Annotated in this window: 224 protein-coding genes and 2 tRNA genes (1 of these 226 only partly in view); 153 read left to right on the top strand and 73 right to left on the bottom strand. The window is 56.6% G+C overall.

Translation table 11 applies throughout. The features are described from left to right. The 36 genes from fliE to H8K04_11945 form a co-directional block, all read left to right on the top strand. Positions 1–270 carry the 3' portion of a flagellar hook-basal body complex protein FliE gene (fliE, locus tag H8K04_12120; GenBank protein ID UVT14594.1) on the top strand. 45 nt of this gene lie to the left of the window's left edge, so only the last 270 of its 315 coding nucleotides appear in the window; its start codon lies off the left edge, out of view; it ends in the stop codon at positions 268–270. Between the two features lie 23 nt (positions 271–293). Next, on the top strand, positions 294–1,868 hold the full coding sequence (gene fliF, locus H8K04_12115) for a flagellar M-ring protein FliF (protein ID UVT14593.1): 1,575 nt from the start codon (positions 294–296) through the stop codon (positions 1,866–1,868). A 9-nt stretch (positions 1,869–1,877) separates the two neighbouring features. Next, on the top strand, positions 1,878–2,870 hold the full coding sequence (gene fliG / locus H8K04_12110; GenBank protein ID UVT14592.1) for a flagellar motor switch protein FliG: 993 nt from the start codon (positions 1,878–1,880) through the stop codon (positions 2,868–2,870). Beyond that, positions 2,870–3,895 carry a response regulator gene (locus H8K04_12105; GenBank protein UVT14591.1) on the top strand — a complete coding sequence of 342 codons (1,026 nt, stop codon included), beginning with the start codon at positions 2,870–2,872 and terminating at the stop codon, positions 3,893–3,895. Before fliG ends, H8K04_12105 begins: the two co-directional genes overlap by 1 nt. Further along, entirely contained in the window at positions 3,885–5,192 is a 1,308-nt protein-coding gene (locus H8K04_12100) for a FliI/YscN family ATPase (protein UVT14590.1), read from the top strand. The genes H8K04_12105 and H8K04_12100 overlap by 11 nt, the downstream gene beginning before the upstream one ends. Beyond that, entirely contained in the window at positions 5,189–5,629 is a 441-nt protein-coding gene (gene fliJ / locus H8K04_12095; GenBank protein UVT14589.1) for a flagellar export protein FliJ, read from the top strand. The genes H8K04_12100 and fliJ overlap by 4 nt, the downstream gene beginning before the upstream one ends. Beyond that, complete coding sequence (locus H8K04_12090) at positions 5,626–6,384, top strand: hypothetical protein (GenBank protein UVT14588.1); 759 nt, start codon at positions 5,626–5,628, stop codon at positions 6,382–6,384. The genes fliJ and H8K04_12090 overlap by 4 nt, the downstream gene beginning before the upstream one ends. Before the next feature lie 72 nt (positions 6,385–6,456). Continuing rightward, positions 6,457–6,849: a hypothetical protein gene (locus tag H8K04_12085; GenBank protein UVT14587.1), complete on the top strand. Its 393-nt coding sequence runs from the start codon at positions 6,457–6,459 to the stop codon at positions 6,847–6,849. Positions 6,850–7,384: 535 nt separating this feature from the next. Next, positions 7,385–8,722 (top strand): flagellar hook-length control protein FliK, encoded by a 1,338-nt coding sequence (locus tag H8K04_12080; GenBank protein UVT14586.1) that lies wholly within the window; start codon positions 7,385–7,387, stop codon positions 8,720–8,722. Between the two features lie 20 nt (positions 8,723–8,742). After that, positions 8,743–9,396 carry a flagellar hook assembly protein FlgD gene (locus H8K04_12075; protein ID UVT14585.1) on the top strand — a complete coding sequence of 218 codons (654 nt, stop codon included), beginning with the start codon at positions 8,743–8,745 and terminating at the stop codon, positions 9,394–9,396. Positions 9,397–9,438: 42 nt separating this feature from the next. Next, on the top strand, positions 9,439–11,175 hold the full coding sequence (locus tag H8K04_12070; GenBank protein ID UVT14584.1) for a flagellar hook protein FlgE: 1,737 nt from the start codon (positions 9,439–9,441) through the stop codon (positions 11,173–11,175). A 285-nt stretch (positions 11,176–11,460) separates the two neighbouring features. Further along, complete coding sequence (locus H8K04_12065) at positions 11,461–12,012, top strand: flagellar basal body-associated FliL family protein (protein ID UVT14583.1); 552 nt, start codon at positions 11,461–11,463, stop codon at positions 12,010–12,012. Between the two features lie 9 nt (positions 12,013–12,021). Continuing rightward, the gene (gene fliM, locus H8K04_12060; GenBank protein UVT14582.1) at positions 12,022–12,996 is read left to right on the top strand and encodes a flagellar motor switch protein FliM; all 975 of its coding nucleotides are present in this window, start codon (positions 12,022–12,024) and stop codon (positions 12,994–12,996) included. A gap of 25 nt (positions 12,997–13,021) precedes the next feature. After that, positions 13,022–13,390 (top strand): flagellar motor switch protein FliN, encoded by a 369-nt coding sequence (fliN, locus tag H8K04_12055; protein ID UVT14581.1) that lies wholly within the window; start codon positions 13,022–13,024, stop codon positions 13,388–13,390. 19 nt (positions 13,391–13,409) lie between these two features. Continuing rightward, a complete protein-coding gene (locus tag H8K04_12050; GenBank protein UVT14580.1) occupies positions 13,410–13,811 on the top strand; it encodes a flagellar biosynthetic protein FliO in 402 nt (133 codons plus the stop codon). A 25-nt stretch (positions 13,812–13,836) separates the two neighbouring features. Beyond that, a complete protein-coding gene (gene fliP, locus H8K04_12045) occupies positions 13,837–14,571 on the top strand; it encodes a flagellar type III secretion system pore protein FliP (GenBank protein ID UVT17966.1) in 735 nt (244 codons plus the stop codon). 98 nt (positions 14,572–14,669) lie between these two features. Beyond that, positions 14,670–14,939, top strand: a complete 270-nt coding sequence (fliQ, locus tag H8K04_12040) for a flagellar biosynthesis protein FliQ (GenBank protein UVT14579.1) — start codon at positions 14,670–14,672, stop codon at positions 14,937–14,939. A 9-nt stretch (positions 14,940–14,948) separates the two neighbouring features. Beyond that, entirely contained in the window at positions 14,949–15,737 is a 789-nt protein-coding gene (gene fliR, locus H8K04_12035; protein UVT14578.1) for a flagellar biosynthetic protein FliR, read from the top strand. Beyond that, complete coding sequence (gene flhB, locus H8K04_12030) at positions 15,730–16,806, top strand: flagellar biosynthesis protein FlhB (GenBank protein UVT14577.1); 1,077 nt, start codon at positions 15,730–15,732, stop codon at positions 16,804–16,806. Before fliR ends, flhB begins: the two co-directional genes overlap by 8 nt. 38 nt (positions 16,807–16,844) lie before the next feature. After that, positions 16,845–18,941, top strand: a complete 2,097-nt coding sequence (flhA, locus tag H8K04_12025; GenBank protein ID UVT14576.1) for a flagellar biosynthesis protein FlhA — start codon at positions 16,845–16,847, stop codon at positions 18,939–18,941. A gap of 8 nt (positions 18,942–18,949) precedes the next feature. After that, a complete protein-coding gene (flhF, locus tag H8K04_12020) occupies positions 18,950–20,287 on the top strand; it encodes a flagellar biosynthesis protein FlhF (GenBank protein ID UVT14575.1) in 1,338 nt (445 codons plus the stop codon). 19 nt (positions 20,288–20,306) lie between these two features. Beyond that, positions 20,307–21,176, top strand: coding sequence for a MinD/ParA family protein (locus H8K04_12015; protein UVT14574.1), 870 nt, complete (start codon positions 20,307–20,309; stop codon positions 21,174–21,176). 24 nt (positions 21,177–21,200) lie between these two features. Continuing rightward, entirely contained in the window at positions 21,201–21,947 is a 747-nt protein-coding gene (locus tag H8K04_12010) for a FliA/WhiG family RNA polymerase sigma factor (protein UVT14573.1), read from the top strand. 411 nt (positions 21,948–22,358) lie between these two features. Continuing rightward, positions 22,359–23,129 carry a flagellar hook-basal body protein gene (locus H8K04_12005; protein UVT14572.1) on the top strand — a complete coding sequence of 257 codons (771 nt, stop codon included), beginning with the start codon at positions 22,359–22,361 and terminating at the stop codon, positions 23,127–23,129. A 37-nt stretch (positions 23,130–23,166) separates the two neighbouring features. Continuing rightward, entirely contained in the window at positions 23,167–23,958 is a 792-nt protein-coding gene (gene flgG, locus H8K04_12000; protein ID UVT14571.1) for a flagellar basal-body rod protein FlgG, read from the top strand. 10 nt (positions 23,959–23,968) lie between these two features. Next, the gene (flgA, locus tag H8K04_11995) at positions 23,969–24,769 is read left to right on the top strand and encodes a flagellar basal body P-ring formation protein FlgA (GenBank protein ID UVT14570.1); all 801 of its coding nucleotides are present in this window, start codon (positions 23,969–23,971) and stop codon (positions 24,767–24,769) included. A gap of 4 nt (positions 24,770–24,773) precedes the next feature. Further along, a complete protein-coding gene (locus H8K04_11990) occupies positions 24,774–25,505 on the top strand; it encodes a flagellar basal body L-ring protein FlgH (GenBank protein UVT14569.1) in 732 nt (243 codons plus the stop codon). 14 nt (positions 25,506–25,519) lie between these two features. After that, a complete protein-coding gene (locus H8K04_11985; GenBank protein ID UVT14568.1) occupies positions 25,520–25,786 on the top strand; it encodes a hypothetical protein in 267 nt (88 codons plus the stop codon). 20 nt (positions 25,787–25,806) lie between these two features. Beyond that, the gene (locus H8K04_11980) at positions 25,807–26,946 is read left to right on the top strand and encodes a flagellar basal body P-ring protein FlgI (protein UVT14567.1); all 1,140 of its coding nucleotides are present in this window, start codon (positions 25,807–25,809) and stop codon (positions 26,944–26,946) included. 20 nt (positions 26,947–26,966) lie between these two features. Beyond that, complete coding sequence (locus tag H8K04_11975) at positions 26,967–27,353, top strand: rod-binding protein (GenBank protein UVT14566.1); 387 nt, start codon at positions 26,967–26,969, stop codon at positions 27,351–27,353. 87 nt (positions 27,354–27,440) lie between these two features. Beyond that, positions 27,441–27,746, top strand: coding sequence for a flagellar biosynthesis anti-sigma factor FlgM (gene flgM / locus H8K04_11970; GenBank protein UVT14565.1), 306 nt, complete (start codon positions 27,441–27,443; stop codon positions 27,744–27,746). 94 nt (positions 27,747–27,840) lie between these two features. Further along, positions 27,841–28,353 carry a flagellar export chaperone FlgN gene (flgN, locus tag H8K04_11965; protein UVT14564.1) on the top strand — a complete coding sequence of 171 codons (513 nt, stop codon included), beginning with the start codon at positions 27,841–27,843 and terminating at the stop codon, positions 28,351–28,353. Between the two features lie 2 nt (positions 28,354–28,355). After that, positions 28,356–30,383, top strand: a complete 2,028-nt coding sequence (gene flgK, locus H8K04_11960) for a flagellar hook-associated protein FlgK (GenBank protein ID UVT14563.1) — start codon at positions 28,356–28,358, stop codon at positions 30,381–30,383. 13 nt (positions 30,384–30,396) lie between these two features. After that, positions 30,397–32,160, top strand: a complete 1,764-nt coding sequence (locus H8K04_11955) for a hypothetical protein (GenBank protein UVT14562.1) — start codon at positions 30,397–30,399, stop codon at positions 32,158–32,160. 140 nt (positions 32,161–32,300) lie between these two features. After that, on the top strand, positions 32,301–32,546 hold the full coding sequence (gene csrA, locus H8K04_11950; GenBank protein UVT14561.1) for a carbon storage regulator CsrA: 246 nt from the start codon (positions 32,301–32,303) through the stop codon (positions 32,544–32,546). A 10-nt stretch (positions 32,547–32,556) separates the two neighbouring features. Continuing rightward, complete coding sequence (locus H8K04_11945; protein UVT14560.1) at positions 32,557–33,039, top strand: flagellar assembly protein FliW; 483 nt, start codon at positions 32,557–32,559, stop codon at positions 33,037–33,039. Between the two features lie 288 nt (positions 33,040–33,327). Here H8K04_11945 and H8K04_11940 read toward each other — a convergent pair whose 3' ends face one another. Continuing rightward, on the bottom strand, positions 33,328–33,912 hold the full coding sequence (locus tag H8K04_11940; GenBank protein ID UVT14559.1) for a hypothetical protein: 585 nt from the start codon (positions 33,910–33,912) through the stop codon (positions 33,328–33,330). A 163-nt stretch (positions 33,913–34,075) separates the two neighbouring features. Between H8K04_11940 and H8K04_11935 the strand changes: the two genes are divergently transcribed. The 3 genes from H8K04_11935 (at position 34,076) to H8K04_11925 (ending at position 36,513) form a co-directional block, all read left to right on the top strand. Next, on the top strand, positions 34,076–34,354 hold the full coding sequence (locus tag H8K04_11935) for a type II toxin-antitoxin system RelE/ParE family toxin (GenBank protein UVT14558.1): 279 nt from the start codon (positions 34,076–34,078) through the stop codon (positions 34,352–34,354). Between the two features lie 23 nt (positions 34,355–34,377). Further along, complete coding sequence (locus tag H8K04_11930; protein ID UVT14557.1) at positions 34,378–34,683, top strand: HigA family addiction module antidote protein; 306 nt, start codon at positions 34,378–34,380, stop codon at positions 34,681–34,683. Positions 34,684–35,226: 543 nt separating this feature from the next. Next, positions 35,227–36,513: a DUF2130 domain-containing protein gene (locus tag H8K04_11925; GenBank protein ID UVT14556.1), complete on the top strand. Its 1,287-nt coding sequence runs from the start codon at positions 35,227–35,229 to the stop codon at positions 36,511–36,513. A 50-nt stretch (positions 36,514–36,563) separates the two neighbouring features. Here H8K04_11925 and H8K04_11920 read toward each other — a convergent pair whose 3' ends face one another. Next, positions 36,564–39,449, bottom strand: coding sequence for a response regulator (locus H8K04_11920; GenBank protein UVT14555.1), 2,886 nt, complete (start codon positions 39,447–39,449; stop codon positions 36,564–36,566). Further along, complete coding sequence (locus H8K04_11915; protein UVT14554.1) at positions 39,449–40,711, bottom strand: DUF3391 domain-containing protein; 1,263 nt, start codon at positions 40,709–40,711, stop codon at positions 39,449–39,451. The genes H8K04_11920 and H8K04_11915 overlap by 1 nt, the downstream gene beginning before the upstream one ends. A gap of 237 nt (positions 40,712–40,948) precedes the next feature. On the opposite strand from H8K04_11915, the gene H8K04_11910 reads away from it, so the two are divergent. From H8K04_11910 to H8K04_11810, 21 genes are all read left to right on the top strand, one after another. Then, the gene (locus H8K04_11910; protein ID UVT14553.1) at positions 40,949–41,671 is read left to right on the top strand and encodes a flagellar brake protein; all 723 of its coding nucleotides are present in this window, start codon (positions 40,949–40,951) and stop codon (positions 41,669–41,671) included. Between the two features lie 189 nt (positions 41,672–41,860). After that, the gene (locus H8K04_11905; protein ID UVT14552.1) at positions 41,861–43,057 is read left to right on the top strand and encodes a DegT/DnrJ/EryC1/StrS family aminotransferase; all 1,197 of its coding nucleotides are present in this window, start codon (positions 41,861–41,863) and stop codon (positions 43,055–43,057) included. Next, on the top strand, positions 43,054–44,013 hold the full coding sequence (locus H8K04_11900) for an NAD-dependent epimerase/dehydratase family protein (GenBank protein UVT14551.1): 960 nt from the start codon (positions 43,054–43,056) through the stop codon (positions 44,011–44,013). Before H8K04_11905 ends, H8K04_11900 begins: the two co-directional genes overlap by 4 nt. Before the next feature lie 7 nt (positions 44,014–44,020). After that, positions 44,021–44,968 carry an SDR family oxidoreductase gene (locus H8K04_11895; GenBank protein ID UVT14550.1) on the top strand — a complete coding sequence of 316 codons (948 nt, stop codon included), beginning with the start codon at positions 44,021–44,023 and terminating at the stop codon, positions 44,966–44,968. 15 nt (positions 44,969–44,983) lie between these two features. Next, on the top strand, positions 44,984–46,054 hold the full coding sequence (locus H8K04_11890) for a kinase (protein ID UVT14549.1): 1,071 nt from the start codon (positions 44,984–44,986) through the stop codon (positions 46,052–46,054). Beyond that, a complete protein-coding gene (locus tag H8K04_11885; GenBank protein ID UVT14548.1) occupies positions 46,051–46,830 on the top strand; it encodes an NTP transferase domain-containing protein in 780 nt (259 codons plus the stop codon). The genes H8K04_11890 and H8K04_11885 overlap by 4 nt, the downstream gene beginning before the upstream one ends. Then, the gene (locus tag H8K04_11880) at positions 46,827–48,029 is read left to right on the top strand and encodes a pyridoxal phosphate-dependent aminotransferase (GenBank protein UVT14547.1); all 1,203 of its coding nucleotides are present in this window, start codon (positions 46,827–46,829) and stop codon (positions 48,027–48,029) included. The genes H8K04_11885 and H8K04_11880 overlap by 4 nt, the downstream gene beginning before the upstream one ends. Further along, complete coding sequence (locus H8K04_11875; protein ID UVT14546.1) at positions 48,013–49,521, top strand: cobalamin B12-binding domain-containing protein; 1,509 nt, start codon at positions 48,013–48,015, stop codon at positions 49,519–49,521. Before H8K04_11880 ends, H8K04_11875 begins: the two co-directional genes overlap by 17 nt. Positions 49,522–49,539: 18 nt before the next feature. After that, a complete protein-coding gene (locus H8K04_11870; GenBank protein UVT14545.1) occupies positions 49,540–51,369 on the top strand; it encodes a thiamine pyrophosphate-binding protein in 1,830 nt (609 codons plus the stop codon). A gap of 7 nt (positions 51,370–51,376) precedes the next feature. Then, the gene (locus tag H8K04_11865) at positions 51,377–58,819 is read left to right on the top strand and encodes a glycosyltransferase (protein UVT14544.1); all 7,443 of its coding nucleotides are present in this window, start codon (positions 51,377–51,379) and stop codon (positions 58,817–58,819) included. Between the two features lie 90 nt (positions 58,820–58,909). Then, positions 58,910–60,061, top strand: coding sequence for a glycosyltransferase family 9 protein (locus tag H8K04_11860; protein UVT14543.1), 1,152 nt, complete (start codon positions 58,910–58,912; stop codon positions 60,059–60,061). Continuing rightward, positions 60,058–61,875 carry a glycosyltransferase gene (locus H8K04_11855; GenBank protein UVT14542.1) on the top strand — a complete coding sequence of 606 codons (1,818 nt, stop codon included), beginning with the start codon at positions 60,058–60,060 and terminating at the stop codon, positions 61,873–61,875. The genes H8K04_11860 and H8K04_11855 overlap by 4 nt, the downstream gene beginning before the upstream one ends. 75 nt (positions 61,876–61,950) lie before the next feature. Further along, entirely contained in the window at positions 61,951–63,615 is a 1,665-nt protein-coding gene (locus H8K04_11850) for a glycosyltransferase family 9 protein (protein UVT14541.1), read from the top strand. A 13-nt stretch (positions 63,616–63,628) separates the two neighbouring features. Then, the gene (locus H8K04_11845) at positions 63,629–64,162 is read left to right on the top strand and encodes a hypothetical protein (protein ID UVT14540.1); all 534 of its coding nucleotides are present in this window, start codon (positions 63,629–63,631) and stop codon (positions 64,160–64,162) included. A 189-nt stretch (positions 64,163–64,351) separates the two neighbouring features. Then, entirely contained in the window at positions 64,352–65,176 is an 825-nt protein-coding gene (locus tag H8K04_11840) for a flagellin FliC (protein ID UVT14539.1), read from the top strand. A 76-nt stretch (positions 65,177–65,252) separates the two neighbouring features. Further along, a complete protein-coding gene (locus tag H8K04_11835) occupies positions 65,253–65,615 on the top strand; it encodes a flagellar protein FlaG (protein ID UVT14538.1) in 363 nt (120 codons plus the stop codon). Between the two features lie 21 nt (positions 65,616–65,636). Continuing rightward, positions 65,637–67,040 carry a flagellar filament capping protein FliD gene (gene fliD, locus H8K04_11830; GenBank protein UVT14537.1) on the top strand — a complete coding sequence of 468 codons (1,404 nt, stop codon included), beginning with the start codon at positions 65,637–65,639 and terminating at the stop codon, positions 67,038–67,040. A 20-nt stretch (positions 67,041–67,060) separates the two neighbouring features. Beyond that, positions 67,061–67,450 (top strand): flagellar export chaperone FliS, encoded by a 390-nt coding sequence (gene fliS, locus H8K04_11825; GenBank protein ID UVT14536.1) that lies wholly within the window; start codon positions 67,061–67,063, stop codon positions 67,448–67,450. Further along, a complete protein-coding gene (locus H8K04_11820; protein ID UVT14535.1) occupies positions 67,447–67,776 on the top strand; it encodes a hypothetical protein in 330 nt (109 codons plus the stop codon). The genes fliS and H8K04_11820 overlap by 4 nt, the downstream gene beginning before the upstream one ends. A gap of 19 nt (positions 67,777–67,795) precedes the next feature. Beyond that, positions 67,796–69,394 carry a diguanylate cyclase gene (locus H8K04_11815; GenBank protein ID UVT14534.1) on the top strand — a complete coding sequence of 533 codons (1,599 nt, stop codon included), beginning with the start codon at positions 67,796–67,798 and terminating at the stop codon, positions 69,392–69,394. A 458-nt stretch (positions 69,395–69,852) separates the two neighbouring features. Next, positions 69,853–71,115, top strand: a complete 1,263-nt coding sequence (locus tag H8K04_11810; GenBank protein UVT14533.1) for a hypothetical protein — start codon at positions 69,853–69,855, stop codon at positions 71,113–71,115. Between the two features lie 121 nt (positions 71,116–71,236). Here the strand turns inward: H8K04_11810 and H8K04_11805 are convergent, their stop codons facing one another. Beyond that, a complete protein-coding gene (locus H8K04_11805) occupies positions 71,237–72,136 on the bottom strand; it encodes a P-loop NTPase (GenBank protein ID UVT14532.1) in 900 nt (299 codons plus the stop codon). Positions 72,137–72,313: 177 nt separating this feature from the next. Here H8K04_11805 and H8K04_11800 point away from each other — a divergent pair, with 177 nt between their 5' ends. The 19 genes from H8K04_11800 (at position 72,314) to H8K04_11710 (ending at position 88,546) form a co-directional block, all read left to right on the top strand. After that, complete coding sequence (locus tag H8K04_11800; protein UVT17965.1) at positions 72,314–72,544, top strand: helix-turn-helix domain-containing protein; 231 nt, start codon at positions 72,314–72,316, stop codon at positions 72,542–72,544. Positions 72,545–72,870: 326 nt separating this feature from the next. After that, the gene (locus tag H8K04_11795; GenBank protein ID UVT14531.1) at positions 72,871–73,251 is read left to right on the top strand and encodes a chemotaxis response regulator CheY; all 381 of its coding nucleotides are present in this window, start codon (positions 72,871–72,873) and stop codon (positions 73,249–73,251) included. Between the two features lie 46 nt (positions 73,252–73,297). Further along, positions 73,298–73,885, top strand: coding sequence for a protein phosphatase CheZ (locus tag H8K04_11790; GenBank protein UVT14530.1), 588 nt, complete (start codon positions 73,298–73,300; stop codon positions 73,883–73,885). Between the two features lie 12 nt (positions 73,886–73,897). Continuing rightward, entirely contained in the window at positions 73,898–74,668 is a 771-nt protein-coding gene (locus H8K04_11785; GenBank protein UVT14529.1) for a flagellar motor protein, read from the top strand. A gap of 95 nt (positions 74,669–74,763) precedes the next feature. Continuing rightward, a complete protein-coding gene (locus H8K04_11780; protein UVT14528.1) occupies positions 74,764–75,606 on the top strand; it encodes an OmpA family protein in 843 nt (280 codons plus the stop codon). Positions 75,607–75,700: 94 nt separating this feature from the next. Next, a complete protein-coding gene (locus tag H8K04_11775; protein ID UVT14527.1) occupies positions 75,701–76,003 on the top strand; it encodes an STAS domain-containing protein in 303 nt (100 codons plus the stop codon). A 33-nt stretch (positions 76,004–76,036) separates the two neighbouring features. Next, complete coding sequence (locus tag H8K04_11770) at positions 76,037–76,567, top strand: hypothetical protein (protein UVT14526.1); 531 nt, start codon at positions 76,037–76,039, stop codon at positions 76,565–76,567. A gap of 67 nt (positions 76,568–76,634) precedes the next feature. Beyond that, positions 76,635–77,006 carry a response regulator gene (locus H8K04_11765; GenBank protein ID UVT14525.1) on the top strand — a complete coding sequence of 124 codons (372 nt, stop codon included), beginning with the start codon at positions 76,635–76,637 and terminating at the stop codon, positions 77,004–77,006. Positions 77,007–77,097: 91 nt separating this feature from the next. Then, positions 77,098–79,281, top strand: a complete 2,184-nt coding sequence (locus tag H8K04_11760) for a chemotaxis protein CheA (protein ID UVT14524.1) — start codon at positions 77,098–77,100, stop codon at positions 79,279–79,281. A 77-nt stretch (positions 79,282–79,358) separates the two neighbouring features. Then, positions 79,359–79,877, top strand: a complete 519-nt coding sequence (locus tag H8K04_11755) for a chemotaxis protein CheW (protein ID UVT14523.1) — start codon at positions 79,359–79,361, stop codon at positions 79,875–79,877. A 174-nt stretch (positions 79,878–80,051) separates the two neighbouring features. Further along, positions 80,052–82,454: an MCP four helix bundle domain-containing protein gene (locus tag H8K04_11750; protein UVT14522.1), complete on the top strand. Its 2,403-nt coding sequence runs from the start codon at positions 80,052–80,054 to the stop codon at positions 82,452–82,454. 198 nt (positions 82,455–82,652) lie between these two features. Then, complete coding sequence (locus H8K04_11745) at positions 82,653–83,471, top strand: protein-glutamate O-methyltransferase CheR (GenBank protein ID UVT14521.1); 819 nt, start codon at positions 82,653–82,655, stop codon at positions 83,469–83,471. A gap of 6 nt (positions 83,472–83,477) precedes the next feature. After that, positions 83,478–84,089, top strand: coding sequence for a chemoreceptor glutamine deamidase CheD (gene cheD / locus H8K04_11740; GenBank protein ID UVT14520.1), 612 nt, complete (start codon positions 83,478–83,480; stop codon positions 84,087–84,089). A 75-nt stretch (positions 84,090–84,164) separates the two neighbouring features. After that, positions 84,165–85,238 carry a chemotaxis response regulator protein-glutamate methylesterase gene (locus tag H8K04_11735; protein UVT14519.1) on the top strand — a complete coding sequence of 358 codons (1,074 nt, stop codon included), beginning with the start codon at positions 84,165–84,167 and terminating at the stop codon, positions 85,236–85,238. Positions 85,239–85,251: 13 nt separating this feature from the next. Then, positions 85,252–85,590 carry an STAS domain-containing protein gene (locus tag H8K04_11730; GenBank protein ID UVT14518.1) on the top strand — a complete coding sequence of 113 codons (339 nt, stop codon included), beginning with the start codon at positions 85,252–85,254 and terminating at the stop codon, positions 85,588–85,590. A gap of 48 nt (positions 85,591–85,638) precedes the next feature. Beyond that, positions 85,639–85,989: an STAS domain-containing protein gene (locus H8K04_11725; GenBank protein ID UVT14517.1), complete on the top strand. Its 351-nt coding sequence runs from the start codon at positions 85,639–85,641 to the stop codon at positions 85,987–85,989. 79 nt (positions 85,990–86,068) lie between these two features. Beyond that, positions 86,069–87,301 (top strand): SpoIIE family protein phosphatase, encoded by a 1,233-nt coding sequence (locus tag H8K04_11720; protein UVT14516.1) that lies wholly within the window; start codon positions 86,069–86,071, stop codon positions 87,299–87,301. Further along, on the top strand, positions 87,291–87,650 hold the full coding sequence (locus H8K04_11715) for an Hpt domain-containing protein (GenBank protein ID UVT14515.1): 360 nt from the start codon (positions 87,291–87,293) through the stop codon (positions 87,648–87,650). The genes H8K04_11720 and H8K04_11715 overlap by 11 nt, the downstream gene beginning before the upstream one ends. Then, positions 87,647–88,546, top strand: coding sequence for a response regulator (locus H8K04_11710; GenBank protein UVT14514.1), 900 nt, complete (start codon positions 87,647–87,649; stop codon positions 88,544–88,546). Before H8K04_11715 ends, H8K04_11710 begins: the two co-directional genes overlap by 4 nt. 38 nt (positions 88,547–88,584) lie before the next feature. Here H8K04_11710 and gspK read toward each other — a convergent pair whose 3' ends face one another. From gspK to H8K04_11655, 11 genes are all read right to left on the bottom strand, one after another. Next, the gene (gene gspK, locus H8K04_11705) at positions 88,585–89,529 is read right to left on the bottom strand and encodes a type II secretion system minor pseudopilin GspK (GenBank protein UVT14513.1); all 945 of its coding nucleotides are present in this window, start codon (positions 89,527–89,529) and stop codon (positions 88,585–88,587) included. Beyond that, positions 89,516–90,031, bottom strand: a complete 516-nt coding sequence (locus H8K04_11700; protein ID UVT14512.1) for a type II secretion system protein M — start codon at positions 90,029–90,031, stop codon at positions 89,516–89,518. Before H8K04_11700 ends, gspK begins: the two co-directional genes overlap by 14 nt. Positions 90,032–90,060: 29 nt before the next feature. Beyond that, complete coding sequence (pilM, locus tag H8K04_11695; protein UVT14511.1) at positions 90,061–91,644, bottom strand: pilus assembly protein PilM; 1,584 nt, start codon at positions 91,642–91,644, stop codon at positions 90,061–90,063. Between the two features lie 36 nt (positions 91,645–91,680). Beyond that, a complete protein-coding gene (gene gspN / locus H8K04_11690) occupies positions 91,681–92,586 on the bottom strand; it encodes a type II secretion system protein GspN (protein ID UVT14510.1) in 906 nt (301 codons plus the stop codon). Beyond that, positions 92,562–93,215: a prepilin-type N-terminal cleavage/methylation domain-containing protein gene (locus H8K04_11685; GenBank protein UVT14509.1), complete on the bottom strand. Its 654-nt coding sequence runs from the start codon at positions 93,213–93,215 to the stop codon at positions 92,562–92,564. The genes gspN and H8K04_11685 overlap by 25 nt, the downstream gene beginning before the upstream one ends. Beyond that, a complete protein-coding gene (locus H8K04_11680; protein ID UVT14508.1) occupies positions 93,187–93,624 on the bottom strand; it encodes a prepilin-type N-terminal cleavage/methylation domain-containing protein in 438 nt (145 codons plus the stop codon). The genes H8K04_11685 and H8K04_11680 overlap by 29 nt, the downstream gene beginning before the upstream one ends. A 9-nt stretch (positions 93,625–93,633) precedes the next feature. Continuing rightward, the gene (locus tag H8K04_11675; protein ID UVT14507.1) at positions 93,634–94,188 is read right to left on the bottom strand and encodes a hypothetical protein; all 555 of its coding nucleotides are present in this window, start codon (positions 94,186–94,188) and stop codon (positions 93,634–93,636) included. Positions 94,189–94,307: 119 nt separating this feature from the next. Next, complete coding sequence (gene gspG / locus H8K04_11670; protein UVT17964.1) at positions 94,308–94,778, bottom strand: type II secretion system major pseudopilin GspG; 471 nt, start codon at positions 94,776–94,778, stop codon at positions 94,308–94,310. 125 nt (positions 94,779–94,903) lie between these two features. Further along, complete coding sequence (gene gspF, locus H8K04_11665) at positions 94,904–96,142, bottom strand: type II secretion system inner membrane protein GspF (protein ID UVT14506.1); 1,239 nt, start codon at positions 96,140–96,142, stop codon at positions 94,904–94,906. A 98-nt stretch (positions 96,143–96,240) separates the two neighbouring features. Then, positions 96,241–97,881 carry a type II secretion system ATPase GspE gene (gene gspE / locus H8K04_11660; GenBank protein UVT17963.1) on the bottom strand — a complete coding sequence of 547 codons (1,641 nt, stop codon included), beginning with the start codon at positions 97,879–97,881 and terminating at the stop codon, positions 96,241–96,243. 313 nt (positions 97,882–98,194) lie between these two features. Then, entirely contained in the window at positions 98,195–99,115 is a 921-nt protein-coding gene (locus H8K04_11655; protein UVT14505.1) for a PDZ domain-containing protein, read from the bottom strand. A 160-nt stretch (positions 99,116–99,275) separates the two neighbouring features. Between H8K04_11655 and gmd the strand changes: the two genes are divergently transcribed. The 19 genes from gmd (at position 99,276) to H8K04_11560 (ending at position 123,480) form a co-directional block, all read left to right on the top strand. Then, complete coding sequence (gmd, locus tag H8K04_11650) at positions 99,276–100,283, top strand: GDP-mannose 4,6-dehydratase (protein ID UVT14504.1); 1,008 nt, start codon at positions 99,276–99,278, stop codon at positions 100,281–100,283. Between the two features lie 24 nt (positions 100,284–100,307). Then, positions 100,308–101,267, top strand: coding sequence for a GDP-L-fucose synthase (locus H8K04_11645; protein ID UVT17962.1), 960 nt, complete (start codon positions 100,308–100,310; stop codon positions 101,265–101,267). A gap of 828 nt (positions 101,268–102,095) precedes the next feature. Next, entirely contained in the window at positions 102,096–102,980 is an 885-nt protein-coding gene (locus H8K04_11640) for a glycosyltransferase family 4 protein (GenBank protein UVT14503.1), read from the top strand. A 216-nt stretch (positions 102,981–103,196) separates the two neighbouring features. Then, entirely contained in the window at positions 103,197–104,171 is a 975-nt protein-coding gene (locus tag H8K04_11635) for a family 10 glycosylhydrolase (protein UVT14502.1), read from the top strand. Between the two features lie 86 nt (positions 104,172–104,257). Continuing rightward, positions 104,258–105,601: an O-antigen ligase family protein gene (locus H8K04_11630; GenBank protein UVT14501.1), complete on the top strand. Its 1,344-nt coding sequence runs from the start codon at positions 104,258–104,260 to the stop codon at positions 105,599–105,601. A gap of 218 nt (positions 105,602–105,819) precedes the next feature. Further along, entirely contained in the window at positions 105,820–107,274 is a 1,455-nt protein-coding gene (locus H8K04_11625; GenBank protein UVT14500.1) for a polysaccharide biosynthesis protein, read from the top strand. Next, the gene (locus H8K04_11620; GenBank protein ID UVT14499.1) at positions 107,265–108,125 is read left to right on the top strand and encodes a methyltransferase domain-containing protein; all 861 of its coding nucleotides are present in this window, start codon (positions 107,265–107,267) and stop codon (positions 108,123–108,125) included. The genes H8K04_11625 and H8K04_11620 overlap by 10 nt, the downstream gene beginning before the upstream one ends. 10 nt (positions 108,126–108,135) lie before the next feature. Beyond that, positions 108,136–109,305, top strand: a complete 1,170-nt coding sequence (locus H8K04_11615) for a glycosyltransferase family 4 protein (protein UVT14498.1) — start codon at positions 108,136–108,138, stop codon at positions 109,303–109,305. Continuing rightward, positions 109,302–110,168, top strand: coding sequence for a WecB/TagA/CpsF family glycosyltransferase (locus H8K04_11610; GenBank protein UVT14497.1), 867 nt, complete (start codon positions 109,302–109,304; stop codon positions 110,166–110,168). Before H8K04_11615 ends, H8K04_11610 begins: the two co-directional genes overlap by 4 nt. 284 nt (positions 110,169–110,452) lie before the next feature. Continuing rightward, positions 110,453–111,130, top strand: coding sequence for a hypothetical protein (locus H8K04_11605; GenBank protein ID UVT14496.1), 678 nt, complete (start codon positions 110,453–110,455; stop codon positions 111,128–111,130). A 177-nt stretch (positions 111,131–111,307) separates the two neighbouring features. Beyond that, positions 111,308–112,882 (top strand): VPLPA-CTERM-specific exosortase XrtD, encoded by a 1,575-nt coding sequence (gene xrtD, locus H8K04_11600; protein UVT14495.1) that lies wholly within the window; start codon positions 111,308–111,310, stop codon positions 112,880–112,882. A 31-nt stretch (positions 112,883–112,913) separates the two neighbouring features. Continuing rightward, a complete protein-coding gene (locus H8K04_11595; GenBank protein UVT14494.1) occupies positions 112,914–114,542 on the top strand; it encodes an undecaprenyl/decaprenyl-phosphate alpha-N-acetylglucosaminyl 1-phosphate transferase in 1,629 nt (542 codons plus the stop codon). 74 nt (positions 114,543–114,616) lie between these two features. Further along, positions 114,617–117,001: a tetratricopeptide repeat protein gene (locus H8K04_11590; protein UVT14493.1), complete on the top strand. Its 2,385-nt coding sequence runs from the start codon at positions 114,617–114,619 to the stop codon at positions 116,999–117,001. 9 nt (positions 117,002–117,010) lie between these two features. Continuing rightward, complete coding sequence (locus H8K04_11585) at positions 117,011–117,619, top strand: polysaccharide biosynthesis/export family protein (protein ID UVT14492.1); 609 nt, start codon at positions 117,011–117,013, stop codon at positions 117,617–117,619. Positions 117,620–117,699: 80 nt separating this feature from the next. Then, a complete protein-coding gene (locus tag H8K04_11580; protein ID UVT14491.1) occupies positions 117,700–118,854 on the top strand; it encodes a hypothetical protein in 1,155 nt (384 codons plus the stop codon). 6 nt (positions 118,855–118,860) lie between these two features. Further along, positions 118,861–120,633 (top strand): lipopolysaccharide biosynthesis protein, encoded by a 1,773-nt coding sequence (locus tag H8K04_11575; GenBank protein ID UVT14490.1) that lies wholly within the window; start codon positions 118,861–118,863, stop codon positions 120,631–120,633. A gap of 15 nt (positions 120,634–120,648) precedes the next feature. After that, the gene (locus tag H8K04_11570) at positions 120,649–121,485 is read left to right on the top strand and encodes a CpsD/CapB family tyrosine-protein kinase (GenBank protein ID UVT14489.1); all 837 of its coding nucleotides are present in this window, start codon (positions 120,649–120,651) and stop codon (positions 121,483–121,485) included. 31 nt (positions 121,486–121,516) lie between these two features. Then, complete coding sequence (locus H8K04_11565; GenBank protein ID UVT14488.1) at positions 121,517–122,920, top strand: AAA family ATPase; 1,404 nt, start codon at positions 121,517–121,519, stop codon at positions 122,918–122,920. A gap of 131 nt (positions 122,921–123,051) precedes the next feature. Then, on the top strand, positions 123,052–123,480 hold the full coding sequence (locus H8K04_11560; protein UVT14487.1) for a tetratricopeptide repeat protein: 429 nt from the start codon (positions 123,052–123,054) through the stop codon (positions 123,478–123,480). 73 nt (positions 123,481–123,553) lie between these two features. Here the strand turns inward: H8K04_11560 and H8K04_11555 are convergent, their stop codons facing one another. From H8K04_11555 to H8K04_11545, 3 genes are read right to left on the bottom strand one after another with little or no spacing between them, the layout of a single operon-like run. After that, positions 123,554–123,751, bottom strand: a complete 198-nt coding sequence (locus tag H8K04_11555) for a hypothetical protein (protein UVT14486.1) — start codon at positions 123,749–123,751, stop codon at positions 123,554–123,556. Further along, a complete protein-coding gene (locus H8K04_11550; protein UVT14485.1) occupies positions 123,748–124,269 on the bottom strand; it encodes a phosphate-starvation-inducible PsiE family protein in 522 nt (173 codons plus the stop codon). Before H8K04_11550 ends, H8K04_11555 begins: the two co-directional genes overlap by 4 nt. Position 124,270: 1 nt before the next feature. Beyond that, positions 124,271–124,651, bottom strand: a complete 381-nt coding sequence (locus H8K04_11545) for a CBS domain-containing protein (protein UVT14484.1) — start codon at positions 124,649–124,651, stop codon at positions 124,271–124,273. Positions 124,652–124,803: 152 nt separating this feature from the next. On the opposite strand from H8K04_11545, the gene H8K04_11540 reads away from it, so the two are divergent. Next, the gene (locus H8K04_11540; GenBank protein UVT14483.1) at positions 124,804–125,337 is read left to right on the top strand and encodes a histidine phosphatase family protein; all 534 of its coding nucleotides are present in this window, start codon (positions 124,804–124,806) and stop codon (positions 125,335–125,337) included. Here the strand turns inward: H8K04_11540 and H8K04_11535 are convergent. The 5 genes from H8K04_11535 to H8K04_11515 form a co-directional block, all read right to left on the bottom strand. Continuing rightward, entirely contained in the window at positions 125,334–126,056 is a 723-nt protein-coding gene (locus H8K04_11535; GenBank protein ID UVT14482.1) for a thymidylate kinase, read from the bottom strand. The genes H8K04_11540 and H8K04_11535 overlap by 4 nt on opposite strands. Continuing rightward, complete coding sequence (gene tmk / locus H8K04_11530) at positions 126,004–126,753, bottom strand: dTMP kinase (protein ID UVT14481.1); 750 nt, start codon at positions 126,751–126,753, stop codon at positions 126,004–126,006. Before tmk ends, H8K04_11535 begins: the two co-directional genes overlap by 53 nt. Beyond that, entirely contained in the window at positions 126,750–128,303 is a 1,554-nt protein-coding gene (locus H8K04_11525; protein UVT14480.1) for a Ppx/GppA family phosphatase, read from the bottom strand. The genes tmk and H8K04_11525 overlap by 4 nt, the downstream gene beginning before the upstream one ends. A 124-nt stretch (positions 128,304–128,427) precedes the next feature. Continuing rightward, on the bottom strand, positions 128,428–128,994 hold the full coding sequence (locus H8K04_11520; GenBank protein UVT14479.1) for an OmpA family protein: 567 nt from the start codon (positions 128,992–128,994) through the stop codon (positions 128,428–128,430). Positions 128,995–129,027: 33 nt separating this feature from the next. Further along, on the bottom strand, positions 129,028–132,708 hold the full coding sequence (locus H8K04_11515; protein ID UVT14478.1) for a DUF255 domain-containing protein: 3,681 nt from the start codon (positions 132,706–132,708) through the stop codon (positions 129,028–129,030). Between the two features lie 134 nt (positions 132,709–132,842). Here H8K04_11515 and H8K04_11510 point away from each other — a divergent pair, with 134 nt between their 5' ends. Beyond that, positions 132,843–134,285, top strand: coding sequence for an NAD-dependent malic enzyme (locus H8K04_11510; protein ID UVT14477.1), 1,443 nt, complete (start codon positions 132,843–132,845; stop codon positions 134,283–134,285). A 79-nt stretch (positions 134,286–134,364) separates the two neighbouring features. Here the strand turns inward: H8K04_11510 and H8K04_11505 are convergent, their stop codons facing one another. Next, positions 134,365–134,586: a CsbD family protein gene (locus tag H8K04_11505; protein ID UVT14476.1), complete on the bottom strand. Its 222-nt coding sequence runs from the start codon at positions 134,584–134,586 to the stop codon at positions 134,365–134,367. 366 nt (positions 134,587–134,952) lie between these two features. Here H8K04_11505 and H8K04_11500 point away from each other — a divergent pair, with 366 nt between their 5' ends. The 9 genes from H8K04_11500 to H8K04_11460 all read left to right on the top strand — a co-directional run bounded on the left by H8K04_11500 (position 134,953) and on the right by H8K04_11460 (position 146,120). Continuing rightward, positions 134,953–136,317: a hypothetical protein gene (locus H8K04_11500; GenBank protein ID UVT14475.1), complete on the top strand. Its 1,365-nt coding sequence runs from the start codon at positions 134,953–134,955 to the stop codon at positions 136,315–136,317. A 316-nt stretch (positions 136,318–136,633) separates the two neighbouring features. Next, the gene (locus H8K04_11495; GenBank protein ID UVT14474.1) at positions 136,634–139,597 is read left to right on the top strand and encodes a response regulator; all 2,964 of its coding nucleotides are present in this window, start codon (positions 136,634–136,636) and stop codon (positions 139,595–139,597) included. A gap of 47 nt (positions 139,598–139,644) precedes the next feature. Beyond that, entirely contained in the window at positions 139,645–140,496 is an 852-nt protein-coding gene (locus tag H8K04_11490) for a protein-glutamate O-methyltransferase CheR (GenBank protein ID UVT17961.1), read from the top strand. Further along, positions 140,486–141,079, top strand: coding sequence for a chemotaxis protein CheB (locus H8K04_11485; GenBank protein UVT14473.1), 594 nt, complete (start codon positions 140,486–140,488; stop codon positions 141,077–141,079). Before H8K04_11490 ends, H8K04_11485 begins: the two co-directional genes overlap by 11 nt. Next, the gene (locus H8K04_11480; GenBank protein ID UVT14472.1) at positions 141,063–142,217 is read left to right on the top strand and encodes a response regulator; all 1,155 of its coding nucleotides are present in this window, start codon (positions 141,063–141,065) and stop codon (positions 142,215–142,217) included. The genes H8K04_11485 and H8K04_11480 overlap by 17 nt, the downstream gene beginning before the upstream one ends. Positions 142,218–142,219: 2 nt before the next feature. Further along, positions 142,220–142,657, top strand: a complete 438-nt coding sequence (locus tag H8K04_11475) for a response regulator (GenBank protein UVT14471.1) — start codon at positions 142,220–142,222, stop codon at positions 142,655–142,657. A gap of 120 nt (positions 142,658–142,777) precedes the next feature. After that, a complete protein-coding gene (locus tag H8K04_11470; GenBank protein UVT14470.1) occupies positions 142,778–143,410 on the top strand; it encodes a J domain-containing protein in 633 nt (210 codons plus the stop codon). 7 nt (positions 143,411–143,417) lie between these two features. Further along, positions 143,418–144,653: a ribonuclease D gene (rnd, locus tag H8K04_11465; GenBank protein UVT14469.1), complete on the top strand. Its 1,236-nt coding sequence runs from the start codon at positions 143,418–143,420 to the stop codon at positions 144,651–144,653. A 162-nt stretch (positions 144,654–144,815) separates the two neighbouring features. Then, a complete protein-coding gene (locus H8K04_11460) occupies positions 144,816–146,120 on the top strand; it encodes a GGDEF domain-containing protein (protein UVT14468.1) in 1,305 nt (434 codons plus the stop codon). A 4-nt stretch (positions 146,121–146,124) separates the two neighbouring features. Here H8K04_11460 and arsC read toward each other — a convergent pair whose 3' ends face one another. After that, the gene (gene arsC, locus H8K04_11455; protein UVT14467.1) at positions 146,125–146,475 is read right to left on the bottom strand and encodes an arsenate reductase (glutaredoxin); all 351 of its coding nucleotides are present in this window, start codon (positions 146,473–146,475) and stop codon (positions 146,125–146,127) included. 90 nt (positions 146,476–146,565) lie between these two features. Between arsC and H8K04_11450 the strand changes: the two genes are divergently transcribed. Then, positions 146,566–146,934: a hypothetical protein gene (locus H8K04_11450; protein ID UVT14466.1), complete on the top strand. Its 369-nt coding sequence runs from the start codon at positions 146,566–146,568 to the stop codon at positions 146,932–146,934. Positions 146,935–147,013: 79 nt separating this feature from the next. Here H8K04_11450 and H8K04_11445 read toward each other — a convergent pair whose 3' ends face one another. After that, complete coding sequence (locus tag H8K04_11445) at positions 147,014–147,406, bottom strand: hypothetical protein (protein UVT14465.1); 393 nt, start codon at positions 147,404–147,406, stop codon at positions 147,014–147,016. 127 nt (positions 147,407–147,533) lie between these two features. Here H8K04_11445 and H8K04_11440 point away from each other — a divergent pair, with 127 nt between their 5' ends. The 6 genes from H8K04_11440 (at position 147,534) to H8K04_11415 (ending at position 155,101) form a co-directional block, all read left to right on the top strand. After that, entirely contained in the window at positions 147,534–148,670 is a 1,137-nt protein-coding gene (locus H8K04_11440; protein UVT17960.1) for a citrate synthase, read from the top strand. Positions 148,671–148,806: 136 nt separating this feature from the next. Then, a complete protein-coding gene (locus H8K04_11435) occupies positions 148,807–149,256 on the top strand; it encodes an Hsp20/alpha crystallin family protein (GenBank protein ID UVT14464.1) in 450 nt (149 codons plus the stop codon). A gap of 355 nt (positions 149,257–149,611) precedes the next feature. Next, positions 149,612–149,875: a hypothetical protein gene (locus H8K04_11430; protein ID UVT14463.1), complete on the top strand. Its 264-nt coding sequence runs from the start codon at positions 149,612–149,614 to the stop codon at positions 149,873–149,875. 292 nt (positions 149,876–150,167) lie between these two features. After that, on the top strand, positions 150,168–151,604 hold the full coding sequence (locus H8K04_11425) for a class II fumarate hydratase (protein ID UVT14462.1): 1,437 nt from the start codon (positions 150,168–150,170) through the stop codon (positions 151,602–151,604). Positions 151,605–151,660: 56 nt separating this feature from the next. After that, positions 151,661–152,368 carry a hypothetical protein gene (locus H8K04_11420; GenBank protein ID UVT14461.1) on the top strand — a complete coding sequence of 236 codons (708 nt, stop codon included), beginning with the start codon at positions 151,661–151,663 and terminating at the stop codon, positions 152,366–152,368. A gap of 333 nt (positions 152,369–152,701) precedes the next feature. Beyond that, positions 152,702–155,101: an RNA-binding transcriptional accessory protein gene (locus H8K04_11415; protein UVT14460.1), complete on the top strand. Its 2,400-nt coding sequence runs from the start codon at positions 152,702–152,704 to the stop codon at positions 155,099–155,101. 534 nt (positions 155,102–155,635) lie between these two features. On the opposite strand, the gene tenA is transcribed toward H8K04_11415, so the two are convergent. The 6 genes from tenA to accC form a co-directional block, all read right to left on the bottom strand. After that, positions 155,636–156,304 (bottom strand): thiaminase II, encoded by a 669-nt coding sequence (tenA, locus tag H8K04_11410; protein UVT14459.1) that lies wholly within the window; start codon positions 156,302–156,304, stop codon positions 155,636–155,638. 86 nt (positions 156,305–156,390) lie between these two features. Continuing rightward, on the bottom strand, positions 156,391–157,794 hold the full coding sequence (gene sthA / locus H8K04_11405; GenBank protein ID UVT14458.1) for a Si-specific NAD(P)(+) transhydrogenase: 1,404 nt from the start codon (positions 157,792–157,794) through the stop codon (positions 156,391–156,393). A gap of 84 nt (positions 157,795–157,878) precedes the next feature. After that, positions 157,879–158,547, bottom strand: a complete 669-nt coding sequence (tpx, locus tag H8K04_11400) for a thiol peroxidase (GenBank protein UVT14457.1) — start codon at positions 158,545–158,547, stop codon at positions 157,879–157,881. A gap of 52 nt (positions 158,548–158,599) precedes the next feature. After that, the gene (locus tag H8K04_11395; GenBank protein UVT14456.1) at positions 158,600–159,505 is read right to left on the bottom strand and encodes an alpha/beta fold hydrolase; all 906 of its coding nucleotides are present in this window, start codon (positions 159,503–159,505) and stop codon (positions 158,600–158,602) included. Between the two features lie 79 nt (positions 159,506–159,584). After that, complete coding sequence (oadA, locus tag H8K04_11390; protein UVT14455.1) at positions 159,585–161,540, bottom strand: sodium-extruding oxaloacetate decarboxylase subunit alpha; 1,956 nt, start codon at positions 161,538–161,540, stop codon at positions 159,585–159,587. Positions 161,541–161,587: 47 nt separating this feature from the next. Then, positions 161,588–163,006 (bottom strand): acetyl-CoA carboxylase biotin carboxylase subunit, encoded by a 1,419-nt coding sequence (accC, locus tag H8K04_11385; GenBank protein UVT14454.1) that lies wholly within the window; start codon positions 163,004–163,006, stop codon positions 161,588–161,590. 291 nt (positions 163,007–163,297) lie between these two features. On the opposite strand from accC, the gene H8K04_11380 reads away from it, so the two are divergent. After that, a complete protein-coding gene (locus H8K04_11380) occupies positions 163,298–164,269 on the top strand; it encodes a hypothetical protein (GenBank protein ID UVT14453.1) in 972 nt (323 codons plus the stop codon). Positions 164,270–164,433: 164 nt separating this feature from the next. After that, entirely contained in the window at positions 164,434–164,721 is a 288-nt protein-coding gene (locus H8K04_11375) for a hypothetical protein (GenBank protein UVT14452.1), read from the top strand. Positions 164,722–164,825: 104 nt separating this feature from the next. Here the strand turns inward: H8K04_11375 and H8K04_11370 are convergent, their stop codons facing one another. The 3 genes from H8K04_11370 to H8K04_11360 form a co-directional block, all read right to left on the bottom strand. Next, entirely contained in the window at positions 164,826–166,811 is a 1,986-nt protein-coding gene (locus H8K04_11370) for a PhoX family phosphatase (protein UVT14451.1), read from the bottom strand. Positions 166,812–167,176: 365 nt separating this feature from the next. After that, entirely contained in the window at positions 167,177–167,734 is a 558-nt protein-coding gene (locus tag H8K04_11365; GenBank protein UVT14450.1) for a hypothetical protein, read from the bottom strand. 67 nt (positions 167,735–167,801) lie between these two features. Beyond that, positions 167,802–168,179 (bottom strand): hypothetical protein, encoded by a 378-nt coding sequence (locus H8K04_11360; GenBank protein ID UVT14449.1) that lies wholly within the window; start codon positions 168,177–168,179, stop codon positions 167,802–167,804. Between the two features lie 117 nt (positions 168,180–168,296). Here H8K04_11360 and H8K04_11355 point away from each other — a divergent pair, with 117 nt between their 5' ends. Continuing rightward, on the top strand, positions 168,297–168,455 hold the full coding sequence (locus tag H8K04_11355; GenBank protein ID UVT14448.1) for a hypothetical protein: 159 nt from the start codon (positions 168,297–168,299) through the stop codon (positions 168,453–168,455). Between the two features lie 156 nt (positions 168,456–168,611). Here H8K04_11355 and H8K04_11350 read toward each other — a convergent pair whose 3' ends face one another. The 4 genes from H8K04_11350 to H8K04_11335 all read right to left on the bottom strand — a co-directional run bounded on the left by H8K04_11350 (position 168,612) and on the right by H8K04_11335 (position 170,747). Beyond that, positions 168,612–168,986 (bottom strand): hypothetical protein, encoded by a 375-nt coding sequence (locus H8K04_11350; protein ID UVT14447.1) that lies wholly within the window; start codon positions 168,984–168,986, stop codon positions 168,612–168,614. A 79-nt stretch (positions 168,987–169,065) separates the two neighbouring features. Then, entirely contained in the window at positions 169,066–169,518 is a 453-nt protein-coding gene (locus tag H8K04_11345; protein UVT14446.1) for an IPT/TIG domain-containing protein, read from the bottom strand. Between the two features lie 18 nt (positions 169,519–169,536). Then, positions 169,537–170,424 (bottom strand): substrate-binding domain-containing protein, encoded by an 888-nt coding sequence (locus H8K04_11340; GenBank protein UVT14445.1) that lies wholly within the window; start codon positions 170,422–170,424, stop codon positions 169,537–169,539. 2 nt (positions 170,425–170,426) lie between these two features. Then, on the bottom strand, positions 170,427–170,747 hold the full coding sequence (locus H8K04_11335) for a zinc ribbon domain-containing protein (protein ID UVT14444.1): 321 nt from the start codon (positions 170,745–170,747) through the stop codon (positions 170,427–170,429). 161 nt (positions 170,748–170,908) lie between these two features. Here H8K04_11335 and H8K04_11330 point away from each other — a divergent pair, with 161 nt between their 5' ends. The 4 genes from H8K04_11330 to H8K04_11315 all read left to right on the top strand — a co-directional run bounded on the left by H8K04_11330 (position 170,909) and on the right by H8K04_11315 (position 172,796). Then, positions 170,909–171,085, top strand: coding sequence for a hypothetical protein (locus H8K04_11330; protein UVT14443.1), 177 nt, complete (start codon positions 170,909–170,911; stop codon positions 171,083–171,085). Positions 171,086–171,179: 94 nt separating this feature from the next. Beyond that, positions 171,180–171,383, top strand: a complete 204-nt coding sequence (locus tag H8K04_11325; protein ID UVT14442.1) for a hypothetical protein — start codon at positions 171,180–171,182, stop codon at positions 171,381–171,383. Positions 171,384–171,478: 95 nt separating this feature from the next. Beyond that, positions 171,479–172,303, top strand: coding sequence for a DMT family transporter (locus H8K04_11320; GenBank protein UVT14441.1), 825 nt, complete (start codon positions 171,479–171,481; stop codon positions 172,301–172,303). A gap of 22 nt (positions 172,304–172,325) precedes the next feature. Continuing rightward, positions 172,326–172,796, top strand: coding sequence for a hypothetical protein (locus H8K04_11315; protein UVT14440.1), 471 nt, complete (start codon positions 172,326–172,328; stop codon positions 172,794–172,796). Here H8K04_11315 and H8K04_11310 read toward each other — a convergent pair. Continuing rightward, complete coding sequence (locus H8K04_11310) at positions 172,793–173,848, bottom strand: acyl-CoA desaturase (protein UVT14439.1); 1,056 nt, start codon at positions 173,846–173,848, stop codon at positions 172,793–172,795. The two genes, H8K04_11315 and H8K04_11310, sit on opposite strands and share 4 nt — an antisense overlap. A 282-nt stretch (positions 173,849–174,130) precedes the next feature. On the opposite strand from H8K04_11310, the gene hemE reads away from it, so the two are divergent. The 3 genes from hemE to hemG all read left to right on the top strand — a co-directional run bounded on the left by hemE (position 174,131) and on the right by hemG (position 177,685). Next, positions 174,131–175,156, top strand: coding sequence for a uroporphyrinogen decarboxylase (gene hemE, locus H8K04_11305; protein UVT14438.1), 1,026 nt, complete (start codon positions 174,131–174,133; stop codon positions 175,154–175,156). Positions 175,157–175,253: 97 nt separating this feature from the next. Further along, complete coding sequence (hemH, locus tag H8K04_11300; protein UVT14437.1) at positions 175,254–176,204, top strand: ferrochelatase; 951 nt, start codon at positions 175,254–175,256, stop codon at positions 176,202–176,204. Further along, a complete protein-coding gene (hemG, locus tag H8K04_11295; protein UVT14436.1) occupies positions 176,201–177,685 on the top strand; it encodes a protoporphyrinogen oxidase in 1,485 nt (494 codons plus the stop codon). The genes hemH and hemG overlap by 4 nt, the downstream gene beginning before the upstream one ends. A 24-nt stretch (positions 177,686–177,709) precedes the next feature. Here hemG and H8K04_11290 read toward each other — a convergent pair whose 3' ends face one another. The 3 genes from H8K04_11290 to H8K04_11280 form a co-directional block, all read right to left on the bottom strand. Beyond that, positions 177,710–178,972, bottom strand: a complete 1,263-nt coding sequence (locus H8K04_11290) for a class I SAM-dependent methyltransferase (GenBank protein UVT17959.1) — start codon at positions 178,970–178,972, stop codon at positions 177,710–177,712. Between the two features lie 330 nt (positions 178,973–179,302). Then, positions 179,303–180,031, bottom strand: coding sequence for a cytochrome-b5 reductase (locus tag H8K04_11285; GenBank protein ID UVT14435.1), 729 nt, complete (start codon positions 180,029–180,031; stop codon positions 179,303–179,305). Positions 180,032–180,402: 371 nt separating this feature from the next. Continuing rightward, entirely contained in the window at positions 180,403–181,221 is an 819-nt protein-coding gene (locus H8K04_11280) for a sel1 repeat family protein (GenBank protein UVT14434.1), read from the bottom strand. Between the two features lie 214 nt (positions 181,222–181,435). On the opposite strand from H8K04_11280, the gene H8K04_11275 reads away from it, so the two are divergent. Then, positions 181,436–181,852, top strand: coding sequence for a hypothetical protein (locus H8K04_11275; GenBank protein ID UVT14433.1), 417 nt, complete (start codon positions 181,436–181,438; stop codon positions 181,850–181,852). A 36-nt stretch (positions 181,853–181,888) separates the two neighbouring features. Here H8K04_11275 and H8K04_11270 read toward each other — a convergent pair whose 3' ends face one another. Further along, positions 181,889–182,506 (bottom strand): hypothetical protein, encoded by a 618-nt coding sequence (locus H8K04_11270; protein ID UVT14432.1) that lies wholly within the window; start codon positions 182,504–182,506, stop codon positions 181,889–181,891. Continuing rightward, complete coding sequence (mazG, locus tag H8K04_11265; protein UVT14431.1) at positions 182,503–183,390, bottom strand: nucleoside triphosphate pyrophosphohydrolase; 888 nt, start codon at positions 183,388–183,390, stop codon at positions 182,503–182,505. Before mazG ends, H8K04_11270 begins: the two co-directional genes overlap by 4 nt. A gap of 172 nt (positions 183,391–183,562) precedes the next feature. Here mazG and H8K04_11260 point away from each other — a divergent pair, with 172 nt between their 5' ends. The 3 genes from H8K04_11260 to H8K04_11250 all read left to right on the top strand — a co-directional run bounded on the left by H8K04_11260 (position 183,563) and on the right by H8K04_11250 (position 187,909). Beyond that, positions 183,563–183,955: a DUF1844 domain-containing protein gene (locus tag H8K04_11260; protein ID UVT14430.1), complete on the top strand. Its 393-nt coding sequence runs from the start codon at positions 183,563–183,565 to the stop codon at positions 183,953–183,955. Positions 183,956–184,089: 134 nt separating this feature from the next. Beyond that, a complete protein-coding gene (locus tag H8K04_11255; protein ID UVT14429.1) occupies positions 184,090–186,423 on the top strand; it encodes a HAMP domain-containing protein in 2,334 nt (777 codons plus the stop codon). Between the two features lie 94 nt (positions 186,424–186,517). Then, positions 186,518–187,909, top strand: coding sequence for a sigma-54-dependent Fis family transcriptional regulator (locus H8K04_11250; protein ID UVT14428.1), 1,392 nt, complete (start codon positions 186,518–186,520; stop codon positions 187,907–187,909). Positions 187,910–187,928: 19 nt separating this feature from the next. Here H8K04_11250 and H8K04_11245 read toward each other — a convergent pair whose 3' ends face one another. Further along, positions 187,929–188,738, bottom strand: a complete 810-nt coding sequence (locus H8K04_11245) for a response regulator (protein ID UVT14427.1) — start codon at positions 188,736–188,738, stop codon at positions 187,929–187,931. Between H8K04_11245 and H8K04_11240 the strand changes: the two genes are divergently transcribed. Both H8K04_11240 and H8K04_11235 read left to right on the top strand, forming a co-directional pair. Further along, positions 188,737–189,774 (top strand): phosphoribosylformylglycinamidine cyclo-ligase, encoded by a 1,038-nt coding sequence (locus H8K04_11240; GenBank protein ID UVT14426.1) that lies wholly within the window; start codon positions 188,737–188,739, stop codon positions 189,772–189,774. The genes H8K04_11245 and H8K04_11240 overlap by 2 nt on opposite strands. Beyond that, positions 189,764–190,438 carry a phosphoribosylglycinamide formyltransferase gene (locus H8K04_11235; GenBank protein ID UVT14425.1) on the top strand — a complete coding sequence of 225 codons (675 nt, stop codon included), beginning with the start codon at positions 189,764–189,766 and terminating at the stop codon, positions 190,436–190,438. The genes H8K04_11240 and H8K04_11235 overlap by 11 nt, the downstream gene beginning before the upstream one ends. A gap of 76 nt (positions 190,439–190,514) precedes the next feature. Here the strand turns inward: H8K04_11235 and H8K04_11230 are convergent, their stop codons facing one another. Beyond that, positions 190,515–191,480: a DUF72 domain-containing protein gene (locus H8K04_11230; protein UVT14424.1), complete on the bottom strand. Its 966-nt coding sequence runs from the start codon at positions 191,478–191,480 to the stop codon at positions 190,515–190,517. Between the two features lie 50 nt (positions 191,481–191,530). Here H8K04_11230 and H8K04_11225 point away from each other — a divergent pair, with 50 nt between their 5' ends. After that, complete coding sequence (locus tag H8K04_11225; GenBank protein UVT14423.1) at positions 191,531–191,773, top strand: hypothetical protein; 243 nt, start codon at positions 191,531–191,533, stop codon at positions 191,771–191,773. 115 nt (positions 191,774–191,888) lie between these two features. On the opposite strand, the gene H8K04_11220 is transcribed toward H8K04_11225, so the two are convergent. Both H8K04_11220 and H8K04_11215 read right to left on the bottom strand, forming a co-directional pair. Next, positions 191,889–192,230, bottom strand: coding sequence for a metal-binding protein SmbP (locus H8K04_11220; protein ID UVT14422.1), 342 nt, complete (start codon positions 192,228–192,230; stop codon positions 191,889–191,891). 252 nt (positions 192,231–192,482) lie between these two features. Then, a complete protein-coding gene (locus H8K04_11215) occupies positions 192,483–192,659 on the bottom strand; it encodes a hypothetical protein (GenBank protein ID UVT14421.1) in 177 nt (58 codons plus the stop codon). Between the two features lie 123 nt (positions 192,660–192,782). On the opposite strand from H8K04_11215, the gene H8K04_11210 reads away from it, so the two are divergent. Further along, positions 192,783–193,043, top strand: a complete 261-nt coding sequence (locus tag H8K04_11210; protein ID UVT18053.1) for a hypothetical protein — start codon at positions 192,783–192,785, stop codon at positions 193,041–193,043. Positions 193,044–193,248: 205 nt separating this feature from the next. Here the strand turns inward: H8K04_11210 and H8K04_11205 are convergent. The 6 genes from H8K04_11205 to H8K04_11180 all read right to left on the bottom strand — a co-directional run bounded on the left by H8K04_11205 (position 193,249) and on the right by H8K04_11180 (position 198,454). Beyond that, positions 193,249–193,324, bottom strand: a tRNA-Ala gene (locus tag H8K04_11205). 262 nt (positions 193,325–193,586) lie between these two features. Further along, complete coding sequence (locus tag H8K04_11200; GenBank protein UVT14420.1) at positions 193,587–193,871, bottom strand: Hpt domain-containing protein; 285 nt, start codon at positions 193,869–193,871, stop codon at positions 193,587–193,589. Between the two features lie 38 nt (positions 193,872–193,909). Next, entirely contained in the window at positions 193,910–196,198 is a 2,289-nt protein-coding gene (locus tag H8K04_11195) for a response regulator (GenBank protein ID UVT14419.1), read from the bottom strand. Positions 196,199–196,212: 14 nt separating this feature from the next. Next, complete coding sequence (locus H8K04_11190; GenBank protein ID UVT14418.1) at positions 196,213–197,241, bottom strand: diguanylate cyclase; 1,029 nt, start codon at positions 197,239–197,241, stop codon at positions 196,213–196,215. Positions 197,242–197,288: 47 nt separating this feature from the next. Then, positions 197,289–197,927, bottom strand: coding sequence for a response regulator (locus H8K04_11185; protein UVT14417.1), 639 nt, complete (start codon positions 197,925–197,927; stop codon positions 197,289–197,291). An 80-nt stretch (positions 197,928–198,007) separates the two neighbouring features. Next, positions 198,008–198,454, bottom strand: coding sequence for a GatB/YqeY domain-containing protein (locus H8K04_11180; protein ID UVT14416.1), 447 nt, complete (start codon positions 198,452–198,454; stop codon positions 198,008–198,010). A 152-nt stretch (positions 198,455–198,606) separates the two neighbouring features. Here H8K04_11180 and H8K04_11175 point away from each other — a divergent pair, with 152 nt between their 5' ends. After that, complete coding sequence (locus H8K04_11175) at positions 198,607–198,828, top strand: hypothetical protein (protein UVT14415.1); 222 nt, start codon at positions 198,607–198,609, stop codon at positions 198,826–198,828. On the opposite strand, the gene H8K04_11170 is transcribed toward H8K04_11175, so the two are convergent. Continuing rightward, complete coding sequence (locus H8K04_11170; protein ID UVT14414.1) at positions 198,822–200,219, bottom strand: MFS transporter; 1,398 nt, start codon at positions 200,217–200,219, stop codon at positions 198,822–198,824. The genes H8K04_11175 and H8K04_11170 overlap by 7 nt on opposite strands. Positions 200,220–200,328: 109 nt before the next feature. Here H8K04_11170 and H8K04_11165 point away from each other — a divergent pair, with 109 nt between their 5' ends. Next, positions 200,329–200,976: a hypothetical protein gene (locus H8K04_11165; GenBank protein UVT14413.1), complete on the top strand. Its 648-nt coding sequence runs from the start codon at positions 200,329–200,331 to the stop codon at positions 200,974–200,976. Between the two features lie 21 nt (positions 200,977–200,997). Further along, positions 200,998–201,282, top strand: a complete 285-nt coding sequence (locus H8K04_11160) for a hypothetical protein (GenBank protein UVT14412.1) — start codon at positions 200,998–201,000, stop codon at positions 201,280–201,282. 45 nt (positions 201,283–201,327) lie between these two features. Here H8K04_11160 and htpX read toward each other — a convergent pair whose 3' ends face one another. Then, positions 201,328–202,248: a protease HtpX gene (gene htpX / locus H8K04_11155; GenBank protein UVT14411.1), complete on the bottom strand. Its 921-nt coding sequence runs from the start codon at positions 202,246–202,248 to the stop codon at positions 201,328–201,330. A gap of 222 nt (positions 202,249–202,470) precedes the next feature. Here htpX and H8K04_11150 point away from each other — a divergent pair, with 222 nt between their 5' ends. Both H8K04_11150 and H8K04_11145 read left to right on the top strand, forming a co-directional pair. Next, complete coding sequence (locus H8K04_11150) at positions 202,471–202,911, top strand: cupredoxin domain-containing protein (protein UVT14410.1); 441 nt, start codon at positions 202,471–202,473, stop codon at positions 202,909–202,911. Between the two features lie 11 nt (positions 202,912–202,922). Beyond that, the gene (locus H8K04_11145) at positions 202,923–203,963 is read left to right on the top strand and encodes a squalene/phytoene synthase family protein (protein UVT17958.1); all 1,041 of its coding nucleotides are present in this window, start codon (positions 202,923–202,925) and stop codon (positions 203,961–203,963) included. 192 nt (positions 203,964–204,155) lie between these two features. Here the strand turns inward: H8K04_11145 and H8K04_11140 are convergent, their stop codons facing one another. The 4 genes from H8K04_11140 to H8K04_11125 are packed head-to-tail and all read right to left on the bottom strand — an operon-like array spanning position 204,156 to position 205,632. Then, on the bottom strand, positions 204,156–204,452 hold the full coding sequence (locus H8K04_11140) for a hypothetical protein (protein UVT14409.1): 297 nt from the start codon (positions 204,450–204,452) through the stop codon (positions 204,156–204,158). After that, positions 204,449–204,832: a hypothetical protein gene (locus H8K04_11135; GenBank protein ID UVT14408.1), complete on the bottom strand. Its 384-nt coding sequence runs from the start codon at positions 204,830–204,832 to the stop codon at positions 204,449–204,451. Before H8K04_11135 ends, H8K04_11140 begins: the two co-directional genes overlap by 4 nt. A gap of 51 nt (positions 204,833–204,883) precedes the next feature. After that, a complete protein-coding gene (locus tag H8K04_11130; protein ID UVT14407.1) occupies positions 204,884–205,237 on the bottom strand; it encodes a (2Fe-2S) ferredoxin domain-containing protein in 354 nt (117 codons plus the stop codon). 11 nt (positions 205,238–205,248) lie between these two features. Then, positions 205,249–205,632: a hypothetical protein gene (locus H8K04_11125; GenBank protein UVT14406.1), complete on the bottom strand. Its 384-nt coding sequence runs from the start codon at positions 205,630–205,632 to the stop codon at positions 205,249–205,251. 156 nt (positions 205,633–205,788) lie between these two features. On the opposite strand from H8K04_11125, the gene ald reads away from it, so the two are divergent. From ald to H8K04_11080, 9 genes are all read left to right on the top strand, one after another. Continuing rightward, the gene (gene ald / locus H8K04_11120) at positions 205,789–206,892 is read left to right on the top strand and encodes an alanine dehydrogenase (GenBank protein ID UVT14405.1); all 1,104 of its coding nucleotides are present in this window, start codon (positions 205,789–205,791) and stop codon (positions 206,890–206,892) included. Between the two features lie 38 nt (positions 206,893–206,930). Further along, positions 206,931–207,007, top strand: a tRNA-Pro gene (locus H8K04_11115). Positions 207,008–207,576: 569 nt separating this feature from the next. Then, positions 207,577–207,870 carry an acylphosphatase gene (locus tag H8K04_11110; protein ID UVT17957.1) on the top strand — a complete coding sequence of 98 codons (294 nt, stop codon included), beginning with the start codon at positions 207,577–207,579 and terminating at the stop codon, positions 207,868–207,870. A gap of 13 nt (positions 207,871–207,883) precedes the next feature. Then, positions 207,884–208,837 carry a sigma-70 family RNA polymerase sigma factor gene (locus H8K04_11105; protein ID UVT14404.1) on the top strand — a complete coding sequence of 318 codons (954 nt, stop codon included), beginning with the start codon at positions 207,884–207,886 and terminating at the stop codon, positions 208,835–208,837. Between the two features lie 4 nt (positions 208,838–208,841). Next, complete coding sequence (locus H8K04_11100; GenBank protein ID UVT14403.1) at positions 208,842–209,366, top strand: adenine phosphoribosyltransferase; 525 nt, start codon at positions 208,842–208,844, stop codon at positions 209,364–209,366. Between the two features lie 107 nt (positions 209,367–209,473). Next, positions 209,474–210,037 (top strand): TraR/DksA C4-type zinc finger protein, encoded by a 564-nt coding sequence (locus H8K04_11095; GenBank protein ID UVT14402.1) that lies wholly within the window; start codon positions 209,474–209,476, stop codon positions 210,035–210,037. A 50-nt stretch (positions 210,038–210,087) separates the two neighbouring features. Then, positions 210,088–210,786, top strand: coding sequence for a 7-cyano-7-deazaguanine synthase QueC (queC, locus tag H8K04_11090; GenBank protein UVT14401.1), 699 nt, complete (start codon positions 210,088–210,090; stop codon positions 210,784–210,786). 57 nt (positions 210,787–210,843) lie between these two features. After that, entirely contained in the window at positions 210,844–211,215 is a 372-nt protein-coding gene (locus tag H8K04_11085; GenBank protein UVT14400.1) for a cytochrome c, read from the top strand. 170 nt (positions 211,216–211,385) lie between these two features. Beyond that, positions 211,386–211,931, top strand: coding sequence for a hypothetical protein (locus tag H8K04_11080; GenBank protein UVT14399.1), 546 nt, complete (start codon positions 211,386–211,388; stop codon positions 211,929–211,931). 99 nt (positions 211,932–212,030) lie between these two features. Here the strand turns inward: H8K04_11080 and H8K04_11075 are convergent, their stop codons facing one another. Further along, positions 212,031–212,495: a sel1 repeat family protein gene (locus H8K04_11075; protein ID UVT14398.1), complete on the bottom strand. Its 465-nt coding sequence runs from the start codon at positions 212,493–212,495 to the stop codon at positions 212,031–212,033. A 378-nt stretch (positions 212,496–212,873) separates the two neighbouring features. Continuing rightward, positions 212,874–213,461 carry a sel1 repeat family protein gene (locus H8K04_11070; GenBank protein ID UVT14397.1) on the bottom strand — a complete coding sequence of 196 codons (588 nt, stop codon included), beginning with the start codon at positions 213,459–213,461 and terminating at the stop codon, positions 212,874–212,876. Between the two features lie 361 nt (positions 213,462–213,822). Between H8K04_11070 and H8K04_11065 the strand changes: the two genes are divergently transcribed. Continuing rightward, complete coding sequence (locus H8K04_11065) at positions 213,823–214,419, top strand: YqgE/AlgH family protein (protein UVT14396.1); 597 nt, start codon at positions 213,823–213,825, stop codon at positions 214,417–214,419. Between the two features lie 54 nt (positions 214,420–214,473). On the opposite strand, the gene H8K04_11060 is transcribed toward H8K04_11065, so the two are convergent. From H8K04_11060 to H8K04_11020, 9 genes are all read right to left on the bottom strand, one after another. Continuing rightward, positions 214,474–215,214, bottom strand: coding sequence for a 16S rRNA (uracil(1498)-N(3))-methyltransferase (locus H8K04_11060; protein ID UVT14395.1), 741 nt, complete (start codon positions 215,212–215,214; stop codon positions 214,474–214,476). 29 nt (positions 215,215–215,243) lie between these two features. Then, the gene (dnaJ, locus tag H8K04_11055; protein UVT14394.1) at positions 215,244–216,377 is read right to left on the bottom strand and encodes a molecular chaperone DnaJ; all 1,134 of its coding nucleotides are present in this window, start codon (positions 216,375–216,377) and stop codon (positions 215,244–215,246) included. Positions 216,378–216,451: 74 nt separating this feature from the next. Then, on the bottom strand, positions 216,452–218,371 hold the full coding sequence (dnaK, locus tag H8K04_11050) for a molecular chaperone DnaK (protein ID UVT14393.1): 1,920 nt from the start codon (positions 218,369–218,371) through the stop codon (positions 216,452–216,454). Between the two features lie 41 nt (positions 218,372–218,412). Continuing rightward, complete coding sequence (gene grpE / locus H8K04_11045; protein UVT14392.1) at positions 218,413–218,997, bottom strand: nucleotide exchange factor GrpE; 585 nt, start codon at positions 218,995–218,997, stop codon at positions 218,413–218,415. A 90-nt stretch (positions 218,998–219,087) separates the two neighbouring features. Beyond that, positions 219,088–219,876, bottom strand: a complete 789-nt coding sequence (locus H8K04_11040) for a type III pantothenate kinase (protein UVT17956.1) — start codon at positions 219,874–219,876, stop codon at positions 219,088–219,090. Between the two features lie 34 nt (positions 219,877–219,910). Beyond that, positions 219,911–220,672: a biotin--[acetyl-CoA-carboxylase] ligase gene (locus tag H8K04_11035; GenBank protein UVT14391.1), complete on the bottom strand. Its 762-nt coding sequence runs from the start codon at positions 220,670–220,672 to the stop codon at positions 219,911–219,913. An 81-nt stretch (positions 220,673–220,753) separates the two neighbouring features. Continuing rightward, positions 220,754–221,635, bottom strand: coding sequence for a carboxylating nicotinate-nucleotide diphosphorylase (gene nadC, locus H8K04_11030; protein ID UVT14390.1), 882 nt, complete (start codon positions 221,633–221,635; stop codon positions 220,754–220,756). A gap of 3 nt (positions 221,636–221,638) precedes the next feature. Beyond that, positions 221,639–224,410: a valine--tRNA ligase gene (locus H8K04_11025; GenBank protein UVT14389.1), complete on the bottom strand. Its 2,772-nt coding sequence runs from the start codon at positions 224,408–224,410 to the stop codon at positions 221,639–221,641. Between the two features lie 259 nt (positions 224,411–224,669). Beyond that, positions 224,670–225,821: a response regulator gene (locus H8K04_11020; GenBank protein ID UVT14388.1), complete on the bottom strand. Its 1,152-nt coding sequence runs from the start codon at positions 225,819–225,821 to the stop codon at positions 224,670–224,672. A 142-nt stretch (positions 225,822–225,963) separates the two neighbouring features. On the opposite strand from H8K04_11020, the gene H8K04_11015 reads away from it, so the two are divergent. Next, complete coding sequence (locus tag H8K04_11015; protein ID UVT14387.1) at positions 225,964–226,689, top strand: HAD-IA family hydrolase; 726 nt, start codon at positions 225,964–225,966, stop codon at positions 226,687–226,689. On the opposite strand, the gene H8K04_11010 is transcribed toward H8K04_11015, so the two are convergent. Beyond that, on the bottom strand, positions 226,669–227,403 hold the full coding sequence (locus H8K04_11010; GenBank protein UVT14386.1) for an NAD-dependent deacylase: 735 nt from the start codon (positions 227,401–227,403) through the stop codon (positions 226,669–226,671). The two genes, H8K04_11015 and H8K04_11010, sit on opposite strands and share 21 nt — an antisense overlap. 91 nt (positions 227,404–227,494) lie before the next feature. Here H8K04_11010 and H8K04_11005 point away from each other — a divergent pair, with 91 nt between their 5' ends. The 3 genes from H8K04_11005 to H8K04_10995 all read left to right on the top strand — a co-directional run bounded on the left by H8K04_11005 (position 227,495) and on the right by H8K04_10995 (position 230,190). Then, positions 227,495–228,850 (top strand): 2-dehydropantoate 2-reductase, encoded by a 1,356-nt coding sequence (locus H8K04_11005; GenBank protein ID UVT14385.1) that lies wholly within the window; start codon positions 227,495–227,497, stop codon positions 228,848–228,850. Between the two features lie 65 nt (positions 228,851–228,915). Further along, positions 228,916–229,263, top strand: coding sequence for a hypothetical protein (locus H8K04_11000; GenBank protein UVT14384.1), 348 nt, complete (start codon positions 228,916–228,918; stop codon positions 229,261–229,263). 612 nt (positions 229,264–229,875) lie between these two features. Then, positions 229,876–230,190: a hypothetical protein gene (locus H8K04_10995; GenBank protein UVT14383.1), complete on the top strand. Its 315-nt coding sequence runs from the start codon at positions 229,876–229,878 to the stop codon at positions 230,188–230,190. Positions 230,191–230,686 lie beyond the last annotated feature (496 nt).

Below are 230,686 nucleotides of genomic sequence, written 5' to 3'. Positions count from 1 at the left end.
GCCGATGCGGCGAAGATTGGGGCGGCCGGCCTCGCCGAAACCTCGGGTACCTCCGGGTTCGTGGACTCCCTCAAGTCCGCCATCGGAAAAGTCAATGAGGCGAAAATAGAATCCAACCGGGCGGTGGATGCCCTCATGACGGGCGAATCGCAGGATCTTCATCGCACGATGGTCGCCTTGCAGGAGGCGGACGTGTCGTTCCAATTGATGATGCAGATCCGGAACAAGCTGGTCGCGGCCTATGAAGAGATTCAACGGATGCAGCTCTGATCAACCGGAAGGAGTGAGGGGACGTGGGAGGTATATTTTCCAAATTCTCCATCAACCAGCGGATGATCATCCTCATTGCATTGGCCGGATCGGTGGCGGGGCTCATTGCCCTGACCCTATGGACGCAGCAACCGGACATGCAGGTGCTGTTCACCAACCTCAGCACTGAAGACGCAGCCGCCATCGTCGACAAGCTCAAAGAGACGAAGGTGCCGTACGAAATGACCGGCGGCGGATCGACAGTGCTCGTTCCGACCGCTCAGGTTCATGATCTGAGGCTCCAACTGGCGACCCAAGGGCTTCCCCACGGAGGCGGGGTCGGGTTTGAGATTTTCGATCGAACATCGATCGGCATGTCCGAATTCGTCCAGAAGCTGAACTATCGTCGCGCCCTACAGGGCGAGTTGGCGAGAACCATCGCGCAGCTGCCGGAAGTCGAACGGGCCCGGGTGCATCTGGCCATTCCGGAGCGGCGTCTCTTCGCCAGCGAACAGGAAAAAGCGCGCGCGTCGGTCATTCTTTCGCTCCGCAGCGGACAACAGCTGACTCAGTCGCAGGTGCAAGGGGTGATCCATCTGGTCTCCAGCAGCATCGAAGGGCTGCAGGCCCGCGATGTCACGGTGGTGGACGGACACGGCCGCATGTTGTCGTCCACGGCGACTGACGAAACGTCGGGGTTGACCAACTCGCAGCTCGAATATCAACGCAGCATCGAAAAAGATGTGGAAACCCGCATTCAAACGATGTTGGAGCGAATCGTCGGGCCCAACAAGGCGGTGGTCCGTGTGTCCAGCCTGGTCGATTTCCGCAAGGTTGAGACGACGGAAGAACGCTATGATCCGAACAGCCAGGTGGTGAGGAGCGAGCAGCGCGGGCAGGAAAAGGCCAATGGCTCCAACGGGGTCGGCGGCGGGGTTCCCGGTGTGCAGTCGAATGTACCGCCGGGAACGGATCTGGAACCGCCTCAGACCAGTTCGAGCAGCAGCCAGACGAAAAACGAGACGGTGAACTATGAGATCAGCCGAACAGTCTCAAAAATCGTGGAGCCGGTGGGGGTCATCAAGCAATTATCGGTCGCGGTGCTGGTCGACGGCATCTATGAAACCGCAAAAGCCGGCGAGGGGCAATCGGCGGACGCGCCGGTCCTCGCACGAAAATACACTCCGCGTTCGGAGGAAGATCTAAAACGGATTGAGGACATCGTCAAGAAAGCGATGGGCTTTTCGGCCGATCGGCAAGATCAAGTGGAAGTCGTCAATGTCCAATTCGGCACGGAGCCGGAGGAAGCACAGGGTGCGACGGCAGAGGCCATGGCGGAAGGCCCGAGGCCGTGGCTGCCGTATCTCCGCTACGGGGTCGGCATTCTGCTGTTTACGGTGATTCTCCTCTTCGTCGTCCGTCCGTTGCTGGCCATGTTGGGTTCGACGGCGGAGCAGATGCCGGCCGAGGCGGTCGCCTCTGCATTACCCGGCGCTGTGGGGATGGGGGAAGCTTCTTTGCCGCACGCACCGGATCGAGCTCAGATCATCGACATGGCCAGGAAGAATCCCGACACGACGGCGGTTGTCGTCAAACAGTGGCTCAAGAATCCAACTTAGTACGTTGTGATGACGAAGAACCTGACGGGTGAGCAGAAAGCAGCGATCCTTCTTCGCGCCATCGGGGAAGAGGCGGCTGCCCAGGTCTTGAAGCAACTCGACCCCAAAGAAATCAAAAAGCTGGGAAGCTTCATGGACGGCACGGCGCAAATCTCGCGAGACGAGGAAGACGCGGTCATCTCGGACTTTCGCGCCCAGAGCGCGACGGGACAAGTCCAGTTCCATGGAAAAGAGTTTATCAGGACCGTGCTCAATAAGGCGTTGGGTCCGGAAAAGGCGGCGCGGATCATCGAATCGATGGCCCGAAAAACCTATCCCGGCCTGGAAGCGCTGAAATGGGTCGATGTGAGGAGCCTGGTTCAAATGCTGAGGATCGAGCATGCCCAGACGGTGGCGGTGGTGCTCGCCCACCTTGAGAGTGAACAAGCCGGGCAGGTGCTGGCCGGGCTTCCGGAATCGATGCGCGGGGATGTGGCGCTTCGGCTCGCGACCATGGAGGAAGTGCAGCCGGAGGTCTTGGAGGAACTCAGCCAAAGTATGCAAGAGGCGTTGTTGACCAGTAAAGGAATGGGATCGCAGAGCATCGGAGGCCCTGAAGTGATGGCCGACATTCTGACAAGAATGGACAAGGCCAACGAAGGCGGCATTATGGTCAGGATCGCCGAGAAGAGCCAGCCGCTGGCCGATGCCATCCGGGCGCTCATGTTCGTGTTCGACGACCTGATCAAAGTCGACGATCGCGGCATGCAGGAATTGATGAAGGAGATCAGCAAGGAAGACCTTCCGTTGGCCCTCAGGGGCGCCAATCCGGAGGTCAAGGAGAAATTCTTCAAGAACATGTCCAGCCGAGCTGCGGAAATGTTGAAGGAGGATATGGAGTCCAAGGGACCGGTCAAGGTGTCCGATATCGAGAAGGCGCAACAGAATATCCTGAAAGTATGCAGGAAGTTGGAGGAAGAAAGCCGCATCGTCATCGCCGGACCGGGAGAGGAGATGTTGTAGTGACGGGCATGACCATTCCGGGGATGACCGCGTGCGAGCGAGGAGTTTCGCGACTTCAGAGCACCATCTTAGTCGTTGACGATGACGAGGGGGTTCGCAATTTGTTCCTCGAACTGTTCAAGCCGGAGCGAGTGCCCATTCGAGTCTCCGGGTCGGGGCAGGAGGCGCTGTCGATGGTGAAGCAGATGGCGCCTGCGCTGCTGATCGTCGATGTCCTACTGCCGGATCAGGACGGGATTGCGGTGCTCGAAGAAGCACAGCGGACTGATAATCGGATTATCGGCGTGGCGATGACGGGAGCCGCGACGGTGGAACTCGCCGTCCGCGCGATGAAGGCCGGCGCCACCGATTTTTTGATGAAGCCTTTTCAAAACGAAGTCGTCCTGGCCACCGTGCGCCGCTTATTGGAACTCCATCGGCTGCGCAACGAAAATACCGTCTTGAAGCATGCGGCCGTACGATCCGGCGCGATACGTCTGCAGAGCGCGCCATTCCAGACCTTCGGAGACGACGGGGCCGTCCGAAGGGAGAGCGATCCGACGGAATATGAGCGAGGTCTGGTGGACGGCCGGCGGCAGACGGAGGAGCAGCGCCGGCACGATATCACCGTGCTGACCGACGCCGTCAGGAAGTTCGATGCCGCCCGGTCACAGCTCCGACAGACGGTCGATGACGAAGTCATCGCGCTCGCGCTTCAGATTGTGTCCAAGATTCTTCACGAGTCGGCCGAGTCGTGCCGGGACCAGATCGTAGTGCAGGTCAAGACTGCGTTAGGCGCCATTCGAGAGTCCGGTGGCGTGGTGATCCAAGCGCATCCGGCGGATGCTGCGGTACTCGAGGCTGTTCGGGCGGATCTCACGGGGCAGCAGGATATTGTGTTGACGATCCACATCGAACCGGTGCCGTCCCTTCCACGGGGAAGCTGCCTGCTGCATACCGCGACGCGACAGGTCGATGCCTCTCTCGATACCCAGCTGTTCCGTTTGGGCGATGCCTTGAAGAGCAGGCCTCAACATGAGTCTTAGTCAACTCATCGAGCACGTCGAACCGATCGAAATCTCCGGAAGAGTTGCGCAAGCTGTCGGGATTGTCGTGGAAGGGTACGGGCCGATGACCACCGTCGGAGAACTGTGCCGGATTACGAGAGAGGCCTGTGGGGGGCCGATTGCGGCGGAGGTGGTGGGATTCCGTGGGAATCGTGTCTTGCTGATGCCGCTGGGGGACATGCAGGGCATCGGGCCGGGCAGCCGGATTACGATGACGGGCCACGTGGCCGATCTTGCCGTCGGGCCGGGCTTGTTGGGAAGAGTGCTCGATGGCTGCGGAAATCCGATGGACGGCAAAGGGCCGCTGAGGACCGAAGAACGGTATCCGCTTCATGCCGGAGCGCCCAACCCGCTCCAACGAGCCCGCATCCGCACTCCGCTTGATCTCGGCGTTCGCGCGATCAACGGGTTTCTGACGTGCGGACGCGGGCAGAAAATGGGCATTTTTTCCGGTTCCGGGGTCGGAAAGAGCGTGCTGCTGGGGATGATCAGTCGCTATACCAAAGCGGATGTCAACGTCATCGCCCTCATCGGAGAACGAGGCCGGGAGGTCAACGAGTTCTTGGAGCGCGATCTCGGGACGGAGGCGCTCGGACGCTCCGTCGTAGTTGTCGCGACTTCCGACCAAGCCCCTCTCGTGCGGATACGCGCGGCATTGGTGGCCACAACCATTGCGGAGTATTTCCGTGACGCCGGGAAACAGGTCTTGCTGTTGATGGATTCGCTGACCAGATTGGCCTACGGCCAGCGTGAAGTCGGGCTGGCGATCGGCGAACCTCCGACGACCAAAGGCTATACGCCGTCTGTGTTCGCGCTGTTGCCCAAGCTCTTGGAACGCGTCGGAACCGGACCGGGACCGGGAACCATTACCGGATTGTATACCGTGCTGGTAGATGGGGATGACCTCAGTGATCCGATCGCGGATTCGGTCCGTTCGATCTTGGACGGCCATATCGTCTTATCGCGCGCGTTGGCTGCGCGCAATCATTTTCCCGCGATCGATCTTCTCCAGAGCGCCAGCCGGGTGATGCGGGATATCGTCGGGCGACCGCAGTACGATGCCGCCAGGCGTCTGCTCGAATTAGTGGCCCGGTATCGCCAATCCGAGGATTTGGTGCTGTTGGGAGCCTACAAGTCGGGGATGAATGCCGGACTCGACCGCGCCGTTCAGGCGCAGGAGGCGATCAACTCGTATTTGAGGCAGGACATTGAGGAGTCCTCGAGTTTTGCCGCATCGGTGCAGCAGCTTGAGGCGCTGGCCCAGAAGACGGCATGAGTCTCGATTCGTTGCAGAAGTTGCGCGCCCAGACCGTAGAGGCCTTGATGATGGAATTGGCGCAGATCACTCAAACTCTCGCCCGCAGCGAGGAGCGCCATCGCGATATTGAAACTCAGATACAAACGGATTCCGCGGACTATGAACGACACACGAAGCAAGGGCTGACGATCGAAGCCTTGTTGGAATGGCAAGCGCGCATGGATTCCCAACAAACCGCACTGCGCCACGCGCGTCGCGAAATCAACCAGGCCGCTTCGGCATGGCAGCATACCAAGTCTCTCCTTGTCGAAGCCAGTCAGGAGTGCAAGCTGCTTGAGCTGGTGGCGGAAAAACGCCAGGAAGCGAAACGGGCGGACATGGGGCGTCAAGAGCAGCGGGTCACGGATGATGCCGCGAGCCGCCGGTATTCCAGCGGAAGTGAGAGTAGGTCATGAAGGTACGATCTTCGCGGGTCAGGGTCAATCCCTTTCGTCTCGGCGGCATTGGACATCTTGCTGTGAATCTGCCGAGGAGGAACCGGCGGTCTTCGCTGTGGACGATGGTCGGCGGGATCATCGGCTCGACCATCCTCCTGTGGGTGATGGTGCAATTGGGACAAGCCTCATCCGGGCCTAAACCGAAGACGCCGCCTCTGCCGCAAACTTCAGTGAAACAAAGTCAGCCACAGCCTATGCAAGAGGGGGAAAGCACCGAAGGCGAATCCCGCGACGATGCCAAGCTGTTGGCACCCCCCGTGACCCAGGGGCCGGCAATCAATCTGCCCCGGGAAGTGATCGAGATGCTGGAACAGCGGAAGCGCGATTTGGACCGGCGTGAGGACGCGATCCGGGAAAATGAAGAACGGCTCATGATCGTGAGGAGTCAGGTCGAGCAGCTTTTGGACCAGAACGAAGCCTTGGAAAAGCGGATTCAAAGCGCGCAGGGCAAAGACGACCGTTCACCGGCTCAACTCGCGAAAATCCGCGCGGAGAAGGACCGTGCGGGACAGGATCAGCGAATGCAACTCGCCAAAATCTACGAAGCCATGGCGTCGGAGGACGCCGCCGCGCGCCTGGAACGTATGCCGGACCGCAAGGCGATCGAGATCCTTCGGATGGTCAAATCCAAAACCGCCGGAGCGATCCTGGCTCAGGTCAAAGCGGACCGGGCCGCCAAACTCACCGAACAGCTGCTGGCCCAAACGCCGTAAGGGCTCCATCACGCACTGTCTCAAACGAGGCCCGATATTGACCGGGCGGCGAGGGGACGATAGAGTGATCGCATGTTGCGAACTGTGGCCGTCGCGCTGGTCTTGATATGTACCGCCGCTCCTCTGTGGGCTGCCGAAACGGAACCGTTCAACCCCGATCAACCCTTCGAGGAGACGCTCAGCACGACTCTGCTTCGTTCGCTCCTCAATCAGGCGCTCGATACGCTGGAAGACCACGTGGAGATCACCGGCCGGCTGAGCCCGGATTCGTCACACGACGGGAAAGACAAGCATTTGCGCTTCAAGTTCTATCCCGAGGGCAAGTCGAAATCGGATCAACATCTTACCGCAGAGGGTTGGTTTCGCTCCTCACCGGAGACCGGGCAGCGTGATTGGCATTTCAGGTTCAAGCTGCCCGAGGACCGCTCAAAGAAACTCCCGCTGCAGTTTGAATCTCCGTTGTAATAGGGCAAAGAGCGATGGTTATCGTTTTGCCGGTCACTTTTGCCTAGTGCCCAGTAAAGTTTTCCTCTCTCGCCATACCGTTGTCGAGATCCTCATCAGAAATCTCACATAATTTGAGCTCTTACAAGGCCGCTTCAGATGGCATGGGGCTTGTATTCTTTCGGCACGGATCATACGAGACCGACCTACTATGGATTTCATCGCTCCTAATATGTCCTCCGCTCCGTCCGGTCCCTCTGTGGATGGGAGTTCCAAGCCGGTCCGGGCAACGACTTCTCCAAACTCCAGCAGCGTTCGAAAGAGTTTTTCCACGGTTCTTCAGAGAGCTCGTGGAGAAGGGGAGAGGGCAGACGCCCGCGAAGCGGATGACAGTCGATCGGCGACGAAGTCCAATGAGGGGTCCCCGACGAAGGAGACGAGAGGTCTGAGTGGTTCCTCGACTCGAACGGAGCGGGCTGATGCATCACCCGCTCAGGCAACGGACGACGGCCGATCGAGTAACACTGAGAGCAACACTGATGTTTCAAAGACAGACGTGGAATCTTCCGGACAGGAGAGCCATGCAGGTTCCGATGCTCAGGGGCAAGAATCTTCGCCTCTACTCACGGTCATTCCTTTTCAGCCGACACCTGAAGCGATCGATGAGACCGAGGTTCACACGGAGGGAGAGATTCACCTGGAGGACAAGGTTGCGGTCGGCGAAGAGATTCACCCGTCTCAGAATGGCACTGAGGCTTCCGGCGATCTCCCAAAGCCTCCGCTGATCTCGCCGGCGACGGTGAATGCTCCGGTGACGGAGTCCCACCCCTCTGAAGACCATCCTTCTCCCAATACGGTTAGCACTCCTCCGCACGATCCGTCGAAACAGAAATTGGATGCTTCGGCGACTCAAGCGAAGAATGCTTCACAAGCCGACCAAGTCGTAAGGCAGACTCCGTATGTCGTTGTGAATGACAGCGGCGCAGCCGTGACGGATAGCGGAAAAAATCAGCCGGTGTCTGTGGAGCCGCAGCCTAACGCGGCCCTTCCACAACAAGACTCGGTGGTTCGGCGGGCGTTTCACGCCTACCTTGGTGCGGTGTCATCAAACGGTAAACCGGAAACCCCCAAGCCGGATTCGGTTCTGCTCGAAGAGGTTCCACAAGACCATTCCGCTTCCACACAGATCGCCTACTATGGGCGAGCCCTTGGGAATTCAGAAGACATCGGAGCGAGGGTGCGGTGGGCCTTCCCACATGGGCAGCAGCCTGGCGATGAGGCAGGAGAGCAGTTCAACGAGTTGTGGGCGGATCACCATGGTCCACAACCTGATCACGTGGTCGCCAAACTGCCGCAGGCGGCTGTGGTCGATCTTCAGCTTGCGAACGGACAGTCTGCCGGGCCGATGGCGGCCGGAGTTCAGGCCCATTCGGGCTCCGGTCCAACGTCGCCGCCTTCCAATGCCTCCTTCGTGAGCCAACCGCCGCCGGCTATGCCGACCTCTTACCCGGCGGAACACTCCATGCGCTTGATGACGCGATCGGTGGTGCTCGACTTGACTCAACCTGATCTGGGTCATGTGAATGTTCGTGTCGCGATGATGAATGATGTGGTCCATACGCACATGTCAGCCGACAGACCGGAGGTGGGCCAATACCTTATGAACGGGCAGGACCGTTTTCAGGCCGTTTTGCAGACGAACGGATTGGAAATGGGACAGTTCCGTGTCGATATCGATCGCCAAGGCGCCGGTCGTTCCTTTCAGCAGGGTCAGTTTCAGGAACAAGGCCATGCGTGGAATCAAGGTTCACATGGAATGGAGCATGAGCATGGCCGTGACGGGCGGGATGAATCGCGCGGATCGCTGCACGGCCTCTTGAATTTGGTCGCGTAGACTGGAAAGGGGATACGGCAATGGTTGATGTATCACAAATCACTTCGACGGCAACTCCATCGGCATCCGAAAAAACAGGACCTCGACAGTTAGGGCAGGACGATTTTCTCAAGCTCCTGATCACGCAATTGAAGAGCCAGGACCCTCTGAACCCAACCAACAATACCGAATTCGTCTCACAGCTCGCGCAATTCAGCCAGTTGGAGCAGAGCGCGAAGCAAGCACAGCTGATGCAGAAGAGCCTCGACGCGCAGACCGCTTCGCTGCAGTTCACGCTGCTGCCCATGGTCGGCCGACAAGTCAGCGTCGATCGTCCGCTGACGCACGTGGAGAACGGTTCGGCCTCGCTGACGTATGCGCTCGAAAAGGGTGCGGCCCGTGTGCAGATTACGATTCTCGATCAGAATCGGCAGGCTGTGCGAGTGTTGGAATACACCGGCCGCCAGGCCGGGCTCAACCAAGCACAGTGGGACGGGAAAGACAGCAAGGGCGTCGCCTTGCCGGCCGGCATCTATGAGTACGCCATCTCTGCCGTCGACAATCAGGGCGCAGCGGTGGCCGCAAAAGGCCGTGCGCAACTCACCGTGACAGGCGTGCGTATGGAAGATGGGCAACCGAAGCTGGCTATCGGCCCGATAGCTGTGGATCCGTCGGAGATTGTGGAAGTGCAGTAGCAGGAAACTGTCCGAACAGGCTGAAGAAGGAGGCATGCACCCATGGGAATTCTGTCGTCATTGTTTGCCGGAGTCAGCGGGCTCAATGCGAACGGCACAGCGCTCTCCGTCATCGGCAACAACATCGCCAACCTCAGTACGGTCGGTTTCAAAGGGAGCAAAGCGACGTTCGCCGATTTGATCAGTTCGTCGATTTCAGGCGGGGCCGGCGCGATTCAGACCGGCATCGGCGTGGCACTCACATCTGTTCAGGGGAACTTCTCTCAAGGATCGCTGGCGACGTCATCGAACGTCTTAGATCTTGCGATCGACGGCAACGGGTTTTTCATCGTTGAAGATGCGCAGGGCGGCACCTTTTATTCTCGTGCCGGTCTGTTCCGCCTCGATAAGAACAACAATGTTGTGGATCCTACGGGATTCAAGCTGCAGGGATTCCTCGCCGATACCACGGGCACCATTACCGGGACGATCGGCGATATCGCCCTACCGTCGACCACTGCATCGCCGCGAGCCACGACCACGGCTTTGGTTGCAGCCAACTTGAACTCATCGACCTCGCCGAGCGGTGTGTTCGGCAATATCGTGGCTTCAGCGGCGTCGACGACCACGACCGCCGGTGGTAACAATTCTTTTACGATCGACCTGAACGGTGACGGCGCTCAGACGATTACGGTGGCGAACGGGTTGACCGGTTCGGCGCTGGCCACTGCGATTCAAAATGCCGTGCGCGCGCTGGTCCCCGCCGATCCCTTTAAGGCTGGCGCCTACGCGGGGTTCACGGCGTCGGTCAACGCGGCGAATATCTTCACGTTCGCCTCGGGCATGACCGGCACGACGAATAATTCCACCACCGGAACCGGAACGGTGGTAGTCGCGGCAAACGGCGGCGATACGCTGGCGGCCAACCTCAATATGCTGGCACCCACTTCGACGACCGGCACGGATTTCCAGCTATCGGACCCGCCGTCCACCTCGAACTTTTCCACGTCGATGACGGTCTTCGATTCGCTCGGCAACAGCCATCTGCTGACGACCTACTTCACGAAGATCGGCGCCAACAGTTGGAACTACAATACTGTGACGGGTGTCAACGATGTTGTCACGGCGAACTATGATCCCAGCAACATCGACGCCAGTCTGGGTATTGTTCGAATCGGATCCGGTACCTTGACGTTCGGGACAGACGGGACGCTGGATCGAGAAAGTACGGTGATTCGCTACGACGACGGCACGGCGACCGGTACGTCGGGCACGGTTCCGGGAGAGCTACAGATCGACTTTGTCGGGGCCACGCCGGACCAGTTGATCGCGCTGAATTTCGGCTCCAGCGTGACGACCGACGGCGGGAGCGGCCTCGACGGGACCACGCAATTCGGGTCGACGTCGGCGCTCGTGCAGCAGACACAGGATGGTTTTGCCGCCGGCTCGCTCCAAGCCTTTTCGGTGGATGCGAACGGGATCATCAATGGCCGCTTCTCCAACGGGCAACTGCGGGCACTGGCGCAGGTCGTGCTGGCGCGTTTCCCGGATCCCATTGGACTCACGCGGACCGGGAAGAACACTTTTGCACAATCCGGTAACTCCGGCCAGCCGGTCACGGGCACGCCGGACAGCGCAGGCCTTGGGCGGGTCCTGTCCAACTCACTGGAGTTGTCGAATGTCGATCTCGGCGAAAGCTTTATCGATATGATCGCCGCGCAGCGCGGTTTCCAGGCGAACTCTCGGGTGATCACCACATCCGACGAAATCCTTCAGGAGTTGGTCAATCTGAAACGGTAGACCCATTGCCTTGGGGTTGGGCGGGGAGTGAAGTCATACTCTCGGCCCAACTCCCCCCTCTCTTCTCCGCGTCCGGTATCCGTCGCCATTTCCGTCAGCTTATTGACGCTGTCAAGTGGTTGGCTGACAGCGAGCCCATCCTCCGACCACCACGCAGCAGGCGCCCCAGTGAATTATGCGAAAAGTGTGTTGATTCGCGATGGTCGATAGCCGCTGGGACCAGCCTGTGGTGGCATATGCATTGCAGTCTCCCAGCCTGGCCAACGAGTCACTCGAGGAGGAGCCATGGCAGATGCAGCAGCGGCAGACGAAAAAGCTCCGGTAGCGCCCCCCGCTTCGGCGTTCCCGGTCAAACTTCTGATTATTGTGTCGGTCGTTGCCTTACTGTTCGGCGTGGGTGGGGCATTTGTGGTCATCAAATTCCTGGGAGGATCGAATAAGGGTTCGGAAAGCGCGGAAGAGCATAAAGCTGAAGCGGAGGCCAAGCCGGAACCGACGAGCGAGGTCAGCGGAAAGCAAGGCCAGGCTGCGGTGCCGGGAGCCATGTTCGACTTGGAACCCTTCATCGTCAACCTCGCGGATACACCGGACGTTCGTTACCTGAAGATCACCATCAAGCTCGAGGTGGAGAGCGAAGCCGTCTCCAGCGAGCTGTCGGCGCGTGTTCCCCAAATACGGGACGCGGTGCTCGTCCTGCTGAGCAGCAAGGATGTCAATGCGGTGAGAACGACTCAAGGGAAGCTACAACTGCGTGATGAAATTACCCAACGCATCAGCGCGGTCCTGAGAAAGCCCGGCGTCCGCTCCGCCTATTTCACTGAATTCGTCGTTCAATAGACTGGTGTTATGGAAAAGATCCTGTCACAGGACGAAATCGATGCGCTCCTCAAGGGAGTCGTTTCTGGAGAGGTCGAGACCGCTCCTAAGGACAATACACAAGATGCAAAAGGTGTGACGCGATACGATCTGTTCAATCAGGAGCGGATCATCCGCGGGCGGATGCCGACCATGGAGATGGTCAACGACCGGTTCATCCGCCGCCAATCGATCATTTGGACCAGCATGTTTCGAGAGGCCGTCGATTTCGCCGTGGTCGGAACGCAAGTCGTCAAGTTCGGCGAGTTCTTGAAAAAAGTTCCGATGCCGTCGTCGCTGAACGTGTTTCATATGCATCCGTTGCGGGGAAACGCGCTCTTCGTGATGGATGCGTTTCTGGTGTATCTCGTCGTGGATTATTTCTTCGGCGGAAAGGGACAGACTCATGTGAAGCCTGAGGGACGGGATTTTACGTCCGTCCAGCTGCGTATCATTAAACGATTGTTGCTGCAAGCTCTCGTCGACCTCGAAAAGGCTTGGCAGGCGGTCGTGCCGGTCAAGGTGGAGTACCTCCGCTCCGAAAGCAACCCGCAGTTCGCGATGGTGGTCACCGCCTCGGAAATCGTGGTGGTCGTGACCCTCCAAGTCATTCTGGGAGAAACCGCCCGCGAGCTGTACATCGTGTATCCCTACAGCATGCTTGAGCCGATCAAAGAGAAGCTCTATTCCGGCCTCGTCTCGGATCATGTCGATCAGAACGGAGAGTGGAATCAGCGATTTCGTGACCGGCTGCAGGACTGTCCCCTCCCTATTGCGGTGCGGTTGGGAACGGCGACCGTGACGGTGAAAGATGTCATGAATTTTACCCCCGGAGACGTCATCTTGCTTGACCAGCGTCCGGGTGACCTCCTCGACTGTTATGTCGAGGGACATCACAAATTTCAGGGCAGTCCGGGGATCTTCAAAGGCAATCACGCTTGCCGCGTCACCAAAGTATCGAGCTAGTCAGAACAGCACGAAGAGAGCAACTATGGCTGAATCAGAATCCGCGACTCGCACCGACCCTCAGACGACCGGGAATCCTACTCCGCAACCCGCTTCGTTTCCGTCAGTCCAAAGCACGGAAGCCGGAGGCACTCCGAAGAACATCGATTTCATCCTGGACATTCCGATGAGCGTCTCGGTTTACGTCGGATCGACCAAGATGGCGATTCGCGATCTGTTGCAGCTGGCGCAAGGGTCGGTGATCGAACTGGACAAATTGGCGGGCGAACCGATGGAAGTGATGGTGAACAACAAACTGGTCGCTCGCGGCGAAGTGGTGGTCGTGAATGAAAAGTTCGGCATTCGATTGACGGATGTAGTCAGCGCGGCGGAACGCGTGCAGCAACTTCGTTGAACGGTCAGAGGAAGCGATCGTGATTGATCTGTGGGAAAGCTTGTTCCGCACCGTCTCGGCTCTGGCTGTGGTGTTGGCTCTCATGGGGGTCGCGGCGTTGGCGGTCCGGCGACTGATGGGGCATCGATTGGGAATCACCGGCGGCCGACCGCTTGTCCAGGTACTCGCCAGCGGCTATGTCGCTCCGCGCAAGACGGTCAGCCTCGTGTCGGTCGCGGGTGAATATCTGATCATCGGGACGACGGCAACCGACCTGGTCCCATTGGGGCGCGTCAGCGATTCCGCTCAATTGCGTGAATTGCTCGCTGCACCCATCCAGACTCCTTCCACCGAAAGCCCGGCGCCGCAGTCGGTCTTGGCCTCATGGCTTCGACGTCTGCCGCTGAGCTCGTTTAATCATGACAAAGGAATCCATGGCTAACCGTCACGACGCCGGCCGAATCATGATGTGGGCGATCGTGGTGGGGGCAATGGCGATCCTCCTGATACCCTCGTCGGGCTCGGCAGCGAGCGGTCCTTCGGTCAGCATTGATTTCGGAGCGAACGGCCCCCAACAAACTTCGGTGGTCATCCAGATCTTGATTCTTCTGACGGTCCTGTCCCTGGCGCCGGCCCTCTTCATCATGGTCACGTCCTTCACAAGAATCGTCATCGTCTTGTCGTTTCTCCGGCAAGCGCTCGGAACGCCCACAGTGCCGCCGAACCAAGTGTTGCTGTCTTTGGCGCTGTTCTTGACGATGTTTATCATGGCGCCCGTGGGTCAGGCCGTCTACAGCAATGCCATGCAACCGTTGATCGCCGAACAGATTTCGTATGAGGATGCGTGGAAAAGGGGTATCGAGCCGGTGCGAACATTCATGCTTCACCAGGTGAGGGACAAGGATCTTGAACTGTTCATCACGTTGAGTCACATCCCGAAGCCTGAGCGGGTGGATGATGTTCCCACCCATGCGATTATCCCGGCGTTCATTCTGAGCGAGCTGCGGATTGCGTTTCAAATCGGGTTCTTAATCTACATCCCCTTTCTGATCGTCGACATGGTGGTCGCCAGTATTCTGATGTCGATGGGTATGATGCTCCTTCCTCCTGTCGTGATTTCCCTCCCGTTCAAACTGATCTTATTCGTGCTGGCTGACGGCTGGTATCTGGTGGTGGGTTCGATGGTGCGTAGCTTTCAGTGAAAGGTCACGTGTCGTGCGTGTCTCGTGAAGGGTATCTCGCACGGCGTAACCAGTGACGCGTCGCGCGATACGTAATACGCGCAACGGGGAGAAATGACATGACGCCGGAGTTGGTGACCGAACTGGGCAGACAAGCGTTGGAGACGACACTGCTGGTGTCGTCGCCGATTCTGGGGCTCAGTCTGTTCGTCGGCTTGGCGATCAGCGTTCTCCAGGCGATGACCCAGCTGAATGAGGCCACGCTCACGTTCGTCCCCAAAATACTGGCTCTCTTCGGTGCGCTGTTGCTGTTTCTGCCGTGGATGTTGAACGTCATGACGACATTCACGGCGAATCTGCTCATCAATATTCCCAACTACGTGCATTAGTACGTAACGATGGCGCTGACACAGACTTTCCAGATTCTTCTTCCGGAGTTCCAAGCCTTCTTGGTCCTGATTTCCCGCATCGGTGGGCTTGTGGCTGCCTTACCGGTCTTGAGCGGCCGAGCGGTTCCAATGAAAGTCAAAGTGATCCTTGTTCTGGCGTTGGGGGTGCTGTTGGCCCCAATGGTGCGGCTCCCGATTCTACCCTACGATCCACTGGCCATGACCGCCGGACTCGTGAGCGAAATGGTGATCGGGCTGACGATCGGACTGGCCGTCCGATTGTTCTTCAGCGCGCTTGAAGTGGCCGGAGAGTTGATCGGCGTCCAGATGGGATTCGGCGTGGTGCAACTGTTCGATCCCGCCACCGCGCATCAGACCTCCATCATCGGCCAATACTTCACGTTGTTGGCCTCACTCGTCTTTCTCTCGCTGAACGGACATATGCTCCTGGTCGCCACAATCCTGTCCAGTTATGACGCCATTCCGGCCTTCGGAGCGTCACTTCCGGCCGGAACGGGAGACGATGTGCTGCGCCTGTCTCAATCCATGTTCGTCGTCGGATTGAAATTGGCGGCGCCCGTGCTCGTCATCATTCTCCTGATCAATATTCTTTTGGCGATCCTTGGACGAGCGGTCGTTCAGATCAACGTGTTTGTGCTGAGTTTCCCCGTCACCATCGCCGCAGGCCTGGCCGTGCTGGGTTTGTCCTTGCCGTTTACGGTTGAACTCTTGGTTCGTGAGATCGAGCGGCTGCAGCTGACGATACACGGGCTGATGAAAGCGTTGGGTTATGGCTGAAGACCGGAGCAATAAGACAGAACCGGCGACCCCGAAACGCAAAGAGGATGCGCGCCGCAAAGGACAGATCGCCATGAGTCGCGATGTGTCGACGGCGGCCGTTCTCTTGGGAGGCGTCGGCCTCTTGGCGTCCATGTTGCCGGTCGGCATGCTGAAAATGACTGAAATGACCCGTCAAGGTCTCACCCTCTCGTTTCCCCAGGAGTTCTACGAAGGGCTGTCGATCGAACAGGTGTCTTCGATCATCATTCACGCCGGGATGACGGTGTTTGCCCTCTGTCTTCCGATCGTGGTGGGGATTCTCGTGATGGGAAGCGGTACCGCGCTCTTGCAAACGGGCTTGTTGTGGCGCGCGGACGCGCTTCAACCGGATGTCTCCCGGATCAGCCCGTTGAAAGGACTGTCCCGGTTGTTCTCGTTTCGATCCGTGATGGAGCTCATCAAGGGACTCCTCAAGATCGCCATTGTCACGGGCGTCGGTCTCTGGGTCGCCCGCCACGACATTCTACGGATTCCAGGGTTGATCGAGTTTGATATGGGGTCCGTCTTGCAGGTGACCGGACAACTGTCCTTGAAAGTCGGATTAGCCGTTTCCGGAGCGATCGCCGTCCTGGCCGTGTTCGACTATTTCTATCAGCGTTACGAATGGGAACGAAGCCTCCGCATGTCGAAGGATGAAATCAAGGAAGAGCACAAGGCGGCGGAAGGCGATCCGCTCATCAAGAGCCGTGTGCGGACCGTCCAGCGGGAACTCACGAAGAAACGGATGATGGCGGCCGTCAAGACCGCGGACGTGGTGATCACCAACCCGACCCATTTGGCCGTCGCGCTGAAATACGATACCGCCACGATGGGGGCTCCGGTGGTCGTCGCCAAAGGCGCCGGTTTGATCGCGGAACGCATCCGAGAGCTGGCGCGCCATCACGGCGTGCCGGTCGTCGAGAACAAGTTCGTCGCGAGAACGATCTTCAAGCTTGTCGATATCGGCAGGGAGATTCCCAGTGATCTGTATCGCGTCGTGGCGGAGATTCTAGCGTTTGTGTATCGCGCCAGGGGCATGACGCCATGAACAGAATGCTGAAAAAGACCGCCAGCTGCTAGGGAATTATGGCGACTGCAATAGAACCAGCGGGCCGAACCCAGTTGATCAAGCATCCGGACGTTCTGATGTCCGTTGGAGTCGTGGCCATCATCATGGTCATGTTGATGCCGCTGCCGCGGTTTCTGCTCGACTTGTTATTGAGCTTCGACATCACGTTGTCGGTCATTATTCTGCTGGTCGGACTGCAAGTCCGGCGACCGATTGAGTTCTCGGTGTTTCCCTCGGTGCTCTTGATGATTACGCTCTTCAGGTTGTCCCTGAACATCGCCTCCACGCGTCTCATTCTGCTGCATGGCAACGAGGGTGCCGGAGCGGCCGGCGAAGTCATCCGCGCCTTCGGGAACTTTGTGGTCGGAGGCAACTATACGGTTGGCCTGGTGGTGTTCACGATTCTTGTCATCATCAATTTCGTCGTGGTGACGAAAGGCGCGGGACGTGTGGCCGAGGTGGCCGCTCGCTTCACGTTGGACGCCATGCCCGGAAAACAGATGAGTATCGATGCCGACCTGAACGCCGGTCTGATCAATGAAGCAGATGCGCGCCGCCGGCGGCGGGAGATCTCCGAAGAGGCGGACTTCTATGGAGCCATGGACGGTGCCAGCAAGTTTGTCCGGGGAGATGCCATCGCGGCCGTCATTATTGTACTGGTCAACATTCTGGGTGGATTGGCGATCGGTATTCTACAGCAAGGCATGAGTCCGGCCCTTGCGGCGCAGACCTATACCATTCTCACGGTCGGCGAGGGGTTGGTGGCGCAAATTCCGGCCCTGATTGTCTCGACCGCGGCGGGTATCGTGGTGACGCGCGCCGCCTCCGACACGGACTTGGGCGGTGAGATGACTCGACAGCTGCTGACGTCCTCCAAGGCGGTGGGCATTGCGGCCGGCATTCTCCTCGTGCTGGGATTGATACCGGGTCTTCCACATCTGGCGTTCCTCGTGTTGGGCAGCGCTGTCGGGTGGATGGCCTACCATCTCCACAAGCAGGAACAGCTTCAAGAGGCTCCGGTACCGAGTCCGGTCGCACCGAAGGCGGATGAAGGGGTGACCCGAGTGATCCCGCTCGATCTTATGGAGGTGCAGGTAGGGTACGGACTGATAGGACTCGTCGAAGGAACGCAAGGCACGGCGCTGTTGGATCGGATCAAAGCCTTGCGGCGCCAGTTTGCGGAAGCGATGGGTTTCGTGGTGCCTCCGATCCATATCCGCGACAATCTCCAGCTGCGCCCGAACGAGTACGCCATCATTCTTAAAGGAGTGGAGGTTGCGAAGGCGGAGGTATTGCCCGGCCATCTGCTGGCGATCGACCCTGGGACCGGCCAACGAGGATTAGTGAAAGGAATTACGACCAAAGAGCCGGCGTTCGGGTTGCCCGCGCTTTGGATCACCGAGGATACCCGCGAACAAGCTCAGATTGCGGGATATACCGTAGTCGATGCGAGTTCCGCCATCGCCACGCATCTCTCCGAGTTGATTAAGCGTCACGGCCATGAACTGTTGGGTCGGCAGGAGGTGCAAGCGCTATTGGACGAAGTTGGAAAATCGCATCCCAAGCTGGTGGAGGAGCTTATCCCGACGCTGGTGCCGCTTGGAACGGTCGTGCGGGTTCTCGGCAATCTGCTCAAGGAAGGCATTCCGATACGAGATTTGCGGTCGATCCTTGAAGCGATTTCCGACCAGGCGACAAGCACCAAGGATGCCGACGTGCTCACGGAGTATGCCCGGCAAGCATTAGCCCGGACCATCACCAAGCAGTATCAGGCGCCCGACGGCAGTTTGCTCGTGATTACCTTGGATCCCCGGCTCGATCGTTCATTGGCGGAACAAGTGGCGGCCTTGCCGCCCGGCGCCAGTTTGAACCTTGATCCCGCACTGTCGCATAAGCTCTTGAGCAACCTGAAGCAGGCCGCCGAGCGGGTCGCAGCGCGGGGACAGCAGCCGATCGTTCTCTGTTCGCAGGCCGTGCGCCGCCATCTCCGGCGACACAGCGATCGCCTTCTTCATTCAGTTCCCGTCATGGGACTGAACGAAGTCGATGCCTTCGTTCGCTTGCAATCACTCGATACGGTTCGGATCGACTTGGAATTGGCGCAACCATCTTAGGGTAGTCCATGAAAGTAAAGACGTTTCACGCACTCACCATGCAGGACGCCATGCGGGCCATTAAGGAAGAACTGGGGCCGGACGCCATCATCCTGTCCTCGAAAGAAGTACGCGAAGGGGGACGACTGCTCCGGGCGTTCAATCGCCCGGTGCTGGAAGTCATGGCAGCCTCTGATCAGGACGCACAGCCATCCGTTCAGGTCAGGGAACCGGCCCCCAAATCCGCTCCACCAATGCCTCGGCCCGATGCCGCGCCCCCTTCGCCTCTGGCGGCGCAAACCTTTCAACAGACGCTGGCAACCATGCTGCAACCGAATGGTGAGGCGGGCGCACCGATTGCCGGGAAGCGGCCCGCATCATTGAAACCATCTCAGGACGATGAGAAGCCGAACCGGCTGCGGCATCTGCACACTGTGGTGGGCGAATTGAGCCGGTTGTTGCAAGACTTGTCGCAAGAGGAGAGTCAACCGCCCGCGCGCCCGCTGTCGCCCGTGTTTTCGAGGTTGCGCTGCTCCTTGGTCGAACAGGGGATGAATCCGTCCACTGCCGAAGCGCTCGTCAACGATGTCTGCGAAACCATGAAAGCCGAGGGTGTGAGCGGCAATGAGTCGGCCAAGCGCGCGGTCCAGCGGGAGATCTCGCAACGAATCCGAACCAGCGGGCCATTGATCAACGGGGACGGGCATTCCGCCATCGGTCTCTTCATCGGGCCCAGTGGTACCGGAAAGACCTCTGCGGTAGCCAAGCTGGCGGCGCACTACCGTCTTGAGCAACGAAAATCCGTGGCCATCATTACCTTTGACAATCATCGGGAGGCCGCCGTCGAACAGTTGCGTCGGTACGCCAAGCTGATTGGAGCGCCGTTCGCGTGCGCGCTATCGGCCCGACAGCTGTCTGAAGGGCTCCGCCGTCATGCGCAGGTCGATCTCGTGCTGGTCGATATGCCGGGAGTCGGACCGGATGATCTGACGTTGGCCAAAGAATTGCGTCATCTGTTGGCAAAGGAGACCGTGACGACTCATCTTGTCCTTCCGGCGTCCATCGCGGAACGTGAGGCCCACCGGATTACGGAGCGTCTCCACGATCTGCCGAAGCCGAATCTGCTGTTTACGAAGCTCGACGAGACGGAGTCTTTTGGATCTATCTTCGAAGTGGCTTATCGATCCGGGGTACCGCTCTCCTATTGGAGTGTCGGGCGACGAGTTCCCGGAGACATCGAGATCGCCTCCGCAGAACGCCTGGCGGCGCTCATCACCGCAGAGGGTTCGCGTGGGGCCGTCGGTCAATCGGTTCGATCATCGGAGACAGCTCCTGAGTTGACAGGAACTGGAACACATCATGGATAACTTGCTTGGAGGTCGCGATATGCAGCCCAGAACGAAACAGTCCGTCCTCATGCCGGATGAAGCCCGTCCGGCAGGTGAGTCGTCCACTCAGGTCATTGCCGTTTCCAGCGGCAAGGGAGGAGTCGGGAAGACCAATGTGGTGGCGAATCTGGCCATTGCACTCACGAAAGCAGGAAAGCGGGTGCTGATTCTGGATGCCGACCTGGGCTTAGGCAATCTCGATGTCCTTCTTGGGCTCGTCCCGCAGTACACGATTGAAAACGTACTGGCGGGCACACATACGCTCGACGAGATCGTGCTCAAAGGTCCGGCGGGCATTCACGTGCTGCCGGCAAGTTCCGGGGTCCCGCAGCTTACGGCACTGACTGAATCGCAACAGGTGGTGATCCAAGAGCAGCTGGCACAGCTGGCCGGTGAGATGGACGTGCTGTTGATCGACACCGGGGCAGGCATCTCCCCGACCGTGACGTTTTTCGCATCCTCGGCGGATGAGACGATGGTCATCGTATCGCCGGAGCCGACGTCGCTCACGGATGCCTATGCGCTGATCAAAGTGTTGGCACGTCAATATCGAGAGCGTCGCTTTAAAGTTTTGGTCAATCAGGCCAAGAGTCCTCGTGAAGCCTCCGAGGTGTTCGGCAAGCTCGACGTGGCGGTGGACCGTTTTCTTCATGTGGCCATCGAATTCGTCGGGTCTATTCCCTATGACGATTATGTGCATATGGCGGTCATGCAGCAGAAAGCGGTCTTCGAAGCGTTTCCTGATGCACCGTCTTCCCAAGCCTTCAGGAAGATCGCTCAACAGATAGTCCAATGGCCGAAGCCCGGTCTTCCGAAAAGTTCCGTACAGCTCATCTGGCAACGATCAGCCATACACGCCGGCAACTGAGAACAGGTCATACGTGGAACAATCATGAGCAAAACAGCATTGTCACACGAGCGGAAATCCTTTTCGCAGGGAACGAGACGTGAGGAACTCATCAAGGAGTTTGCCCACGTGATTCGCGCGATGGCGCATCGGCTGGCCTTCCGCCTTCCAGCCTACTTGGATGCGGAGGACTTGATCTCGGTCGGCACCATCGGGCTCATGGATGCCATGGACAAGTATGATCCCACCCGGGAAGCGAAGTTCAAGACCTACGCGGAGTTCCGCATTCGTGGGGCCATGCTCGATGAGATCCGTTCGATGGATTGGGTTCCTCGATCGGTCCACGAACGAATCGGTCTGCTCCAAAAGGCGCATGTCACGCTCATGAGCCGATTCGGTCGGCCGCCGCATGACGACGAAGTGGCGACGGAGCTGAAGATGTCCTTGGAAGAGCTGGACGAGTTCATTGTGCGGGCCAGAGGCGCGGTGATGATCAGCGTGGACGATTTGAGTCTTCAAGAACCGGACGGGCATAAAGTGGTGAAGATGTTGGCCGACACGCATACGCCTGATCCTTTGTCGTCGTTGGTCAACGAGCGCGAACGTGAATTGATCACCGGGGCCATCCAAGCCTTGCCGGAAAAAGAACGTCTTGTCCTCACGTTGTACTACTATGAAGAGCTCACGATGAAAGAGATCGGGGAGCTCATGAAGGTGACCGAGTCGAGAGTGTGTCAAATTCATACGAAGGCGATCATTCGACTTAAAGCGCACTTGCAAGCAGTCAGTTGATCGTGACCGCCGGTAGAGGCGAGCCCCTCTCGCCCTTCAGTTTCGCGCGAATACCACTGGCTATCATCCACGATTGTCGCTGATGCTCTCCAACGCAGACCTTCTCCCTTCAGCCTTCGGCCGTCAAGCACTGCCCTTCTCATCCACCGTTCGCCGAGGGACTCCAACGGGCGAGGAGAGGAGGCTGGTGAGCTTCTCACTATCGCTGCTAGGAAGAATTTTCACCTCGATGGGTAGAATCCGCCCTACCAGGATCGCCCGTGCTTGATTCCCATTCAGGCCCGCCTTTCCGGCCGTCAGCTTATCCCCGCATTTAGGCGATTTCCAATCCTGTGGGACATAATCGTTGAGCAGACGATCCTGGCATAAGGGTTGCTGTCACTGTGTGGGACATCAAAAGGAGTCGGCAGTATGAACCGTGGAATCTATCCTATCTTGTCCGGAGCGCTGGCCCATGAGCGGCGGATGCAAGTATTCGCCAATAACATGGCGAATGTGAATACGGCCGGTTTCAAGCAGGATGAGCAGGCGTTCAAAGCGATATTTCCCCGGTACCATGCAGTGGCGGCACCGAGCGGTGTGAACATGGGATTGGCGCAGCAGATCATGGCCAGACCCTTCGGCCCGGCTGAACGGGCATTTGTGGCGCCGCATCAAATCAAGACCACGTTCGAGGCGGGCCGGATCAGGCTCACCGGCAATCCACTGGACATCGCCATTCAAGGACGCGGGTTTTTTGAGGTGGACACACCGCAAGGGGTTCGGTATTCCCGCAACGGCATGCTGTCGCTCGATCGTGAACGTCGGTTGGTGAACGGTTTGGGCTATCCCGTCATGGGGACGAAGGGCGAGATTAAAATTCCTCCCGGGAAGCTCGAGATTACGACACAGGGAGACATCAAAGTCGACGACAAACCCGTGGCGACGATCAAGATTATGGAATTTGCCGAGAATGACATGCCGCAGAAGTCCTCGGAAGGGCTCTTCTATTCGGAGAAGGGGACGATCAACAAACATCCGCAAATTCAAGTCGGGCACATCGAAGAGTCCAACGTCAACGCAATCGGCGAGATGGTGAAGATGATTCAGGGCATGCGCACCTATGAATCGACGCAAAAACTGATTCAGTCGCTGGATCGAATGGCCGAGATCGCGATTCAAGATGTGGGACGAGTGTTGTAGCGGCGGGTGAAGTGATAAGGGATCAAGGAGGGGTGAGATGATCAGAGCCATGTGGACAGCGGCGACCGGAATGACGGCGCAACAGATCAATGTCGATACCGTCGCGCATAACCTTGCGAACGTCAATACGAACTCGTTCAAGCGCAGTCGCGCTGAATTCGCGGACTTGCTATATCAGATCCAGCGGCTCCCGGGCACGAATGCTTCCAACGTCGGAGTTTTTCCGGTCGGCATTCAGGTCGGCGCCGGCGTGCGTCCAACGACGGTGGCGAAAGAATGGCTTCAGGGAAACATGCGACAAACAAACAATGAGCTGGACCTGGCGATCGATGGCCCGGGGTTTTTTCAAGTGTCCCGCCCGGACGGGACGATCATGTATACGAGAAACGGGTCCTTCAAGCGTGACAACGTAGGCAACGTCGTGACCGGAGACGGGGACCTTCTGAATCCCGTCATTACGATTCCATCCGGCGCGCTCAAGGTGGATATCGGCCAGGATGGAACCGTCTCAGTTTTGCTTCCCGGAGTCACGCAGGCCTCGCAAGTCGGGCAAATTCAGCTCACCAGGTTCGATAATCCTTCGGGTTTGGTCGCGATGGGGAATAATCTCTTTATCGACAGCTTCGCTTCGGGACCTCCGACACAGGGGACCGGCGGTTTTACCACCGGGTTCGGCACGATCCAGCAGGGATTCTTGGAGAGCTCGAACGTCAACCTCGCTGAAGAAATGGTCAATATGATCATCGCCCAGCGAAGTTACGAGATCAATTCCAAGACGATTCAGGCCTCCGATGAAATGATGGCCATTGCGAACAATCTCCGACGATAAGGAGCAGTCCATGTTTAGAGTTCTGAGCCTGATTCTGCTCATGTCGACCGGACTCGTGGGGGGCGCTTCGGCGGCCACAGGGGCGTCCAGTGGCGATGCCCGCTCGGTTGCCTCCCAGAACAGAGCCCCGGTTCATCAACAGATTGAACCGGCGGCGGGCCGTGCCGCCGTCGGTGAGGTCACTCCCGATCGGATGATGCAGGTGATTCAGAAATACTTGGAGGACGAATGGGCCCACAAGATCAAGACGGTCTCTGTGTCGGTATTGGAACCGTCGGATCCGATTCAAGTCTCCGGTAGCCTGGTGGAACTGCGTGTCATTCCCGGCTCGACTGAGGAAAGTCCGGGGCGCCGCATATTTCAAGTGGAAGCGGTGACGAACAACAAGCTCCGGAAAACCGTCCAGGTTCTGGCCGATGTGACGGCGATGATCGATGCGGTCGTTCCTGGCCGTTTCCTCAGAACGGACGAAGTGATCGAAGCCGGAGATCTCAAAACCGCCCGAACTCGTGTGTACCAGGTGAATCATCCGTTCGTGACGGATCAAAGTGAAGTCATAGGGAGGAGCGCGACCAGACCCCTTCCTCCCGATGCCCCACTGCGTTCCGCATTCGTCAAGCTCCCCTTGGTTGTGAAGAAAGGGGATCGAGTCCTCATCCAAGCGCAACGGGGAGGCCTGTCGATCCGGGCGTATGGCATTACCAAGTCGAGCGGGCAGGTGGGGCAGAGCATCATGGTTGCCAATCTGGATTCCGGTCGTGAGCTGAGAGCCACGGTCGTCGCTCCCAGTATCGTTCAAGTGGAGTTCTAACGGGATGTCGATGGATGTCATCAGCGAGAAAGGAATCGACGTGAGACCGCGCCTCGGAACGGCAATCGGCTGCGTCTGTATGATCTCCGCGCTTCTCCTGCAGGGATGTTCAAGTCCGCCCAGTGTCTCAAGCAAGATCGCCCTGACTCCATTGCCTCCACCGAAGACCGTGGGTTCGCTGTGGCAGGAAGAAAACGGGCGGGCCTATCTCTATGAGGATCTCCGCGCCATGCGTATGGGCGATATCCTCACGGTTAAAATTGTGGAAAACCACAAAGGGTCCAAGTCTGCCGACACGGCGGCTCAACGTGAGTCGACCATTAAAAACAGTCTTGTCGGCAGCGCGATGGGGTACATCGGAATACCGGGAGTCCGGTTCAGCGATGAAACTCGTCGTGGAATGGGGATCGACGCCAGCGCCGCGAATAAATTCGGCGGAAAAGGCGCCACCAGCCGCGAAGGAACTCTCACCGGCACCATCTCCGTGATCGTCACCGAAGTGCTTCCGAACGGGGATCTTCGTATCGAAGGCCGCCGCGAGGTCAGCGTGAATAGTGAGAAACAGCTCATGAGCATCGGTGGGATTGTGCGTCGCGTGGACGTGGATACGAAAAATACCGTGCTGTCCTCCGCCATCGCCGATGCCAGAATCGAATATTCCGGTCTCGGCGTCCTGGACGACGTGCAGCGACCCGGATGGTTTGTTCGGATTCTTGATTGGGTCTATCCATTCTGAGGAGGGGATATTCCATGCAGGCTCCGGTGAGACGAAGGCCGATTCTGAGGGCAGTTCGCAAGAGGCCGGCGTTGAATCTCCAGACTCTCGAAATGATGGTGCAGAGCGGGGTGGTCCGGCGTGCTGATTTTGATCCTCGTCCCACCGTGAGTCTGAAACAATTTCAGGTGGCGGATGAAGCCGATCGCGACTCCATGAGAGGAACGGCTTCGGAGCAAGGTTGGCTGGCGCGGGTCATCCTTGGTCGGAAGGCGCTTGCTCTGGCTTCAAGACGGTCCTAACCATGAGGGATACTCGACGCATGTGCTCACGAACTCACTCGCTATTATGTTCACTGGTGTTGACGGGCTATCTGTTCTCTCCTTCAACCGCCGATGCGGTGAGAATCAAGGATATCGGCGCGATTGAAGGTGTACGCGAAAACCAATTGATCGGCTATGGGCTGGTGGTCGGGCTGGATAGTACCGGCGATCGGGTCATCGGCGGACAGTTTACGATTCAGGCGATGATGTCCATGTTGAACAAGATGGGCGTCAATCTGGTCATCGACCCCATTCAGTTGCTCACCAGGAACATCGCCTCGGTCATGGTGACCGCCAAGCTTCCTCCGTTCTCCAAGCCGGGTATGACGCTGGATGCCGTCGTGTCGTCGATGGCGAATGCCAAAAGTCTGCAAGGCGGCACGCTGTTGCTGACGCCGCTAAAAGCTGCAAACCAGCAAGTGTTTGCGGTGGCGCAGGGGCCGGTTTCAATCGGCGGTTTTCTCGGGGGGACAGGCGGCCCAGGTGGGGCCACGGTAGCGAAGAATCATCAAGCGGCCGGTGTGGTTCCCGGGGGAGCCATCATTGAGAAGGAGCTGCCCGTCAACATCGATTCGTGGGAGACAGTCTCCGTCCTGCTGCGGCAGCCCGACTTTACCACTGCCATCAGAACTTCCGAAGCCATCGAGAGCGCATTCGGGAAAGGAAGCGCGTCAGCCGTCAACGCCGGATACGTCAAGGCGACGATTCCATCAATGTTCCACGGTCGCGTGGTCGAATACATCGCATCAATCGAGGGCTTGGATGTGGCCGTCGATGCCGTCGCGAAAGTCGTCGTCAACGAACGGACCGGAACAGTCGTGTTGGGAGAACATGTACGGATTTCAACGTGCGCGATCTCTCATGGCAATCTCACCATCTCGGTCAAGAACACCTTGAATGTCTCCCAGCCGCCGGCACCGCTTATCGGCTCGACAGGGGGGCAAACCACCGTCACGCCGGATGTTCAGACCGAAATAAAAGAGCAGGAGTCGCGTCTGATGGTCGTCGATGAGACGGTGACCTTGGGGGAGGTTGTCCGGGCCCTCAACTCTGTGGGGGTGACACCGCGCGATCTCGTGGCCATTCTATCGGCGCTTAGGTCGGCAGGGGCACTTCAGGCTAATCTTGAAATAATATAGAGAAATTATGGATATATATAATGTTTAACGAATCATTTGGCAGCCACTCTGTAGCATCGTCACCATTATATGTCGATCCGCGTGTCACCCTTCCCTCCGGTCAGCTCGACCCCCAGGCAAATCCACAAAAGGTGCAGAACCCCGCTGAAGCGCGCCGGCAGCTGGTCAAAGCCGGACACCAGTTTGAGGCCTATTTTATCTCGTACTTACTGAAAGTGATGCGGGAAACGGTTCCTGAGGGGACCATTTCGAATAAGCAAGGGGCCTATTTCCACTCATTTTATGATGAAGAAATCGGGAAACGGGCGGCAGAAGCCGGAGGGATCGGCATCGCCAAGATGGTCCAGGAATATACGGATAAGTATTTTTCATCAGCTCCAATGGGGCACTCAAGTTTTTCCGGATAAAAACCGATAAGAGGCTCGACCGGGGTAAAGTCCACAATTCGAGGGGGATGGCGGCTGGGAGAAGAGAGCGGGGGAAGGAGCGGCGATATGCAGATCTCAGATCATGGGAAAGTCGATCATCTTGCAAAGCTGTTGCTTGGAGTTCATGAGGCGGACAAGTCCGGTGCTCGACAAACGGCTGCCCCGACCCAAGCGGGTAAAGATCAAGTTCAGATTTCCGCACAGGCAAAGGAGCTTCAACGGATTCGAGAACTGGCCAATCAACCTGACCCTGAGCGGACGGAACATGTGGAGCGCATCAAACGCTCTCTTGATAGCGGCACGTATGATGTCTCCGGACGTGCGGTTGGAGACGCGCTCATCAAGCAGGTGCTGACCGACGCCGTGCTCTAGCATCCGCCGGTCCAGAGTCTGAACACACTCTGCTCTCGGCCCAAAGAGACAGATGGCGGAACGCAGCGCACCCCCATGATCACAAGGAGTCTGTATGCCCGTGTCTACGTTCTCGCCGGCGATCACCCAGCTCTGCCGCTTGTTGGATCAGGAAAAAGCGACCTGCCTGCAGCTGCTTGAGACGATTCACACAGAACGAGCCGCCATCCGGACGATGGCCATCACCGAATTTCACCCTATCAATTGCCGCCGGCTGGCGATTCTGGAGTCGCTGCAGTCTCTCGCCGACGAACGGGAGCAACTTGTTCGAGAACTGGCGTCACATCACGGCTTGCCGGAGGGGGCATCGATCCAGAACCTGATCGACCATGTACGAAGCGCCGCGTCGGATGACTTGCGGGAGCGCTACCGAAGCTATATGACGATAGCCAAAGCCGTCCGTGACGAAATCAAACAGAATGTCGTGCTCATCGAAGGCATTCGCGGCGTGGTCGATCAAGCTCTTTCGGCCGGCGCACCCGTCGTGCCGGGTCGGGAGTTGTATACCGCCGACGGGCAATCGTTCGTCGCGTCTCACGTCAACGTACTCATTCATCAGCAAGGCTAATCATGATCGGTCTATCGTCGCTCTTCGACATCGCGCGAAGCGCACTGACCACCTCGCAACAAGCGCTCGCTGTCACCGGCCATAACGTCGCCAACGTCAATACTCCGGGCTATTCGCGACAGGAAGCGGTGCTCACCGAGCGGCCTCCGCTGGACGGACAGCCCGGCATGGCGGGGACCGGCGTCATGGCCACGACCATCAGACGGTACACGGATCAATTCATCAACCGGCAACTCACCATTTCTCAGCAGGATCTTGGACGCCTGGCCTCGTCGAAGGACGAGTTGTTCCGCCTGCAGAACTTGTTCGGAGACAGCAATAATCAAGGCATCGCCGCGCGAATGAATGATTTTTTCAGCGCCCTGCAAGATGTGTCCACCAATCCGGGGGAGCTGGCGGCTCGCTCCGTCGTATTGGCGAACGCGAGACAGTTGGCGTCGAGCATCAATCAGGCCTCCACCGACCTGGTCACGTCGCGACAGTCACTGAACTTCCAAGTCAAGCAGACGGTCGGCGAAATCAACAGCCTGTCGAAGCAAATCGCCGAGCTGAACAGTCAGATCGTCAGGGCCGAGGTGTCGGGTCAAAATGCCAACGATCTTCGGGATCAGCGTGAATTGGCGTTGAATGAGCTGGCAACGCGCATCGATATCACAACCGTGGAGTCCGGAACCGGGGCGCTGACGGTCTTCGCTGCGCGGGGACAGGTTCTGGTGGAGAACGGCTCAATTCGGGAATTGACGGCTGTCGAGGATCCGGACAACGACGGGCTGTTCTCGGTCGGCTATTCCACCGGCGGCACACGTCCCTTGAGCATCGACGCGCTGATTTCGAACGGGCGCCTGCGTAGCCTGTTGGATGTCCGCGATACCACGGTCCGAAACCTGGAAACCTCGTTCGACCGGATGGCAGCGACGTTGGCGAACGCCGTGAACGTCATCCATCGGCAAGGGTATGGGCTCGACGGATCGACGGGACAGGACTTGTTCGGTCCCGCAACGGTGACCTCGCGGGCTATGACGGCCAATCAGGGGGCCGCGGCGATCAACGGTGGCGCAGTCACCGCAAACGGGCTACTGACGTTTCATGACTACGAGATCCGCTTCTCTTCGGCGACAGCCTATTCCATCGTGGATGCCACGACCGGGGCCACCATTCGCGGCAACTATACCGGTACGGCGATCACGGCGCCTTCCGCGGACAATCCGTTGTCCATTGTAACCGGGACGAACGATACACTCACGGTGACGGTCGATGGTGTGGCGTCCGGGACAATCACCCTAACTGGCGCCGCGAGTCCGGGCCTGTCGTACACCTCGGGTGCGGCCCTCGCGCAGGAAGTACAGAGCAAGATCAATGGAGATGCAACGCTGCAGGCAGCCGGAAAAAGCGTAGCGGTCGCCTATGACACCACGACCCATCGCCTGGTCATCACCTCGAACAATACGACAGCCTCGTCGGCCGTCAGCGTGACCGGCGGCACGGCTCGGACCTCGCTTGGGTTGATCGCCGGCACCAGTACGGCCGCCTCGGGCACATATGCGAGCCCGACGACCCTTACATTCGACGGGCTCGGTGTGACGTTGACCGGCGCGGCGGCGGCCGGAGACGTCTTCGAAGTCGATTCGTACAGCCACGCGGCGCGTGATCTGACGGTTGCGCTCACGAATCCCTCGTCCGTCGCGGCTTCATCCACGCGAACCGGTATTCCGGGAAACAATACCAATCTCCTTTCGCTGGTTGCGCTTCAGCAGCGACGATTCGCGAGTCTGGATGACGGCACGTTGAACGACGCCTATCGGACCGTTGCGGCGGAGCTGGGCGTTGCCGCGCAGACGGCCGGTCGAGACCTGGAAGCGAAAGAGATCCTGAAGGATCAGATTGAGACGTTGCGCGCGCAGGTATCCGGTGTGTCCCTCGACGAAGAATTGGTGAACCTCATCAAATTTCAACGGGGGTTCGAAGCCGCGTCGCGACTGGTGCGCCTCACCGACGAGATGTTCCAAACGCTGTTGGCGATCAAACCTTAGCACCGAGGCTTCCATGCGGGTGACAGAGCTGCAGACCTTCGGCGTGCTCACAAATAATCTGACCCGCTCACGCGCGAGGATGCTGGAACTCCAGGAGCAGGTGTCGACCGGCAAGCAGGTGCGCCAACCGTCCGATGATCCCAGCGCGTTCAACCACATCGCGTTGGACAAGGCCTCGCTCGTCGTGATCGAGCAACGGGGACGAAATATCAAATTTGGGCAGACAAGGCTGGATCTTTCAGACAATGCCCTCAGTCAAGCGATGAACTCGCTGTCCCGTGTGCAGCAGCTCGCGGTACAGTTTCGCAACGATTCGAACGGTGCGGCGGAGCGGACCATCGGCGCCAAAGAAGTGCGGCAATTGTTCGCGCAGCTCCAACAGTCGGCCAATACTGTGCTGAACGACCAGCCGATCTTCACCGGCACCAGCACGCATGGACGGATAACTGGACTTGCCTTGACGACACCCGTGACGCTGACGAACGCCACCAACGATACTCTCAGCGTGACGGTGGACGGGGTCACGTCGGGCACGATCGATCTGACATCCGGGACGGAATCTTTGTCAGGAACCCAACTTGCGGCACGCCTCCAAAACCGCATCAACGCGGATACGGCTCTGGCCGATGCCGGGAAGAGCGTGACCGTCACGTTTGACGGCGATCATCTCGTCATCGCATCCGATTCGAACGGTTCGCAGTCCTCGGTGCGTGTGACCGGAGGCTCGGCCCGAACCACACTTGGACTCACGGGTGGAAGCGAGACAACCGGCGGTACGCCGTTCGCACTCACCGCCACCGTCGCATCTGCCGCCGGCAACACCGGCGGGGCTGTGGCCGGACACGGCCGGGTCGTGGATGAAAACGCCGCCACCCTGGACGATTATGTGATCCGGTTCACGTCAGCGACGACGTACGATGTGTTGAACGTGACGGTTCCCGTGACTGCAACGCGCGGCTCATCCAACACCGGTGGCGCCGCTGTGCAGAACGCCGGAATGGTGAATGCGTCGGGCCTCACATTGCACGACTATCAAATTCAGTTTACGTCCTCGACACAGTACTCGGTGATCGACCAGACGACCAGCACCACGCTGTCGTCCGGTAACACGTATGTGTCGGGCGAGTCGATTTCATTCGCCGGCTTGCGTGTGGTGCTGGCAAACGGCCAACAAGGTGGGCCTCAAACCGGGGATACCTTCTCCTTCAATGTGTCGCCGAGGACCGTCCTTACCAACCAGACGTATGCCTCGGGAAGCGAGATCAGCTTCGAGGGCATCCGGGTGACGCTCAGCAACGGGACAGGGGCGCCGGCAAACGGAGATCTCTTCTCCATCGTCTCGGGCTTACAGTATCAAGGGGACGCAGGAAGCCATGCCATCGAAATCGGAACCGGCCAGACCGTACCGACCAATGTCGCCGGCGATCGGGCTTTCACTTCGGGTGGGGTGGATATATTCGCGGGGGTCAAACAGCTGATCAGCGCATTGCGCGGCAATGACGGGCAGGGCATCACCGAGGCCCTGGGCGACCTGAATCGAGGGGTGTCGCAAATGGCAGCGATTCAGGGAGAAGTAGGTGCAACATCCAATCGTCTGACCACAAGCGCCGCGCAGCTTGAAGACACCAAAGGGTTCTTCCTCCAGTCGCTCTCGCAAACCGAGGATGTCGATCTGGCCAAAGCCATCTCAGATTTGACTCTGCAACAGTTTGCGATCGAAGCGGCGAGCAGGACATTGACGAAGGTATTTGAAAACTCGCTGTTGAATTATCTGTGAGCAGGGAACGGACAGGCATGATGCCGAAGATGTTCTGCAAGTCAGTTCAATAGATGGAGTCTGCTCCTTGCGGCATAAAGTTTCCGTTCCAGTAGGCCGATAAGGGTGAGGACTCGTACCTCGCGCCATGGAAGGCTGGTATGCTGGTACTCACACGGCGGTGTGGAGAAAGTGTCACAATCGGTCCCGATATCCGCGTGGTCGTGCTTGGGTTGAAAAGCGGACAAGTCCGTCTTGGTATCGAAGCGCCGCGGGAGGTTGCGGTTCACCGGGAAGAAGTCTATGCGAGGATTCAAGACGAAAATCGATTGGCGGCAAAGACTCAAGCCGTGCCGCTCGACGCGTTACGCCGATTGATTCCTGCAAAACGCCGAATGGCCTCGTGAGGGTATATCTGTGAAGTGCACATCGACCCGCTTTGGATCGTTCGAGGTTGCCGACGAAAGCGTCATACGCTTTCCTTCAGGGCTCCTTGGTTTTCCTGACCAACAACGGTACGTGATGTTGGATCATGATACCGAAGCCCCGTTCCGGTGGCTCCAGTCGGTTGAAGAACCGGGGCTGGCCTTTGTCATCCTGGACCCAACCACGTTCTATTCCGACTATCACGTCGATATTCCCGCCGACGCTTTAGCCGAAATCAAAGGTGAAGAGGGCGAGGACCTCGCGCTGGTCGTAGTCCTAACGATACCGTCGGACGATCCGGGTCGGATCACGGCCAATCTGCGAGGCCCGCTCGTCATGAGCCATAAGACCAAACTCGGGAAACAGCTGGTTCTTTCAGAGGAATATCCCACCAGACACCCTTTGTTTCCGATCTCCGAGCGTCCGGCACCAGAAACGACACAAGCCGGCGTTGCCGCCGAATGCCGGGTCTAGCGAATAAGCACCCACTCTGACCGATCTAATACTCTGGCCACTTCTGTGTCCGAACCTAGAGAATGTTCTTTCTAGCGGTTTTCATGCCTACATGACGGATTGCTCTTTTGCCATTGCTTTATCAACGGTTGGGCTTCAGCTGGCGTGCGTGGTCAAGTTGCCTCGCGGATAATTTCGGCTTCACGCCAAATTTCACTCCCGCCGCCTCGCTGTCTGTACTCCGGCTTTGGTACGTTCGACAATTAACTCACGTTCAAATGACCATTTATGAAACAGACTGCGCCTTGCCTACTCGCCGCGTACCCGATTGAGGGAAAACGAATTGTAAATCTCAAGCAACCCTGAAAGTCCGTTCTTGCCCCGAATCTTCCAGGTTACCCGGAATACCATTTCATCGCCCATTGGTTGATGAGCAAGGCCAACATTTACCGTGACGTTTTCAATTCCTGATGCGGTGTTGTTGCTGGAAATGACTAAGGGGCAATCTGATATCACCTCGACATAGAAGTGTAGGAAATGCGCCCAGCCATCGAGACGAGTCGCATCTATAGGAGGAAGCTCATTCGCCTTCAAGAACGGCTCAAGCTCACTCTCGAAGAGTTTCATTTGCGATATGTTGTCGATCTCGATTCGTTGATCGCGGGGCAATTCATGAAGATGCTTGCCGGTTTTGAGATGGGTATTCGCCAGATTGAAATGGTTCAAAACACTCTGGGCTACGTTACCAGAAAGCTTGCTGTGCAACGCCCAATCGCAATGAAATTTCAGGTAGGGATACTGTTGTCTTGCGTCCTGCTGCTCTAAAAGCTTTCGTATCTCTACCATGAGAGAGACAGCCTGAAGCTCGGTAGTGATGCCGTCACGCAAGAGCATACCCAGCTTTCGTAAAATCTCCGGTTTCGTAAAACCTCCTACGCTTATATTATCACTCGTGAAACATGGCTAGAGGTGAAACCGTCCACAGGGAAACGAGCCAACGATACCTGTGCAGACTTAATAATTGACAAATGTCAATTGACATTTTACAGTTGGGTAGATGATAGACGGTTTTCGACACAAGGGCTTGCAGCTCCTGTTTGAACAGGATGACGGGCGGAAGGTGACAGCAAATCAGGCGGATAGGCTGCGGCTAATCCTGTCGGCACTGAATGCAGCCAGAAGCGTTGAAGATATGAACCAGCCAACCTTTCGGTTGCATCCGCTCAAGGGTGGTAGAAAAGGGGTTTGGGCGGTCACTGTCCGCGCCAACTGGCGGGTTACGTTTCGATTCAGCGAGGGCAATGCCTATGACGTTGGTTTAGAGGATTACCATTAACTGCAAGGAAAACAGAGGTATGTATGATGATGAAAAATCCTGTCCATCCGGGGAAATTGGTTGAAGCAAATTTAGAAGAGCTAGGCTTGAGTGTGGCCGAAGCGGCAAAAGCTATGAAAGTCACGCGGCAACAACTCTATAACGTCACGCGGGGGAAAAGTGCCGTCTCGCCAGATATGGCCTTACGATTGGAAAAAGCCTTTGGGGGTAGTGCGGACATGTGGTTATCCATGCAATCCGCCTATGACCTTGCGCAGGCGCGAAAAGAACAAGGGAAAATCACTATCCGCCGTTTAGTGGAACATGGGGCTGGTGTGTCTTCGCTGTAAGAGGAGAACAGGTATTTTCAAGAGGAGGGCAGTAGAGAACTTCCCTAATATCAAACATCATGTAAGGGTAGCAGGAGAGGCATGTAACTTTAGAACCTCCGAGCATCTGGTGGTATGGTTGACCGCATTCGCATTTATGAGTTCTGTCCCATTCTTCACGTTGCTCAAGCCATGCCAGTTCACCTGTGCTCAATCTCGCAAGGCTGCTCACAGTCGTTGAATCATAAAGTATCATGCTCATCCTCCTATTTGAATTGACCGTATCCCGTCGGGGCACGAAGGTCAACCCCGCTACCCCATGATCATGGCAGTTTCCGATCTCCTGACACCGAAAGTTTCCCCCGTTTGATCTGCCCGTCTCAGAACCGATTGCTTTCTCCAGCAAAAACCGGTAAGCCTTTTCGCCAGTTTTAGGTCAATTCGCCGGCTTTAAAGATAGGCAAGGGCGTACGCACTTGCTCCCACGACGCGTACGTCGAATAAGAATTCACCTAACCACTACTGCAGTGAGTCTCTGAACAATACACTGAGGGCGAATTCAGTATGAGCGAGCCAACCATCATCTGCCCCTCCTGTAAAACGGAAATCAAGTTGACTGAGTCCCTTGCTGCTCCGCTGATCGAATCCACACGCCGTGATTACGAAAAGCGCCTTGCTCAGAAGGATGCCGATGTGGAAAAACGCGATACCGTCTTACGGGATCGGGAAGAAGCCCTATCCAAGGCACAGCAGGCACTCGATGAACAGGTGGCAGAGACACTCAAGCTGGAGCGAGGCAAGATTGCGGTTGAAGAAGGGAAGAAGGCCAAGCTCGCTTTACAAAACGACCTGGACCAGAAGGCCAAGGAAGTTGCTGATCTGAATGACATTCTGAGGCAACGTGACACGAAGCTGGCGGAAGCGCAGAAGGTACAGGCCGACCTGATCAGGAAACAGCGGGAACTGGATGATGCCAAGCGTGAGCTGGACCTGACAGTCGAAAAGCGCGTCCAAGAAGGATTGGCGACGACCCGTGAACAGGCCAAGAAAGAAGCGGAAGAAAGTCTCAAACTCAAGGTGATGGAGGCAGAGCAAACGATCGCTTCGATGCAAAAACAGATCGAGGATCTCAAACGAAAGGCCGAACAGGGGTCACAGCAGCTTCAGGGCGAGGTGCAGGAATTGGAGTTGGAAGCGCTGCTCCGGGCCAAATTCCCGCGGGATACGATCGAGCCCGTCCCCAAAGGTGAATACGGAGGGGACGCGCTTCAGCGTGTCGCCGGGTCGAGCGGGCAGCCGTGCGGCACGATCATCTGGGAATCGAAACGGACCAAGAATTGGAGTGACGGCTGGCTGGCCAAGCTTCGTGAGGACCAACGCGCCGCCAAAGCGGAGATCGCGGTCATCGTCAGTCACTCGCTCCCCAAAGAAGTAGAAACCTTCGGAGTGATTGATGGCGTTTGGGTGACGCACCCCAAGACCATACTCCCACTGGCCGTCACTCTCCGCCACACGCTGATCGAAGTGGCGTCAGCCCGGCAGGCTTCCGAAGGGCAACAGACCAAGACCGAGATGATCTATCAGTACCTGACGGGCCCGCGTTTCCGGCAGCGAGTCGAGGCCATCGTCGAGGCGTTCGATTCAATGAAGGAGGATCTCGATAAGGAGAAAAAGGCGATCATCAAACAATGGGCCAAACGAGAAGAGCAGATTGATCGCGTGATGCAGGCCACGGCCGGGATGTATGGAGACCTGCAGGGGATTGCGGGGAAGACGATTCAAGAAATAGAAGGGTTGGAATTACGCGCTCTGAATCCGCCTGCTTCCGATCCCACCAATACCGATAATTGAGTTGGCGATGAGCCAGAGTAGGTACTGTGTTGTCGAGGAGGGTGGTTACCTTACGCGGCTGCTCGGGGGAGAGGCTGGTATCCCTGCCGGTAGGCTTCCAGCACACGGACGAGCCGAGCGACTTCGAGCTCGAGTTGCGCATAGACGGGGGGCGCATCATGGAGTGTATTCAGGCGACCGACCGCTTCGAGACGGCCGGCGGTGAGTCCCACCTCGGAGGCGCATAGATTTCCCGCTGTACCCTTGAAGGAATGCGCCGCCCGCTCAACGGCGGTCGAGTCGGCATTGGTCAACGCCGTTCTGATGTCGGCCAGCATCGTTTGGTGTCGATCGAGAAACAGGCAGACGAGTTGAGCGAACAATTCGTTGTCGCGCCCGATATTCTGGTACATTTTCGCGGGGTCAAAAATGCCCCGTACGGGGTCGGTCGTGGGAGAAAGAGGCTCCTCGGATAGAGAGGCACTCGTATCGGACGATGTGGGGATCCAACGTGAAAGTGCGGCTCGCAGTTCGTTCAGTTTGATTGGTTTGGAGAGATAATCGTCCATCCCGGCCGCCAAGCAGCGCTCGCGATCCCCTTGCATGGCATTTGCCGTCACCGCGATGATCGGAATATGCGGGATCGCATACGGCGTACCGGTTGAACGAGCGACACCCTCATCGAGCGTGTGAGGAAGCTCGACTGACTGTTCACGTTCTCGGATGCTTCGGGTTGTTTCAAATCCATCCAAAATCGGCATCTGACAATCCATCAGGATGGCGGCATAGTCTCCCTTTGCCAGCGCTACCAAAGCCTCTTGGCCATTGTCGACGACGTCCGGCTGGTATCCCAGTTTCTCCACCATGCGCACCGCGAGTTTCTGATTCACGAGATTGTCTTCCACCACCAGCACACGCCGATGCTGGACATTTTCCGCGACCGTATGCCTCGTAATGAGTTGCGGGACGACTGCCAGGGTCTGGGTGTCTCTCTGTTCCTGGCTCTCGGGTACGCCGAGCACGGTTTTTAGACAGTCGCGCAGTTCGTCATGGCGGACCGGCTTCGGCAGGTAGCCCATCGCACCGGCCTGGCGAGCCTGTTCTGCGTGGCCCCGTTGCAGTATCGAGGTCATGACCACAAGGCGGATTCCTGACCCTTCAGGGTGATATTGCAGTTCTCGCGCGAGCTGCAACCCGTCCTTTCCCGGCATGACCACATCCAAGATGGCGAGATCGTATGGCTCTCCTCGCTGCGTTGACTGCGTGATCCGTTCCAAGCCCGCTTCGGCGTCTTCCGCAAGGTCGTCAACCATGCCCCAACCTGAGACCAAATGGTGCAAAATCAAACGATTCGATTCGTTGTCATCGACGATCAAGACTCGTTTCCCGGCAAGATCTCCAGTCGGCAGAATAGCGTGGGGAGAGCCGGCTTGTTTCGAGAGTCGCGCGGTGCACCAGAAGGTGCTTCCTTGTCCTGCGACGCTGCGGACTCCGATTTGTCCTCCCATCAATTCCACGAGTTGCTTGGAAATCGAAAGGCCGAGGCCGGTCCCGCCGTACTTCCTCGTCGTCGAGCTGTCTGCTTGGACAAATGGACGGAATAGCTTGGCTTGAGTATCCGGACTGATGCCGATACCGCTATCCGTGACTTCGAAACGGATGACGGCGGCATCGGCGAGGTCTTCCTCGAGGAAAGCCTGCAGGGTCACTTCGCCTTTGTCGGTAAACTTCACGGCGTTGGCCACAAGGTTGGTCAGTATCTGGCGCAGCCGTCCTGGATCGCCTTTGAGCCCGGTCGGAACCGCCGCGTGCACGAGTCCGGTCAGTTCCAGCCCTTTCGTCTCGGCCCGTTCGGCAAATTGCGCCAATACTTGCTCGACCGTCGTCCGCAAGTTGAAATCGAGGCACTCCAACTCCAGTTTACCCGCCTCGATCTTGCTGCATTCCAGCACATCGTTGATCAACTCAAGCAGCGCCTCACCGCACAGCCGGATGGTTTCCGCGTAGGATTGCTGTTCAGGCGTCAAGTTTGTTTCCATCAACAAACTCGTCATTCCGATGACGCCGTTCATGGGGGTTCGCAGTTCATGGCTGACCGTTGCGAGGAACGCCGTTTTGACCCGTGCGGATTCTTTTGCCTCATCGAGAGCCCGGTCGAGGCGTTGGTTGCTATGGCGAAGCTCCTCGGCCGACAGTTGGAGCGCCTGCTGTGTCTCACGGACGCTCGTCATGTCGGTGGCGTAGCCTCGAACCACTCCAAAGATTGGAACCGGACAAAAGGTCCATACAAAGCTGGCACCCGGGAGGACGACTTCTTCGCCGTGCAGGATGTGCCGAGTCGTGAGACAGCGCTGCACGATGTCCGGAAGCCGACCGGGTACCACATTGGGAAACCCTTCGGGACTGTATCCGAATCGGGAGAGCAACGAGATCATCGCCGGGTTGGCATACGACAAGCTCGCGTGCCGATCCAGCTCGATGATCGGAGAGGGGCTTTCCTCGGCAATGGCGGCCAAGCGATCACGGTCGTGTTCCAGTTCCACTTCATACGACAGGTCTCGCAGACTGACGACCAAAACACTCATCCCATCGTGCATGGCTGGGGCGCAAGTCCACTCCACCGGGACGGGAGCGATCCTCCCTCTCAAAAAGAGTTGTTGTGTCGCCGAGGCGGGACGGCCTTTGAGCGCTCCGGTCAGCTGTGACGTAATCGTCGCGGCATCGGATCGAGTGAGCCTGGACCACAGAGCCGGAAATGATTTCGGGACGCGGGAAGTTGACCGTGGCCCGAGCAACCGAAGCCCCTCTCGGTTGGCGGTCTGAATCGTGAGATCGGCGTTGAGGACGATGCAGGCGAGAGGCAGCCCTTCGAATAGATCCACCATGGGGAACACACCCGGCGGAGCGACTGCGATTCGATGTCGATATGTTATTCGCTTCCGTCCAGACCGTTTCATCAAGCGGCTCGTGACAGAGTTTGGTCCAGATGTATGCCGATGTTCATGCGTTCTTTGGCCGGGTCGAGGACGCGCAGCACCGTTCGCACCGTGCGGTCGGGGGACGGCACGGCCAGGTCAATCTCGAGAGGCGTCGTATAGGATCCTCCTTGTGGGTCGGTCGTGATTTTCACAAGAGGCTTGAGCCGTTGCTGAGGGTTGGCTCCGATTACGACTGCCTGTTCGCCGGTATTCAGCTTGACCAGACTTCCGACCGGATAGACGCCGATGCTCCGAATCATCAGTTCCACTAGAGATTTTTCGAACTGTCCTTTTTCGCCGGCTAGAAAGAGTTGCCGCACGGCATCGTGTGGAATCATGGCGGGACGAGATCCGTGTCGACTGACCATGCCGTCATAGTAATTGACGATGCCGACGATCTGCGCGTGGCGTGAGATCTGATCATTGCCTAGGCCGGCCGGATAGCCGCTTCCATCGGCGCGTTCATGATGCTCCCTGACGATGCGCAAGACGTCCTCGGGCATGCCGGGATGCTCGGAGAGAAGCGTCACCCCCAATTTACAATGCTGTTCCAGAAGTGTCTTGTCTTGTCCGGTGCATTCTTCCCGTTTGCGAACAAGATTTCGTGGCAGGCGAACATACCCTGCGTCGTGGAGTAACGCGCCGATACCGATTTGTTCGAGCAGCGGTTGCTCCACCCCGCTTTCAATGGCCACGACGAGGGACAGGACGCAAGTATCCAGCGCATGAGCCGTCAATGACCGATCGAACTGTTTGATTTTCTGAATGGCGACCTGTGTGGCCATGGCGGTGCGGTCGCTGAGGATTTGTGCCAGCACATTCGAGACGATCGCCTTGGTGGTCTCGAAAGTCGGAGGAACTCCGCGTTCAAGCTCTTCGAAAATGCGTTCGACAGCTTCGTGAGCCTGTGCATAGACGATCGTCACGGTATGATCGTCAGGCTGCTTCGACTCCGATGGACGTTCGGTGCTGGGGTTCGGAGGAGTGGATGCGTCCGGGGTGGCCTGTTGCCGGTCTGCCGTGGGCGGCGTATTCGCCGGAGCCTCTGATGAAATATCGCATCCTTTACTGGTATCGATCGTCACCATCCTAATCCCATGTTGCTTCATGAGTTCGATGGTCTGGAGATCCTTGATCATTCGCTTATGCGAGAGGAACGGGGTTCGATACCAAGGGACATCCATCTCGATGATGTACATGCCTGGAATCAGCTGCTCGATCGGAATGCGCTTGATTGCCATATGTCTTGGACTCCGAGTCAGAAGTGTCTCCGGTCGGGCGTGCCGACTGAAGAGAGGCCTCGTGTGTGTTATCGGCGAAGGATGCGTCGAACTTGATCGTTATCCTTGCATCGAGATGTGTTGTGATCGGTTCTGAGCCGGTGTGATCGATCCTGGTTCCTCAAGATCGGCCCGGAACGTTCCGATAGAGTTCATCAGAGTCGGTTTGTGTCGACTGAGAGCTGAGGAACGATCATCATGAATGACGTTGCCGTGTCTGTTCCCCCTGCGGATTCCTTCTTGTCGGTCGGATTGTCGCTGAAAGTATCCCTCACCATTGATCAACAAAAGGTGACGTATGGCTCGACCCTTCTAGGGTGGAAGGATCACGCTTGGCTGGTCTGCGAACGACCGCTACAACTCGGTTATGATCAGCAAGTCTCCGGAGGCACGCCATGCATTATCAGCTATCTTCATGACGGCAAGCTGGTCGGATACCACAGCGAGATACGCGATCTGACTCTTTCGCCGGTGCCATTGCTGTTCATCGCCTATCCGAAGCTCGTGGAGGAAATGCATCTGCGCAAGCATGAACGCGTGTCGTCCAATGAGCCGATCCTATTGATGCGAACCGGCGCGGGCAATGCGTCCGTGTCCACGCTGTCCAGCGGCGACTATCTTGGTGGTTTGCTCAAAGACCTCAGTGAGGGAGGGTGCAGTGTGTTGTTGGCCCAAAGACCTTCATGGTTGCGATCGGGAATTACAGTCCGCTTGGAGTTCGAGCTGCCTGGCCTGGGGCATATTACCAACCTGACGGGCCTCGTCAAGAGCGCGGAGACGCGAAATGGCAACGACCTAATCGGTGTCGAGTTTCGATTCAATGAACTGGAGTACATCGAATATCGGGGCTGGGGCGGATCTGTGCGGCAGGCGATTGAACAATGGACGACACAGAAATCGGGCTCGCAACCGGTTCTGTAACCACCGACCTTTATCTTCCATCCCAAGGACTTTTGTACCGTATCGGTCGGCAAATACTGCCGAATGACTCGTGCACGGGCGCACAAGCCGACATTCAACCTCCATATATTGTGCGACGGCAATGGCACATATCTTGAACTCTTGCGCTTCAGCCTGAACAGCGAGTCAGGCTGATCAGGAGGGAGCGCCATGGATGGCCTCGGTACGACACAGCGCGAGCTGAATCCTCGGTGGTGTCTGGCGTACGACACGATCGACCGCCACGACATCGATCGCTTGATCCAGTGGCTTCGCACGTATCCCCGATTAACGAAGGGTGCCGTCACCCGCGACTTTGAGTCGCGTTGGTCAAGCTGGTTGGCCCGCCCGTACTCCGTGTATTGCAATTCCGGATCGTCGGCCAATCTCTTGATGTACTACACGCTGCTCGTCTCCGGGCGGTTGCGTAACAAGAAAGTGATCGTCCCCAGTGTCGGCTGGGTGACGTCGATTGCACCGGCCATACAATTCGGTTTTGAACCGATCATGTGCGAGGCCGATCCGGAGACGTTCGGCCTGGATTTGAACCATCTTGAGACACTGCTCCAACGCCATCAGGCTCAGACGGTCATGCTGGTTCAGGTCCTGGGTGTTCCGCATAAGATGCGGGAATTGCTGGCGTTGCGAGACCGGTATGGGTTTGTGCTGATGGAGGACGCGTGCGCGGCGATCGGGGCCACCTACGAGGGCCGCCGGATCGGATCGTTCGGAGATCTGGCGAGCTTCTCGTTCTACTTCGGGCACCAAATGTCGACGGTAGAAGGGGGCATGGTTTCCACGGACGACAAATCGCTTGCGGATCTTCTTCTGATGCTCCGGAGCCATGGGTGGAGCAAGGATCTGGATCCCGCCACCCACCGCGCGCTGGTGACGCAACATCTGATCGACGACTTTCATTCCCCGTTCGTGTTCTATGAACCGGGATTCAACCTCCGGTCGACCGATATCAACGCCTTTCTCGGTATCGGTCAGCTCGAAAAACTGGACTGGATGACGGAGCAGCGACGGCGCAACCACACGCGCTATCTCGAGCATCTCGGAGCATCCTTTTATGTGCAGCGGCCTCCGGACGGCAGTCAAGTGGCGAGTATTTCGGTCGGGTTGATTGCCGATTCTCGGGAGCAACGGCGGCGCATTGTGGAAAATCTCGTCAAGCACGGTATCGAGACCCGCATCTTCTCCGCCGGCAATTTGGGGCTTCATCCCTTCTGGGCCAGTCGGTATGGCGTGACCAGTTTTCCCGTCGCCGATCGAGTCCATCATTGCGGGTTTTTCCTGCCCAACCATGCAGGGTTGACCACGGACGATATTGCCGCCATCTCTCGGACGGTTATGGAGGTTGCATGACGGGACCTCTGGTCGTGACCGGCGGGTCTGGTTTATTGGGATCGGCTGTGAGGACATTGCGCCCTCAGGCCGTGTTTTTGACCGGGGCGGACGGCGATCTGCGCCGTCGCGATGTGGCGAAGGCGTTGCTGGAAGACCTGCACCCGGGGAAGTTGTTGCATCTCGCAGGTGTGGTCGGGGGGGTAAAAGCCAATACTACGCAGAACAGTCGTTTTTTCGAGGACAACGCGCTCATCAACACATCCGTGTTGTCGGTGGCCCGTGAGCTTCGTATCCCAAGATTGGTGAGCATCCTTTCAAGCTGCGCATTTCCGATGTTTTCCGATCGCGCGACAACCGAAGACGATCTTCAGTCGGCGTGCCCCTACGACGGCAACGCCGGGTACGGCTATGCGAAGCGCATGCTGGATCTCCATACGCGACTGGCGGCGAAGGAGGACGGGTTGGCATGGACGACACTGACGCCCGTGACCATGTACGGGCCTCATGACTCCTTCGATTCCGAGCATGCGCATGTCGTCGGGTCGCTGATCGGGCGCTGTTGGAGAGCCAAGACGACGGGTGCGCCGTATGTCGTGTGGGGGAGCGGGCGGGCAGTCAGGCAATTCATTTTTGCACGGGACGTTGCGCGCGTGGCATTGGAAGCCGTCGAAATGCATCTCGAACCTTCAACCACGATTGTTGCGGCGGATTCGGGCATCACCATCCGGTCGCTTGCTGAAACCATTGCGGGTGTCATGAACTATACGGGGCCGATCTTCTTCGATGAGGGTCAGCCTGAAGGAGTCCCGATCAAGCGACTACAGAGCGCATGGTTTTCCTCACGCTTTCCAGGATTTCGGTTTACCGACCTCAGAAACGGACTCGCGGAGACAGTCCGCTGGTATATCCAGCATGCATCCTCGGCCGAAACAGCGGGAGCGCCGCCACGCGGCGCATTTGCCCATAAAGGATGATCCATCGATGACCACGACAACCGCACATGTGCTTGTCACCGGAGGCGCGGGCTACATCGGATCAGTCCTTTGCCGGCAGCTCCTCGATCGAGGCTATCGCGTCACGGCGCTCGACAATTTCCTGTACCGACAAAACAGCCTGCTGGACTGCTGTTGTTCCGATGCATTCCGCGTGGTGCGGGGGGATTGCCGCGACGAACGCCTTATGACGGAGTTGCTGCGCGATGCCGACGTCATCATTCCGCTCGCGGCTTTGGTCGGTGCTCCGCTGTGTGATCGCGACAGAATCGGTGCCGCTACCATCAATTGTGAAGCCGTTCACATGTTGTGCAAGCTCTCGTCGCTGAGCCAACGCATCGTGTTTCCTGTTACCAACAGCGGCTATGGCATCGGGCAACCGGGCGTTCCTTGCACTGAAGCCTCTCCGTTGAGGCCGATCAGCCTCTATGGTGAGACGAAGGTGAAGGCCGAACAGGCCGTGTTGGATCGCGGAAACAGCATTACACTTCGGCTGGCGACGGTGTTCGGAGCCTCGCCTCGGATGCGGATGGATCTGTTGGTCAACGATTTCGTATGGCGTGCCGTCCACGACCGTGCCGTGGTGGTGTTCGAAGGACACTGCAAGCGCAACTACATTCATATCCGCGACGTCGTCAAAGCGTTTCTGCATTCCATCCAGCAGTTCGAGTCGATGAAAAACCGGCCATACAACGTTGGCTTGGATGACGCCAATCTGTCCAAGCTTCAATTATGTGCGGAAATCCAGCGGGTCTTGCCGCAATTCGTGTTTTTCGAAGCTCCGATCGGAGAAGACCCCGACAAGCGCGACTATCTCGTCTCGAATGAACGGATTCTCTCGACCGGATTCCGGCCCGACTGGTCGTTGAGTCAAGGCATCCGGGAGTTGGTCAAGTGTTACACCGTCGTCAGTGGAACAGTCTATGGCAACGTGTAATCGGGTGGGAACGCCATGATTATCAGCCGCACTCCGTTCCGCATTTCGTTCTTCGGGGGCGGCACCGACTATCCGGTCTGGTTTCGCGAACACGGCGGCGCAGTATTGGCGACCACGATCGATAAGTATTGTTACATCTCTTGCCGGTATTTGCCGCCGTTTTTCGATCACAAAACGCGCATTGCCTATTCGCGCATCGAAGAAACGAAGTCCAACAGCGACATCGAACATCCGGCCGTGCGGGGGGTGCTGCAATATTTGAATGTCGAGGAAGGGTTGGAGATTCATCACGATGGGGACCTGCCCGCGCGCACCGGTCTGGGATCGAGCTCATCGTTCACCGTCGGCCTGCTTCATTCGTTGTATGCCTTGCGGCACCGTATGCCGAGCAAGGCGGAATTGGCCCGTGTCGCCATTCACATTGAGCAAGATGTGTTGCAGGAAGCTGTCGGGTGCCAAGACCAGGTCATGGCCGCGCACGGAGGGTTATGCCGTATCAACTTTTTTCAGAGTGGAGAAATCGGCTACACCCCGATCGTGATGAACCCTGAACGGCTTTCCCAATTCCAGAATCATCTGCTGTTGTATTTCACCGGTTTCTCCCGCACGGCGTCGGAGATCGCCAAGGAACAGATTGAACGTACCAAGCAACGGCGGGTGGAGCTGTTCGCCATGCTCCAGATGGTCCAGGAAGGCGTCTCTATCCTCGGAGGCGATCACGATCTTGCGGACTTTGGCGAATTGCTGCATGAAGCCTGGATGGTCAAACGCAGCCTGACGTCCAAAATAACCACTCCGATGATCGACGACATCTATGAGGCCGCCCGGCGCGCGGGGGCAACGGGAGGCAAATTACTGGGGGCCGGCGGGGGAGGGTTCATGCTGTTGTTTGCGAAACCCGAAATTCATGGGCAAATCAGAGCGGCATTGCCCGGCTTGCTGGAGGTTCCGTTTCGCTTCGAAGCGCTCGGCAGTCAGATCGTATTTTATCAACAAGACCCTCTCCTACAGCGAGAGTCGGCCTGGCAGGATGAGCGGGACACGCTGCTCTCTTCGCGGTCGACGCGAATGGGGAAGGCAGCATGAATGTGGATCGGATCGATGCTCCAGATCTGCTCGTCCTCTGCGGAGGGCAAGGGACTCGATTGCGTTCGGTTCTGAGCGACCGGCCCAAGTCGTTGGCGATGATCAAGGAACGTCCGTTCATCGAATTCGTGATCGCCCCATTTCTGAAGCAAGGGATTGGACGTGTCATTCTGTGCACCGGGCATTTGGGGCATCAGCTTGAGGAATGGTATGCGAATCGTCCGTGCACGTTCGAACTGATCTTTTCTCGGGAACACACCCCTTTGGGAACGGCTGGAGCCCTTCGACATGCGTCACCATTGATTACGAGCGATACCGTTGTGGTTGCCAATGGAGATTCCGTCTGTGCTGTCGATCTGCGCAAGCTGCTGGCCCGCCATGCCGAGACAAAGTCCCGCGCCACGCTCACGTTGATCAAAGCCGATCATCGCCGCGATACCGGTAGCGTCACGATGGATGCGCAGCATCGCATCACCGCATTCAGGGAAAAGGGAGCGGACCGATCAGGGGGGTATCACAATGCCGGCATCTATGTGTTCGATCGGTCGGCGATCGAGTTGATTCCGGCGGTCAAGCCCTGCTCACTCGAAATAGACTGGCTTCCAACGCTGATTCCGTCGGGAGTCAGTGGATTTGTCAGCCATGGGCCGCTGCATGACATTGGCACGCCGGAACGGCTTGCCGAATTTCTGGCGGGTTCGTGCTCCACGGACTCCACTCGAGAGAACCGCTTTTCCCACTCGGGCGGCGATAGATGCGCGAGGGCACGAGGATGACGACCAGCTTGATGAAGGCCCTGCCATTCTCGGAGCGTGCTGAACGTCTGATCGGTCAGGAGATGTTTAAGGTCATGGATCGCGCCCAAGCGCTTGAACGAGAAGGTCATACGATCTACCACCTCGAACTTGGAAATCCACGAATGCCTCCGCCTCATGAAATCATGGAGGCTACCCTTCAGGCCATCCAGGCCAAGCAGGTTGGCTACGCGCCCATGGCCGGTATTCGGGAGCTGCGAGACGGGATCGCAGAGCGCGTCTCACGACAAACAGATCGTCGAATCGAGGGGAATTCGATCGCCATCAGTCCCGCTAACTTGATCATCAGTCAGTTTCTTGAACTCACATGCAATTCCCGGGATCGGGTTGTGTTGTTTACCCCTGCGTTCCCGTCCTATTGGGCGGCGGCTTCTCATATCGGGCTTACGGTCATTCCGGTCCCGTTGTTCCAGAAGAATGGATTTCACCTGGACGAATCACAGATCGAGGTGGCCCTTGCGGCGAGACCGAAGGCCATGATCGTCAACTCGGCGAACAATCCAACCGGCGCCGTCTATACCGAATCCATGCTGAGGCTATTGGCGCGGCGGTGTGACGAGGAACGCATTTGGCTTCTCAGCGATGAAACCTACGCCGAGATCGCGTTTGGACGGCCATTTTTCAGCCTTGCTTCATGTGATTCGTCGCAGCTCGTGGTGATGTCCTCATTCTCGAAGGTGTTTTCTGTTCCCGGCTATCGCGTCGGCTATGCCCAGGCGCATCCAGCCGTGGTGGAAAAACTAGCCTTGTCCACGTCCACTCTTATCTCATGCCTTCCCATTTTTACCCAAGTCGGGTGCCTGGCCGGGTTGTCGGTCCTTGATGAATATACGGAAGGGGTGAAAGCGCAATGCCGCCGTATCACAGCCGCGTGCGCCGACATGGTCAACCGTTCGGGCATCGTTCGCTGCGTGGTGCCGGAATCGGGATTCTATCTCTTCGTGGATATCAGTCGGACCGGTCTCGACGACGTCACATTCTGCAGGCGTCTGCTCGAAGAACGGCACACAGCCGTCACGCCAGGGAGAAGCTTTGGGATCGGCTGTGAGGGCTTCGTGCGGATCGCGACGTGTGGGTGGGAACACGATGTCATGGAAGGGACGCGTCGGGTCGTGGAATTGGCCGGCGAGTTAGGAGTCAGTTGTGTCAAAGCCGCTTGATGTCCTGTTTGTCGCACCTCCGAGCCGAGTCCAGGTCTATCAAGATCTCAGCAAGGATCTTGCTGCGATCGAGCCGCCGGTCTGGGCCGGCTTGCTCGCCGCGTTCATCCGCAGGCAGGGTTATGAAGCTGCCATTCTCGATGCGGAGGCCTCCGGCTTCAGCCACCGGCAGACCGCTGAGGCGATCGCCGCCGCCGATCCCACCCTCGTCGTCTTCGTGATCTATGGGCAACAACCGTCTGCTTCTACGCAATGCATGCCGGCAGGCCGGCTGGTTTGTGAACGACTGAACGAACTGGGCGACATTCCGACGCTGGTCATCGGGACCCATCCCTCGGCCCTTCCGAAACGAACGTTGGAGGAAGAGCCCTATACCTACGTCTGCCAGGGTGAGGGGCCTCATACGGTACTTGGACTACTCGAACTCCTGCTCGGGAAGGGACGTCGACTGAACGATGTGCCGGGCCTCTGGTATCTGGATGGAAGCCGGCCGACTTCCACTCCGCCTGCGCCGCTCATCATGGATCTTGACGGCACGTTGCCGGGACAAGCCTGGGAGATCCTCGACATGACGAAGTACCGCGCCCATAACTGGCATTGCTTTCATCATTTGGATTCCCGCAGCCCCTACGCGTCGTTGCAGACCAGCTTGGGTTGTCCCTTCAAGTGTTCGTTCTGTTGCATCAATGCCCCCTTTGAAACGCCCATGCTGAGGACTTGGAGTCCGGACAACGTGATCGGGCAGATCGATCGTTTAGTGAACGAGTTCGGCGTGACCAATATCAAGATTCCGGACGAGATGTTCGTCTTAAATCGCCGGCATGTGCTCGGTATCTGCGACCGGATCATCGAGCGTGGATATCATCTCAATCTGTGGGCCTATGCGCGCGTGGATACCGTACAGGATCAGGTGCTCGAGCGCCTCAAAGCCGCGGGTTTCAATTGGCTTGGATTGGGCATCGAGTCGGGTAGTCAGCACGTGCGGGACGGTGTCGAAAAAGGCCGCTTCGGCGACCGGGAAATCGTTTCGACCGTCAGAAAAATCCAGTCGCATGGCATTCATGTGGCGGCCAATTACATCTTCGGTCTACCGGATGATGATCTCGACAGTATGCGCTCCACGCTGGATCTGGCGCTCAAGCTGAATACGGAATGGGCCAACTTCTATTGCGCCATGGCGTACCCCGGCTCGCCGCTGTACGACTTGGCCAAGCAGAAGCACTGGCCGTTACCAGACGATATCGGGGGACCGGGCTGGATCGGCTATTCGCAGCATGCCTACGACTGTCTGCCGTTGCCGACGGAGGCCCTTCGGTCCACGCAGGTCTTGGATTTCAGAGATCGAGCGTTTCAGGAGTATTTCACTCACGCGGGGTACTTGGCGATGATGCAACGGACCTTCGGTTCCGCGGTCGTCCAGCACGTGCTCGATATGTGCGCCCGGAGGATTCAGCGTCGGCACCATGAGTCAGTCGCTTCGGCGGTCTCATAATTCGAGGAGGAGAACAGCATGATCAAAGTCGCGGACTTTATCATCAATACCTTGGCCGAACGTGGCATCGACAAGATGTTCGTCGTCTACGGCGCGGCCAACGGCGATCTCATTGATGCCTTTACCAGGACCGCCGCAACCGAATATGTCGCGGTCATGCATGAGCAGGCCGGTGGGTTTGCCGCGGAAGCCTATGCCAAGGTGAAGGGCATTCCCGGGGTCGCCATCGCGACCAGCGGTCCCGGCGGGATGAATCTTCTCACATCGATGGGAAATTGTTTCTACGATTCGATTCCCTGCGTGTTTTTGACCGGGCAGATCAACTCGCGGTTTCTGCGCCCCGACCCTTCGATCAGACAGATTGGATTTCAAGAAACAGACATCGTGGCGATGGCGGCTCCTGTGACCAAATACGCCAAGATGATCATGAGGCCTGAAGACGTCCGTTACGAGTTGGAGAAGGCCCTGTGGTTGTGTCAGAGCGGGCGGCCGGGGCCGGTGTTGCTCGATATTCCACTCGATGTTCAGAAAGCCACAGTCGATGCCAAACAACTCGTCGGGTTCGATATTCCGGCGACGGCCGCGTTCGATCCTGAGGTGGTCGACTCACAGATCGAACGATTACTCGACGATCTGCGTTCGGCCGAGCGGCCTGTGATCCTCGTCGGCGGCGGTGTACGCCTCGCCGACGCACAGGACGACGTGCGGGAATTGGGCCGTCGACTGAGGATTCCCTGTTTCCCAACCTGGAACGCATTGGACGTCATTACTTCCGATTATGAGTGGTACGGCGGGCGGGTCGGGACTTACGGTGGAGCCGGGCGCAATTTCGGCATTCAGAACAGCGATCTACTCCTGTCGATCGGAAGCAGGATCTCGGGCCGCATCACCGGGGGCAACGTGCAGAGTTTCGCGCGGGGAGCCAGGAAGTATCTCGTTGAGATCGATCCGGCCATGGTGCAGCGGAAGTTTCAGCAAGTTCCCTTCGACGTCAACATTCTTTGCAACGCAAAAGTCTTCATTCGAAGGCTCCTCAGTGCGCTGGAACGGTCGCGAAAACCATTGCCTGATCGCGCTGAATGGACTCAACGGGTCATGAACTGGAAGCGCAAATACGATCCGGTCCGACCGGAGTTTTTCGAGCAGCGGGAACGGGTGCATCCCTATGCCTTCATGCGGCGCCTGTCGGAAAAATTGGGCGAGCGCGACATTCTCGTCGGTGATTGCGGCGGCAACATTGTCGTCAGCAACCATGCGTTCGAAACGAAGTACGGCCAGCGGAACCTGACGAACAACGGCAACTCACCCATGGGCTTTTCATTTGCGGGCGCCATGGGGGCTTGGTTTGCCGATCCCTCCAAACAGGTGGTCTGTACGATCGGCGACGGCGGGTTCAACATGAACCTTCAGGAAATGCAAACATTCGTGAACTACGGAGTCAAGGTCAAGACATTCATCCTGAACAACCATATCTACGGGATTACGAAAGCCTATCAGGAAACAAACTTCCAGGGCCGGGCGGAGGCCTGCGGGCCGAAAGGCTATCGGCCGCCGAATTTCGTCAAGTTGGCTCAGGCCTACGGGATCAAAACCGTGACGATCGCCAATCATGCGGAAATGGACGCCCGGATCGACGCAGTGCTGCGTCACGATGGGCCCGTCGTGTGCGACGTGGACATGGATGAGTACCATACGTACGAACCGAGAATTTTCGGATGGAAGACGCCGATCGAGGACATGTACCCCTATATCTCTCGTGAGGAGTTCAAGAACAACATGCTGATCGAACCGGCGGAAGGTTGGATGAGCCCCGAGTATCCCGATGTCGTGAAACCGATGCAACCGTGAGCATACTGTGACACAACGTGATCTCAACCCATTAGCCGGACTGTCCTCCGAGGACCGTTCAATACTCGAGTATTACGAGTTCTGCCGTGAGACGAGGCGGCCCTATTTCGGCCCGATCATGTGGGCTTCGCAGGGGCTTCCTCTTCGGCACGTCGCCATGCAGGAACTGATACGGTATGAGTCGTCGCGAGTGGGGACCCGGCGCTTCGACATTCTCGAAGTGGGGTCTTGGGCCGGGGGCTCAGCCATCACGTGGGCGGAAGCGCTCGCCCGCCATCACCGGCGACAGGGCCGCGTCGTATGCGTGGATCCGTGGAAGCCGTATTTTGATCCAGCGAAGCGCCCGGATGCGCCGGTCTACCGCGCCATGTCGGCCGCTCTGGCGAACGACACGATCTACGATCTGTTCCTCCACAATGTCAGCTCGGCGGGGTATGACGATATCGTCCTCGCGCAGAGAGGAGACAGCGGCGCCATGCTGCCCATGTTTCCGCGTCATGCGTTCGACGTGGTGTTCATCGATGGAGATCATAGCTACGCCGCCGTGCGGAGGGATCTTGAAGCCGCCTTCGAACTCGTCCGTGATGGCGGAATTCTTTGCGGCGATGACCTTGAGCTACAGCTCTCAGAGATCGATATCGGCTATGCCCGCACGCAACTCGAGGCCGATTACATCCGCGATCCCGCGACGGGCAAGGAGTTCCATCCAGGTGTCACCTTGGCTGTGGGTGAACTGCTTGGCACGGTGTCCAACATCGTGGGATTTTGGGCGGTCCGCAGAGAGGGGGATCGCTGGAGCTCCGTCGATTTCTCCCGGTTCGTTTGCGCGCAAGACCGGATACCTCCGCATTTGACGTCAAGACGAGCGGACGATCCGGCCTTCGAGGAATGGCGGCGACGCCGACAGCAAGTATTCACCGGCGGACAAATCAAGTTGCGAACCGCGGTGGAGCACGATGCAGGTGTGGTGAAACCGAAAGTGCTTCTGGTGCAGTTGGAGTTCAGCAAATGGGCGCAGGCCAAAGCCTGGTCGTACGTGGGAAACTTCGCCGTTGAGGACGGTCTTCGGGCCAATGGGTGCGAGTGTGTGACGCTTCCGGTTTTCTGCGACGCGCCCGACGGCTCGCCGTCATCCTGGTTACACCATGCGAAAGACCTTCTGGCCGGTCAACGATTCGACCAAGTCTGGGTATGGCTGGTCCATAACCGGTACTCTGAGACGTGTCTCGAATGGCTCGCCGAACTGGCGCCGGTGCGGGTCGGCCTTATCATGGAGTCATTACGGTATAGCGAAGAGGACTACCGCCGCTGGCCACACTTGCGGGAACGAGCGAGTTTTGTCGAGCGACAGCTGAGCTATATGACGCATGCGCTGGCGGCGGATGAGCGCGATGCCGATTTGTTGAATCAAGCAGGTCTGGTCCAAGCATTATTCTGGCCGGCGGCCGTACCATCTCGCTTCATTAGCGCGACGATCGAGCGACCGTCCCGCCGTGAGGCGGTGTTTCATGGGGAACTGTATGGAGAGCGGAAGGAGTGGTTGACGAGACCTGATTTGAAGAATTTGCTGATTCATCCTCCGTCCGCGGAAGCGTCGACTCAGTTTCCTCAACTTTTCGATACGTTACATCGGCAGATGTCCGAACGGTTGCAGTCCGGGTGGCGTCCTGATCCGGTTGCACTCACGGAATATGTAGGTCTATGGCGCCGTCTGCGAGAAGCCATCTTCGTCAATTGGTTGACGAGTCTGAAGACATGGAGTGCCGTCGTCAATCTTCCCAGTCTCTTTCAAGCCTATGCCGGACGTGTCGTGGAAGCCATGGCGGCCGGACGTCCGGCGGTCTCCTGGGAGATCCCTCGCAGACCTCAGACCTCCGCGCTCTTCAAGCACGGGCAAGAAATCTTGCTCTACCCAAAAGACACTCCGAAAGCCTTGAAAGAGCACCTAGAACGAATCGCACGCGATGCCGGCTATGCGCAAGATATTGCCGGAAAGGCTCGCGCAGCGCTGCTCCGGGATCACACGACCGAGCATCGCGGACGGCAATGGCTGAGTTGGATTGAGGGTGGACGTACCCTCAGGCCTTGCAAGGAGGAAGAGGCCCGTGACCGGCACGGACGTACGCCCGAGGCGATCGCTCCGCCGACCGCAGCCGCAATCGACGAGAAGGTCACACCCATGACCACGGTCTTCGTGCTCACAGTGGGAGATCCGGCGTTTCCGGATTGCAAGGCGGCCTTGGCGGCTCAGCGGGGTGCACCCTTCAAGCTGGAGATCATCCATAATGTCAGTCCGTTCAGCGCGGCCGCCCAGGAAATGATCAGACGTTGCCGCACACCCTATTGTATTCAGGTCGACGAAGACATGATCCTCGCGCCGGACGCCGTCGCCACAATGGAGGCCGCGATGAAGGCGGCGCCGGATCATGTCGGTATGATTTGCTTTCATCTGTATGACGACGATCGTGAGCTCACGATTCAGGGCGTGAAGATCTACCGCGCGGCGATGTTCAAAGAGTTGTCATTCCAGGATGTGAAGGCCAGTGAAATGGACTTGCTCGATCAGATGGGTGCGCGGGGCATCAAGTGGATTTTGCACCCGGATGTCAAAGGCCGCCATGGCACACACTATACGATCGAAACCATCTACCGCCGTTACAAGACGATGTATGAGAAGGACATCCGGCAATGGAACGTCCTGACCTCCGATATACGGCGGAAAGTCGAGCGCTTCCGGGAAACCGGCGATCCGTTGCAACTGTTCGCGCTGTTGGGCGCCGTTCATGGCATTGTCCATGCTCCATTGGCGGACGACCGGGAGAAAGATGCCCGGTACTATGCGTACCATGAACTGGATGTGTTCAAACGCCTATTCATGCAACAGCCACCCGTCACGCAGGCGTATGATGCGCAAAAATCCGGCAAGCCGGTCACGAATCAGCCGATTCCGTTCGATCAGGTGAGGTGGAAGACCGGCCGGCAGTCAGAAGCGCCCGTGAATCCCTCATCCATGCCGTCGGTTGTTGAATCACCCCGACCGGACGGGCAAAAACGTGTGCTCCTCGTCACCCCGTTTTTTTGGCCGTCGGTAGGCGGGGTGCAGCGTGTGGCAGAAGAATTGGGAGTGGGCCTCGTCACCCATGGCTATCACGTCGATGTGGCGACCTATCCGGTTGCTGAACGCGGTCATGAGGAGTATCGCGGTCTCACGATCATCACGGTCGCTAACCATGACCAAATGGCCGGAGACCTTCGCATCTGCATTCTCCAAATCGACCGCCTGCTGCAGACCGGTCGGTATGCGGCGTGCATTCTGCTTGGGGATCCGTCCAATGCACTGTTCTATGGGGCATTGACGAATCCCCTTCCTGCCGAGACGGCATTGATCATTCAGCCGACGATGAATGAACAGTCCTATCGTGACCTGGTCAAGGAGGATTTCGTCCGACCTGTATTCCTCACGCTCGCTCGGCGAGCGCGGGCGGTTGTGACCCTGTCGCAGCACGGACCGGATGCACGCTTTCTGCGGGAGCACGGCATTCCGACGGTCTATGTGCCCAATGGGGTCACTGCCGTCGTCCCGAAGGGAACGTTTCGATCTACATATCGAATTTCGGCAGACGCCTTCGTGATTCTTCACGTCGCCAACCTTTATTCGGTCAAGAATCATCCGGGTCTGTTGCGTGCCCTCGACGATCTTCCGACGGGAGCCAAGCTGGTGATGGTAGGCCGACCCGGCGAAGAAAGCGCCTATGTGCGAGAAGTTCAGGAAATGTTGCGCGCTCGTCCCGATGTCCTCTATATCCCGGGGTTGTCGGCGGAAGAAGTGGCCGCCGCGATGCAGGAGGCGGATCTCCTGGTCTTGGCCTCGCGCTGCGAAGCCTCGCCGCTCTGCGTTTTGGAAGCGATGAGTCATCGATTGGCCTGGCTTACCACACCGGGGTGCGGAACTGTCCACGAACAGGCCGGTGGAATCATCGCCGAGCTGGATACCTTTTTGTCTCACATTCGCCTGTTCATGCAGGAGCCGGAGTTTCGTCATGCGCTCGCCGATCTCGGTTTTCAGCATTGGCAAGCCTGTTATCAGTGGGGCGACGTTTTACAGGGATGGATCGATGTGATCGAGCGGGGAACGCTTCCTGGTTCGTTCAGCATGCCGGACGTCATTCGAAATGGCATGGCATCTCTCGCTCAACGGGTTCAGGCGGCGGTCGCGGTTGAGGGTGGCAAGAAGCACACACAGGCGCCGCAGGCGACACGGCGGCCGGCAAAGGATGGGGCGATGAAGGAAAGAGAATACGGGCAAGGTATCGACAAAGAATCGAGTCACAACGATCAGTTCTATGTCGATTTGTTTGTCAAGGCTCCGGCCTGGTCATCACCACATCCGAATGCCGACGAAGCCGCGCGGTGGAGCAAGATCGCTTCCTTTCTGGAACACATCCTCCGCCGAGTGCAACAAGGGGAGCCAGGCCGGTTGCTGCGTATCCTGGATGTAGGATGTGGACGAGGTTGGTTGACGAATCTTGCGACCATGTACGGAAGCTGCGAAGGGGTCGAGCCGGTCGCCGGCGTCGTCGAACATGCCCGCAAGCTGTTTCCGCATCTCCGGTTCGAAACCGGGACACCGGAGAGCATTTTGCAGCGGTCTGACTTCTTGCCCTATGACGTAATTTTGACCTCGGAAGTGATCGAGCACGTCCCGCACGGACAAAAGGAAATGTTCCTTGCGCAACTTGCCCGACTGCTCGAGCCGGACGGGTATCTCATTCTCACGACGCCGCGCGGCGAAATGTGGGAACAGTGGAAGACGATCGCGCCACCGAATCAGCCCGTGGAGGACTGGGTGACCGAAGACCAGTTACGCGGGCTTTTCGCGTCGCAGGGATTTGTCGACATGGGGCTTGAGCGCATTTACGTAGAGATCCCTCGATTACGGTATGTGCCGGCGCCCACCCCGGCCGACTTGGGCGCCATGAATCTGCTGCCTATTTATCAAGTGTGGGTGTGCCAGCGCACAGCCGCCCCGCGCCACACTTTCATGACGCGCGCCCCCAAGGTCACCGTCATCGTCCCGACGTACAACCGCCCTGATCGCCTCCGTACGGCTCTCGCGAGCCTGGCCTTACAGACGTACCAGGATTTCGAGATCATCGTCGTCAACGACGCAGGGTGCGACGTGGGGCCCGTCATCGCCGACTGTTCCGATCGGCATCGCATCACGACCGTCTGTCACGATCGGAACCGAGGGTTGGCCGCGGCTCGCAACAGCGGACTTCGCGCGGCGAAGGGCATCTATATCGCGTATCTTGACGACGACGATCGCTATCTCCCCCATCATCTTGAGACTCTCGTCACGTATCTGGATCGTCAAGAGTGCCGTGTCGCGTATACCGATGCATGGCGAGTGCATGAGCGGCAGATCGACGGGGCATATGTCGAAACCGGGAGGGACGTGCCGTACTCGCGCGAGTTCAATCCGGTGGATCTGCTGGTCTGCAACTACTTCCCGGTGTTGTGTGTCATGCATGCGCGGCAGTGCGTGGACGAGGTCGGGTTCTTCGACGAATCACTCTTCGCGCACGAGGATTGGGACCTGTGGATCAGGATGGCGACTCGGTTTCCGTTCAAGCATTTGAATGTGACGACGGCGGAGTTTACGTGGCGGAATGACGGCACCTCCATGACGAGCGGGACCAAGGATACCTATCGGCGTACGACCGAGATCATTTATCGGAAGTATGCCCCTTACGCGGAACCCATTGCCGGTGTACGGGAAGCCCAACAGAGGCGTCTTGAAGGATTTCATGCGAGGAAATCCAGAAAGCCCTATGTGTGCTCTATCGTCATGCCGGTGTGGAATCGCTTGGAGATGACCAGGGGTTGTCTGACGGCATTGTCACAGATCCACGACCAGCCGGAGTATGAAGTGATCGTCGTGGACAACGGATCGACCGATGGTACGGCGGAGTTTCTAAAACAACTGGACGGCGATATTCGCGTCCTCACGAATCAGGAGAACCTCGGCTTCGCCAAGGCGTGCAACCAAGGCGCGCGAGCGGCAGAGGGACGCTATCTGGTTTTTCTGAACAACGACACGATCCCACAACCCGGCTGGCTCTCGGCATTGGTGTCCGAAGTGGACGCCCACTCCGAGGTGGGCATTGTCGGCAGCAAACTTCTGTATCCCGACGGGACCATTCAACATGCCGGCGTCATTCGGGACTGCCAGGATCGCTTGCCGTACCATATCTACAAATTTTTCGCCGGGGACCACCCCGCCGTCAACCAGCGGCGCGAGTTCCAAATCGTCACGGCTGCCTGTTTGTTGATCCGCCGAGGCTTGTTCGAAGAGGTGGGCGGATTCGACGAAGAGTATGTGAACGGATTCGAAGATGCGGATCTTTGCTTGAAAGTGAAGGACCGTGGGCATCTGGTCGTCTATCAACCGCGAAGTATCGTCGTGCATCTCGAAAGTCAAACTCCGGGACGGAAAATACACGATGACGCGAACGCCGCTCGCTTTTTAAAGCGGTGGGGAGCGCAATGGTGGACGGCCGATGAGGATAGGCATTTCCATGTAGACGGGTACAAACTGAAACGCATCTTCCGGGACGGGCAGTTAGGCTGCGACATGCAGCTGATTGACGGCATCAAGGATCGTGCTGCCTGGGCGCATGTGGCGGCGGCGCAGACCGCTGCCCTAAAGCAAGACTGGCAAGCCGTGCGCCGCGAGCTTAGTTTGGCTGAGGATTGGCCGAACGACCACTATGTCTTGTCCTGGGGCGCCATGGTTGCCGAAAAGCTGAAAGAGCCGGTCTTGCGTGTGCGGTTCCTCTCCCGCTATTTGGCATTGGCGGATTCGCCTGCCGACCGGGCCGCGTTGGTCCGCACGTTGATTGAGCAGAAGAATTACACGGATGCGGAAAGTCATCTGAGAATGTTGCTGGATGCCTCCCCCGATCATGCGGATGGTCTCTTGCTGAGCGGTATTCTGTCCATGCAGCGGGAACAGTATCAGCAGGCTGAAGCGACATTTGCCTCGGCTCTTCGGCAAGGAGCGGATCGTAAGAAATGCCTGATGGGTATGGGAATGGCGGCAATGGGGAGGGCCTACGCACAGGGCGCCTGGGAACGGTTCCGTCAGGTCCTCGCCGATAATCCTGATGATGCAGAAGCGATCCATTGGTTGCTGCGGGCCGGTACGGCACAAAACCGCTGGCAGGAGGTGGGTGAGCACTTGCGTCGTTATCTCTTGCGCAATCCGGCCGACCTGTCGGTTCGCTATGCGCTGGCCGGTGTGCTGGTTCGAGGAGAACAGATCGTGGGCGCACGCCAAGAGTATGAGACGCTGCGCGCGCTCGCCCCGACGTATGACGGGTTGGTCCAACTTGACCAAGCGATCTCAGGAAAGGAAGCGGCGTTTGCCGTGGAGGCGGCGCATCTCTAAAGCGACTCAGCAACCGCTTGCCTGAGTCTACCCAAACCTCTGACCCGATCGAGCTCTTCGATCATTGCGGTCAGGCGAAAGCATGAACGAATGCCACGTGCACTGGTCATACAACTGGCTCGATTGGGCGATCTGCTGCAAACTCTTCCGGCGATCACGGGACTCCGCGCCCGTTTTCCAGAGACACGACTTGATCTGCTCTGCCCGGCGCATCTGGTTGAGGTCGGGCGCCTGATTCCCGGCATTGAACACGTCCTTGCGTGGGATGGAGCAGCCTGGCAACAGCGCGCTGAAATGGCGCGGCAGGACTTGCGTGCGGAACATCTCATCGAGGTCGAAGCAGCGCTCGGGGCGTTGGCGCCGGAGCGGTATGACTGTGCGTACGTCCTCAATCAACATCGTCGAGCGCTGGTGGCTGCGTCCTTGCTTGGCCGGGAAGTGAAGGGGCCGTTGCAACACGGACCGCTCGACGAGGCGTTGACACCTTGGGCAGCCTACGTGCGTGATGTGGCGCAGCGGCGCCGGGGCCAGCGGGTGCACCTCGCCGACGCGTTCTGTGGGCTCTGCGGAGTGTCTCCACCGGAACGGATCGTCATGCTGAATTGTCCGACGGTTCAACTATCGGACGATCTGGACTGCATCGGGAAGCAAGGGGCTCCGTGGGTCGCGCTCATTGTGGGGGCAGGGGAGACTGAGCGGGTCGTGCCTACACAGGTGTGGCGCCGGTGGATTACCTCTTTTTTCGCCGCGGCACCGCAAGGCCGTGTTGTACTGGTTGGAACAGAGCAGGAGCGGGCAGCCGAGATTCAGGCACTTCTGTCTCCAACAGCGTTGGGACGGATTTGGGATACGACGGGCCGTACGTCGCTCGCTCAGCTGGCCGTGATTCTCATGCGCTGTCATCGAATTATCGGCTCCGATACAGGCCCACTGCATCTTGCTTCGGCGCTCGGCAGACCGGTCATCGGCTGGTATTTCGCACGGGCACGGGTGCATGAAACGGGACCGTATGGTTTCCACCACCTCGTGTGGCAAGCGGAAGAGGCGAGGGACGGAACGTGGCCGGTCGATGAAACTCTCGCGGCAGTCTTGGAGCAGGGCCTTCATGCACCGGCCGGCTGGAGTGTATGGACGAGTCACTACGACAGATGGGGCGCGTATTACTCCCCAGTCGGACACCCACCCGTTCCGCCGCACGAGCGGGAAGCCCTCTGGCGTGAATTGGAGCCGGCGTGCTCATGAACTATCTGGCGAAAAATCTTGAAGGCCTTCGACGGCTTTATCCTGCGCTTGTCCAGGCGGCTCAGGATAACCCGGGCGGGTTGTTGACGATCGTGCCGTCGCGCGAAGGAAGTCCGTCGGCGACGCATGATGGGCGATGGGTACACAGCGGGTATGATCCGCGCAAAGAGGCCCGTGCATGGGCCGAAGCCCGATTGGGCGAATGGAAGACGGACGAACTCGGCGTTGTGCTCGGTGTCGGACTGCTCTATCACGTCGAGGCCTTGGTTGCTCTGAAGCCGAGAGAAGCGAAACTGGCGGTCGTCGTGCCCGATCCGGCGGTGCTCAAGGACGCTCTGTCGGCCAGACCCATGGATGCGTGGGTCAACACGGTCGACTGGATTTGGGGGACGCCGGAAGTGATGGCCGAGCGGCTCGTCACGAATTCGGTGCCGCTCCGCTTCATGGCGTTTGCGTCGGCAGCCTGTCTGCACACCGACGCGCATCGCGACTTGGACGCGAAACTCCGGCATCTGGTGGCGAGCAAACAGGGTGGCCGGCTCCATGTCGCCGTCGTCGGACCGATCTACGGTGGCTCGCTTCCCATCGCCCATCACACGGTGGCGGCGCTCCAATCGCTGGGGCATCGGGTCAGTTGGCTGGATCAGAGCCGCCATCAGGCCAGCTATGATCTGTTCGGATCTTATCGTGAACCGCGGCATCGTCTGACGATGCAAAGCCGGTTCGCGGACAGCCTGAGCCTGGGGGTGATGACGCATCTCGCTGAGGATCCGCCGGATCTTGTGCTGGCGCTCGCGCAGGCGCCGTTGAATCTCCCGGTGCTCGAGCATCTGCGAAAAAAGAAATTTCTCACGGCGATGTGGTTTGTCGAAAACTATCGGCATTTGACCTATTGGCAGCAATTGGCGGGCGGCTACGACTATTGGTTCGTGATCCAGCAAGCCCCGTGTTTTGAGGCGTTGAAACGGGCCGGGGCGCGCCAGGTCAGCTATCTGCCGATGGCGGCCGACCCTGCTCTGCATCGGCCGCGTGCGCTCACTCCGGCCGAACAGAGTGAGTATGGTGCGGATGTGTCGTTCGTTGGCGCAGGATATGCCAACCGTCGCGCGGTCCTTCCCACATGGCTATCGAAGGATTGGTCGTTCAAGCTGTGGGGCAATGAATGGGAAGGCGCGGATGATCTCGCGGCGGTTCTCCAGCGCGGCGGCGCCCGCATCGATACCGAGACCTGTATGAAGGTCTTCAACGCGACAGCCATCAATTTGAATCTTCACTCCTGTGTAGGTGATGGACTCGATCCGGAGGCCGACTTTGTCAATCCACGGACGTTTGAATTGGCGGCGTGCGGTGCGTTTCAACTGGTTGATGAGCGGGCACTCTTTCCCGATCTCTTCGCTCCCCACGAGATGACCCGGTTCACCACTCTGGCTGAAGTCCCGTCACTCATCCGTACGTGGCTCGCTGATGCATCCGGGCGGCGCGCGATTGCCGAGGCGGCGCGCCGCCGCGTGCTTGCCCACCATACGTATGAACATCGCATGAGAGAGCTGTTGGCTGCGATTGGTCTGCAGCAGCCTGACCGGATCGGGACGATCATGCGCGGAGGGCGCGATGCCGGCGCGCTGGCACAGCGGGGAGATGCGCCTCCTGAACTTGCGGCGCTGCTTCGAAGCTTTCCGCCAGGTCAACGTGTGGAGCTCAAGGATGTGGCGGCCCAGATCAAAACAAAAGGCGCAGGCCACAAGTTGGCGAGGGAAGAGCTGTTGATCTTGATGTTGGATTGTTATCGCGCTGAAACGAGAGACCTTGTCTGAGGGAGCGTTGCGCGTCTCGGTCTGTTCGTTGATCAGGAGACTGAAGGTCGAAACGCATTCTGCTGGGGCTTGAACATGAAGCAAGTGTTGATTGTGAACATTACCCGCATGGGAGATCTCGTGCAAATGGGCACGCTGCTGGTCCGCCTTCGAGAAGAATGGCCGGGTGTGGCAGTGGACCTGGTGGTCGATCGGCAATTCGCACCGGTGGCCTCCATGCTGAATGGGTTGCGCGACATCATCGCCTATGATTTCCATGCATTGATCGACGAAAGCCGTGCCTGCGTCAAAGATACCGTCGCGCTGTATCGAGAAGTCGCGGCATGGGCCGGAGATCTGCACAAGCGCCGCTATGACCGCATCATCAACCTCACGTTCAACCGTCCGAGCGCGCTGCTGGCTGACTACGTCGGAGCTCCGGATATCCGTGGGGCGCGGAGCGCGTGGGATGGGGGCACGGTCATCGACAATCCCTGGATGGCCTACTTTACCGACATTCACCAGATCCGCCGGATCAATCGATTCAACCTCGTCGATGTCTATGCGCTGGCCGGGAGCCGGCCCGGCTTGTTTGCGCCGCTGCGTGTGACGGCACCGGCCGAAAGCGGAGATTGGGCGCAGCGCTTTTTGTCAATCCCGGAACGACCGGATACCAAGTGGATTGCGGTGCAAGCCGGAGCGAGTGACGTGATGAAGGCTTGGCGCCCGCAGCATTTCGGCGAGACGCTGGCACGCTTCAGTACACGATGGGCCGGCGGTATCCTGTTTGTCGGATCCGCATCGGAACAGGAAACCGTTGCCCATGTCATTAGGACGTACCGAGAAGCGGGTGGGCGCAGCTCGATCAAGAATGCCGTGGGTCAGACGACGCTCGGGCAACTCACCGCCCTCTTGGCCCGCTGCCGGCTGCTGCTCACGAACGACACGGGACCGATGCATCTGGCCGTCGGCGTGCAGACTCCGGTTATCGATCTGTCTGTCGGCCACGTGGATTTTCAGGAAACCGGTCCCTATGGAACGGGGCACTGGGTTGTGCAACCGGATCTGGACTGCGCGCCCTGCGGCTTCGACCAGGTCTGTCCGCATCACGCCTGTAAGGACCGTTTGCCGATCGACTCCATCGTCGAGATCATGCGACATGCGGTGGGAGAAGGGCCTCTGCCCATGGTTGTCCCTGGGTATCGCTTGTATCGATCGGGCATCGACGAAGATCAGTTAGGCTGTTTCCAGCTCGTCTCCGGCCGCGAGGATGCTGCCATAGCCTGGTATGCGGCTTTCTGGCGACGCCGGTGGTATGCGTCGTTTACCGGACAGCCCAGCCGGCTGCCGGTCTTGAACGGTCTTCCTCCCGATGCCCAGGAGGCATCGGCGTGCATCGGAGCCATGGCGCCTCTACTCGACAAGCTCTGCCAACGCGCCGACCATATTGTGAAGCTTATTGGGCAAACACCCATTCCTGTCCATGCCGTTCAATCACTCCAGCGGACTCAGGCGGAGGATCGTCAGAAAGTCGCCATGACCGGCACGGCGACGTGGGCCACAAAGCCATTGACCACGGCCGCGCTCCGCCTGCTGCATCAGGACAATGTGCAAGGACTGGAACAGATGGCGCGGCATCACGCGGCCGCCTATCATCGATGGCGCCGCGAGCTGGGCATTGTGGCCTCTCGCCTTGCATCCGTCTCTGAAACCGTTAACCCAAACCCGATCGTGCCCGCTTCGTGCGCAAGCATCGGATAAGAGGAGACCGACCATGCATATCACGCTGGATCAAGACCACTGGGAAGTCGGCGCGCCGCTGACGATGGAGCATGTGCTGGCGGAAGTCAGTGAGCGAGCCCATACCCGCGCCCGTATCGTGACCAAGCTGCAACTCGATCAGCGCACGATTACGGACCGAGATCTGGATTCGGCCTTTCTCGCCGAACCCGTCGCGCGGTTCCAACGGCTCACGGCGGTGTCACAACCGATGCCGGAACTCATGCGGGCAGCCGAGGGGTCCATTAGAAAATTCACCGAGACGCTCCGGGCCGACGGCACCGCCTTGATCCCGCGGTTGAGATTCGGACCGTCGCCGCTTTCCCCGCTCGATGCCTGGATGGGCCGGCTGGCAGACTATCTGGAGTTCGTAGACCGAGCATCAGCCACAATGCAAACCGGCACCGGCGCCTCAGGGTTGGCACCATGGGTCCAGCAATTCCTGGAGGCGCGCACGGCTCAGGACATGGTCCGTCTGGCGGATCTGTTGGAGTATGAAATACTGCCCCGCCTGGAAAGCCCGTGGTGACGGCAGATTAGTGTCCGTTGGTACAGACTGAGCGCCTCTTCGTGCTCGATTGGCCGGTGGCTCAAGTCCCGGCCGGCCCTACCGATAAGACACCAGGCCGGCTCATGGATATGAGCGGGGCATGCGCCTCTGCACGGACGCCGGAGGCGAAGAGGTGGATCAAGTTTTTGTCTCAAGGAGGACGTGTCAATGGCCATTATCGTCAACAACAATCCTGCATCCATTTCGGCCCAGCGCAACCTGGGTGTGAGTACGGGGAGCCTGGGACGCTCGGTCGAGCGCCTCTCGTCCGGTCTCCGGATCACCCGCGCTGCGGATGACGCTGCCGGTCTCGGATTGTCCGAGACGTTGCGCGCCCACATTCGCAGCATCAACCAAGCCGTTCGGAACTCTTCGGACGGGATCAGTTTGACGCAGATCGCCGACGGCGCGGCTGCCACGATCGGCAACCTGATGGGCCGGCTTCGCGAGCTGGCTTCCCAGTCGGCCAGCGGCACGGTGGGTGCCACCGAACGGTCGTACATCGACCTGGAGTTCGTGGCGCTGCGTTCTGAAATCGACCGTATCGCGCAGGTGACGGAGTTCAACGGGCAAGCCTTGACCAGCGGCAGCTCGATCAGTTTCACGATGCAGGTGGGCTTCAAGAGCGGCACCGGCAACACGTTGACGATGGACCTGAACCAGCTGACGATCTCCGCGCTGGGCATCAGCAGCGTGAACGTGTCCACGTCGGCCAATGCGCAGAGCGCGTTGAGCAACATCGACAGCGCCATCAGCGCCGTGGCAACCGCCCGCGCCGAATACGGGTCGCTCCAGAATCGGTTTGAAGCCACGATCGCGAATTTGGAGATTTCCAGCGAGAACCTGACAGCGGCCGAATCTCGGATCCGCGATGCGGACATTGCGTATGAGACGTCACAGTTCACCAAGAATCAGGTCTTGGTGCAAACGGGTATCGCCGTGCTTGCGCAGGCGAATACGTTGCCGCAGCAGGCGTTGGCGCTACTCCAATAAGTAGCAGACTATCGGCACCGTACCTTCTCGCATGAACGAGAGGGTACGGCGACCGGTGGGTTGTAGGGAGGCTGCCATGATACACAGCGTTACACCAAAGGCAGATCCTCGGGTCGGTCGCGTTCGCGAGGAAGAACTATCGGCTGCGGCCGGGCAGAAGCCGCGCGCAAAGACGAACGAGTCGGACAGCCAGTCGAGTTCCCAGCGGGTCGCTGATCGCGCCGTGGTCGACGAGGCTGCGGCGAAGGTCAACGAGATGCTGGTTCTAGTGGATCCGCAACTCAAGATCAAAGTGGACGAAGAGACCGAACGAGTGGTGGTGAAAGTCGTTGAGCAAAAATCCGGCGAGGTCATTCGCCAGATTCCCCCTGAAGAGCTGCTGGAACTGGAAAAGTACCTGACGGGCCCGAAAGGGTTGTTGCTGCGCGAGCAAGCATAGGTCAGTTGCGAGGGTTATGGGATGGCGACGATAAGCTTTGGCGGCCTTGGGAACGGACTCGATTTCGGTCAGGTCGTCGACCAACTCGTCAAGGCGTCGCGCATACCTGTCGACCGGCTCAATACGAAGAAAGCCGACCTCAATTCGAAATCGACCGATTACGCCACGTTGAGCACAAAGTTGATCGCCCTGCAAAGCGCGGCCGATCGAATGCGTCTGCCCTCCAATTTCGACCGCTCCAGCGTGTCGGTCGGCGACTCGACGGTGCTCACAGCCACGGGCGCATCCACGGCGGTTCAGGGAAGCTACACCGTCAAAGTCACACAACTGGCGCAGTCGCATCAGATGACGAACAAGGCCGCGAAAGCAGTCGTGGCGACCACAACCGATATTGTGAGCGGCGCTTCGGGGACCTTCACGTTTCATGTCGGCAGCGGCAGCAATCAAACCGTCAACCTGAGCGCCACAGGGACGATTGACGATCTTAAAACCGCCATCAATGACCTCGGCGCCGGCGCCACAGCGTCGGTAGTCAACACAGGCAGCGAGGCTTCTCCCGCCTATCGGCTGGTGTTGACGGCTACCAGTACCGGCGCCAGCACCGGGGTGACGATTGTGGCGGACGATACCGACCTCGACTTTCTGAACGGGAGTGGAACTGGAGGAACCGATACGCTGCAGGCGGCCCAAGATGCCGTGATCGTCGTGGGTGACCCGAATCTGAATCCACTGACGTTTCAGCGCGGCAGCAACACTATTACCGATGCCATCTCCGGAGTGACGTTGACCCTGAGCAAGACCACAGGCTCGAGTACGGTTGCGATCAATGTCTCGCGGGATGTGGCGGCCGTCCAGACCAACATCAAGGATCTGGCGACGGCCTACAACGAGGTGGTGAAGTTCATCAACGAGCGGAACACGTATGACATCACCACGAAGAAGGGCGGGATCTTTTTCAACGAGCCGACTGTACGGACTGTGCTTGGCCAATTGAGGACCGCCCTCTCCTCCGTCGTGCCCGGCCTGACCACTTATGCTTCGGTGGGTGAGATCGGCGTTAAAACGGAGCGCGACGGCACCGTCACCGTCGATGAGGCCAAGTTGAATGCCGCGCTCAGCTCAAATTACACAGCCGTGAAGGATCTGTTTGTCAATCAGGCCGACAGCGCCGGGATCGCGCAACTCCTGAACCTGTCGGTGGATACGCTCGATGACATTGAATCCGGCGCGTTGACACTGCGGAAGAAAGGTCTGACCGACCAGATCTCGGATCTGACCGACGAGATTACGAGGAAAGAGGATGTCATCGCGCAGTATGAAGACCGGCTCCGTCGACAGTACGCTGCGCTCGATGGGTTGCTTGGACAACTGCAGAGCCAGCTTGGTTTCCTCCAGACCAATTCCTCGCTGACGAGAAGAAACTAAAGCGTCCAGGGAAGGAACCTATGCTTACTCAAAACGCCAGACAGTATCAGCAGACCCAGGTCATGACTTCGTCGAGAGTCCAAATCGTGGTGCTGCTGTATGACGCGGCCATTCAATCGATCGAGCTGGCTCGGGCCGGGATCGAGTCGAACGACACGAAGGAAAAAGCGCGGTTTCTCGGTCGAGCCATTTCCATCATCGGGGAGCTCAATAGCGTCCTCGATTTCCAGCAAGGCGGGGAGATCGCGCAATCGTTGCATCGGCTTTACGACTACATGCTCAACGAACTAGTCGCGGCCAATGCCCGTAATAAGGCACACCATCTTGATGGTCCGTTGCGGTGCTTGACCACGCTGCGCGAAGGCTGGCGTGAAATCGCAGCGCAGCAGGCGCGCATGGCGGCAGCATGACGAACTCAATAGGCGGCCAATGCCAGGCGGACATTCTTCGATTGACCATGTCTGCGGTGGAAGCGGCCGAGCTTGGACGATGGGATGTCGTGGCTCAATGCTATCGTGAGCGTGGGGATCTCTTGGAGGCAATGCAGAGCTCGATGAGGGATGCCGGGGATCTTCTGAAACTCGATGAACAAGTCCGGAATCGCGTGCATATCGCCCAGGCGGCGCTGGGATCCCTGTTGAACGAGGTCGTGGCGACAAGGCAGCGATTGCACGGACTCCGTCATCGACTCGGTGTGGCTGCTTCGACGCCCAACACAGTCTCGGTTGAAGCGTAGCCGGAATCAGGAACGGGCAATGGCCATCGATGTGAGAATGATTCACAACCTTGCCCGGTTGTCCCGCCTTCGAGCTTCGGAGGGCGGTGGTTCTGTCCCTGAGATACAATCGACCCCCTCCACAACGGTTCTGCTGGTTGCCTCTCCAACCGTCCGCCGAGCTCAGGTCTGGAAGAAACTTGGGTCGGGCATGACGGTCCACTCGTATGGACATCAGGACTTTTCCCTCGACCGCAGCGGTTCAAATGAATCTCCATTGGTGATCTATCAAATCGGGGCCCGCTTTGCCGATGCCCGAAAGGCTATTGCCCGCATGGTTCAGTCGCAACACGATCCCTGTATCATTCTGCTCGGGGGAACGATCGGTTCGGATCGAGTCGCCAGGCTGTTGCGAGATGGCGCATTCGACTATCTGACCTGGCCTTGTTCTGCGGCTAGGGTGATGGAATCGATTGCAGGTGGCGCCGAGTACCAGCGTATCGTACACGAAGCGAGGCGCCTATCCGTAGAAGTCTCTCCAGTCACACAGGCGCCGACACGCGATCCTGACGGACTGCCGTCGAATAGCCGGCAGCTGTCGGCGTTGTACCAGCTCTCCGAAGAACTCTCGAGATCGCCTGATGAGGATGGGATCTGCAAGGCGTTAGTTCGCGGATTACGAACCTTGATCCAGACAGATATGATCGGGATCGCCAGATCAAACCGCAAGCAAGTATGGATCTGGTCTGAGACCCAGCATCGAGAACACGAAGCCCGTGTTCGTCGCTATCTGCTTCGCCGGCTCGGTCGCCTGCCTGCCGAAGGTACTCGACCGTCGACTCCGCAGCCACTCGCGCACGCGCGACATCTTCGTCTCGTACCACGTTCAGGGTCTCAGCGACCGCAGCCGATCGAAGTGCCGGCGAATAGCCATGAACGTACTCTGGCGATGGGGCAGGAATCGGGCTTTCTTTTCGTTCAGAAGACCGGCGTAGAGCCTCTCTTACAGGGGGAGCGACAATTGCTCGATGCGGCCGGCACTGCTCTCGCGCTTGCATTACAGAACCTCGATGCGACTCGCCGAACGCAGGATATCGCCATGCGTGACCCGTTGACCGAAATACTGAATAGGCAAGCATTCGAGATGGCATTGACACGGGAATTGAAGGTTGGGCTTCGCTATGGGGTTCCGGCCTGTCTTTTGTTATTGGATTTGGATTATTTCAAGACCGTAAATGAGCGTCTTGGGCATGCGGCCGGAGATCATGTGCTTAGGACGGCGGCCGAGCTGATACGAAGCACCGTGCGTGACATTGATGTGGTCGGTCGATACGAAGGCAACACCTTCGCAGTTATCCTTCCGCATACTGATCGGGGGCAGACTCGTGTCCTTGCGGAACGGTTGCGGGAGCGCATCGAGCAACACCCGTTTGCAGTCGAGGCGGGACAGGTCCGCACCACTGCCAGTATAGGCTTGGCCGCCATTCCCGATATCGGCGTTGCCTCATTTGCGGACTGGATGAGAGCCGGTGATTCCGCGGTGAATCACGCAAAAGCTCAGGGTCGGAACTGCGTTGTTCTCCACACGCCGCAACCGCCGGCTTTGGCATGCGTGGCCGCGCTGAGCCTTGCGGCATAACGTTGAAAGCAGGTTGACCATGGCACCACCGACTATGCCCTCATCGCCCCGGCCCAAGCATGCCGTGGACGAACGGCGCGAATGGATCAGGATCGAGGATCGGGTGCTCATGGAATACAGCCTGGTGAATGAGCCGGCGATTGCAACCGGTGTCGACGTGGGGGGCGCCACTCCGGAGATGATCACGGCGGCAGTGATGAAACCGACAGCGGATCTTTTGGCTCGATCCGGCGAATCGTTGATGGACTCACCGGTGTTGCCTTGGATGATGAAAGTCGACTATCTCCTCGGAGTCATCCTCAACTCTCTCGCGACGATCGCGCCGTCCAGTGTCGCGATGGCGAGGCTGACGGATGTCAATCTGAGCGGAGGAGGGGTGGGCTTCGTGTCCTCTCGTGAATTCGCCGCCGGAGACCGATTATCGGTCAAGATGATCCTGCCTCCTTTTACTCCCGTGCATGCCGTCGCGCACGTTATCCGATCGACGCCGAATCCTCAGGGACAGGGCTGGGATTTGGCCACAGAGTTCGTTGAGATCAGCATGGACGATCAGGAGCACCTCATCCGCCACATCCTCCACACACAGGCGGAACGCTTGCGCGCACGTCGTGCACATCCCGGCTAAGGCGAAAAGCGTTCATGGAAACTGCGGGCCTCACGGAGGGATCCAGGCGGCACCGCACGAACGGAGACAAACCCAGGGAACCTTCATGAACCAACTCAATATCAAAGAGATCATCGGCAACATTGAAAAACGGATCGACGATCATCGGCTTGTGAACGCGAGAATCACCAGCGAGATCACCATTCTTTCACTGAACGCGACCATAGAAGCGGCGAGAGCCGGAGACGCCGGCAGAGGGTTTGCCGTGGTTGCGACGGAGGTGAAAAACCTGGCCACACAAGCCGCCGACGCGTCCAAAGCATTGAGCTCTATACGAGAGGAAACCGGAGAATTGAATCGGCGGTTCATGGACAAAGAACACGATCGCCTTTCAGAGATGGCGCAGACACTGGTGCAGTTGATCGTACGCAATCTGTACGAACGCACCGCCGACGTTCGTTGGTGGGCGATGGATGAAGCGCTGGTTAACGGTCTCGAATCCGCGGATGGAGCTGCTCTCCATCATGCAGCCGAACGACTCGGCCTCATTAATCGATATTATTCGGTTTATCTCAACCTGGTCTTGGTCGGAATCGACGGAAAGATCATGGCCTGCTCGCACCCGGAGAAGTTTCCCAAGGTCACCAGGGCCGATGCCACAAGATGTACCTGGTTTCAGAAAGCCATGGCAACGACGAACGGCGACCAGTACGTGGTCGATGACATCGGTCATGACTCGCTCCATGGCGACAAACTGGTCGCGGTGTATGCCGCCGCCGTTCGGAAGGAAGGGAAACCGAACGGAAAGATCATCGGTGTTCTAGGGGTGGTGTTTGATTGGGAAGAGCAAGCCAGAATTATCGTTCAAAAAGAGCCGGCAATATCCGAAGCTGCCTGGAAACGCACGCGTGTGATTCTTCTGGACAACAAGCTGCGGGTGATCGCGGCATCCGATGGCCAAGGAATACTGTTGTCCTTCGCGCTCCAACATCAAGGCCGTGACCGAGGCCACTACGTCAATGATAAACACGACGTGGTCGCGTATGCCAAAACGCTCGGCTATCAGGAATACGACGGCCTCGGATGGTATGCCGTGATCGTGCAAGGGCTTCGATGATGAGAGGGAGCCAACGCCGTGCAAGTGGCCGGTGTACACGCGCCGGAAAAGCGGCTTTGTGAAGCTCACGAATGACGATCGACAAGAAAGAGCACCGAGAACGTTCAGCCGTTCAACCGAATCAAGCTGCTTGCGGCAAGGAGCTGCGCAGCAACTGTGCCAGCGCTTCGGCGGTTTTCGCGAGTGCGACGGCAGCCGGAGATGATGGAGCGTGTTGAACCACCGGGATGTATGCCCGCACCGCTTGCTCCATTGCAGGGTCCTCGGGAATCTCACCTAATAATGTCAAATCACCCCCCACATAGTCTTTGAGCAGCTTCTTGAGCTGCGGCACATTGACGCGAGCACGCCCGGTAACACGATTGAGGATGAGAGCCGGTTGAAACACGCTCAGGGTAGCTTCCGCGATCGACCGGCCGGATTCGTCGGTCTTGCCCGCGACGTCCAAGACTTCCTCCACGCTGCTGTAATCCCGGTTTGCCAGTCCCTCTGCCATCACATTGCGCGTTAAGAACATCGATAAGACTCGACGGATCGCGGCCAGCTTGATGAAGCGATAGAGGTCCAGAACGGAGGTGGGGTCCGGCGTAGCCACGGCGAGGTGATGGTCGGCCATCAGAAAAAAATCAAGCGCATGGTAGCTTGTTCCCGCTCCAATATCGACGACGATCACGTCGGCATGGATATCTTGGAAGTTTCGAATAAGGCGCCGTTTTTGTGAATAGGGCATATTGGCGGTCGCGAGGGTGTCGCCTGTCCCTGGAATAATGCGCAACGAGGGGTGAATGGGAAGCTGTTGAGCCAGGGCATCCAGCTGTTCAACCCGCCGATTGAGAAAGTCAGTCAGGGTAAGCGCTGGGTTGGGGAGGCCCAGCAGCACATGGGCGTCAGCGCCTCCGATATCGAGGTCGGCAAGGACCACCTGCCTGCCTTTTTGCGCCAAGACCAGAGCCAGGTTGGCCGCAATCACACTTTTTCCAACCCCGCCTTTGCCGGATGCGACGGAGATGATGCGTGCCATTGAGTTCAGTTCCTATTCGTTCGGCGTGAATACCACACCTTCTTCGGTAAGCGGCCGAAAATCCTGAATAGACGCGGCCCATCCTGGTACGGCCGGAGGAAGGTGACGGCATGGTGGAAAGCCGATTATGGCAGGGCGCTCAAGTTTCCGAACCGCTACGCCGATACCACAGTCGGCATGAATAATGACGTATCAGCAGCAACGACGAGCCAGCTGGAAGAAAGTCCCGTCCGGGACGGCGAAATCCTAACCGTCATGGAAGTGGCGCGGTTTCTCCGGGTGCCGAAATCAACCGTCTACAAGCTCGCGCGAGTCGGTGAACTCCCGGCTTCCAAGATCGGTAAGCATTGGCGATTCCTGCGCCGTGACATTCATGAGTGGATGCACAGTCGGTCCAGGCAAGGCTAGTGGCTCTATGGGGTGCTGTCAGGTCCATCGGCAGAACGACCATTCCTTCGCTCTCACGTTCCAGAGGGTACTCAGGACATGAGCGGTGGGTATGATCCTGCCGGCACTGTCATTCCTGGAACGCACATTTCTCCACACAAGTCGATTACCTCCTGCCGGCCTAGTGAAATCGATGACCCGCCGAGCTTTCCGGGGGTCAGGTCGTTCGGCGAATGTGCCGATATGTGGAGAGGCGTCGCGAGGTCGCTGGAACCCCGAATCATCGCATTATCGCCGGACCATCGCCCACTGCCGCTGTGACTGCCGTATGAGACAAAGGAGGCGTTATGCCAGCCGATCCGAACATGAAGATCCTCGTCGTCGATGACATGGTGACGATGAGGAGAATCGTGAAGAACATTTTGAAGCAGCTTGGTTTTGCCAATTTAGAAGAGGCGGAGAACGGACAGGAAGCTCTGCAGAAGCTGCGGGCGGACACGTACGGATTCGTCGTCTCGGATTGGAACATGCCGGTCATGACGGGCATCGACATGCTTCGGGCGATCCGTGCGGACGAGAAGCTCAAGGCCACGCCTGTGTTGATGGTGACGGCCGAGGCTCAGCAAAGCAACTTGGTTGAAGCCGTGCAGGCGGGGGTGAGTAATTACATCGTCAAGCCCTTTACGGCTGAGACACTGCAGGAAAAGATCGCGAAGATCTTCAAATAGATTCGGGCGACCAAAGGGCATCCGAGCCGTCAGGGATGGAGGTCGTGTGGAGAACCAGGGACACAAGTTGTATGGAGAACTCGGTGAATTGGCTCGCTTTGTCGAGAAGGCGATGACGACGATTTCACACGCCGGTCCTCAGATCGTGGCCAGCAGTGCACAACTGCCGGCAGCCTCATCGCATCTCAGCGAGCTCAACCGGATGACGGAGACCGGAACCCTCGAAGTCATGCGTCTGACCGAGATGATCCAAGACAATCGCGACCGAGTGGCGAAAGATCTCTGTTCCGTCGTCGACACGTTGCAGGCGATCGATTGCGTGAAGCTCGCAGAACGTCTGGAGAAGGTGAGCACCGTGATGGCGCAGGACGCCAAGCATTTGACGGAAATCATGACCGCTCTCTCCTTTCAAGATCTGGTCGCTCAACGAGTCAAGAAGCTCGTGACCATCCTTGATGAAGTGCAGAACAAGCTGATGGAACTGGTCGTGGTCTTTGGTCTCCAACAAAACGGGGAACAAGTAACTTCCGCCGGAACGGCCGGCCACTTGCTCAAACAACTCGAAGACTCCAAATCGACGGCCATGAAGCAAAAAGTCGCCGACGATATCCTGGCTCAATTCGGGTTCAAATGAGGCGCTCACGCAATGGATATTGCGACAATTCTTGGGGTGGTGATTGCAATCGGCTCCATCGTCGGAGGGCAAGCGCTCGAAGGCGGCCATCTGGGTTCGATCATGCAGTTGACCGCCTTTATCATTGTGATCGGCGGCACGGTCGGCGCCATTTGCGTGCAGAGTCCCTTGCCGGTCATCGTCAAGGCAGCCGGTAGTCTGTCTCTCGCCTTCGCCGGTCCCCGCGTCGACAACAAGGGGAACATCAAACTCATCATTGACCTCGCGAATGTCTCACGAAAACAAGGTCTGCTCGCGCTCGAGGGAAAACTGAAAGACATCCATGATGCGTTCATGAAAAAGGGGATTCAACTCATTGTCGATGGAACCGACCCGAAAGCCGTGCATGAGATTCTCGAGATCGAGGTGGAACAGCATGAGGAGCAGGGCATCCTGGCGGCCAAAGTGTGGGAAGCCGCGGGAGGATATTCGCCGACCGTCGGGATTCTCGGCGCCGTCCTCGGACTGATTCACGTGATGGAAAACTTGGCCGACCCCTCAAAGCTCGGCAGTGGTATCGCGGTGGCGTTCGTCGCCACGGTCTATGGCGTGGGAGCCGCCAACCTCTTCTTCTTACCCATTGCGAACAAGATCAAGCTGAAGCTGAAAGAGGAGGCAGGCTCCCGCAATTTGGTCATCATGGGACTTGTCGGACTTGCCCAAGGGGAGAACCCTCGACTGCTGCAGGAAAAGCTGGAAGGTTTTCTGCCGCACAATGAACGGACAAAGGAAACGAGGAAATGAGGTCTTTCGTGAAGCGTAGTTCATATCTTGTCGACGTCATGGGCGGAAACGATGACGACACGGTACGAGCCACGCTCCACGCGGTACGGTCATAAATGGCGAAGCATAAACACGAGGAGCATGAAAACCACGAACGTTGGCTGGTGTCGTATGCCGACTTCATCACCTTGCTGTTTGCGTTCTTCGTCGTCATGTACTCGATCTCTTCCATCAATGAAGGAAAGTACCGGACCGTCAGCGAATCGATCAAGGCTGCGCTGAATCCGATGGCCAATCGGTCTGGTGCGAACCGGGTATTCGGCGTCGGTGAGGCAAGGCTGGTGCAGCAGGGGCGGAATCCAGCGGAGGCCAAGGAAGTCACGATTCGACATATCCGCCAAGTGTTCCAAGGTATCAAGGATAAGCAACTGAAAGACTTGGCGGCGTTCGTCACTGTCGTCCAGACCGTCAATGGCGATATCGTCATTACGATCCCAGACAAACTACTTTTTAACAGTGGGGAAGCGACGATACGAGCAGAAGCTCTTCCATTCCTTGAAGGATTGAGCGGGGCTATTCTGGAATTGAACCGGCATGCTCGCGTTGAAGGACATACGGATAATGTGCCGATTCAGACGGCGCAATTTCCTTCCAATTGGGAACTGTCATCCACCCGGGCTGTGATGGTCGTCAGAGTTCTATCCGAGCTCTACGGAGTCCAATCGGATCATCTCGCTGCGGTGGGGCATGCCGACACCAGGCCTGTGACGGCCAATCTGGATCCTGAGCAAAGGGCCAAGAATCGTCGAGTAGAAGTCGTCATTCTTGAGCAGGCGCCTCCTGCTCCTCTTCTCCAGACAGGAAATGAGACGGATCAATCCGGGCAATCGGCGGATGATGGGTCGCTGAGCTCCTTGCAGCCGCCTCCGGAGTTGTCCGGCAACGGCCGGACACCATAGTGGATCTCGGGGTTTTTACGGCAGGTAGACTCTCAAGTCTTGATCAGAAGCAGCCGACAGTATGTCTTAGTGACTACAGGGGAGAGAGCTCACGATGACGGCGGAATCAATTGGATCTAAGGCACACCGGGTGGCAGAGCCGAACGGCAGACACCTGGTTCCAGGCGGCGATCTCACCATTTTCGAGGCGGCGGAGTTCAAAGAGGAGTTGCTCAAACTATTTCAGAACGATGGCCTGGTTTCACTCGATCTTGGAAAAGTCTCACGGGCAGATACCGCGATCATCCAGCTGCTCTGGGCCGCGCGGAAACGGGGCCGGATGTTTGTCACGGGGCTTTCCCAAGATCTGCAAGGAAGATTGACGCAACTCGGATTTTCCGAACCGCTCAGCGAATAGTTCGACACCGGGTTTACGATTGGACGGAAGACGATGACCGACAAGGTGGAGTGTTCAGACGCCGCCGGCGTCGACATGGGCGACGCCGCCAAGCTTCACGAGCATCGACAGGCCTGGGAGGCATTTGCGGCCTGCGCGGTGCGCTTGATACCGGTGTTGAAAGCTCAGATGACGGCCGTCACCGACGAAACCGAGCGGGCTACGATGGACTTAGTGTTGAATCTTCATTTGCTGACATCTCCAGAAGCGGAGACTTCGCCGCACGAGAGGTCGGCCTGTGTGTCAAAAATCGTGATGGCGATGCAGTTTCAAGATATCACGCGACAAAAACTGGAACATGTCGGGCAAGCGTTGGATCAATGGAGCCGGCATCTTCAGGCGTTGATGCGAGGACCGGATGACGAGAGTGCGAAACAGGAGATCGCTGAGCTGGAGCAGCTTGAGCAACACTACACGATGGAAGAAGAACGCCGTCTTCACACGGCAGCATTGACGCCCGACTATCAAGAGCCGGTGCCGGTCGACATGCCGGTGAAGGAGCCCGATTCCGTCACGCTGTTTTAAACGAGTCGCCCGTGAAGCCAGCAGGAAGGCCTCACAAGAGACAGGCACATGACGGTGGAGGATCAGTATGAGCAAGACCGCACTCGTTGTCGATGATTCACCCACCATGCGTCAAATGGTGGCGTTCACGCTTACGAACGCCGGGTTCACGGTCGTCGAGGCCGAACACGGGAAGGATGCCGTCAACAAGGTCGCAGCCGGTCCGAAGATGGACATCGTCGTCACCGACCTCAATATGCCGGAGATGGACGGCATTACGCTCATCAAGGAGCTGCGCAAGTTGGCGGCCTTCAAGTTCACCCCCATTCTTATGTTGACCACCGAGTCTGCGGTGGAGAAGAAGCAAGCGGGGAAAGAAGCCGGTGCCACTGGATGGATCGTGAAACCGTTCAATCCGGAACTGTTGCTGAAAACCATCGCCAAGGTGCTGCCGGCATGATGGGTCGCATGTATCTCGTGACGCGAGAAGCCTCCGAATCGGAACGATCAAGCGCTTCACGAACGACACGTCACGAACGACGGGGTTCAAGATGAGCAGCGATTTCGCGCAATTTCAGGATGCGTTCTTCGAAGAAGCCGCCGAACATCTCGCGGTGGTCGAAGAGGGATTGCTGCAGCTGGAACGGCATCCTGAAGATTTAGACCTGCTGAACAAGATCTTTCGCTCGGCGCACTCCATTAAGGGCACGAGCGGCATGTTCGGCTTCAACGCCGTCGCACAGTTTACCCATAAGATGGAGACGCTGCTGGATCTGCTCAGGAACGGGCAGAAGGCCGTGTCACCGGCGATCGCCGATCTGTTGCTGCGATCCATAGACTGTCTCAAGACATTGATCGATGCCGTCAAAACCGGTGTGTCGGTGGACAACGAGGCGGCCCAACGGCTCACGAGGGAATTGACCGGCGCCAGTGTGTTAAAAACATCGCCGGCCGGTCCGGCAGGAGAATCGGAGAAGCCGTCGGCTTCGCCATCGGCTGACGGATCGCATTTATTTGCCATTGACTGGACCCCGCCCGAATGGTTGTTTCAGCGCGGCCTCGACCCGCTGCAAGTCTTCAAAGAACTCCAGGATCTCGGCACATTATCGCAAGTAGAGGTGGATGCCTCCAGGTTACCGGATTTGGATGAGGTGGACCCGGAGAAGTGCTACTTGTCGTGGAAGATGCAGCTCGCGACCGCCAAGGACCGAAAGGTTGTTGAAGGGGTATTCGAGTTTGTCCGGGAAGACAGCAAGCTGACGATTGAAGAGCATGGATCGTCATCCGGGAAACGCCTCTCGTCCTCGGATTCGAACGCTTCACGGGGTACGAACGACGAGCAACGCGTCGAAGACGGAGAGCCGAAGCCCCTTGGAGAGATTCTGGTCGAGAGCGGCGTGGTGTCCCGCGAAACGTTGGACAGCGCACTGGCACAGCAAAAGCGGGTCGGCCAGATCCTCATCGAACAGCACGCCGCCACACCGCAGCAGGTCGAGCAGGCGCTGCAAAAGCAGCGGCAGCAGGAATCCACGGCTCAAGCCAAGAAAACCGACACGACGTCCATTCGTGTGGATACAGCCAAGATCGACAAGCTCATCAATCTGGTTGGTGAACTCGTGATCACTCAGTCGATGTTGAGCGACCTGGGAGCACGGTTCGAGATGCGGCAGCTGCCCGTGCTGCTTGAACGGATGGTGGAACTGGAGAGGAATACCCGCGAGATTCAAGAGCGTGTCATGGGAATCCGCATGCTTCCGATCGGAACGGCATTCAGCCGCTTCCCTCGGCTGGTGCGCGATCTATCGGCGAAGATGGGGAAGAAAATTCAGCTGGTCCTTTCGGGCGAAGAAACCGAATTGGACAAAACCGTCATCGAATCGATCGGCGATCCTCTGACGCACCTCGTCAGGAACTCAGCCGACCATGGCGTGGAGCTGCCGGAGGAACGCCTCGACAGCAACAAGCAAGAAACCGGCACGATCAAGCTGAATGCATTTCATGAGGGCGGAAATATCTGCATCACGGTAGAAGACGACGGGCGTGGCCTGAGTCGCGAGAAGATCGTAGCGAAGGCGATCAAGCAAGGGCTGATCGGGGAGAACGACAAGCTGACAGACGATCAGATCTGGCTGCTCATTTTCAAACCCGGGTTCTCGACTGCGGAGAAAGTGACGGACGTATCCGGGCGAGGGGTTGGAATGGATGTCGTCAAGCGGAACATCGACGCCCTGGGAGGCACGATCAGCATCAAGACCATGGCGGGGAAGGGAACGACCTTCACTCTGAAGCTGCCCCTTACCCTGGCGATCATCGAAGGCATGACCGTCCGGATCGGGCGGGAAACATATATCGTACCGCTGCTCTCGATTCTGGAGTCCATTCAGCCGAAGCGAGAAGCGGTGAAAACCGTCGTCGGCAAAGGGGAGCTGATCAATGTCCGCGGCACCTTCCTGTCGATGGTGCGTCTGTACGAGGTATTCAATCTACAACCGGAGTATACGGATCCGGCGAAGAGCATTCTGCTCATCCTGGAGACGGAGGGTGAGCGAGTGGCAGTGATGGTGGATGAAATTATCGGCCAGCAGCAGGTCGTCATCAAGAGCATGGAGCAAAACTTCCACAAGGTCGAAGGGATCGCCGGCGCCACCATTCTCGGAGACGGCACGGTGGGCTTTATTCTGGATGTGCGGGGCATGCTGGAAATCGCCCGTAGGGGCGAAGCGGTGGCCGTGTGAGGACATCGCGAATAGTGAGAAATATCAACGAGCATCTTGAATAGCCCAACACGAAGATTCGTCGTAAAGGAGGGCCGATGGCAGCATCGACGACAGAAAGCGCGACCAAAGAGCTCAATCAGCGGATCGGTCTGACCACGGACGGCAGTCAGTTTTTGACGTTCAATTTGGGGGACGAATTCTACGGCGTCGATATCCTGCGCGTACAGGAGATCAAGGGGTATACCGCTGTCACGAAGATCCCCAACACTCCGCCCCATATCAAGGGCGTCCTCAATCTGCGCGGGACCATCGTTCCCATCGTCGAACTTCGCACCAAATTCAGCTTGCCGACGATCGAGTACACACCCTTCACGGTTATTATCGTCGTCGTGGTGCGTGACAAGGTGATGGGTCTCGTCGTCGATTCAGTTTCCGACGTCCTCAACATCGACGCGAAAGAGATTCAATCTCCCCCAAAGTTTGGGGCCAACGTCGATGTGACCTTTATCAGCGGCATCGGGAAGTCCGGCGACAAACTTGTGGCCTTGCTGGACATCGACCGGTTGCTGATGGACGGAGAGTTGCCGGAGAACGGCGGCTTGGCTGCAGCGTAGGTATCGACGGCCGGACAGCATCACAAGGCGAAAGGATGTTGAGGGCTTGCCCGCTGTGAATGAGGGGATGGAGCCAGAAGAGGTGGATGTGCGGTGTGGAAGAAACACGTGGAATGGATCGCGATTAGCCCGGTGCTGCTCTCATACGAGTGGACGCCATAAAGGAGGAGTATCGTGAATACCCTGCGGAATCTTAAGACCAGATCCAAGCTGCTGATCAGCTTCGGGCTCGTGGGGCTGCTTTTGTTGACGGTCGGAGTACTTTCGATCAACGGCATCGACAAGCTGAATCAGCGAATGGAAGTCATCTACAAGGTGAACCTCAGGCCGCTGAAACTCTTGGGTGACCTGCGTGGACAATCCGAGCGAATGAACGCGTTGGTCGCCTGGCATATTTTGGCATACGACAGCGCGACAGTCACAAAGTGGACACAGGAAATCGAGAAGGTGGACGCCGATGTCGACCGATACCTCGCCGAGTATGCGCCCATCATTGTGGCCCAGTCGGAACAGGAGTTCTATGACAAGTATAAAGCCGGTTGGGCTGAGTATAAAGAAGCCCGCGGCAAAGTCCTGCGTTTGAGCGCCAACTTCAGCAAAGATGCGGCGGCGGAGCTTCAGCGTACCGAATTAGCCGAAAAACTCGTCGGTCTATTAGGAGCGATCGACGGACTGACTCATGAGAACGAAATACAAGCCAAGGATACATACGATGCGAGCTTAGATCTGGCGTCCACCGTACATACCGTCAGCATCATTATTGTGTCTGTCGGTTTGCTTTTAGGACTGTTCTTAGCTTGGCTCATCTCGCGTTCGGTGGCCGGCGGACTGAGCGATATTTTGAAGGCGGCGCAAGCGCTGGGGGCGGGCAACCTGACGGCGCGATCCAGCATCACGACCAAGGACGATATCGGCGGCCTCGCCGAGGCATTCAACCGGATGGGTGAGCAGATCGAATCGAACGTGAAGGAGTCGCTCGAGTCCAAATACAAGATGGCGGCATTGGATAGAGCAGAAGCCGTGATTGAATTCAATACGGACGGCACCATTATCACAGCCAACCAGAACTTCCTCAGCTGTATGGGCTACACGCTCGATGAAATCAAAGGTCATCATCATCGGATGTTCGCCGAGCCCGCGTATGCGGCGTCGACCGAATATCAGGCTTTTTGGGCCAAACTTAACCGTGGGGAGTTCGATGCCGGTGTCTATCGCCGAGTCGGGAAGGGAAGCAAGGAAATTTGGATTCAGGCCTCGTACAACCCAATTCTGGACGGCGATGGGAAAGTGTACAAGGTCGTCCAGTTTGCCACTGACATCACCGGTCAAAAGCAGGCGCAGAACGAGGTGGAAAAACTGATCGGCGCCGCCGCCACGGGGAATCTTTCGGATCGGATCAATACCGGACGGTTCCAAGGGTCGGCGAAGGATCTCGTGTCCAGCTTTAACCAGCTGCTCGATGCCGTCTCCACGCCGCTGCACGAAGCGCAGATCGTCTTGACGGCGCTCGCCTCCGGCGACCTGACCAAGCAAATGACCGGCGCATATCAAGGCGAGTTCGACCAGATGAAGGTCAGCCTCAATACGGCGATCACTCAATTGACTCAAACGGTGTCGCTCGTGCGCGATGCGGTGGAAGCCGTCACGGCCGGAGCGGAGGAAATCAGCAAGGGCAGTGATGACCTCGCACAACGGACCAGCGAGCAGGCCGGGGCCTTGGAGGAAACTTCCGCGTCAATGGAAGAAATGACGTCCACCGTCAAACAGAACGCCGACAACTCCAAGCAAGCGAATCAGTTGGCCATCGCTGCGCGAGATATCGCCAACAAGGGAGGAGCGGTCACCACCAGGGCGGTCGACGCGATGGGAGAGATCAACAAGAGCAGCAAGAAAATCGCCGACATCATCACCGTTATCGATGAAATTGCCTTCCAGACGAATCTATTGGCATTGAATGCCGCCGTGGAAGCGGCTCGGGCCGGGGAACATGGGCGAGGGTTCGCAGTGGTGGCAGCCGAGGTGCGGAATTTAGCCCAGCGTTCCGCGACCGCTGCCAAAGAGATCAAGGGCTTGATCAATGAGTCCATCCAACGCGTCACGGACGGCACCGAGTTGGTCAATCAGTCCGGGAAGACGCTTGAGGAGATCGTCGGATCCGTCAAGCGCGTCACCGACATCATCGCCGAGATCAGTGCGGCGTCGCAGGAGCAAGCCAGCGGTATCGATCAGGTGAACAAGGCGATTATGCAGATGGACGAGGGCACGCAGCAGAATGCCGCCCTGGTCGAGGAAACCGCGTCTGCCAGCCAGTCGATGAAGGAACAAGCCAAAGAGTTGATGCGGCAAGTGGAGGTATTCAAGGTCCAGCAGTCTGAAAACAGGCGCGCAGCAGAGGCGGCGACGAGTGCGGTGGCCGGTAAACAACCGGTCAAGCCGGCGATGAGCGCGTACAATCTCAAAACGACGAAGAGGCCGGCGACCTCCGCTCGATCAGCCGAAGAGCACCAGCCGGTCGCTCTGACAACGGGCAGCGGCAAGGACCGTCGCGACAAGGCGGACGAGTTTGAGGAATTTTGAAGCAACGGTCATCCCCTCAGGGTATGGCTGATAAAGTGATTGGGTCACGACAAGCCGGATGTCCCATGTTCGGTTGAGCGTGGGACATCACGATAGCTGCGAGATACGATTCGATGGGCCAGCCAATGCGAGGCTGCGGAGGCCGGTGTTGTAACAGCTCATCAGCCTGAATTTCAGGTCCAGTCAGGGGCATTCCAAGTGGATTACAAGATCACAGCTAAGGAATTTGAACATTTCCGCACTCTTATTTATGACGAGAGTGGAATCTCGCTCAATGAACAAAAGCAAAGTTTGCTGGAGTCCAGATTAGCTAAACGCCTGCGGGAACTCGGGCTCGAGACCTTTTCGCAGTATTACGACAAGGTGACAGTAGATCCGACGCAGGAAGAGTTCACTCGGATGCTGGATTTGATTTCAACCAACAAGACCGATTTCTTCCGCGAGCCCAAGCACTTTGACTTTCTCCGTGACGTCATTCTGCCGGAGTTGATGCCGCAGAAACGTATTCGTATTTGGTCGTCTGCCTGCTCGACCGGGGAGGAACCTTACACGATCGCGATGACGCTCTTTGAGGGCGTACATAACCCGCTGGAATGGGACTTTAAAATTCTGGCGTCCGACCTGTCGACACGCGTTCTGGCCAAGGCGTCAGCAGGCGTTTACGACGAAGACCGATTTCGAGACGTGTCCCCGACCATGCTGAGGCGGCATTTTCTTCGCGGATGCGGCGAGAGCAAGGGTTGCTATAAGGTCAAGCCGCACTTGGCTTCCATGATCCGCTTTCGGCGGCTTAATCTGATGGATGATGATTTTCCCATCAAAAACCCGCTGGATTTGATTTTCTGTCGAAACGTCATGATCTATTTCGACCGTCCGACCCAAGAAACACTCGTCAATAAATTTCACCGGTACCTGAAACCCGGCGGATATCTGTTCATTGGACACTCTGAAAGCCTTCAATGGGTCAAGCATCCCTTCAGGGCCTTGGAGCCGACGATTTATCAGCGGGAGCGATGACCACGCATGTCACAGCCTGAAGCCGATCAATTTGCCCATATCCGCCGGATGCGTGACAGCCGATTCCCTCACGAAATTGCATCCATTCTTCCTGGGGAGTTTTTTGTCAGCCGTGAACCGATGGTCGTCTATACCGTGCTCGGCTCATGCATCTCGGCCTGTATCCGGGATCCGATCATCAGAGTGGGCGGGATGAACCATTTCATGCTCCCGGAACCGAAAGAGAATGCCCATGACTCTTGGGGGGAATCGACTCGTTATGGTTCCTTTGCCATGGAGTCCCTCATCAATGAAATCCTCAAACGCGGCGGGATCAAAAGTCGCTTGGAGATCAAACTGTTTGGGGCGGGGAGAATTTACGACGGACACATCGATGTGGGAGACAAGAACGCGAAATGGGTGATTCAATACCTGAAGAGCGAAGGTCTGACCGTGTTGAAAACCGATCTGGGGGATGTATTTCCAAGAAAGGTGTATTACTTCACCGAATCGGGTCGTGTGCTCTTGAAAAAAATCGAGCGGATCAAAAATCGAACGATCTTCGAACGCGAAAATGAATACGCCACACGCATCCAGCAGCGCGAGCAACAGCCGGCGGAGGACGTGACATTGTTCTGATCGATCGTGAAGCATGGGTTAGGTTCCGTCGTTCGCAAGGCCGGAACGAGATGGTTCGCGAGATACGAGGTAAGGATGAAGAAGATTCGCGTCTTGACGATCGACGATTCAGCGCTGATGCGCCAAGTCTTGGCGACTCTCCTATCGAAGGATCCGGAAATTGAAGTGATCGGGGCCGCGCCGGACCCCTATATCGCGCGGGAAAAGATTAAGGCCTTGAATCCGGACGTGCTGACGCTTGACGTGGAGATGCCAAAAATGGACGGCCTGACGTTCTTGGAGAAGTTGATGCGTGGGCATCCGATGCCGGTGGTGATGGTCAGCTCTCTGACGGAGGCCGGTTGTCAAACGACGTTGCGCGCACTGGAGCTCGGCGCCGTGGATTTCATTACGAAGCCCAAGATCGATCTTCGGGAAGGTATGGAGGAACTCGCGCAGGATCTGATCGCCAAGGTCAAAGCAGCCGCGCAAGCCCGGATCACGGCGTCAATGCGGAATAGAGGAACGGCGGGACCTGTGACTGCAAGCGCACCACGAGTCGCGCTACATGCTGCTTCGTCCGCGATGATCAAGACGACCGACACCATCATTGCCATCGGCTCATCGACCGGCGGGACAGAGGCGGTGAAGCAAGTGTTGGAGATGCTTCCGCCTCATACTCCCCCCATCCTGATCACGCAACACATGCCGGAACGCTTTACGAAGACCTGGGCTGATCGGTTAAACAGCCTCTGCCGGATCTCCGTAAAGGAAGCTCAGGATGGAGACAGTGTTTTGCCTGGACATGCGTTGATCGCCCCCGGGAATTTTCACATGACGTTGGTCAGGAGCGGGGCCCGGTACACGGTGCAGATCAACCAAGAGCCACCGGTCAATCGTCATCGTCCGTCGGTCGATGTCATGTTTGCATCGGTGGCGCGTTATGCCGGCGCCAACGCGGTTGGGGTGATCTTGACCGGAATGGGAGGCGACGGCGCCAAGGAGATGTTGACCATGAAGCAGGCCGGCGCGTTTACGATTGCACAAGATGAAGCGAGTTGCGTCGTATTCGGAATGCCGAAAGAGGCGATCAAAGCGGGCGCCGTCGACAAGGTTTTACCGCTGGATGACATTGCCGGCGCCATACTTACCCATGTGAGCCGCGGTTGACTCTGGAGTCTCTATGGCGATCACTCAACGGATCACGCAGAATGCGACCGTGATAGACATCGACGACGTCTTCACGTACCGTAATCGCAAGAACTTCTCCTCGGCGGTGACGCATTTCAGGGAGTCCGGAGGCAGGCATCTCATCGTCAACCTGCACGAGGTCACGTACATGGACAGTGCCGCCGTAGGTCTCCTGGCGTTGACGTCTCAGCAGCTCACGGCGGAGAACCGAAGCATCAGTCTTGTGGATCCGCAAGGCACGGTGAAGCAGATTTTGGAGATGGCGAATATCGACCGGATGATCGCGGTATTTCCCAGCGAGCAGTCTGCGGTTGATGCTCGCGCCGCTTGATTGCCAGAAGCAACCCGGTCCGGACTTTTCCGAATGAAGGAGGATCCCATGTCGATGCAGACGAAAGAACGTCCCGTGCCGAACGGTGTCATTCTCGAGATGACGGGCGATCTCACCTATGCCAATCGCGAACAATTCAAGACGGCCGTGGAAACCATCCGGCAAAAAGGCTGTCGGCATTTGATCTTGAACATGGCCGAGGTCCGATTCGTGGACAGCTCCGGCCTCGGGTTATTGGCTCTCGTCTCGCAGAACTTCAAGCTGAGTCAAGCGAAAGTGAGTATGTTGAAGCCGCAGAGCTATGTGCGGGAAATCATGAGCCTGGCGAACATTCAGAAGTTGATTCCTGTCTACGATAACGAGCAAGACGCATTGGCGGGACACCAACGCGCAGCCTAGATCGCTCGTGGAATCGTCGGGCGGCGCGCTTAGCCGTCCATCCTGACGCGCAACGTCTCTCTCATTAGAGTGTCACCCAATGCCGACTCCATTACCCGTACCCATGCACCGTCATTCGGAAGGTGGGAGAGGGCAAACCGTTCTGCTTGTGGACGACGAGCCTATTGCGCGCGTCGCATTGGCGGCTCGGCTCAAACGGCTCGGCTATCGGGTGATTGAAGCCGGCGATGGGAAGGCCGGACTCGATATGCTTCGGCGCGAGCGACCGGATCTGACTATCTTGGACTGGATGATGCCTGAAATGGACGGCCCGTCCTTCTGCGAACTGGTTCGTCAAGATCCGGAACTCCTGACGAGTCAGATTCTCATGATGACGAGTCATGATCAGCCTGAGCAAATCGCTGAAGGATTGGCTCGCGGCGCGGATGACTTTCTCAGCAAGGCCGCAAGCAAGTATGAAATTACTGCTCGAGTCCAGGCCGGGATGCGCGCGGCGACGTTGATCAGAAGACTGGAACACGTGACGGAGGAGATCCGGAGAAAACAGGAGGCCATCGAACGGGAACTCCAGTCCGCCGCACGCTATGTCGAATCACTGCTTCCTGTAGCGGGGACCCTCCTGCGGGGTGTTCGCATGGTCCATGCTTATCGACCGTCGCTCGCGTTGGGGGGTGATCTCTTCAATATCGTTCCGTGGAGCGAACACATGCTGGGGTTGTATTTGCTCGATGCGTCCGGGCACGGTGTCTCTCCGGCTCTGCGCTCCGCCTCATTTGCGACTTTTTTGCGAAGGGACAGCCTGCTGCATGCCGTCGGATCGAACGATCCCGGCGCCATCCTGACGGAAGCGAATAAACAGTTCCCGCTGACGGAGGATGGAAACTACTTTACGATCACCTTTGCGAGACTCGATATCCGCTCTCGCACACTGTCCTATGCGACTGCCGGACACAATGGGGTGCTTCTTCACCGCCGGACGGGTGAGATCTGTCGGATGGCTCGACCGAATTTGCCGCTTGGCTTCGATGGGTCGATGACCTACCTCACAGAAAAGGTCCATGTCGAGCCGGGTGATCGCCTGTATCTGCTGAGCGACGGTCTCTACGAAGTGCCGTCGTCGGGCGGCGAACTGTGGGGGCAAGATCGTCTGGAGAAGACGATTCGCTCATTCGGCGAGCGCCCTCTGGAAGAGGTCATCTCGGGGACTATCGCGACGGCGATCGGGTGGCTGGGGCACGAACAGTTTCCCGATGATGTGGCATTGATGGGTGTCGAAATAGCCGACCTCGGAGAGATCTTTCATGACTCCTGACCACGTTTTCAACCTCGACGAGGCCCTCGCCCGCGTGGATCACGATCGAGAAATCTTTCAGATGATGGTCGAACTGTTTGTCGAGCATGGCCCGAAGGATTTAGGCGAAGCTCAGGCGGCGCTGAGCGGCCAGAATGCCGTCGGGTTGGCGCGATCCAGTCACCGCTTGAAGGGAGCGATCCTCCAGTTCTGCGCTCCAGCGGCCCTTCACGCCTGCAAGGAGCTGGAAGAATCGGCGAAAGCCGGAAACTTGACGCAAGCCGGAGAGCACTATGACGCGTTGGAGCGGGAACTTTTTCGCCTTCTGGCGGCGCTCCGCCGGGTACTCGACGAGGGAATCGCCGCATGAGCATGCTCGATGCTCGCAATCAGCTCTTGATCATCGATCCATGTCGAGAAACGCAGGATCGTATCGTCCGACATCTGGAGGGGAGAGGATTCTCGGTCGTCGCCGCGTCTGATCCGGCGACCGCTCTGACTACGATCGATCTGGCGGCGCCGGACATTGTCATTACCGACGTGTTTCTTCCGGAAGCAGCCGGTCTCAGATTGGTCAAAGAGATCAGGGCCCGGCATGAGCTCTGCCCCGTCATCGTGATGGCGAAAGATGCGCCGGAACCCATCATTGTCGAGGCGCTTCGCGTCGGGGCTGCCGACTATCTCCACAAGCCCATCGTCGAGGAAGAACTGGCCCGCGCGCTGCAGCGTGCCCAGGATCTACTGCCTGGAGATCTCGCGGAGCTGCCTGGACTTTGCCTGTCGGAATATCGACTGACGGTCGATTCCGACCCCACACACATCCCGGGGGTCATCTCATGGTTGATCAAGACGACGGCCGCGACCTTATCCCCGCTACGACGGCTGCATCTTCGGGGAACCCTTCAGGAGTTGCTCTTCAACGCGATCGAACATGGGAATCTCGAAATCTTTTATCAGGAGAAGCGGGAAGCGCTGATCAACGGCCACTATGAGCAGCTCCTCGCCAACCGCCTCGCCCAATCTCGGCTCCGAGACCGCCGGGTGACCATTCACGTGCTTCACGACAAGAGTGCCAACCACGTGGTGTACCGCATCACCGATGAGGGGAAGGGGTTCAAGTGGCGGAGTCTGCTCACGCGGTCCCAGGACGGTTGTGAGTCGGTCGGCGCGAACGGGCGAGGGATCTTTTTGGCCCGATCGTTCTTTCCTTGCTTGGCGTACAACGAGCGGGGGAATGAAGCGATGATTACGGTGCCGCTAGAGTAGACTCCCAGAACACGCAACCTGAAACTCAGTATGTATCACTACAGCGCCCGCAAGTACTCCACGGTGCTCTCGCCTTTGCTCGCGTCTCGCCTCAAGATTGCCAGGGAAGTCTTGGTCGTTTCGTTGATGGTGAGGGCAAGGCGCGCGGAGAAATAGTCCGACCTCACATCATAGTCGTTTCTCAGCGCTCGACCGATTTCCTGAAAGCTTCCGACCCGGTCGAGCTCCACCTTGGTTTTGTAGGGGCGTCCCTGAACGATCTCGATCGCGACGCTCTGGCTGATGCTCGGGTCGAGCGTCTGAATGACGATGGGATCGGCCGTATTGAGATTCACCGCCGCGCCACCCTCCAGCGGGTACACGGTGACATATGGAGAGATGCGCTCGATAATGTCCGGAGTGAATCCCTTGATGAGCCGCAGATCTCCTAGACCCGGCAGCGGACTGTTGGCGGACCGGTAAGGCGGCCTCAGCGATTGGTAGTAGAGGCTCTCCGCGCCGGCCGGTTGGGGCACTTCATCCTGGTCGACCCAATCGATGAGCGCATCGACCAGGTTCGGGTTGACCCTGAGCAGTTCGAACAATCGCTTGACCCGGAGGACCTTCTTTTTCTGCTCCACCTCGCTCCCCGAACTCGACGAGAGGTCATTCAGGTTCAATTTCCCCATCTCGTCTTGGATCTGCGCGGTCAGGAATCCGTCTCCGATCGCATAATTCTTGATCGGCATGGCCCAAATATCGGTGGGGCCGTCGTATTTTTGACCGGTCATCTTTTCACGCACGAGATCCTGCTGCAGCACCGCCCGCGCCGCCTGCACGGCGGCCCGCGTCAGCATGCTGGCCTTATAGTCGTCGCGAAAGGTGGCGGCGGCTCTGTATTCACGGCGAGCTTCCGCATCAAACTCAAGGATGAGAGCCGTCAGCAGCGTCAGGATCAGCAGCGCCAGTAGAAGCGCGACGCCCCGTTCATCAGCTCTTGGCATAGCTCAAGACCCGAATGGTTGCGTCGACATTGACGGGATTATCGAATTTCGGTCGAATTTGCAGGTGGCGAACGTGAAGGTCGTAGGGAGCTTGATCGATGGCGACCAGTAGCGCCAGCAACTCCGGAAGTTGAACGCCTTCCAATCGGAGATCGACGGCTGTTTCTTCATACCCTTGCGCCAGCGACTGTACTTGCGGCTGCATTCCGGCAATTCGCTCGCGCACGTGGGCGGTGGTCGCCGCTTCTTCCATAAACGTGAGGAGAGAGAAATGGCTGTCGGCTCCGGGCATGCGACTTTCGACCTTGGTCAAGCGGTCTCGTTTGGCAAGATAGGTTTGGCCGAGCACAGTCAGCTCGGCGAGGTCTTTCTGTTTCCGCACCGCTTGGCGCTCGAGGCGATCGAGCTTGTCCAGCAGGGGATCCACGATCAGCACAAAGAGCAGGCTGAGTCCGAGCACGATTCCGCCGGTCAGCATGATGACGCGCTCGCGCCGTGACATGTGATGCCATCGTTCCCGGAAGCTCTGTATCATGGTTGCTGCACCGTGACGGTCATGCGAAACACAACTTGATTGGAAGTCGCGCCCACTCGCGTTTCCGTCACCGACACGTCCGTCAGCCGCGGGCTCGATACGAAGGTTTGTTTGATGCGTTCCACCGCGTCAAAAGACGTGGTCTCCCCCTCCAGGATAATCACCGCGCCATCGACGGTCAGCTCGCGGACCTTGACCATCGTTCCCGGCGGCAGTTGTTTCACGAATGTCGAGAGCGTGAGCAAGGCTTTCCCGTTCGTAGCATCGACAAGGCCGAGTGACTTATCGAGGACTCCGAGGCGGTATTGTGCTTGATCAAGTTCTTCTCCGGAGGCGGCGCCTGGTCCGAAGAGTCGCTCATATTGGCTGTGCAGGGCGGTTTTCAGCCTGGCCACTCGTTGATCCTGCAGCATGAAGTGAATCGAGAAATCCACGAGCGCCAAGACGGCGATTACCAAGCCGGCAGCCGTCGCCAACCGGCGGTCTCGCTTGGTCATGGCAGAGTCCGGTAAACCCGCTTCGGAGACCCCTTTCAGATCGAGCGCGAGTCCCAGCGGAGACGATTTGAACCGCCAGCGGGGTCGGATGATCTTCGGGTGAATGGCCAAACCGAACGCGATGGAAAATGCTTTTGGAGTATCGGCGCCAAATCCTTGGCGTGGCCCCACCGGATAGAGTCCTAATTGACGGGACATGTAGGCGCCGATTTCCTGGAGTTTCGACCCGCCGCCGCATATCCAGCAGTGGGTCAAGCGACTACGGTCGTTTCCTTGATAGGCTTGCAATGTGATCCGAAGCTCTCTCAGGATAGGCTCCAACATGCCGTGTACTTGATCAACGGCCATCGTGCGCTTGTGTCGTTCCGCGTCGGCGAAGCTGCAGGCGTGCCGGACAGCCAGGGCGTGAGTCAAATGGTTACCGCCCCAGAGAATCGTCCGGAGCATGACGGGACGCCCCCCCTGTACCAGACAGAGGGTGGTTTTCGAAGCGCCGACGTCGATGATGGCCAAATCTTGCGGGACGGCGGCTCCTTCCTCCTGCAGAAATTGCGTGACGGAAAAGAGCGCCATGGCATCGACATTGATTGCCGACGGCTCCACATCGGCTTGCGCCAAAAACTTGAGATGCTCGTCGACCTTGTCTCTTGGCGCCGCCGTGACCAGAACCTCCGAGCCCTTGGACTCGCGGGAAGCCCCTTCAACCAGCTGTCCAGGCGGTAGGACCAGACTTCCGACCGCGAGGTCTTCGAGCGGCATGGGCACGAGATTCTCGACTTCGAACGGCACGACTTGGGCCAGCTTGGCCGAATCCTTGAAGGGGAACGAGAGCGTTCGGACGAAGAGGTCCTGGCAGGGAATCGCCGTGACCAAGCGGTCTGTGGCATAGAGTCCATTCTTCCAGAGGAATCCCCGCAGCGACTGCACGCGTCGAGCCGGTTCAAGATCTTCCGGACGGGAAAACGGCATGGGGTGTTGAAAGTAGTCGACGGTTTCGCGTCCGCTCAGACGGCGGCGGAAACGGACGGCTTTCAAGCCCGTTTGCCCGATATCCAGCCCCACACATTCGTTCACGATTGACATAACAGTCTCGATGAATAGTCCTACAAGGATCCTACTTTACAATGCAATCCTCGCCTGTGCCAAGGTTCCGACGATCTTCACGGTCATGGGGGTTCCAGGAGGCGGTGAGGGGAGGCCGAGTGTCCCGGCTTTCGCCACAAAGCCAGGGCCTGGGATTACCGTCACCGTGAGGTGCAATTGGCTGTTCGGCATCGGCTGCTGAATGGTGATGTTCCCTTCGCCCGAGAACGAGCCGTCGATTCCCTCGCCCTTCAACTGGGTGACTTCGCAGAGGAGGTCCCGGCACGCCAGCCCTGCCGAGACTTTGCTGAACGTCAGCGACAAGGTTCGGCCGTTGCCGAGTGGAATCTGGTCGATGACCAGGTCCGTTGCGTCCGCCGTCCATGTCCCTTCGCCCTTCATCGTGGTTCCGGCTCCCAAGCCGGAGTCGACCCGATGAGAGAAATCTCCGTTGAGCGTGCCGTGAGTGACATAGCGGCGGACGACTTTGGAGAGATCCACCTGCTGAAACTGACCCTTTGCCGTGACGGGGCCGGAGAACGAAAATGACGAGGCTGTGAGCGTCCCCTTGGCAAGACTGGTATGCGATGAGTTCTCATCCAACTGCACAACTAGGTCGAGTCCGAGCACGCCGCTCAAGGCCTTCATGATTCCGAGCTTGGCTTGCAGAACGGCCATCTGGAAGGGAGCCAAGTTCTGCTTCGATAGAGTGACGTTCCTCCATTCCAGGCTCAGCGGCCATCCCAGGGTCCAATCGGCCACTCGGACATCCATACCGGTGGCTCGCTTGAGCTCCGCAACCAACCTGGCCTGGAGCATTCCATACGGAAAGGTGACCATCACGCACACAGCCAAGATGCAGACTCCGCCCACGGTCCACGCCAGGATCTCTCTCCATGCGTCAGTCCATTTAAAGGTCATGGTGTTCCGATCGCCACCCATTCCCGCACCGTCCAAGGCTCGGTATCGGGATCCTGAAACGTTACTTCAAGCAGTACGGCCTTGGGCATTTTGCTGGCCGTCGGCCATTCATCGAGCCAGAGCCTGTTCTGGTCGTCGTAGTACCGGACGTTGAAGGCTTGCACACGATCCGCCAACTCCATCTGATCCAACGATTCGTTGGTGTCGGTCAATGTGTAGACGTTTTTGCGGACGAAGCGGATCAGCCGGTCGCGTTCCCGCGTGTACACGACTCGAACGGTTTCGCTCTCCTTGCTCATCATATTTGTGGGATCGGTCTCTTTGGCGGTTGAGGTCCTCAACTCCTGACTCATCGCGAGAAACGCGAGTGTATCGGCCGGATACCCTTCCCATGTCCCGTTCATCCCGACCCACGGGTATGCGAGATTGCGCTTACTGAGTGAGATTTCCTCTGCCATAAGGCGCAATAGCTTTCTGACGGTTTCTTCCCTCGCCGCATGATCCCGTCCGGCATCGATGGTTCGCGTTGTCGTGATGAGTGATCCAAAGACCATGGCGCCGATGAGGCCCAGCAGGGCAATGGCAACTAAGACCTCGACAAGCGTAAAACCACTTTGCTGTTTAGAAGGTGAGACGCCCGGCAAAGACATAGGTACTCACCTCCACACTTTCTTCAAGCTCGCCACGCGGCCAAAACACCTTGATGCGAATCTCTCGAATCAACTCCAGCGGGGTCGGCGCGATGGTACGCTTCCATTTGTAACCGACGGCCCTGGGGACCGCTTGGGTCGTGGTCTGGGCTCCGAGCGGGAGGTTCGGAAAATCCCCGACAGTCTCTCCTATGGAATATTGTCCAGAGAGTTCAGTTTCCACCAATTTCTCTTGGGCCAAGAGGGTCGCGGCAGTCAGTTCGGTCGCTCGCCCCTGAAGATCCAGGTCGAAATTTCTGAGGCCGAGGAGAATCGGAAGCGCGATCGCCAATAAGGCGATTGCCAGCAGCACTTCGAGCAACGTGAAACCGCGTTCATCGAAATTGGGGTGGTGTACATTCCGTCCCATTGCGACGTGTCACTGATTGGGTAATATCCCCCTCGGCGCCCCTCCGACACCGGCTTGCGCACCGGCTTTCAATAGAATTTTTACGCGGTCGGGGATGATCCGGTTGGGTGGAGGATCGAGTCGTTCGTCGCTGACTCGAATTCCCCCGGTCAAAGAATCGACTGCCAATGCCAAGAGATTGCTCTTGCCGTCCATCAGATACATGGTGACCGGTTCAATACGCCCGCTGGTAAAAAACGTCACCGCAACTCTTCCGGAGAAGCGCTTGTCTTGTCCGATGGAGACCTCCGTAAAGCGGATCGATTCAGGGAGTGTACGGGGTGTTTTCCAACCCGGATCAAGCGGGATGCGCTCTTCCTTTCCTTCCACGGTCATCATCCAGTATTTCCCCTGATCCAGATCGAGGTAGAGCTTGATGGGCATCTGACTCGTGATGGCCATACCTTGTAAGGTTCGCAGGATCCCGACCAGTTTTCTCCCGGTGGAACGTAAATCTTCGTCGAGACTGATCCGAGGGAGAACGATGACGACGACTCCGGCCAGGAGAAACAGGGCGATCAGCATTTCAAGGAGAGTGAAACCGTCGGAAGCACGTAAGCGGTGACGCGTAAGGCGTGAGGCGCAACTGAGCCTTCGGTGCTGCCACGTTCGATCCGATAGTACATCGCGCCGGCGCATTGAGCCTATTCTTTGTCTAAGTTCCAATTGGTGATGTCGGCATTCACACCTTCACCGCCGACCTCGCCGTCTGTTCCGAGGGAGGTGACTTCGTAGTCGATCTTTTGATCTCCCCGTTGGACCGGGCTGAGATACTTGTAGGGATTGCCCCACGGATCTTCCGGGAGTTTCGGCAGGTACCCTCCGATCTTCCACTTCTTGGGCACGACCCCGACCGACGGTTTTTCGATCAATGCCTTGAGGCCCTGTTCGGTCGTGGGGTACACGCCGTTATCTAATTTGTAGAGTTGGAGCGCACCCTCGATATTTCGAATCTGCACCTTTGCCGCGGTGCGTTTGGCGTCATCCGTTCTGCCCATAATGCGTGGAACGACCAAGGCGGCAAGAATGGCCAAGATGGCCACGACAACCATGATCTCAATGAACGTAAAACCGGCGGAATTCCGCGAAGTCCGCCGGGCCAGGTAGACGAGCATGCGAAGAAGTCGGTTTCTTCCACCGACCGGTGTGGTGCCCCGGCTCTGCTGTTCCGAATCAGTCATTGTCAGTCCCCCTTTGTCTCGTTCCACCTCTCCCTCCACCGCACTGCAGATCACCCACCCTAGTGGATCATCTGGCCCATCTCAAAGATCGGTAACAGAATTGCGACGACAATAAAAAACACTATGACGCCCATGACCAGAATCATGATCGGTTCCATCAGCGAGGTCAACCGCGTGATGACTCGCTCGACTTCGCCGTCGTAGATTTGACTGACACGACGCAGCATTTCTTCCATCTCACCGCTTTTTTCACCGACGGCGATCATGTGGGTGACGAGGGCGGGAAATTCTCCGCTTCGCTTCAAGGGGTCCGCAATGGTCTCACCCTCGCGGATATTCTGCCGGGCCCCTTCCACGGTTGCTTCGAGTACCCGATTGTTCATGACTCGTTTGGAGACATCCAGCGCGTCGAGCAATTGAACGCCGCTCGCCAACATCGTCGCCAGTGTGCTCGTGAGCCTGGAAATCGATACCATGCGCGCGACGTCTCCGATCAATGGGAGTTTCAGTATCATACGGTCTGCGACCATTCGGCCCGGCCCGGTCCGGACAAATCGCCGGGTCATATATAGGCTTGCACCCACAAGGGTCATCAGCACCATCCAATAATCGGCGAAGAATCCGCTCGCCGACATCAGGGCGACCGTCGGCCAGGGAAGCGCTTGTTTCATGCTGACAAAGACCGCGGTGATCTTCGGGACGACGAAGGTCACCAAGAAAAACAGCACCGACACTCCGACGATGAGCATGAGCACAGGATAGAGGATGGCGTTGGTGACCTTGTTCTTCAAGGCCAGTTGTTTTTCTAAAAACTCCGCAAGCCTGAATAAAATCTGATCGAGCGCTCCGCTGGCTTCGCCGGCTCGTACCATGTGGACATAGATGGCGGAAAAATCCTTGTCATAGGATTCAAGGACCGCGCTCAAGGCTTTTCCTCCGCGAATTTGCTCGCGGATGTCCGCAAGGAGTGCTTTGATGGATTTCTTCTCCGCTTGATCCACGAGCACGCCGAGGGCCTCGACGAGTGGGAGCCCGGCCACTAAGAGCGTCGCAAACTGCCTCGTCAGCAAGGACAGGTCGTTTGCCGTCAGGACGGACGACCGTCCGATCGTGCGCCCGGTGGTGGCAGGGGGTTTTTCAGGAGAGCGAACCGTTGACTGGCTCTGCTCGACGACGTCCGTGGGATAGACGCCCTCTTTTCTCAGCTTCAGCCGCGCGACTTTGACGTTTTCCGCATCGATGATCCCGGCTGCGGTCCCGCCGTCGTTGCGGTACCCGTGGTATTGATAGACGGGCATGGTCAGCAGGCTCCGGAGGCGTCACACGCGGCCGAAGGCTGCCCGACAGTCCAATCTGGAAATGGCCGAGGGAGGCGGTCGGAGAATCGGTGCGGCATTTAGTCGACTTCAATCTCTTGTTGAGTGATCCTCATGAATTCTTCCATCGTGGTGTGGCCTTGGATGACACGTTCAGCGCCTTCTTGCTTCAGCGTCACGACACCTTTGGCGATCGCCGCGTGCTTGATGGCCGTCGAGTCGGCCTTGTTTCCGATAAGGCGCCTGATTTCGTCGTCGAGCACCATGAGCTCGAAGATGCCGGTGCGCCCACGATAGCCGGTCTGAGAGCAGGCTGCGCATCCGACTCCTCGATAGAGGGTTCTATTTGAACCGGGTGCAAGGTCGAGCCGGCTCAATTCCTCTTCACTCGGTGTATAGGGGTGTTTACAGTCCGGGCAAATCTTTCTGAGCAGTCGTTGAGCCAGGACGGCGACGACCGATGACGCGACCAGAAAAGGCTCGATCCCCATATCGATCAGCCGAGTGGCGGCGCTTGCGGCATCGTTGGTGTGCAGAGTGGAGAACACCAGGTGTCCGGTCAGCGATGCGTGGATGGCGATCTCCGCCGTTTCGCGGTCGCGAATTTCGCCGATCATGATGACGTCAGGATCTTGCCGGAGGATGGACCGCAGTCCGGCCGCGAACGATAAATTGATCTTTGGGTTCACCTGCATTTGCCCGACGCCGAGTAGCTGGTATTCCACCGGATCTTCGACGGTGATGATGTTCTTGTCCGGGGCATTGATGTGGCTCAGGGCGGCATAGAGGGTGGTGGTCTTTCCGCTTCCTGTGGGGCCGGTGACGAGAATGATCCCGTGAGCGAGCTGGATCAGCTGGTGAATCACCGCCAGGCGTTCCTTCGAGAAGCCCATCTCCGACAGGTTCAAGAGGCGGTTTTCCTTTTCCAGCAGTCGCAAGACGACCCGCTCGCCGTGTGAGGTGGGCAGCACGGAGACCCGGAGGTCGATATCCTTTCCGGCAGTGCGAATGGCGAACCGGCCGTCCTGCGGCAAACGCTTTTCGGCGATGTTGAGGCCGGCCATGATTTTCAGGCGCGCGATAATGCTGGCTTGCAAATGCTTGGGTGGTGTAAGAACCGGATACAGCACACCGTCGATGCGATACCTGACCACCAGCCCGCGTTCGAACGATTCGAAATGGATGTCGCTCGCCCGCTGCCGAACGGCTTGAAACAACACCGAGTTGACCAACCGGATGATCGGGGCCTCATCGGTCGAGTCCAGCAAGTCTTGCGGCTCATCGAGTTCGTGCGCCAACTGGTCGAGGCTCTTGCTTGCGGCGATGTCTTCCATGACTTGCTCGGCGCCGGCCGGGTTGGCGATCTCGTCATAGGCCCGGTTTAAACAGGCAAGGAGGACGACGCTCGTCGTCAAAACCGGCTTAATCGGTTTGCCCAACAGCAGTCGAAGGTCATCCAGTGCAACGGTCTCCAGGGGGTCGGTCGAGGCGGTCAAGATGGCCCCGTCTTCAGATCGGAGCGGCAAGACGCGGTATCGCCGGCAAAAGGCGATCGGGACTCTTTTGATCAGTTCATGGTCGACAGAAGTGGTATCCAGCTGAGGCATCCAGGCCATCTCAAATTGCTGCGCGAGTGCTTCCAGGAGCTGTTCTTCCCGCAGTGAACGCAGATGCAGGAGGACTTCTCCCAATCGGCCACCCTTGTCCTGTTGATAGGCCAATGCCTCCTCGAGTTTCGACTCCAATAAGTTGAACTTTTCTTCGAGGATGCGTCCCAGCCGCGGCCTGCCGGAGCCCGGATTGGGTTGATCGTTGTGCAGCGTTTCAGACAATGTCGCCTGGCCTTTCCCTCAATTGGTAAAGATACTCTCCCTTCCAACGGCCTGGCAAGGACACCGTGCATTCTTAACGTAACGTTAAGCGTTGCGTTGCGTGTTCTTGATCACTGAAAATGCGGGCTGAAAGCGGCCGTAGCTCAGAACCGTTAGGAGCGAGGGTCAAGGACAATACACACACGAAGCAGGAACGATGGTCTCAGCGAAGCTCGTACGTGATCGTCGAGCGTTGATTATTTCGAACCACGTCGAGCTTGACGATCTGCTCATTCTTGAGTTGCTGCAGTAAGCTCAGCATGGTGCTGGGATCACGGATATCGACGCCATTGACCCGTTGCAGCACGTCCCCCGCCTGAACCCCGATTTTTTCATAGAAGCTGGCCGGAGCGACGTAGTCGAGGCGAAATCCGTTTATCGTCCCGTTCACCATGAATGGGGCGGCTCTGGCCTGCGACAAGAGTTTCGGCAGATCATTCATGGCTTGTTCCACTTCACGGCGGTCGACGATTTTTCGCAGAGGCGCGCCGGGTGTCGGTGCCTGGGCGGCAGTAGGAACCGTGCCGGAAGAACCGGCCGGTGCGATCGGGTTGTCGGATACCGCCAGTTCCAACAACTCCTCGACATTGCCTTGACGGACCAGGAGTCCGTTTCGACGAATCTCGCTGACTTCTCCCAGATCGAGAATTGAATCGTGAAGGCGATATAACGATTGTTGTTTGGACGACAGATCTTCAACGATCGCAAAGATGCCGCGCTGATCGCCGAACACGATACCGATCAAGCGAATCCTGGCCGCCAAGCCGAGGGACGCGCGAACAGGAGTGCCGGAGGGACCGCGTCCATCAGAATTCGTCGCACTCGGTTGTCCATTCTGAGGCATAGGAGGAAGTAGGAACAGACCGCTGGCTTGCACATCGTCCACCGCCTGTGCCGGTGAATAGGATGCCGACAACGGAGAGCCCGGAAATCCACCGCTGCCGGATCCAGACGGATGCTCGGGGATCACATACAGAGCCTCGGCAACGAAGGCATTGATTGAGTGCGCGATGAGCAGACCGCACACCACCATGCAGAGAAACATTCCGACGCGACGCGCGTGTTGCGGAGGTAATGAGGCCAAGGCGTTGCCTTTCTCTCTACTTCTCCTGCATCGTACCTGGTCGGTATCGGTGGCCGCAAGAATCTTTTGTTAACGATCTTTTCGCGGGAAGATGTAGACAAATGAATTGAAGCACGTAATAATCCTGTTCCTCATTCAAGGCTCAAGGGGGACTTCGCGCGTGAAGAAAGCACTGATCACCGGGATTACGGGCCAAGACGGATCCTATCTGTCGGAGTTTCTACTTGCCAGAGACTACGAAGTGTATGGGATCATCCGCCGCTCCAGTTCCTTCAACACGGGCCGGATCGATCCGATTTATGAAGATCCGCATGTGCCTCACCGGCGCCTCCACTTGATTTACGGAGACCTGAACGATGCCAGTTCGCTGAACCGGATCCTGCGCACCGTCCAACCCGATGAAATTTATAATCTCGGAGCTCAGAGTCATGTCCGTGTCAGCTTCGATATTCCTGAGTACACCGGAGAGATCACGGGACTCGGCACCATTCGGCTCCTCGAGGCCATCCGCGAATCAGGGCTCAAACCGAAGTTTTATCAGGCGTCATCCAGCGAAATGTTCGGCAAGGTGCTGGAGGTGCCGCAGAAGGAAACGACCCCCTTCTATCCGAGGAGTCCCTATGGCGCCGCAAAGGTGTATTCCTATTGGATTACGGTGAACTATCGGGAGGCGTACGAACTCTTTGCGTGCAATGGAATTCTGTTCAACCATGAATCGCCGCGACGGGGTGAAACCTTTGTCACGAGGAAAATCACCAAAGCGGCGGCGCGTATCAAGCTCGGGACCCAGCACGATCTATTCCTGGGGAACCTCGATGCGAAGCGGGATTGGGGATTCGCCGGCGACTATGTGGAAGCGATGTGGATGATGCTACAAGCTCCACAACCAGATGATTATGTCATCGCAACGGGTGAAACCCACACGGTCAAGGAGATGCTGGAGCTGGCCTTTGACCGGCTGCAATTGAATTGGAAAAAGCATGTAAAAATCGATGAGAAGTATTATCGGCCGACCGAAGTCGATCTGCTCATCGGAGATGCGAGTAAAGCCAAGAAACAACTCGGATGGCAGCCCAAGGTACGATTCGAAGAGTTAATCGCCATGATGGTCGATGCGGATTTGGCCGCGGAAAAAGAAAAGCTGGATGGGACGAGAAAGCGAATCTAGAGGGGGTGTGCTCTGACGAATAGAATTTCATTTTGGGAAGATCAGTGTGTCGTCGTGACGGGCGGCGCCGGGTTTCTCGGTTCGTTCGTCGTCGAGCAACTGCGGGCGAAAGGCTGTCGGCAAGTCGTTGTTCCTCGCAGCCAGGACTACGATCTGGTGCGGATGGACGCCGTCCGGCAACTGTACAGCGACGCGAAGCCCGACATGGTGATCCATCTGGCGGCTCGCGTGGGTGGAATCGGCGCAAACCAAGCCAATCCAGGACGGTTCTTCTACGACAACTTGATGATGGGGACGCAGCTGATCGAAGTGGGCCGTCAACGGGGGCTCAAGAAGTTTGTCGCACTCGGGACGATTTGTGCCTATCCCAAGTTCGCTCCGATCCCATTCAAAGAAGACGATATTTGGACCGGCTACCCTGAGGAAACCAATGCCCCATATGGACTGGCAAAGAAGATGATGCTGGTCCAGTCGCAGGCCTATCGCCAACAGTATGGGTTTAATTCGATCGTGCTGTTTCCCGTCAATCTGTATGGACCGCGTGACAACTTCGATCTGGAGACCTCTCACGTCATTCCGGCGCTCGTACGGAAATGTGCGACGGCAAAAGATGCGGGGCACGCGTCGATCACCCTCTGGGGAGATGGATCCCCCACGCGGGAATTTTTGTACGTCGAGGACGCTGCAGAGGGGATTCTTCTCGCAGCGGAACAGTACCAGGGTGATCTGCCCATCAACTTGGGAACAGGACAAGAGATCGCCATTCGTGATCTGGCTGGGATGATTGCCGCCGAGGTGGGATTCTCCGGCCAGATTCAGTGGGATACTACCAAACCGAACGGCCAGCCGAGGCGGTGTCTCGACGTGAGCCGGGCCAAACAGCTCTTCGGGTTTCAAGCGCGACATAGCTTGCGCGACGGGCTGAAGAAAACCGTCCAATGGTTTCGAACCAACCGCGAGCCGATCCGCGAAGTGCACTTCTAGAGATCTCCGGCCATTCTGCTCCGTCCTCACTGAGTTTAAGCCGAAGAAATGCCGGTGGTGGGCCTGCCATGTCTGACTCTGCTCGATTGATGGCCGGACAGTGGAGGAACCGGGCAATTCGACAAAATGAGACGGTAAGAGGGCCGAGCGGATCGTCGAGCATCTGGAGCGAGTGTTAGAAATAAAAAGTATGAATTGATGTAGGGCGCCAATCAAGCAACTCCTCTGCAGTACTCTCCATTTCTCGATGCCGGAATAGAACACTACTGTGCAGCCGATCGCCGGTGGCGATATCGGCGCTGACCTTCAGAAATCATCTGAGGGTGACTCGTGATGAACAACGGAGCGCTATGGATATGTTCCGACATGGGCTCGCCATTAATAATGGGAGATCTCTGCAAGCTCAACCTTCAGACCGAAGTGATGAACCAGCAGTGAGCCGGTCTGAAAAAACCATTTTCTGTTTGTCCTAGACGCAAAATGGGGTAGGGTTTTTCTAACAGACTTCATATCCCTGCAAAAGCATCGGGCTTGTTCCCAATGTCTAAGCATGCATCGCCGCGCTAAGAACCTCGTCCCGACATGCGAAAAGTCTCAATCATTCAACGAGAAATCCCACACTACCGCATAAGATTCTTCGAGGAGTTGTATGCCCAGGGACGGTTGCTGGATCTGGATATTCATGTGTATTGCACAGTGACTCCAACACAGAGATCCTCCTCATCTTTTCCTTATCGTATTCTGCCAGCGCATTATTTTGGTGGGATAAAATCGGGCTCTTATTGGGTGAATGGTTTGGAGCAGTCGATAGCAGGATCCGACATTGTTGTGGCACCTCAAGAGTTGCAGTGTCTGACCGTGCCCTATCTCTGGGCGAAGAGAAAACGGGTTTGTAAGACGTGGATTTGGTGGGGGCATGGCTATAACTTCCAAGCCAAGCTTCGACCGTCAGTCGTGACGACGATAAAGGAGATCCTGAAAGGATTCATGACCAGAGGGGGAGACGGCTTAATCACCTATACAGTCAAGGGCGCCGACTATTGGCGGGATCGCGGAGTCCCTCAAGGGTGGGCGATTCCCTATTACAACACCATCGATGTTGAAGAGCTGCACAGGGCACATGCAGAGCTCAGCAAAGCGCAACGCATGGATCTCAGGCGCAAGCTGATGTTGGAAGGAAAACATGTACTGCTATTTTTAGGACGGTTGTACGCTGAGAAGAAAGCAGACTTTCTCCTAGAGGCGTTTGCGATCTTGAAGAAGTCTTACCCAGATGTAGCGCTCCTGATCATTGGAGATGGGGAAGAACGTAACCGGTTACAGCACATGGCAAGAGATCTCGAACTTCAAGACGTGCATTTCTTTGGAGAGATTGTAGATCCCAAAGAAACAGCGGCGTACTGTTCACTATCCGATCTATTAGTGATTCCTGGTCTAGTGGGGCTTGCCATCGTTCACGGATTTGCGTTCGGATTGCCACTGGTCACTACGGACTTTCCCGGTCATTCACCCGAACTCGATTATCTGACCGAGCGCAATGGCGTCATCACCAGGATGGATACATTGCATTACGCCGAAGCGATAGGAGTGCTCCTATCTTCTCCTGACCGGCTTGAAGCGATGAAACATTCAGCTTTGGTCCAAAGCGATACTCTGAAGCTCGAATATTCTGTTCGGCGGTTTGTGACCGGGATAACTGAACTGTCGAAATAGGTCTGAAAATGAAGGAGGCGGGTATTCCATGATTGGTGGAACGAGATGAGAAACACAAAGGACTGCGTGAGAGTCTTCATTGTTGTCATGCTGATCTGGTGCCTTCCCTGCAGTTTGGTGCGAGGGGAGGGTAGTCCACCACACTCAGCATCGCCGTTCGATGGCAAGCGGGCCATCCTCGACGGCGACATTCCTTCATGGACGAAGAAGGAACATGTGGATGAAGTGCTGTCACGGATCAAAAATGCAGGATTCAATGTCTATATGCCGACCGTTTGGCAAGGACGCGGTGCAGCGTGGCCTTCTAAACACGCTCCCTGGGACACCAAGCTGGCGGATCGCCCCAAGTCGGATTTTGATCCTTTGCGGTATGTCATCAGCAAAGCGCATGAGATGGGAATTGAGGTGCACCCCTGGTTTACCCTGGTGCTGAGACAAGGCGATATTTTCCCAGAGTTCGCGTTGCCAAGCATGCCTCAGAAGGCATTTGATGTTCACAACCCTGAGTTCAGGGAACTCTTGGTCAAACTAGTCGAAGAGGTAACAGTTGGTTACGACATCGATGGAATCAACTTGGATTACGTGCGGGCTATAGACCTTTGCACAAGTGCGCAATGCGAAGAGGAGTATAGCAAGACATACAAGAGGAGCCTGAAAGGGGACACGTTGGTATTTAAGGTATTGCCCAATCAGGTTCCGTCCCTCATTGACTATCAAGAGACCGCTGTCACGACATTGGTTCGGCAGATATCGGAAACCGTAAGAGCAAAAAAACCTCATCTCTTACTCAGTGCCGATGTGTTTGTCGGGCACGCCCCGCCGACTCAGGGACAAAACAGCGTTTCTTGGGTTAACAACGGACTTGTGGATGTGATTTTTCGGATGGACTACACAAGGCAGATCAATATTGCCGCCATGGATGGTACGAGGCGAGAGTTGAACCATCCGGACAAACAGAATCTCTTGATTTCGAATATGTCGAATCCCGATGAAATGGTTTCTGGGCAGAAGTATTTCGCTCGGGATGGCAAGTGGTTGGCCGAGACCATTCTCAAAATTCGTAAGCTTTGGCCGAAGACAGGGATCGCCCTTTACTTCTACAAATACCTCACAGATGAACAGATAGCGGCATTGCAGGATGGGCCATTCCGTCAGCCAGAACCCAATCCCATTCTGCGGATGACACCTTGATCAGACGGTAGTGGTACGTCGTTGCCCTGACTGTGCTGTGTTCAAGCTGACACCTTGGCAGTAACTATGGGGGCCATGTGCGTCGAATGTCCTGGAAAGCAACACTTCTCTATCTGGTCGTGTTCTTCCCCATTTTGGGACGATCCTTTTTCCCCATGGTTAGAAACACAAATTCCATTACATTTCAGTCTTCGCTCACAGATCCGCAAATGTTGGGCGTGTATGTCCTCTGGGCGTACTGCTTTTGGATCCTGCTTCGGAATCCACATAGTTTAAAACTGGCGTTTGCCAAGCCGTTCTGGCCGCTGACGCTATTCACGCTCGTTGCGGTTCTCTCGGCCGTCACTGTTTCTCGCACACCGATGTACTCACTCTGGAGAAGTGTGGAAACGTGCGGTGTGCTTTTATGGGGACTTCTTGTGTTCGCGCAGACAACGGAGGACCGGAATCCCGGCAGGCTGTTCACATCTTTTTATGCCATGAGTGCGCTGATGCTTTTGGGGGTTGTTGTGGCTGTAATTATCGATCCTCGACATGCTTGGATGCACGAGGGAAATAGAGTCGAACGGCTGGATGTGACGTCGACGTTCTTGATGGGAGCGAACACGATCGGCGTTATTGCGGCACTTTTGTGTTTAGCGGCTCTTTCCAGATTCATAGTCTTGGCTAAAGTGCAGTACCTGATTGGGTCTTGCGCGTGTTTAGTCTTGTGCTATGCCGCAAGGTCTCGCACGGGTTTTATTGTATTTATCCTGGGGGTCTGTGTGTTGGTAGGGGTCTTCGCGCGAATGCCAAACAGGCGTGTGATTGCCGGTATTGTCGCCCTTCTGTCTGGAATTCTCACCGTTGGTCTGTTTGTGGTCAGCCCCGAGTTTACAGATGCAGTGGCATCCACCTTTACACGTGGCCATAGTGAGGCGAACATTCGGTCGCTCGATGGGCGGATGAGCATTTGGGTGGAGGCGTGGGAAGCCTTTGAGCAATCCCCTCTACTGGGATCTGGCTATGCCACATATCCAATGCAACTCACGGCAGGAAGCCATTTCCACAACATGTTTATTGAATTGGCGGTGACGACGGGCCTTCTTGGGCTCGCCCCCATCCTCATCTTGTTCCTGCTGCTAAGCACTCGGCTCGTCACACTGTTTCGGAAAGCTCCCGCCAGTGCCGGCGCCCATTCTATCGTGTCGACCGATGCGCTACTGATAGGCACGGTCGTTATCGTGTCGGAAATCACGACAGCCGGAGCGGCATACTATTCATGGCAAATGATTGGGGTGGTTGCGTTGTCCGTCGGTCTATACTCAACACTGGATGCGGCTGACGAAGCTGAAGCTCATTCTCAGGAAAACAGAACTGCTCAAATGATGGCGCACCTCCAAGATGGTCTACTGGTCTCTGAACCGTGTCGGAAACCAATCATTTTCTAATGGCTACAAAAGATTGCTTTGGGGTTCGCCCAGCGAGGGTATTGGTGATGGCCTGGCTACGGCCTACGCGATGCGAGAGTTTCCTGGAATCACCCGGAGCACCGAACCGCTAAATGGAAGTGTCGTCCTCTTCATTGATACTGCAGACGGTTCCTATGAAGGCAGACAGCGATTCTCCGTTAATGGTGAGAGTGGCTCGTGGAAGCCTCTTGATATTCATGAGCATGTTCTTTGGGCTCGGCCTCAACTATGTCTACAGTATCAGTCTTGCGCACATGCTCAATGCAGAGACATTCGGCCTGTATACGCTAGGTCTTGCCGTGTTCAATGTGCTTTCGGTGGTATCAGTCGCCGGACTAGACCGAGCCATTCTGCGGTTCATTCCGGCGGTGAATGACGGCACCGGTACCGATCTGGTTGGCACGATGGCCAAGCATATCGCCGGAATCTCACTCATCATCGGATGCTTGGTAGGACTGGGACTTCTAGGACTATCGCCAACCCTTTCAGCGAAGATCTTCGGTAAGCCAGAACTCACACCGGTCTTGGTCGCCTTCTCCTTTGCAATACCACTGTTTTCCGTTTCCACGGTGCTGCTATCTACTCTGCAGGCGCTTCAAGACAATCGATGGCGATCCTTCGTGAAGTATGGATGTGAACCAGTTGTCAAGTTTGTACTAACTGTGGTTTTCGTCTGGATAGGATGGAACATATTCGGTGCGCTTGTTGCTTTCGGAATCGCGCTGTGTTTCACGGTCGTGTTGGCGTGCATTCCGCTTGGCCGCTATATGTCCTCAGATTGTCCCTCTTTTCAGCACAGACAGTTCTGCGAAAAGGTCTTGCGGTTTGCTGCCCCGCTACTCGCGTCGTTGCTTATCGCCAGCCTCGCAAATCGATCAGATATTTTCATGATCGGCTATTGGTTGCAACCAGAGCAGATAGGGTTTTATGGCGCTGCTTTGCAAACGGCATCCATTATTGCGTTGATCCTCGGCTGTCTAGATTCCGTCGCGAGTCCTCTTATCTCCAAAGCCATTTCCGGCGATAACAAGTCCGAGCTTGAGCCACTCTTACAAACCGTTCTCCGATGGTCCGTCACTATTGCGTTGCCAGTATTTCTGGTGTTTGTGCTATTTCCTGCAGAAGTGCTATCGATGTTTGGCAATCGATTTCACGAAGCGTCCTACTGCTTGGTCTTGTTGGCAATGAGCCAGGTGATCAACGCGGCCAGTGGCTCATCCAACACTGCACTGGTTTTGGCTGGATATTCAAGAGTGGTGATGTGGAACAGTGTTTGGCTCGGGGTGGTTCAGATTGGGCTAAATGTACTGCTGGTCCCCATTTATGGAATTACTGGTGCAGCTGCGGGTACGGCCTTCGCATTAGCTCTCGTTAGCATGGTCCGTCTTTTGGAATGTTCCCTGCTACTCAAAGTGAGGGTTATTGAACGAGAGATCTGGAAACCAGTCCTTGCGGCAGCAATCACGTTCGGCCTTGTCTTTGTCATGAGATTCTCTGGCTTGACTCTCAGCTGGTGGATATTGGCTGCTGCAGCCGTAGGCTTCTATTTATTCATAACCACTCTATTGGGTTTACAGAAGGAAGATCGGGACATATTGATCCACCTGAAAACGGCGGTGTGCCGTCAAGGAGGTCCGCGGTCATGTCTATGACGAGTGAAATAGGGGCGATGGATGCGACATACGTTAGTGACTGTCTGTCGGGGCGGAGACTGTATGGAGAGGATTTCTCAGAGGATGCGATCCAAGCGTGGTTCGAAGACGAAAGGGAAGGATTTGCCGACCTTGGAGCAAAGAACCAGGCTTCCTATTGTTATGAATATCACAGGTTAAATGTACTGCATGGGTTTCGGTACCTTCCTCAGAGATTATCTGGCCACACTCTATCCATAGGGGGAGCCTATGGTGAAGAGCTGAGACCGTTCCTGTCGAATATCAGGACTATCACAATCTTGGAGCCGTCTGGAGCATTCACAACAAGAAGCTTAGACAGCGTACCGATCCAATACGCAAAACCAGAGGCGTCCGGAATTATGCCGTTTAAGAATGAAACTTTTGACTTGGCTACTTGTTTTGGATGTCTCCATCACATTCCCAATGTCGGTGCTGTATTGCGAGAGCTGCATAGGTGTCTCAAGCCGGGCGGGTTTGCTCTAATTCGAGAGCCAATTATTTCCATGGGAGATTGGCGACAGCCTCGGCGAGGGCTAACCAAGCGTGAACGTGGAATACCGCTCCCGATTTTCCGAACATTGATTTGGGAGGCCGGTTTTCACATCGAGAGGGAAACGCTCTGTGGCTTTCCTCCGATCGCACGAATCGGAGGAATGCTAGGAACGCACTGCTACAATTCATCTGTGACGGTTCTAATCGATCAGCGTCTGGCAAGTATGTTCGCTTGGAATTATCGATATCATCCTGTCACGTTTCCCCAAAAGTTGACGCCGACTGTTGCTGCCTATGTGCTGAAGAAGTCCATGGAGCATGATGGCCAGGACAGGTAGGTGCGGCGAGATGGAAGTGAATGAACAATCTGCTGTGGGAAGGGCGGCAGATATCGAGGTTGAGGGTAAACTCTTCATTATCGGTCCAACACCGCCACCATTTCATGGAGTGGCCGTCGCGATTCAAACGTTATTGAGTTCTTCGCTTTCGCAGAAGTTTCGTGTTGAGCATTTAGATCTCGCCGACCGGCGTGGCATTCAACACGTCAATAATCCGGATTGGCATGACATTATCCTCTTTATTCGACAATGGCTGAAACTGGTCGGCATGCTGATCCGTGCGTGTCCAAGCATAAGTTACCTTGTGCTCTCTCAGTCGACAATTGGCTTCTTACGGGACAGTTTCCTGATCTGGCCGGCTTACGTCCGAGGGAGTCGTATCGTCCTTCATCTGCACGGAGGCAATTTTCGCGAGTGGTTTCGAGGGCGCTCGTGGTTCATGAAGGTATATGTGAAGATCGTGCTCAGACGCGCGACCAGAGCTGTCGTTCTCGGAGAGTCTTTGAAACGGGAATTTGAAGGGCTTATTGATGCGGAGCGGATTACCGTTGTGCCAAACGGGATTGATTGGCCAGACGCCAATGTTCGAGGGCACAGTCCTCGGTCACAATCACGATTCCGCATTCTTCATCTCAGCACCTTGAGCCACCTCAAGGGCGCCCTCGTGCTTCTCCAGGCAGTCCCTATGGTCGTTCATCGTCGAAGGAATGTCGAGTTCGTGTTCGCAGGACCCTGGTCACACGCAGAGGACAAGCGGTGGGCAGAGGAATTCATTCGTCAACACAAACTTGAAGCACACGTGTCGTTCAGCGGGCAGGTCGGGGGTGCAGAAAAAAGAGCTTTGTTTGACTCCTCCGATGTTTTCGTTTTTCCTGGAGTTCAGCAGGAAGGTCAACCGTTGGTCGTGATTGAAGCGATGGCAGCCGGTATACCCATTATTTTTACTGATCGAGGCTGTTTGCGAGATACGGTCCTGGATGGAGTGGCCGGTCTGGAAGTTCCAATTGGTGATGTCTCTCAGTTGGCAGAGCGCATTGTTTGGCTACTGGATCATCCCGGGCAGATGAAATTAATGGGAGCACAAGCTCGTCGACGGTATGAGGCTATGTACACCAAGGAGCGGCACATCCAGCGCATGATCGACGTCTTTGTCTTGTCGGAGAAAGAAGGGGCGGCATGAGAGCTTCCGTGTATGTGAAAAAAGACATAGGTGCAAAGGATCATAGTACGGGAATCCTTCTTGAAATCCCAATCGACCGAAGGCCCCTCTTGGACATCGTTCAAGACTCCATTAGTGCCGTGAACAGCAGAACCTCTCAGGTAGTGTTTGCCTGTGCCAATCCTCATTCGTTGGTAGTTGCTCAACAGGATTCCGAGTTTCAGACGGCTTTACAAAACGCGAGCCTAGTTGTGGCTGATGGTATTGGTGCATCAGTGATGGCACGCATTGTTGGCGTCTCTGTTGGTCCTCGGATTACGGGAACAGATTATTTTCAGGGTGTCTTGAACGCACTTCAGAAGCGCGTTGGCGGACGAGTCTTCTTCTTTGGATCGTCGCAGCGCGTATTGGATCTTATGGCAAAACGTTTTGCTGACGATTTCCCATCTTTGACACTCTGTGGTGCCTTGTCTCCACCGTTCGGAACATGGAGTGAGGTTGAAAACCTACGGATGGTGAAAGTGATCAACGATGCAAAGCCGGATGTCCTTTGGGTTGGAATGACTGCCCCGAAGCAGGAGAAATGGGTGGAGGCCAATCGAAGGCAGCTCAACGTTCCCGTGATCGGCTCGATCGGGGCGGTCTTCGACTTTTACGCTGGAACATACTCGCGAGCTCCGAAATGGATCTGTGACATCGGCCTTGAGTGGGCATACCGCTTTATCCTCGAACCTCGCCGGATGTGGCGGCGAAACTTTGTGTCTGCTCCAAAATTTATATGGCTAGTGCTTCGTCAACATGTCTTCGCCAGTCATGGCAAAGAAGTATCTGGTAATCAGGCTGTACAAGAAAAAAATACCTATCAGAATGAAAAAGCTGCCTAAAAAGAGGAACAGTCTTCATCGCATGAACTGTTACTCCGGTACTGGGCGGCCTCTCTGAAACACTGATATGTGATGTACTACTGCCCGCAGGCATTTGCGTTTGCACCGTCCCATACATAATTGAACACCTCCGCAGGAATCTGCACACGCATGTTTTGTGAAATGTCTTTGGTCTTGCCAAGTTTTCAGCTAGATAGAATGTGTGACTGATGGCCCAGGATTTGCTCAGCAATACGCCATTCATACGTGTCCCTAATGTACCAACCTCTAGCAGGAGTAGTGTTATGCCGATGATGAAGCGATGGTTTCTGAAGAAAGTGCTGCTGCCGGCGATTGCGCTGTGTTCATTCGTGGTTCCCATCAGCGGTGCACATGCCGCTCTGGTGAACTATTCGTTCACGGGGAATATCGACGGTATTTCTCCGATCATGGTCCCGGTAACCGGCTCATTTCAATTTGACAATGCGACGGCTGGGAATAACGGTGCCTATAATGGCGCAGTAACAGGTTTTACGCTCAATTTCGGAGGGTTTTTTGGGTACACGACGTCGTTAGCTCCAGGTGCCAACGCTGTGACGATTTCGCAGAACGTCTCTATGAGTGGCGGGACGGGCAACCGTTGGGAGTTAGTGTCCGCTGTGAGCGGCTCCGAGTTTGGCGGCTTTTCACCGTTCAGCTTTGATCTTCGCCTAGACAGCAAGGGGGGAGGATTATTTAATAGCACGGACCTCCAAAATCCGCCAAGTTTTGGCTCGGTAGGTAGTCTACCTGGTCTGACTGCGGCGAGATGGCGGCTCTTTTTCGAGGACCTCGACGGCAATCCTGCCGTGTTTCTCGGATCGATCACGAGCTTGACGGCCGTGCCGTTGCCGGCTGCCGTGCTGCTGTTCGGTGCGGGTCTGGTCTCATTGGTTGGTTTGGGTGCGGGAGGTTTGCGAAATCTCCGCAGATCCCAGGCATAAGCACTACGGTGTTGTGAAAGCGAGGGCTTGATACCTCAAGAAGGTATCAAGCCCGTTCTTTCTCTTGAATGGATCGATAGGTAGCAATCGCCGTAGATCGAAGGTTGCGCCCCCCGCTTCCGGCTAAACGTTGCTCGCTCGGCTCATTCCCAATCATTGTTTGAGTGGCGCTCTCTTATGACTAGTACGCGGGTCGTTCTCTTCACCTCAGTCCTGAGCGCGGCGTTGTTGGGCTACATGTATGAGGAGAGCCTCATCTATTTGTTCAATCACTGGCTAGGGAGCGATGATTATAGCCATGGCATCTTTGTACCTGTAATCAGCGGGGTCCTAGTATGGCAGTCCCGACATCGTCTTCTGCAAATGCCGAGAGAGTCCTCATGGTGGGGTCTGGCGGTCATCGCAGTGGGCCTTATTCTCTATGTGGTTGGTGAGTTGTCCACGCTCTATGTTGTCCTCCATCTCTCTTTGTGGATGGTGATCGTCGGGTTGGCGATTGCGCTGATCGGAATGAGCGGTGCCAAGGCGATCGGATTTCCCCTTGGGTATCTTTTGACCGCGATTCCCTTGCCCGTATTTTTCTACGCGAGTTTATCGAGCCAGCTTCAGTTGTGGTCTTCGTCCCTGGGAGTCGGGTGTCTGCAATTGATCGGGATCATGGCATTTCGCGAAGGCAATGTCATTGACTTGGGACCGGTACAACTCCAAGTGGTCGAAGCCTGCAGCGGCATTCGCTACTTACTGCCGCTGACTTCTCTGGCGATGCTCTGTGCGTACCTGTTCAAGGAGAGTATGTGGAAGCGAGTCGTGCTGGTTCTTTCCGCAATTCCGATCTCGATTCTCATCAATGGTTTTCGTATCGGCATGATCGGAATTCTGGTCGAGATCTACGGGCAAGGAGCTGCCGAGGGCTTTTATCACCTGTTTGAGGGGTGGGTCATTTTCATGGTGAGTTTTGGGCTGTTGCTTGCCGAGATGAGGCTGCTGGGACGAATAGGGACGGCTATTCCCCAGAGGTCTCTTCGTGAACAACTCACCTGGAAAGATCAGGAACAAAATTCAAGCCATCAGCCCAGCCGTACCCCTCCGATCCGTCGCTTATTTTCTCCGGGGCCAGCCTATCTGTGCAGCGTCGCTCTGCTTGCGCCATTCACTCTGCTGTCGACGGCCTTCGTAGATCGGGAAGAGGTTGCTCCGGCTCGGGCGTCCTTTGTCGACTTCCCGATGCAGATCGGTATGTGGCGAGGAGCCCGTTTCGCTCTGGAAAAGCGATACATCGATGCCCTTCGCTTCGATGATTATGTCCTTGCCGATTACCGTTCAGACAAGGAACCTCAGATGAATTTTTATGCCGCGTACTATCGGTCACAACGGAAAGGGCAATCGGCACATTCGCCTCAAAGTTGTTTGCCCGGTGGAGGATGGGAGATTGCGTCCTTAACCCGCACGGAGTTGCCGTCGTCACAGACGATAGGGCAGCCGGTCATAGTTAATCGAGCCGTGATTCAGAAGGGTGATCAGAAGCAGATCGTCCTCTACTGGTTTAAACAGCGCGATCGTCAGATCGCGGACGAGTACCAGGTCAAGTTGTACTTGTTGTGGGATGCCTTTCTTCGGCAAAGGACCGATGGAGCCCTCATCAGATTAGCCTCGCTCGTGGGTCCAGGTGAATCCGAGGCGGCGGTAGATCAACGTCTTCGAGCATTTGCGGTTGAGATCGGCCAAGAGCTGAACCGGTTCGTGCCGGATTGATCGGCGGCGACCAAGGCATGCGAGCCTAGCTATGATGAACGAATTGTTCTTCAGTTCCATGACGGGGTTGCTTCTGTGCATGGCGCTGATTCCGCCTTTACGGCTGGCGGCAGAACGCTTTCAGGTCATGGATTTACCGGGAGGACGCAAAGTCCACGAGCACCCGATCCCACGCGTCGGCGGGCTTGCTTTTGCCGTCGGGGCCTGCGCGTCAATTGCCTGGTGGGGTGCGAGAGATGCGACGACGCTCTCGGTTCTGGCCGGATGCGTGATTATTGTCGCATTCGGAGTCTGGGACGACCGTGTCGACCTGAGTTATCGGTCCAAACTGGTGGGGCAGATACTCGCGGCTATGGCGGTCGTGATCGGCGGTGACATTTGGTTTACGACGCTTCCCTTCTTGCCTGACGTCGAAGTGCCGGCATGGGTCGGCGCTCTCGTGACCATTGTCTTTCTTGTCGGAGTCTCGAATGCGGTGAACCTGACCGATGGATTGGACGGACTGGCCGGCGGCTTATCATTCTTGACGTTGTCGGGAATCGCCTATCTGGCCTTACTCGCGAACGACTCGGTGGTGCTCACACTCACGGTTCCCTTTCTCGGGGCGCTCTTGGGTTTCTTGCGGTACAACACGTATCCGGCACGAATATTTATGGGTGACGGCGGCAGTCAACTGTTGGGTTTCATGATGGGTGTGCTCGCCGTCCTGTTGACCGATTCGTCACGTGGGCCATTCAGTCCCAGCCTCGCGCTATTTTTACTGGGGCTGCCGTTTCTCGACACACTCGGTGTGACCGGTCAGCGATTGGCTGAAGGACGGTCTCCATTCGTCGGCGACCGCGCGCATATCCACCATAAGTTGCTGCGCACTGGACTGACTCACTATGAGGCTGTGACCGTGATCTACTTGATCCAGGCCAGCATGCTTGGGGTGGCCTATCTCCTCAGATGGCAGTCCGACACGTTGATCCTGCCGCTCTATCTTGCCCTGGCGATTTCCGTGCTGCTGCTTTTTATAGCGGCTGGACGCGGGCTTCTTCCCAGCCCGGCATCTCAAGACGGCCTATTTGTGTCGAACGTCGCCGTGACACGATTTGTCAGTGGACCGTTGCTGACCGATATGCCCATCCAGTTCCTGGCTGTCGCCGTTCCGTTCTTTTTGATCGCGCTGGTCTTTCTTCCCTCGAACGTGCCAAGTGATGTGGGCTATCTCTCGATCGCGCTCTTTGTTGTGGTGTTGCTTGGCCTCTCGACGCAGGTCGCCCCATATTTTGTGCGCGGCGGTCTCTATGTGGGAACGACGTTTCTGCTCTATGTCTGTGAGGGATCGCAATCCTCGTTCGTATCGGCCGTTGCGATGGGCCACAATGCATTCTTCGTGGTGGTCGCCATTATGGTCCTCTTGAGTCTTCGGTTTAACGAACAGAACCGGTTTCAAACTACCCCGCTCGATTATCTGATGGTGTTCTTGGCGGTCACGTTCCCGCTGCTCCCGGAAGTGAACGCAGACATATCGCATCTGGGCGTGTTTGCGGCCAAGCTACTCGTGTTGTTCTTTTCCTTTGAGCTGCTCCTCCACGCGTTTTCTCATCGTGTCCGTCAATTGGGACTGGTTTCGCTCTGGATCCTCTTCGGACTCGGAATTCGGATTTTGTTGTAGCGAACCCAGTTACGTAATAACCTAGGTCCATGACAACGCCTTTCATGCAGCATAAATGGGGATGGACGTTCGGCATGCGCGTAAAAATCGGGATTGTTCTTCTGTCGGCGTTCGCATGGGCTGCTTGTGGCGGTCCCGAGGAGAGAAAGGCAAAGTACTTTGCTCGTGCCCATGAGTACATTGAAGCGGCCAACTATCCCAAGGCTCGAGTCGCCCTGAGAAATGTCCTGAAAATAGACCCCAAGGATGCGGATGCCTATGTCCTCTTTGCTCACGTTGAGGAGAAGGAAAAGAACTGGCGCAACGCCGTCCAACTCTATCAGGAAGCCGTCAGATTGGTTCCCGATCACCCCGCCGCGCTGATCACGCTCGGCAAGTACTATCTCGAAGCCCGTCTGACTGATCATGTGGTGGAAGTGGCCGACACGGTGCTGAAAAGCGATCCGCACCAGCCGCAGGCCAATGCGCTCAAGATTGCCGCACAGGCTGTGACAGAGGAAGCGATTCCCCCGGCTATCCCAAAGGCGGAAGCGCTGGCGAGGGAGTTTCCGACAGAACCGGACGTCGCCATCTTGCTGGCTACGTTATACGGTCAGCAGCGGCGGTATCGTGATGCGGAGAACACACTCAGAAGAGCTCTGGAAGCGGATCCAAGAAATCTGGATCTTCTGAATAATTTGAACGCCGTGTTGACGGGAGCGAAAGATTGGGTGGGTGCCGAGGCGGCTATTCGTCGGATGATCGAAGCTGAACCTAAATCTTTGGATCATCGACTGAGGCTCGTCCGCTTCAATGTGGGTCGGGGCGCATACGAGAAAGCGGAATCGGTGCTACGCGAGGCGGTCACCCTGGATCCGGACAGCGAGCAATGCCGTCTCATGTTGGCCGACTTTTTTATGAATCGAAAGGATGTTCCTGCCGCCGAGCGGGTACTTCTCGATGCTGCCGCACATCTGCCGTATTCAAGCCACATTCAATTCGGACTTGCGGGGCTCTATAAGAAGAGCGGGCAAGACGCAAAAGCACGGGAGCGTTATTCCGCGTTGGTTGAGGAATACAAGGGGAAGCCTGTCGGTCTGGAAGCCAAGGTGAGGTTGGCCGAGATGGATCTCCTCGCGGGGAGGGAAGTCGAAGCCGAGCGTCAAGTGGAGGAAGTGCTAAAAGACAATCCCCGTTCTTCCGATGGGCTGATCTTATCGGGTCGAATGGCTTTGGCCAGACGAAATGGGAAGGACGCCGTACAGGCATTTCGCACAGTTTTGCACGATCAGCCCGAGCTGGCAACGGTTCAGTATCTGCTTGGTCAGGCCTATCAGCTGACCGGTGAAACCAACCTTGCAAAGGAAAGTTTTGAGCGGGCAGTTGCGTTGTATCCCGACCAGGTGGATGCGAAACGGTCCCTTGCCGTGTTGGAAAGCAAAAACGGGCGCTACCAACAGGCTCGTGCCCGGCTCGACGAACTGTTGAAACAGCGGCCGGATGATGTGGCCGCCCTTGACATGCTGATGACGCTGGATTTGGCGACGAAGAACTGGCAGGGAGCCGAACAGACCTTGGTGCGGATCCGTCGGATACCGGCCGGCAATTCCGTGGCGTTGATGGCTGAAGGGCGATTTTATGAGGGGCAACGCCGTGTGGAGGAAGCTCGGAGCGCCTATGAGCGTGCGGCGGCGGCGGCGCCGAATGATCCCGAACCGCTGCTGTCTCTTGTGAAGCTTGAAGTGGCTCAAGGTCAGACCGTCCAAGCGAGGGCTCGCTTGGAATCGATTCTAGCTTCGCGTCCAACCCATCCATTCGCCCATGGCCTACTCGGAGAGGTCTTGTCCATCACGAGAGAACAGGAGCCTGCGGCCGCTCAGTTTCGCGAAGCCGTGCGGTTGAATCCAAAGTGGATATCACCATGGCTGAGCTGGGCCTCATTGTCCTTGGCGCAGAAAATGCCCGATGTGGCCGTGCAGGTCCTCGAAAACGGTTTGAACGCCAACCCCGACAGTGAAGAGTTGTACATGCTGTTGGCCTCCGCTCATTCGGACAAAGGACATATTGACTCCGCCATGGCCGCGTATGAGTCAGCGCTTCGTGTGAATCCCCGCAACGTGCTCGCAGCGAATAACCTGGCTGTTTTGCTCGTTGAACGAAAAGGCGATCCGTCAAGTCTCCACAGAGCCTTCGCGCTGAGCCGCGATTTTGAGAAGGAAGCACCACATCCGCTGTTTATCGATACGCTTGGTTGGGTGCGTTTTAAAATGGGACAACAGGAAGAAGCGATTCGATTGATGAAGCAGGCTGTTGCCAAATCTCCGGAAATCTCTGTCTTGAATTATCATCTTGGGATAGCATTCTTTCAGTCCGGGAAGCAGGCGGAAGCCCGTACCTACCTATCGAAAGCCCTCAAAAGTCCGGATCAGTTCGAAGGACGGCGAGAGGCGGAACAAATTCTTGCACAGATAAGAGGATAAGGAGAGTCCATGTCTCGTTCGATGCGATTGGTGGTCAGTGGGTGTGTTGTGGCAGCAGCCGTAATCATCGCCGGGCTACCTGGTCAAGCTCGAGCAGATGAGGCAATGACAGTTTCACCGATGTCGCAGGTTGATCCAGGATATCGCCTAGGTGCCGAGGACGTCATGCTGGTGTCGGTGTGGAAGGATGAACAGCTGACACGAGAAGTCGTCGTCCGTCCTGACGGGATGTTTTCGTTTCCCCTCGTCGGTGATGTCCAGGCCGAAGATCGGACGGTCGATGACATCCGTGGCGACCTGGTGAGGCGGTTGACGAAGTATATTCCGAATCCGAATGTCTCCGTGGCGGTCACGAAAGTCGTCAGTTACAAGGTCTACGTTGTCGGGCGAGTGAATAAGCCGGGCGAGTATTTGATCGGCCATTACACCGACGTGCTTCAGGCGTTGAGCCTTGCCGGCGGCTTAACTCCGTTTGCCGCGGAAAACGACATTCGGGTCATGCGCCGAGTACGAGGAGAGCAATACGCCATTCCCTTCCGCTACGGCGATCTTCGCAAGGGCAAAGACCTGGAGCAGAATATCATGCTTCGGCGCGGTGACGTTGTCATGGTGCCCTGACAATCACAGTTTCCATGCAACCGCACTGCAAAGGGAGGAGTCGCGTTTGGAGCCGGAGGGAGACCGCCCGCGTCATACTTGTGGCGGCGCTCGTATCATTCGGCCTGATACCGGGGGGCCAAGCGGCCGAATGGTCGCTGTCGCCGTCTGTCGGCGTCAAAGGGATCTACAACAGCAACCTGCTGTTGACCCCGTTGCCTCACGATGACACCTATGGATACTCGGTCACACCAGCTACAGAGTTTTCCGGAAAAACCGAGCGTCTGGACGTCAGCAGCCGCGCTGCTGCGGATTTCGTCGGCTACTTTGGCGGAGAGGACAGGCAGTTTTCGAATGTCCACGCCCCTTTGTCGGTGCAGTATCGGACAGAGCAGGATCTCATCGGCTTCACCGGTGGTTTTATGCGGGACAATACACTGCTCAGCGAGTTGCAGGCGACGGGAGTCGTTTTGCAGTTCACGCAACGCAATCAGTGGACTGCGAATCCTACGTGGACCAGAAGGTTGACGGAAAAACTCTCTGTTCAATCAGGTGTGCAGTTTTCCGACACGACGTATGAAAGTGAGAGATTGGCCGACTACCGGTTGATGGGGGGATCCGGAGGGTTTCTTTATCAACTCACTGAACGAGATCAGATTCAACTGTCCGGATCGTATGTTGATTTCCGAACCACCAACTCGCCATCTCTATTTCAAGCGCATTTTCCCGGGATCAACATGAGCCTGATGCACGAGTTTGCAGAATCGCTCAAAGGGACCGTCTATGGCGGACCGAGGTTTTTGTCTAGCAGTTCACAGACACCGATCGGCGATATCACGTCTCGAGAGACGGTGTGGTTGGCTGGGGCGAGTCTGACGAAGAATTTTGAGAGGGCCTCGCTGCATGCGTCCTTCGCTCGGGATCTCGCTCCCAGCGGGCTTGGGTTACTCATCCAGACCAATCGAGGAGAAGTATCAGGTTCATACGAAATCTCGGAAACCATTGCGTGCTCCCTCAATGTAGTCGGAGTGCTTACGTCAGGAAAGACGAGGGCGGCCGTCGGGGGAGTGTTTCCGGACAGCAGCTATGTCAGTGTCGCACCAAAATTGTCCTGGAGAGTTTTCGAGTGGTGGCAAGCGGAGGTGTCCTACATGTATCGATGGCGGGAGATCGATACTTCCGCGGATTCAGCGCAATCTCATGCCACGATGTTCATGGTGACGTATTCTCCCCCGAAATGGGCATTCTCTAACTGACAAGCGATGGCTTCTACACACGTCTCAGCACAGTCTTCCGAGCAGGTTAAGAGTCTCAAGGACTATGTCGCGTCCTTTCAACGACGCAAAAAGCTCATGGTCTCGATAAGTATCGGCCTGTTGAGCGTGGCACTCGCACTCGCTTTTCTGTGGCCTCCGACCTACAGATCCACGGCGACTATTCTGATCGAGGAGCAGGAGATTCCATCCGATCTTGTTCGATCCACCATCACGAGTTATGCCGACCAGCGCATCGAGACCATCAAGCAACAAGTGATGAGCCGCACCACTTTGTGGAAGGTGGTGGAGCAATTCAATCTGTACGAAGACCTCCGGAAGAATAGTCCGGTAGAGGAGATCGTGAGGCGCTTCGTCAAGGATATAGAGGTAGAAGTGATCAGCGCGGATGTCGTGGATAAACGCACTCAGCATGCAACCAAAGCCACTATTGCCTTTACGGTGACGTATCAAAGCCGAGTCCCTGAATTGGCTCAGAAGGTGGCGAACGAGCTCACCAGTCTGTTCTTGGGTGAAAATTTGAAGAGTCGCGAGCGCCAAGCGCAGGAAGCTTCGTCGTTTCTTCAGCAGGAAGCGGATAATCTGGCCAAGCATATCGGTGAGATCGATGGGAAGATCGCGTCGTTCAAACAGCGGGCGAGCGGGGCGCTCCCGGAGTTGATGCCCTTGAATCAACAATTGATGAACCAAGCTGAACGTGAGCTGATGGACGTCGATCAGCAGCTGCGAAGCCTCGAGGAACGGAAAACCTATCTTGAGGGAGAATTGGCCACGATCAAGCCGAACACTCCGATCGTGTCCGTCACGGGAGAGCGCATTTTGGATTCAGCGGATCGCCTGCGCGCGCTGCGCGCCGAGTATGCGGGTGCTGCAGCCAACCTCTCGTCCGATCATCCGGATATCATCAAGATGAAGCAGGAGATGGAAGCGCTTGAGAAGGAGACGGGTCAGCTCCCCGATGAGGTGGAAACCATCAAACGACTCACCGATGCGCGCGCCATGTTAGCGGCGGATTTGGAGCGATTGGGGCATGAGCATCCCGACATCGTACAGTTACGTCGGAAGGTCGCTGGGCTCGAAGAAGCAGTACGGCGCGTCAAAGCCGCCCCCGGCCGGAAAACTGAGCTTCGACCGGAGAATCCTGCCTATATCAATCTCCAAGCCCAACTGAATTCCGCAACCGCTTCGCTGGATGCGCTTCGCAAAACCAGAGTGGACTTGAAGCGCAGACTTCAGGAATACGCGACACGGCTGGAACGGGCTCCCGAGATCGAACCGGAGTATCTTGTGCTGACTCGAGATCGGGATACGTCGGGACAAAAGTATCAGGACATTCGGTCTCGGTTGTTGGAGGCGAAAGTGTCGGAAGGTTTGGAAGTGCAGCGGAAAGGCGAGCGCTTTTCTTTGATCGACCCACCCAGCATTCCTGAAAAGCCGTTCAAACCGAATCGGCTGGCTATTGTGCTTCTTGGGTTCATCCTCGCGGTTGGTGGTGGAATCGGCGCTGGTGCTGCAGTGGAATCACTCGATCATTCGATCCGCACGCCGGAACAGCTCGTCGCGCTGACGCAACACTTCCCGTTGGCGGTCATTCCCTTTATGCCGAACGAAGAGGATGTGTCCCGGGTGAGATTGCGACGACGCCTCTTTCAGAGTGCCGGGATAGGCGCGGTGGCGACGATTCTTCTCGTCTTGCATTTCTTCGTGGTGCCGTTGGATGTGCTGTGGTTCACCGCATTGAGACGATTCGGCATGGAATAGGGACACAGAAGGATTATGGATCGTATTCGAACCGCACTGAAGCTGTATAAGGATTTCAAAGGCACTTCCTCCGCTTCCGCTCGTGGGGAAGGGACGAAGCGGACTGCATCTCACTCTGTCCCACCTCCGATCACGTATACGAGGACCAGATCACTCCACATTCCACTTCCCGTGCTGCTCGGGCATCGGGTGATGGCCTCCTATCAGAGGGGACCGTTTGTCGATGCGTACAAAATATTGCGGACGCAAGTGACGCATCGGCTTCGAGAGAATGGATGGAATGTCCTGGGCGTCACCAGCCCGGGGTACGGTGAGGGCAAGACGTTGACGGCCGTGAACTTGGCCGTCAGTCTCGCCATGGAGACGACGCAGACGGTGCTCCTGGTGGACTCGGATCTTCAGGATCCAAGCGTACACAAGGTGTTTGGATTACAGGACTGTCTCGGGCTTGCCGATTACTTGCTGGACGACCAGCCCGTCGAGGATCTACTCCTTCACCCGGGAATCGGACGATTCGTGCTGTTGCCGGGAGGACGGGCCATTTCGAACTCCACCGAGATTCTGACCTCTCCGAAGATGGTGGCGTTGGTCGAAGAACTCAAACATCGATATCCCTCGCGAGTCGTCATATTCGATCTTCCTCCGCTGCTCCATACCGCGGATGTGCTGGCATTTTCACCTTATACGGATGCCCTTCTCATGGTGGTGGAGGAGGGGAGAACGACCGGCGATGAGCTGCAGCGGGCTTTAGGGTTGGTCAAGAATTCCCGCCCCGTTCTTGGAACGGTCCTAAACAAAGCAGGACGATCATCTCTGACGCTGGCCGACATGAAAGCGATGTTGTCCCAATAGGAGACGACATGGAGGGCGGAGCGGCGCAATCATGTACGAATCCTTCTATCATCTAAAGACCAAGCCGTTCGCGCTCTTGCCGGACAGCAGCTTTCTCTACTCCGGTTCAGAGCACCAGGCTGCCTATAGCCTGCTCGAATATGGCCTCCTCAGCCAGGCTCCGTTTATGGTGCTTACGGGCGAGCCGGGCATGGGCAAGACATCCCTTCTCCAGAAGCTGATTGCCGAACACGGAAACAAACACAAGATCGGGCTGGTTACCAACGCCCGTTATGACATCGAGCATCTCTTGCCTTGGATTTTATTGTCTCTCGGGTTGAGCACCAAGCGGCTTGATCCGATCGAAGCCTATCACATGTTTTCGGAATTCCTGGCTCAGGAATCGAAACGTTTGCGGCGAGTCATCCTCATCGTAGATGAAGCCCAAAATTTGGGAGCCGAGCTGCTCGAAGAGCTGCGGCTCCTGTCCAATATGAACGATGGTCAGACCTTAAAGTTGCAGATCATCCTCTCCGGTCAGCCGGATCTCCATACATTGCTCCAGCGAATCGATATGACTCAATTTGCGCAGCGGATCGTCGTTGACTATCATCTGAAGCCGCTGTCTGAGACCGACACGGCCAGTTGTATTCGTCATCGCATTCAAGTCGCCGGTGGACGGCCTTCCCTCTTTACCCAAAAAGCGTGCGCGCTGGTGCATCGTTTGAGCCGAGGAACCCCTCGCCTGATCAATCAGGTATGCGATGTGGCCTTGACCTATGGGTATGCCGAGCAAGCGAAAGTGATTACATCTAAATTGGTCGCTCAAGCGGCCCTAGATCGATGCAGGGGAGGGATCCTTCCTCTGGCCGCTAAAGAAGAGCTGGTTGGGCTGGCAACGGCTCCGGAGGATGCGAGCGAAGTGGAAGCCCCCGTTCCAAACCTCCGATCGCCAGCGAACGAAGAACCGGCCGATGGCCGTTTTATTGGTTCCCCAGAAAGAGCCTACGCACAGGGCCTGATGTTGAAGGATGAAGAACGATTGAAGGAGGCCGTAGATCTCTTTCATCTGGCGGCGAAGGATAAGTCAATGTGGCTCAAGGCCTACGCACAAGTAGGGCTTTGCTATGTCAAGATGAAGGAGCCGCACGCGGCGATACACGCGTTTCGTACGGCCCTGCAGGATGAGAAGGCGTCACCGGGGGATACCATCGATGCACTCTATTTTTTAGGGCGTAGCCTCGAATCGGTCGGGCAGGACGGCGAGGCGTTTGACGTCTACCGACAAATTGAACAAGCGACACCAACCTTCCGAGACGTTGCGAATCGGACTAGGGAATTGAGGACCATCTTAAAGCAGTCGGCCAAAACACGAGAGACGGCAATGGGAAAAGACTCGTGGTTCAGCAGCGTCATCGATAATTTTCAACGATTCCTGATCGGGAGCCAGAAGTAGACTTCGATGAACGGCAGGAGTGGTGCTTCCATCCGCCTTAAGTAAGTTTTCTATTTCTTACGTGCCAAACGGGGCGATTTCTGGTTTCATTGACATGGACCAGTGTTAGTTGCGCGAGGTTCAGGAGCGTCATGTCGGATCCAAGCGATCAGGTGTCAGAGCCAGTCGTGAGCCCAGCGGAGCGCTATGAACGCGGGCTTGCGCTGAAAAATGCCGGGATGCACAAAGCTGCAATCGATCAGTTTGAAATGGCCGGAGTGGATCCATCCTTCGCAGTCAAGGCCTATGCTCAGATGGGTCTGTGTTATAAGCTGTCCGGCCGCTATGAGGAGGCCGTCCCGGCATTTCAGAAAGCACTCAAATTCACACCGGGGTCCTCCAAGGAAACCGTTCAAATTCTCTATGTGCTCGGCCGCACGCTGGAATCGTTGGGCCGTGTCGCGGAAGCCATGGAATCCTATCGCTGGATCAGGCGGGAAGATGGGTCCTATCGAGATGTCGCTGAACGTATTGAGCGGCTGAGCTCCCGTCGCCCGGCCCTGGCTTCGAAAAAGGCATAGTGCCCACCTGAGCCCTTCCGGCTATGATCTGTCGCTCACGACCTGTGGACAGAGAGGGCCGCTAAGCGGCGAATCAGGCCTGCAATTCGTACTCAAATCCCCGGCGTCGTAAACGGATCAAGTCCCGCCGACTCAGCTCATCCACGATGATGAATACCTGATTCCAAGTGAGTTCTGGAAGACGAGAAAGAAGCTGTTCGAGCAAAATGTGTCGTTGCTCCTGAACAATGATCAAGATCTTTGCTTCGGCTTGCCCCGCAATAGCATTCATGCGTGACCTCCTGTATCACCATGAGTTATAGGCGCATAGACCGGCCGCCGCGCCTGCGTTGGACTCCACCGAACGACCATCACGCGAATGGTTCCTAAGGTGAGCAGGATTCCACCCAGAGTCACCAATGCTTGCCAATCGCCTCCTTTGAACCATTGAGAAATCACTTCGGTCAGCATCACCACAAGAATGGTGTCGACGATAAAGGTTACCTTGACACGACCTTCGCTGAAATAGGTCAAGGTGGTTTTAAACACTTCGACGATTGCCAGTAAGATCAGGGTGTTGATGATGACCTGTCGCAACACGATCTCCGTCGGTTGGTGGGTGAGGGTCAACAGATCCATGAATGTTTTCAGGATCCCGCCGGTGAGAGCAGTCAAAATAGTGACCATCATCAGGCTGAGCACTCCTTTGATTCCCCAGGTCCATACCTCCATCAGGTCGAGGCTACGCAGCCGATCCCAAGCGGTGGCGCCCCCCGCCAGAAGAACCTGTCCGGGCGTGTTCCAAGACATACTAAAATTCATCGATCAATACCGGACGAAGGAGATCGCGAACGGCGAGTACTCCGACGACCGTCTCCGCCTTGAATACCATCAAATGCCGTATGCCGTGCTGGTGCATGAGATCGGCCGCTTCTGTGATGGGACGTCGTTCATCGATCCCGGCGATCGGCTTGCTCATCATGTCATCCACCGGGAGGAGGGGTGGTGCCTCGATCTCCGCCACTGTTCGGGTACGATCGGGCTCCGTCACGAGGCCGATAATGTGATTGTCATCTTCCTCAAAGACGCTCACAATCTTGCAATTCGACATCAGTTTCGCCGCATCGACGGCGTTCACCCTTGCGGGCACGGTGGCCAGCGTTCGCTTCATCAGTTGTCCCACAGTGATCATGCTTCCTCCTTCGCTCGGGCATGTTCGGTTTCTTTTGCCGTACTGTGAGGGTACTAAGCAGGAGTTGCAGGACTATGACTCCCACGTAAAACTTCTGTTAACTGTACCGTTCCTGTGTGGTAGGCTCATGTTCATCGGATGAAGGAGGGAGCATGGATTGTGTGCTGTTTCGTCATGGCATCGCTGTTGAGCCGGAGGAGTGGGAAGGAGCGGAAGAGAATCGTCCTCTCACGGAGAAAGGGAAGAGGCGAGCCAGACAGGCTGCTGAAGGGCTTGCCGCGCTTGACTGTAAGCCCACTCATCTGTTTACGAGCCCGTTCGTGCGGGCCTATGATACGGCGAGGCTGCTGCGCGCGGCTGTCTGTCCGGCGTTGAAAGTCGAGACGCGGGAAGAATTGGCTGTCGGGGCCAAACCCGATCAATTTATCGCTTTTCTACATTCGCTCCCGCCTGATTCGGTGGTGGTGTGTGTGGGGCATGAGCCTCTGCTTGGTGAAGTCGCGGGTCTGTTGCTCTGCGGAAAAGCCATTTCCGGTTTTCAACTTAAGAAGGCCGGGACCGCTTGGATCGAGATAAAGGGCGTTGTGAAATCGGGACAAGGACGCTTGCGCTGCTGGCTGGAGCCGATGCAACTGCGGGCCTTAGGCAAGCGATCGCACACCAAGAAACGGGTTAAACAGCCTTAGGCAGGGGCCGTTCCCGCCTCGACCACAGGCTTGTGGTTCTGTAGGACGGGAAGAATATATCCTCGGAGTTCATCCTGGATTTCCTCGGGAGATTTCCTCGCGTCGACGACGTTGAACCGAAATTCCACCGCCATCTTGTCGAACTCTTCGATCAGCAGCGATTGGTATTTTTTGAAACTGTCGTAGAGATCGGCTCCAAGCCGAAGATCCATGCCGGATTCCCAGTAATTCATTCCAGTGGTCTCGATGACTCGAAGCGCCAGTGTTTCGACATCGATTCGCAGATAGCACACCAGATCCGGGATCAGGGCGAATCCGAACACGTCACGGATCCATTTGCGGTCGCCGCTGCGCACAAAGTCCCGGGCAAGCGCCGTATAGATGTAGCGATCGGCCAAGACGACGAACCCGGATCGGAGAGCCGGAACGATCTGATGCTCGAGACGATCCGCGAAATCCGTGGCATAGAGAAGACTGAGCGACCAACGATCGAGGATATTGCCGGCCTTCGCCATTTCGATCGCTTTGGACATGAGGTTGGAGCGAGTCCATCCCGTCGTGATCACTCCATAGCCCTGCACCTCCAGCCATTCCTGCAACATCTCGATGTGAGTCGATCGGCCGACCCCGTCGGTCCCTTCGACGGCGATCAGCTTCCCTTTCAGCTCACTCGGATTTAGGTACTTCAAACCGTCGCCAAAAAAGCGTGCGTCGGCCATAGATGCCTCGTCTGGGTTTATAGCCATGGAGTGCGTCCGCCACCAACGCCCGCATGTGTTCCTGCTGCGTCTCGATGTCCTGGGTGGCATCCATCGTCAAGAGACCGAATTCATCGACGATCTTGTCGTATTCCGTGAGGATCCGTGATTGAAAGATTCGGAAACTCTCCGTAACGTCGGCGCTCAGATTCATATCCATGCCGGCTTCATAGTACTTGAACTGGCCACGGGTTCCTCGCACAAGTCTGGAAATGGCGACTTCAATCGGGACTGTGAAGTAAAACGCCATATCGGGCTTGATCGCAAACGCATAGAGTTTTCGTACCCATTCATTGGCCACGCCACGCACGACGTCCCGGGCAAACGCCGTATACATGTAGCGATCGGCGAGGACGATCATTCCTGCTTTCAAAGGAGGGAGTATCTGGTGATACAACCGGCTGGCAAAGTCCGTGGCATGCAGCAAGCTGAACGTCGTCGGGGTGAGGCTCTTCGATTTCTTTCCTCGTTTCGTGGTCTCTTTCACGAGCTCCGAGGAATTCCACTCGGTAAAGAACACCTTGTGGCCTTTGGACTCCAGCCACTTGTGCAGCAGTTGCAGTTGAGTGCTTTTCCCCGACCCATCGATGCCTTCGACGATGATCAGTTTCCCCGGGTGAGGATGAGGTGCGGTCTTGATGGTGTGAGATTCAGTCATGATTTGTCGGTGTCCACCTGCACTCCCGAGAAGTGGACGCGCCGGCGGAATACCTGTTCGAACAGGTCGGCTCGGCTTGTTGCCGCCCACAGCTCCATCTCTGCGTCGCCCGTCAAATGAACCTCGATCGTGACCTGCTTCCCAAACTTGACGTTCACGGCTTGGACAAGAGAGAAATGGGTTCGATCGAGTCCGTCGGCGATCCGGAGCAACGATGCAAGGATCTTGACGACACGTTGCAAGCGGGGAGGCAGGCAGTCGAACTCTTCATGCTTCAGGGCCGGCAGTGCCCGCCGGTGATAGCGGGCGATATTGGCGACCACATCGATCTCCTCGGCCGTCAGTCCTCCCAAGTCGCTATGCTTGATCAGGTAGTAGGCGTGCTTGTGATGTTGTCTCGGATTGATGTGGTACCCCACATCGTGCAAGATGGCCGCGTATTCGAGCCAGGTACGCTCCTGCAGCCCTAAATGGTGTTCCCGCTTGGTTTGATCGAACAGGCGCAATGCCAGGTTGGCCACGTGCAGGGAATGCGCTTCAGGCGCGTGACAGCGGCGGGCAAGACCGATCACGTTGCGACGGCGGACGTCGGGAATATCATTTTCAGCTTTCAAGCCTTCACGGTGCCGCACGATAAAATCGTAGATCACCCCTTCGCGAATTGCCTTGTCGCAAAGCGTGACCTCGTTCAGACCCGATAGTTCGGTCAAACATCGGAGGACGACGGTGGTGGGCAGCAGTGTATCGACGCGCTTCGGGTCCAGGCCGGGAATCGCCAGGCGAGCCTTCACCGACGACTGGGCCAGCTCCGCTTCAAGGACACGGATATCTTTCAACTGAACCGTCGCAAGATTGTGTTGCGGCAACGGTCGTCCCGTCTGCCGAAGATGGACGACCTCGGCGACGTTCCCGGCCATTCCGGAGGTGGCCACCAGCGAATGAAACTTTTTCGTCTTGAACGATCCGAGAGCGTCGCGAAGGTGAGTGAGGGCGGCCTGTTCCAGGGTGTGCATCATCGACTCCGACGGCGGAGTCTTGGGAAGAAATTGTTCGGCTAAGCGGATCGCCCCGAGTTTGAGGCTCTTGCCGTGGATCAGCCCGTCCCGGTTACCCACGATCAATTCTACGGAGCCGCCGCCGATGTCGATGACCAATGTCGGTCCGTCCGGGAGGGCGATGCTGTTCTTGACGCCCAGGAAAATCAATCGGGCTTCTTCGGTCCCACTGATCACCCGGACTCGCAGCCCCGTCTGTTCCATGATCAAGGCGACAAAATCGCCGCCGTTTTGTGCTTCGCGGACGGCGCTGGTTGCGACCGCGACGATGCGGTCGAACCCTTTGTTGCGGGCGAGTGTCACCAATGTCTTGAGGACTTCCAGCGCGCGGGCCATGGCTTCGTCGGACAGCCGCTTCGTGGCAAAGACGCCGTTTCCCAGCCTGGTAATGTCCTTGAAACGGTCGAGGATCTTAAAACTGGCGTCCGGCAGAATCTCAGCCAGCACCATATGAATGGAATTGGTTCCGATATCGATAACGGCGAGTTTGGACACGGAAACCCCCTATGAATCGAGAGTTTATGGACCTTAATGAACGAACGGGGGATGTGTCAAGGAGCAGATTGTTAACTGTGTGTTACAAATATACGGCGCGCGGAGAAGAAACCGGCTCCGTGTGTCATTTGACGGTGAAATGAACGCTCCGGTTTTTTTGTCTGCAATCGCCGTTGTGCTCAAAACAGAGCGGCCGGTCTTTTCCGTAACTCGTCGTGTTCACGTCGAGGGACAAGCCGAGCTGTTGGAGATAGGACTTCACGTTTCGGGCCCGACGCTCACCGAGAACGAGATTGTACGCCGAGGTGCCCATCTCATCGCCACGTCCTTCCAGCAGGAGACGTGTCACTCTGCCATTCTGTAATTGCTTCGCATTGGCCTCCAAGACGCGCATCGAATCCATGCGGAGCGAGTCCCGGTCAAAATCAAACAAGATGTCGCTCAGCATTCCGGCAACCAGGCCGGTCGCATTGCGGGATGCGAGCTCTGATTGCATGGCAGGGCTGATCCGCGAGTCGGCCAGTTGGCTATCGTCGGAAGGAATCTCCTTGATCGTTGGTTCGTTGATCCGCTCCTCCTGTGCGCGTCCCGTTTGGCCGGCCCCCGATCCGGATTTAGTGGCGCAACCCTGCGCAAGAAGCACGGCAAGAACGGACATGCCCAGTAGAGTGACGCTACACACCTGCCTCATAGATCCTCCTCTGAATAAAGGATAATTGAATGGTCACTGAACCAGTGTCGCTGCTCGTTCATAGATCGGCCGAGTATCTTCGAGCGGCCCCCACTTCAAGACCGCGAGGGTATCGTCGACGTACTTCGTCGTCCGCATGCCGTTCAACACACAGGTCACTCCCGGCGTACTGGTAAGGGTCCAGAATACTTTTTGTGAGAGCGACGCGGCGCGATGGGATGCGGGCAAGAGGGGATCGATCGTCTGTGCGACCCGCGCGGCTTGGGCTCGGCTTCGCATGGTGGCTTCGTGCCGGAGGCCGCGCAGCAGAGTCAGCAATTCCGGAACATATCGTTGACGCCAGTCCTCCCATTGTTCCGCCGAAGCTCCGGAAAGCTGGCGCGAAAGCAACTGAAAGACTTGGTTGACGTGCGGCGCAATCGTGCGGTGTTCAATCTGTTCCCAATGTTCCAGTCCTTGAATCTGCGGACGTACGCGCTGCAGCTCCACCGACCAATTGAAGAATTCTGCCGGAGTCATTCCTTGCGCGGCCAGTTGGATGTTCGGCGCGATTGAATTCCGGAATTCTTGCTCAAGATTGCCGAGCGTGGCCAGCTGGCGGTCGAGATCGATAGGGGTGTCTTCGAGCGGGAAGTCTGCGAGGCGCTGCATCTTGTTCTGGGCCACCATGGCATTTAAGGGCCGATTCACCAGAATCGATATATTGTGCTGCCGCGCATACTCAAGGACGGTCTGGGAATGCGATGGTCCTGTATTTGCCGTGAAGGCGGCTCCCGACTCGAAAAGATTCATCGGACATTGAAGGATCTGAAAGTGATGGGTCGGGACCCCGACGGATCGGGCTGCGGCTTCAGCTGCATGGATCATGAGTGCCAGTGATGTCGCTTCCGGGTTTTCGGCGGAAGATGTGACCGTGTTGGAGGACACACCGTAATATCGAAGCCGGCCCGCCGAGACCTGGGTTTCAAAGTACACAAAAGCACGTTCGAGTCGAGCATAGAAGTCCACGCGAAGTCTTTCCAGATCTGTTGTGCCATGGTGCGCCGCTTCTGAAAAGAAATATTCGGGATTGTGCAGCAAGCACATGTCCAGTGTCGTCAGTCCCAGACGATCCAGCGACAGCGTCAATTGGTCCGCCAGGAATTCCGGATGGATGCAGTGCCAGATCCCATCCCCATACTTGACGAGTTCAGGATAGGGGCGGCCGGCCTGTTCTTTGGCCTCGGCAAGGTTCAGATTCTGTCCCTGCACGTAGCCGATTTTGGAGACGACGATGATTTCGTCGCGCCGAAATTCTCCCGACGAAACGAGTTCCGTCAGCACTGATCCCACCAACCGTTCGCTGTCGCCGTCCATGTAATTCGTCGACGTGTCGATGAGATTGCAGGACGTCCGCAAAGCCTTTTTCAGCGCTTCGCGAAATTCGGCGTTCTGCATATCGACGCGGTAAGTACCGAACCCCAGCCGTGTCGTGGTCAAGCCCGACGTACCGAGTGTCGTAAAGCCGTTGGCCAAGCCGACTTCGCCGTCACGCGCCATAATACGGGAAGCATAGGCTGCGGTGCCTTGGATAGTTGCGTATCCCGAGAGGCTGGCGCCTTGCAGCAGCCGTGGTTCATCTCGATGGTCCATCGACGTCGTTTGGTCGGTTCGTAAGGCGTCTGCGATCGCGCGGTGATCTGTGATCGGTCGTTGACAGGTGAAATTTCGACAGATGTACAAAGCTGGTTGTCCAGAAACCGCCTCCTTGCCTTGCAGGAGCGGGAGTGCGGACGGCGCTCCGGGAGATTGTGTCGCCACGATGCGATTGGGAAGATAATAGTGCGCGACCGCTTCACGGAGTGCGCGAAGCTCATCCTGCGACTCTGTTCCAACGAATGCCAACTCCACTGGTCCCTCAGTCAGAAAGTCCACCACGGCCAGACTCTTGGCGAAGGCTCGGGGGTAGCGGGTCATTTGCCGGCCGTAGGCTCGTACTGCGGAGGTCGCGGCACGTCGCCAATCTTCACGGTCGAAATGAAAAGATAGTCGGGCGAGGGCCGAGGCGGCGACGGCATTCGCACTGGGGATAGCCCCGTCCGTGCCCTCGCGGTGTCTGAGGATGAGGGATTCATGGTGTGCGGCCGTCGTGAAAAAGCCGCCTTGCTCATGATCCATAAAGTCCGTGATCAGGTAGTCCGCCAGTCGTGCCGCTGCCTGAAGATACGATTCCTCGGCTCCGGCTTCATAGAGGTCCAGCAGGCCTTCGGCAAGGTAGGCATAGTCTTCAAGATAGGCATCGAGATGCGCGCGATCGGCTCGTGATGTACGTAAGAGCCGTCCGTCCGGTTTGGAATGATTCCGCAGCAGAAAATCGGCGGTTCGTTTCGCGTGTTCGAGATAGGCCGGTTCTCCGAACACACGCGCCGCCTCGGCCGTGGCCGACAGCATCATTCCATTCCAGGCCGTGATGACCTTGTCATCCAGACCGGGCGGGACGCGTTGTCGTCGCGCCTCATACAGGAGCGGCTTCACTCGGGATGCGGTCTCCATCAACTCATCGGCCGTCAGATCCAGCTGTCTGGCCACGTCCTCGATCGGCCGCAGGCGGTTGGGAATGCTCTTATGTTCCCAATTGCCCGATGCGGTAATATCGTACAGTGCGCAAAACCGTCGCGTGTCCTCACCATCCTTGAGTACGTCCTGTACCTCCGCAGGGGTCCAGACAAAGAACTTTCCCTCGACTCCTTCAGAGTCTGCGTCCGTCGATGAATAGATTCCACCTTCAGGCCCGGTCATTTCCCGGCGCACATAGTCGAGGACCTCGCTCACCACCTGCCGATAGAGCGGCTTCCTGGTGACTTGGTACGCTTCGACATACACACGGGCCAGGAGCGCATTGTCATAGAGCATCTTTTCGAAATGAGGGACCAACCATCGCGCGTCGGTCGAGTAGCGCGCAAAGCCGCCGCCGATGTGGTCATAGATTCCGCCTGCCGCCATCATGTCCAAAGTCTTTGTGACCATGGCGAGCGTATGAAGATCGCGTGAGCGTCGGTGACTTCGGAGCAGAAAGGACAATCCTGTAGCCGGTGGAAACTTCGGCGCCGTTCCGAAGCCGCCATGCGTGCCGTCGAAATCCTCTCTATAGTGAGCGACGGCCTCGTCGATCACCGATTCGCTGATGGAGATGGGGGAGGGAACCTGTCGCGATCCCTGCAGTCGTTCCGTCAGCTCCTTGGCCTGAGTCAGGACTTCCGATGGCCGTGTTTCCCAGTAATCGGCGATCTTCTTCAGGACGGAGCCGAAACCTGGTCTGCCCCATCGATCTTCGGGAGGGAAATACGTTCCCGCGAAAAATGGTTCTTGCTCAGGTGTCAGGAAGACCGTCATCGGCCATCCACCCTGACCTTGATTCATCGTGACCGTAGCGGCCATATAGATCTCATCGAGATCAGGCCGTTCTTCCCGGTCTACCTTGATGCAGACAAACCATTGATTCATGAGCTCGGCGATCGCCTCATTCTCGAAGGATTCCCGTTCCATGACATGGCACCAGTGGCAGGCGGAATAGCCGATCGAAAGCAAGATGGGGCGATTCTTCTGCTTGGCCAGCTGCAGCGCGTCCGGTCCCCAGGGATACCAATCTACGGGATTGTAGGCATGTTGCAGCAGGTAAGGACTGGTCTCATGGATCAATCGGTTGGGTGATCGCTTGCCGGGAGAGGATGACATCTGGTCAACCTAGCATCGTGACTGGAACAGCGTCAACGGCATCGAGGCAAAGTCGCGGTGCAGTTCTGTATGTCGAGAATCCTCAATCTTGCCGTGAATGCCAGTTGTGATAGTCTAGATGTGGCAGGACACGAATGAGAGAGATAGGCCCATACTCAAACTATCGGTTGACGGTTCGCCTGGAACTCGCGAACAAACCCGGCATCTTTGCCAGAGTGGCTGGGCTCTTGGCAGAAGAGCAGGCGAATCTCGGAGCCGTCGATCTCGTCTCGGCGACGAAGACCCGCATGGTTCGAGATATCACCTTCGATGTGCAGAGTGAGGAACACGGCGAGAAAGTCCTCGCCCGTTTGGGCAAGTTGCCCGATGTGACTGTGCTGTCGGCTTCCGATCGTATTTTTCTCCTCCATCTTGGTGGAAAAATTCGGGTGGCGAGTAAGTTTCCGATCAGTACCAGAAATGTGTTGTCGATGGTGTATACCCCGGGCGTCGGTCGTGTGGCTCAGGCGATCGCCAAGGACAAATCTAAAGTCTATACATTTACAAGCAAGAGCAACAGCGTCGCCATTGTTTCCGATGGTTCGGCAGTGTTGGGGTTGGGCAATCTGGGTCCGGAAGCGGCTCTTCCCGTCATGGAAGGCAAGGTGATGCTCTTGAGAGAGCTGGCCGGCATCGACGCATGGCCCATTTGTGTGAATACGCAAGACCCGGATGAGATCGTGCGGATTGTACAAGGCATTGCGCCTGGATTCGGCGGGATCAATTTGGAAGATATCAGTGCGCCGCGCTGTTTCGAGATCGAGAAGAACCTGAAACAGTCGCTCGATATTCCCGTGATGCATGACGATCAACACGGCACCGCGGTGGTTCTATTGGCGGCCTTGACGAATGCACTCAGAGTCACGGGGAAACGGCTGGAGCACGTTCGTATTGTCGTCAACGGTCTCGGTGCCGCAGGCACGGCATGCTGTCGAATACTGCTCGCTGCGGGAGCGGCTCATCTGTTGGGATGCGACAAGGAGGGCGTCATTCTGTACGGAGAAGCTGATCAACTCCGCGCGTGCCGCACCGACCTTCGTGCGTGTTTGACCCGAGACAAGCCGAAGGGAAGGTTGAGGGATGCATTGAAAGGAGCCGATGTCTTCATCGGGCTTTCGGTCGGCAACGTCATGACCGCCGAAGATCTCGATCTGATGACTCCGGATCGGATCGTCTTTGCGTTAGCCAACCCAGACCCGGAAACTCCACCGGAAGTGGGAGTTTCTCACAGCGCGATCTTTGCCACCGGGCGATCGGATTACCCGAATCAGATCAACAATGCGCTTGCGTTTCCCGGGATTTTCCGCGGTGCGCTCGATAGTCAGGCCAGTGAGATCAACGAAGCCATGAAGTTGGCCGCAGCGGAAGCTATCGCTCGCGTGATTCCGGAGAATACCTTGAGCGAGGATTACATTATTCCGAGTGTCTTTGATAAAGAAGTCGTCCCCCGGGTGGCGCGTGCCGTCGCCGCCGCGGCACGCGCCACCGGAGTCGCCAGAAGACGGACGAAATCAACCCATCCTTCTCTGCGTGAGTAAACGCGTCCTTCCTGTATGCCCCATGATCAGGGCAGTCTTCCGACCGCTGACCTGACAGGGGCACACTCATGGGGGAGCGTCAGGGTTTTGCGGCCAGGGAAGGCCGCTCTTTCTCATACCAATCCTTCGTCCATCGAATCACTTCCTCCTTCTTATCGCCATATCGTTCCTGAACGCGCCCGATAAATTTGTCGTAATCCCCTTCGGCCTGCGTCAGGTCATCATCGGTCAGCTCTCCCCATTTCTTTTTGAGTTCTCCCTTAAACTGAGTCCACTTGCCCTTGAATTGGTCTGCATTCATTCTGTGCCTCCTTTAATGATGACTACTAATGAGCTTGCACACCAGAACGTGCGCTCCATATAAGACATGATAACTCCTTATCCGCTTCCGACCCACTAGGGAGTTCCATAGGTGTGAATTCGCACCCTAGTGGGTATTAAGTCATTGAGGGACAGAGTGTCCTTGGCCTGTTTTCTCGTAGGCACTAGAATCTCGAGGAGCGATCGAATTCCTTCAGATGCTCAACAAGGTCAGATATCCGGCATTGGTGGCGCGCTCTCCAACTTCCTTGGTCATTTCTTCACGTGGGTCATTACGTATGTGCGGTCACATTCAGCAGGGATGCGATTGACGACTTATGCCCGGGTGCCACTGGAGGGAACGGGAGTGCGATTCCCTACACGCGCAATCCTTCGTGCTCTCTCGCGTTCCGTGCTAGGGTTTGCCCTCGCACTCGTCATTTCCGGAGTGAGTCACGCTGAATCCGTGCCGCACGAGCCCACTCCACAAGAACCCACTCCGATAGAGGAACCAACTCCGCATGCCGGACGAGAATTTCGAACCAAACTGTTTGGGGAGGAGATTTATGTCGCGCCGAGAGATCGCCGCTCGGTCACCGCTGCGAGTTTCGGGTTGCAATGGATCCCGGACGGTCCCGCCCAGCTCGAAGTGCTCCCCTTCGGCGCGCTTTATGTGTGGAGAAATTGGGATGACGATAATCGCCGATTCCGTGGAACCATTACAGGAGTGGTCAACGATCTGAATTACTCAATCGGACTCCGGGATTTTCCCAACTGGACCTTGCTCTTTACCTTGAACAACTTCATCGCACCGCTGGGACGATCTGAGAATGTTGAGGGACAGCGGATTCGTGATACCGAGATTGAATGGAGCTACGTGTTTGGCGGTGTCGGGTTAGGGTATCGACTTCCGATCCGTCCGTTCAGACAAGACAGCGCCGTCAATATTTTTGTGACGTATGAGCCGGGATACCGGTGGTTCAAGGGGACGGGACATACCTCGCCCCAGTATGGCGTTCCGAGCGACACCTATGAAGGTCGGATTCACCTCAAGGTCCGTATCGATGCCATGACCCGCAATCTCATGGAATTGCCTCATGAAGGTGTGACGATGGGTGGAGATGTGATTCAAGGACATCGCGCCAAGTGGACTGCTTGGGGAGGCCCGCCTTTCGACACACCCGATTTCAAGCAAGAACGCATTTATCTGGCCATGAGCGGATATTTGATGGCTGCCTCCGGGCTGCCGTTCGTCGACAGTGAGAAACACCGTCTGATTTCAAGCTTACACGCGGGGACTGGGAAAGATCTTGACCGATTTACAGCGTTCCGCCTTCCTGGACGTCCGACAGGCTACGAATGGGACGCCGTGTCATTGCCGATGATCCACGGCGTAGCATTCAACGAACTCTTTCCCAGGCACTATGCGATTGCGAATGTGCAATATCGATATGAAGCCCTTTTCTTTCTGTATCCCTATGTGGAAGCGGGCTGGGCGTTTGTTGATCGTCCGCGCTTCGCGCCGAATGGCCGAATTACACAGTCGACGGATTCGATGCCCACCGTGGGAGTCGGCGTTGTATCCGGTGCCCCATGGCGGTCACAAATTGAACTGAACTATACGTATAACTTTGGAATCTTTCGCGATTCGGATGGAGGCCCTCCCGCAAGAGGCGGCCACGGTATGTTCTTGTTCTGGTCGAAGGAATTGGGCTCAAAGTCGGGAGGGTAGTTCTTATCGGACGCATGCTCATGTCAAACGGTTGCACGATTCCCACCTGTACCACAATTTCCCAGTGCCAATGTATGCCCCGGTTCGACACAGGAGCTTGACGGCGCGAGTATCTCCATTCTGAGCGGACCATCCCTTACTCTCGTCTAGGGCTAGGCGGGTGGTGGGCACACCCATGAGGAAGGCAAGGGGCTTTCCAGGAGTGCCGCAAGCGCCCTCAGAATCATGTCACCAAATCAATCTATAGTTGTGCATCTATATGGATAATATAGACTTATTATTCGTGGCGTTGTGCCACCACATCGGAGGATTGTGCATGGAGACGAACCACCCTACCGCCGACAATTTCTTTGTACGTCAGGCGACGGCAATCGCTATTGGAACCGTGACCGTATTGATGCTGTTCATGGCGGTCATCTTCTGGAGGCAGAGCGAGGCTAATGAGGAAGCTAGAGGCTGGGTCTCGCATACCTATGAAGTGATCGGGCATAGCCAGTTGCTGTTCGGCAAGCTCAAAGATGTTGTGATTGGGCAACGCGGTTTCATCCTGACCGGTAATGACATCTATCTGGAACCGTACACGAATGCATTGAAAGATGGCTCTAATCCAGAGACAGGGCAGCGCTCATTACAGCAACATCGCTCCATTCATCAGGAGCTGGCATTCCTTAGAAAACTGACATTGGACAATCCGGCCCAGCAGAACAACTTGGACGAGATGGACGAGGCGGTAAAAAAACTGCTTGATTATCTAGCGGCAACTATTCAGGAACGGAGAGGGCAAGCTGACGTCAAGCTGGATTTACTACGTGGGAAAGCGATGATGGATCAGATTCGTAGCCTAGTCCGCATCATGGAAGCGGAAGAAAATCATCTGCTGAGCATACGCATGGAAGTCGCTAATAATAACGCGCAGCAAAGCAATCGGCTGACGATGATCGCTATGATGGTGGTCTATGTCGCTATCACGCTTTCCATATGGCTCTACCAACGCAGCCGGGAAGGTGCACGGGTGGAATTGTTGCGCTACACGCAGGAGCTGGAGCGTAGCGAAGAGGAGCTGAAGCAACAGCAGGAGGAACTCAAGGCTTCCAACGAAGAAATCGAAGCCGCCAATGAAGAGATGGAGGAAAAGAACAAGGCGCTGGAGGAGCAGAACGCGCAGATCCAACAGCAATCGGAAGAACTGACGGAGAGTAAGCGGCTGATCGAGGAAAAAGCTAAGGAAGTGGAGCGCGCCAGCAAATATAAGTCGGAATTCCTCGCTAACATGTCGCACGAATTGCGCACGCCGCTCAATAGCTTGCTGATTCTGGCGCGGATGCTGGCCGCCAATGAGAAGGGCAATCTCACGGATGAGCAGGTAGAGGAAGCACGTGTCATACACAATGGCGGGCTGGAACTGCTGGGACTTATCAACGATATTCTCGACCTGTCCAAGGTCGAGGCCGGAAAGTTGAAGATGACCTTCGAGGGCGTTGCCTTGGAGAGCGTGGTGAATCGAATGCAGCAGCAATTCGCACCAGTCGCCAAGGAAAAGGGCGTGGCATTTCCCATCAAGGTGGGAGATGGTTTACCCAGGGATCTCTATACCGATGCGCAGCGGGTGGAGCAGATACTCAAGAACCTGCTCTCCAACGCGTTCAAATTTACCGAACGGGGTTCGGTGACGCTGGAGATACGCCGAGCCGATAAGAAAGAGGTCCAGCGCTCTTCCGGACGTGCCATTGCTTTTTCCGTCATCGATACCGGCATCGGCATCGAACCATCGAAGTTCAAAGATATTTTCGAGGCATTTCAGCAGGAGGACGGGTCCATCGACCGTCATTACGGCGGCACAGGCCTGGGTCTGACCATTGCGCGAAAATTCGCCCATATGCTGGGCGGCGAAATCCATGTGAGCAGCACCAAGGGAGAGGGGAGCGTCTTCACGCTGGTGTTGCCGGAGAAGATGACACGTGCTGAGAGGGATGATGTATTCGCAGCGAGCCCGGAAGTTCTGGACGAACATAGGCACGCGGACGTGAACGTTATGCCGAAAACTGTCGTTGCCGAATTCATCGCCGATGACCGCAAGCATATCGGGGAGAAGGACAAGGTGCTGCTGATTCTCGAGGATGATCCGGACTTCGCCACGACGTTGATGAAAATCTCCCGCAAGCACGGATACAAGTGCTTGGCGGCCGGAGACGGCAAGACCGGCCTGGTACTGGCGGTGGAACAACCCGTCACCGCTATCATTCTTGATCTAAAGCTGCCCGATATCGACGGTATGCGCGTGCTGGACCAGCTGAAGCACGACCTTCGCACGCGCCACATCCCGGTGCACATCATCAGTGGCAGCGAGGAAACGCTCGTGCCCTTACGTAAGGGCGCCATCGGCTATCTGGCCAAGCCGGTGGAAAAAGATGCGATCGATGGCATGTTCGCCAAAATTGAAAATCTGCTGCGCTCGGAAGTCAAGCAGGTGCTGGTGGTGGAAGACGATAAGAAGACACAAATCGCCATTCAAGGACTACTCAAGAAAAAAGACGTTCAGATCACCCTTGCCGGTACCGGAGACGCCGGTCTGAAGCATATCAGCGATAGGACGTTCGATTGTGTGATTCTCGACTTGCAACTGCCGGATATGACAGGAGTGGAATGGCTGGAGAACATAGAGACGGCATTGGGCGAAACCGCGCCACCGGTCATCATCTACACGGCCAGAGAACTGTCGGAAGAGGAAAACCGAAAGCTCAACCGCTACACGGACAGCATCATCATTAAAGGCGCCAAATCCCCGGAACGACTGCTCGACGAGGTGACCTTGTTCCTTCACAGCGTGGAATCCACGCTATCCAGCGATCAGCAGGAAATGATCCGCATGCAGCATAACCCCGATAAAGTGCTGCAGGGCAGAACGCTGCTGCTGGTGGACGACGATCTGCGTAATACCTTCGCTCTTTCCAAACTGCTTAAGAAACACGGGTTGGACGTCGTCATCGCCGATAACGGCCAGATGGCGCTCGATAAGCTGAAAGAAGATCGTGCCATCGAGCTGATCATCATGGACATTATGATGCCGGTCATGGATGGATATCAGGCCATGCGGGAAATCCGTACGCAGCCGTCGCTTGCGTCGGTGCCCATCATCGCACTGACGGCGCGCGCCATGCCGGAGGAGCAGGAAAAATGCGTGGCGGCGGGCGCGAATGACTATCTCACCAAGCCGGTGGATATCGAGCGGCTGTTGACGCTGCTACGTGTCTGGTTGTTCAGGCAGGAAATGGCGGCGTGATCCCCGCGTTCCCTTTCATTGCCAGCCAAGATGACAAAGGAAAAGCAATAGATAACGCCGTGCATGCCGATCATGGGAAAAGCATAGAAGTCGAATTGCTGTTGGCCGGTATCCAGAAGCGCTACGGCTACGATTTTACGCATTATTCTCGTGCGTCGCTGATGCGCCGCCTGGAAAAGGCGCGTGCTCAGGCACGCGTTGACCGCTATACCGAGCTGCTCGACAAACTGCTTCACGATGCGCAGTGCTTCGATGAATTCCTCAGAGCGATGTCGATTACCGTCACCAGTATGTTCCGTGATCCGCTTTATTACAAAGCGTTGCGTGAGAGAATCGTGCCGGTACTAAAGACGTTTCCGTTCGTCAAAATCTGGCACGCAGGTTGTGCCACGGGCGAAGAGGTCTATTCGATGGCGCTTCTGCTGCACGAGGAAGGCTTTTTGGAGCGCGCCCGCATCTACGCCACCGATTTCAACAAGCATTCGCTCAACGCGGCCGAGAAAGGCGTCTATCCCGCCGGAAATGTCGAAACCTATGCCGCAAATTACTCGGAAGCGGGCGGCACGAATGATTTTTCCGATTACTACAGCGACGGTTATGAGCTGGTCAAGTTCAAGGAGTTTCTGAAGGAACGCATCACGTTCTCCTATCACAATTTAGTGACGGACGGCGTGTTCGGTGAAATGAACCTGATTTGCTGCCGCAATGTGCTCATTTATTTCGACAAGATGCTGCAAGACCAGGTGCTCACCAAATTTGCAGAGAGTCTGCGCCATGGCGGATTCCTGTGTCTTGGAAACAAGGAATCTTTGAATTTTACCGCGGTGAAGCCGCTTTTTATGCCGGTAGACAAGAAACAGAGGATTTATCGCAAGAGCGGAGGCCCGCATGTCGTATAGCGCGGTCGTAATAGGCGCGTCGGCTGGGGGCCTGCAGGCCCTCAAGACGATACTCTCCGCGCTTCCGGGATCCTTTCCGCTTCCCATAGCCATCGTGCAGCATATCGCCGAACGCTCGGATAATTTTATGGCTGAGCTCCTCAACCACGCCAGCCGCATCGCCGTAAAAGAGGCGGAAGACAAGGAACCGTTGAGCCCAGGAACTGCGTACCTGGCGCCACCGGGTTACCATCTGCTGATCGAGCCGGATCGCAGCTTCAGCCTGTCGGTGGACGAACGCGTCAATTATGCGTGCCCTTCGATCGATGTCCTTTTCGAGAGTTCGGCAGAAGCGTTCGATGAGTCACTGATCGGCATCATATTGACCGGAGCAAATGCCGATGGCGCACAAGGACTCAAAGCAATCAAGAAATATGGCGGGCTGGCGATCGTGCAGAATCCTGAAAGCGCAGAACATCCGGCCATGCCGAAAGCTGCGTTGGCGGCAACAGACGTCGATTATGTCGTCAATCTGGAACAACTTACACCTCTCCTGCTGCAACTGACGGCGCAAGAAGCAGAAGCCTATGGCACAAACGGCTAGGAAACATCCGGTGGAGACTATCGCCGCCCCCGTCGTCGAGGAGCGTCCGAACATTTTGATTGTCGATGACCGGAAAGAGAACCTTCTGGCGACGGAAAAAGTCCTGAAAAGTCTTGATGCGGGGATCTTCAAGGCGAATTCAGGAAACGAGGCGCTCTCGCTGATGCTGCGCCATAAATTCGCCGTGGTGTTGCTGGACGTGCAGATGCCCGAGATGGATGGTTTCGAGGTCGCCATGTTGATGCAGGATCATGAGTCCATGTGCGGCATTCCGATTATCTTTGTCACCGCCATCAGTAAGGAGGAGAAATACGCAAGTCAGGCGGCCGAAATCGGGGCGGTGGATTACATCTTCAAGCCGATCAATCCGGAGATCCTCAAGAGCAAGGTCAAAGTGTATCTGGATATTTACGTGCAGCGGGAACAAATATTGAGGCTCAATGCCGTCCTCAGACAATCGAACGCGGAGCTGGAGCGCTTCGCGTATATCTGCTCGCACGATATGCAGGAGCCGGTGCGCATGATGAACAGCTACGGCGGCCTACTGGACAAAAATGCCGCGGGACTGCTCGATGACAAAGGGAAAAAGTATCTGGGCTTGATTATCAGCAATGCTCAGCGCATGCAAAAGATGATTCAGGATATTCTTGCCTTCTCGCGCATCGGGCGTGAGGACATCAAAATGGAGAGGGTGGATTGCAATGCCATTCTGCGCGAGGTGCTGGGCGAATTTGAGACGATCATCAAGGAGAAGCATGCCTGCGCGCTCTGCGACAGTCTGCCCACCTTGGAAACCAGCCCCACCCTGATGCGTGTGCTGCTGCAAAATTTGCTGAGTAATGCGCTCAAGTTCCAGGATGGTAGTAAGCCTCCGGAAATTACGATAAAGGCCGAGCGCCAGACATCGTTCTGGCGGTTTGCCGTGAGCGATAACGGCATCGGGATCGATCCGGCTTTCCGGCACAAGATATTCGCCATCTTTCAGCGCTTGCATCGTAAGGAAGACTATCCCGGCACCGGGATCGGCCTTTCCACCTGCAAGAAATTCATCGAATTATGCGGCGGCTCGATCGGGTTTGAATCGGTTCCTGGCCAGGGCACCACGTTCTTCTTTACACTGCCGCAGAAGGGAACATAACCATGCCGACTGAACTCGAGGTACTGTTGGTTGAGGATAATGAGGGCGATGTGGAGATGGTCAAGCTTGCCTTCCGCGAAGGGATGCCCACGTGCCATGTCTGGGTGGCCAATGACGGCATGGAAGCACTGGACTTCCTGCATAAGCGAGGGAAATTCGCGGATACACCGATGCCTCAGCTGATCCTGCTTGATCTCAATATGCCGAGAATGGACGGTAAACGGTTTTTGGAAGTCGTCAAAATGGAGGCGGTGCTCAAGGCCATTCCCGTCATCATGCTGACCAGCTCGCAATCCCCCTCCGATATCAAAGCATGCTACGAGCGCCATGCCAGTTGCTACGTGGTCAAACCCTTCGACGTCCAGGAATTCACCGATACGGTTCAGCAGGTGGTAGATTTCTGGAGTGATGTAGGACGGCTTCCCTGCGAAGCGGCCTAGAAGCGTGCCCCGAATTTGCGTTCGCCTCGTCACACTGCATCATCCTCACTCGTATTCTGCTCTGGTGAGTCCGCGGATCTGCCTGTGGTACAATGCCCCTTCCGTCATTGGGGGGTATTCATGCCGTTCTCGACCGCCAAATATCTGAAGTTCCGCACCGGCATGCAGAAACGCATCGGCGCGCTTCGCTCCAAAACGGAAGACAGCTTGGATGTCGCCGTCGACAGCATGATGGAAGAACGAGTGGATGGGTTTTTCCGTGTCGAACAGGGCCTTGAAGAGATCATCCGATCGCTGCTTGAGATTGAAGAGGAATTGGAGTCGATTCACGATCTCTCCGGCGCGATGCGCCTCGAATCCCGGTTGGAGTTCGTGGAAGATCGTTGGGATGAGTTTGACAGCGAAATCCGCGAACGACCAAGGCGCCGACGCAAGAAAATCAGTCTCGCCGATATGTTGAAAGCGGCCAGCGGCGGCAGCGGGGCGCTCTCAGAGAACCCTCACGGTGTCAATAATGCGATGGATGCCTATGCCATCATGGGCGTGGAATTCGGCAGCACTTTGGCCGATGTGACCGCGGCCTTCCGAACCAAGGCTAAGCAGCTCCATCCCGATGCCAACAATGGCGATCGTAGTTCTGAACCGGAACTCCGCCGCATGTTGGAAGCCTATCAATTTCTGAAAGAATATCTCAGCCTCAGCAACACCGAGCCAATGCGACCCCCGGATCGACCCTACAGCCCTTCTGAGTGACATATTTGTGACAATGTCCACCCCACAGCACTACATTACGAGCGCGACCGGACTGAGTGAGTTGTGCGAGCGATTGAAAGACAGCCCACGCCTGGCGTTGGACACCGAATTTGTCGGTGAAGAGAGTTTTGTGCCCAGGCTGGAACTCATTCAGGTTGCCACTGAAACCACCGCAGCCGTCATCGATTTTCCGGCTGTCCTATCCGGCGGGGCGCTTGATGTGTTCTGGGAGATCGTGTGCGATCCGGCGGTCGAGAAAGTCGTGCATGCGGGTCGGCAAGACTTGGACCTTTTTGCCGTTCATGCCGGCCGGATCCCAAAACCGTTCTTCGACACCCAGATTGCCGCGGCGATGGTCGGCTTCGGTCCCCAAGTCGCCTATGCCAATCTCGTCCAACGAGTGCACGGGAGAAAGCTGGACAAGGCGCATACCTTTACGAATTGGAGCGCCCGCCCGCTGTCCCATGATCAATTGGCCTATGCGCTGGAGGACGTGACGTTTCTCCTGGCGATTCATGATCATCTCCATACACGACTGTCAAAGCTCGGCCGGTTACAGTGGGCTCACGAAGAGTTTTCCCGTCTCGAAGGCGTCGTCAGCGAGACACGCCGTGAGCCCCAGGAGCGTTTTCAACGCATACGGGGATGGGATCAACTCAAACCGACATCGGCAGCGGTCCTTCGCGAACTTGCAGCCTGGCGGGAAGGAGAAGCGAAACGGAGAAATGTCCCCCGGAGTCGCGTCGTCCGGGACGAAGTCCTTCTCCAGCTTGCGAGACATCCGCCGAGGCATACGGACGAACTGCGCAAAGTGAGAGGCCTCCACACGTCGGAGGCTGATCGCAATGGCGAGACGCTTCTCGCCACGATTCAGGCAGCGCTCGCGCTTCCTCCGTCCGCCTGGCCGGTCCTTCCCAAGGAGCGGAAACCCGATCCGGAATCGAATGGGTTTGTCGAGTTGCTTCAGGCGATCGTCAAGACTCGAGCCATGGAAGAAGAGATTGCGCCGACCCTATTGGCGACCACCGCTGATCTCCAGGAATTGGTGGATGCCAAAACGAATCGATCCACTCTGGATCTTCCGCTCTTGAGAGGATGGCGGCGAATGCTGGTGGGAAACATTCTGCTGGATGCGTTGGACGGCAAACTCGCCTTCACAGTCGATCCAAAAACACGGATTATTCGGCGTTCGCCCTCCGGGCACTCAACTCCCGTTCAAAACGGAACGGTCGATCCATCATGACCGCAATCCAAGCCTTTGCGCCGGCTCGATTGACGAGCCGATGGTCACAAGTCGTCAATAAATAAGCACTTTCCAGCCTGATTCTTAGCCCCCTGCCTCACGCCTGGTACGGTTCTCGCTCATCTACGTAGCGATTGATGGAAACCGAGGCCGCAGGGAGCTATGTCCCCAAGCGTCAAATCGTTCATTGCCTTCGTGATCCCTGGAGGAATCATCTTTCTTGCTGCGATCGGATTTCTCCGGCCACACGGGTTGCCGGCATCGATCCAGGGGCCGGTTCATGCATTTCCATTGATCGTGCTGGGGTTCGGATTATTCTTCGGCTGGTACTTGTCCAGCAGCCGTTTGATCCTTTCATTCCTTGTCCTCATAGTTGCCGACCGTGCCGTCAGTGTGTTTCCACCGACCGATGTAGGTCCGGCATCCACCGGCCGGCTGACGATTGCAGCGGTCTCGCTCCTGGTGCCGCTTAACCTCTTAGCGCTTTCTCTCATCAAGGAAGAAACCATCTCGTCATGGCGTGGGGTTCTGCCGTTTGCCGTGATCGTACTCCAACCGATTTTGATATTCGGGCTCGCTCGATGGGATCAGGTGAGTCTTGCGGTAGCCTTGCAGGAACCTCTATTTCCGTGGTGGGACACCGGCTGGAGCTCACTCACTCAGCCGTCTCTGTTCGCCTTCGGCGCAGCGCTGATACTGATCAGCGGGCGGTATCTTTCCAGTCATAATCCGAGGGATAGCGGAACCTTCTGGGCGCTGCTTCTCGTTCTCGCCGCGCTCGAAAATATTCATAGCGGATGGTCGTCGACCAGGTTTCTTTCTGCCGCCGGACTTCTTCTGTTCCTTGCAGTCATACAGGATGCGCACCAACGAAGCCATCGCGATGAATTGACCGGTGTCCCCGGAAGGCAGGCCTATGAGGAAACCGTGGCAAGCCTTGGAAAGAAATTTGCCCTCGCCGTCGTCGGCATCGATCAGCTGAAGCACTACGGGAATCAATATGGTAAATCAGTCAGCGAGCAAGTACTTCGCCTTGCGGCTCCAAAGGTTGCAGCGGCATGCAGATCCGGAAAAGTCTTTCGTTTGGCCGGCGAGGAATTGATCGTTCTGTTCTCGAAGAAGACCGTAATGGACACACTGGCAATACTCGAAGAAATCCGTAAGACCGTCGAACGGATGACAGTCTATGTGGCTCGTCGCGATCGTGTTTTCGAAGGAGTTCTGCCTGCGCGTCCACGACCCGGCTATGAAGCGCTTGTGGTTTCGGCGAGCGTCGGCGTCGCAGATGCCGGAGACGCAGGAGCTTCACTCGATCTTGTGACTAAAGCCGCGTATCGGGCTTTGTACGAAGCCAAAGGACTCGGGGGCAACCTGGTGCACCGGGGAGCCCCCGATATCGATACTCGAAAACCATCCGATCACGTGGGAGGACGCATCGTCCCTTCGAGTGAGTTCGAGCGCTCGTGATCGCCTACACGAGTGTTTTGACCGTCTCGGCGGGTCTCGCCAGAATCGCCTGATCACCCTTCTCGACGAGCGGCCGTTGAATGAGATCCGGATGTTTGACCATCAAGTCGAGTAATTCATCGTCCGAGAGCTGCCTTTTCCCCAAGTCGAGTTCCCGGTAGAGGTCTTCTTTGATTCGAAGCACGTCTTTGGGGGAAAGCCCGGCCTTCTTCAGGAGTGCTTTCAACTGCGCCTTGGTAAATGAGCGCTCATAATAGTTGATCGCCGTGAAGGGTGTTCCGCTGTCTTTGAGCAGCTGTACCGCCTGACGGCACGTTGTGCAGGTCGGTTTGTGATAGATCGTGATGTCGGCCATAGTATCTCCTTGGTGAGAAGACGCGTCTTGACGATTTTTTTCAGCCTATGTTAGATCCCAACCAGTAGTCGTCGTACAAGAGGGGCAATTATGCCGTGGGTTGGAACCAGTTCTGCCGGTCAGTTTGCGTGCGCCACTGCCTCCCAGCGAACACTGAAGGATCTCCGTATCAAACGGAAGGGCCAGCCGGTCTGTGTGCTTGGCCACGTGCTCGCTCGCAAGGGGCAAGAAGCGACCTTCGATGCCTTCAACGATCGGCTCGCGGTGGTGAAGTTCAGCGATGGAGGCTCCTTGGGGTACGATCCTCGCGAACTTCTTCTTCCTACCGAAATTGATGAACACGGCGTTCCTTATTTCGAGGTCCGGTCGTGCCAATCCTGCGGGATGCTCTTTCCCCTCACCCTAGAGGAAAGCGATTCGGACCAGGAGCCGCAGCAATGCCCTGACTGTTCCGCCTGACGTGCCTGGTCTTCAGCAGCCTGTCGAACAATCATTCACTCTATCGGGCGGGCGGACTTTTTCAGCATCCTGTGAAATGTTAATCGACGAGGGGAGCCACTTCCAAGGCTTTTTTCAGCAGGCAATCTCCCGCAACGCCTTGCAACACCATCGGTAACATGGCTGCGTCGATCGCACGCACCGAGAGCACGCGGAAACCCTCCGGGGACTTCTGCCCCTCGAGCTTGAGAGCATGACAGATCTCCAGGGTCCTCCAGGCTAAATTGGACAGAATCTGGTCGGATGCGAGCAGCTTCATGTCCGTGACCGTCCCCTCGATCGCGACCTTTGCCGGAATCCGTGTCTTATCCGTGGGAGGTTCGCTGACGACGGCAAACGCGATCGTTTCTTCGTCTGCCATGACGGATGATACCGTCATGAGGCCCGTGAGTGCGATCAGGTAGCAGCACATGATGGCGGCTGATCGAATCATTCACATCTCTGTTCATCAACCGATATCATCCCCAATATGAAGTATGCCAAGCGCGATTTTCCATTGCAAGAACGGCACGCAGCCGTGGTAGGGTAGTCAGAAGAGTACACATCTTCCAGGAGAGTGAATTATGCCTCATGATTTCATGCCGGGCTTGGCCGGTGTGCCGGCTGCCACTTCGTCGATCAGCGATGTCGACGGCCAACGCGGCATTCTCGAGTACCGCGGCATTCGAGTCGAAGCTCTCTGCGCGGGCTCGTCATACTTGGAAACGGCGTATCTGCTCCTCTTTGGGCACCTTCCTTCAGCGACCGAGTTCCAACAATGGATCACCGACGTCACTCATCATCGGCGCATCAAATTTCGCATCCTTGACTTGCTGAAGTGCTTGCCCGAGCAAGGCCATCCGATGGATGCCCTCCAGGCGGCGGTGGCCGCGCTCGGCATGTTCTACCCCGGCCGAAACGTCAAGGACGTCGAGAATAACTACTGGAGCGCGGTGCGCCTCGTCGCGAAATTACCGACAATCGTGGCGGCCTGGGCGAGGCTTCGCCACGGCGATGCTCCCATTACCCCTCGGGACGATCTGGGGTTCAGCGAGAATTTCTTCTACATGTTGACGGAATCCGTGGCCCCTCCGGTGTGGGCCGAAGTATTTGATGACTGTCTGATCCTCCACGCCGAACACACGATGAACGCGTCCACCTTTACAGGATTGGTGACGGCGTCGACCCTGGCCGATCCCTATACCGTCGTGGCTTCGTCGATCGGCGCCTTAAAGGGACCCTTGCACGGCGGCGCAAATGAAGAAGTGGTGGTCATGCTCAGAGAAATCGGCACGGCCGATAAGGCACGGCGGTACGTTGAGCGAGCTTTGCAAGAAAAGAAAAAACTGATGGGATTCGGGCATCGTGTCTATAAGGTCAAGGATCCTCGCGCAACGGTGCTGCAGGAACTCTGTCGGCGCTTGTTCAAGGAATGCGGAAGCTCACCTCTATATGAAATCGCAATGGAAGTGGAAGCGGCAGCCGGACAATTACTGAATAATAAGGGCATCTATCCCAACGTCGATTTTTACTCAGGCATTATTTACGACAAGATGAGTATCGATGTGGACCTCTTCACTCCGCTCTTTGCGATGGCGCGCGTGTCGGGCTGGCTTGCGCATTGGCTGGAACAGTTGCGCGAAAATAAACTGTTCAGGCCCGATCAAATCTACTCCGGAGAACATAACCGGCCCTACGTGCCCATCGAGCATCGATAATCCCCGTATTTGCGAGTCGGTCCAACCCCTTGACTTCTTCCTGGGTCGATTTATCTAACGACCATACAGTTGAATCGGCGCCGCGCCAGCGCAGATAACCTGAATCTAGATAAAATCGAGAAGGAGGAGGTTCACTATGACACTTGTACGATGGGATCCATTTCGTGAACTGGAGGAAGTTTCCGATCGGCTGAATCGCATGTTTGCGCGTCCTGCAACGTCCAGAACCAACGGGAAAGAGACCATGATCGTGGCCGATTGGACTCCGTCTGTCGACATCAGTGAAACTGATGTCGAATACCAAATTAAGGCTGAAATTCCGGATGTCAAGAAGGAGGACGTCAAGGTCACGCTGGAAGATGGAGTGCTTACGATTCAAGGGCAGCGCAAGCAGGAGAAGGAAGACAAGGGGACGAAGTATCATCGAATCGAACGATCCTATGGCAGTTTCGTCCGCACTTTTGCTCTCCCCGATGTCATCGAAGAGGCAAAGGTCAAGGCAGAGTTCAAGGATGGAGTGCTGAACCTCCATCTGCCGAAGTCGGAGAAGGCAAAACCAAGAGCCATCGAAGTCAAGCTTGCATAAGCCTCTCTTGCAGTAGATGTTCTGAGCGAAGGCCCGCCTGATTCAGGCGGGCCTTTTCATTTGATTTCTTCCACGTCCGACGCCGATCGCACGTCACTCACCGGGCCCTTCGTCCATGGAACATGATGGCCCAATTGGATCTACCGGTTAGGGTCATCTTGGGGGATTGTGTATTCGACGAAAGCGAGTAAAGTCCCCCCAAAACCAGTAGGGGCAAATCCGAAAAACAGGAGATTGACTACGATTAATACTTGAGGAGGTGTTGATGGCTGTCATGCGCACATAAGAAGGCGTGTAGGCACTCCGCCTAGTTGTCGAACTTGTTCAGGCACCTAACATGTTTGATGAGGCGAAGATGAAAACTTTAACCTATTTGCTGATGACGGTCGGATTTGTGCTGGTTCTGGCAGGGATAGTGGCAGTCTTCAACTTCGACCAGCCATCGGATCTATTTTCGTTGGTCTGGTGGATGATTGTAGGCGGATGGTGTCTCGCATTGGCAGGGATGGGAACAGACATGCTGCATGCGTTGAGAATGGCCAAACGCGAAACAGCCTACGTGTTCACACCAGAAGCGGATACTGCGAAAGAAGTCGAAAGGGAAATCACTCGAATTTGATGACGTGAATAGGGAGATGTCACCTAGCCCTTCTATCCGGGGCCGGTAGGGGACGATCGTTCGACTTAACCGGTAACTCCACAGCCCGCCGTGTCAGGCGGGTTTTTCACTTCGTACTCGCCCGTTCCTGCACCACCAATTCTCACATCCCTTCATCAAGGTCGCGTCAATAACCTGCATGCGCTTCGCCGGAAATGTCGGGAGCCAGGACGGCATGCTCTTGTGAAAGCCGGCGGGGTGAGTTTATCATGGCGCCCGCAAGGCACGAGAACCCCCTTATGGAGTACAGCGAATGAAAACGAATCAGAATAATCCATCAGCGACGACCCGAATCGAGCGAGACACAATGGGGGAACTGGCTGTTCCCGCCGAAGCCTATTATGGGGTACAGACAGCCCGCGCTATCGAGAACTTCCCGATCAGCCCACTCCGGATGCCGCGGTCGGTTATTCGGGCGATGGGCATGATCAAGCGAGCTGCGGCTGCCGTCAACCATTCTCTTGGTCTCTTGGAGAAGAAGCCTGCGGATGCGATTCGGCAGGCGGCAACTGAAGTGGTCGATGGAAAACTGGACGCCGAGTTTCCCGTGGACATTTTTCAGACCGGGTCCGGGACGTCTACCAATATGAACACGAACGAAGTGATCTCCAACCGTGCGACCGAACTGATCGGCGGCGCGCGTGGCAGCAAGCTGGTCCATCCCAATGACCACGTGAATCTTGGCCAATCGAGCAACGATGTCATTCCAACGGCCATTCACATTGCCGCGTCGGAACTGATGCAGCACCAGCTCTTGCCGGCACTGACGCGGTTGCACAAGGCGTTGAAGAGTAAGGCCAAGGAATTCGACACGATCGTCAAGATCGGCCGCACACATTTGCAGGACGCCACGCCGGTTCGTCTCGGTCAGGAATTCGGCGGCTACGCCAGGCAGATCGAACTTGGAATCCAGAGGGTCAAACAGGCACAGGGGGCCTTAAGCGAGGTGGCCTTGGGAGGCACTGCCGTCGGCACCGGCCTGAACTGTCATCCGAAATTTTCCGCCAAGGTGATGGCCATCATCTCAAAGGAGACCGGCTGTTCGTTCAAAGAGGCCAAGAATCACTTTGAAGCACAATCGGCGCAGGATTCATTGGTCGAAGCCAGCGGGCAATTGCGGACTCTGGCCGTGAGTCTCATGAAGATTGCCAATGACATTCGGTGGCTCGGGTCTGGGCCGCGCTGCGGTCTTGGAGAGATCAATTTACCCGAGACGCAGCCCGGTTCCTCGATCATGCCGGGGAAGGTCAATCCGGTCATCGCCGAGTCCGTCACGATGGTCTGCGCGCAAGTGATCGGCAATGACGTCACGGTGACCGTCGGTGGCCAGGCTGCAAATTTCGAGCTCATCGTGATGATGCCCGTCATGGCCTACAACCTGCTTCAGTCCATCGAGCTGCTGGCGACCGCCTCCAACAACTTTGCGGTGAAATGCATCGAAGGGATCAAGGCGAACGAGGAACGATGTAAGAGCCTCATTGAAGAGAGCTTGGCCATGTGTACGGCCCTGGCGCCGGAAATCGGTTATGAAGCGGCGGCAAAACTGGCCAAAGACGCCTATAAGTCAGGCAAAACGGTGAGGCAGGTGGCGAAGGAACAGAAAGTCCTACCCGACAAGCGTTTGGCCGAACTTCTCGATCCCTGGCGCATGACCGAACCGGGCGGACCAGTGGGCAGCGCGGGCGGATAGATAGTTGAACTGCTTTTCCGATATGGCTTTGCAGCGGCTTAACGGTATACTGAAGCATGACGAAGTCAGCCGGGCACGGGTGTTCGTTAGCGACGGGAGTTCTAGTCATCGTATCCGCAGGGTTACTGTACGGTTGTGCAACGGCAACGCGCCAGCCGGCGCAAGATGACGTGATTCCTGCCATGGGAACACGCAGCGGGCACTGCTGCTCCATGGCCAGGGGAGTTCCGCGGCAGCAAGCGCTGGCGCAGACGGCCGTGAGATTCCTTGGCAGGTCGCGGATCGATGTGGGTGGCCGGCGCTATGCCCCGGACTGTTCCGGTTTCGTCCGCGGGGTATACGCGACACAGCGGGTCGACTTGTACGGCGGCTTGGGCGAACTGGATGGAGGAAACGGTGTCGGGCGTATCTACACCCATGTCATGGAACACGGGCGAATTCATTATGGCCCGACTGTGCATCCGGGAGACCTGGTCTTTTTTCACAATACGTGGGATTTCAATCGCGACGGCTTGGCGAACGATCCACTCACGCATGTCGGCGTGGTCGAGCAGGTGGAACGGGATGGAACGGTGATCTTCGTGAGTTGGATGTCAGGAGGGATCGAGCGCTATCGGATGAACCTCCAGCAACCTGACATACACAAAACTGCAGACGGACGAATTCTGAACGACTTCATGCGGCGTAAACAGTCGGGCGACACCCAGGGTACCCATTACCTTGCCGGGCGGCTGTTTGCGGCATTTGGAACTCTTGCCCACTAATCCTTGGCGTATGATCGAACGAGGTCATGTCTCGCTTCACAGCCTAGACAGATGGAATTGAGCACGCCAGCCGTTCGCGCGCAACCCTCTTCCCTCCCTCGTTCAGTGACCGGTGCTCCCCGCAAGGCATCAAATGAAAGTCAGACCAGAATCTTGCTGGACATTGTGGAGAGGCTTCTTGTAGATATCCCGCAGGCGATAGTTCCGTCGCTGCCGAATGTGTCTGACGATCACGTACATCCGATACAATCAAACACCGAAATTCTTGGACTCATCATATTCTAAAAGAACGCGGACCTCTCACGCGTTCGGAAAGATCGGCAACTACTACAGATGACAGCTATCGAACCTCAGATCTCATCGAATACGGTTCAGCTCAAGATTGTTCCCCTCATCGCCAAGGAGCTCGGCGTTGGGGCTCATCAGGTCGCAGCCGCGGTGGCGCTACTGGACGAAGGGGCGACCGTTCCGTTCATCGCGCGCTACCGCAAAGAGGCGACCGGCAATCTGAGCGATACGCAGCTGCGCACGCTGGAAGAGCGCCTGCTCTATCTCCGTGAGTTGGAGGTGCGGCGTGCCGCGATTCTGACGTCGATCGAAGAACAGGGGAAGCTGACGGACGCGTTGCGAGTGAGCATCGAGGCGGCGGGGACGAAGCAAGCTGTCGAGGATTTATATCTACCCTTTAAACCCAAGCGGCGTACACGTGCACAGATTGCGCGCGAAGCCGGGCTGGAGCCGTTGGCGGACGCCTTGTTGAATGATCCGGCGCTGACTCCCGAGCAAGAGGCGCTCACATACATCCGTGTGGTCCCCGCCGCTGAAGGGGTGGAGGCCATCAATGTGCCGGATGCCAAAGCGGCGCTGGAAGGAGCGCGGGACATTCTGACCGAGCGGTTTGCCGAAACGGCCGATTTGCTGGCCGCCTTCCGGATGCGCCTGTGGGAACAGGGTGTCTTGACCTCGACGGTGGTGAAGGACAAGGAGATGGCCGAGGACGAAAAGTTCCGCGATTACTATGCCTATACCGAGTCCATCAAGACCATCCCGTCGCATCGGGCGCTCGCGTTGTTCCGGGGCCGTGCCCTCGGCGTATTGAAACTGGAATTGGGTTTGGGAGAGGCGCTTGACGCAGTCGTTCCGCATCCTTGTGTTTCCATGATTGCGGCTCACGCGGGTATTGAAGATCAAGGCAGGCCCGCCGACACGTGGCTGGCTGATGTCTGTGACTGGGCCTGGCGTGTGAAAATTCATCTACAGCTCAGCGTCGAACTGCTGGTGCAGTTACGGGAAGCGGCGGAAGCCGAGGCGATCAAGATTTTTGCCAGAAACCTCCATGAGCTTTTATTGGCGGCGCCGGCCGGTCCAAAGGCCGTTCTCGGCCTGGATCCAGGCATTCGCACAGGCTGTAAAGTGGCGGTGGTGGATATGACGGGAAAATTGTTGGAAACGGCCACGATCTATCCGCATCAGCCTCGCAAGGACTGCCAGGGAGCATTGGGGACGCTCCTGCGTCTCGTCATTCAACATGGTGTGGAGTTGATTTCAATCGGTAACGGAACAGCAAGCCGGGAGACGGACAAGCTGGCGATCGAGGTGATCAAGCTGGTCGCTGTCCAGAAGCCTGAACAGAAGGTGGCCAAAATTGTGGTCAGTGAAGCAGGCGCGTCGGTCTATTCCGCGTCGGCGTTCGCTGCGGCGGAATTTCCCGAGTTGGATGTCAGTTTGCGGGGCGCGGTCTCCATTGCCCGGCGTGTACAGGATCCACTGGCCGAGCTGGTGAAGATCGAACCGAAGGCGATCGGGGTCGGCCAATACCAGCACGACGTCGACCAGCGGGCATTGGCGCGGTCGCTCGACGCCACGGTTGAAGATTGCGTGAATGCAGTCGGGGTGAACGTCAATACGGCATCGGCGCCCTTGTTGGAACGGGTGTCGGGTCTGAACAAGGCGCTGGCCAGGAATATTGTGAATTATCGGGATACGAACGGGCCGTTTGCGAATCGAACGGCGATCCGTAATGTCCCGCGTCTTGGTGAAAAAACCTTCGAGCAGGCGGCAGGCTTTCTCCGCATTCCCGATGGAGACAATCCTTTAGATCGTTCCGCCGTTCACCCGGAAGCCTATCCGGTGGTCGAACGGATTCTGACACGCCTCGGAACCGGAATTGCCGAAGTGATGCGACGGCCGACGGTCTTGAAAGAGTTGTCGCCGAACGATTTTACCGATGAGAAGTTCGGGGTGCCCACCGTGCGGGATATTCTCATCGAACTGGAAAAACCAGGGCGCGACCCGCGTCCAGAATTCAAGACGGCCACCTTCCGAGAGGGAGTTGAATCCCTGAGTGATTTGCAACCCGGAATGGTGTTGGAGGGAGTGGTCACGAACGTAGCGGCATTCGGTGCGTTCATCGATATCGGTGTCCATCAGGATGGGCTCGTGCACGTATCGGCGCTGGCGAACAAGTTTGTGAGAGATCCGCATGAAGTGGTCAAGCCCGGTCAGGTCGTCAGGGTGAAGGTGCTTGATGTCGATCTGAAGCGCCAGCGTATTTCGCTGACCATGCGTCTCGAGGAGACGGCGAGCCGCCCATCTGTGCCGACACAGTCTGGAAACGCGTCGGCACGTGCCTCGCGTGGGCATGGGCCGTCGGCATCCGATCAAGCGGCACGAATGCCCCAGCCGATCGGTGCGATGGCGCTCGCATTGGCCAAGGCGCGGCAAAAGTCATAACGAACATCCTGCAGGGTGCTGAGAAATCCCGCCAGCGGCGTTCTCGCATCGCTCAGGGGTTCAACGTACCGGAGCATACGCCTCACCCCTTCGCTTGCTGCGGTCTTGCCTGTGGAACGGCGCGTCTTAGCGGGCCGGGGTGAGCGGGTGAGAAATATCAGCCTTTTTGAGCACCCTGCGTGGCTCCAATTTCTATTAGCAGGTGTCCTCTCTTTTTACACCTTCGACGGGTGGTATTGAGCAAGCGTCTGTTCGTGAGCCACCCTCGATCTCCCTTCTCCTTCCTTGCTACCCTCGTGGCTGGTGTGTTTTTCAAGTAGTGGGGTCTCAGCGCCTGTCCTGCGACCTGCATGGAGGCTCGGGCTACCGCACGTGCCGAACAAAGCGATCCGCGCAGCGGACGGCGAGCACTGTCCGATGCTGCATTCATGTGAACCATGGAATGCAGCGAGTTGCGCAGTCGAGCGTGCGTGAGGCCTGGTGCGGTCGAGCCGGAGTGCGGGAGCCGATAGGCGTTGAGACGCCTACCCGCACTTACACCGGCCACTTTTCCTCGTTCCACGCCATGTCCCAAAACATCCACTCATACCGAGAACTGATGATGAAGGACTCTTCCATCCGCCGCAGTTCCTCTTTGCCCGCCGTCTTGGCCCACTGATCGACTTTCTTCCGCATCCATAGTTGCACTTCGGCAAACTCCGGCGAGGCGTAGAGCATGAGCCAGTCACGGTAGGGGTGATTCTTGGCAGGGGGGCCTTTTCTCAATAAATGCTGTCCGACCACACAATAGACCCAGGCGCAAGGCAGGGCGACGACGGCAATTTCCGCCGCAGTCCCCGAAGCGGCCACGGCCAGCATGTGTCTGGTATAAGCGTGGTTGGTCGGCGCCATCGGAACCGACGTCATCTGTTTCGCTGTCAGCGCCCATTTCTTTCCGTAGCTTTCATGCAGACTCCGCTCTACGACAATTGTCTCCTCCGCCAGCTTGTTGAACCGCAGGCTCGCGTCGGAATCCGGCGCCTTCTGCGCGGCGGCAGAAAAGACGCGGGCCAGATCCCCCAGGAACCTGGCGTCTTGCAGAATGTAATACTGGAATTTCTGTTCAGGCAGTGTGCCGTTGCCCAGTGCGACGACAAAGGGATGGCTCAACTGGGCATTCCAAATTGAGTTGGCAAGCTTTCGCAGGTGATTTGAGAATGACATGCATCTCTTCCTTTCTGGCGACCCTCTCACTGCTCGTGAGGGATGTCCGGCTCAACACTGGCGTAGCGTCAAGACATGTTCCTGTTTCACAGGTAAGGAACCCATGGTCTCGGCAAGCGATTCATGCCGTCCAGCGCGGCCACCTTGTAACATTCGGCCAGGGTCGGATAGTTGAAGACCGTATCGATGAAATAATCGATCTTGCCGTGAAAAGCCATGACCGCCTGCCCGATGTGAATCAGTTCAGTTGCTCCTTCGCCGATGGCATGAACGCCAAGCAGATGTCTGGTATGGCGATGAAACAACAGCTTCAACATGCCCATTTCGTCGCCGATGAGCTGCCCGCGCGCGATCTCTTTGTAGCGGGCGATGCCGATGCCGAAGGGGATTTCTGCTCGCTTGAGCTCTTCCTCATTCAGGCCCACCATGGAAATTTCCGGAATGGCGTAGATGCCGTAGGGGAGGAGTGAGTTGTCGAGCCGATCCGGGTGGCCGAACGCATGACAGGCTGCGTGACGACCTTGTTGCATGGATGTCGAGGCCAAGGCCGGAAAGCCGATGACGTCGCCTGCGGCGTAGATGTGTGGAATTGCCGTTTGGAAGTGTTCGTTGACGGCCAAGCGTCCACGATCATCCGGTTTCAATCCTATGGCATCCAAGTCGAGCGATTGTGTCGCCCCGACTCGCCCAATCGCATACATCAACGTCGAGGTGTGAATCGGTCGGCTGTGGCGTAGGGTGACCTGGATGGACTTGTCCCGTGCCCTGTTGATGGCCACGGCTTCTTCATCGTGATACAGCGTGACTCCGATATCTTTCATCTGTTGCTGGAGCGTGTCGATGATCTCGGCGTCGACGAACTCCAACAGCCGCGGGCGTTTGTCGATGAGGGTGACGGGAACTCCAAGAGCGGCGAGCATGGAAGCGTATTCCGTTCCGATCACACCACCTCCGACAATGACGATGGAGTCGGGAATACGCTTGAGAGTCAGGAGCCCGTCCGTATCAATGATCGTCCTGTCGTCGAACGGAATGTTGGATGGCCGGGCCGGTTCCGTCCCGACCGCAATGACGACGAAGTCTGACGTCAGTTCGAGCGCACCGCGGGTCGTTTGTATGCGCAGGCGGTGAGGATCGATAAAGCTCGCTGAACCGTAAAACATGTCGACTCGATTCCGGCCCATCTGATTTTGTACGATCTGAATCTCGTTCCTGATGACATGATTGGCCCGAAACGCGAGATCTTCGATCGCGATGGTCTTTTTCAAACGGTAGGTGGCACCGTAGACGCTGCGTTGCCGGAATCCTGAGAGATAGAGGACCGCTTCTCGGAGTGATTTGCTGGGAATCGTACCGGTGTTGATGCAGACACCACCGACGACCGTCTTTCGCTCGATGATGGCGACCTTTTTGCCGAGTTTGGCCGCCTGTATCGCGGCTTTTTGGCCGGCCGGTCCCGTACCGATGACGAGTAAGTCGTAATGAGCCATCAGAGCCTTCGGACAACAGAGGGGTGGTCGAGCCTAACGAACGACTATCTGCTCGCCCGTCGTTTCAGCTCCAAGGACCGTCCCCTAGCTCTCCGTGATCAATCGCCTGGCGAACTGGAAGGCTTCTTCCAAGTCCGGCAGCTGGGAGAGTTCCGGAGTGATTTGGAGATAGCGAATGGTGTTCCTCTTGTCGACAACGATGACCGCTCTCGTCAGCACGTGTGGACCTTCCAAGAAAAGGCCATGCGCTTTGCCGAACTCGCCGCCTCGGTAGTCGGATAGAAACGTCACATTGGCGATGTTCGCATCCTCCGCAAATCGCTTCTGGGCAAAGGGAGTATCGACGCTGACCGTGATGAGTTCCACCATTTTATCGAGGCCTTTGTTCCGTTCGCTCAGAAGATGGGTCTGTTGTTCACACACCGGGGTATCGAGCGACGGGACCGTGCTGATGATCCGGACCTTTCCCGCACCCTTGGTCTCCACGATGTTGACGAGCGAGAGATCGTTCTGCACCACGTTCACGTCGCGCAGCGTGTCGCCGATTTTTACGCCGTTACCGGCCAGTGGAAGCGAGTTGCCCTTGAATAAGACATTGTTGCCTTCCCCCGCGACGACGCTCCCATCCGCCACCGGGATAGTCCTGTACGCGAAGGTATTGCCCGATGAACCTCCGGTGGCCTGACACCCGACGAAGCCAAGTGAAATGAACAGTGCTGCGCCGATGAACCCATAGAATCGTGTCCGCATCATGTGCTCCTTTGTGGGGAAACAAGTGATCATCGGTCTCATGAGGACGATCTGTTCAGGGTGATGATTCAATATACGTGATCAGCGATCGGTTGACCAGATCAGGGCGTTCCCATTGCGGCATGTGGCCGGCATCGGGAATTCTGACGAACTCTGATCCACGAATTCTATGGTGAAGTTCTTCGCCCACGGCCATGGGAAATAGCCGGTCGTATTCACCCCAGATAATCATTGTTGGGTGTGTGATGGAGCTGAGGCGTGGAGCAAAATCGGTTTCCCAGGAAGGGATGGCGTTTCTCACGGCCATGATGGGTTTTATGATACCAGGACGGCGGCGATTGCGGTTGGACCGTTCGATAACCGCCGGCGTGAGAAGGTTGTGATCATGGACGATTTCCTTCAGAACGGTCTCGGTGACCAGTCCGCCGAACAACCAGTTGCCGAGGGATACCAGCCAGGAAGGGGCTCGAGATTCCAGAGCTTGCCTGAAAGATCGACTGGTGAGCTTGGCTATGACGTGAGACGGTAACCCGCTGATGAGCACGAGTTTGTCGATACGGGTCGGATGGGTCAATGTCATTCCTATGGCCAACCCGGCGCCCATGGAATTACCGATCAGGCTGGCTTTCCGGATCTGCAGGGCATCCATGAATCCGATACAGAAGTCCAACATCTGGTCCGGCAGGTAATCGATGTCGGGTTTGTCGGACAATCCTGAGCCAGGGAGGTCGAGCGTCAGGGTACGGAAATGTTGAGCCAAGGCATGTTGCTGATGTTCCCATTGCCACATGGATCCGCCGAAGCCGTGAATCAAGATGACCGGCGGCCCGGCACCGATATCGAGATACGCGATCCTTTGATCACGGACGAGGACGGTCTTGATTGGGATGCGTTCTACCGGGGTGCGTTCTAAGGTTTCAAAATAGGGTGGAATCTGTACAGGCGTGGCACAGGCGCTCATGAGGTACGATACGAGGCACAGGACGCACAGCGCAAGCCATCCACGTCTGTACGGGTGCGAGGTCGAGCCGGCGGTGGAATTACTCCAATTGAATGACCGTTTCATCCGTCTTTACGTTGTCACCCTCGGCGGTGAGAATCGCGGCGACTCTTCCATCAATCGGCGCCGGCACCCGGCTTTCCATCTTCATCGCTTCGATGATCAACAGGGGATCGCCGACTTTCACATGATCGTCGACCGCGACCAAGACTTTTACCACGCGGCCGGGCATGGGAGGAGCCACATCACCCGGTTTCGACGGCCTGGGACGTTTTGGTTTTCCTCCCGAATCGGTCCCCTGCAACTCCGGCACGCCGGCCAAGACTTCCTGGATGGTTTCGAGCGAGACTTCCTCGAGCTTGTCGTTGACTCGGATGTAGTATGGCTTGCGCCCATCGACCTTTCGGCCGGAGCCGGACACTTTCACATGATAGGTCTCGCCATGCACCGTCACATTGAATTCAACGGGAGCCAGATGCAGTTCATGAGCGGTCGCAGGGCCTTTGGTCGAGCCCAATTCGAGCGGCTCCGGGGTTAAGTCGCCTTTTTCTCGAGCCTCGAAAAAGTCACGCGCGATGGTGGGAAACAGCGCGAACGACAGCTGGTCCTCAATGCTCTGGGCTGAGTCGGGCAGGTCGTTTTTGAGGGCCTCCAACTCGGGCTCCAGTCGATCGGCCGGTCTGGTCTTGATCGGGGTTTCGTCGCCGGTGGCGCGTGCCATCACATCGAGGTCGACTTGACCCGGCGCGCGCCCATACAAGCCCAGGAAATAGTTCTTGGTCTCCGTCGTGATGACTTTGTAACGCTCTCCGGTCAGCACGTTCAGAGTGGCCTGGGTCCCGACGATCTGACTGGTCGGGGTGACAAGCGGGGGATAGCCCATCTCTTTCCGCACGCGCGGGACCTCGTCGAGCACCTCTTTCATCCGGTCCAAGGCATTCTGTTCCGTCAACTGAGCCGCCAGGTTCGACAACATGCCTCCCGGAATCTGCGACGTGAGAATTTCAGCATCGACACCGGTAAAGTCGCTTTCGAACTGACGGTATTTGCGGCGAACGGAGCGAAAGTGTTCCGTAATCGGCGGGAAGGACGCGAGTTCCAGCCCGGTGTCGTAGGGAGTATTCTGGAGCGCGGCGACCAGCGTTTCCGTCGCCGGGTGGGACGTTCCGCCAGCCAGCGGCGACATGGCGGTATCGAGCATGTCCAGGCCTCCAAGTATCGCCATCAGAGAGGCCATGGAGGCCATCCCGGACGTGTAATGCGAATGGAGGTGGAGCGGAACCTTGACGGCAGCTTTCAACCGACGCACCAGATGATAGGCCTCAAGCGGCGCCAGGAGGCCGGCCATATCTTTGATACAAATGGTGTCTGTCCCAAGATCTTCGAATTTTTTCGCGAGATCCACGAACCGATCGATGCTATGAACCGGGCTGACGGTATAGCAGATGGTGGCCTCGGCATGTTTCCCGCAGGCCTTCACTTCACTCACGGCCCGGTCGACATTCCGCACGTCATTGAGCGCGTCAAAAATACGGAAGACATCGATCCCGTTGGCGGCCGAACGCTCGATGAATCGTTCCACCACGTCGTCCGCGTAATGTCGGTAGCCGACAAGGTTTTGCCCTCGCAGCAGCATTTGGAGCTTGGTGTTGGGCATCGCAGCCCGCAATGCCCGAAGTCGTTCCCAGGGATCTTCCTTTAAAAATCGCAGGCAGGTGTCGAATGTGGCGCCGCCCCATACCTCCAGCGACCAATAGCCGACGGCATCGAGTTTTTGCGCGATGGGCAGCATGTCCTCTGTGCGCATCCGTGTCGCCAGCAACGATTGGTGACCGTCTCGTAACGCGACGTCGGTGATCAGGACCGGTCTGCCGACTGCCGGTTGGATCGTGAATTCACCGGAGCGCGGCTTGGCGCTTTTTGAAGTCTTGACCAGCGGAGCGGACGGTCGGGATATTTTCTGCTGTTTTTTTGCTGTTGGTCGTCGTTTCGCCATGACGTCTCGTGCATCTCTCTCGGAATCTGTGCGGGGTGTTGCCCGGGTTACAATCCTTCGTAGGCGGCAATTGCGGCAGATAGGGCCAGCACCAAATCTTCCGGCTGCTCGAATTCGTGATACGAGTACAACTCAGGATGGGTGTCCAGATAGGACGTGTCGAAACGCCCGGCAATAAAGTCCGGCTCCTGCATGATCGCTTCCATGAACGGAATCGTCGTTTTGACTCCACGCAGCACGTATTCTTCGAGCGACCGCCTCATCCGACTTACGGCTTCTTCCCACGTACGGCCTCGGACCGTCAACTTAGCCAGCAGGGCGTCATAGTAGGGCGACACGGTGTAATCTTTGTAGACCGCACCGTCGATACGGACGCCGATTCCTCCCGGAGAAAGGTAGGCGGTGACGGTGCCGGTACAGGGGAGAAAGTTATTCTTGGGATCTTCAGCGTTGATCCGGCACTGGATCGCGTGCCCTTGGAGTATCACGTCCTTTTGCTGAATGTCGAGCGGTCTTCCCGCCGCAATGGAGATCTGATGCCGGACGATGTCGATCGCGGTGATCTGTTCCGTCACCGTATGCTCGACCTGAAGCCGAGGATTCATCTCGATGAAGTAAAACTGGCCGTCTTGATCGAGCAGAAACTCCACCGTCCCTGCGTTGTCGTAATTCACTGCTCGTGCGATGGTCACGGCAGCTTGGCCCATCTCTTCACGCAACTTCGGAGTCAGAATCAATGATGGGGCGATTTCAATCAACTTCTGATGACGTCTCTGGATCGAGCAATCCCGTTCGTTTAAGTGAATGATATTGCCGTGGCGATCACCCAATATCTGAAATTCGATATGGTGGGGGCGTTCGATGCATTTTTCGAGGAATACCCGTCCGTCACCGAACGATGCTTGGGCTTCACGCGAGGCGGCTTCCATGTTTTCGCGGAGTTCCTCATCGGACCGGACCACACGCAGTCCGCGGCCTCCGCCTCCGGCGCTTGCCTTGATCATGATCGGGTAGCCGGTTTTCTTGGCGAAGGCCAGCGCCTCCTTCACGTCGGTGAGATCACCCTTGGTGCCGGGTACGGTGGGGACACCGACCTGTTGCGCAAGTTCTCGCGCCTTGACCTTGCTGCCCATCAGAGTAATGGCATGGGTCGAAGGGCCGATGAACGTAATGCCGGACGCCTGGCAGAGCTCAGCGAACTCCGCATTTTCAGAGAGAAATCCATATCCTGGATGGATGGCGTCGGCACCGATCCGTTTAGCGAGGTCGACGATCTGTTTGCTGTCGAGAAACCCCTTCACCGGACCTGGTCCTACAAGGTAAGACTCGTCAGCTTTCTTCACGTAGATTCCGGTCGAATCAGCTTCGGAATAGATCGCGGCGGTGGCGATGTTCAATTCGCGGCATGCACGGATGATTCGCATGGCAATTTCACCGCGATTGGCGATCAAGATTTTCTTAAACATGGTTTTCGTGTGGGCCGGCATGAATTTAGAAAAACGAGCGCGTAAGCTAGCATAGGATCAGGAGGTCTGTCGAGGGTGAAGCCTCGCAAGGTAGTCAGAATGGCTCATCAAAAACGAAAGATCGTCGTGCTCCGCCGACTGTCGAACAACGGGGTCGCCACCTCTGTTCTTCTTGTGTAGAATGCCGAAGTTGTTTGTCCTGAGGTTAGACGGTCGCCCGCCTACCGGATCGGCGATTGTCCGCAGTCATTGACGAAGAAAGGTTCTTTTCCGATGACCGAAGCCTTTCCTATGACACAGACGTATTGGTGGGGGCGATTAGGATGGAAGTTGGTTGTCGGTGTCCTATCCCTCATAGGACTGGTCTCGTCTCCGGCATGGAGTGAAACTCCTGCGCCTTCGGTCCACTGGGGTAGCATGTCGTTCCCCGACCAGTATTCCACATTGACTGGAGGGCTGACCCTCAACCGGTTCACCCCGACGGATGGCGTAGGGAACAAGTACGATTCCACGGTGGGCAATACGCTTGGCTTCAACTTGATCACGATGAGTTGGACCCAACATTGGGGTGGAACCTGGCAGGGCTGGAGCACCAATCTCACGGCGGGGATCAGCCCCACCGGTGACGAAATCACGAATTTTCTTCAGAATAAATTCGTGCACCAACTTCGCCAGCTTCCAGCTGTTCCAACTGTGAACGCTCGTAAAGAGACCGACGCCATGATCGATGGTTCCATTACGCGCTGGTTTCCCTTGTTTCGCCCAAAAGTCATGTTTGTGGGCGGCGGGTTCTCCGTCGGCACGATTTATCAACAGGGGTTTCTTCGCGCCGGTATCCGACGAATGCCGATCACGCCGACTCTGTATCATAGTGAAAAATGGGGCGATGTGAGTTTCCGGGCATCCGTCCTGGGACGGATCAGTTATCAAGACAATGGGGCCGTCCTCCACTCGATCAGGCACACAGCCGGACTGGTGCAGCCTTCTATGGCCTTTGGTCAGTATCGGACTACCGAGAATGGTGAAACGATTCCAACGTGGGAAATCGAATTCGCGCTCATGTGGGATTCCGGAATTTTTGTGAATACTGTCGGAAAGAGCCAGGAGCAGTTCGCGTGGGCGATAGCGGCTTCCGCCGGGCCGGTGCGATTCGAAACGTGGAACGACAGCATGGGAAACATCGTACAGCGGGATTATGGTCCCACCTATGGCGCGACGCTGACGGTCGACGTCCTGCGAGTGTGGCAGTACCTCAAAGACTAACGATTGAAATCTTTCCCCAATTCCCCGGCATCATGAGCTCATCCCTTCTCGAGGAAAGCTTTCGAGCTGGTTCTGTCGCTAGGAAAGTCTTCGATGGGTGGCATGCTGAGTCGGGTATCAGAAACTGTCAGTCCATGGGAAATGAATGTCTGGAATTACGCCGTATGAAAGAACAGTGCAGGAACAGCTGGAGTGTCGTAAGCGGTGCGGTGACGCTATGCGTCGTCTTGAGTGCGTGCGCAACCGCTTCCACCAGTCCAGTGAAACAAAAGCGGACTCATGTTGCTGATCAAACAAGCAGGTTGCACTCGCTCGAGAAACAAATCCGTGAGAAGAATAAGCGGATTGAAGAGTTGGAGACACAACTGGCGGCGTTGAAGCTGATCGACCAAGACGCTGGGAAACAGAGGAAACCCTTCGAGCTGCCCTCAATGACGATTCCGATCAAGTGACGGGCCATTGACGTGCAGAGAATGGGAATTGCCGGTTCAAGGTTAAAAGGACTACGGATTAAGGGGCGTGCACGGTTTGGTGCACGCCCCTTAATCTAGCTGTGCTAACTACCGATCTTGCCTCCATCGTCCTTTGTGATGACAATACAGGAAGAACGCGGTCGTCCACCGGCCGCACCATCCGGCCAAGAACTGAACGCCTTGGGATTGAGGGGATCGTTAGGTGCTTCGTTCGGCGTCTCGCCGGGATGTTGAATGCCGACGAACATGGTCTTTTCGTCCGGAGTGACAAACACGCCGGTGATCTCGCACTGCTTGGGGCCCACCAGGAAACGCCGTGTCTCACGCGTAGTCGGGTCCGCGCAGAGCATCTGGTTGTTCCCGAAACCGGCATATGCCCCGCTGTTGATCGTGGACGTCGAGACGTCCGTCTGGATCCAGAGACGCCCACTTGGGGCGACGTAAATCCCATCGGGTGATCCATACTTGTCACCGTTGATCGTGGACCCATGAGTTGGATTGGCGGGATCGCCGCACAGGGCGAAGATATCCCATCCGAAGGTCCGTTCCGAGAAATCATTCGCATAGTACCAGCGAAGGATGTGCCCGTAGTTGTTAATCGAACGAGGGTTCGTCGCATCGACCGGCGGTCTGGCGGAACCGGCGACCGTGCTGCCGTCCGGTGCGTTAGACGACGGCGGCGTGCTGCCGCGCCGGTTGTTGTTGGTCAGTGTGGCGACCACGGTCAGGGAGTCAGGGAATGTATCGATCCATTCCGGGCGATCCATCATGGTGGCGCCGACTGCGTCCGCCGCGGCGCGCGTATTGATGAGGATATCTGGTAATGACCATCCTGCCAACGCCGGATTGTTCGGTGTCAAAGGCAACCATTCACCCGTCCCGTCGGCGTGGAATTTGGCCACATAGAGAATCCCGTCATCGAGGGGACTTTCTCCCAGCAATCGAGCCACCCGCCAACGTTTGTTTGAGACATAGCGGTAAATATACTCGTTGCGCTCATCATCTCCCATGTAGACGACGATCTTGCCGTCTTTTGTCTCTTGGACCCATGCACCCTCATGCTTCAGACGCCCGAGGGCCGTGCGTTTTACGGGTGTCGAGTTAGGTCGGAACGGGTCGATTTCCACGACCCAGCCGAACCGGTTCGGCTCGTTGGGTTCGGCGTCGGCGTTGAACCGGAAATCCGTGGTATGCAGGCGGAATCCGCTTCCGAACGGCGCGATTCCGTAGCGCTTCTCGATGTTGCTTCTCATGTCTGGTGGTCCGACCTTGTTGGTCATGAAGTAGCCGTTGAAGTTTTCCTCGCACGTGAGGTATGTGTGCCATGGTGTAACTCCCATCGCACAGTTGTTCAAGGTGCCAAGGACCCGAGTGCCGGTCGTGTCGGCGGTTGTTCGGAGTCGTGGATCGCCGGAGGCGGGACCGGCGATATTCATGGGAGTCATGCCGGTAATCCGGCGGGCGAACGGAGACGGGCGGACGACATCCCACTCGCCCTTACGGCGCCTGGGGTCCCAGGGAAACCCGGTTCGCTTGGTCACCTCGATGATCGAGACACCATGGGCGTTGAGACATTTATTGGTTTTTTCCTGATCCCAGTTCACGATTCCATCGTCGAACAGCAGTCCATCATCCGTATATTCATTGTTCTGACAGATGAGGCCTCGCTGAGAGCCGATGATCGGGAAATAGACGATGCCATCGTTGTGCATGCCCCATTGCCGCGCCTGATCTGCAGCCGTGTTGCTACCATCCTGCTTGAAAGCCGGACCGTTGGAGACCGGATCGCCCCATGCAATCAGCACGTCAGCCGTGTAACCTGCGGGGACCACGACGGTGTCGGCATCCGATACTGGGATGCCCTGAAACCCGAGCAGAGCGGACCCGTCTGAATGTGCCGAGGCCGGCACGGCTCGCAAGAGGGCGTCCACTCCGCCGAGGGACAGAAACGCGGCGGTCGCGATGCCGTTCTTCAGTAAGTTACGCCTCGACATCCGTGCCTCAAGGACGTCCTCAAAGCGTTCATTGCCCGAGGGATTACACCCCTTGTCATCATCGAGATTTTTCATATGTTTTCTCCATGGACTGTGAGTATCTCAACTGTCATCCGGCTTCCTCAAAGGAACCTGTAGTTTGCAAATGCATGGACGCCGTTCACGGCATCAACGCCTGTGCAACAACTGTAGGATGAGTCGAGGCTGCAGTCCCCGGTTCGCCCCATTCAGTGTTACGGGATTCTGTTGGAGTGCAGTTACTGATCGTTCAGTGAATGATCAGGTTTCAGTAAAGTTTTTCACGAGAGTCTTATTCGTGTCCCGATGCGGGACAAACACTTCAGGATCTGAGCAAAAAAACTCCAAGGTTGGCACTACGAGAATAGGCGGTTATGTGGAAGATAGGGATGAAGAAGCGGAAGAATCACTGTTTGCAACCGCTACTCCGGCTGCTTGTCAAAAACAGATGGTTGAGTCACGACTCCCTGCCATGGCTTCTCTTTCTTCCTGGTCACGTAGAGATGACGGATGAACCAGGCGTAAAGCAGCGACAAAAGCACGAAGTTGCAAATGAGAATACTCGGTGTCGTCCATGGCCAGCCATCGAATTTCCAGTTAGACAAAGGCCACAGTACTGGAGTTGGGAAAAAGGCATAGGAATGCAAGGGCACGTCGGCTAGAACATGTAGTCCCCATGCGCCAAGTTCCCAGACCGGTCGTTTTAGGAAAAGCCACAGGAGGAAAAAGACTACGAGAAATACGACGAAGCTATGGGTGTAATTGTAGAGATGATGGACGTATTGAGGGATCGTCGACTCCGGGGGAGTGCCGCGACTGAAATCAGGCTTCGGCGACAGGCCGAGTGTGGCCGCGGCATACAGCACCCCGAATGAAAACAAATCGGGAGCCGTCCCGATGGCGAAGGCCAGGCCGAAACTCGATCGGCTCTTACGACCGAACGCAATCGAACCCCAGAGACCGTGTGAGACGAAATCCATCCAATTCCCTTGCCAATGTGGATCGGCGGTAGTGTATCACGGATACATGGAATAACTGGGCGGTCGGTTATGTTGCACGCCGGGTTCCAACGAATGCGCCGAGGCGTGCGGAGATGATCGATGGGACAGAGAGCACGGAGAACGCAATCACGCCAAGGGGCAGGAGATTACCCGGCCCTTCGGTCAACAAGAGCCAGAAAAACTGGCCGCACAGGGGAAGGGCACCCCATCGCCATGATTTGTATGGTTCAAGAAAGCCGAATATGGCAGACGCGAGGCAAACGATCGGCATGCCGATCTGATAGTACAAGGCGGAGTCAAAGGCCTCTCTCCTTCCCGAAGCCATCGAGATGCCGACCCAGATCACAATCCCAATCGTAACAGCCGTTCCGTACAGCCGATAGTTGTGTTTCATGCGAGACCGTTCGATATATGTAGACGCCACAGGAACAGTCTCCGAGTCTACTCTGTCTTATTGGAATCGCGTACGGTTATGGAGTTTTCAGGCACGAGGCGTGATCGGACAAAAGAGACTGAGTAGAACCGGAGGGGCAACGGACGGATGGATGACTGCTTACGAGGATCGACGGCGGGAGGCGGCCTTTGGACTCTTCTTCGGTTGAAGGGGAACCAACATTTTGCGCTTGGCATCGACGGTCCGAATATCTTCGACGGCCGTCACTCGCTCGACGGTCACAAAGATGTCGGCGACTCGTCGTAATGGCCGGACACAAAAGCTCCAAAAGAACCTGCCATCCCCATAGTCTCACGTCCGCTCGTCCGTGGTGTCAGAGGCTTGGCACAGAAAAAATAGTGCTCACCGAATGGGCCTCGCTTCGAGAAGTTCACTCTGAACAGCGAGGAAACGCGATCACCATTATTCGGTATGCTGAGGGGCGGCCGAGGCGGATGGCATGTCTGCGGAGATGCAGGATTGCATGAGTTCGACGCGGCATTGCCATGAGTTGGCCGCATCGTTGACGCGGTTGACCACGTCCGCTGCCTTGACGGTGCCGGAGGTAATGTCTACGAGCACATGATCCGGGACGCGGTTGAAGTAGACGCCGGTCACTCCTGGAATGGCCTGTAAGACGGTGTTCATCTCAGCTTCTTTGCTACTGCAGCCGGAGCCGCTGAGCATCAGGGGCAGTCGTTCCTTAGCAGGCGGATTGGCCACAGCCGGCATCGATGCAGAAAGGCTTGCAATCAGGAACACGGTCGGGACGCATCGTTGGACCGAGAATTGTTGCATGCGATGAACTTTCTTTGCCGACGGAACTGCCTGCTGTGCATCGATAAGATACACAATGAGGCATTCTCTTGTCGAGCCGCTACTTGGCTTGCACCAAAAACGCTTTCGAACGGGCGTTGCCGCCGGCGGCGACGACATCGATGAAGGACATGCCCGGCTGTATATCGGGAACCGTGGCTTCGATCGTCCGATCGTTCACGAACTTATGATCGATCTTTGTCGAACCGGCCGCACTGAACGCCACGCCACGAAAACAATCCTTCGTGCCGAAGTTTTCGCCCTTGATCGTGATGGTTTGTCCTGGCTTGGCTTCGTCCGGCTCCACTGTGGCGATCTTGGGTTTCCTGCTACTATCGCAGACGGGATCCTTTTCGAGTTTCTGCTCGTCGTGCCCCTTGATCGATTCCGTCTCAAACAACGTATATCCGGCGCCGTCGACGACAGACCCCTCTTCGGCGAATGAGCCGGGCGGAAAGAAGGGAATCGCCAGCAACGAGATCATGATGAGGGACGGCAGGGATCGGGGAGTCATCGGGACCTCCTTTCGGATTTACTTGCTCGGCATGGGCACATACGTTTCTCCGATGATCGCTTGACCGGGCGGAGACAATGCAAATTTGGTAAAGGCATCAACCAGGGGATTTGGCTCCTTATTAGCCAGCAGCAGCAGAGGGCGTCGCAGGCTGTACCGCCCATCTTTTACCGTCGGTATTTCAGGCTCGACTTTATCGACTTGCAGTAATCGGACGGCGACACCGCCTGAGACCACGGAGAGACCGGTGCTCAAGGAGATATACGATGCAGCAGACAAGGGAGGAAGGGTTCCAACGACGGTCTTGACGACTGTCTCATCTCCACCGATGACTTTGGCGTTTCCAGGAATTTTCCCAGGGATGCCGAGTTGAGACTCGAAGGCCTCGCGGATGTTTTGATTGTGCGGCCGGTCGATCAGAAGGATCTTGGTCTCTGGTCCGCCCAGTTCGGACCATTCTTTGATTTTTCCAGAAAAGATGTCGGCGGCCTGTTGCTTCGTGACTTCCTTGGTGAAGTTGGACAAGTGGACCAGAATGCCGATACCGTCCCAGCCGATCTGGGTGCCCATCAGCGCTGGGTCCTCGGCTCCTGTCACGGCAATCTGTGCGTGGCCGGTTTTGACCAACTGCAACGGCTTGGAATCCTCGTCCCATAGAATATCGATATAGGCACGAGGGTTGGCTTTCTCAAACGCGCGCGCCAGCGCTTCGATGGTGGCTTGCTCCGGTCCATTGCCGGCGATGGCAAGGCTTCCGGCAGTTTGGGCGACGGCAAATGCAGGCGACTGGCAGAGGAGCAGGCCGATGAACAGCCCGCTGACGAACAGTTTTGCGGGCATCATCCTTCCCAGTTCCAAGGGAAGCCACGACCGACTTGGTACGGTGCAGCCACGAAGTCCATCCATGGTTATGATCCTGGATTGGACCCCTCGCTCGAACAGGAGTCTGATTCGGATGACATGTTCGGCGGCGGCACATTGCGCTGTACATTTAAAGGCGGCAACTTAGAGAATCGCTGCATCCGTTCATTGACCATTGCGTTGGCCTTGATCTCAGAAAACCCGGGTTTGCGCTCACCAATGACATTGGATGAGAAAGAAGATAGGAGCCGGGTCGCCTGCCGTGCATGGCAATGGGGACACTCGGTGTCCTCGACCCTCGCATGGACGGACTGAGTGGCTTCGAATTCTTTCTCGCACTGTCCACAACGGTATTCATACAATGGCACGGGGGCTGTCCTTTCTTCCTCTACAGCATGACCTTGCACCGAGAGGAGCCGTTCGGGACTTGACAAGCCGACCTTCAGCAGGCGATCTTGACCGGCTCACAACGTTCCGTTTATTGTAACAACTTACTTAGCCAAACTACCAGCTTCAGAGGAGGGTGTCGATGTCAGTGCTGATTCGACGATACAAAGGCAACAACGGCATGATGCAAGAAGAACGGATCGACGATGAAGATCGAATCGAGCGCTACATGAGGCTCTTCGAGAAGGACGACGTCAAGAAGTTACAGACCGGTGTGAAGGTCTTCATCGAGAAGGATGAGTGGCAGCTCCTTCCTTGAGCCAGTACGGGACAGAGGCAATAGGGAATGGATGCGCCTATCAGTGGGCCGATCATTCCTGTTCCTCATCCTATTCGCCCATCGCTGATTTCTCATGATCTACTGGGTTCACATTGCCCGCGCGATCGACCGCGTGACGCTCCACCGAGACCGTTGTTCAGAGGTTCCGTCCACTGTGACCTCCAGCGATTTTTGGGAAGGGGGATGGTTCGATTATCCCGATAAAGAACGGGCGCTCCGCGCCATGGAGCAGGCGGGAGTGAATCGGCAGCGGATGTGCCCGCTCTGCAAGCCATAGATACATAACGCGCTGAGTCCGCAGTGCTCAGTGCGAGTCGCGTCGTCCGATTGTTGGCTCAAACCTCATGCTCGCTACCCGGCACTTTTTAATCCATGCCGCGACTTGCACTCCTGCTGACCACCGTTATCTGGGGAGCCACATTCCCGGCCACCAAGGCGGCGCTTGAGCAGATCGCTCCGCTGTCTTTCTTGCTGCTCCGATTTTTCCTGGGCACCGTACTCATCCTGCTCTGGCTTGTGTTCAGCCGACGCCGACTGCATTACGATCGTGCGGTGCTAGAGGCGAGTGCGCTCACCACCGTCTTCCTCTTTCTCGGGTACCTGCTGCAAACTGTCGGACTCCGGTATACGAGCGCATCGAGTTCAGCCTTTCTGACGGCGCTGTACGTGATTTTTGTCCCGCTGATCCTGCTACGGATCGACCGGCGAGTCGTGCTGGCCACGGGGATCGCCGTCGTCGGACTATGGTTGTTGGTGAAGCCCACTACATCCATGAATGTGGGGGATTTGATGACGTTGGGCTGCGCCCTCGCGTTTGCAGGGCATATCATTTGTCTTGAGCGCTTCACCCGGCAAGTCGATGCGCCGTCGCTGCTCGTCTGGCAAATGGTGGCGATGACAGTGCTGTTTCTTCCTGCTCCGTGGTGGGAAGAGGTGACATCAAGTTCTTTTGCGCCCACTACCGTCCTGCTGATCGGTCTTGGCGTCACCGGTGTTCTGGCCACGCTGGCGTTTGCTGTCCAAATCTGGGCTCAGCAACTGGTTCCCGCTCAGCAGGTGGCGTTACTGTTTGCATCCGAGCCTGCCTACGCGGCCTGGCTCTCGTGGTACTTTCTCGGAGAGACGTTGGATGTGCAAGGGTGGATCGGGAGCGCGCTCATCTTATTGGCGGTAGTGATCGGTGCGTTTGGCGGCTGACCGTTCCGAAAGGAGGAGTCGTATGGCACAGAAGTTCGGCAATGGACGGTGGGTTTGTGAAGGATTTTTGGACAACCGGGTTGAGGGAACCGTCGTTGGACAGGTTGTGTTTGCCGTGATCGGTCCGGTGGATTTTTATTTACGCGGAAACTTCAAGACGGATATCGCCGGAGAGGTGATTCGGTTCCACAACGGTCGGTTCGAAGACGACGAGATGGCGGGACAGGTGATCGGCGATATGGCGAACCCGCAGATCGGAACGGTGAACCTCATTTCGCTGGATCCGCACCCCAACCTGGAGCCACACCCCTATGTCGAGTGGTTCACTCTCAGAAACGACCATTATCGCTTCGAGCTGCGTCCTGGTGACGCATGGGTGCTGTCTGGTGAGGAGCAGAAGTCGATTGATGGGGAAAGCCGTCGAATTCGAGAAACCTTGGCTGATCGGGCGTCTGATCAGCCAAGGTCCGACGATGGACCCGATTGGATCTAGCGGGTTAGCTCGAGTTGAGGCTGCGAGGCTGGAAGCTCCGTGGCCTCGGTAAGCGCCACTTCAATCTTCTTTTTGAGCACGCTACGGTCGGAGTCTTGCTTGGTTTTTCCTTCACGCACATACTCCGGGACACCTCGGACATCCCAGACGAGTCCTAACCACTCCAGCCCTTTCAGGCAGTAGTAGCTCATGTCGATTTCCCACCAGTAAAAGCCTTGTCTGGTGGAAGCTGGGTAATAATGATGATTGTTGTGCCACCCTTCTCCCATGGTAATCAGAGCCAGGAAGAAGTTGTTTCGGCTGTCGTCGCCGGTTTCGTACCGTTGTGACCCGTAGACATGTGACAGAGAGTTGATGGTGCAGGTCCCATGAAACAGTGCCACGGTCGAGATGAAAAATCCCCAGATCAGCATCTGGGGTCCGTTGGTGCCCAGTCCGGGTGCAAAGGCTTCCAACAACTGGCCGAAGCCGAACATTCCGAACCCGGTGATGGTGGGAACGAGGACGTCAAATCGATCGAGAAACCGCAGCTCCGGAAACTTTGCGAAATCGGCGATTCCCTTGAGACGCGGAGCGTAATGGGTTTGCGACATCACCCAGCCCATGTGTGACCACAGGAATCCCCCTTGGCGTGGGGAATGCACATCGTCCGGTGTGTCGGATGCGATGTGGTGATGACGATGATGACCGGCCCACCACAAGGGACCGCGTTGCGCGCAGGAGCCGCCCAATAACGCAAATAAGAACTGGACGGTGCGGGAGGTCTTGAAGGTGCGATGCGAGAAGTATCGGTGATACCATCCGGTGATCGCAAACATACGGATGTAATAAAACCCGATTGCCACGGCGACCGCGGTCCAGCTCCATCCAACCCAGAGCACTCCCAGGCACATCAGATGCACGGCGATGAAAGGGATACTACGTACCCAGTCCACCTTGGGGGGGCCGTCGACTTTTGTGTGTTCCAAGCCCGCCCAGGAGTCAAACCAGCGGAGAAAAGAGTACCAAAATTCCTGGGCTTTAGTCGGGCGAAGCGTTTGCACGTCGGACATACAATTCTCCTCTACGTCGGGGGATCGGCAACGTCACTGTGGTGGGAAACAGGGAGCCGGGGTCCCGATTAAGCTGATGGATCACGCAGAATAGGTTAGGTCAGTATTATACACAGAACGCCAGGAAAAGTGAAACCTGACTTTTTGCGTGGTCCCCGCCGGTGTAATTGTACTGGAATGGGGCCCCCTGTCTACTTATTATCGGAGTTCCTGAATGGCCCCAGAACGCCTTGTTTTCCCGGTTTGACAGGTCTGCCGGTGCGTCTCTAAAATGCGGCTGCGATGAACGACCGATTTCTCAGAGCATGTCGCCGTGAACCCGTCGACTGTACACCGGTGTGGTTTATGCGTCAGGCCGGACGCTACATGGCCGAGTATCGGACTCTGCGCGCAAAACACTCGATCCTCGAAATGTGCAAAACGCCTGAGCTTGCGGCTCAAGTCACCCTTCAGCCGATCGATCGGTTTCCACTGGATGCCGCTATTATTTTTGCCGACATTCTTCTTCCGTTGGAGCCGATGGGACTCAGCCTCGAGTTTGCCGCTGGGGAGGGACCGGTCATCCACAATCCGGTTCGCGACCGAACGGCGGTGGACCAGCTGAAAGTCATCGACGGTGATGAACTGAATTATGTCGCCGAAGCCATTCGGCAAGCGCGACGCGCGCTCAACGGGCGGGTGCCTTTGATCGGCTTTGCCGGTGCGCCGTTTACACTCGCCAGTTATGCGATAGAAGGCGGAGGCTCACGCAACTATTTGCACACCAAGCAGATGATGTATGGGGATCCCACCGCATGGCATCGGCTCATGGACAAGTTCGCGCGGGTGCTCACCGGCTATCTCCGGCGACAGATCAAAGCGGGGGCTCAGGCGATTCAACTGTTCGACAGCTGGGTCGGGTGTCTTTCGGCGGGTGATTATGTCGAGTATGTGATGCCGCACGTCCAGCGGATTTTCGAGGGTCTCAAGCGGGAAGGCGTCCCGATGATTCATTTCGGCACCGGCACGACCGCTATTCTTCGGCAGATGCGTGAAGCGGGCGGCGATGTCATCGGGATCGATTGGCGAATTCATCTGGACGAAGCTTGGACGATGGTCGGGCACGATCGCGCCGTGCAAGGCAACCTGGACCCGCTGGCGCTGTTCGCGCCGCTCCATGAAATCGAACGCAGGGTCGAGGACATTTTGCGTCGGGCCGGAGGGCGTACCGGACACATTTTCAATCTCGGTCACGGGATCTTGCCCACGACACCTGTTGATCATGTGGCCGCGACGATCGACATGGTGCACAAGCTCAGCCAACGGTGAGCAAGCGCGTGAAGCGTCCCTCGTGAAATGTACCTCGATATAGCGAACTTCATCGTCTTGCGAACGACGAAATACGAGATACGAACGACATAGAACAATGCCGGAGACGACACGTCACACTGCGGTTTTGCTCATGGCCATGGGCGGGCCCGATTGTCTGGAGAACGTCGAACCGTTTCTGCGGGATGTTCGAGGGGGACGGCCGACACCTCCCGAGTTGGTGGAGGAAATTCGTGAACGGTACCGGGTCACCGGCGGAAAATCCCCGGCCGTCGGCATCACTCAAGAAGTGGCGAAGAAATTGGAACAGCAACTGAACAAATCGGGCGACGGGCGATACCGCGTGCACGTCGGGTTGCGTCATTGGCATCCCTTCATCAAAGAGACATACGCCAAGCTGCTGAAAGAATCGCCGGAGCAGATTATCGGGGTGTGCATGGCTCCTCAACAGTCCTCACTGAGCACCGGAGCGTATCGAAAGAAAGTCGAAGAGGCTCGTACTGAGTTGGAGGATCGTACCGGCGTGACTTATCCCGACAGCTGGCATCGGCATCCTCGGCTGATCGGTGCTATTGTAGACAATATCCGGCAAGGGCTTCTCGCATTTCCATCGGCTGTGCAAGCAACGGTGCCGGTGCTCTTCACGGCCCATAGTCTTCCCGAACGGATTGTGGCGATGAAGGATCCATATCCAGAGGAGGTCAAGGGCACGGTCGAATCTGTGACCCGGCTCTTGGGGAGTCAACCGACCTACTTCGCCTATCAAAGTCAGGGGCGGTCTTCTGAGCCGTGGCTGGGGCCCACCGTGGAGGAGATGCTCGATACGATCTGCCGGTCAGGACACCGACATGTCTTGGTGGCCCCCATCGGGTTCATTTGTGACCACGTGGAAACTCTCTTCGACATCGATATTGAATTAAAGCAGTTGGCGGCCAACAAGGGTATGTATCTCGAGCGCATGGCCATGCTGAACGACTCGCCCGCACTCATCGAGACGTTACGCGACGTGTTGACGGTACACGAATCCTCTCTCCGCATTCCGTCGTGACTCGACCACGCACAGTCGTGATAGTGGGTGGCGGCATTTCCGGCCTGGCCACTGCGTTTTCACTGCAAGAGCAGGCAACAAAGGCCGGCCTTCCCATCCGTTGCACAATCCTCGAATCTGAATCATCCTGGGGCGGAAAGATCGTCACTCACCGGATCGGCGAGATTGTGACGGAAGCCGGACCGGACTCCTTCCTCTCCCAAAAACACGCCGGTCTTGAACTGTGCACGAAGTTGGGACTCGCCGATCAGCTCATCAATACCAATGAGACGGCCAAGAAAGCCTGTGTCTTGCAGGGTGGACGGCTGCACGATTTACCCGAGGGCCTGCTCTCATTTGTTCCAAAACAATTGGGAGTCTTCCTGCGAAGTGGGCTGCTCACTTGGGCGGGGTTGATTCGCATGGGACTGGAGATCGCTGTTCCGCCAGGTTCGCGCACAGGCGATGAGTCGTTGGCTGATTTCCTTCGCCGACGGTTCGGCCCACAGGCATTTGAGCGGGTATTGGAACCGCTCATGTCCGGGATCTACGCGGGGGATGCCGAGCAGATGAGCCTGCGAGCCACGTTCCCCCGGTTCTTCGAGCTGGAACAGCAGCATGGGAGTGTCGTTCGCGGCATGATGGAGGCCAAGAAAGCTCCCTTGCCGCCGTCGTCAAGCCATCCACGGCGGACGATGTTCATCAGCCTGAAAAACGGACTGGGAGACCTCGTGAACGCCCTGGTGCAACGGTTGGCGCAGCAGGGTGTGGAGCTTCGCTGGGGTTGCCGAGTCGAGGCGCTGAGGGTGAGATCGCATGAATTGGGCCGTTGGATGTATGACCTTATTCTGCACGATGGATCGGCGCTTTCCGCGGAAAGTGTGGTTCTGGCGACACCGGCGTATATTGCAGCGGACCTGTTGCGTCCGTTGACGCCGATCGCCGGCGGATTACTCGATATGATTCCCTACGCGTCCACTGCCACGATTGCCATGATGTTTCCTGCCCAGGCCGTGCCTGAGGCGATCGATGGATTCGGGTTCATCGTGCCGCGGATCGAAAGGCGGGATTTGATCGCGGCCACCTGGACTTCGCGCAAGTGGCCCCATCGTGCGCCGGTCGATCGACTACTGGTACGCTGTTATGTTGGCGGGGTAGGGCGTGAAGATATTCTGCAACTGGACGACAACGCCTTGACGGGGAAAGTACGTACCGAACTCAGTGACATATGCGGTATCAGTGCGGAGCCGAGTTACACAGAAGTGAACCGGTGGTGGAAGGGGATGCCGCAGTACACGCTCGGCCACCTCGACCGATTGGCGCAACTCGATGCGGCAGTGGGCCGCTATCCTGGACTCGTCCTCACAGGAGCCGGTTATCGTGGAGTCGGTATTCCCGATTGCATCTCCGACGGGACGGTCGCAGCCGGGCGGGTCATGCGGGATTTACTCGGCGGAATCGGCAGCGATGGTCGACGTACCGTGGATCTGGACTCAGCCTAACTCTCTCAATCTCCCTCACCCTCATCACTGATAGATCCAGGTTTTGGTCAACGGGAATTCGGTCGGGCCGGCGGCTTCCTGGCGGCTGGCAAGCATCTGATACACGTTCAGCCAGCCCTGCGAAAAGGCCAGCGATGAGCCTGCCAAGTACGTGCGCCAGATACGCAGGGTCCGTTCGCCGATCACTTCTCGGGCAGTGCTTAACCTCCCTTCCAGTTTGCGCGACCAGTGTGCGAGTGTCAGGGCATAATGTGGTCTCAGGCTTTCGACATCGTAGACTTCGAACTGCTGTCTGGCCATCTCACGGATCACTGCGTGGAGATGGGGTAATTCGGTGTGGGGGAACACATATTTGTCCATGAACTCACTCACTCCGGATCCCACGGTGCGGCCGTCGGCGTCGGATGAGGTAATCCCGTGGTTCATGAACAGCCCGCGATCGCGCAGCAGGCAACGCGCCACGCCAAAGTAGGTGGAGAAATTCTTTTGACCGACGTGCTCAAACATTCCAATACTCGAAATCTTGTCAAAGGTGCCTTCCCCGAACCGTTCCGGTGCATCCCGGTAGTCCAATTGCAAAACCGTGACCTGTCGATCGAGCCCCGCTGCCTTGATGAGTTCCTTGGCTAAGGCGAACTGGTTATCCGAGAGTGTGATGCCGACAGCTCGTACTCCGTAACGCTGTGCAGCATGCAGAATCAGCCCGCCCCAGCCGCAGCCGATGTCGAGAAAGCGTTCACCGGGCTGAAGGCGTAGTTTGCGGCAGATGTGATCGAGCTTGGCTTCTTGCGCGACGTCGATCGTTTCCTCGCCGGTCTGGAAATACGCGCAAGAGTAGACCATGCGCGTATCGAGCCAGAGCCGATAAAAGTCATTCCCGACGTCATAGTGATGTTTAATGTCATCCAGATCCTGTTTCGGTGTGTGGCAGGCCGATGAGGCGGGGATCCGAGCCGTTGCCGGCGAGCCGCCGGCTTCCACAAGGCGCTGAGCGCCGGCGATCACAGACATGATGTCGCCGTCGATATCGATGCGGCCATCGACAAAGGCTTCGCCGAGTGATCCGAGGGTTGGATGGGTCAGTACCGACAACAAGTTCGGATCACGGATCGCCATCACGACTCGAGGTTCTTGGCCGAAGTTGAGACGTGAGCCATCCGGGAGGACGAGGTCGAGCGGTTGACCTCCATTTGCTCGGACTCTTCTTGCCAAACGCTGGATTCCATGACTCACTGCCTTGCCGACAATTGTCCGGGTCGTCTGGGAGAGTAAACCGCCACGGGACATCATGACCTCCTTTGGGCTGTGACCATCATGAATTCCCAATCGAATGCGTGTATTGCCGGAGTTTCGATTATGGAACACGCGTATTCTATTGATATATCCGGTGGAAGCAGGCGCTGAGAACGCTCCAGTACCCTGAGAACTCCAAGGTATGATTTTGATTGACCTTTACGAAGAATATGCCAGATAGGTCTCATGCAAATTCAAGAGGTTCCGGAGACAGTACAGATGAACACTGGAAGCATCTGAGGCAAAATTCCCCACGTGAAAAGGCGCTCACTGAGTAATATTGCGCCAGTACGACTGACGATCGTCGCTTATGAGGGTTGTCTATCAGGGAAGGATCACGGTCTGCTCAGGATAACCGAGTTCTTTAAGTGTCGCTTCCAGAGAGTCGACCATCGGAGGGGGACCGCAGAGGAAAATGCGGGTGTCGGCATCGGGAGCGGGAAGGTGTCGGCGCAGGATGTCACGGGTAAGTCGGCCTGAGCTACCCGACCATCCGGGCGGGGGCTGTTCCAACACGTGGTGGCAATGAAAGTTCGGATAGTCCCGGAGAGCTCGCTCCCACTCCCGTCGAAAGATAATGTCCGATTCTGTTTTGTTGGCGAAGAGCAGGAATAACTCTGCATCGATCTTTTTGGTAAGAATCCAGCGAATGATGGAAATCATCGGCGTGATGCCGGTGCCTCCGGCCACGAATCCCACTCGTTTTGCCATGCCGTCCACCCAATGGCCGCCCGGGTTCGGTCCGCTTATCAGGATGCTGTCTCCGATTCCCCGATCATGGAGAAACTTGGAGACGAGGCCGGTTTCGTAACGCTTGACGGTCAGTTCGAAGAAGCCGGTCGTACCGGGCAGCGAGGACGGCGTATACGGCCGTTTGAGGGCTTTTTCGTTGATCGTCGCATGGACGTAGAGAAAGTCGCCGGGCAGCATATCCAGCGTCGCATCGGTGGGGAGTTCGAACCGGAAGGTCTTTGTGTCATGCGTGTCGATCTCGATCGCCGTCAGCCTGTACGGACTCGGCGTTTTCGTCTTGATCCGGGTGACAGATTCCATGATGGAACGCATCATACGGGGTCACATCGATAGACGCAACAAGCCGCGGTCGGTTTGGTATCAATGCTGCTGTACGAGTCTGCATCGGTTCGAAACACAGGAAAGTGGAAAGAAGCAAACGATGGTGTCGGCGACGTATTGTGTCGGAGGGCGCTTGAGCAGACAGCACGATGAATTGTGACTTCATCTGCCGGAATGCAGCCCGGTTTTGCTTCGGCAATAGTTCAATGGTCAAACATCAAACGGGGAGGGTACGTGTGTCACGGGCAACAATGAGTAAAACAACCTTCCGGATTTAACGGTAAGGGTCTGGGTGGTGGAGTGCACCATCCGGACCGATTGTTTCACTATCACCGGTTGGATTTCTTCGCTCATCTGCGGCTTGGATCAGAAGTCTGATCCTCGTCCAAACTCGCAAGGACCGGCTGAGCCGCGGTAATCTTCCGTTCAACAGCCTGGGTCAGCCAGTGCCGCGCCTGTTCCGTATTTCTTGCCACTCCGCGTCCGTAGGCATACATGACGCCGAGAACATACATCGCTTGTCCGTTGCCGGTTTCGGCCAAGCGCTGGAGACCGTTTGAAGCTTTCCTGTACCAGGTTACGGACTCGGGCGCTTGCGGTCCATTCCGTTGTGCATAAAAACGTCCAAGACGATATTGGGCAAATGCATCGCCCTGTTCGGCGAGCTGAGCATCGACATCCGGATTCGGCGCCGACTTCCCCGTCGGTAGACTTGCCGGCGATCTCTGATTACCCGAAGGCGCCATGGTCCGATCCGGGGGGAGACCAGATGGAACGGAGGGGCTGGTCTTGGAGTTTTGGCTGGAAGCCGGCCGCGTCGCGGACTGATCGACATGTGGAGTTGGCGTAGGAGTAGGAATGGTGTTTGGTGTCTCAGTCAGACCTTCGGCCTGTGATACTTGCGTGAGGCTGAACTCTTCTTGATGAGGCGCTGCTTCCGTGGCTGATTGATTCGGCGGGCCGCATTTCTCGGAGGGATTACCCGAATGTTCCCCGTCGGGACCGGCTTGGCAGTCCGTATTGTCGAACGTGGGGGGCCATACCGTGACCGTCGAGATGATCCAGATCACAGCGATAATGAGGAGCCCCCAACGAACCAATCGACGTCGTAAGATCGACCGATCGCTGGGAGGTACGACTACAAGTCCAGGATAGCCTTTCTTGGCCATACCTCCTCTCAGAGCAACGCTCAATCGAAGTATATCAAGGTGTCAGAAAGCTGTCTCAGGCGCTCTGGTTTCCGTTAAGGCCCGGCCGGTGCTGAAGCTGATCATGTCGGCCGTCTCAGCGTCTCTATAGATAGCCCCTTGTTCTACCCAACTGCAAGCTTTTATAGTACGGATTGAAACGCGCGTGTTTCACCCTTGGAAAGGCGCCGAAATTATGCGATCAACCGAGAGCACCCTCACCATCTTGGACGTCAGCGGCCCATTTCGTGAGCCAAGGGAGCCGGTCTTTTCATACGACTACTCGATTCAACGGTCGACCTGGGCGACGCCGCATGGTGTGCGCGTGAAGATTTCCATACCGGATGAGCTGGAGGTGGTGAAGAAGCGGCTCCTCGGAGTGGTGAGCGGTTCACCCGGTCAGCAGCTGCTGGTGAGTAACATTCTTTCCAAGAAGATTGCCGACTGGAAGATACGGGTCGCTGAGGAGGAGGGACTGTTGGCGGAACGACGTGATGTGTTGCTGGCCCCGTTTGTCGGGTCGCTCACCCACTTGTTCCCAAAACTGGAGACGTTATTTGAATCGGATCAAGCCGCTGTCCGGCAGGATGTCAAAAGGCGTGTGGGAATTTAGCTATCCCTACGCGCAATATCCTCGCTCGCTGATCCGCTAAAAGATTCTTCTATACTGTTTTGAGTGCACGCCTGATTCGTCCGCAAACCCAAGCGATCCCTTGTCCGGACTGCCGGTATCATTCAGGTCGATGCGGTAATAACCACGGACTTGTTCCATTGCCACCTCGAACGGGATCGCATTCGGGTAGAGGGTGCCGGGAGCATGGGCCCCTCGTGCCAGCGTGCGGATCGTCTCTGCTTCCGCGAACTGTTTGTCCCCAAAGATATAGATGTCCGCAATGGCATGGTCCCCAAGCTTGTGACCGGGTGTCGTGGCGGGGAGCTGTTCGCCAAGCGTCCCTTTCAGTCGCGCTTCCTTGAGGCGTTTCAACAGGGCGACAATTTGACTATCCGTTGCCTGACCAGGAACCACCAGACCCACGGTGTTCATATCCAGGATTGTCGTTTGGACTTTGAACATGACGGGAGCGGCTTCGGGGTCTTCGATGGCCGAGACATTGGGACCTTCAGTGCCGGTTGCCTGTTTGTTTCTCGAACTGGGGACGATCAGCGCGACAAACAACCACAATCCGATGAGGATGCCGAATACCACCAGCAGCGGATGGGCTCCGGCACGCTTCCCTTCTTCGTACGGTTCTTGGTTCTTGCTCATAGTGTGCGATCGCCGACCTGCGGTGTGGTATCTCGATGAGGGCTCTGCAACCGGCGTTTGGCTTCCTCCCACAGCTCATCCATCTCGGCTAAGGTCATGTCCGTCAACGATCGGCCTTTCGCTTCAGCTTGCGTTTCCACGAGATGGAAGCGATCGATGAAGCGATTCGTCGCCCGGCGCAGCGCGTCTTCAGGATTCGACTTGAGAAAGCGGGCGAGGTTGACCAGAGAAAACAGCAGATCCCCGAGCTCAGCCTCAACCTCCTCGCGGGAGCCCTGCCGGTCGGAACCCGCGTTCACGCTCGCTCGATTCGACGCCAGCGCCTCACGCAGTTCGCCGATTTCCTCGAGAATTTTTCCGATGATCTGTTCCAGCCCCGCATCGTTCTGTGGCCAATCGAAGCCGACTCGTGCCGCTCGGGCTTGAATCTGATAGGCCCGCAACAACGCCGGCAACGTTTTCGGCACTCCTGCTAAGGCTGACGCCGTGTGGCCGGCGGCTTCGCGTTCTGCGCGCTTGATTTCCTCCCATTGGGCCAGAACTTGCTCGCTATTCGCCGCGCGTCCCGCCTGGTCGCCGGTGCCGAAGACATGGGGATGTCTGCGGATCAACTTCGTGGCGAGCGTGTCGAGCACATCGTCGACGGTAAACGTCCCGGCTTCAGCGGCTATCTGGCTATGGAAGATGACTTGCAGGAGAACATCCCCAAGTTCCTCACGTAACTTCTGCACGTCATGCTGATCGATCGTCTCAAGGACTTCGTATGTTTCTTCGAGCAGGTATGGTTTCAGTGACTCATGGGTTTGCTTCCGATCCCACGGGCATCCGTCTTGCGCGCGCAACGCAGCCATGAGCTCAACCACTTTGGTAAATCGTGTCGACATCGAGTGTGAATCCCCCTTTCGGTCGTCTGCCGCCGTGCCGAGGATGTGTCACTCTATACCGAGTCTGACGGCTTCTTCAATCTCGGTGACGGCTTGCGACCAAATAGACCCTATGGTAGGGTACCGCCAGCGTCCAGACACGTGTGGGAGCGGCTCAACGAGAGGGATACGAATGGTTGAAGAGGAGCAGGGGTTCATCATTCGGGATCGGCGGGCGAGTGGAGGGACCGAGGCTTCGCCGCCTGCATCGTCGACTCCACAAGAATCGAAACCTCCCGCCGCAGCACAGACCGAATCAGCCCAGACGGCTCCGGCATTTCCCGTCACGTTTTCATCCTTTGTGATCTCATTGGGCTCGTCGTCGCTCATGCTCATGGGCGAGCAACTGGATCCTCAGCAAGCGCCGATTCCCGTCAACCTCCCCCAAGCCAAAGAAATCATCGATCTGTTGTCCGTCTTGGAAGACAAGACCAAGGGCAATCTGACCCCTGAAGAGCAGGCGGTCCTGCGCGATATGCTCTATGCCCTTCGCATGAAGTATGTGACGCTGGCCTCGCCGAAGTAACATCCCGTTGTTGGGCCTTCCCCCACTCGCTGAAATTCCGCGATCTCTGCGCGGACTTTGAGACTGCTCTGTGAGTCGGCTATAGTGTTAGGGGCTGCCGTTGTTCGGGTTGACCATGCGCGGAAGGCGAGCGAATGCCTGAGCCGAACCGTCCCATACGTGCGTTAGAGCCCGCCTCAGACGCGGCCGGCGATGTCCAACCTGTCGCTCTCGGCAGTAAACCGCGCAATTCTTCGGCTGACATCCCCAAGCAACCTGACCGCAAAAAACTCCACCTTCGCCCGGTGTGGATCGTCCTGATCCTTCTGATCCCCTGCTTGGCGCTCACGCTGTATTACTGGCGGATTGTCGTTCCGGGTGTCGACGAGACCGGCTCATTCTTGCCGACGACCAGTTATGCCTTTGTCCTTCTTCTGCTCAATTTGGATCTGATCGGATTCGTCGTCTTGACGCTCTTGCTGTCAAGGAACCTCATCAAGGCCTATTTCGAACGCCGGCACAAGCTCGTCGGGTCAGGGTTTCGCACAAAGCTCATCGCGGCATTTATCGGGTTCTCCTTGATTCCCACCGTATTACTGGCATTCGTGGCGAGCGGCCTTGTCAACAAAGCGGTCGATGTGTGGTTCAGCGAGCACATCGAGAAGGTCATGAAAGACTCCTATGAGGTGGCTCGCCTTCAGCATGCGGGGCATGTCGCGCTCGCGGTCAACAGCGCACGGGCGATTGCGCAGGAATTGTTCCGCGAGGACATGCTGACCCCGGTGCAGCGCGATCTTCTGATTGCCGCGATGGCTCGAAAACGTATGGAATACGGTGTCGCAGGGATCGAGGTCTTTTCGAGCAAGATGGAGACGCTCACAAAGGCGCTCGATAGTGAGGTTCCGGCCGGGGTGCTGGATCTGCCGATCAGTCAGCTGGTCTTACAGGTGATTAACGGCAAGCATGAATTTACCTCGGTTCAGGAAGCCCAGACAGGGAGGTTAGTGCGCGCGGCGATCCCTGTGGCCTCCGGAAGCAGACAGGGTGAGTTGGAGGGGGTCGTCGTCGTTGAGACCTACGTCCCTGAATCGCTGCTGACCAAAATGGAGGGAATCGGTCGGCAGTATGCGGAGTACAAGCAGATCAAGGCGATGAAAAACCCGATCAAGGCCGGGGCCTATCTGTTCGTGGCTGTCGTGACGGTCTTGATCCTCTTCAGCGCGACATGGTTCGGGTTCTATGTGGCACGCGGTATTACCGTGCCGATTCAGCGGTTGGCGGAGGCAACGGAAGCTGTCGCCCAAGGCGACCTCACTGTGCAGATCGATGCCAAGGCGACCGACGAGATCGGGACGCTCATCGCGTCGTTTAACCGGATGACGCAGGATCTGCAGGGGAGTAAATCCAAGCTTGAGGAGGCCAACCTGACGCTTCGGAACACCAACGTCGAGCTGGATCGCCGCCGTGCCTATATTGAAACGGTCGTGGATACGATTGCCGCCGGTCTCCTGTCGATCGATAGGAGCGGAACGATTACCACATTCAATCCATCGGCCGAGCGTATTCTTGGGTTGGCCGCCGATCGGTTTAGAGAGCGGCCGGCCAATGATGTCTTCAAAGAGTTCGGGCTTGACTTGTTCCAGACCGCCTATGATCGTATGTTGGCCGATGAGCGCGACAGCCTGGATTTGGAAGGGCAATTGGACATCCAGGGGAAGCTGATCACGATCGGCTTGAAAGGTTCCCGTATGCGGGATGAGGGAAATAAAGACCTGGGATTTGTGTTGGTCTTCGAAGATCTGACGGAGTTGATCAAGGCCCAGAAAGTCGCCGCCTGGCAGGAGGTCGCGAAGCGCGTCGCCCATGAAATCAAGAATCCACTGACGCCCATTCAACTGTCGGCCCAGCGATTGCGGAAGAAGTTCTTCGAAAAGTCACCGGATCTTGACCGGGTGTTCGACGATGCGACGAACGTCATCATCAATGAAGTGGGAAGCCTGAAAGAGATGCTGGACGAGTTCTCAAAATTCGCCCGCCTGCCTGTTCCGCAGATGACACGACAATCTCTGCACGATGTCCTGCGCGAAGTGGTCACGTTGTATCGCGAGGCACAGAAAGATATCGAGTTGATGATCGAGCTGGATGAGGATCTGCCACCCATCAATTTCGATCGGGAACAGCTGAGGCGCGTGTTTGTCAATCTCTTCGACAACGCGGTGCAAGCCATGAATCAAAAGGGGAGGCTGTGGATCTCCACGAAATATGACACGAAGCGCCGGCGCGCGGTCGTCACTGTTGCGGATGAGGGGCCCGGAATTGCCCCTGAAGACCAAGAGCGACTGTTCGTGCCGTACTTTACCCGTAAGAAAACAGGGACTGGGTTGGGCCTGGCGATCGTCCGCCGGATTATCACGGACCATGAAGGTCAGATCCAGGTCGGGAACAATCACCCTAAAGGGGCGGTATTTACATTCGATCTGCCGGTGTAACGCGAATGTGATCACAGTCTTTCACCGGCAAAGAAGGCGTGATCAGTCGAGAGTCAGGTGAGAGCGATCGCGGTTTACGCAGTAGGGAGGATAGATGTCGGCATCAATTCTGATAGTGGACGACGAAGAAGCGATTCGGACGTCTTTACGAAGCATCCTGGAGGACGAGGGGTATGAGGTCGTCGTGGCAGCCAATGGGGTGGAAGCGCTGAAGATGTGCGGCTCTGATCCGCCGGATCTTATGATCCTCGATATCTGGATGCCCGTGATGGACGGACTGGAGACGCTGCGTCGTGTGAAGGAATTCGTCCCCACCACGCAGGTCATGATGATTTCCGGGCATGGGTCCATTGAAACGGCGGTGAAAGCGATCAAGCTCGGCGCATACGACTATATCGAGAAACCGCTGTCCTTGGAGAACGTCACGCTCCGTGTCAAACACGCGCTGGAGCAATACCGATTGGCGCAGGAGAATCGGACTCTACGGACAAAGGTCCAGCAAAAGTTCGAGCTGGTCGGCTACTCCCAGGTCATGCAGCGGCTGCGTGAACTCATCGAAACGGCAGGACCCACGAACAGCCGGGTGTTGATCGGAGGGGAGAACGGGACTGGAAAAGAACTGGTCGCCCGCGCCATCCATATGCACAGCAGCAGATCGGATCATCCGTTCGTAGCCGTCAATTGCGCTGCAATTCCGGAAACCTTGATCGAAAGCGAATTGTTCGGGCACGAAAAAGGCTCCTTCACCGGCGCCACGTCGATGAAGCGCGGCCAATTCGAACAGGCTGACGGCGGCACGTTGTTTCTCGACGAAATCGGCGACATGAGTCTCAATACCCAAGCAAAGGTGTTGCGGGCTTTGCAGGAGCAGCAGTTTACGCGGGTCGGCGGCACCAAGCTGATGAAGGTGGATGTGCGGGTGCTGGCGGCTTCCAATAAAGACTTGGAAAAAGAAATCGGCAAGGGCCAATTTCGAGAAGATTTGTACTATCGGCTCAACGTGGTTCCGATCATCGTGCCTCCGCTCCGCGAGCGCCGGGAGGATATTCCGGCTTTGGTGCAGCATTTCATGAAAGCGCATGCCGAGGAACAAGGGTTGCGGATGAAAGAAGTTTCACCGGAAGCGATGGCGGTATTCCAGCAATACGAATGGCCCGGCAATATTCGAGAATTGAGGAATCTGATCGAGCGGCTGATGATCATGGTGCCGGGGTTTGTGATCGAGGCCTCGCAGGTTGCCGTGTCGTTGCAAGGACGGACCGCCGGTGTCGTTCCCGTCTCCGGTCAAGCAGCGAATCCGCTCCTCGCAAAACCCTTCGACTCACTCCGGGATGCCCGGAATGCGTTTGAAAAGGAGTACATCAGCCGCAAGCTTCGAGAGCATCATTGGAACATTTCACGGACCGCGGAGGACCTCAAGATTGAGCGAAGCCATCTCCACCGGAAGATCAAGTTGCTGGATGTGGAAATGCGACCTGAGAGCTAGATGGTTGAAAGACACATGATCAGGTCCCGGCGCACGCGGGGCAGGTGAGGTCGCGGAATTTCGTCTCGGGGTGAGTCTGGACATACTCGTCGAGCGCGGGTTGAGAAATCTGCGCAGGGTGAGATGTCCTGCAAGACGGACAGACAGGGATCAATTGTTGTAAGGCCGCCATGTTGCGCAGTGTGCGGTCGAGTTCGGTGATCGTTTTGGTGACTTCCAGCTCCCAGCTTTTTCTCGCCTCGGTTTCCTGTTTGAGTTTGATCGCCGATTTGACCCTGGCCAAGAGCTCGACCGGTTCGACCGGTTTTCTGACGTAGTCTCCCGCACCGGCGTCGAACGCCGCCTGTAAGAAGTCCTTTTGATTCCGTGCCGTCACCACGATGATGGGGACCTGTGCGAACGCATCGATCGCCTTGATGCGGCGACAGGCCTCCACTCCGTCCATATCCGGCATCTTGATGTCCATCAGAATCAGATCGACCTTGACGCCGTTGGTGCCGGCATGATCCAAGTCCAGTTGAGTGAAGGCATCACGCGCGGACGAGATGGTGATCAAGTCCCGATAGCCTGCATTCTTCAGGATATGGTGAAGCAGCAGGCGCTCGTCGGGAGAGTCGTCGACAATCAAAATGGCCACTACCCCCTCCTTCAGCGGCTTGTACGCGAAGATACGTACACCAGTATAAGACTTATTCCCAAAGCGGCAAGAAAAAAGCGGAAGAGAGGGATCAACGACTTGCGCGTTGACCTCCGGTGTACCCTCCGTTAAGATGCGCCCCCGAAGGTAACGCATGCCGGATTGAGCGAGTGCTTCCGAAGATCCACTCATGACAACCTATCGTGACGCCGGTGTAGATATCGACGCAGGAGATGAGTTGGTCGACCGTATCAGGCCACTCGTCCGATCCACGTTTCGTCCGGAAGTACTCGCTGATTTGGGCGGGTTCGGAGGCCTGTTCGGCCTCCAAGCCGGCAAATACCACGAACCGGTGCTTGTCTCCGGAACGGACGGGGTGGGCACCAAACTGAAGATCGCCTTCATGATGGATAAGCATGATACCGTCGGGATCGACCTGGTCGCGATGTGTGTCAACGATATCGCGGTGAACGGAGCGGAACCGCTGTTCTTTTTGGACTATTTCGCAACCGGGAAGTTATCCGTCTCGAAGGCCCAAGCGGTGGTCTCAGGGATTGCCGAAGGTTGCCGTCAAGCCGGGTGTGCCTTGATCGGGGGCGAGACGGCAGAAATGCCGTCGCTGTACGCCCACGGTGAGTACGATCTGGCCGGATTCGCCGTCGGCGTGGTTGAAAAGTCGAAGATCATCGATGGCAAATCCATCAAGCCGGGCGATGCGGTCCTCGGATTGGCGTCTACAGGGTTGCATAGCAATGGCTTCTCGCTGGCGCGCCGTGTGTTATTCGACCAGGCGGGGTTGACGGTGGCAAGCCGATTGCCGGAACTCGATCGCCCGCTGGGAGAGGTCTTGCTCACACCGACCAGAATTTATGCCAAACAGATTCTCTCTCTCGTCCAAGGATTCCCCATCAGAGCCGTGGCGCACATTACCGGTGGAGGGATTACGGAAAATCTTCCGAGGGTTTTTACTGATGTGGTGCGCGCAAAGATCAGCCGCAAGGCCTGGCCGGTCCCGCCGATCTTCGACGTGATGAGCCGCTTAGGACAGGTCGATCGCGCAGAGATGTACCGGGTATTCAATATGGGCATCGGGTTGATCCTCGTGGTGCCGCCCGATTCGGTGTCCGAAGTGCTGGCGCACACTGGGACGCTGGGGGACCCAGGATGGCAGATCGGCGAAATCGTGTCTTCCACCGGAGCAGAGCCGGAGGTGGAATATGTCGACTAGCCGAACGACTCCTCTGCGCATCGCTGTGCTGGCGTCCGGTCGCGGCTCGAATTTGCAAGCCATCATCGATGCCATCGAGGCGGGGCGGACGCAGGCGAAGATTGTGGCCGTCATCAGCAACAAGAAGGATGCCGTGGCGCTCGAGCGAGCGAGAAAGCACGACCTGAAAGATCTATTCGTCGATCCCAAACCCTTTGCGGGACGACCGGACAGTCGTGAAGCCTATGACCTGGCGCTGCTGGACGTGCTCCGACAACATGATGTGGAACTCGTCTTATTGGCGGGCTATATGAAAATTGTCACAGCCGTGCTGGTTGACGCGTATGCCAACCGGATGATGAACATCCATCCGTCGCTGTTGCCCTCATTCCCCGGTTTGGATGTGCAGAAGAAAGCCATCGATTGGGGCTGTAAGTTGGCGGGATGCACGGTGCATTTCGTCACGGAAGGTGTGGATGAAGGGCCGATCATCATCCAAGCCGCCGTGCCGATCCTGGACCATGACACCCCCGAAACGTTGGCCGCCAGAATCCTCGTGCAAGAACACAAGATCTATCCACGCGCCGTACAGCTCTTTGCCGAAGGCCGACTGCGCGTCGACGGGCGCCGTGTCTTCATCGATGCCGCCAAGCCGGACGGGGAGGCTGTGATCAGCTCCTCGTGATCCGCTCCTCTGAATAGACTCTATTCATGGCCACGCCACAATTTCATCGTTGCCAAACGGATGAGGTAGGGCTGTCCTATGCGAGCGGAAATTCCAGAGTATGTTTCAAAGCCTGTATCGTCAACGGCGCATTGCCTTCCGATCGATTGTTCACCAGAACATAGGCCCGACGATTCTCTCCCACGGCCTGCTTGATGAGGGCCACCGTTTCCTCCCTCATCTGTGGCAACACTCCCACGATCTTGCTGTAGGGCGCCGCCCGTTTGACGGCCGCGTCATGGCTCATGTGGAGCGGCGTGAGCAGGCGTATGACGGCGAACGACGCGGTGAAATGCTCATCCATTCGTGTGTGCTGGTGTAGGAGTCCTGGCATGTAGGACCAGTGGTTGTACACGTGGGCCACCCCATGGCTTTCGAGGACCTTCCCATATTCTTGGCCGAGCAACCCCACGTTCCGTAATTCCACAGCATAGCGAAGGTCTTTCGGCAATTGCCCGAAGAACCGATCCAGCCGTGAGCAGAACTCACCCCTGAGCATCCCGTGTTGTTGGAACTCAAACATGAGCACTCCCATGTGCGGCTGAAAATTCGCCTCCCGATAGGGCGTGAGGACCAGCTCATTGAACAGCTTCGCATCAAGGAAGCGCGGGTTCGCCTGCCCCGCCTTGGCGCCATAACGAACGTGGTTTGCAAACGTGTGGATGGTGAGCTCCTCCCAGACCTTGAAACACATCTCGAAGTCTTCCGGGATCTGGTTGAGATAGTAACGGAGTTGGTTGGTTGCGGGTGGTCGGTAGAACGTGGAATCGTTGCCGACCGTACGAAAGAGCGGTTCACCGTTGTGGAGGTACTGGCAATATTCCCCCAAACATTCCCGGGCAAACGCCGTCTTCGCATATTGCCGCTGATAGATTTGGCCTTTCCAGCCTTCGTAGGTCCATGTCGAGGTGCCGAAGCGAATCAGAGGGGAGAGGGACATGGGTGCGCGATTGTACTGGAGGAGACCTAAAGAAACTAGGGCTACTCCCAGGTCCAGAAGCACGTACGGTTCTCCTATCGTAGGGAGAACACTCCACACCCGAGAGGCACGCTATGGCTCGGAAAGATTCACAGTATATCGCGCCTCTTCCCTTCGAGCGCATTTTGATGGACCTTCGCCCATTGCGGCAGTACCCCCTGGCCAACGGACGGCGATCAAAGTTCAAAAACAGGCAAGCGGCGCTGCTAGGGATGGGCACGCGGATGGGGCGAGCATTGCTCAAACGAATGTTGGTTGAAGAGGGTAAGGGACGAACGCCCCGGCGCGTTAAACCAAAGTCAGGTAACACGCGCTAGACAGACTTGCGGGATAACTTCATGGGGCGCGTGGCGAGGGAACTTCTTCAGACGGAAACGGGCAGAGGGTTATCTTCCCCTGCCCGTCATTTCTTGGCCGTCGGTGTGTAATACGCTATTTGACTTCATTCAAATGTGTGAGGGCGGCTTCGGCATGTTCCGTTGCAGCGTCGGCGTGGCCCGCCTTGCCATGCTCGATGGCTTCGGTCAGATGGTTGATCGCCTCGTTTAAATGGGGGTTCTTGCCTCCCCTCTCAGCGTGATTCCGAGCCTTTTCGGCATGTGTGACCACCGCATCAGCATGGCCCTGTTTGCCATGGTCTACGGCTTCTTTGGTGTGCATGACGGCGTCCTTGACGTTACCGGCCGGGGACGGCTGTGCGTGGAGTATCGGTGCGCCAACGAACATTCCAAGTGCAACACCAATGAGAGCACCCCGGTAGAATCTGCTGGTCATCTTTGCCTCCCTTATTGTGGTTAGAATACATCGCCGCAAAAGACTGTAGGAAACTTCGCTTACTCTTAGCAAGTATCAGCTCTGGTATGTTCTCCATGAAGGAGATCGATATGGTAAAGAGCGCGGATATCCCTCATTGTTGGTACCACTGATCGGCCTCAAATATAGGGAATTGCGGTTGTGGTATGTCATGGCGCAAAGACCACAGACACAGCCGACCGTAGACATGTGTAGACGAGATTGATGCGAAGGTCAAGCCGTAATCGGCTCCCTGTCTTGATTATTTTTCCACGCCGCGTATTCAAACGCACGTGTTTTAGCCTCGGGACCTGAAAAGGCAGCCATGTGAATGTCCCCATCTCCATCTTCGTTAAAAGCCTCTACGATCCATTCCCGATCAAAGCGAGATGGTCTGACTTGGTATTTCATGCGCCCTCCTTTGAATGTGTGCGCAATGTTGCCTGATTGCCGATTGCAGAGAACTAGGAAACTCTTTAGGTCAGTCGAAGACGCAAATTTGCAGATGCGTCAGCCGTCGGGTAAGGTAAGTCTATGAAGAAAAGACAATCATCCACCGATCCGAAAGCCATCGCGCACGATATGCTACAAGCAATCGCGGGCGAACCCGCCGGAACAACTTCAGTTAAGAGAGAGATCTCCAATAACCGCATCAAGAACCCTGCTGCTGTTGCTTTAGGTCGGTTGGGAGGTCTGAAGGGCGGGAAGGCAAGGGCCGCGAAGCTATCGGCCACGAAGAGAACGAGAATCGCTAAAAAAGCTGCTCAAAGCCGATGGAAGAAAAAGGACGCCTAGTCCAAGAATCTTCGCGACCGCTTAGCGGACCTCTTCAGTCTCTCTTCTCGACATGTGCCAAAGGCCTCGTCAGATCTTCAGGAAGCTGCTGGACGGCTATATCTTATGTGATCTGATGTGAGGGAGTGGAAACCGGGCTATCGTTTTACTACAATTGGGACGCTGGCTCGTCTCCTGAGCGAGATTAACTCGTGGCGAACGTATTTGGTGGAGGGCACGGGAGTTGAACCCGCGACCCCTACGTTGCGAACGTAGTGCTCTCCCAACTGAGCTAGCCCCCCACCTGTGGGAAAACGGGTCACGCGATCCCTGATGCCCGCAGGGTTCGCTGCGCATCAGCGCGCAGGGTTTAGCTGCGGAAGGAGAACGGGGAGGAATATAGGCTCGCGTACCCGTGATCGGCATTATACACAACCTGCTATCGAGTCTCTACCAGGACCTTTATCCTGCACGGTCGGACAACTGTGGTGTTTATGTGAGGTGAAGAAAAGTACCGACGAGGAGCCAGCGCCTATTGCCTCGACAGGCCATCTCAGGGGTTCGTTATCGGTAGGTGATCCTAACCCGGTGTAAGAAATCCTCCAGTTGTGCGATATGTTGTTCGACTATCGAGCGGTCCTGGCGTTGCGCCGCGAGTTCCAGGACGGCTCCAATTTCGCTAATCCTGTCGAACCCGAAACCGCCTCCATCACCCTTCATGCGATGGCCCAGATTCTGAATCGTCCTGAAGTCTTGCTCGGTCAGCGCGGCGCGAAGTGTCAGGAGATCTTTCTTCCGGTTCGCTAAAAAGATCGGTACGATATCCTCAAGGTCACGACTAATCTCCACGGGTAATCGGGTCTCTGATTCGGGGGGTAAGGGGTTCGTCACCGGACGATGTGATCCTTGTGCGCCCGAAGAACCTCCAACAAGGTGGATTTCTTGACAGGCTTGGTCAGATGAGTGTTGCAGCCGGCTTCAATGATGCGGGCACCTTCTTCTTTGAGGGCCAACGCGGTGAGGGCGATGATCGGTGTGGGCGGCAGATCATGGTCTCGTTCCCATGATCGAATCGCTTTGGTCGCGGTATAGCCGTCCATCACGGGCATATGCATGTCCATCAAGATGACGTCGTAATGTTCGCTCTTGAATTTATCCAATGCGATCGCGCCATGGTCGGCCACGTCGAGGAAGCAGTCGGTCTGCTTCAGGTACGACCGTACCAGCAGCTGGTTGTCAGGAGAATCCTCAACCAAGAGTACCCGCAAGGCCCGCGTCGGAGTCGCCGCCGATGACTCCGCGACTTCGACAGTCGTTGGCGCAGCTCCTTTTGCCCGGCCCAGGGCGATTCCGATCGTTTGCAGGAGGTCGGACCGTCGAATGGGCTTAATCAGGTACCCCCCAAGGCCGAGATCATACGTCCGAGCGATATCATCAGCCCAATGGTCGGAGGTCAACATGATCACCGTCGGGTCGTGCCCGCCGGAGAATGCGCTTACCTGTTCCGCAACTTGAAATCCGTTCATCCCCGGCATACGGCAATCGAGAAGTAAGAGTTCGTAGGCCTCACCCTGGTCGGCCGCGCGTTGGAGCGTGTCCAATGCCGTCCTTCCGTCGCTCGCTTCCGTGACCTGAGCGCCCCAGCTCCCCAGTGTTTCGCGGAGGATGAGGCGATTGGTCGGATGGTCATCCACCACCAGAGCTCTGATTCCCGTAAGATCGATCTGTGCTGCGGCCTTCTGAGCTTTCTGGGTGAGTTCTGTCTGGACCTGAAGCAGGATGGAGCAGTGAAAGGTGCTGCCCCTCCCCACCGTGCTCTCCGCCGAGATCCGGCCGTTCATGCGTTCAGCAAGGCGCTTGGTAATCGCAAGGCCGAGTCCCGTGCCTCCAAACTGCCTGGTGGTTGACACGTGCGCCTGCGTAAAATTGTCGAAGATCAAGTCGAGCTTATCTGAAGGAATGCCGATTCCGGTATCGCTCACGGAAAAGCGAACAGCGCCGGGAGTATGTCGGCCGGGATCGTTGGTGACACGAACCTCGACAGAGCCTTTTTCGGTAAATTTGAGAGCGTTGCCGATGAGATTGATCAGAATTTGGGTCAGCCGCGTCGGATCACCGATCAAAAGACAAGGCACCTCTCGGTCCACATGAGAGGCGAGCTCCAGTCCCTTCTCATTGGCTCTCATCGCCAGTATATCGATGGCCTTATCGATGACTTCGTTCAAATCGAACTCAATGGCTTCCAACTCCAAGTGCCCCGCTTCGACTTTGGAGAGGTCCAAGATATCGTTGATGAGACTCAACAGTGTGCCGCCTGCTCGTCGAAAAATGCGCAGGTACTTGCGCTGATCCGGTGTCAGCGGAGTTTCCCAGAGAAGGTCGGCCATACCGATGATCGCATTCATCGGGGTACGGATCTCATGACTCATGCTGGCCAGGAACTCGCTCTTTGCCCGGCTGGCCACTTCGGCGGCCTCTTTGGCGACACGGAGGGCCTGTTCTACTTCACGCCGTTCGGCCGCCTCGAGTGCCAACGTCGCCATGGTTGCGAGAAGACCGGCGAGGTGCTCTTCATGCCGGCTCCATTGCCGAGGGATCCCAACTGACTCGGCGCAAAGGACTCCGACGAGCTGTCCTTTTTGCCTGATCGGCGCACTCAGCATGGCTTCGATATTGAACGGCGCGAGATATGACGGCGCCAGCTCTTGAGTCCGGGGATCTTGGGCAGCATGGTGAGATGCGATGGCTCGACGCTCACGGGTCAAGGACCGAAGGTAGGCAGGACAGAGCTTGGATTGGAACACAAAGTCGGGATTGGAGTGTTCTCGGCCCGATTCACACAGGTCGACGAGTCTGATGGAATCTCGTTCTTTGGAGAGCAGCCATGTGCTGGCTCGCTTGACTCGTAATAGACTGCAGCAGGCTTTCGAAATGGCTTGGAACGCCTGTGAAAGGCTGCCGCTGTTCATGGCTTCACTTTGTGCCAGCTTATGAAGGGTCTCCTGGTATTGCTCCAACAGCGCGGCTGAGTTCGGCTTGAGCGAAGAGCGGGTCTGCTTGGAGCGCGGTGGCACACGGGAAGTGGTGGTCCGGCCGGCAGCGGGAATAGGGCGTTGGGAAGACTTGCCGGGTGCGGAGACTCGTTTTTGAGAGGCTACCCGTGGACGGCGTGACATGGGCGCGTGAACGCTCAGCGAGTGTTGTGAGGAGGTTCCTGGTCGTCGTGTGAGTCCGGGACCAACATCAGAATGCTGGCCGATTTTGCCCGGTTGCGTCCCTCTTGTTTGGCTTGATACAGCGCCTGATCTGCAGCCTTGATGAGGTCGGTCGGGGAGGAGTTTCGGTTGGGAACCACGCAGGCGTACCCGACGCTGATCGTCACGAGTTCCCCATCCGAGTGCTTAATCCCCAGCGATTCGACTCGGCGGCGCAAGCTCTCTGCAACTTGAGCCGCGCCGTCAATACCTGTGCCGGGCAATACCGTGACAAACTCATCTCCTCCGTAGCGGGCGACCAAATCACCGGGTCGATTCACCGAGCTGGAGACGGCCGCAGAGACTTGTTTCAGGCATTCATCACCTGCGGTGTGACCTTTGGAATCGTTGTAGGTCTTAAACCGGTCGATATCGAACATGATCAGAGACAGGGGAGTCGACTCGCGCACGGCTCTTCGCCATTCCTGGTCCAGAAAGTCGTCGAATTGTCGTCGGTTGGTGATGCCGGTCAATCCATCCAAACAGGAGAGGCGGAGCAGCATCTGATTGGCCTCTTGGAGCTGACGCATGACCTCGAGGAGCTCTTGCTCACGCGCCCGGCGGCGGTCGATTTCATGAACGAGCCGGAGGACTGACCGCACTCTGGTCAGGAGCTCGATCTTGTTGACCGGTTTGGCGACGTAATCCATGGCGCCGGCGGCAAATGCCAGCTGCAGATCGACCGGGTCTGTCTTGACCGTGACCATGATGATTGGTGTGTCTCGGAACCGGTCGACGGCTTTTATTTGGCGGCAGGCTTCGATACCGTTCATTTGCGGCATCAGAATATCCATGAGGATCAGATCGACGCGTGCAATGCCGTGTTTGCCGCCGTCGAGGCCCAAATACTTAAACGCGGCGGCCGGGGAATCCGCCGCTAAAATGTCTTCATAACCCGCCGTGGACAGAATGGTCTGCAACAGCAGGCGATCATCCGCAGAATCGTCGACGATGAGAATGCTCATAAATTCACACAGTCTGAGAAGGAAGGAGACTGGCGGAATCGTAACAGCTAGGCCTGATAAACGCCAGGATAAAGCTTTTTGAGGCAGGGTTGGCAGAGACCGTGGCTGAATTCTGCCTCCGAATGCTCGCCGATGTACTCTTCGAGCTGCTGCCAGAACCCGCCGTCGTTGCGGATTTTCTTGCACGAAGCGCAGATCGGAATCAGGCCGCGAAGTACCTTAACTTCCTTGAGGGCGCGTTGCAGTTCCTGATTGCGTTGTTGCAGCTCCGCCTCACGTTCCTTACGACAATCCATCTCGTTCTTCAAGGTCAGAGCTGAAGCGACTCGTGCCAGCAATTCCACTTCGTTGACCGGTTTGTTGATGTAGTCCATCGCCCCGGCCGAGAACGCCTCTTTCAGATTGTTGAGATCATTGTTGGCGGTCACCATGATGATGGGAATGTCTCGAAGGTGGGCCTGCTGTTTGATTCGGCGGCATGCCTCCACCCCGTCGATCTCGGGCATCAGGACGTCCATTAAGATTAAATCGACCTGAGCCGACAGTTGAGTGCCGTCGAGGTTCAAGGTTGCAAACGCCGCCTGCGCAGAATCCACCGCGACAATCTGGTCGTGACCGGCCTTGGCCAGGATAGACTGAAGCAAGAGATGCTGGTCGGGCGAGTCGTCGACGATGAGGAGCGCCATAACGTTCTTAACGGCTGAGGTCCCGCAAAACTAAAGTCACGATAGGATCAGATCCAGTATAGCAAATGACTGTAGGGGTATCAGGCGAGTTTGCTTTTGACTAAGTCGCTGAGTTGTTTGCCGTCGATGGGCTGTCCTCCGAGGCGAGCCATCACAGCTTTCATGACCACTCCCATATCCTTCAGCGAGCGGGCCCCGGTTTCGGCCATGACCGATCCAACGACGGTCTCAAGCTCTTGCGGGGAAAGCGGTTTTGGGAGGTAGGACTCGATGATTTCAATTTCCTTGCGCTCTTTCCCGGCCAGCTCCATCCGCTGGGCTTTTTCAAAGTGCTCGACGGATTCCCGTCGTTGTTTCACCAGGGTGGTCATCACGCGGCTCATTTCCGCGTCATCGAGGTCCCGTTTGAGTTCGACTTCTTTGTTCAGGACCGCAGCTTTGATCATCCGGATCACATCCATGCGAAGTTGATCGCGTGATTTCATCGCGAGCTTGAGGTCTTCAGTGAGGCGGTCGTGCAATGACATAGAGGATCTCTCGGGTTAAGGGGGAGCTAGCGGGAAAGCATACCTTTCTGGTTTCAGTGAGTCAACGACATGGGGTGAGAATGGTATTCAGACAAAGGGGTGGTATGATAGACCCCGAACCATCGAGACATCATTACCCAAGGAGGATAGAGATGTTCGGAGAAAAGACCGGGGGAACAGCACACAAACGTCGGTGGCTTATTCTTGTCGCGGGAGTGGTGCTGGCGGGTACCGGTGGGTGTGCCGGCGAAGCGCCTAAGCCGGCGTCGACGGTGACGCAGGACCAGGTCCGCGATCATGGCGATAAGGCGTTCGACAAGCTGAAACAAGAAGAGAAGAATCGTGCGGTTGGTTCCGGGGTGGGCCCCTACTGATTGGCGCTGGTGGGCCGGCGCGACAACTCGCGTAAAGGCTTCAGCAGTGGTAGTTCCCAGAGTAGTCGATTGTGGGCTCGTCGCTCGACCTGACGGGGTTCGTGGAAGGTCCTGAGTAGTAGAACCGAGACGAGCAAGCGCAGCAAACCCGAAAGAAAGAAGATAAACGGGAGATTCGAGACAGGCTCCAGCGTGACGGCTCCAAGCCCCAGTCTGGCAGGCAGCGTATCGATCAACAGACTGCCGATTACCGTTCCCATGGCCCACCCGATGGCGTTGACGATGCTTGAAATAGCGACCGCCTTTGCGCGATCCGTCGGCTGTACTGCGTCGAAGACATAGTTGTTCAACCCGAGTCCAAGTCCGGCCCACACCACGCCTCCAAAGAAGTTCACGGCGACAAGAAATAACCACGTCGTGCTGAATAGATACAGCATGGGCAGAAACGCCACGAGTAGGCCGGTAAAGGTGAGCAGCGCCTTGTTCCCGAAGCGATCACCGAACCGGCCCCAACCGGGCAGGGTGAGGAATTGACCGAAGATGCCTGCCGCGAGCCAGGTTCCATACTGCCAGTGAGCCAGGTGGAGATCCTGAAGCAGATAGATGACGAAGAAAGGACCAGCTACCAGGACAGCGGAATGCATGAGTCCTGAAAAGAGCAGGAAATGGCGAAAGTTCTCAGACATGCCCGTACGGAAAAATTCCAGAAAGCCCGTTGGCGCCGTGCTCGCGTCAGGTGTTGGTAAGCCGCTGACGTTCCGCAGCAAGAAGGCCGGTGCGCTCCGGCAAACACCGGCTGTGAGGAACATGACGGCGAAACCGATCCAAAGGAGTTGCCGCTCTTCGAAAAAACTCAACAGGACTCCCGCCAGGCAGAGCGCGATAAAACTGGTCAGTGCAATCACCCGTGCTCGTTTGGCGAAGTACATGCCTCGCTCGTTGGGTTCCAGCAAGTCGGTGATAAGACTGTTCCAAGCAGGAGACGTGAAATGGCTGAAGATGAAATAGACGGCGACGGCGGCTATGAGAAGCCAAGGCCCTTGGTTGGGCCAGAGTAACGGCAGTGCCAAGATAGGGATCCAGGATAGAGACTGACCGATGATCCCCCAGAAGACTTGAGAGGCTCGGCTGGGGAACCAGTGGGATACCTTGACTGAAACCAACTGCGCCCATGTTCCTAACAGTTGTGGAACGGCGGAGAGGATGCTCAACTGGAATGGTGTCGCGTGGAGCAGCAGCGCAAAGGCGGAGAGGTACTGCTCGCCTCCGCCTTGGGCGACCGCTTGGAACAGGCCATCTCGAATGCCGAAACGCCGCCCGGATTCGTGCGGCTCTCTAGGGCCAGGGTCGACGGACTGTAATGTTGATGTCGAGGCTTGTTGGGGAGTCATACGGGCACGCCAAGAGCACTCTACCATACAACTGGTGTGGCACAAGGATTGATCGGATGATCCCCGACGGTTATTGACCCCAATGACATGCCTCAGTACGATTGATTCCATGGCTGCCGATGCTCCTGTCGCGAGACTGTCGCGAGGCTGGTTTACCGTCGGTGTTCTATGTGTCGTGCTTTTCTATGAACAGGTAGGGGTGGGCAAAGATCTCCTGCCTTCCAAAGAGCAGGAGTCCACGGAGATTGGAACGACACAAACCCCTTCATTCGACTATCAGGAACAGGGCGTTCCACAATCGCTCTTTACCTGGATCAAGATGGCCAAAGGGTTTGAGGTGGAATGGGATACGTTTGGACGAAAAGGGTGGTATAGCCAGGATCCGCGGTTGAAACCGATCGAGCCGGGCTGGATATTCACGCCGGAGGTTCCAGCTATTTATATCGTTTTTGAAGTGGCTCCATTGGAAGATCCGGCACAGTTTGCCGTGCAATGGCAGATCGAGCAGCCGAGCGGCCAGCCGAATGAGGGTCCGCTGGGCAAGGACGTGCTCGAAGTGCCGGGTCATGAACGATATGGGTACCTCGAGTTAAAGCGTTCAGGCACGAAATGGGCGGTGGGTAATTATCTGGCGAAGATCTATATCGCGCCTTTAGGACAGCAGCCGTTTCATGCCGTGAATCAGGTCGGTACGATGCGCTTTACCGTCGCAGAGGTCGGACCTGCCTTGACGCCTGAACAGGGGTCCGTCAAATGAGGTGAGAACGAAAGGAGCGTTATGGGGGAGGGAGCCAGGGTTTCGGATCCGGAAAAACTGACATTACTCTATGAGCGATTTCGGGATGTTTGCTTGGTCGAGAAAGAAGTCTGGAAGGAAATTTTTCTGCCTCGTGAAATTGCGCAGGGGCCGATTCGGACGAACATCCAAGACCGCTATGAGGTTGAGATTGATGATCCCGGTGTGGAAGCTGCTCTCGAGAGCAACATCGCTCTCGGATCGGCCGCCTTATGGGCGGCCGTCCAAGAATACCGCCGACACATCACGTTCTATCGGAAAACTTGACACCGGCCGTTCTCGATGCCGCACGACGCCCACCATCGAACGTTGTTACACGGTCAGACGCTGCAAGGCGGCAATTCGTTCCTCCATCGGCGGATGAGTGGCAAAGAGGTGCATGAAACCGGACGTCTTGCCCGAGATCTTGAACGTCGCCAACGCATCCTGCGTTCCGTACTCAGGCTGCGCGCGGTTGACCCACCGGTTGATTGATTCCAGGGCGGCGATCATCGCGCCCTTGCCATACACCTTCGCCGCAAACGCGTCCGCACCGAATTCTCGGCGACGGGAATGCCAACTGATGACCAGCATGGCAAGAAACGACAAGACGACCTGCAAAAAGATATACACAACAAAGGCCAGGATCGGGTTCCCCGCGTTGCTTCCCTCCCGGTCTCCCTGTGGTTGCCCGACGATTTGGGCCAGGAAGTTGCTGATGTAGTACACGAACGTGTTCATTAACCCGGCGAGCACAGTCGTCGTAAACATGTCTCCGTTATAGACGTGCCCCATTTCGTGGGCGAGCACCGCCTTCACTTCATCTTCCTTAAGATTTTGCAACAGACCCGTGGACACCGCTACCATTGAATTGTTCTTGCTCGGACCGGTTGCAAACGCATTGGGATCAGGGGATTCGTACACCCAGACTTCCGGCATGGTGATGTTCAGCCGTTGAGCAATCTCCTGGACGGAGCCGTAAATCACGTGCTCGGCATGCGACCGAGGTTGGGTAATCTGTTGGCAGCTCAGCATCGCGCGAGCCATCTGCTTGGAGAATGCCAAGCTGATGAACGCACCGCCGAATCCGATCACCAGGGACCAGACCAACAGCTGCTGATTGAAGACTCCCCGCACATCGATCCCGAATGCAGGCAGGACGACGTTTATCAACAGGTTGGCCGTGATTGACAGCGTGATGTAGATGAGGAAGTTTGCGATCAGAAACAGGCCAATACCCTTAAGCCACTTCATGGAAATCCTCCTTCGGGATTAGCTACTCGCTTGTAAAAGCGACCCGGCCATGGAACAGCCACTATTATACACAACTGGCTTCCGGAAGTGACCGCATCAGTGACGGCCACTCTCTTTCAACCCCAACATAAGGACGCGTTCCGGAAAGTCAAGACTTTCGAAGTCTCTGAAAGTACTTGGATAATGTTGACCCCTTTCTTTGGTTCCTGTTAGAAAGTTCTTATGAGAGTCGGCATAAAGCCTTTCTGGGTTCTCGGCATGGTGGGCTGCTTAACGATGCTGCTGTTGCCGTCTATAGGACGGTCTTCAGATACCGTGGTCCCCACTCCGCCGATCGTGGTGCCCATGTCACCTGATGGAGTTCAACGGGCTACGGTTATTCTCGACAGCTATTCCTATTCACCGAATCATCTGGTTGTGGAAAGGGGGAAGGCCGTCGAGTTGACGCTGACCAGCGTCACAACGATTACACCGCATAACTTCATTATCAAGGACTCGGCCGGAGGCTTGTCGATCGAGTACGATGTCGGAGCTGGCAAGACTGTCCTGGCTAGATTTGTTCCGACGGAGCCTGGTCGCTTCCCGTTCTTTTGCGACAAACGATTGTGGCCCATGCCCAGCCATCGAGACAAAGGGATGGAGGGGGTACTGGAAGTCAAGTAATGACTCTCTCCATGGCGACCACCACTTCCAATCACGAGCTTCTCCGTGACCTTCTGAAACAAGTCTCGCGTCTGTTTTACACGACATTGGTCGTTGTGCCGGCAAATGTGCGTGACCAAGTAGGATTGGCATATCTCTTTGCTCGGGCCGCCGATACGATCGCCGATACGGATTTGATCGACAGATCGCGCCGGTTAAGTTTTCTTAACCGTCTCAGGGAGCAGTTTCTCGGTGAACATCCCGACTGGGATCAGATCCGCACGATTCAACAAGCCGTGGGGCCTCTCCAACAACATTCGGCGGAACGAATCCTGCTCGAACGGTTGGATGAGTGTTTCCGGCTGTTCCTTACCTGTTCGCCGGACGACCAACGTCGAATCGAGCGGGTGATGATGACGCTGACGCAAGGAATGGAGATGGATCTGAGCACCTTCCCTGGAACTTCTGTGGCCGATCTCACCGCGCTCAAGACGCTCGATGATTTGGATCGTTATATCTATCATGTGGCCGGTTGTGTGGGTGAGTTCTGGACCTCTTTGATGTGTGCCCATCGAAAGGCACTGGCGCACTGGGATCTTCAACGGATGTCCGAAGTGGGGGTGAGATTCGGAAAAGGGCTGCAATTGACGAACATCGTGAAGGACATTGCCCACGATTTGCAGAAGGGGCGTTGTTATGTTCCCGAAATGATGCTCACCGAAGCCGGTCTGAAACCGGCGGATCTATTGGATCGGAACAACCTTCCTCGCTTCAGACCCGTCCTGAGCAATCTTGTCCGCCTGGCGGTCGGGCATCTGGATCAAGGCTGGCTCTATACGATGACGGTTCCGCGCCGTGAAACCAGGTTACGGTTGGCATGCATGTGGCCGATCCTCTCAGCCGGAGAATCACTCAAGCTCGTCATGAACTCTCCCGATTTATTGGATCCGGCCGTCAAAGTCAAAATCCCACGCAGCAAGGTCTATCAGATCATAGCCATGACGACGGGGACCGTGGCGTGTGGATACGCCGGGACCGCATTGTGGGGGCACTTGCGAAAACAGATCGTGTGAATGCTTTTTTCTCCTGCGACTCGCGGCTGGAACAGCCGGTCTCTTGATTTCTCCTTCTTTCTTTCGCGAGGTGGGTTGGTCAATCGCGCAAACTGCGCGCATTGACCGAGCACCGCCCGCTGTCTAACTTCTCATTCCATTCTTGCGTGCGCGGTCAGCGAGCACGGGTGATTGACCAACCCGCCTCGCTCTTTACTTCTTCTGCGGCTCCAGCAACTTGTCGCCTTTTCTAAACACGGCGTAGATCGCCTGCGACGGGCAGGCGTCAAGACAGAGTCGGCAGCTTTCAAGACAGCGCGATGGATCGAACTTGTAGGGCGGCGTTGACAGCCACGCGCTGGTCGGGCAGATCGGTACGCACACGGCCTGGTGAATGCAACGGTCGGGATGGCGGACGAGGTGATCACGAACGACCAACATGGGCTTGACTCCTTCGAAGAGGCCTTGCGAAAAGATCTCGAACATATTCTTCTTCGGCAGACTACTCATTTCCATTCCTTCACGAGTTCTTTGAGGCGATCTTTGAGCTCAGGAATCTGCGCCAGATTATTATGAATCGCGCCCAAAATCTTTTCCAGCCGTGCGGCTCTCAGCGCTTCCTTGTCCTTCCTGGCTAATTGATCATACTCTGCAAAAGCCGCTTGGTGGGCCGGTTCAAGTAGGGCACGAGCATCAACAAGGGCTTGTCCAACCGCCCAGGGCTCGGGTGCGAGCGGAGGGACGATCGTAAAGGAAGCATCAGTAAAGACGACTACCGCGGCGCCCGGTTTGCCCGTCAGCGGGATGACGGCACGAATCGTCTTACCTTCGCATGCGTTCCAGTTCAGCACCAACCCGGGAAACTGGTGAGCGAAGGCCACTTTTTCCATGTTGGCCTTCCATTTGTCTTCGGTGGGCATTGGAAGTGCGGCAGAAGAGCGCTAGGGTCTCTTCAGTGGTGCCAACTGTTCCGGAATCGGGTGATCAGGCATGAGCAATCGGGTTACGATTTCCCCCTTCATGACATGCCGTTCCATGATTTCTGTGACATCTGCTTCAGTACCGACCCAGTACCACACTCCTTCGGGATAAACCACCACACTTGGGCCGAGTTCGCAATGGTCGAGGCAGCCGGCCTTGTTGGCACGAACGAGACCTTTGAGATTCAATCGCTTGGTTTCGTTCTTGAAGTGCGCATGAAGTTTTTCCGAGCCCAAATTTGCGCAACAACCACGCGGATCGTCCTTCGGACGCTGGTTGGTACAGACGAAGATATGTCGTTGAAAAGGTGGCATAAGGAAGCCGGTTATGCGGGCATGGTGAGGGTATTGAGTCGTTCCATCAGGATCGTGACATCGTGACCGTTTAAAAAGGGAGACTGTTGTTGGGGCGCGCTCAGGATGGTCCGAATTTCCTGTAACCGTAACGAGGCCCGTCGGAACTCGTCACCCCGTGAAAGCTCAGACCCTTGGCCGGCGCGTAGTTTTTCGAATTCGGTGCGGATATCGCGAAAGTCCCGTTGCAAGTTTTTGTGCATCGAGCAAGGGGTACAATACCATTTCGGATTTTGATCCGCTGACGGCGACAGACGATCGTAGGGGCGGCCGAAAAAATCCTTCCCCAGTGAAAACTTCGTGAGCGGTCCACCAGCGGATCCACAGGCCTGACACGATTCGTTCCAAGAGTCCATGTCTACCCTCCATACGCGATTCGCAAAGCCTCATCTTACAACAAGACTTTCAGGACTGTCCACGGGCGCAGAGGCGCTGGGCGAAGCGTATCGTTCTGTGTCGAGGTATAATGACTCGATGAACTCACCGGGCGCATGGTCGAGAGGGGAATCGCTATGATTATCGGCATCCCGAAAGAGATCAAGGACCAAGAGCATCGCGTCAGTCTTACGCCGGACGGTGCAGCCGCATTGCGCCAGAGTGGACATGACGTGTGGGTTGAACCGTCGGCCGGTCAAGGTAGCGGATTTAGTGATGACGAATACCGTAAGGCCGGGGCGATCATCGCCCGCTCAAAACACGAGATATTCGAGAAATCAGAGATGATTGTGAAGGTCAAGGAACCGCTGCTCTCCGAATGTTCGCTCTTCCGACCGGGACAAGTGTTGTTTACCTACCTGCATTTGGCGTCTCTTCCCGAACTGACGAAAGTTTTGATGGCGACGAAGATTACGGCGGTCGCCCGTGAGACGGTTGAAGCTGCAGACGGCAGCTTGCCGATGTTGAAGCCGATGAGTGAAATCGCCGGTCGCCTGGCGGTACAAATCGGAGCACAGTATTTGGAACGGTCATACGGAGGACGAGGGGTATTGTTGAGTGGTGTGCCTGGTGTCGAGCCGGGAAAAGTCGTGGTGCTCGGAGCCGGAGTCGCCGGCACGTCGGCGATACGAATTGCCGTCGGCATGGGGGCGCAAGTGACCGTACTCGATTTGAATGTTCAACGGCTGCAAGAGCTCGACGATCTCTATCGAGGCCGAATTATTACCCGTATCTCAACGCAGGCCGCCGTCGAGGAAACAGTGGTGGAAGGGGATGTGGTCGTCGGCGCCGTGCTCGTGCATGGTGCACGCGCGCCCAAGGTCGTGGGGCGCGCGTTGGTTGCACGGATGCAACCCGGGGCTGTGATCGTTGATATTGCAGTGGATCAGGGAGGGTGTTTTGAAACGACACGACCGACGACGCACTCAGAACCAGTCTACGTGGTGGATGGTGTGACACACTATTGCGTGACGAACATGCCCGGCATTGTTCCCCGAACGGCGACCTTTGCCTTGACCAATGCAACCCTGCCCTATATAGTGCGCCTCGCTTCTGATGGTGTCGATCGAGCCATCCGTTCGGATTCTGGGCTGGCTCGTGGTGTGAATGTGATGGATGGGAAAGTGACCTGCCAGGCTGTGGCCGAAGCGCATGGGTTGCATTTCACTCCCATCCTGTAAGACAATCAGACCCTTAGTTTCCAACGATTCATTGATGTCGGGGCGTAGCGCAGCCCGGTAGCGCACTGCGTTCGGGACGCAGGGGTCGGAGGTTCAAATCCTCTCGCCCCGACCAAACCAAGCTTGCTCGTGCCGCGTGCTATTCATCGTATTATCGTAACGATCGCACGCGGATAATTCCCTCCAGTGAGTTCCCGTTTCGTGCTCGACCCGGAGCCTAGTTTTTCCATTGAGGCGACGGGATAGAAACCACACGTGACCTACGTACCGGGTCGAAGGTCAAATCCTCTCGCCCCGACTATAGAGCTTGCTCGACCCGTCGGCTCTTAACCGTTCATGGCGCCGGCGGACAACTCCTCCCAGTTCCGCTTTAATCAACAATCCGCTTCGTGTAAGTCATCGCCTATTCGTCGCAGGATCGCATGAAGACGCTGGAGGAGAGATCAGGTACTAATCCCATATCGGTTCGATGAACCGAGCGCGAGCCTTACTGTTCGTCCATGGTGCCATGTGTCGCCGATTCGCCGTGGTGGCCGCGCCATGGCTTTGAACGCTAACATGGCGAGGAGACGACGCGCGCGTAGAAATTGTAAAACACGTGACGCATCTGAAGAGGTGTGAGAATATCCGCTGGGCGGACCAGTGAATAGCCGGCAGCGCCCATATCCTTGGTAAAGCCAGATGATGCCATCGGCTGATGATCCGCCGGTTCGGGCACACATTCTCGTGCATGGTCGTGTGCAGGGTGTCGGGTTTCGGGCGTTTGCGTCACGGGTCGCGAGAGGACTTGAGCTGTCGGGCGGCGTCCGTAATCTCGACGACGGCCGGGTTGAGTTGGAAGTTGAAGGTAAGAAGACGCTCATCGATGCGCTGATACGTGAGTTGCGGAGCGGTCCTCCGGCCGCGCGGGTAAAGAAGATTGACACGGAGTGGAGTGCGGCGACTGGACGGCATTCGAATTTCAGCATTTGGCATTAGGGAACGAGGGATCATGGGTCGGCAGCACGACGAAGAGTCCGAGTTGAGTGAAGCTCGGAGGCACACTGTCGACGATCTGGGGGCCTCAGAACCCGGGAATGCGGCGGACCAGAGCGAACGGGACACAGGTCGATCGGAGGGGCTTGATACGCTCAAAAGTTACCTCCGGGAGGTTCGCCGATCGACCCTGCTCACATTTAAGCAAGAACAGCAGCTCGGGAAACGGGTGATGGCCGGCGATGAGCAAGCCCGTCAGCAGATGATCGAATCAAATTTACGGCTTGTGATCAGTATCGGAAAACGCTACATGCATCGAGGATTTCCGTTTTCCGACATCGTCGAAGAAGGCAATTTGGGCCTGATCAAAGCGGTCGAAAAATTTAACTACAAGCGGGGCTTCCGGTTCAGTACCTATGCTTCGTGGTGGATCAGGCAATACATCGAACGGGCCATTATCAATCAAGGGAAGCTGGTGCGCCTCCCGGTACACGTGGTGGAACGCCTCAATCGGTACCTGAATCGTGCCGAACAATTGGTACAGGAGCTGGGGCGAGATCCGAGGGCGGCGGAAGTGGCCGCGAAGATGAAGACCTCGGAAGAAGAAGTCTTGGACCTGAAGCAGTTGATACGGACCACCTGTTCGCTCGACAGCCCGCTCAACGACCGCACCGATACTTTCCTGCGCGATGTGATCGAAGATCCGGTTGGGCTGTCACCCGACGAGACTGCGGACGGGGTGCGTCGAAGAACGGAGCTGATGGCCTGGGTGAGGGAGTTGCCTGAGAAAGAGCAAACTGTTATTGTGTCACGGTTCGGGCTCGATGGAGACGAAGCGAAGACGCTGGAGGAAATCGGCCGTACCATGGGATTGACCCGAGAGCGGGTCCGTCAAATCGAGATGGCCGCGTTAGTTCGTCTTCGTAACACCATCGAGCGAAAAACCATGACACAGGCAGATCTGCTCTAGTCTCGTGACCGCCCTCAATTATCAAGCACTCATTCGTGAAGTGCCGGACTTTCCGAAGCCCGGCATTCTGTTTTATGACATCACCACACTGCTGAAAAATCCTGCCGCCGTTCAAAGTCTTGCCGACGAATTGACGACTCGGTATCAGAATCGCGGGATCGCCAAGGTCGTCGGCATCGAGTCCAGAGGGTTTATCTTTGGGGGGATCCTCGCGGCACGTCTTGGCGCCGGATTTGTCCCCGTTCGTAAGCCGGGAAAACTCCCCGCCGACTGCTACGAAGTGAAGTACAGCCTGGAGTACGGAAACAACAGCTTGGCGGTGCATCGTGACGCGGTTGAAATCGGAGAGCACGTATTGATCGTCGATGATCTCCTGGCGACCGGAGGAACGGCTGAAGCGACGATCCACCTCGTTCGCCAGTTGGGGGGCCTGATCGTCGGGCTCGATTTTCTGGTTGAGCTGAAGAGCTTGAACGGACGCGAAAAGCTCGCCGGCTATGACGTCCATTCAACCATCACGTATCCCTAGGCGGTTTCATTGGTCTCTTCATCGCCACTTGTTCCAAGGGTACCGGCCGTGGTATAGAAGCCGGACCTTTTCGACCCTCCAACCATCTTTTTCGGAGTGGACCTTCTATGGCGACGAAAACACAGACGAAAAAAAAGGATGTGGTGAAGACGAAGCCGGTAACATCAAGCCTTAAGAAGCCGCAGTCGGTCGCCTCCAGTGCGACTTCAGCGGTTAAGACGGCCACCGAGGTCGAGATAGAGGCCCCCATACGGCCCAAGGAAACTGCAAAAGAGCGAGAAGCGAGGGAGCAGCGACAGGAAGTGCTCCATAAAATGCTCCTTGGTAAACGACAGGAGATCATTAAGGAGATTGAAGAGAGCCTGGGGCAATCTCTGACCGAGGACCAACAGCGGCGTTTGGAATCAGCGCGTGACGTCGGGGACCAGGCTTTAATGGATCTTGAGCGCGAACTGGGTATCTCGTTGATGGAGATGCGCAACCGCCGGCGACAATCGATCGATGAAGCACTTACGCGTCTGCACGAAGGAACATACGGCATCTGTGCAGAATGCGGCATCGAGATCAGTGAGAAGCGACTCCAAGCGGTTCCCTTCGCCAAGCTGTGCGTGGAATGCCAATCGCGCGCGGAACTGCTGGAGAAAATCGAACGAGAAGAAGATCGCGATTAGTTCCGAAGACGTTCTCCTCACGGTATCCTGGAGTGCCTTCTCTCCCTCGCATGCACGGGGCTATCACCGGACGAGCAGTTGTTCTCGCCAGTGGCGGATTGGACTCCACTGTCGCAGCGGCTGTTGCGCGGCAAGATGGCTACACGCTTTATCTGCTGACCATCGCTTACCGGCAGCGGCATGCTGTGGAGATCGAGCGGGCGAGGCAGGTGGCGACAGCCCTGCAGGCTCAACAGCATGTGGTGGTGGACGTCGATTTGCGGACAATCGGAGGATCAGCCCTCACCGATGATCTCCCGGTTCCGAAATACGAGAGTGAATCTGAACGGAGCAAGGACGTTCCCATTACCTACGTGCCGGGCCGAAACTTGATCTTTCTCTCGCTGGCGGCTGCTCATGCGGAAGTGCTGGGAGCCTCGGTCATCTATTTTGGCGCCAATGTGATCGATTATGCCGGATATCCAGATTGCCGCCCGGAATTCATCAAGGCTGTGGAAGCGGCCATTCAGGCCGGAACAAAGGCAGGCATGACGGGCAAGCCTATTGAAATCCGTGCTCCCCTGCTTAGGATGAGCAAGACCGAGATTATTCAACTCGGCATGACGTTGAGCGTTCCCTTTCATCTGACGCATAGCTGCTATGACCCTGTCGGCTCGCTTGCGTGTGGGCGATGCGACAGCTGCCTCGTGCGCAGGCGGGGATTTGCGGAAGCAGGAGTTGTAGATCCTGTTCCGTATGCGGTATGTTGACGAAACGAGGCTTCACATAGCTGGTCCGGCCGTATGAAATTGTCACGGATGATATGGGTGAGCACGGTTCTGCTGACGCTTGGCGCAACACCGGCATGCAGTCAGAATGGGGGGGAACCGAAGCTAACGGGAACAGTCGCCTCCGCCCCCGCCGAGTTGCGCAACGGAGAACAGAAATTCAACGCCAACTGTTCCGCCTGCCACGGGGCCGGTGGAGTCGGTACCGCCCAAGGCCCACCGCTGGTCCACAAAGTGTACGAGCCGAATCATCACGGTGATGCGGCCTTTCAACGAGCAGCCGCCAATGGCGTGAAGGCTCACCATTGGCAGTTCGGAGACATGCCAAAGATCACCACCGTCGTGCCCGACGACGTGGATCATATCGTGAAATACGTTCGGTGGCTGCAGAAACAGGCCGGCATCTTCTAGTTTCTCACCTCGTGTTTCCTCAGTGTCTCGATCTTACCTCGTCGATCACGGGGGGTTGGGAAGACGAATCCTCGAGCGAACAGAGTTCACTGGGGGACTTCCGAGTCGCTCCTCAGACTCAGCCGGTTCATTCTTCTATTCATGAACCATCGTCACCTGGGAGGATTAAAATGCTGAAGTATGCTTTGTGCGCTCTGGCTGTGTTCCTCGTCGTGATAGGGCTTGCCCCTGATACAGGATGGTCGGAACAGACCTCCTCGACCTCTGCATTGCACCGTAGTCTCCACGGCGTCATCGTTGATAAAGCCGGCTCGCCTGCCGTGAAAGTTCCTGACGGAACGGTGTACCTCTTGAACAAGAACCGTGCGCTTCGGCATGGCCATGGGCTGCCCAAAGTTGGTGAGGAAGTGACCGTCGTCATTGATGAAAACAATGCGGTGCTTGAGGTTCATCCGAAGGGAACGGAATCGAAGCATCAGTTTATCACCGGGGATGTGGTAGCCGTGGGGCTTCGACAAGGAACCATTACGTTAAAGACGCCGGAAGGGGAACAATCGTTTCCGCTTGAAAAGCGAGAGTTGTCGGCCTCTATTCGCGATGGAGCGACGGTGACGGCGGAAATCAACGAAGGGGGAAATGTTATTGATCTGCACCCTGCGGAGCACAGGCAGTTACAGCCTGGAGAAACAAGCACTCCGATCAACCGATCGCACTAACGCAACCATGAGCGATCGGCTGCTTGCATGAACTCATTGCAGAGCCAACAACACGAGGTTGGCCTGAATTCAGGAGGTCTATGGTCGAGCAGCCTCTCGTCACCGGCGCTTAGGTGTCCATTTCTTGGCTCGTGATTCCGCTTCAGCGATCTGATCGGCGGTCATCTGCGCGCCCAGTGCATTGCGAGCTTCAGCCGCTCGTTTCTCACCGTACGCGGCCGAGAGGTTGTACCACATGTGTGCGTCGATGAAGTTCTGAGCGACGCCGCGTCCCCGCTCATACATCATCCCCAGCTTGGCAAATGCCAACGCATTTCGTTGTTCGGCGGCCTTTTGAAACCAATACAGCGCCATGGGATCACTGAAGGGGGCGCCTTGCCCCAGAGAGTAGAGTGTTCCGAGGTTGACTTGCGCGTCGGCATGCCCTTGGTCCGCGGCTTTCTTGAACCAATCCTTCGCTTCGAAATGGTTTTGCGGAAGACCGCGGCCTTCGCTATAGAGCAGGCCCAATTGATTTTGGGCATCAGGATTCCCGCTCTGCGCGCGTTTGAGGATTTCGCTCACTGCCGCGCCACCAATGAGCGGTTGAGGCGGAGCAGGGGGTGGCGTAGTGCAGCTTGAGACGAGAAATGACACCAAGAGGAGTCCTACAAGAGCAACAGACTGGTAGGGCGGCGGCCGGTGAAACATTCTAACGATTGTTACCTGATTAATATCTGCTGGCCAGCTAGCGGGCCACGAAAAACGCATCCTACTCAGCCGACGGCCGTGAGTTCAAGAAAGAATTTCGGATAGGAAGTGTGTTGGAGAGAAGTTAGAGATATCACGATGTGTGGAACACGCTCCTCGGCGGCTAGGAGGAGTTGATTGACGTGAGAGATCTCAAATTGTGGATCCCGACAGGCGCTTCGGCGCGGTGTTTGGACCGGAGAGATCCTTGGGCTATTGTTCTTCAGGCGCATCCTGCGCTTTCGGTCTCCAATTCCTCGCCAGGAATTGTGCCTGGGCGACTTGAGTCGGCGTCATATCGCGGGCCAGTCGGTCTCGCCACTTCGCACCCTCCTCATGCCCATTGGCTGCCGCCAGGTTATACCACTGGTAGGCCTGTACGACATCTTTGGGGACACCTCGAGCTTTTTCATAATGGGTTGCGATAAGAAACATCGCAGCCCCATGTCCATGATCTGCAGCCAGGCGGCACCACCGGAAGGCCTCCTGATAGTCCTGCGGCATCCCAAGGCCCTTGTCCGACAGCACGCAGAGTCTGTATAAGGCGTCCGGATGCCGCTGCATCGCCGCCATGCGATACCACCGAACCGCTTCTCGGTGGTCCCGAGGCAAGGCGTTCTCGTATTGCAAACCGAGGTGGTATTGGTCCTGGGCACTTCCTTGCTCCGCCACAGACTGAAACCCATCGATACGTGTCACGGATTCGTGCACATCCACATAGGGTGATTTTGGCGGATCGATACATCCCGGTAGAGTACCGAGGATGGCGAGGACGATGAGATAGCGCAGGCCGGCGGTCATGACGGTCTCCTCTGTTGCGATCAGCCTAGCAGGATACTTTCCCAACGGGCAACCAGCAAAGTATCACGGTGTACTGTAGCACATGTCACACGCTCGGTGACGAATCTGACGATAATTCGGTCCATGGCGTTGCCGGACTGTCCTTTCACTTCTAGGATGCTTCAAGGCTGGGAGCATCGGGATTCCTGACTACGTTCCCAGCCAATCCGATACCTCTTCGACAACGCCTCTTCCGATTTGACACCAGTCATCGAGAGTCGTAGCCTGGTGCGCAATCATGTTGCGCAAATGCCGTTCGTTCTCCCATCGGAACGTTCCGTTTATGTTTGACGAGAAAAGAATATTGAGATGCTTGTTATGTATGGGGCTCCTGTCTCTCCTGCCTACGCTGCCGGCTGTGGCTGAGGGGGAATTTTCGCCTTCGTCGATTAGAAAGGGCGTCCTCTTGGTTGCCAGTCCGTCGCTGAGTGATCCCAACTTCCGTCAAACCGTCCTACTCATTATCGAACACGGAGGAAGAGGCACAGTCGGTCTCATTTTGAATCGTTCCACGAACGTACTGGTATCCGAGGTTTTGCCGGACCTCACCGTGCTCAAAGGAACGCGCTACCGATTGTTTGCCGGTGGTCCGGTCGAGCGAACGCAGCTTGTCTTGTTGTTTCGATTGAAGAGCCCGTATCCCGATACGCGATTGATCGTTGAGGGGGTCTATGTCGGTACGCCGAGAGTTCTCGAACGTATCATGGCTCAACCTAAATCGTCCGAAACCTTTCGCGCTTTTGCCGGTTTGGCCGGATGGGCACCAGGGCAACTCGACTATGAAATGCTTCAGGGATCGTGGGGCGTCTTACCATCGGACACCTTCAACATCTTTGATAAGGACCCAGCCACCCTTTGGCCTGACAGTATCAGCCGCCTTCAGGCGCCCAGAACCATTTCCAGTACGCGATCGTCCTGAAGACAATATGGCTGTTCAAAAGCTCAACAGAGAAAATCAGAAGGGAATGTCCGCTTATCCCAGCTTGCCGAGGCGCGACTGAAGAATGCTGATGGTTGCGATGGCGGCGGTCTCTGCCCGCAGGATGTGCTGACCCAGGGTCATCGGTTGAATTTCCGCCTGTTCGGCCGCGAGCATTTCTTCCTTGCTCCAGCCTCCTTCAGGGCCGATTAAAACCAGTATGGAACCAGTCGCATCGTGCGGGAGTTCGACCGTCTGCAGATTTTTCCCGTCTTGCCGCTCCGTAAGCATGAGTGTCACGGTATCGGTCACATGGCTTCTCAGAAGTGAGGTGAGAGAGTGTGGTGGAGTGATGGTCGGGACCCGCCATTGCTCGGATTGTTGCGCAGCTTCGAGGGCAATGCGTTGCCACCGGGCAAGCTGATGGTCAACACGGTCGGCTTTGAGTTGCACCACGCTGTGCCGGCTTTCAATCGGCATGAGTTTATCCACGCCCAGCTCGGTGGCTTTCTGAATCACCCAATCCATCTTTTCGCCTTTGAGGAGGGATTGACCGAGGAATAGGCGCGGGACGCGCCGGGGCGGTTCCTGAATCGTGTCGAGAATGTGCCCGGTGAGCGTTCCTTCGGAAACGTCGGTGATCTCCGCACGATATCTGGTGCCTAGCCCATTGCCGAACCACAGGGATTCCCCGATGCTGACACGTAGGCTGTGCTTGAGATGGGTCAGTAAGTCATCCGGCACTGTTATGGTCGGTGGAGCGATGCACTGGGGAGAGACGAAAAACACAGGCATGTGGGACTCTGAAGATCGGGAAGGCCGGACTACTCGAAAAACGTCTTCATCTTGTCGAAGAAGCCGTCACCGTTCGCTTCCATGGACATGCCGCTCTCTTTGGCGAACTCTGTCAACAGCTCCTTCTGCCGGGCCGTCAGCTTAGAAGGAATCTGGACCTTGATCGTATAGATCTGGTCGCCTGTGCCGCCACCCTTCAGGCTGGGGATACCCAACCCTTTAATCCGAAGGACCTTGTCGTGCTGGGTGCCGGCCGGCACCTTGATGACGGTGTCTCCCTTGAGGGTCGGGACTTCCACTTTCCCACCAAGGACGGCCGTCACGAGACTGATCGGGACGTCACAGGCGATATCGAGGCCTTTTCGTTGAAAGATCTGATGAGGCTTGACGGTAATGGCCACATAGAGATCGCCGGGTGGACCGCCATTGGGGCCATGCTCTCCTTCATTGGAGAGCCGAAGTCGCATACCGGTTTCAATACCGGCCGGAATTTGCACGGAGATCGTGCGTTCTTTGTACACCCGTTGGCGGCCCTGGCAGGTCACGCAAGGCTCCGTCACGAAGTGACCGGTGCCTTCACATTGGCCGCATGGCCGGCTGACGCTGAAGAACCCCTGCTGAAACCGAAGTTGCCCCGCGCCTTTGCAACTGGCGCACGTCTTGATGGCTGCCGCTGACTTCGCCCCGGTCCCTTTACAGTCGATGCAAATTTCCCAACGCGGAATTTTGAGTTTGGCCTCTTTCCCATAGACGGCTTCCTCAAACGTAATCTCGAGGTTGTATTGGAGATCGTTGCCACGTTCAGTTCGAGTACCCCCTCCCCCTCGAGTTTGGCCGAAGAAGTCCTCAAAAATATCGTTAAAAACGTCTCCAAATCCTCCGCGCCCGAAATCGAATCCGTCGAAGCCGGCCGGACCCTGTTGCGCGCCGGCATGACCGAACATGTCATAGCGCTTTCGCTTTTCCTGATCGCTCAGCGTTTCATAGGCTTCGTTGATTTCTTTGAATTTTTCTTCAGCGGTCTTCTTATGGTGAACGTCGGTGTGGAGATCCGGATGGTGCTGGCGGGCGAGTTTTCGGTACGCTTTCTTCAGATCGTCTTCGGAGACGTTCCGATCAACACCGAGCGTTTCGTAGTAATCGCGTTTCGACACGGGTGCCATTGTACTGAACGTCTGGAAATGGCCGAGTTCCCCAACGTGCAGGGAACTCGGGCTGTCTGATGCGCTATTCTAGGCTATTTCTTGTCTTTGTCTACTTCTTCAAATTCTGCGTCCACGACTTTCTCGTCGGTTTTTGCCCCCTCGGTACTCCCGCCGTCCGTCGCACCCGGTTGCGGACCCGGAGATGCAGCGGCTTTCTTGTACATTTCTTCGGCCAATTTATGCGAGGCAGTCATGAGCGACTGAGTCGCCGATTCGATGGCCTCGGCATCGGTGCCCTCCAGCGCCTTCTTGACGGCCGCAATGGCGTCCTGGATCTTCGTCTTCTCCTCAGCGGAAACTTTGTCGCCGTATTCCGTGATGTTTTTTTCTGTTTGATAGACCAGATTATCCGCCTGGTTCTTGGCTTCGGCCAACTTGCGGCGCTTCTTATCGTCTTCCGTATGCGACTGGGCATCCCGAACGAGGTTCTCAACCTCTTCTTTGCTTAGACCGCTGGAGGCGGTGATCTTGATGGATTGCTCTTTTTGAGTGGCCAAATCCTTGGCCGAAACGTGCACGATGCCGTTGGCATCGATATCGAATGTCACCTCAATTTGCGGCATGCCGCGAGGCGCCGGTGGAATGCCGACCAAGTCGAACTGCCCAAGAAGCTTGTTGTCGTTGGCCATTTCCCGTTCGCCTTGGAACACCCGGATGGTGACAGCCGTTTGATTATCGGCTGCGGTCGAGAACACCTGGCTCTTCTTGGTTGGAACGGTCGTATTGCGCTCGATCAGTTTGGTGAACACGCCGCCCAGCGTCTCGATACCCAATGATAAGGGAGTGACATCGAGGAGCAGAACGTCCTTGACCTCTCCTTTGAGAACTCCGCCTTGGATGCCGGCTCCAATGGCTACGACCTCGTCAGGATTGACTCCACGATGCGGTTCCTTCCCAAAGAAGTCCTTGACGACCTGAATCACCTTGGGCATGCGGGTCATGCCGCCGACCAACACGATCTCTTGGATATCCTTGGCGGTGACACCGGCGTCGGACAAGGCCTTGCGGCAGGGTTCGATCGTGCGCTGAACCAAGTCGTCTACCAGCTGTTCGAGTTTCGCCCGGGTCAGCTTCGTGACCATATGCTTGGGGCCGCTGGCATCGGCGGTGATGAACGGCAGGTTGATTTCCGTTTCCTGAGACGAGGACAATTCGATTTTGGCCCGTTCGGCCGATTCTTTCAGGCGTTGGAGTGCCATCCGGTCTTTCCGCAAATCGATGCCTTGGTCTTTCCTGAACTCGTCGACCAGCCAATCCATCACGCGTTGATCGAAGTCGTCGCCACCGAGATACGTATCTCCGTTCGTGGATTTCACCTCGAAGACACCTTCGCCGATTTCGAGGACGGAGATGTCGAAGGTTCCGCCGCCCAAATCGTACACGGCGATCCGTTCATCCTTCTTCTTGTCAAGGCCGTATGCGAGGGACGCCGCCGTCGGTTCGTTGATGATGCGGAGAACGTTCAGACCGGCAATTTGGCCGGCATCTTTTGTCGCTTGACGTTGGCTGTCGTCGAAATACGCGGGGACGGTGACGACGGCTTCGGTGACTTTTTCACCGAGATAATCTTCGGCCGTCTGCCGCATTTTCTGCAGAATCATGGCTGAGATTTCCGGTGGGCTATAGCGTTTGCCGCGCAATTCCACGTGCGCGTCGCCGTTATCGGCTTCGACCACTTTATAGGGAAGCCGTTTCATGGCCTCTTGAACTTCACGGCTCTTAAACTTCCGTCCCATCAGGCGCTTCACCGAGAAGATGGTATTTTCCGGATTGGTGATTGCTTGCCGTTTTGCGATTTGGCCGACCAGCCGTTCAGTCTTGTCGGTGATGGCCACGACGGAAGGAGTGGTCCGGCTCCCTTCGGCGTTGGCGATCACGACGGGGTCTCCGCCACTCATAATCGCCACACAAGAGTTGGTGGTCCCGAGATCGATACCGATGACTTTACCCATTGGTGGACTCCTTCCTTCTCGACCAGGTCGACTGAATGAGGTCAGTTCGTCGCTGAGTCATGTTCGTGTGCATGGGCCGGGCCTGACGAAACACTGACCATTGCAGCCCTCAGAATTCTATCGTGTAACCGATAACCCTTTTGAAACTCGTCCAACACTTTATTGGCCGGCAGGTCGTTGGACGGCACGTAAGAGACTGCTTGATGTGTGCTTGGGTCGAACTCCTGGCCGGTTGTTTCTACCGCCTGTACGCCGAACTTCGCAAGGACGCCGGATAGCTGCTTGAGTGTCAGTTCCACACCTTGGATTAAGGCCGAATCGCCTCCGTTTGTCCGAGACGCCTTGATTGCGCGCTCCATATTGTCGACAACCGGCAACAGCTCTTTCAAAAGCTGTTCATTCCCGAATCTGATTTGGTCACGCTGGTCGCGTTGTGTCAGGCGTTTGTAGTTTTCAAACTCGGCGGCCAGCCGGAGGTACTTATTGTTGGCCGCCTTGCATTCTTCAGTCTTCAGGGCCAACTCGTCCTGAAATGAGGAACTCGTCGTGTCCTTTACGGAAGAATCGCCTTCTAAACCATCGATTGTATTGGCGTTTGTTTTTTCTTGGTCTTGATCGTCGTTCATTCTGATGCCTCTACAGCGCTGGAGATATCCATAGGAGTCAGGGAAGTCAACGGGTGAAAGGAAAATAAAATGATGCGGATGAGAAGAAAATCAGGTCCACTGCGTCAAACTTGCGCCACGGGCGCGGCGAGAGAGAAGTTCGAGCCCATTCAAGGTCAGGAAGGGTTCAATATGTTGGATTGACTTCGCTTCCGGAGCGATCACCGAAGCCAATCCTCCTGTGGCGATCACATACGAGGTACGGCCCATTTCTTCTTCCATCCGCCGGACTAGGGTATCTACGAGACCGGCATAACCGAATACGAGTCCCGCTTGAATGCTTCCGGCTGTATCGATGCCGATGACGGTCTTCGGCCGAGCGAGTTCTACCTTGCTCAGTTTTGCAGCCCGGGAAAAAAGGGCATCGGCGGAAATCGAGAGACCCGGGGCGATTGCGCCTCCGAGATATTCGCCGAGGTGACTGACGGCACAAAACGTTGTGGCTGTGCCGAAATCAACGATGATGAGATCGCGGCGAAACTTATGATAGGCCGCGGCCGCATTCACGATACGGTCGCTGCCGATCTCTTTCGGGTTCAAGTACTTCAGCGTCAAGCCTGTGTCCATCTCGGATGAGACAATGATCGGGGTGCAGCGAAAGGATGTTTCGACCATCGATTCGAATGTTTCCGTGAGGGCGGGAACGACGCTGGAAATGATGGCGCCGGTGATGTGCTCGGGGACACGGCCGCTTCGCGCCATGACGCTGAGGCAGAGGACGCCGTACTCATCGGCGGTGGTTTTAGGATCGGTCGCCAATCGCCAATGGGTCAGCAGAGTCGGTCCGTCAAAAATCCCCCCGACAATGTTGGTATTTCCGATGTCGATCGCCAATAGCATGGAGCCTATTCTACTCGGCATGGTGCCGCTTTCGCTACTCTCTCAGATGAAACACATCCGCTGCGCGCACGTCGATGAGGGGCATCGGTTGTGACCGAGATGGAGGTGACGAGGTTCTTACTTGCAACGCCCCATCGGCAGAAATTGCTTCCGCCGTGCCGCTGATCTCCTGATCGTCTCTGAAAAGGACCCGCACCTGGCGTCCCAGTGTGGTGCAGCGAGTGGTATAGGCCTGTCGCAGCCGGACAGGCCCATGGGATCGAAGCTCGCCAAGCCACTGTTCAAGCTCCAACAGCAGTTGTGCAATGAGGCGATTTCGGTCGATCGGTCGCTGAGCGGCTTCGAACAATGATGCGGCAATCGGTCGTAAGGCTTCTGGAAAAGACTCCGGCGGCGAGTTCACGTTGAGTCCGATCCCGATGACGACAACCGGGTCGTTGGATGAAGGGAAGATCCCTTCGCAGAGAATCCCGCCGACTTTGCGTTCTTGGAAGAGCAGGTCATTGGGCCACTTGAGCGCGAGGGACACGCCGGCCGCCTGTTGGGTGGCTTCGGCGACGGCGAGCGCGCTGACAAGCGGCACCCAGGACAGCCATTGCGAAAGGGAGAGGCTCTGTCCGACTCCACGTAGGATGACGGAGCAATAGATGTTCAGTCCTGGTGGGGAGAACCAGACCCGTCCATGTCGGCCGTACCCGCCGGATTGGCTCTCAGCGACCACGACAGTGCCGTCCGCTGCGCCGCTCTGAGCAAGTGCGCTTGCCTCCCCGTTGGTCGAGGGGAGTTCTTGATGCACGTATAGGGAATGACCAAGTGACTTGGTCGCGAGGGTGCTGCGGATATCGTCAACACTGAGGGGGGCGGAATAAGACATTGATTAGGAGCGTCGGATTGGCGATCGTTGCGACAAGGTCAAGACCAGACTGATTGCCGTTGCCGGGGCTGAATGGGTGAGCGCTCCGATTGAAATGCGATCGGCGCCGGCCGCGGCCATGGCTCGGATATTCTTGAGGGTGATGCCGCCCGATACTTCCACAAGCGCCCGTTTCTTGATCAAAGCCACGGCACGTCTCACCATACTTGGAGTCATATTGTCCAGCAGGATGATATCGGGTTTTGCTGCAAGTGCTTGTCGAACATGCGCGAGCGACTCTGTTTCGACGATAATCGGCAGGGCGTTTGACCGATGGGCCTGGGCTAATCGGCATGCCCGTTCAACGGGCCTTTGATTGCGCTGTAGAAGCGCGAGGTGGTTATCTTTTATGAGAATGCCGTCGCTCAATGATTGCCGGTGATTGAGCCCTCCGCCGAGCGAGACGGCCCATTTCTGAAGCGCGCGCCAGCCCGGAAGGGTCTTTCTCGTATCCAAAATGCTGACGGAGTAGCCGCGCACGGCCCGGCAAAACTGTTGCGTCAACGTGGCAATGCCGGACAGATGTTGAAGAAAGTTCAAGGCAACCCGCTCGGCCTGTAGGATCGACCGCCCATCTCCCTCGATATGAAGGAGCGGCTCTCCATTCTTCGCCCGGTCGCCGTCACGCTTGGAAACCGACAATCGCAGGGCAGGATCGACCATCAGAAACGTCTGAACCGCTGCCGCCATCCCCGCTACGACCAGAGACTGTTGAGCGATGATCTGGGCTTGAGCCGGAACCGGCGATGAGAAGATTGCGGATGTCGTCACATCTCCATGCGCCAGATCTTCTTCGAGCCCTTGACGCACGGCACGGCGAATCTCCGCCGCAGGAAGGTTCACCATGGGTCACTGCCCCAGCATGAGACGCAATTGCTGTTCACTGCTGGTCAACATGGTGCGATCCCGCGCGAGGGCGCGTAGACGACCTTCGTGATCGGCGATTACATCAGGAGGAGCCTTGGAGACGAAGTCGGTATTGTTGAGTTTGCTCTGCAACCGCTGGGCTTCCTTGTCGGCTTCACCGACTTGTTTCACGAGGCGGTCGAGCGCTTTCTTGAGATCCACGTCGCCTTCGACGGACACGCCCACGGTGATGCCGCCGGAGACGAGCCGGAGCACCTTTGACGCCGGCCATTGCAAGGCTGGCGCGAGCGAGACCTGGCCGCGGCCCAGATGCGCGAGGTTTTGCTCCAGCGAAGCAAGTGTCGCGAGCGCGGCGGCTTCTTCATGCGTCACAAAGAACCGCACCTCTTTGCCCGGTGGATAATTCAGGAGCACACGGGCGGTGCGCATGAGACCGATGCTCTGTTCGAGCAGACCGAAGGCGGCTTCGGCTGCTGCGTCATGTTGGGACGCCCGAGCGGTCGGGTAGGGTTGCGTGACGATCGTCTCGCCGCTGTGCGGAAGAGTCTGCCAGATCTCTTCCGAGATGAACGGCATGAAGGGATGGAGCAGACGAAGCCAAATGTCGAGCGTGTCCTGCAGGGTCTGTCTGGTCACCGGACCTAGCGGATGCGCGGGATCTTGCAGGACCGGCTTTATGAGCTCGAGATACCAATCACAGTATTCGTGCCAAATGAATTGGTACAAGGCATTGGCCGCACGATCGAATCGATAGGCCTCCAGTTCGAACGTCACGGTTTGAATCGCCTGGTTGAGACGGCTGACGATCCAGCGGTCGGGAAACGGACGATCGGTCGGCGAACAGGAAGCCTTTGGGCCGTCGAGATACATGTGGGCGAACCGTGCGGCGTTCCAGATCTTATTGGCGAAATTGCGATACCCCTCGATGCGTTCTTCGGCGAGTTTGATGTCCCGGCCGGGTGAGGCCATGGAAGCCAGGGTGAATCGGAGCGCATCGGTCCCGAACTGCTCCATGACATGCAACGGATCGATGACGTTGCCTTTGGATTTACTCATCTTCTGCCCTTCGGCGTCGCGCACCAGAGCATGAATATAGACGTCGCGGAAGGGGACATCGCCCATGAACTTGAGTCCGAACATGATCATGCGGGCGACCCAGAAAAACAGAATGTCGAAACTCGTCACCAGGGTCGAGGTCGGATAGTAGGTCTTGAGTTCCGGCGTCTGCTCGGGCCATCCGAGTGTGGAGAAGGGCCAAAGACCGGAGGAGAACCACGTATCCAAGACATCGGGGTCCCGGAGAAACTCCGATCCTCCGCAGGCCGGACATCGCGCCGGTGCGGACTTCGCGACGATGGGTGTGGCGCTTGGCAGAATCGTTGTACGCGAAATAGATTGGCCTGCCTGGGGGCTCGGATGGGTGGTGCGGGCGATATGCTGTGCGTTACAGGCGAGGCAGTACCAAGCTGGAATCTGGTGTCCCCACCAAATCTGCCGTGAGATACACCAATCTTTGATGTCTCGCATCCAGCCAAGATAGTTGTTGATCCAACCTTCGGGGATGATCCGAATCTTACCGGTCTCGACAGCATCGATCGCCGGGATGGCCAGCGGCTTGATCTTCACGAACCACTGCGGCGACAGATAAGGCTCCACCACCGTCTTGCAGCGGTAGCATTTCCCAACCGATAGCTTATGGTCTTCGACCTTCGCAAGGAGCCCACGCTCCTTGAGCAGCTCCGCAACCTTGTGGCGCGCTTTGGCGACCGGGAGCCCCTGAAGGGTGTCGATGACGGCGCGGTCGACGCCAGCCTTTTGCATTCCGGAGGTATCGAGCAGCGCCTGATGATCGAGGATTGGAAGCCGCGGCAAGTGATGGCGTTCGCCGGCTTCATAATCGTTGAAGTCGTGAGCGGGCGTAATTTTCACGGCGCCGGTGCCGAATTCGCGGTCAACGAGGATGGCATCGCCGACGACGGGAATCGTCCTGCCGGTGAGCGGCAGATTGATCTGTCTGCCGATCAGGCGATTGTAGCGGTCGTCTTCAGGATGAACGGCGACGGCCGTGTCGCCAAGCAGAGTTTCCGGGCGTGTGGTGGCGACGGTCAGTCGGGTACCAGGATCATCGGCGAGCGGATACTCGATCGAATAGAGTCTGCCCTTGACGTCCTCATGCTCGACCTCAATATCCGAGAGCGCGGTCAGGCAGCGAGGACACCAGTTGATGAGGCGCTCGCCGCGATAGATCAAGCCATCCTCGTAAAGACGCACAAAGACTTCGAGGACTGCCTTCGAGAGCCCTTCATCCATCGTGAAGCGCTGACGAGCCCAATCGCAGGATTCGCCGAGTCGTTTCTGCTGTCTGACAATGGTGTCGCCGGAGGTGGCCTTCCATTGCCAGACTCGTTCGATAAACCGTTCTCGTCCCAGAGCTTCTCGTGACAGCCCTTCGGCTGCGAGCTGTTTTTCCACGACATTCTGGGTTGCAATACCGGCGTGATCGGTTCCAGGAAGCCAGAGGGTATTCTGTCCCTGCATGCGCCGCCATCTGATCAGGATATCCTGCAGCGAATGGTTGAGCGCGTGACCGACATGAAGTGATCCGGTGACGTTGGGTGGAGGAATCACGATGCAATACGGCTGCCCCGGTTGTTCCAACGCAGCGTGGAAGTATCCGTGTGTGAGCCACTCCTGAGACCAGCGGTCTTCTACGGCCTTCGGATCATACGTCTTGTCGAGTTGGCGTATTGTCATCGTTCCATCGGAGTCCAAACGTCAGGTCGGCATCTTAGCATGTCTGTCTCACACAGAAAATGGCGCGAGTCGCAGCTTGTGACCTGCGGAGGCATGTGCTATACAGTCGCCCGCTGATTGGTGATCAATTCAACTACTGTAGGGAGGACCATGGCACGAGGTCGTGAGAAGGATCGGAAAACGAGAAAGAAACATCGAAAGAACGTCAAGCGGATGAAATCCCTGGCCAAGGCTCGGCGAGGGAAGCGGGGCAAGAAAGCTAGCGCTTAGACGGGTGTGAGGGTTCTTCGGTATCGATCAGACGCTTGAGTTCCGCCTTGATGTGCTGCTCGGCGATGTCAGGTACGATTCGCTGAACGGCCCGCTCGACAGTTTGTTCGGCGGCGGCTCGCACCAAGTCGTCAGCCAGCAATGGGGCCTGTTTCTCCACTGCCTGTCGAAGCTCATCCTTGACCAGCTGATTGATCGTTCCCACCTGTTCCTGCACAACGGCGGGTAAGTGCTGACGGACACCGGACTCGACCTCTTCTCGTACCAGCCGATCGACACTTTCTCCGATGGAGGGTTTGGCCACATCGGAGACGGCTTGCCGAATGATCGGTTCGCTGGCCGCAAGTTCTTTTCTAATGAGCGATGGCAATGCCTGAGAGACGAGAGGTTGAATAAGGGTCGCGAGGTATTCCTGAGAGAGAATGTTTCCGAGCTGAGCCTGCAACTCTTTCTGTACGATAGGCCGAACATGGGTTGCGAGTTTCTCGTCGATCATTTTGGGCAGCAGATCGGCAAGCGCCTGCTCGCTCCGTTTGGTCATCGATTGCACGAGCTGATCGAAGAAACCCTTCATCGCGTCTTCCGGCCCGGCATGGGAAGCCGGTGATGCCATTGATGCCAGCGGTGTGGCGGCCCGCTCGTTCAGAACAGGTTCTTCCTGCCCGTCGTCACCCGTCAAATGGTCGCTCGCGACCTCGTCATCGATGTCGGTCGAGGTTGATGTCGGAGGCCAGGCCCGCCGTGTGAGGCCTTTGCCGTTGGAGGCACCCACCGGTTTTTGCTGCAGAGATTTGAGGACTTCGAGCAGGTCTTCGGATTGAAATGGTTTCTTGAGAAATGCCTTGACCCCTAAGGTACGGAGATGATTTTCGTCAGGACGATCCGCCGGGTTAATCAACGACACAAGGAACGTTTCGGTGAGATTGTCGAGCTTATTGATCTCTTTGCAGAACCCCGAAAATGTCATGTTGTCGAGGTGGTAGTCGGCGATGATAAGCACAGGGCTGCTTCGCCGAGCCGCTTCGAGGGCAGCCGGTCCGTCGTGAAACCCAACGACCTCAAACCCTTCCGGAGCTGAGATCTGTTCCACCATTCGTCTGACCGCGGGGCTGCTGTCGACAACGAAGATCGGCGAAGGCATGACACATTCCCCCTACTTTTTTAGTTTCTTCGAAGCTAGCAAGGGGGGTATCCTTTGTCAAGAAAACGCTCGATATGTACTTGTATTCACGGTGTATTTCAGGACGAAAGAGAGTGCTGGCTGAGATCATGGTAGACCGACTGTGAGCCGCTCGATACGAGTTGTGTTTTTTGATGCCGCCGACACACTGTTTCATGTGCGTGGGTCTGTCGCGGAGATCTATCTCCGACACGCGGTTGAGTTTGGGTTTCGCCAGAAAGCCGATTCCCCGGCGGCGATCACACAGGCGTTTGGCCGAGCGTTCCGCGAAGCCCCACCGCCGGTATTCGCCGTCACCGACCCGGCACAGATCAAACACAGTGAACGGCTCTGGTGGTTCGATATCGTTCATAACGTCTTTTATCGTGTGGGGATGTTCGAGCGCTTCGACGAGTTCTTCGATCAGGTCTTTCGCGCGTTTGAAGATCACCGGTCCTGGTGCTTGTTTCCGGAAACAGCGTCAACCTTAGCGAAACTCAAGGAGCTGGATCTGGAGATCGGAATCATCTCGAATTTTGATTCGCGTCTATTTGCCGTGATGCGTGGACTAGGGATTGCCGAGGCATTCGACACAGTGACGATTTCAAGCCTGACTCACGCGGCAAAACCTGCTCCTCGAATCTTTCACGTCGCGCTGGAGAAACACGCAGCCGATCCTGATGAAGCTCTGCATGTCGGGGACAGTCTCAGAGACGATGTGGAAGGTGCGAGGAAAGCGGGGATACACGCCGTCTTGTTGGATCGTGAAAGAAGGCAGCAGCAACCGGATATTCAGACCATCACGAGCCTGGACGAAGTACTTCCACTCTTACAGCGGCTCGAGCAATAACGGCATGATCTCTTTTGCGCGGCCGTGCAGCGACAGATCGACCAGCGCTGATTGTGGCGTGGAATCGAGATTGATTTCGGCGACGAACGCGCCGGCCTGTTTCGCGATCGAGGCGAATCCTGCCGCAGGATAGACTACTCCAGACGTCCCAATGACGAGCAAGACATCGCAGTTTCGGAGCACCGTAGAGCATTGCTCGATGTCCGCGGCAAGCAGGGATTCGCCGAACCAGACGATGTGTGGGCGGAGCAACGACCCGCAACGCCGACACGTAGGCAAAATGGCAATGGGCACGTCGCGGTTGTCGTCCACCGCGCCGCAATCTGTGCAACGAACTTTCCAGATGTTGCCATGAATCTCGGTGAGTTTCTGTGAGCCCGCGTCCCGATGCAACCCGTCCACGTTCTGAGTGATCAGCCAAAAGTCCGAGCAGCGCCGCTCGAGCTCAACGACTGCGTTGTGAGCCGCATTCGGCAGTTTTGCGGCGACCAGTTCGCGTCGCCAGTTGTACCACTCCCAGACGAGTCGGGGATCACGCTCAAAAGCTTCCGGTGTTGCGAGATCCTCGGCTCGAAAGTTGCGCCACAAGCCGTCCGTGCCGCGAAAGGTCGGCACACCGCTATCAGCGGAAATGCCCGCGCCGGTCAACACAGTAATCGATGCGGCGGAGGAAAGCTGTTCCTTCAAGAGTGTGAGATTCGATCCACGAGACATACATGTCAACGGAGGGATAAGGTTACTGTGTCGCTGTGGAGCGGCATGCTATAGTACGCCCGCTTGATATGCAATGGAATGAGGATCGCCAATGAAACAGATCTTGATCGTCGGAGCCGGGTCCGTGGGAGGGTTTTTTGGAGCCCACTTGGCCAAGAACAATCCGGATGTCGCATTCCTTCTCCGGCCAAACACGCTCACAGCCGTCCGCCAAAACGGATTGACGATTCGGAGCACGAATGGATCGTTCACGGTCCGACCGAAGGCGGCGTCGGATGTGCGGGAGCTGCCGCGTCCCGATCTCATCATCCTCGGCGTCAAAGCGTACGATCTTGATGAAGTCATGGGGCAACTTGCGCCTGCGCTCACCGAACACACGGTGATTCTTACCTTGCAGAACGGTGTCGATACCGAAGACCGGCTCATTGCTCGAATCAATCGCGATGGCGTCGTCGGCGGAGTGGCCTATATCTATTCGAAGATTTCCGCGCCTGGGGTCATTGATCACTATAAGAAAGGGGCGGTGGCCATCGGCGAACTGATGGGATATGAGAGCGGTCGGCTTCTCAAAATCCGCGATCTTTTTGCATCAGCCGGCATTCCCTGTCAGTTGTCGAAGGATATCCGCCGCGCCAAATGGGAGAAGATGTGCTGGAATTGCGTGTTCAATCCCATGACTGTGCTGATGAACGACAGAGTGGCCAAAGCGCTTGACCATTCCGAGATGATGGGCGTCATCCGGCAGATCGTCGGAGAAGTGGCGGCCGTTGCGGCGACGCTCAAAGTGCCCCTGCCCTCGGACATGGCTGAACGGGTCGTGAAGGCCTCACAGGAGATTCGCGACATCCATACCTCCATGTATGACGATTGGAAAGCGGGGCGACCGACGGAGATTGAGTATTTGAACGGATTTATCGTGGAGCAAGGGCGCAAGCTCGGCATTCCGGTTCCCGTGAATGAGGCGCTCACGGCAATGATCCAAGCGATGACCGACAAGGATCGGACCGGTACCGGCATCGTGACCATCGATGGGGCTGTTGTGCAGCCGCTATCCTTCGATCATGCGACGATGGCTTCATTATCGGCCGAGCATCACGTGGATATGTCGACGGTCATGCCGGGTATGAAGGGTCGGGGGATCCGTTTGAGCGGGCTGCTGGATATTCCGGCGTTGTCCATCGGGGCAGATCACGTGGCGTTTCATGCAGCGGACGGGACGTACTCGGCCTGTCTCACACTACAGCAGGCAAAGGAATATGGGGTGTTGGTGTATGAACTGGATGGAACAGCCTTACCGGAAGCCAAGGGCGGCCCGTTTCGGCTCGTGACACCGGGGCTTGGCGATCGCTGCGCCAATGTCAAAGGCGTCGCCCGAATTGAAATCACTGAAGGACCCGGGCGCGATACAAGGCAAACAACTTGCCCGCCGGCCGCACAGCCCGACTGAAGCCGGTAAGCCGATCTTCATGATAACCGAAGCACAGACCTTTACGTTTTAGCGTGGGGGATGGATTGGCCGATATCACGTTTCACTATTCCGTGTTGGTGAAAAAAGCGATTACAGGCATCATTCTCGGCGCGATCGCGGGAGCGATCCAAGTTTGGTTTTTTAAACGTGATCTCATGCATCTTTGGGCAGCGATTGCCGCCGGGGCGGTGTATATGACCACTTGGGTAGTGTTCACGGATTGGCTCAGACTTGCTGGCGGCAAGATTCTTCTCGGAGGAGCAGCAGGTCTCATCGCTGCCATTCTTTGGTGGTCTATTGCCATTCATGCGGAAGACGCATTCATCCAGGCGGCGGTGGCCGGTCTCTGTTTTGGTGCGGCCTATGCTTGGTCTGATCGACGAATGACCTGAATTGTTTCACCAGAGATTCAGGGACACTCTTCTCTTTGATGGTGGACAAATAAAGACAGCCTGGGCGAATAGGATACGCGGTATGGCCGCATTGAGCATAGCAAGTCATGCCGTCACCTTGCGTCCTTCTAGAAGTCGCGGTATAGTGAAATTGTGATGTTCGAAGCTATGAATACTGGGAATCCAATGAAAGCTGCGCATCGGATGATGGGTTCGGGATGTGTGGTCCTCTTTCTGTGTATCTGTGTGTTGGCCCAGATGCTCGGGATGCCGGTCACGTTATTCAGCCTGATGACACCATCGTCCGACGTATTTCTGGAGTCCGTATCTGAAGATTTTTCTTTTCCGCCGACGGTGCCCAGACCTAGAGCTGCACACGTGCGGGGTCCACATACTGATGTACAGGCCTCGATCAATTTACCTGTCTTTGTGACGTCGGTCTTTCACCCTCCCCAAGCCTAGCATCCGTTCGAACTGACTCTGCGCGTCTTGTTCGCCGCCTCATCGCTGAGGACTACTGTGCGGAACGTGGCGCGCCGGACTCCTGGAATATTCTGAACGAACCGGTTGATGCGTGTTACCACGCGCTCAATTCTGGAAAAGAAGGGAAACATGACACTGATTACGATGAAGACGAAAGGATTGTTGTCCATCACGGCGGCGATCGGGTTGCTTGCCGCATCAAGCGCATTGGCGAACACTGATCTCATGACCGGCCAAGTTAAAAACAGTGTGGTTATGGAGGTGTCGGGCGATCAGAGAATCGTGGAGATCGAGGAGGCGGATTGGTCAGCGGCCTGTCTAGCGGGTTCAATGGTAACAGGCGATCAGAGGAGTCCGGATTGGCTCATGGCCGGGCTAGATGGAATTCCGAAAGAAATGGACAAATGCTCTGCACATGATTACATGATGCCGATGAACCGTTGATCTTTCGGGAGATACGGAGGAGAGGCACCTTTTCCTCCGTATCGACTCCGCATAGGCAGCAAATTGCTTCAATGAGAACCATGGGCGTACATACGTTTCATTCCACTTACGCTGGGTCCGGACTGGTCTGTCTAGTCTTAATTCTCTGTGTCTGTGTGGTCACGCAGATGCTTGGAATGCCGGTGACGTTCCTAGGTCTGCTTGACTCTTCCGACACCCTGACGGAGTCTGTGTCTGAAGATTCTTCGGTTCTCCCGTCATTACCTAGGCCGGTCAGGCCTAGTCTCCTGCATCTGCTCACCGAATACCGTGGTATACTTCAACTTCCGATCTTACTGACATCCGTGTTTCGTCCTCCCGCTGTCTAGCCGATCTTCTTGGCGCCATTGCATCAAGAGACATGCCGCTTGAGGCTCACATCGGGCCGCCAAGCAATGCTGAGTCTGATTGCTGCAACACGGCGCAACGCATCTGAAAGAAAATCTTCATGTGTGCG

Source organism: Nitrospira sp., from assembly GCA_024760525.1.
Taxonomy (GTDB): Bacteria; Nitrospirota; Nitrospiria; order Nitrospirales; family Nitrospiraceae; genus Nitrospira_D.
Note: the sequence above shows the minus strand (reverse complement) of the source record. Positions and strands in the feature narration are given on the sequence as shown.

Bases quoted from the DNA above. Each gene is read 5' to 3' on its own strand.
- H8K04_12100 (UVT14590.1), top strand. From the start codon at position 3,885: ATGAGTCTTAGTCAACTCATCGAGCACGTCGAACCGATCGAAATCTCC.
- H8K04_11215 (UVT14421.1), bottom strand. From the start codon at position 192,659: ATGAAATACCAAGTCAGACCATCTCGCTTTGATCGGGAATGGATCGTA.
- H8K04_11870 (UVT14545.1), top strand. From the start codon at position 49,540: ATGATCAAAGTCGCGGACTTTATCATCAATACCTTGGCCGAACGTGGC.
- H8K04_11555 (UVT14486.1), bottom strand. From the start codon at position 123,751: ATGAATGCTATTGCGGGGCAAGCCGAAGCAAAGATCTTGATCATTGTT.
- H8K04_11800 (UVT17965.1), top strand. From the start codon at position 72,314: ATGAATAATGACGTATCAGCAGCAACGACGAGCCAGCTGGAAGAAAGT.
- H8K04_11195 (UVT14419.1), bottom strand. From the start codon at position 196,198: ATGTCACGCCGTCCACGGGTAGCCTCTCAAAAACGAGTCTCCGCACCC.
- H8K04_12015 (UVT14574.1), top strand. From the start codon at position 20,307: ATGCAGCCCAGAACGAAACAGTCCGTCCTCATGCCGGATGAAGCCCGT.
- H8K04_11595 (UVT14494.1), top strand. From the start codon at position 112,914: ATGATGAACGAATTGTTCTTCAGTTCCATGACGGGGTTGCTTCTGTGC.
- flgG (UVT14571.1), top strand. From the start codon at position 23,167: ATGATCAGAGCCATGTGGACAGCGGCGACCGGAATGACGGCGCAACAG.
- cheD (UVT14520.1), top strand. From the start codon at position 83,478: ATGTCACAGCCTGAAGCCGATCAATTTGCCCATATCCGCCGGATGCGT.
- H8K04_11310 (UVT14439.1), bottom strand. From the start codon at position 173,848: ATGTCCGACGTGCAAACGCTTCGCCCGACTAAAGCCCAGGAATTTTGG.
- H8K04_11480 (UVT14472.1), top strand. From the start codon at position 141,063: ATGGCACAAACGGCTAGGAAACATCCGGTGGAGACTATCGCCGCCCCC.
- H8K04_11510 (UVT14477.1), top strand. From the start codon at position 132,843: ATGAGAGAGATAGGCCCATACTCAAACTATCGGTTGACGGTTCGCCTG.
- mazG (UVT14431.1), bottom strand. From the start codon at position 183,390: ATGTCGACACGATTTACCAAAGTGGTTGAGCTCATGGCTGCGTTGCGC.
- H8K04_11590 (UVT14493.1), top strand. From the start codon at position 114,617: ATGCGCGTAAAAATCGGGATTGTTCTTCTGTCGGCGTTCGCATGGGCT.
- arsC (UVT14467.1), bottom strand. From the start codon at position 146,475: ATGGCCGACATCACGATCTATCACAAACCGACCTGCACAACGTGCCGT.
- H8K04_11505 (UVT14476.1), bottom strand. From the start codon at position 134,586: ATGAATGCAGACCAATTCAAGGGCAAGTGGACTCAGTTTAAGGGAGAA.
- H8K04_11575 (UVT14490.1), top strand. From the start codon at position 118,861: ATGGCTTCTACACACGTCTCAGCACAGTCTTCCGAGCAGGTTAAGAGT.
- H8K04_11625 (UVT14500.1), top strand. From the start codon at position 105,820: ATGAGCATGTTCTTTGGGCTCGGCCTCAACTATGTCTACAGTATCAGT.
- H8K04_11810 (UVT14533.1), top strand. From the start codon at position 69,853: ATGCCGTCGCGCACGTTATCCGATCGACGCCGAATCCTCAGGGACAGG.
- H8K04_11715 (UVT14515.1), top strand. From the start codon at position 87,291: ATGACTCCTGACCACGTTTTCAACCTCGACGAGGCCCTCGCCCGCGTG.
- H8K04_11815 (UVT14534.1), top strand. From the start codon at position 67,796: ATGGCCATCGATGTGAGAATGATTCACAACCTTGCCCGGTTGTCCCGC.
- queC (UVT14401.1), top strand. From the start codon at position 210,088: ATGCACGGGGCTATCACCGGACGAGCAGTTGTTCTCGCCAGTGGCGGA.
- H8K04_11345 (UVT14446.1), bottom strand. From the start codon at position 169,518: ATGACTCCCCGATCCCTGCCGTCCCTCATCATGATCTCGTTGCTGGCG.
- H8K04_11495 (UVT14474.1), top strand. From the start codon at position 136,634: ATGGAGACGAACCACCCTACCGCCGACAATTTCTTTGTACGTCAGGCG.
- H8K04_11220 (UVT14422.1), bottom strand. From the start codon at position 192,230: ATGACCAGCAGATTCTACCGGGGTGCTCTCATTGGTGTTGCACTTGGA.
- H8K04_12075 (UVT14585.1), top strand. From the start codon at position 8,743: ATGGTTGATGTATCACAAATCACTTCGACGGCAACTCCATCGGCATCC.
- H8K04_11185 (UVT14417.1), bottom strand. From the start codon at position 197,927: ATGGCGCTCCTCATCGTCGACGACTCGCCCGACCAGCATCTCTTGCTT.
- H8K04_11160 (UVT14412.1), top strand. From the start codon at position 200,998: ATGGGGGAGGGAGCCAGGGTTTCGGATCCGGAAAAACTGACATTACTC.
- H8K04_11065 (UVT14396.1), top strand. From the start codon at position 213,823: ATGGGGCTCCTGTCTCTCCTGCCTACGCTGCCGGCTGTGGCTGAGGGG.
- csrA (UVT14561.1), top strand. From the start codon at position 32,301: ATGCTGGTACTCACACGGCGGTGTGGAGAAAGTGTCACAATCGGTCCC.
- H8K04_11980 (UVT14567.1), top strand. From the start codon at position 25,807: ATGTGCTCACGAACTCACTCGCTATTATGTTCACTGGTGTTGACGGGC.
- H8K04_11760 (UVT14524.1), top strand. From the start codon at position 77,098: ATGAGCAGCGATTTCGCGCAATTTCAGGATGCGTTCTTCGAAGAAGCC.
- H8K04_11765 (UVT14525.1), top strand. From the start codon at position 76,635: ATGAGCAAGACCGCACTCGTTGTCGATGATTCACCCACCATGCGTCAA.
- H8K04_11520 (UVT14479.1), bottom strand. From the start codon at position 128,994: ATGAGGCAGGTGTGTAGCGTCACTCTACTGGGCATGTCCGTTCTTGCC.
- H8K04_11275 (UVT14433.1), top strand. From the start codon at position 181,436: ATGCGATCAACCGAGAGCACCCTCACCATCTTGGACGTCAGCGGCCCA.
- H8K04_11925 (UVT14556.1), top strand. From the start codon at position 35,227: ATGAGCGAGCCAACCATCATCTGCCCCTCCTGTAAAACGGAAATCAAG.
- flgM (UVT14565.1), top strand. From the start codon at position 27,441: ATGCAGATCTCAGATCATGGGAAAGTCGATCATCTTGCAAAGCTGTTG.
- H8K04_11860 (UVT14543.1), top strand. From the start codon at position 58,910: ATGCCACGTGCACTGGTCATACAACTGGCTCGATTGGGCGATCTGCTG.
- H8K04_11285 (UVT14435.1), bottom strand. From the start codon at position 180,031: ATGGAATCTGTCACCCGGATCAAGACGAAAACGCCGAGTCCGTACAGG.
- H8K04_11420 (UVT14461.1), top strand. From the start codon at position 151,661: ATGACGAAGTCAGCCGGGCACGGGTGTTCGTTAGCGACGGGAGTTCTA.
- xrtD (UVT14495.1), top strand. From the start codon at position 111,308: ATGACTAGTACGCGGGTCGTTCTCTTCACCTCAGTCCTGAGCGCGGCG.
- H8K04_11470 (UVT14470.1), top strand. From the start codon at position 142,778: ATGCCGTTCTCGACCGCCAAATATCTGAAGTTCCGCACCGGCATGCAG.
- flhB (UVT14577.1), top strand. From the start codon at position 15,730: ATGGCTGAAGACCGGAGCAATAAGACAGAACCGGCGACCCCGAAACGC.
- H8K04_11535 (UVT14482.1), bottom strand. From the start codon at position 126,056: ATGGCCGACGCACGCTTTTTTGGCGACGGTTTGAAGTACCTAAATCCG.
- H8K04_11835 (UVT14538.1), top strand. From the start codon at position 65,253: ATGATACACAGCGTTACACCAAAGGCAGATCCTCGGGTCGGTCGCGTT.
- H8K04_11415 (UVT14460.1), top strand. From the start codon at position 152,702: ATGACAGCTATCGAACCTCAGATCTCATCGAATACGGTTCAGCTCAAG.
- htpX (UVT14411.1), bottom strand. From the start codon at position 202,248: ATGAAGTGGCTTAAGGGTATTGGCCTGTTTCTGATCGCAAACTTCCTC.
- H8K04_11610 (UVT14497.1), top strand. From the start codon at position 109,302: ATGAGAGCTTCCGTGTATGTGAAAAAAGACATAGGTGCAAAGGATCAT.
- flgA (UVT14570.1), top strand. From the start codon at position 23,969: ATGTTTAGAGTTCTGAGCCTGATTCTGCTCATGTCGACCGGACTCGTG.
- H8K04_11340 (UVT14445.1), bottom strand. From the start codon at position 170,424: ATGGATGGACTTCGTGGCTGCACCGTACCAAGTCGGTCGTGGCTTCCC.
- hemH (UVT14437.1), top strand. From the start codon at position 175,254: ATGCCGGAGACGACACGTCACACTGCGGTTTTGCTCATGGCCATGGGC.
- H8K04_11020 (UVT14388.1), bottom strand. From the start codon at position 225,821: ATGCCTTCGCCGATCTTCGTTGTCGACAGCAGCCCCGCGGTCAGACGA.
- grpE (UVT14392.1), bottom strand. From the start codon at position 218,997: ATGAACGACGATCAAGACCAAGAAAAAACAAACGCCAATACAATCGAT.
- H8K04_11290 (UVT17959.1), bottom strand. From the start codon at position 178,972: ATGTCCCGTGGCGGTTTACTCTCCCAGACGACCCGGACAATTGTCGGC.
- H8K04_11975 (UVT14566.1), top strand. From the start codon at position 26,967: ATGTTTAACGAATCATTTGGCAGCCACTCTGTAGCATCGTCACCATTA.
- H8K04_11895 (UVT14550.1), top strand. From the start codon at position 44,021: ATGACCACGACAACCGCACATGTGCTTGTCACCGGAGGCGCGGGCTAC.
- H8K04_11250 (UVT14428.1), top strand. From the start codon at position 186,518: ATGTCGGCATCAATTCTGATAGTGGACGACGAAGAAGCGATTCGGACG.
- H8K04_11475 (UVT14471.1), top strand. From the start codon at position 142,220: ATGCCGACTGAACTCGAGGTACTGTTGGTTGAGGATAATGAGGGCGAT.
- H8K04_11685 (UVT14509.1), bottom strand. From the start codon at position 93,215: ATGTCTTTGCCGGGCGTCTCACCTTCTAAACAGCAAAGTGGTTTTACG.
- H8K04_11010 (UVT14386.1), bottom strand. From the start codon at position 227,403: ATGTCTCGTGGATCGAATCTCACACTCTTGAAGGAACAGCTTTCCTCC.
- H8K04_11330 (UVT14443.1), top strand. From the start codon at position 170,909: ATGTCAGTGCTGATTCGACGATACAAAGGCAACAACGGCATGATGCAA.
- H8K04_11820 (UVT14535.1), top strand. From the start codon at position 67,447: ATGACGAACTCAATAGGCGGCCAATGCCAGGCGGACATTCTTCGATTG.
- flhA (UVT14576.1), top strand. From the start codon at position 16,845: ATGGCGACTGCAATAGAACCAGCGGGCCGAACCCAGTTGATCAAGCAT.
- H8K04_11845 (UVT14540.1), top strand. From the start codon at position 63,629: ATGCATATCACGCTGGATCAAGACCACTGGGAAGTCGGCGCGCCGCTG.
- H8K04_11425 (UVT14462.1), top strand. From the start codon at position 150,168: ATGAAAACGAATCAGAATAATCCATCAGCGACGACCCGAATCGAGCGA.
- H8K04_11930 (UVT14557.1), top strand. From the start codon at position 34,378: ATGATGATGAAAAATCCTGTCCATCCGGGGAAATTGGTTGAAGCAAAT.
- H8K04_11370 (UVT14451.1), bottom strand. From the start codon at position 166,811: ATGAAAAATCTCGATGATGACAAGGGGTGTAATCCCTCGGGCAATGAA.
- H8K04_11320 (UVT14441.1), top strand. From the start codon at position 171,479: ATGCCGCGACTTGCACTCCTGCTGACCACCGTTATCTGGGGAGCCACA.
- H8K04_11840 (UVT14539.1), top strand. From the start codon at position 64,352: ATGGCCATTATCGTCAACAACAATCCTGCATCCATTTCGGCCCAGCGC.
- fliP (UVT17966.1), top strand. From the start codon at position 13,837: ATGTGGGCGATCGTGGTGGGGGCAATGGCGATCCTCCTGATACCCTCG.
- fliS (UVT14536.1), top strand. From the start codon at position 67,061: ATGCTTACTCAAAACGCCAGACAGTATCAGCAGACCCAGGTCATGACT.
- H8K04_11060 (UVT14395.1), bottom strand. From the start codon at position 215,214: ATGCCTGTGTTTTTCGTCTCTCCCCAGTGCATCGCTCCACCGACCATA.
- H8K04_11615 (UVT14498.1), top strand. From the start codon at position 108,136: ATGGAAGTGAATGAACAATCTGCTGTGGGAAGGGCGGCAGATATCGAG.
- H8K04_11450 (UVT14466.1), top strand. From the start codon at position 146,566: ATGCCGTGGGTTGGAACCAGTTCTGCCGGTCAGTTTGCGTGCGCCACT.
- H8K04_11350 (UVT14447.1), bottom strand. From the start codon at position 168,986: ATGCAACAATTCTCGGTCCAACGATGCGTCCCGACCGTGTTCCTGATT.
- gspG (UVT17964.1), bottom strand. From the start codon at position 94,778: ATGCTCGTCTACCTGGCCCGGCGGACTTCGCGGAATTCCGCCGGTTTT.
- ald (UVT14405.1), top strand. From the start codon at position 205,789: ATGATTATCGGCATCCCGAAAGAGATCAAGGACCAAGAGCATCGCGTC.
- H8K04_11025 (UVT14389.1), bottom strand. From the start codon at position 224,410: ATGACAATACGCCAACTCGACAAGACGTATGATCCGAAGGCCGTAGAA.
- gspN (UVT14510.1), bottom strand. From the start codon at position 92,586: ATGGGTGGCGATCGGAACACCATGACCTTTAAATGGACTGACGCATGG.
- fliM (UVT14582.1), top strand. From the start codon at position 12,022: ATGGAAAAGATCCTGTCACAGGACGAAATCGATGCGCTCCTCAAGGGA.
- H8K04_11795 (UVT14531.1), top strand. From the start codon at position 72,871: ATGCCAGCCGATCCGAACATGAAGATCCTCGTCGTCGATGACATGGTG.
- H8K04_11375 (UVT14452.1), top strand. From the start codon at position 164,434: ATGAAAGAACAGTGCAGGAACAGCTGGAGTGTCGTAAGCGGTGCGGTG.
- H8K04_11550 (UVT14485.1), bottom strand. From the start codon at position 124,269: ATGTCTTGGAACACGCCCGGACAGGTTCTTCTGGCGGGGGGCGCCACC.
- H8K04_11040 (UVT17956.1), bottom strand. From the start codon at position 219,876: ATGCTATTGGCGATCGACATCGGAAATACCAACATTGTCGGGGGGATT.
- H8K04_11540 (UVT14483.1), top strand. From the start codon at position 124,804: ATGGATTGTGTGCTGTTTCGTCATGGCATCGCTGTTGAGCCGGAGGAG.
- H8K04_11605 (UVT14496.1), top strand. From the start codon at position 110,453: ATGCCGATGATGAAGCGATGGTTTCTGAAGAAAGTGCTGCTGCCGGCG.
- H8K04_11770 (UVT14526.1), top strand. From the start codon at position 76,037: ATGACCGACAAGGTGGAGTGTTCAGACGCCGCCGGCGTCGACATGGGC.
- H8K04_12085 (UVT14587.1), top strand. From the start codon at position 6,457: ATGTTGCGAACTGTGGCCGTCGCGCTGGTCTTGATATGTACCGCCGCT.
- H8K04_11355 (UVT14448.1), top strand. From the start codon at position 168,297: ATGGATGACTGCTTACGAGGATCGACGGCGGGAGGCGGCCTTTGGACT.
- H8K04_11620 (UVT14499.1), top strand. From the start codon at position 107,265: ATGTCTATGACGAGTGAAATAGGGGCGATGGATGCGACATACGTTAGT.
- H8K04_11190 (UVT14418.1), bottom strand. From the start codon at position 197,241: ATGAGCATTCTCATCGTCGACGATTCTGCGGATGATCGCCTGCTGTTG.
- fliR (UVT14578.1), top strand. From the start codon at position 14,949: ATGGCGCTGACACAGACTTTCCAGATTCTTCTTCCGGAGTTCCAAGCC.
- H8K04_11105 (UVT14404.1), top strand. From the start codon at position 207,884: ATGGGTCGGCAGCACGACGAAGAGTCCGAGTTGAGTGAAGCTCGGAGG.
- H8K04_11130 (UVT14407.1), bottom strand. From the start codon at position 205,237: ATGCCACCTTTTCAACGACATATCTTCGTCTGTACCAACCAGCGTCCG.
- H8K04_11315 (UVT14440.1), top strand. From the start codon at position 172,326: ATGGCACAGAAGTTCGGCAATGGACGGTGGGTTTGTGAAGGATTTTTG.
- flgK (UVT14563.1), top strand. From the start codon at position 28,356: ATGATCGGTCTATCGTCGCTCTTCGACATCGCGCGAAGCGCACTGACC.
- H8K04_11805 (UVT14532.1), bottom strand. From the start codon at position 72,136: ATGGCACGCATCATCTCCGTCGCATCCGGCAAAGGCGGGGTTGGAAAA.
- H8K04_11270 (UVT14432.1), bottom strand. From the start codon at position 182,506: ATGAGCAAGAACCAAGAACCGTACGAAGAAGGGAAGCGTGCCGGAGCC.
- H8K04_11990 (UVT14569.1), top strand. From the start codon at position 24,774: ATGTCGATGGATGTCATCAGCGAGAAAGGAATCGACGTGAGACCGCGC.
- H8K04_11235 (UVT14425.1), top strand. From the start codon at position 189,764: ATGTCGACTAGCCGAACGACTCCTCTGCGCATCGCTGTGCTGGCGTCC.
- H8K04_11725 (UVT14517.1), top strand. From the start codon at position 85,639: ATGTCGATGCAGACGAAAGAACGTCCCGTGCCGAACGGTGTCATTCTC.
- tmk (UVT14481.1), bottom strand. From the start codon at position 126,753: ATGACTGAATCTCACACCATCAAGACCGCACCTCATCCTCACCCGGGG.
- H8K04_11680 (UVT14508.1), bottom strand. From the start codon at position 93,624: ATGGGACGGAATGTACACCACCCCAATTTCGATGAACGCGGTTTCACG.
- H8K04_11940 (UVT14559.1), bottom strand. From the start codon at position 33,912: ATGCTCTTGCGTGACGGCATCACTACCGAGCTTCAGGCTGTCTCTCTC.
- H8K04_11700 (UVT14512.1), bottom strand. From the start codon at position 90,031: ATGTCACGGCGCGAGCGCGTCATCATGCTGACCGGCGGAATCGTGCTC.
- tenA (UVT14459.1), bottom strand. From the start codon at position 156,304: ATGTCATTCTCAAATCACCTGCGAAAGCTTGCCAACTCAATTTGGAAT.
- gspK (UVT14513.1), bottom strand. From the start codon at position 89,529: ATGCCAAGAGCTGATGAACGGGGCGTCGCGCTTCTACTGGCGCTGCTG.
- H8K04_11735 (UVT14519.1), top strand. From the start codon at position 84,165: ATGAAGAAGATTCGCGTCTTGACGATCGACGATTCAGCGCTGATGCGC.
- H8K04_11775 (UVT14527.1), top strand. From the start codon at position 75,701: ATGACGGCGGAATCAATTGGATCTAAGGCACACCGGGTGGCAGAGCCG.
- fliQ (UVT14579.1), top strand. From the start codon at position 14,670: ATGACGCCGGAGTTGGTGACCGAACTGGGCAGACAAGCGTTGGAGACG.
- H8K04_11135 (UVT14408.1), bottom strand. From the start codon at position 204,832: ATGGAAAAAGTGGCCTTCGCTCACCAGTTTCCCGGGTTGGTGCTGAAC.
- H8K04_12010 (UVT14573.1), top strand. From the start codon at position 21,201: ATGAGCAAAACAGCATTGTCACACGAGCGGAAATCCTTTTCGCAGGGA.
- H8K04_12090 (UVT14588.1), top strand. From the start codon at position 5,626: ATGAAGGTACGATCTTCGCGGGTCAGGGTCAATCCCTTTCGTCTCGGC.
- sthA (UVT14458.1), bottom strand. From the start codon at position 157,794: ATGGCTCATTACGACTTACTCGTCATCGGTACGGGACCGGCCGGCCAA.
- H8K04_11125 (UVT14406.1), bottom strand. From the start codon at position 205,632: ATGGACTCTTGGAACGAATCGTGTCAGGCCTGTGGATCCGCTGGTGGA.
- H8K04_11675 (UVT14507.1), bottom strand. From the start codon at position 94,188: ATGCTGATCGCCCTGTTTCTCCTGGCCGGAGTCGTCGTCATCGTTCTC.
- H8K04_11255 (UVT14429.1), top strand. From the start codon at position 184,090: ATGCCTGAGCCGAACCGTCCCATACGTGCGTTAGAGCCCGCCTCAGAC.
- H8K04_11910 (UVT14553.1), top strand. From the start codon at position 40,949: ATGAATGACGTTGCCGTGTCTGTTCCCCCTGCGGATTCCTTCTTGTCG.
- H8K04_11885 (UVT14548.1), top strand. From the start codon at position 46,051: ATGAATGTGGATCGGATCGATGCTCCAGATCTGCTCGTCCTCTGCGGA.
- H8K04_11080 (UVT14399.1), top strand. From the start codon at position 211,386: ATGCTGAAGTATGCTTTGTGCGCTCTGGCTGTGTTCCTCGTCGTGATA.
- tpx (UVT14457.1), bottom strand. From the start codon at position 158,547: ATGATGCGGACACGATTCTATGGGTTCATCGGCGCAGCACTGTTCATT.
- H8K04_11180 (UVT14416.1), bottom strand. From the start codon at position 198,454: ATGTCATTGCACGACCGCCTCACTGAAGACCTCAAGCTCGCGATGAAA.
- fliD (UVT14537.1), top strand. From the start codon at position 65,637: ATGGCGACGATAAGCTTTGGCGGCCTTGGGAACGGACTCGATTTCGGT.
- H8K04_11095 (UVT14402.1), top strand. From the start codon at position 209,474: ATGGCGACGAAAACACAGACGAAAAAAAAGGATGTGGTGAAGACGAAG.
- fliG (UVT14592.1), top strand. From the start codon at position 1,878: ATGACGAAGAACCTGACGGGTGAGCAGAAAGCAGCGATCCTTCTTCGC.
- H8K04_11240 (UVT14426.1), top strand. From the start codon at position 188,737: ATGACAACCTATCGTGACGCCGGTGTAGATATCGACGCAGGAGATGAG.
- dnaJ (UVT14394.1), bottom strand. From the start codon at position 216,377: ATGGCACCCGTGTCGAAACGCGATTACTACGAAACGCTCGGTGTTGAT.
- H8K04_11165 (UVT14413.1), top strand. From the start codon at position 200,329: ATGGCTGCCGATGCTCCTGTCGCGAGACTGTCGCGAGGCTGGTTTACC.
- H8K04_12070 (UVT14584.1), top strand. From the start codon at position 9,439: ATGGGAATTCTGTCGTCATTGTTTGCCGGAGTCAGCGGGCTCAATGCG.
- H8K04_11585 (UVT14492.1), top strand. From the start codon at position 117,011: ATGTCTCGTTCGATGCGATTGGTGGTCAGTGGGTGTGTTGTGGCAGCA.
- H8K04_11445 (UVT14465.1), bottom strand. From the start codon at position 147,406: ATGATTCGATCAGCCGCCATCATGTGCTGCTACCTGATCGCACTCACG.
- H8K04_11900 (UVT14551.1), top strand. From the start codon at position 43,054: ATGACGGGACCTCTGGTCGTGACCGGCGGGTCTGGTTTATTGGGATCG.
- H8K04_11260 (UVT14430.1), top strand. From the start codon at position 183,563: ATGGTTGAAGAGGAGCAGGGGTTCATCATTCGGGATCGGCGGGCGAGT.
- accC (UVT14454.1), bottom strand. From the start codon at position 163,006: ATGTTTAAGAAAATCTTGATCGCCAATCGCGGTGAAATTGCCATGCGA.
- H8K04_11545 (UVT14484.1), bottom strand. From the start codon at position 124,651: ATGATCACTGTGGGACAACTGATGAAGCGAACGCTGGCCACCGTGCCC.
- H8K04_11920 (UVT14555.1), bottom strand. From the start codon at position 39,449: ATGAAACGGTCTGGACGGAAGCGAATAACATATCGACATCGAATCGCA.
- pilM (UVT14511.1), bottom strand. From the start codon at position 91,644: ATGTCAATCGTGAACGAATGTGTGGGGCTGGATATCGGGCAAACGGGC.
- H8K04_11170 (UVT14414.1), bottom strand. From the start codon at position 200,219: ATGACTCCCCAACAAGCCTCGACATCAACATTACAGTCCGTCGACCCT.
- nadC (UVT14390.1), bottom strand. From the start codon at position 221,635: ATGGTGAACCTTCCTGCGGCGGAGATTCGCCGTGCCGTGCGTCAAGGG.
- H8K04_11955 (UVT14562.1), top strand. From the start codon at position 30,397: ATGCGGGTGACAGAGCTGCAGACCTTCGGCGTGCTCACAAATAATCTG.
- H8K04_11915 (UVT14554.1), bottom strand. From the start codon at position 40,711: ATGGCAATCAAGCGCATTCCGATCGAGCAGCTGATTCCAGGCATGTAC.
- H8K04_11785 (UVT14529.1), top strand. From the start codon at position 73,898: ATGGATATTGCGACAATTCTTGGGGTGGTGATTGCAATCGGCTCCATC.
- H8K04_11850 (UVT14541.1), top strand. From the start codon at position 61,951: ATGAAGCAAGTGTTGATTGTGAACATTACCCGCATGGGAGATCTCGTG.
- H8K04_11515 (UVT14478.1), bottom strand. From the start codon at position 132,708: ATGTCATCCTCTCCCGGCAAGCGATCACCCAACCGATTGATCCATGAG.
- H8K04_11855 (UVT14542.1), top strand. From the start codon at position 60,058: ATGAACTATCTGGCGAAAAATCTTGAAGGCCTTCGACGGCTTTATCCT.
- hemE (UVT14438.1), top strand. From the start codon at position 174,131: ATGAACGACCGATTTCTCAGAGCATGTCGCCGTGAACCCGTCGACTGT.
- H8K04_11560 (UVT14487.1), top strand. From the start codon at position 123,052: ATGTCGGATCCAAGCGATCAGGTGTCAGAGCCAGTCGTGAGCCCAGCG.
- H8K04_11175 (UVT14415.1), top strand. From the start codon at position 198,607: ATGTTCGGAGAAAAGACCGGGGGAACAGCACACAAACGTCGGTGGCTT.
- H8K04_11005 (UVT14385.1), top strand. From the start codon at position 227,495: ATGAAACAGATCTTGATCGTCGGAGCCGGGTCCGTGGGAGGGTTTTTT.
- H8K04_11565 (UVT14488.1), top strand. From the start codon at position 121,517: ATGTACGAATCCTTCTATCATCTAAAGACCAAGCCGTTCGCGCTCTTG.
- H8K04_11210 (UVT18053.1), top strand. From the start codon at position 192,783: ATGAAGAAAAGACAATCATCCACCGATCCGAAAGCCATCGCGCACGAT.
- oadA (UVT14455.1), bottom strand. From the start codon at position 161,540: ATGGCGAAACGACGACCAACAGCAAAAAAACAGCAGAAAATATCCCGA.
- H8K04_11570 (UVT14489.1), top strand. From the start codon at position 120,649: ATGGATCGTATTCGAACCGCACTGAAGCTGTATAAGGATTTCAAAGGC.
- H8K04_11430 (UVT14463.1), top strand. From the start codon at position 149,612: ATGAAAACTTTAACCTATTTGCTGATGACGGTCGGATTTGTGCTGGTT.
- H8K04_11485 (UVT14473.1), top strand. From the start codon at position 140,486: ATGTCGTATAGCGCGGTCGTAATAGGCGCGTCGGCTGGGGGCCTGCAG.
- H8K04_11225 (UVT14423.1), top strand. From the start codon at position 191,531: ATGGCTCGGAAAGATTCACAGTATATCGCGCCTCTTCCCTTCGAGCGC.
- H8K04_11365 (UVT14450.1), bottom strand. From the start codon at position 167,734: ATGGATTTCGTCTCACACGGTCTCTGGGGTTCGATTGCGTTCGGTCGT.
- H8K04_11880 (UVT14547.1), top strand. From the start codon at position 46,827: ATGACGACCAGCTTGATGAAGGCCCTGCCATTCTCGGAGCGTGCTGAA.
- H8K04_12065 (UVT14583.1), top strand. From the start codon at position 11,461: ATGGCAGATGCAGCAGCGGCAGACGAAAAAGCTCCGGTAGCGCCCCCC.
- H8K04_11710 (UVT14514.1), top strand. From the start codon at position 87,647: ATGAGCATGCTCGATGCTCGCAATCAGCTCTTGATCATCGATCCATGT.
- dnaK (UVT14393.1), bottom strand. From the start codon at position 218,371: ATGGGTAAAGTCATCGGTATCGATCTCGGGACCACCAACTCTTGTGTG.
- flgN (UVT14564.1), top strand. From the start codon at position 27,841: ATGCCCGTGTCTACGTTCTCGCCGGCGATCACCCAGCTCTGCCGCTTG.
- flhF (UVT14575.1), top strand. From the start codon at position 18,950: ATGAAAGTAAAGACGTTTCACGCACTCACCATGCAGGACGCCATGCGG.
- gspF (UVT14506.1), bottom strand. From the start codon at position 96,142: ATGCCCGTCTATCAATACCACGGGTACCGCAACGACGGCGGGACCGCA.
- H8K04_11720 (UVT14516.1), top strand. From the start codon at position 86,069: ATGCCGACTCCATTACCCGTACCCATGCACCGTCATTCGGAAGGTGGG.
- H8K04_11630 (UVT14501.1), top strand. From the start codon at position 104,258: ATGTCCTGGAAAGCAACACTTCTCTATCTGGTCGTGTTCTTCCCCATT.
- H8K04_11380 (UVT14453.1), top strand. From the start codon at position 163,298: ATGACACAGACGTATTGGTGGGGGCGATTAGGATGGAAGTTGGTTGTC.
- fliJ (UVT14589.1), top strand. From the start codon at position 5,189: ATGAGTCTCGATTCGTTGCAGAAGTTGCGCGCCCAGACCGTAGAGGCC.
- H8K04_11150 (UVT14410.1), top strand. From the start codon at position 202,471: ATGAGAGTCGGCATAAAGCCTTTCTGGGTTCTCGGCATGGTGGGCTGC.
- H8K04_11435 (UVT14464.1), top strand. From the start codon at position 148,807: ATGACACTTGTACGATGGGATCCATTTCGTGAACTGGAGGAAGTTTCC.
- fliN (UVT14581.1), top strand. From the start codon at position 13,022: ATGGCTGAATCAGAATCCGCGACTCGCACCGACCCTCAGACGACCGGG.
- H8K04_11905 (UVT14552.1), top strand. From the start codon at position 41,861: ATGGATGGCCTCGGTACGACACAGCGCGAGCTGAATCCTCGGTGGTGT.
- H8K04_11935 (UVT14558.1), top strand. From the start codon at position 34,076: ATGATAGACGGTTTTCGACACAAGGGCTTGCAGCTCCTGTTTGAACAG.
- H8K04_11985 (UVT14568.1), top strand. From the start codon at position 25,520: ATGCAGGCTCCGGTGAGACGAAGGCCGATTCTGAGGGCAGTTCGCAAG.
- H8K04_11110 (UVT17957.1), top strand. From the start codon at position 207,577: ATGCCATCGGCTGATGATCCGCCGGTTCGGGCACACATTCTCGTGCAT.
- H8K04_12005 (UVT14572.1), top strand. From the start codon at position 22,359: ATGAACCGTGGAATCTATCCTATCTTGTCCGGAGCGCTGGCCCATGAG.
- H8K04_10995 (UVT14383.1), top strand. From the start codon at position 229,876: ATGACACTGATTACGATGAAGACGAAAGGATTGTTGTCCATCACGGCG.
- H8K04_11325 (UVT14442.1), top strand. From the start codon at position 171,180: ATGATCTACTGGGTTCACATTGCCCGCGCGATCGACCGCGTGACGCTC.
- H8K04_11145 (UVT17958.1), top strand. From the start codon at position 202,923: ATGGCGACCACCACTTCCAATCACGAGCTTCTCCGTGACCTTCTGAAA.
- H8K04_11070 (UVT14397.1), bottom strand. From the start codon at position 213,461: ATGACCGCCGGCCTGCGCTATCTCATCGTCCTCGCCATCCTCGGTACT.
- H8K04_11395 (UVT14456.1), bottom strand. From the start codon at position 159,505: ATGAGCGCCTGTGCCACGCCTGTACAGATTCCACCCTATTTTGAAACC.
- H8K04_11280 (UVT14434.1), bottom strand. From the start codon at position 181,221: ATGGCCAAGAAAGGCTATCCTGGACTTGTAGTCGTACCTCCCAGCGAT.
- H8K04_11755 (UVT14523.1), top strand. From the start codon at position 79,359: ATGGCAGCATCGACGACAGAAAGCGCGACCAAAGAGCTCAATCAGCGG.
- H8K04_11140 (UVT14409.1), bottom strand. From the start codon at position 204,452: ATGAGTAGTCTGCCGAAGAAGAATATGTTCGAGATCTTTTCGCAAGGC.
- H8K04_11730 (UVT14518.1), top strand. From the start codon at position 85,252: ATGGCGATCACTCAACGGATCACGCAGAATGCGACCGTGATAGACATC.
- H8K04_11460 (UVT14468.1), top strand. From the start codon at position 144,816: ATGTCCCCAAGCGTCAAATCGTTCATTGCCTTCGTGATCCCTGGAGGA.
- H8K04_11780 (UVT14528.1), top strand. From the start codon at position 74,764: ATGGCGAAGCATAAACACGAGGAGCATGAAAACCACGAACGTTGGCTG.
- H8K04_11245 (UVT14427.1), bottom strand. From the start codon at position 188,738: ATGAGTGGATCTTCGGAAGCACTCGCTCAATCCGGCATGCGTTACCTT.
- H8K04_11890 (UVT14549.1), top strand. From the start codon at position 44,984: ATGATTATCAGCCGCACTCCGTTCCGCATTTCGTTCTTCGGGGGCGGC.